The organism is Mesorhizobium sp. WSM1497 (assembly GCF_001672455.2).
Classification (GTDB): Bacteria; Pseudomonadota; Alphaproteobacteria; order Rhizobiales; family Rhizobiaceae; genus Mesorhizobium; species Mesorhizobium ciceri.
The window spans coordinates 5824288-6054973 of record NZ_CP021070.1 but is presented as its reverse complement, the minus strand read 5'-3'; the positions used below and the strand labels follow the sequence as shown (position 1 = coordinate 6054973).

The window sequence follows — 230686 nt, the reverse complement described above, 5'->3', positions numbered from 1 at the left end:
AACGGGAGAGGACAGACATGGAGCGTGATGATGAGCATCCTTTCCGACCTCGACAAAAAGCTGACGGACAACATGTATGAACATGCCAGCGAACTCACGGATGCGGTGGCGGACCTGCCGCCGGAACTCGTTGAAAGCGTCGACCGGCTAATGCCTTTCATCCAGCCCGAAGCGCGCGAGACGGTGAGAAATCAGGTTTTCGGCCTGATCCACGAATACAGGATCGTGGCCCCTCGCAGCCCGGCCGATCAGGATTGACCTACCCGTTCTGGTCTATCGCGTGAGGCGCGGGTTGGCTGCCGCCATCGTTGCTTGCTCTATGGCCGCCGAACCACAGCCAAGCCGCGACGATCACGACTGCCACGATCACTATCCAGGATATGAGACGAGGCATTGCGGGATTCTCCGTGCCAGCAGTCCATTCACGTCGACGTGATGATCAGGACGGAATTGAAGTCGGCTCCGCCGCCTCCTTGTGCTCCTAATTCCGCACGCGATCCTTTGTTCCGCTTGAGTTGCGGTGGCCGGCTGAGATCTGTCGCGTCCACATGCCCTGCAGCCGCCCCGCCGGATGGGCTTTCGTTGACGCGCCCGCTGAACGCTCTAGGTCAATTCAAGCCGACCACCGCTCGTTCGGCACTAGGGGAGACTATTCTTGTGGCGCACCAAACGCCGAATTTGATCCTCAGCGGCCGTCATTTCCGGCTGGATTGTTTGTGCTTGCTGTTGCTGTTGTGCGTGTCGGCGGGATGCTCGTCTTCCGACGAGATCGAGCAGCAATCACGAACAGCGGCTTCCGCGGCACAGACCGCATCGATGTTGCTCGACGCTTGGATGGGCGGCGCGGCGCCGACCGCATACACGGTGGACACGCTGCAATCGATCGCCAAGACGCTCGTAGATACGGGGGCGCAAATCCGGTCCGCCGAAACCAGTGAACCCACCGAGCAAGCTTCTCTGACAAAAGCAGTCAATGATTTGTCGGTCGCGGTGACGCGTGCCGAGGCCGGACTGCAGGCAGATGACCGGCTGGAAGTCCAAGACGCGCAACAGGATTTACGGCTGGCGTCGCGTGCGCTCGCTGCCGCCTACGCCAAGTATTTCGCGCCGAAGCCATGAAAAAGCTCATGGAAATATCCCTCGGCGTCGTCACCAGCGTCGGCGGCTTCCTCGAAGTTGGGTCCATGGCGACGGCGGCGCAGGCAGGCGCGATGTTTGGCTTCCAGTTGATCTGGGCGGTGGTGCTTGGCACCGTCTGCATCATCTTCCTTGTCGAAATGTCCGGCCGGTTCGCGGCCGTGAGCCATCACACGATCTCCGACGGCATCCGCGAAAGGTTCGGTTTCAACGTCTTTCTATGGCCGTTGCTTGCCGCCTTGCTGGTCAATTTCCTGGTGCTGTCCGCCGAGATCGGCGGCGTTGCCATTGCGCTCGAACTTGCCACGGGCATAGGCTTCCAGTGGTGGGCACTGCCGGTGGCTTTGCTGGCGTGGCTGCTGCTCTGGAAAGGCACGTTCGGCGTCATCGAGAAGGGCGTGTCGTTTCTCGGTCTGGTGACGCTGTGTTTCGTCGTCGGAGCGGTGATGCTGAGACCTGATTGGACGGCAGTCGCAAGGGGCGCCGTGCCTTCGCTGCCGGTCCACGATGCCGCCAATTACTGGTTCATGGCGGTCAGCATTCTGGGCGCCTCGATATCGCCCTACCTGTTCATGTTCTATTCCTCGGGGGCCATCGAGGACCGGTGGGACAAAAGCTATCTCGGCGCCAATCGGGCCATAGCGGGGTTGGGCATGACCTTCGGGGGCACCATCTCGATCGGCGTGTTGATCGTGGCCGCTCTCGTGCTCGCCACGCATGGCGTCACCCAGGTGGACGACTATCACCAACTGCCGTTGATGCTGATCCCCATATTCGGCTTCTGGGGCTTCGTGCTGTTTGTTGCTTCTCTCGCCATCGCCTGCTTCGGCGCTGCGCTCGAGGTCGGGTTGCAACAGGCCTATCTTGTGGCCCAAGGGTTCGGCTGGAATTGGGGCGAGGATCGCAAGCCGCGCGACGATCCGGGTTTCAGCGCCATCTACACGATATCATTACTGTTGGCGGCTATTCCCATCGCGCTTGGTCTTGACCCGCTGAGGCTCACCATCTTTTCCATGGCGCTGACGGCTGCCAGCCTTCCGCTGACCGTCGTTCCGTTCCTGTTTCTGCTGAACGACAAACGTTATGTCGGCGAGCATCGCAACGGCATTTTGTCAAATGCCGCCGTCATCTTCATCATCGCGCTTGGCTTCGTACTGGCGGTGGTGACCATCCCGCTGCAGATATTCGGAGGCACATGATGAAGTTGCTGCGTGATCTCCTGGACAAGCAGGTGGTCGACCGCGAGCAGGTCAAGGTCGGTAAGGTCGACGGTTTGGTGGCGCAGTTGCGGCCTGGCAAGCCGCCTCGGATCATTGCCATCGAGCTCGGCTCCATCACCCTGGCGCGTCGCCTCGGCGCACGGCCCGGGCGCTGGATGGCGCGGCTCGCGGTCAAGCTGGGCGGCACGCAGCATGGCGAACCTCATCGGATCGCTTGGCGCAAGGTGAAAGATATCGGCATCGATATCGAGTTCGACATCGATGTGCGAGAAACGTCGATCTTCGCCTGGCAGGACTGGTTGCGCGACCATATCATCGGGCGCATTCCGGGAGCTTGATGATGATTACGGTCAATCTCGAGCATCTGGCGGGGCGGCGCGTACTCTCGCAGCGCGGCAAGAATGTCGGTTATATCGAGGAGATCCGCGCCGAACGGGATGGTGACGATTTCGTCGTCACCGAATTCCACGTCGGGGTCTACGCTGCTTTCGAGCGTCTTTCGGCCTCGGCCATAGGCGTGGCGGTGCTGGATCTTTTCCGATTACGCCGCCGCGACGGTCTATACCGCATTCCTTGGGACAAGCTCGACATCTCCGATCCCGCGCGACCGCGGCTGCTGTGCCCAATGACTGAACTCTCAGGCATGAAGGACGCGCCGGACCTCCAGGAATAGGTCGTGGGTGCTGCATCGTCGGGATTAGTCTCAGCGCAGCATGCTTGCCGCCAGGAAGACCACGGCTGCTGTCAAAACGACAGCTGCAATCACCAACACCGGCCAGTTGCCGCCAGGCCGCAGTTCCGGCTCGCCTTCGACCGGACGCATGGCATTGGCAAAGCTGGCATCGTTTTCGAATTTTGGACGAGTGCGCGGCGGACTTGTCTCAGCGACCGGATTTTGTGTGTCCGCGGCCTCTGCGTCTGTCTCAAGCGGGGCAATGGCGGGATCGAACCCCGGCGTCTTGTCGTGCGTTGCTCCTGCCTGAACTTCGCCTCTGGCCGCGGCAGCCGTGAGACCTGTAACCTTAGCCATAATCTCTCCCCTTCGAACCGATCTCGGCAGTATCGCACTTGCAGGCGCCGGCGGAACCAAGCTTGCATGCGCTGAGGCGACCCACCACGGTCAGACTTGCTCGCTCAGCAGAATCCTGGCGTCCTTGGCCGCAACGATGAACGCCTGTCGTGCCGCCCTTGTCGGCTTTTCGCCTCGCATGACGGCAAGGCACGCTCTGATCGCGGCAAGACGCCTCTCGGATGTCGGCTTTGGCCAGTCCCGCAGCAGCACTTCGGCTGCGTCCGACACCGAAACCACAACCCTGTCGCGGTCTATCCGGCCAGGTTGAATGACAATCGGCTTTCTGAAATGTCCAGTACGCACATGCCTCTCCAGCGGGATGCACTCTATTCGACACGCCGCTGCAAGACTGCGCGTCGCGACGCGCTTTAACTCCGCAACCGTCGATTTGTTCCAGAGCACCTGGCGTTTGAAACAACTAGCCGTTGGCCGTCCGTGCGCGCCCGTCCCAAGACTTACAACAGGTCCTTGCGAAGGAAGATGCGTGCGTGCCCTGGAATTCCGAATTCGACTTTGCCGAATTCCTCGAACCCATGCTGCATGTAGAATAGCGGCGCCTGGAAACTGCTTGTCTCGACCACGGCTTTTTTGCAGCCACGCTGGTTCATGGTGCCGGCGTTCCTGTCGCCTGTCACTTCTCCACATTTTCCGTCGATGTGGCAGATCTCACGCGAGATAGTCCGGCAGCCTCATGCGTGGATCGTGGTGCTGCCGGGCCTGCAGGCATGTCGTCTGGGTATCGGAACAAAGCGCATCTTGGCCTGTTAGGGCGACGCATCCCAGGCAAGGACAAAGCCGATGAAAACACGACAATTTTTCGCATCGCTCGCCGCTGCTTCCATTTTTCTCGCCGTGCCTGCTTTTGCTGCCGACAGCGCCCAGGCCTTCGTCGACAAGGCTGCCATCGGCGGCAAGTTCGAAGTCGACTCGAGCCAGATTGCCTTGGGCAAGGTTCAGGACCAGAGCATCAAGGACTTCGCCCAGATGATGATCCGCGATCACGGCGCGGCCAATGCCAAGCTGGCAACGGTGGCCGGCGAACAAAAATTGAAAGTGCCGCCGGCGCTTGATGCCCAGCACCAGGGCGATCTCGACAAGCTCAAGAATGCGCAGGCTCCGATCGATCCAGCCTATGTCGACATGCAGCGCAAGGCGCATGCCGACGCCGTCAAGCTGTTCGAAACCTATGCCAGCGGCGGCGACAACGCCGGGCTCAAGACATTCGCCCAGCAAACGGTCGATACGCTGAAGACGCACCAGCAGATGATCGAAAAGATCGCAGCCGGGCAGGACGCCATCACGGGAGCGACAACACCGGCGGTGAAGACCGACAATACCCCCAATGCCGCCGCTCTCGTTCCCGGCGCAAACAGCTTCACCGAAGCCCAGGCCAAGAGCCGCATCGAGGGTGCAGGCTATACCAACGTGTCGAAGCTTACCAAGGACGACCAGGGCATCTGGCGGGGCCATGCCACCAAGGCAGGCGAAAGCCTCGCCGTCGGCCTGGACTATCAGGGCAACGTCGTTGCCGCCAGCAAGTGAGCACGGATCAGGAGAAATCAATGAAAACGGTAACTGGACTGTTCGACAACTATGACGACGCGGCCGACGCGGTCCGCGAACTGGAAGCCACGGGCGTCCCGCATGCGAACATCAGCATCGTCGCCAACAACTCGGATGACTGGTACGAGGGCGACCGTTCGGAGGCTGCCGAGGATGCCGGGGCTGGCGCGGGGATTGGAGCCGTGATCGGCGGTGCCGGCGGATTGCTGACAGGGCTGGGGGTCATGGCCATCCCGGGCGTCGGACCTGTGGTCGCGGCGGGTTGGCTCGCCGCCACCGCGACAGGTGTCGTTGCCGGGGCGGTGGCAGGCGGTGCGGTCGGAGGCATTGTCGGCGCTCTGACGGAGTCCGGCGTGCCCGAGAACGATGCCCACGTGTATGCGGAGGGCGTACGCCGCGGCGGCACGTTGGTCACGGCCAGGGTGGACGATGAACTCATTGCAAATGCCGAGGAAATTCTGGGGCAATCCAGATCGGTCGATCTTGCCGAACGCCGCAGGGCTTACGAGGCTGGCGGCTGGACCGGCTTCGATGCCAATGCCGGCGAATATATCCCTGACGAGACCGATCGCGACAGCGCTCGGGCGATCAATCGGCCTTGAACGAGGAGGTGTGGTCGCACGTACCGAACGACGAGGTTTCACGAAGTGCTACGGAGCGTGTGGGACAGATGTTCGAGTTGCCCGGCTTCAAGATCTCCGTGAGCAAGGCATGAAGCTTCCCGGCTGTCCGGCGCGTTAAGTGATCTCAGTTGAATCCCCGACCGTTCAAGCGAACTGGCTGGCTGTCGGGTTGGCGTGCTGCACGAAAAGTACTCAGCGATCAAGGTGCGGTGTTGGTATGGTGGTGCGCTGGCGGGCTCTGGTCACGCTGAGCCGCACGTCTGCCGCCTGGCTCATATCGGGCGTGCGCCTGTTCGATCTCACAACTCGATTCTAGTGACTGTGGCTCCCCTTATGTTCGACTATTAACTGTTCGGCCAAGTTGGGCGTTGACGCTTCCTCTCTATAAGAGTTAATAATCTCCTAATATAAGAAGCATCTAAAGTTCGTGGTCGAAAGCCACGAGTTTGACGATGTAGGTTGGGTAGGGAACGTAGCGTGACGACCAGTCGTCGCGTCCAGCAGCATCGGGTCAATATCCGTCCGTGAATGGCCAGCTTGAGGCGGCTGTTCCAGGCGCGGCGGTGTGCCTGGATGAGGGCGAAAATTCATGCCTGCCTGGATTCGCGCGGTTTTTCTTCGGCTGGAAGCAGCCGGTCGTTCAGTACTGTCGATAAAACAGAAAAACAGATGAGGCGTCTGTTCTTAAAAGGGGGGTTGAAAAATGGCTACTCAGGTCACCGGTGCCGGCGGCACCACGACGTCTTTCTCCAACACGCCGCAGGCGAAGGATGACCTGTTTACCTATGATAGTTTCCAATCCGTCTTCCTGAACGTGATGGCCAACGATCTCGGCGGGAATGCCAAGACCCTCTGGTCAGTCGACAATGGCATCAACAACACAGGCGCAATGAATGGATACACCGCCGCTGATTTGTTGACCCAAGACTTAGCACGCACTGAATCCCCCACCTCCGAGACAAGTTATAACGGCGCGAAGATCTGGATTACGTCCGACGGACTCGTGGGATACGACGCGACTACCTTGTCAGCGGCGTTCAAGGCACAGTTACAGGGCTTGAATGCGGGACAGTACCTGACTGACAGCTTCATCTACTCGGTCCGGCTCGGCAATGGAACGCTCAGCTGGGCAACCGCGACGGTACATTTCGCCGGCACCAACGACGCCGCGGTGATTTCCGGCGTCTCTACGGGCGCGGTCGTCGAGGCTGGCGGTGTCGCCAATGCCATCACCGGGACGCCGACGGTGAGCGGCACGCTGACAGATACCGACGTCGACAACACGCCCAATACGTTCCAGGCGGTCGCGCCCGGAACCGCGGGCGATCATGGGTATGGGACCTACCAGATGACCGCGGGTGGTGTCTGGACCTTCACCCTCAACAACAACAATGCGGCAGTGCAGGGTCTCAACGTCGGCCAGCATCTCACCGAGACGTTTACCGTCCACACACAGGACGGCACGGCCCAAGTAGTAACGGTCACGATCAACGGCACCAATGACGCGGCTGTAATCTCCGGCACCATTGCCGGCACGGTCGTCGAGGCCGGCGGCGCTATCAATGGCACCCCGAGTGTCAGCGGCACGCTGACGGATACCGACGTCGACAATCTGGCGAACACGTTCCAGGCGGTTGGTGCCGGCGGGGCAACTGACCACGGCTACGGCACCTTTGCGATGAACGCGGCGGGCACCTGGACCTATACGCTCGACAACACGAATAGTGCGGTCCAGGAACTCAACGCGGGCGATCATTTGATCGACACATTCACGGTTCGGACTGCGGACGGGACAGCGCAGGTAGTAACGGTCACGATCAATGGAATTACTGATAACGCGACGGTCAACCTGAGCGCCTCGACGGTCGCCGAGGGCGCGGTCGCCAACTACGTGTTCACGGCGACGCTGTCGGACGCCTCGCATGGCGTCACCACGATCACCACCGACAAGGGCGACATCACCATCGCCGATGGCCAGACCACCGGCACGCTGACGATCGCCTCGGGCAATGGCGAGGACGTCTACAACGACGCATCGAGCCTGACCGCCAACATCACCGCCACCGCGGGCGGCAACTTCGAGCACCTGGTGATCGGCACCGGCACGGCGACGGCCAACGTCACCGACACCACCACCGACGCGACGGTCAACCTGAGCGCCTCGACGGTCGCCGAGGGCGCGGTCGCCAACTACGTGTTCACGGCGACGCTGTCGGACGCCTCGCATGGCGTCACCACGATCACCACCGACAAGGGCGACATCACCATCGCCGATGGCCAGACCACCGGCACGCTGACGATCGCCTCGGGCAATGGCGAGGACGTCTACAACGACGCATCGAGCCTGACCGCCAACATCACCGCCATCGCGGGCGGCAACTTCGAGCACCTGGTGATCGGCACCGGCACGGCGACGGCCAACGTCACCGACACCACCACCGACGCGACGGTCAACCTGAGCGCCTCGACGGTCGCCGAGGGCGCGGTCGCCAACTACGTGTTCACGGCGACGCTGTCGGACGCCTCGCATGGCGTCACCACGATCACCACCGACAAGGGCGACATCACCATCGCCGATGGCCAGACCACCGGCACGCTGACGATCGCCTCGGGCAATGGCGAGGACGTCTACAACGACGCATCGAGCCTGACCGCCAACATCACCGCCACCGCGGGCGGCAACTTCGAGCACCTGGTGATCGGCACCGGCACGGCGACGGCCAACGTCACCGACACCACCACCGACGCGACGGTCAACCTGAGCGCCTCGACGGTCGCCGAGGGCGCGGTCGCCAACTACGTGTTCACGGCGACGCTGTCGGACGCCTCGCATGGCGTCACCACGATCACCACCGACAAGGGCGACATCACCATCGCCGATGGCCAGACCACCGGCACGCTGACGATCGCCTCGGGCAATGGCGAGGACGTCTACAACGACGCATCGAGCCTGACCGCCAACATCACCGCCACCGCGGGCGGCAACTTCGAGCACCTGGTGATCGGCACCGGCACGGCGACGGCCAACGTCACCGACACCACCACCGACGCGACGGTCAACCTGAGCGCCTCGACGGTCGCCGAGGGCGCGGTCGCCAACTACGTGTTCACGGCGACGCTGTCGGACGCCTCGCATGGCGTCACCACGATCACCACCGACAAGGGCGACATCACCATCGCCGATGGCCAGACCACCGGCACGCTGACGATCGCCTCGGGCAATGGCGAGGACGTCTACAACGACGCATCGAGCCTGACCGCCAACATCACCGCCACCGCGGGCGGCAACTTCGAGCACCTGGTGATCGGCACCGGCACGGCGACGGCCAACGTCACCGACACCACCACCGACGCGACGGTCAACCTGAGCGCCTCGACGGTCGCCGAGGGCGCGGTCGCCAACTACGTGTTCACGGCGACGCTGTCGGACGCCTCGCATGGCGTCACCACGATCACCACCGACAAGGGCGACATCACCATCGCCGATGGCCAGACCACCGGCACGCTGACGATCGCCTCGGGCAATGGCGAGGACGTCTACAACGACGCATCGAGCCTGACCGCCAACATCACCGCCACCGCGGGCGGCAACTTCGAGCACCTGGTGATCGGCACCGGCACGGCGACGGCCAACGTCACCGACACCACCACCGACGCGACGGTCAACCTGAGCGCCTCGACGGTCGCCGAGGGCGCGGTCGCCAACTACGTGTTCACGGCGACGCTGTCGGACGCCTCGCATGGCGTCACCACGATCACCACCGACAAGGGCGACATCACCATCGCCGATGGCCAGACCACCGGCACGCTGACGATCGCCTCGGGCAATGGCGAGGACGTCTACAACGACGCATCGAGCCTGACCGCCAACATCACCGCCACCGCGGGCGGCAACTTCGAGCACCTGGTGATCGGCACCGGCACGGCGACGGCCAACGTCACCGACACCACCACCGACGCGACGGTCAACCTGAGCGCCTCGACGGTCGCCGAGGGCGCGGTCGCCAACTACGTGTTCACGGCGACGCTGTCGGACGCCTCGCATGGCGTCACCACGATCACCACCGACAAGGGCGACATCACCATCGCCGATGGCCAGACCACCGGCACGCTGACGATCGCCTCGGGCAATGGCGAGGACGTCTACAACGACGCATCGAGCCTGACCGCCAACATCACCGCCACCGCGGGCGGCAACTTCGAGCACCTGGTGATCGGCACCGGCACGGCGACGGCCAACGTCACCGACACCACCACCGACGCGACGGTCAACCTGAGCGCCTCGACGGTCGCCGAGGGCGCGGTCGCCAACTACGTGTTCACGGCGACGCTGTCGGACGCCTCGCATGGCGTCACCACGATCACCACCGACAAGGGCGACATCACCATCGCCGATGGCCAGACCACCGGCACGCTGACGATCGCCTCGGGCAATGGCGAGGACGTCTACAACGACGCATCGAGCCTGACCGCCAACATCACCGCCACCGCGGGCGGCAACTTCGAGCACCTGGTGATCGGCACCGGCACGGCGACGGCCAACGTCACCGACACCACCACCGACGCGACGGTCAACCTGAGCGCCTCGACGGTCGCCGAGGGCGCGGTCGCCAACTACGTGTTCACGGCGACGCTGTCGGACGCCTCGCATGGCGTCACCACGATCACCACCGACAAGGGCGACATCACCATCGCCGATGGCCAGACCACCGGCACGCTGACGATCGCCTCGGGCAATGGCGAGGACGTCTACAACGACGCATCGAGCCTGACCGCCAACATCACCGCCACCGCGGGCGGCAACTTCGAGCACCTGGTGATCGGCACCGGCACGGCGACGGCCAACGTCACCGACACCACCACCGACGCGACGGTCAACCTGAGCGCCTCGACGGTCGCCGAGGGCGCGGTCGCCAACTACGTGTTCACGGCGACGCTGTCGGACGCCTCGCATGGCGTCACCACGATCACCACCGACAAGGGCGACATCACCATCGCCGATGGCCAGACCACCGGCACGCTGACGATCGCCTCGGGCAATGGCGAGGACGTCTACAACGACGCATCGAGCCTGACCGCCAACATCACCGCCACCGCGGGCGGCAACTTCGAGCACCTGGTGATCGGCACCGGCACGGCGACGGCCAACGTCACCGACACCACCACCGACGCGACGGTCAACCTGAGCGCCTCGACGGTCGCCGAGGGCGCGGTCGCCAACTACGTGTTCACGGCGACGCTGTCGGACGCCTCGCATGGCGTCACCACGATCACCACCGACAAGGGCGACATCACCATCGCCGATGGCCAGACCACCGGCACGCTGACGATCGCCTCGGGCAATGGCGAGGACGTCTACAACGACGCATCGAGCCTGACCGCCAACATCACCGCCACCGCGGGCGGCAACTTCGAGCACCTGGTGATCGGCACCGGCACGGCGACGGCCAACGTCACCGACACCACCACCGACGCGACGGTCAACCTGAGCGCCTCGACGGTCGCCGAGGGCGCGGTCGCCAACTACGTGTTCACGGCGACGCTGTCGGACGCCTCGCATGGCGTCACCACGATCACCACCGACAAGGGCGACATCACCATCGCCGATGGCCAGACCACCGGCACGCTGACGATCGCCTCGGGCAATGGCGAGGACGTCTACAACGACGCATCGAGCCTGACCGCCAACATCACCGCCACCGCGGGCGGCAACTTCGAGCACCTGGTGATCGGCACCGGCACGGCGACGGCCAACGTCACCGACACCACCACCGACGCGACGGTGAATCTCAGCACGTCGAACGTTACGGATCACGATACCAACGTCACCTTCACGGCGACGTTGAGCAACGCCTCGCAAGGCGTCACCACGGTCCACACCGACCATGGCGACATCACCATCGCTAACGGCCAGACCGTTGGCACACTGGTGATCGCAACCCCCAACGCATCAAGCCTGTCCGCGACCATCACCGGCACCTTGGGCGGCAACTTTGAACACCTGGTGGTCGGCACCGGCACGGCGACGGCGCAGATCATCGACGCAACTGCGCCGACCGTGACGATTACCGACGACGAGCCGGCGGCGACGGCCAACATTGCCGGTGGCAATGTCCTCTACACCTTCACCTTCAGCGAGCCTGTCACCGGATTTGTTACATCGGATATCGTTGTGGGAGGCGGTACCAAGGGTACGTTCACCGCGGTGAGCAGCACGGTTTACACCTTGGATGTGATCCCAACCGCGAATACGCAGGCCGGTATCATCACCGTAGATGTGGCGGCAGGCGCGGCCAACGATGCAGCCAGCAACGGCAACACGGTGGCGATCCAGGCGACGCAAGCTTACGACACCAAGGCGCCGACGGTTATCATCACCGACGACGAGCCGGCGGCGACGGCCAACATTGCCGGTGGCAGTGTCCTCTACACCTTCACCACCAGCGAGAGCGTTGGCAGCACGCTGACCATTGCGGACGTGACGGTAACGGGCGGCACGGTCGGTGCGCTGACGCAAGTCGGCACCAGCAACGTATATAACCTGACCGTGACCCCGACGGCCAACGTCGATGCCGGCACGATCAGTGTAACAGTGAACCAGGTTGGCATCACCGATACGGCGGGCAATTCGGGGACCGGCACTGTCAATGCCACCCAGGCCTACGATACCAAGGCGCCGACCGTTTCGGTCGACATCATCGCCCCAGACCTGCCGGCAGGCGGGACATCACAGGTAAAGTTTGTCTTCAGCGAAGTCCCTACCGGTTTCACGGCGGCCGACATCATTGTGACGTCAGGCAGCGGCTCGATCACCAGCGGGCCGACCATAGACGCCACAGATCCAACCGGCAAAACCTATGTCGCAACGTTCACCGCATCTTCGACTTTTGTCGGAAACGCGACCGTTTCAGTGAGCTCGGGAAGCTATACGGATGCAGCTCTGAACACAGGCTCCGGAGGCAACGACACGGTATTCGAGGGCTTTACCTTTGACGCAGCGACGAAGGAAAACGGGCAAAGCGGCAATTTCACTCTTTCCGGGCACTATAATACCGGTGTGACGATACGCGCGTACTGGGACGTCGACAATCCGACCCACGCAGTTGCCGTGACGCTGAATGGCGATGGCACCTGGAGCGGGGCTAAGACCAACCTGGGCAACAACACCGGAGCCCACACCTTCTTTGTGGTCGCTACGACAGGCAGCAGTACCATTGTCCAATCCATCGGTGTCACAGCGCCCGCCGGCATTGCCGGAGAGGCTGTGAACTTGGGACTTACCGATCCAGCCGGCCACGATGGCGCGATTACGCTCACGATTAGTGACGTCCCCGACGGATGGACGATCGATGGGGGCACCCGCAACGCGGACGGCTCTTGGACCGCAACAACCACGAATGTTTCCGCCCTGACCGTCACGACGCCGGTCACCTACACCGGTGCACACGTGCTCAACGTGACCGGGACCTGGAGTAACGAGGACGGGACCACCGGGACCATGACCATCGCGGACAACGTGGAAATCTATGCCAAGGGTTCGCCCATCTTTGCTTTGTCTGGAAACGACTACCTGACCGGGTCCAGCGGCAACGACCTCTTCGTCTTCTCGCAGCCGATCGGTGCCGACACGGTGCACAATTTCGACGCCGCGGCCGACCAGATCGACCTTATCGGCTACAACGGACTGGCGGACTTTGCCGACCTGCAGACCCATATCGCCGACGATGCCCACGGCAACGCGGTGATCACGCTGGGCGATGGGCAGTCGATCACGCTGGATGGCGTGCACTCGGGCGCGCTGACGGCAGGCAATTTCGTCTTCGACCAGACGCCGGTGGTCAACAATGCCGGCACCATGACGATCGGCGACGGCGCCTTGCTGCCGCTGAGCGGCATGATCAACAATAGCGGCCTCATCTCGCTGGACTCGACCGGCGGTGAAACGCTGCTGCAAATCATCCAGCATGGCGTGACCCTGCAGGGCGGCGGGCAGATACTGTTGTCCGACAGCGCCGCCAACGTGATCTCCGGCACGGGGCCGGACGTCACTCTGGTCAATGTCGACAACACGATATCGGGCGCCGGCCAGTTGGGCGGCGGGATGCTGAGCCTCGACAACCAGGGCACCATTATCGCCTCCGGCGCGAATGCGCTGGTCATCGATACGGGGGGCAGCGTCGTCACCAACTCCGGAACATTGGAGGCGACCGGTTCAGGTGGACTGACGATCACCGGCGGGCTGGCGAATTCCGGCATGCTGTTGGCCAATGGCGGCGACATCGTCATCCATGGCCAGGTCACCGGCGACGGCGATGCCACGATCGGCAACCTGTCGAAGCTTGAGTTCGGCAGCGCCTCGTCGACGGATGTCACCTTCGCGCACGATGCGGCCGGCACGCTGCAGCTCGACGATTCCTTCGATTTCAGCGGGCGGATCGGCGGCATCACCAATGACGACAGGCTTGAGCTCGAGGACATCCTGTTCGGCGCGGGAACGACGGCCGTCTACCAGGCAAACCAGGATGGCAGCGGCGGAACGCTGACCGTTTCGGACGGCACCCACGGTACCGCGCTGCATCTGGTCGGCAGCTACGATGCGAACGGCTTCAAGCTTGCCGATGACGGCCAAGGCCATACCGCCGTTTCGTACAATCCGGCGGAATTCACGCTGACGGGCGTTGGCAATGGAGCAATTTCAAGCGACTTCGTGGTGTGAACCAAAAGGCCGCCGCCAGCGGCGGCCCACCTGGCCTGATGCGTATCGAGTGGGGTTCTGGACGTGGATAGCAAATCTCGAATTGTGAAGGATGCGCTTCGGGCCTGCCGCCGCTATTTCCTGGTAGCGGCGGCGTTCAGCCTGGCCATCAATCTGCTCTATCTCGCGTCCCCACTCTACATGCTGCAGATCTACGACAGGGTCGTTACCAGCGGCAGCGAAACCACGCTGGTGATGCTGACCCTGGTGTTGCTGGCGGCCTTTCTTTCGCTGGCCGGCCTCGACCTGGTGCGCGCCTCCATCCTGACGCGTGCCAGTGCGCGGCTCGACCGGCTGCTGTCGGCAAAAGTCCTGGCCGCGTCGGTCGAGACCCCATCGCCCGGCTCGTCGCCGAGCCAGCCCATCCGAGACTTCGACACGTTCAGGCAGGTCATCACCGGCAGCGGCATCCACGCTTTGTTCGACCTGCCATGGTCGCCCATCTACATCGGCATCATCTTCCTGCTGCATCCCTGGCTCGGCTTCTTCGCGCTGGGCTGCTCGCTGCTTCTGGTCGCCATGGCGGTGCTAAACGAATATATCGTGCGTTCGCCGCTGAAGCAGGCCAACGACCTGGCGACGACCAACTATAATTTCACCGAGATGAGCCTCAGAAACGCCGAAGTCGTTCGCGCCATGGGGATGATCGACGGCCTCATCCGCCGCTGGGGACGCGACCGCAATTTGGCGCTGCGGCGCCAGGCGGAGGCAAGCGATCGCGCCGCACTGATGTCGGGTCTGATCCGTTTCCTGCGGCTCACCATGCAGTCGCTGATCCTCGGCCTCGGCGCCTATCTGGTGATCGAACGGCAGATCACCGGCGGCACCATGTTCGCCGCGAGCCTCTTGCTGGGCCGGGGGCTACAGCCGGTCGAGCAGATCGTCGGCCTTTGGCGCAGCCTGATCCTGGGGCGGGCGGCGTTGGCAAGGGTCGAGAAGCTGGTCGACGGGGGCGCGCAGAGCGAAAGATCGTTCAACCTGCCCAAGCCCACCGGCAAGATTTCGGTCGAGCAGGTCAGCTTTGCAATTGCAAGCCAGCAGAAAGTGCTTCTGCGGGACGTATCGTTCCGGCTGGAAGCAGGCGAGACGCTGGGAATCGTCGGCCCTTCCGGCGCCGGCAAGTCGACGCTGGCGCGTCATCTCGCGGGCGTCATGCAACCCAGCCGTGGTACCGTCAGGCTGGACGGCGCCGACCTGTCGCAATGGGGACACGACGCGCTCGGCGACCACATCGGCTATCTGCCGCAGGATATCGAACTCTTCTCCGATACCGTCGCCGCCAACATCGGCCGCTTCAAGACCAATGTCGACCAGGAGGTCATCGAGGCCGCGCGGCTCGCCGGCGTGCATGAGATGATCATCCGCCTGCCGCAAGGCTATGAGACCCAGATCGGCGAAGGCGGCGCAGTGCTGTCAGGAGGATATCGCCAACGGATTGCTCTTGCCCGCGCAGTGTTCGGAACTCCGAACCTGATCATTCTCGACGAGCCCAGCTCCAATCTCGATGCCGATGGCGACCGCGCGCTGAGCGACTGCGCGATCGAACTCAAGCGCCGCGGCAGTACGGTGATCATCGTCTCTCACCGGCCCTCGACCCTGGCGAATGTCGACAAGATCCTCCTGTTGCGCGATGGCGCCGTCGAGGCCTTTGGCATGAGAAACGAGATCGTGGCGCTCCTCAACCAGCGCGCGGCGCCAATGGCGGTGGCAACGCAATGAGCCGTGTTTGGAGAGAGCGATGAGCGACGGCGCGCTTACCTACCGGAGCCTGCCTGGCGACGCCGGTATTCTGGCCCCGGATTCGATCCGGGTGCCGGCCTATATAGGTCTGCTGATCATCGTTGCTTTCTTTGGCATCTTTGGCGGCTGGGCGGCCTTTGCCCCGCTGAACGGCGCCGTGCTTGCCGACGCCATCGTCAAGGTGGATGGCAATCGCAAAAGCGTACAGCACTTCGACGGCGGTACGGTGAAGGAGATCCGCGTCAAGGATGGCGACGTCGTCAGGAAGGGCGACATAATGCTGAAGCTGGACGACACCAGGATTCGGTCCGAGTTCAATCTTTATGCCCAGCAATATGCGCTGTTGCGCGCAACCGATGCCAGGATCCGAGCCGAACTGGACGGCAGCGAGGTTGTTGCCTTTCCCAAGGACATTCTCAAAGAGCACGAAGACTACCTTAGGGATGCAATGGCAAACCAGATCGCCGATCTGGAAAGCCAACGCGCCTCGATGGCCGGCGCCAGGCAGATCCTCGAGCGGCGCATTGCCGAACTCGAGGAGCAGATCCAGGGCAAGCAGTCTCGGGTCGAATCTTACCATGCCCAGTTGCAATCGACGATCAACGAGAAGGCCAGCCTGTCGAAGCTGCTCAAGGCCGGATTGACGACCCGCCCACGCATCCTGGAGCTGGAAAGATCCGCCTCGGATCTGCAGGGCCTGATCGATGAGAACCTCGGCGCGATCGGCGGCAGCCAACAGAGCAAAGCCGAACTCGAAAGCCAGATCGCACAATTGACAAATGAGCGCCGAGCCAAGCTGTCGGCCATGCTGATCGATACGCAATCGAGCCTTTCCGACCTCGTGCCCAAGATGTTTGCCGCCCAGGCTGCCATGGACCGAGCCGAGGTGCGCGCGCCGTATGACGGCCAGGTGATGGATCTCAGCGTCTTCTCGATAGGCGCGATCGTTTCGCCGGGCCAGACCATCCTCGATATCGTGCCGACCGAAAATTCGCTGATCGTCCAGGCCCAGATTCGCGTCGAGGACATATCGAACCTGCGACCCGATATGGCTGCCGAAGTTCGTTTCACATCCTACAAGCAGCGCTCAATACCCATAATTCATGGCCGCGTCTCCCGCATTTCGGCGGATCGCATTACCGACAGCAAGACCGGGTTTCCCTACTATCTTGCCGACGTAGCGGTCGATCCGGTGGAATTGGCAGCAGCCCCACAGATTGCGCTTTATCCGGGCATGCCAGCGTCAGTCATGATCGTCACCGAGGAACGCACCGCGCTCGACTACATTCTGGGCCCGCTGGTTGTGTCGTTCCACTCCGCCTTTCGCCAGAAATGACGGATTAGCCAAGCGACTTCGCTTTTGAGGTGATTCTGACGCAGAGCAGTCGGAGACAAGCCGACAACCAGTCGCTCATGGTCTGCATGTTCCCTGCCGACAGCCCCTCTGTTTCTTTGGTGCTGGATCTGATGATCCTAGATGTTTGATCCCGGGCTTTATGGAGCATCCTTGTCTCCCGAATGAAAGGATGCGCTATGGGCCAAGTTCTGCATGGGAGCGCCAAAACGACAGAGGCGGTCCGTCGAGCGATACAGCATAGTCAAGAGAACCTGAGGGGCTGGCCAAGCGCTACGGGATCAACCGGAAGACGGTTGCGAAGTGGAAGAGGCGAGCTTCGGTCGCCGATCTATCGACTGGTCCGAAGGAACCGAGATCGAGGGTGCTCTCGATTGAGGACGAGGCGGACATTGTCGCTTTCCGCCGCTACACGCTGCTGCCACTCTTCCGTACGCACGGAACTGCAGGACATCATTTCCGCCCACATCTGGAAGCCGACAACTTTTCCTGAATGAGTGTGCGAAAAGAATGCATGGTTCCAAGTCGGCTGGCGGTTTGCGCGCCAAGGCTGGTTTGATCAGCTGCACACTGATCGTGACGACAACTGCAACCGTCGCGAGCTCCGGTCCTGGGCCAACCGACCACATAAGTTTATTCGTTTTTGACCAATACGCGCCGGTGAATTCCTGTAATCTTCGGAACAACACCGGGACAACCGGGTCAACCAGAAAGGTCGGGGAATGAAATACGTCGTCGATACGATCGGCGGTCCCGCAGGCGGTGATGCCTGGCAAGCCGCTGTTACCGAAGCCTATTTTCCGCTCGACACCGAGTATCGGAACCGTCGCGAATTTTCAGGCACGCTGGAAACCTTCTCGCTTGGGCTCGTCAGCGTGTCTAAAATGCGCTGCGATGCCGTAAGCTATCGTCGCCACCGCCGCCACTTCCTCAACGAGCGTGACGCCAGCCTGCTCATCACGATCCCGGAGATGTCGGAGGTGAATTTCTCGCAAGGGTCGAGAACCGTCAATTGCAGGCCGGGGGGCTTTCTCGTCGAGCGGGGAGATGCGCCTTACGAATTCTGGCACGGCAAGCCAAACGCGCTGTGGGTCCTCAAGGTACCATCATCGAGCGTTCGGGCACGGATCGGATCCGCCGAACGGCTCAGTGCGCTCAGTTTCGACGCGACCCAAGGCATCGCCGCGCTCTTCCTCGACACGGTGCGAACCACGATCGGTCATCTCGATGAGATCACTGAAGTCGCTCGTGAGATGATGGGCAGGCACATCCTGGAAATGCTGTGCCTGTCGATCGTGAGCGACGATCGCGTGCTGGACAGCAGCATCTCGTCGATCCGGGCCGGCCATTTGCATCGTGCCGAGCAGTATATTCGCGACAATCTGAAGAATTCCGACCTCGGCCCGCAGGCGGTGGCTGATGCCTGCGGCATCTCCCTGCGTTACCTGCAGGTCCTTTTTCAGGACAGCAACCAGTCGATCAACGGCTTCATCCGCGACGCCCGGCTTGAACTTTGCGCCGAGGAGCTGATGTCGGTGACCAACATCAGCAGCGTAGCCGAGATCGCTTACCGCTGGGGCTTCGCCGACCAGTCCCAGTTCTGCAAGCACTACCGGACGCGGTTCGGCTGCGCACCGACGGATACCCGTCGCGAAGCAGCGAACCGGGCGGGCGGCTCTTCGGCCTCGCGAGAGCGCCACTAGTCCCGACGAAATCCGGGCCAATTCCACCATTCATGCAACGTCTCCCCGGCAAGGGGCGACGAAGGCGGGGCTTTGCCCGCAAGACCTTGCGAAGGAACTGTCATGAGCCGAATCAGAGTTGCCGTCGATGTCGGAGGGACTTTCACCGACATCTGCATCATGGACGAAGACAGCGGAGCGATCCGCATCGAAAAAACCGCCTCCACGCCTGACGATCCCATGCAGGCCATCATGAATGGCGTGGAGCAGGGGCGCATCGATCTTTCGGAGGTAACGATGTTCTCTCATGGTACGACGGTCGCCACCAATGCGCTGATCACCCGCCGTCTGCCGCGCACCGCAATGGTCTGCAGCGAGGGTTTTCGTGACGTTGTAGAGATCCGTCGCGCCAACAAGGAAGATCTCTGGGACACCTACAAAGATGTCGCCAAGCCCTATATCCCGCGCCGCGACCGGCTGACCGTCCGGGAACGGGTCAGTGCCGAGGGCACGATCCTGGAAGCGTTGGACGAAGAGGCCGCGCGCCGTGTCGCGGAGATTCTCAAGAAACGGCAGGTCAAGTCCATCGCCGTCTGCTTCATGAACTCCTATGTCAACGGCGCCAACGAGCGCCGCATGCGTGAGATCCTGAAGGAGGCAATGCCGGATCTGCCGGTCTCGATCTCCTCGGAGGTGATGCCGGAAATCTTCGAGCACGAACGTTTTTCCACCACCATGGCGAACGCCGTCTGCGCCCCGGTCGTCGTCGACTACGTGTCGCGTCTCGGAGAAAAGCTTGCCGACGCCGGATACAAGCGAGATCTCCTGTTGCTGCACAGCGGTGGCGGGGTCATGACGCCCGCGAGCGTCAAGGATTTCTCAGCCCGGCTCGCGGGATCCGGCATCGCCGCCGGCGCCATCGCAAGCCGCTTCATCGGAAATCTCTGTGGCTACCCGAACTCGATCGGCTTCGACATGGGCGGCACCAGCACCGACGTCTCGCTGGCCTGGAACGGGGAGTCGCGCATCACAAAGGACTGGTACATCGAATTCGGATATCCGATCCGCTTCCCCTCCATCGAGGTATTGACCATCGGTGCGGGCGGCGGGTCGTTGGCATGGCAGGACGAGGGCGGCAGCTTGCGCAACGGGCCGCAGTCCGCTGGCGCCTTTCCAGGTCCGGCCTGCTACAAGAATGGCAACCTCATTGCCACCAACACCGATGCCAATGTGGTGCTCGGCCGTCTCGGCACCAGCCTTGCGGGCGGCAAGATCACGCTCGACCCCGCTCTGGCCGCCGAGGCGGTTCAGGAGACGGTAGCGGAACCCTTCGGCATGGAACTCCACCAGGCGGCCGAGGCGATCATCGCCGTCGCCAACGCCAATATGGGCAATGCCGTCCGGCTTCTCTCCATCAGCCGAGGCTACGACCCGCGCGACTTTGCGCTGGTCGCATTCGGCGGTGCTGGCGCTTTGCACGGAGCGGCGGTGGCCAAGGAGCTTTCGATTCCAACCGTGATCGTACCGCCCAATCCCGGCGTTACCTCCGCGCTCGGTTGCCTTCTCGTCGACGTGCAGCACGATTTCTCCGAAAGCTTCATGGCCGATGCTTCGACTGTCTCGCCCGCCGAGATGCAGGCAGCCTTTGTTCTGATGGAAAAACAGGCGGTTGAGCGTCTGGGCCATGAGGGCGTGGCGCAGGAAGACATGGCGCTGCAGCGCACGGTCGAGATGATGTACCAGGGCCAATGGCGCTCGCTCGCGGTGTCAGCCCCGGCGCGGATCGAGAGCATCTGCCCGCTGATCGAGGCATTCCACAACGAACACGAACGCGAGTTCAACTACCGCCGCGAAGAGGCGCCGGTGTCGATCTTCCGCATCGCGGTCAAGGCGATCGGCATCGTCCCGAAAGCCGAGATACCGCGACACGAAGTCTTGCCTCATGTGCCCGAGCCGCTCGGCCGCCGCGGCGTCTGGTTCGACGGCGTATCTCATGATGCGGCTGTCTATGAACGCGACCAACTCAGCGCCGGCGCTGCCTTTGCGGGACCCGCCATCGTCGAACAGTTCGATTCCACCACCGTGGTTCCGCCGGGAATGAGCGCGACCGTCGATGGCTTCCTGAACATTCTCATCGTGACGAAAGGCTGAGACATGACAAAGCTGATTGAAACGGGCCCTGGCCTCGATCCGGTAACGTTCGAGGTGCTGAAGAACTCCTTCATCACCACCGTCGACCAGATGGCCGAACAGATGCTTCGCACCTGCTATTCCTTCGTCATCTACAACCGAGACTTTTCGAACGCCCTGCACGACGCCGATGGCAACTCCGTCGCCCAGGGCAACTACGACATCGCGGTCCATGTCGGCACACTGCACAACACGTGTAAGGAAGTGATCCGGGTCTTCGAAGGCGATATGGCACCCGGCGATGTCTACGCAATCAACGATCCTTATGCCGGCGGTACGCATTTCAGCGACGTTCGGCTCGTCCGGCCGATCTTCGATGAAGACAAACTGATCGGCTTCTCCCAGTCGAACGGACACTGGTCGGATCTCGGCGGCTCGGTGCCGGGCTCCTTCGACGTCACCGCCCGCGACATGTTCCGCGAAGGGCTGCGGATAACGCCGCTGCGCCTTTTCCAGCGCGGCCGCTTCTGCTCCGATGTTGCCAACATGATCGCGGCCAACACGCGCGATCCCGCATCGATCATTGGCGACATCCATTCCCAGGCGCAAGCGACGCAGGCGGCCGAGCGCGAACTGCTGCGGCTGGTCAAGAAGTACGGGCGCGGCCAGGTCATGCGCGGTATGGAGGAGGTTCAGGACTACGTCGAACGTGCCGTGCGAAAGCGTCTGGCGGAGCTGCCCGACGGCACCTGGGAGACGGTCGACTACATCGACCGGGATCTCGGTGCCGGCGAGGGCATGATCCCGATCCGCATCAAGATGACGATCAAGGGCGACACGATCCACTACGATTTTACGGGAAGCCACTCGACCATTGCCTCGATGTATAATTCCGCACCGGGCGCGACCTTCTCGGCCGTGGTCGCCGGCATGAAAACCTTCTTTCCGGACCTCCCGCTCAACAGCGGGTTTTACCGGATGATCGAGGTGACCGCGCCGAAGAACAGCATCGTCAGCGCGGAATGGCCGGTGGCGGTGACCGGGTTCCTGATGCCGTTTGAAAAGATCATGAACGCGATCTTCGAGATGTGGTCGAAGATCATGCCCGAACGCGCTATCGCCTGCGCCTTCAACCTCGAATATCTGCTGGCCGGGGGACGGGATGCGCGCAAACCCGAAAAGCCGATCTTCATGTTCTACGAATGGCTGCCTGGCGGCTGGGGCGGGCGCAACGGCAAGGATGGTGCCGATGTCACCACCGCCTGCTTCGGAACCGGGCTGATGTCGCAGCCGAACGAAGGCAACGAGCGGGTCAATCCCACTCGGACGCTCGAGTTCCAGATCAAGCAGGATTCAGCCGGGCCCGGCAAGTGGCGGGGCGGCGTCGGCGTGCAGAAGACCTCATTGCTGCTTGAGGCTGAAAATGCCGTCATGTCCTATATTTGCGACCGCGAGCGTGCTGTCGTCTGGGGTGTCGAAGGAGGCCTGCCGTCGATGCCCCACGGCTTGACCATGAAGCGCGCCGGAGAAGAGACCGAGATCTGGCTCGGCTCCGTATTCTCCGATTACTCCGTCCACACAGGCGACCAGTTCGCTCGTCCGACGGCCGGCGGCGGTGGTTTCGGCGATCCACTGCAGCGCGAGCCCCGCAAGGTGATGGAGGACGTGATCGACGACTACGTTTCCCTGGAGCGTGCCAGGACTGACTACGGTGTGGTGATCCGCGAAATCGACCGCGACCTGTGCCAGTACGAAATCGACGAGACGGCGACCGAAGCCTGCCGTACCGACATCCGGGCGAAACGGAAGGGCTGGGCACGCATGGATCCCGAGGAGGTCGCGCGCAAATACCGCTCCGGCGAGATCGATACGCTCGATGCGGTTCGGCACTATGCCGTGATCCTCGACTGGGAGACCGGCGAACTACTTCCCAAAACCACCGCCCAGTTCCGGGAGAGTTTTGAGAAACGGACCGTCACCCACTGGGTCTGAGCGCCAGCGAGCGCGCCGCAATCTTGCGGGCGCTCGCGGGATGCCAGAGTTATCTGTTTTTTCGATACCATATTCAAAGAATTACTATTTCACAGGAACCTAAAGCTGGAGCAACAATGTCGCAGCGCCGCGAAGGTTGGCTGCTCCGAGGGGTATGACAGATGGCACCAGGCGTGGGACGATCGTTCACCGCGGCCAGCACACTTGAAGAGGCAATGGCAGCACGCCGGCAGGGCGCGGTGGTGCTTGCAGGCGGCACCTGGATGATGCGTGATCCCCAACGCGGGGTCGACCTTCCCGACGCGGTGGTCGCACTCGACCGAATACCGGCCTTGTCCAAGGTCGAAATCGACTCGGACCATGTCGTGATCGGCGCAGCTGTTACCCACGCAGTCCTTGGCCGCGCATTGCATGGGGCAGCGGGCTTCGAAGGTCTGGTTGACGCGGCGGAGAACGCGGCCAATCCCGGTATCCGAAGGGTCGCCACCGTGGGCGGTAACCTTTGTGCCCTCGACTTTGCCGCCGCCGATCTCGCCCCTGCGCTTCTCGTCTGTGAGGCGACGGTGGAGCTGGAGACGTTCGAAGGCCCAAAACTCATCGGTATTTCGGATTTCCTCAAAGACAGGCATGCGCTGCTGGCAGAGGCGATTGTGACGAGAATTCATCTGCGCCGCGACCTTGTCGCAAGCGCGCATATCCGCCTGCCGCTTCGGAAGGCTGGCGACTATCCGGTCGCCGTCGTCTCGCTTGCGGTGGACAAGGACAAACGATGTCGCATCGCCGTCGGCTCGGTGGAGCCGGTAGCGCGGCGCTGGACGGCGCTCGAACAGGCGATGAGGGCAAGCCAGGCCTCCGCGCTCGATCCGGAGCGCGCTGCCGGGCTTGCACTAGAGCACAATGATTTTCAGGGCCGCGACGGCAGGGAAGCGGAGGGTTGGTACCGGCGCCAGGTTCTTCCGCCGCTGGTCAAGCGCGGTGTTGCCGCACTTCTCAAGACCGAGGGCCTGGCATGGTTGTGACATTCCAGCTGAATGGCGAGGACTGCAGCTTTCACGGCGATCCGATGACGCCGCTCGTCGACATCTTGCGGCGGGAACGATTCCTGACGGGGACCAAAGCCGTGTGCCGCGAAGGCTTCTGCGGCGCCTGCACGGTGCATGTCGACGACGAAGCGGTGCCGTCCTGCCTGAAGCCGATTGGCCTGGTCCAGGGGTGCGCGGTCACGACCATCGAGGGATTGAGCTCCGGAAACCAGGCGCTGCATCCGCTCCAGGCCAATCTAGAGGCCGCCGATGCCGTGCAATGCGGCATGTGTTTTCCAGGAATGGTTATGAGCCTTTCGGCGTTCGTGCGTGACAATCCGCATGCGAGCCGTCCCGACATCAAGGCCGCGATGGTCCGCAACATCTGCCGCTGCACCGGATATGAGCGGATCGTCGACACCGTGGCCGACTGCCTTGACCAAGCGCGGAAGGCTGGCCAGTCGGTGGGAGGCCTCCATGTCTGAGCTGTCCGCCACCGTGATGAATCTTCCCCGCCGCGATGCGCAGGACAAGCTGCGCGGGCGGACGAAATACACCAACGACCGGGTTCGCCCCGACATGTTGCATGCCGTGCTGCTGCGGTCGACCGTTTCCGCGGGGCGTATCCGCAAGCTCGACCTTTCGGCGGCACTTCGCTGTCCTGGCGTGCGCGCGGTGGCGACCGGCGCCGACGCGCCAGGCCTCTACGGCATCGGCATTGCCGACCATCCGCTCCTGGCCATCGACACCATCCGCTATCACGGCGAGCCGATCGCCGTCGTTGCCGCCGAAACGGAGAAGCAGGCGCGGGCGGCGCTTGCCGCCATCATGCTTGAGGTCGAGCCGCTGGTACCGGTGTCCACCATGGCCGAGGCACTCCAGCCCGCCGCCCGTCTCGTCCACGAGGGCTGGCGCGGCTATGAGGTGATCACCGAGGGCGGCGCACGTGCCGGCAACATCGCATGGGAGGCAAAATCCAGCCGCGGCGACGTCGATGCGGCCTTCGCCCGTCCCGACATACGCATTGTCGAGAGCAGCTTCACCGTCGGCCGGCAGAGCCATGTGCCTTTCGAACCGCGCGTTGCCATCGGCTCCTGGGAGGACGGCCGTGCTCACATCCAGACCTCGACGCAGGTGCCTTGGACAGTTCGCAACGTCACCGGAAGGGTCATGCAGCTTGCGCCCGGGCGTGTGCGGGTCACCGTGCCGCCTGTCGGAGGCGGGTTCGGCCTGAAATTCGATGCGTCCATCGAGCCGATCACGGCACTTCTGGCGCGGATGACCGGGCGCACGGTGGTCCTGGAAAACACCCGGCAGGAAGAGATGGCAACCTGCCTCTGCCGCGAGAATGCGGAAATCCGCATTCGCTCCGCTGTCACCGCCGAAGGATACATCGCCGGACGCGAGGCGGTCGTGCTGATGGACTGCGGCGCGTATGGCGGCGAACAGGTTTTCCTGACAACGATGACGGCGCACACGCTGGGCGGCAATTACAGGGTTGGCGCAACGCGGCTCGTCAGCCGCGCCGTATACACCAACACACCACCCAACGGCGCTTTCCGAGCTTGCAACGGCGTCTACAACACCTTCGCGTTGGAGCGACACACCGACGAAATCTGCGATGCGCTAGGCTTCGACCCAATGGAGTTCCGGAAGAAAAATGTCCTGGGAGATGGCGATCTCGGTGCCACGGGGCAGGTTTTCGAGGCCGACGTGCTGGGTCCGATGCTCGATCGCATGGAGACACTGCGCGCCAGCACCGGTACATCAGAGGCCGAGGCCGACGGCAGGCTCTATGGAATTGCGACCACGGTCGGCACATGGTTCGTTTTCGTCGGGCCTTCGGCGGCGACGGTGAATTTGAACGCCGACGGCAGCGCAACGCTGGTCACCTCGGGTGTGGAGATCGGATCCGGCACGATGGTGCAATCCCTGCCGCAGATCGTGGCTGGGCAGCTCGGGCTTGCTCCCGACCAGGTGATCGTGCGCGAAGCCGATACGGATGCCGCCGGTCTCGATGTCGGCGTTGGCGGTGGGCGCACCACCGTGTCCATTGGTGCCGCGAGCATCGCCGCCTGCGCGGAAGTGCGGGAGAAGCTGCTTCGGACCGCCGGCGAGATGCTCCAGACCCGACCGGAAGACCTGGTGCTGCGGGACGGTCGTGTCGAGATCACGGGACGTCCCGGTTCCGGCATGTCGATCCCCGCTGTCGTCGCCCATGCACAGGCAACCACTGGCCCGATCACCGGAAGCGGGGCCTTTGCCGCCAGGAACACTCCGGCAATGTCCGGCTGCGCGATGGGGCATTTCATCGATGCGCTCGACATTCCCGTCTTCGTCGTTCACGAGGCCGAGGTGGCGGTTGATCCGGACACCGGCCATGTCGAGGTGCTGGCCTATCGCGTAGTTCAAGATGTCGGCCGCGCGCTCAACCCGCGCGCCATCCTGGGCCAGATACAGGGCGGCGTGGTACAGGGGCTCGGCTATGCGTTGCACGAGGAGGTGACGCTCACCGCCGACGGATGCATCGCGCAGGACGATTTCGAGACTTATCGCCTGCCGCTGGCGCAGGATGTGGTTCCGGTCGCCGCCGACCTTTACGAGGGCGCGCCGTCGATGGGGCCTCTAGGCACCAAGGGTGCGGGCGAGGTCCCGATCCTGGCGGTGGGCGCGGCGATCGGCTGCGCTGTGGCACGCGCCATCGGCAAGCCGGTGCGGCAGCTGCCACTGACGCCGCCGCGCGTGCTTCGACTGCTGCATGAGCGCGAACCACCGCCGGAATTCCCGCACATCGCCCCCGGCTGGGCGTTGAACACTCTGGGCTGAGGCAAGTAAACCATGGTCACCCTGAACTGCGACATGGGCGAAAGCTACGGCAACTGGCGCTTCGGTGACGATGCCGGCATCATGCCTCATATCGATTGCGCCAACATCGCCTGCGGCTTCCACGCCTCCGATCCATGGACGATGCTGAAGACCGTGCGGCTCGCCCTTTCGCATGGCAAGCGGGTCGGCGCGCATCCCTCCCTTCCCGATCGTGAGGGGTTCGGCCGGCGCGAAATGAGACTTCAGCCGGAGGAACTGACAGCTGCCTTCCTCTATCAAATCGGTGCTCTGACAGGGATGCTGGCCGCCGAGGGCGGGCAACTCAGCCATGTCAAGCCGCATGGCATCATTTACGGCATGGCCGCGCACGACGTCGACACTGCCCGGGCAATTGCCGCGGCGGTCAAGCCGTTCGGCGTCCCTCTCTTCGGCATGGCGGGAACCTGTCACGAGACGGCGGCAGCCGAACTCGGCGTTGCCTTCGTGGGCGAGTTCTTTCCCGATCTTGCCTACGCTCCCGGCGGCAGCCTGATCATCCCGCGCGTCCAGTCGGCCATCGACCTGACGCTTGCCGAGCACCGCATGATGGGGGCGCTTACCCGACGCGAACTCGTCACGACAGACGGCACGATCCGCCCGGTCGACTTCGACGCCGTCTGCATCCACTCCGATCCGCCGAATGCGCGCGACGTCGCCGCGCTGATGCGGCGGATCATCGACACTCATTCCAACGGCCTGCCATGATTCATTCTCCCGAATCGTGAAAGCTCCACGCAAGGAACTCGAGGACTATCTCGAACTCACTGCCCGAACCATTTCTCCAAGCCGCTGAGGACTTCCATGGATGCGCTTTCCAACTCTCTCGCCGCCGCCGACATCGCCACCACCATCCACCCCTACACCAACCTGCGTCAGCACGAAGAAACCGGGCCGCTGATCATCAGCCGCGGCGATGGCATCCGTGTGTATGACGAACGCGGCAAGGAATACATCGAAGGGCTGGCCGGGCTCTGGTCGGTGGGCGTCGGCTTTTCGGAAAAGCGGTTGGCCGACGCTGCCTATCAGCAAATGCTGAAGCTGCCCTACTACCACACCTTCTCCTCCAAGGCGCATGAGCCATCCATCCGGCTCGCGGAGAAACTCGTGGAGATGACGCCGGAAAACCTGACGCGTGTCTTCTTCACGTCGTCGGGCTCGGAAGCCAACGACACCATCGTCAAGATGATGTGGTTCATGAACAACGCGCTGGGCCGGCCAAAAAAGAAGAAATTCCTGGCACGGACCAAGGGCTATCACGGCATCACCGTCGCCTCCGGCAGCCTGACAGGCTTGCCGGTCAACCATCGCGACTTCGATCTGCCGGCCATTCCCGTTCGCCACCTGACCTGCCCGCACTTCTATCGCTTCGGCATGGCAGGCGAAGACGAAGCCGCCTTCACGGCGCGCCTGCTCGCCGAGCTGGAAGCGGTGATCGCCGAAGAAGGGGCTGACACCATCGCAGCCTTCATAGGAGAGCCGCTCATGGCAGCCGGCGGCGTTCTGCCACCGCCGGTCGGGTACTGGGAAGGCGTGGAGAAAATCTGCCGGGCAAATGATATCATTCTGATAGCGGACGAGGTGATCTGTGGTTTCGGGCGGCTTGGTACGCCCTTCGGCGCTCAGAAATACGGCTTCACGCCTGATATCATGACGGTCTCCAAGCAAATCACGTCGTCTTATATGCCGCTTGCCGCCGTCATTTTCTCCGATGCGATCTATCAGGCGATCGCCGACAACACCGCCACGATCGGCAATTTCGGCCACGGCTTCACGGCGTCAGGTCATCCGGTCGCGACGGCAGTGGGTCTCGAAAACCTGGCCATCTTCGAGGAGCGGGACCTGATCGGAAACGCGGCCCGCCTCGAGACGTCGTTCCAGGCCGGCATCCGCTCATTTGCCGATCACCCGCTTGTCGGCGAAGCGCGGGGCACCGGTCTTATCGGCGCCGTTGAGCTGCTGGCAGACAAGGCGACGAAACGCCCCTTCGTCAAGGTTGGGCGCGCAGGGGGTATCGCAGCAGGCATCGGCCACGAGGAAGGCCTCATCTTCCGCGCCATCGGCGATCAGCTCGCGCTCTGCCCGCCGATGATCTCGACAGAAGACGATGTGAAAGAAATCATGACGCGCATGGGCCGGACGCTTGAGCGCCTGACCGGTGCGGTTGCCAAGGAGGGACTTGAATGACCCGCATGAAAGCCGAACCGGTCGTCCATATCGACGACGAGCGCTTTCGGGTCACCGAATGGCGCTTTGCCACCGGGGCCGAGACCGGCTGGCACATCCACGGCCATGACTACGTCATCGTGCCGCTTACGGACGGCAAGCTCGGTCTCGAAGGTCCGGACGGCGCGCAGGCGCAAGCCGCTCTCACCCAAGGGGTGCCCTATTCGCGGCGGACGGGTGTGGCCCATAACGTCATCAATGCCGGCAATGCGCCGCTGGCCTTCCTGGAGGTCGAGGTCGTTGAGGCCGGCGATCTCGCAGCCAGGCGGCTCGCCGTGCTTGACCGGTTCCTCGCCGCCTGGAACGCCCGCGACGTGGGCGCGCTGATGGACTGCATGGCTGAGAATTGCGCTTTCCACGGCTCGGCCGGACCCGATGCCGAAGGGCGCAAGCATATGGGGCGTGACGCCGTGCGCGCCGCCTATGCAGCGCTGTTCGATGCTTTCCCGAAGGCCGCGTGGACCAGGGGACGGCACGTCGTGACGGGCGACACCGGGCTCTCATCATGGCGCTTCGTCGGCACCACGGCAGCGGGGCAGCAAATCGAAGTCGACGGCTGCGATATCTTCGCTTTCTCGGGGGAGCTCATAGCGCTCAAGGATTCCTACCGCAAAGCGCGAGGGTAGCGAAAATCTGAATTCATCGGGCAACGAGGTCGGTCCAAGCGGGCCGCCCTCGTTTTTTGTCCAAAGGCAAGATCCTCAAAAGATGAAAGGGCCGGGCTTACCCGGCCCATCTTCCTACTTGAGCAAGGCTTCCATCGGTACCGGCTCGGAAATCGTCCAGTTGCCTACAACACCCGGCTTGCCGGCCTTGGTCTCGACGATCAGGTACCGCGTCTGGTTCTGGTGATGCAGTTCCGGCGTGAAGGTACGAGGCCCGAACAGCGTCGGCTCGTTCTTCATCTTCTCCAGTTCCGCGACGACGGCGTCGGCATCGGTCGTGCCTGCACGCTCCACCGCCTTGGCCCAGACGTCGACCATAACGTAACCCGGAAAGACATACTGGCTCGAGGGATCGGCGCCTGTCTTCGCCTTGTAGGTGGCATTGAACTTCAGCACTTCCGGATTGGGATCGTCGCCATAGATCGATCCCTGAACGGGGACGTAGAAGTTCGTCAGATCGGGCACAGCGGATAGCCAATAGCTACCGTCGACGCCCGAGCCATTCAGGATCATGGAGTTGATGCCCGCGGCACGAAGCTGCTTGATGGCCGAGACAGCGCCCGGCATCATCGTGCAAAGCATGATCGCATCCGGCTCCTTCGGCAGAGACTTGATGCGGGTGATCTGCGCGGCGATGGAGGCGTCCTCGTTCTTGAAGGTGTCTTCACCGACAAGCTTCGCGCCCTGGGCTTCGAGCTTCGGCATCATCCAGTCGAAGCCGTCGCAGATGCCCTTGTTGTAGGCCGTCCAGGTATCGAGCAGACGGTAGAAGTCCTTTGCGCCTTTTTCCTTGAATGCCCACTCGGCCATGGTCGCGCCCTGCACGGGCGCCAGCACCGACGCGGAGAAGCTGTGCGGGCCGACACCCTGGATACCGGCCTTGACCGATTCCGCGCACAGGAAGAAGGAGATACGGCCCGCGTCCTCGGCCGCGAGCGCAGCCGGCGATCCGAAGTCGTAGTCGCACGAGACGACCACGAGATCCGCGCCCTGGTCGAGCACGGAGAGGCCCGCCTTGGCGCCTTCGGCCCGGTCGGACTTGGTGTCGGCCTTGACGACCTTGATCTGCTTTCCAAGCAGACCGCCAGCCGCATTGATCTCGTCGATGCGGATCAAGGCCGCCTCCTGCGCAGGCTTGTCATAGGCTTCCATGAAGCCCGACTCCGCAGTGGCGAAGCCGATGACGATGGTCTTGTCATCGGCCAGGGCCGGGTATGCGATGGACATCGAGGCCAGAGCGGTTGCGACAATTCTCATTTTGTATGTCATGCACGTCTCCTTTTTGTTTTCCGGTCGGGCTTGTGCCGCCGGTCACTTGTTGCGACTGCTGCGGGGTAAGGTGATCTCGCGGTTGCCCATGAGTCCGGATGGGCGAAGCGCGAGGATCACGATCATGATGACACCGAGGGCTATTTCCTGAACCCCTTTCGAGAGGGCGAAAGTGGACTCGCCGAGCGATACGCCTGCCTCCAGCCAGCGCAGCGCCTGGATAAGGGCGGACAGCAGGACGACACCCACCACACCCCCCGACAGGCTGCCCATGCCGCCGACGACGAGCATGGAAAGGGTGATGAAGGTGAGACCGAGATAGAATGTGTCGGGTGTGACCACGCCGATGGAATGAGCCATGAGCGCACCGCCCAGCCCCATCACCGCGCCTGATATGACGAATGCCACCAATCTTTCCCTGGGAATGTCGATACCGGAAGCCGCGGCGGCGGTGGGCTCGTCGCGGGCAGCACGAAGGGCCAGGCCGGACCGGGAGATCGCGTGCGCCCAGGCGATGAAGATCGCGACCACGGCGCCGATGAGATACGGCCAGATCACGCGTACGATCGGAATGCCGACGACCGATGAGGTCGCTCCGGTCACGCTCTCCCAGTTGGAATAAATTGTGTTGATCATGGCGAGCATCGCGAAGGTCGCGATCGAAGCCGCGATGCCCGATAATCGCATCAGCACCCGCCCGAAGATGAGAGCGGCGAGGGCGGCGAACAATGCTGCCAGCATAGCCGATTGCCAGTACGGCAATCGGGTCGCCAGCAGCCATTCGGGCAGTCCCGGCAGCGAACCGCGTTTCATCATCGGATTGATGGTGAGCCACGCGGCCGCGTAGGCGCCAAGGCAGGTGAAGCCGATATGCCCGAAGCTGAGAACGCCCGAATTCCCGATAAAGATGTATAGGCCCACGACGAGGATGACACGGACGAACACGTCGATCACCGTCTGGTTGAAGGGCCGCGATCCGGTCATCACCGTGATCAGCGCGATGGCCAGCAGCAGCAGAGAAAGCAGGACCGGTGTCAGGATTGTGCGGCGGGCAAGCGCGAAGCGGGCGGGCTTTCGCTCGGCAGCCGGGGCACCGGCAGCGGTAGAGTTGGTGAGGGAGGCGGCGACACCCATGAAATCAGATCCTTTCCTTGGTGCCGCGCGCGGCAATAAGCCCCTGTGGGCGGAAGAGGAGGACGAGGATGACCGCTCCATAGACAAAGGCATCGCGGAATGGCCGGGCGTCGATGGGCAGCATGACTTGCATGATCACCGAGGCGGCACCCAGCAGGAAGCCGGCGAGCACGGCTCCCCCGAGGCTGCCGAGGCCGCCAATGACGGTGGCGATGAAGGCCATCAACATGATCGAGGCGCCCATCTGGATGTCCAGCGTGCCTGTCTGGGCGCCAAAGATCAGTGCAATGGCGGCGGCCAACGCGCCGGAGAGGGCGAACGCGCCCATGATAACCCGGTTCGCACGCACACCCAGCATTCGGGCCATCGAGAAGTTCTCGGCCGCCGCCCGCATCTCCAGGCCGAAGCGGGTTTGACGCAGGAACAGTGTCAGGCCGATCAGGATGACCATCGTGGCCACGATCGTTATGAGCTGGAGGAGGGGAAGCCTGGCACCAAGGATCTCCACCGGCTGGGACAGTTCGGGCAGCAGCGAGATCGATTTCGGCCGACTGGAGAAAAGCATGAGCAGGAAGTAGCGAATGACGAAACCGAGCGCGAAGGAGGCGATCATCATGGTTGCCGGATTTGCCTGACGGAACCGCCTGAAGACGACGATTTCGCACAGCACCGACAGTCCGGCCCCGCAGAGGAGCACGAATGGCACCAGCAGGTACCACGGCAATTGGCCGGCGAAGACGATGGCCATTGCGTCCGTAGACGGCCATAACAGGGCGAAGACGCAGAAGGCGATGACGTCGCCATGCGCGAAGTTCACGAGCCGCATGACGCCGAAGATGAGGGCAATGCCGAGCGCCCCGAGCGCGTAGAGCGAACCAAGCGAGAGTGCGTCGAACAGGATCTGAAGCATCTCAATTGTCCTCGTAGCCGAAATAGGCAGCCTGGATCGCCTCGCCATTGCCGAGCGTCCGCGCGTCGCCGTCGAGCACGATCTGTCCGCCACGCATCAGGATCATCCGCCCGCCCACCATCATCGCGCGGGCCGAGCTCTGCTCAACGATCAGGAGCGTGAGCTGGCGCTGCGCACGCAGCGCGATCAGCCGCTCGTAGACCTGGTCGTTGATGTTGGGGGCGAGGCCCAGCGAAGGCTCGTCGATGGCTACAAGCCGCGGATTGGTCATCAGCGCGCGGCCGATGACCAGCATTTGCTGCTGCCCGCCGGACAGCAATCCCGCCTGCCCGTGCCGCCTCTCTTTCAGCATCGGGAAGGTTGCGTAGACGGCTTCGAGTTCGTCGGCCGCTCGGCTGCGCCAGCCGCGTTCGCGGGCATGCATGCCGGTTCCGACCAGAAGGTTCTCTTCGGTCGTCAGCGAGCCGAAGACATCGCGCCCCTCCGGCACCATGGAGAATCCGAGCCGGGCGATGTTCTCCGGCGCCTGGCCGGTGATCTCATGACCAGCAAGGTTGATCCGGCCGCCCGCCACCGGCGTAACACCGGCGATCGCGCGCAGCAGCGAAGACTTCCCGGCTCCGTTCGGGCCGGTGATGAACAGGATTTCTCCCTCGTCCATGGAGAAGGAGACATTGCGGACCGCCGTGAGACGGCTGTAGCGGATGGTGATATCGGAAAGGGCGAGCAGGCTCATTCCATCGCCTCCAGCACAGGCAGGTCGGTGTTCGCGGCCGTGCCCATATAGGCGTGGCGCACCTTCTCGCTGTCGCGGATCGCGGCAGGCGGTCCTTCCTCGATGATCGCTCCGGAATCGAGCACGACGATATGCTGGCAAAGGCCGAGCACCAGCCCGACATTGTGCTCGATGAGCAGGACACCACAGCCGAGATCGCTGGCGATGTGTCTTATCAGGGCGGAAAGCTCCCGCGCCTCCAGTGCGCTCATGCCAGCCGCGGGCTCGTCGAGCAGGATGTATGCGGGCCGTCCCATCAGGGCGCGGCCAATGGCGACGCGGCGCTCGTCCGTGTATGGCAACGTTCCGGCGATGCGGGTACCCAGCGCACCGATGCCTATCCAGTCGAGCATCGCTTCCGCTTCGGCGATGGCAGCGCGCCGGCTCATTCCCAGGCCAACGCCCGTTACCTCCAAATTGTCCAGCACAGGCAGGTCGCGGAAGAGCCGCCCACCCTGAAAGGTGCGGGCAATGCCGCGCCGCCGGACCTGATGCGGCTTGAGACCCGTGAGTGCTTCCCCGTCGAGCTTGATGGTGCCTTCCGTCGGTGCCTGGAAGCCGGTCAGCACGTTGACGAGCGTGGTCTTGCCAGCGCCATTCGGGCCGATGAGGCCACTGATGCGGCCGGGCGTAATTTGGAGGTCTACCGATGACAGGGCCTTCAGCCCCGCAAACGATACCGAGACGTTCTCCGCGCTCAGATGACTCATGACCCTTTCCTTCTTTCTACCGACGGAAAGGCGCGAAGCATCCGGCCTTGCGGCCAGCCACGTTGCAAATGTCTTCCCCTGTCGGTTCCGGCGGTCTCTAGCGGACTGCTCGGGTGCCAAATTCACGCCGTTGCCCGGCGTCGTCTTGTCGTTTCGCGCACCGGATTTTGTCTTCCGCCACGCGCGGTCGGTTTTGGCCGGCCGATCTCCTCGCCTCCGGCTCCTCCGCCGGCATTCCCGGCTGACGTCAGCCGGCCAGATGCCCTTCAGCACGCGCCAGCGCGGCGCGCTGTTCGGTTCGCGCGGCAAGCGCGTCTTCCAGCGTCACCGGGACGAAGCGCGCCGGGGTGTGCGGCTGGAGCTGGGCGATAAGGTCCATGTCGGCCGATATCACCACGCCCAGCATCATGTACCCGCCACCCGAAACCGCGTCCCGGTGAAGAACGATCGGCTCCGTGCCACTCGGCACTTGGACAGATCCGTAGGGATAGCAGGCATCGACGATGTTCGAGGGGTCGGAGCCCGCACCGAAAGGCTGCTCGCGCTCGACGAATTCCAGCGGCGTTCCGCCCCGGAAGCGATAGCCGATACGGTCGGCTTCGGGCGCGACCTTCCAGGTTTCCTCAAAGAACCGATTGCCGGCAGCCTCAGTGATCCGATGCCAGTATATGCCGGGAAGCATTCTGAGTTCCGCCGGGCTATTGCGCGCGCGGCGCAGATTTGCAGGCAGTGAAAGACCGGCTTTGCCGGAACCTTCGCCGAGGGGAAGCTCATCGCCCGCCTTCAGCGTGCGGCCCTGATGGCCGCCAAGCGCGCCCAGAATGTAAGTCGAGCGCGAACCGAGAACCACGGGTACGTCGATGCCGCCGGAGACGGCCAGATAAGCGCGCGCGCCGCCCTTGAGGAAGCCGAAGGAAAGCCGGTCACCGGCCTTCACCGGAAAACTTTCCCACGTCGACCGTTCCTCGCCATTGAGTTTGGGTGGGAGCTCTCCACCTGTGACGGCGACGACCGCGGATTGGGTGAATTCGAGTTCGGGACCCATGAAAGTGGCTTCGAGCACCGCGGCACCCGGATCGTTGCCGACAAGCAGGTTTGCGATGCGTGTCGCAAAGCGGTCCATGCCGCCGCCTTCTGGAATGCCGACATGATAGTGGCCGGGTCGGCCAAGGTCCTGCACGGAAGTGGAGAGGCCGGGAGAGATTACCTTAACGGCCATTGATAAGCTCCATCAGCTTTGCATTGGTGCCGTAAATGTCGCTGTTGAAATCCTTCAGGCTGAAGGTGCACTCGCGAACCGTCGGCTGCCACCGATTGGCTTCGATTTCCTCAAGCGTGGCGTCGTAGTCATCGCGGCCAATGGCCTTGAACTTGACGATATCGCCTGGCTTGAACAGGCACATGTCATCGGCGAGGTAGCGCACCTTCCTGGTCGGGTCGTAGATCGGGGCCGGGGTTATGCCATACATCTGGTAGCCGCCAGCGCCGCGTACCGAATAGATCGCTGCAAAGCAGCCGCCATGGCCAATGGTGAGCTTGGGAGTGTCGGTGCGTGGACGCAAGTATTTCGGCGCCTGAATCTGTTTCTTGCGCTCAACCATCTGGTACAGGAAGGGCAGTCCGGCGACGAAGCCGACCATCGATACGAACCAGGGCTGGCCGGAATAGGCCTCGATAAACTCTTCCACCGTGGCGTAGCCGTTGATGCGTGCCGAATATTCAAGATCGGTGGAGGAGGGGTCCTGATGGCGCTCGCGGAAGCGCAGGCAGGTTTCACGCGTCCATGGATCCTGGAAATAAACCGGCAGTTCGATGATCCGGGTCTTCAGCACCGGGTCCGACTTCGAGGCGGCCTCTTCCATCGACTTCAGTTCGCTGAGCAAATCCTGCGGCTTGACGATGTCGGGGTTGAAGCGAATCTGGAAGCTGGCGTTGGCTGGGCAGATCTCGGTGACGCCTCGGATGCCTGCCGTACGCACCGCATTGGTCATCGAAAGGCCGGTAAAGAAGGAGGTGAGCGACATTTCTTCGGACACCTCGCCGAAGATATGTTCGTCACCGCCGAAGTTGAATCGTATCGACATCGGTCCTCCTTAACCCGCCAATGCTGCGGCGTTTTCGATGAGCCAGCCTTCCAGCCAGCGGGTATGCACGTCTCCCGCCCGCATCGCCGGATCGGCGGCCAGCGCAAGAAACAGCGGCTTGGTGGTCTTGAGCCCGCCGATCTTCAACTCGTTGAGCGCGCGGATCAGGCGCACTATCGCCGCCTCGCGCGTCTCTGCATGCACGATCAGCTTGGCAAGCAGCGAGTCATAAAAGGGCGGCACCTGATAGCCTTGATAGAGCATCGAATCGAAGCGTACGCCCGGACCGCCGGGAATGCGAAGCTCGGCCACCTGCCCGGGGAATGGAGCGAACTCCTTCGCCGGGTCTTCGGCATTGAGCCGGACTTCGATCGCATGCCCTTTGACGGAGACATCGCTTTGCCGGATCCGCAGCTTCTCGCCGCCGGCGATGCGAAGCATCTCCGCAACGAGGTCGATGCCGGTGATCGCTTCGGTGACCGGGTGCTCGACCTGGATACGGGTGTTCATCTCGATGAAGTAAAAGCGGTCTGCTTCATCGTCGTAAAGATACTCTACCGTGCCGGCACCAGAGTATTTGACCGCCTTGGCCAAGGCGACCGCTGAAGCGCAGAGCTCTTCGCGCAGCCTGTCTGAAAGTGCGCGCGACGGCGCCTCCTCCCAAACCTTCTGGCGTCGCCGCTGCAGCGAGCACTCCCGCTCGTAGCAGTGGATGGCATCGCTTCCGTCTGCCAGCACCTGCACCTCGATATGGCGGGCCTTGCCGATCACCTTTTCCATGTAGAGACCACCATCGCCAAAGGCGGCGAGGGCTTCTGCTTCGGCCTGAGGAAAGGCTTGTTCGAACTCGGCAAGCGAGTTCGCGATGCGGATGCCCCGCCCGCCGCCGCCTGCCGCCGCCTTGATCATCACCGGAAAACCGGTTGCGGTCAGCACCTCGTGGCCAGCCTCGAGGCCCTCGACCCGGCCAGCCGAGCCTGGCACGACGGGGACACCTGCAGCGGCAGCGGCCGATCGCGCCGAGACCTTGTCTCCCATCATCCGGATCGCATCTCCCGACGGGCCGACGAAGACCAATGCAGCGCCTGTGACCGCGTCGGAAAACGCGGCATTCTCGGCAAGGAACCCATAGCCTGGATGAACACTGTCGCAACCGGTGTCGCGGGCAGCCTTCAGAATTGCTTCGACATTGAGATAGGACTTCTTTGCAGCTGGTGGGCCGATGTTGACCGCTTCGTCCGCAAGCTGGACGTGGAGCGACTCGGCGTCTGCGGCCGAATACACCGCCACGGTGGCGATCCCCAGATCTTGCGCGGCCCGGATGATCCTGACCGCTATCTCGCCCCGGTTGGCAACCAGAAGCTTTTTCAGCATCAGTCGAGATCCGCAATAGGTGCGCCGGCCATGATGGGATCCTCATTGTCGGCAATGAAGCGGATGTTCGTACCGGCCGTCTCGGCCCTCACTTCGTGGAACGACTTCATCACTTCGATGAGACCGATTACGTCTCCGGCGGACACCGCGTCGCCATCCGCCTTGTATGGCGGCTGGTCTGGCGAAGCGCTGCGATAAAAAGTGCCGGGAAGAGGTGAAAGAATCTGGGCCATAAAAAGCTCCGGAAAACTGCGGACAGACTAATCTGGAACCGCCCGCGCGGGCGGGTTCGGTCGAGTTCAGTGCCAGGGGGCGATTGCGGTGCGCACGGCCCGGGCTATTTCGATGGCGTTCGGCGTATCGGAATGCACGCAGATGGTTTCGCAGCGTACAGGGAAGAAACTGCCGTCCTCTGCCGTGCCCTCGCCCTCCCTGATGGCGCGTACGCACCGCTCGGCCATCTCTGCGGGGTCCTTGGCGTCATGAACGCGTGTCAAGATCAGCTTGCCGGAGGCATCGTAGTCGAGATCGGCATAGAACTCAGCGACAAATGGGATACCGCGCTCTTGATAGATCTTCTCATGCAGGGTGCCCGTCATGCCGAAGAGGGGTACGCCGAAAATCTCTGCCGCGTCGCACACGCCATGGGCTATTGCCTCCTGCTGCATGGCCATGAAGTAGAGGCTGCCATGCGGCTTGATGTGGTGGAGTTCCACACCCTCGGCCTTGAGGAAGCCGGCAAGCGCTCCCACCTGGTAAATGATGGTGTTTCTGACTTCTTCGCGGGTCATCCGCATCTCGCGCCGGCCGAAACCCTGAATGTCGGGCAAGCCTGGATGGGCGCCGATCTTTACGCCACTCGCCTTGGCGCTGCGGACGGCGGTGTGCATGTGATCCGGATCGGAAGCGTGAAAACCACAGGCGACATTGGCAACGTCGATGATGGGCATCATGCCCATATCATCGCCAACCTTGTAGAGGCCAAAGCTTTCGCCCATGTCGCAGTTTAGCGTCACCGCCATCACATTGTTACCCCTCGAAGCTGCCGTCTTTGCGGCGTTGCAGCATTTTTTGCGCATGCGAGGGCATTTGTGAAATAGTAGTTTATTGATTGTCATATCAAAAAAACAGATAATGGTTCTGGGCCAGGGCGCACCATGACCATCACCTTGAAACAGCTGGATTATTTTATCGCGACCGCCGAGAGCGGACAGGTCAGTCATGCCGCGGTGGAACTCAACATCTCGCAATCGGCGGTCACTGCGGCGATAAAGACGCTTGAGGCTGACCTGGGCGTACGGCTTTTGGAGCGTAACCACGCTGGCGTAAGACTGACGATGGAGGGCGCGCGGTTTCTTGAACATGCGCGTGTTATCACCGGGGCCGTCGCTGCCGCCGTCCGAAGCCCGTTGCGCGATAGGAAAGGCCTGGCGGGCAAGCTGCGGCTGGGCATGACCTACACGGTCGTCGGCTACTACATGTCGCGCCACTACGCGCGCTTTCGAAAGACCTATCCCGAGATCGAGGTCGAGGTGCTGGAACTGCCCCGAGACGCTCTCGAAAGCGGGTTGATGTGCGGGGACATCGACATGGCCGTGATGCTGGTGTCGAACCTGGAGCACACCAAGGAGTTGGCGCAGGAGGTCTTGATGCGGTCGAACCGCCGGCTCTGGCTTTCGGCTGATCATCACCTCCTCGCGCGGCAGGAGATCAGCCTCGCCGATGTGGCGGCGGAAGATTATGTCATGCTGACGGTTGACGAGGCACGCACGACGGCCGCCCGTTACTGGGATGCCGCGGGCCTTTCGCTCCGCGCCGTCCTTACCACCAGTTCGGTCGAGGCCGTGCGGTCGCTCGTGGCTGCCGGCATGGGGGTCACTGTCCTGTCCGACATGGTTTACCGCCCCTGGTCCTTGGAGGGGCAGCGCATCGAAGTGCGCGGGCTTGTCGAGCCCATCCCCACTATGGACGTTGGCCTTGCCTGGTCGCGTGACAGATCAATCGAACCGGCGGCTGCGGCCTTCCGGGCCTTTATGTCCGTAACCATGGGCGGCGGCGGCTAACCTCCTGCCGCCAGTCAGGCGCTATGGCTGGTTGAGCAGCGGAGCATGCCGCGCGCAGGAGCTGATGCCTCGCATCATCAAGGAGGATTTCACCTTTGTCGCAAATTACCTCGTCATCGTCGTCCCTCAGGTTGCTCCCGACAAACAGAAGGAATTCTTGGACAGTCTTATTGGTCCACCTCGGACCGGAACCGGAGAAGTTTCTCATCGGCGGGCGGTGACTTCACGGTTGCGGGCTACGATCTGCTCGTGGCGGAGGGGAGGCGTCGCCTCGATGAAGCCCTTGATCAGCGCGTCGCGAATTCCGGGTGCGCGCGCCTTTTCCGCCGTGGACAGCGCATCCTGAAGATCAGGCAACGTCAGTTCCGTGCAGTAGGCGGGCGTGCCCGGTTGCTCAGCGCATGGTGCGCGGATCTATTCCGTATTGAGCGGACATCCAGAGGGTCGCGCAGGGCGGTGCTGCCGACGGAGCAGTCCGCCTCGAAACTCGTATAGCTCGCGGCATCTACTGACGGCGCGCGCCAGGCGCCAGGCAGGTTGCGGTGCCCGTTGTCCGGATGCATGCCGGTATCATCTGCCTGATCATCGTGTCCTCGTTTCGCTCGCTAATGCCGACCTGTTAGAATAATCGACCGGGGGCTATATGGAGACTCTCTCCGATTCGGCTTTTAGATACGGAGAGTGTCTCCGGTATTCAAGGGTTCAAGGTCAGTAATGTCGCAATTTTCGGTCGCGTCAGCCCTGCGCAGGGACGCGCAGCATAATCGGGCGCACATTCTCGAGGTGGCGCGACAAGCGTTCGGCAACGACAGTGTTGACGTTTCGATGGATTCTATTGCGAAGCTGGCGGGCGTGGGAGCAGGGACGCTCTACCGCCATTTTCCAAACAAAGACGCCCTGCTGGCTGCGCTGTTAGTTCTTCATTATGAAGGCCTCGACCATCGTCGCGTTGAAATCGAAGCCGGGGAGAGCGATGCAGGCCGCGCACTCGAACTCTGGGTTGAAGCTCTCGGCGACTGGATGCTGGCTTATGAGGGCTTGCCTGAACCGTTACGGGCGGCTTGCCGAGTAGAATCCCCGCTGACGCCGACCTGCCATGCTGTCATCGCGACGACGGAGCGAATCCTGAAGGCTGCACAGGACGAAGGGCTTGCACGACGGACGATGACCGGGCGCGACATCTTTTTCGGGGCACTGGCGATCGCTTGGGCGAGCGGCGCAACGGCAGCGGGCGAAGACATCCGCAACGTGCTTCGCGACATTCTGAAGAACGGGTGGATGGAACCGAAAACAGCACCGGGCGGCCGACCTTAGTCTGCCTATCCGACTGTGCAGCCTCTCGAATTTAATCACGACCGCCGCTAGCGGGTGTGCATCAAACAAGTGCTCTCTGACAGGCGGCCGCTGGGCTTGGGAAGGAGCGGCGTGTGAGGGCGGCAATTGGTCGGCCGCCCGCAGCCGCTTGCACAACCGCGATAGCAAAACCTTGGCATGATGAGGAAGAATATTGGACGAGCGGGGGTTTTCTGTACCTCTTGACCAAGCGTGAGCACTCGTCTTGGCGCTATGCTATCATTTCTGATCCCGCTTCCTGAAAACGGGGGATCCCGCAGAGCCTGAGGCAAGTCACCACTTCGTCCAGGATGATATCCAGTGCCTTGGCCACGCCGGGCTCGCCAGCCACGGCGCCGAACAGGGCGGCCCGGCCGATCGCCGCGACGGTGGCGCCGCGTGCCTTGGCCTTGACGATGTCCGTGCCCGTGCGGATACCGGAATCGATGAGGATCGGGATTTGGGCGCCAAGTGCCTGACGGATAGCGGGCAGGGCATCGATGCTCGATACAGCACCGTCGAGCTGGCGGCCTCCATGGTTGGACACCCAGATGCCATCGGCACCAGCCGCCACCAGTCGCGACGCATCGCCCGGGTGCAGGACGCCCTTGACCAGCAGCCGGCCTTTCCACCAGTCGCGGATCTGGCGGAAATCGTCCCAGTCGAAACCTGCATGGAGGCTGCCGCCAACACGCGCGGCGATCGTCAGGCCGGCGCTGTTGTCACCGAGATAGCCGCGGACGTTCTCGAACTGGGGCAGACCGCCGCGCAGCAGGCGCAGCGACCAGCCAGGATGAAGCATGCCTTCCCAGAGATGCCGGGCCGAAGGCCGCAGTGGGATAGATATGCCGTTCCTAAGATCCTTTTCGCGCTTGCCACCGGCTTGCAGATCAACGGTCACCACCAGCGTCGAATAGCCAAATTCTTCCGCTCGCCTCACCAACTGGCGATTGAAGTCGAAATCCTTGAGCACATAAAGCTGGAACCACAGCGGCCCCTGTACGGCTCGCGCCATGCCTTCGATGCTGGCCGTGGCCATGGTGGAGAGCGTGTAGGGGATGCTGCGAGCGGTTGCCGCCCTCGCGATGGCAATGTCGGCTCCGGGCCTGACCAGCGCGCAGGAGCCCATCGGGCTGATCACCAGCGGTGTTGGCAAGGTCTCGGACCAGAGCGTCGTGGAAACGTTCGGATGCGAAACATCGGTAAGCACGCGCGGCAAAATTCTGATCTTTTCGAAATCGCTTCGATTGGCTTTGAGGGTGAGTTCTTGCCCCGCCCCGCCATCGATGAATTCGAAGACGGATTTCGGCAGACGACGACGGGCAAGCGTGCGAAAGTCCTCGACCGAAACCTGGCGATCGAGAGCGCCCATCTCAGGTCTGGACCCTGTGCCGGCCGGCGATGAATATCCGGCGCATGAGCGTCTGGCCGACCTTGCCAGGTCCAACAAGATTTATCCTTGGCTTGGTCATATCAGTCGCGCCCGGCAGCGAGCCGGTCGCAGACCGAACGGGTTATCTCGCTGGTCGACGCCCTGCCTTTCAGATCGGCGCTCAGAAGCCCGTTGGCCAGGCAGTCCTCGGTCACGCGACGGATGCGCGCTGCGGCCTGGTTGAGTCTCTCGTCGCCATGCTTGTGGCCGAGCCAGTCGAGCATCGAGGCTGCCGACAGGATCGTCCCATACGGATTGGCGATACCCTGGCCGGCAATGTCGGGCGCCGAGCCGTGCGCGGCCTGGAAGAAGCCGTTGGCCGCGCCGATCTCGGCTGAAGGCGCCATGCCCATCCCGCCCACCGTCGCGGCGGCGAGGTCGGACAGGATGTCGCCGAACATGTTCTCGCTGACGATGACGTTGAAATGGCCCGGTTTCACCACGAGATGCATCGCCATGGCGTCGACCAGCGCGTGCTCGGTCGCGATATCGGGATAGTCCTTCGCCACTTCGTCGAAGACGGAGCGAAAGAAGGCATAGCTGCGCAGCACGTTGGCCTTGTCGCAGCAGGTCACCCGGCGCACGCCGTCACGGGGCGCGCCGCCCGACTGGCGCGCCAGTTCGAAGGCCTTGCGTGCGATGCGCTCGATGCCGGAGCGGGTCTGCACCAGCGTGTCGACCGCCACTTCGCCGCGCAACAGCGCGCCCGATCCCCGCGCGGCGTAAAGCCCTTCGCTGTTCTCGCGCAAGATGATGTAGTCGATACCGCCGGCCTTCACTCCGCTCAACGGGCTCGGCACGCCCTCGAAAAGCCTGACGGGGCGGATGTTGGCATAGAGATCGAGTTCGAAGCGCAGCCTCAGCGTGAAATCCAGGCCTGCTTCGGTCCCATCGGGATGGATGACGCCCGGCAAGCCGCCCGCACCATGCAGGATGGCGTCCGCCTCGCGGCAGGCCTGGAAGGTCGGCTCGGGAAAGCTCTGGCCGGTCTTCAGGAAATGCTCGGCTCCGGCCGGGTATTCGCTGAAGTGCAAGGGGCTGCCGGGACCGAGCGCTGCTTTCACCACTTGAACCGCTGCGGCGCAGACTTCCGGGCCGATGCCGTCGCCATGCACCACGGCGATTTCGTAGACAGGCTTCATCGCCAACTCCCAAATGGTCTAACGCTCAGATGCACTTGCCGCCATCGACGTTGAGGTCGACGCCGGTGATCATGCTGGCCTCGTCGGAGCACAGGAATGCCGCGGCGTTGCCCATGTCCGCCGGCGTAGACAGCCTGCCGATCGGAATGGTGGCGACGACGCGGGCGCGGTTCTCTTCGCCGGAGCCGATGAAAGTGGACAGAAGTGGCGTGTCGCCGGCAACCGGATTGATGGCGTTGACGCGGATGCCGAAGGGGGCGAGTTCCACGGCCATGGCCCGGGTGGCGGCAATCGCCCAGCCTTTGGAAGCATTGTACCACGTCAAATTCGGGCGCGGCGAGACGCCGCCGGTGGAGGCGACGTTGAGGATGGCGCCTGATTTGATGGATTTGAAATGCGCGACGACCGCACGGGCGCCATTGTAGATGGATCGCATGTTGACGTTGGCGATCCGGTCGAACATCTCTTCGTCCATCGTCTCGAGCGCCAAGGGCGGCTGGGCCACGCCGGCATTGTTGACCAGTATGTCGAGACCGCCAAAGGCCGAGCGGGCCAGGTCTGCCGCCGCTTCGAAGCTTCCGAGTGTCGAGACGTCGCCAGTGATTGGCCGCACATTTTCGCCGGCTTCGGCAGCAACGCGAGCCGCGGCGGCCTCATCACGGTCCATCAACACGACCAGCGCACCTTCGGTGACGAATTTCCTGACGATGCCTTCGCCAAATCCCGAACCGCCGCCCGTGACGATAGCGACCTTGCCAGCAAGTCTCATATCTGTTCCTCCGTTGCCGGCACCATCGGGGAAGTCGCGTGCATTGCACAGTCCGATTATCTGAACGCCCTTTTAGCTTTCCTTGTTTGAGGTCGACCGGCGTGGGAGTCATAGTCGCCACGGAATTGTGAGGAGGAAGAGATGACGCTGAATTTCGACCCGCGGGCGAAGGCCACGGCGCTCTACCATGGCGAATTCCGGCCGATGTTCGTCGGCGGCAAGTGGGTTCCGGCACAATCCGGCCAGGAGATGCAGGCGCTCAACCCGGCGACTGGCGAAGTGCTGGCCACCGTGCCGCGTGGCTCGGCGGCCGACATCGATGCGGCGGTGGACGCTGCGCGCACGGCCTTCGAAGGGCCGTGGTCAAAATTCTCGCCCTACGAGCGGCAGTGCGTGCTTCTGCGCATCGCCGATCTCTTCGAGACCCATTGGGAAGAACTCAGCGTTTCCGACACTCTCGACATGGGACTGCCGATCACGCGCACGCTCGCCAACCGGCGGCGCGTCATCGGCATGCTGCGCTTCTATGCGGGCATGGCGACCGCGCTGCATGGCGAATCCATAGACAATTCGATCCCCGGCGAGATCGTCTCGTTCACAAGGCGCGAGCCGGTAGGCGTTGTCGGCGCGATCATCCCCTGGAACGCTCCGACCGCGGCGTCGATCTGGAAGATCGCGCCGGCGCTCGCCACCGGCTGCACCATCGTGCTGAAGCCCTCGGAGGATGCTTCGTTGACGCCGCTGCTGATCGCCAGGCTGATGCAGGAGGCCGGCGTTCCCGACGGCGTCGTCAACGTCGTCACCGGCACCGGGACAGAGGCCGGGGCGCGGCTCGCTGAACATCCCGACGTCAACAAGATCGTCTTCACCGGCTCGACGCTGACCGGCCAGGCCATCGCGCGGGCGGGCGTGACCAACCTCAAGCGCGTTTCCCTGGAGCTCGGCGGCAAATCGCCGATCATCGTCTGCCGCGATGCCGACATCGACAAGGCGGTTCCTGTCGCCGCGATGGCTGTGTTCGTGCATTCGGGCCAGATCTGCATCGCCGGTTCGCGGCTTTTCGTGGCCCGCGAAATCCATGACGAATTCGTGCGCCGGGTCGCCGAGTTTACCGGCAGGCTTCGCATCGGCCATGGCATCGAGGCGGAAACCGAAATCGGCCCGCTCATCAATGCCAGGCAGGCCGGCAAGGTGGTGGGCTATATCAAGGCCGGCCGCGACGAAGGCGCGGAACTGATGGCGGGCGGCTCGCGACTGACCGGCGGGCCCTACGACGGCGGCAATTTCATCGCGCCGACTGTCTTCGGTGCGGTGTCGGACAAGATGACCATCGCGCGTGAAGAGATCTTTGGTCCGGTGATTTCGGCGATGCCGTTCGACACGCTCGACGAAGCCGTGGCGCGGGCCAATGCGACGCCCTATGGCCTGGCGGCCGGCATTTTCACCAGTCATCTTGGCACCGCCCACAAGCTCGCCCGCCGCATCAAGGCCGGCTCGGTATGGGTCAACATGTACCACGCCATCGACCCGGCGGTGCCGTTCGGCGGCATGAAGATGTCCGGCTACGGCCGCGAGGGCGGCATCGAACATCTGCATGAATATCTGGAGACCAAGTCGATCTGGATCCAGACCGACTGAGGGTGCGCTGATATTCAGGTGAGGCCGGGCTGCCAATGGCGGCATTCCCAGCGCACCATTCTCGGCGCTCGTGCAAGGTGCCTGTCCGAAGGCGCGACGCTCAGTTTGCAAGTTCGCGCAAATTGGTGCGGATGAGGTTCATCAGCTGTTCGGAGAAGGAGTGGTGCACATAGCCCCGCGCGGTGATGATGCCGACCGAGCGGTGGGCGTCGCGATGGTCGATCGGCACCACCCGCATACGCTCGTCATTGCGCGAAATGGCGATGCCGGGCACCACGCAGACGCCAAGTCCCGAACACACCAGTGCCACCGCCGTCTGTGCGCTTTCGACCTCGTATTGCGGCTTGAACTCGATGCCTTCCGCCACCGTCAGCCGATCGACAAGGCCGCGCACGGCGGTCTTGCGGTTGAGCAGGATGAGCGGATAGCGCAGCAGGTCGGAGAGCAGCAGCTTCTTTTCGCCGCCGTATATTTCCGTGGGGATGCAGGCCATCAGCGGATCGTCGAGGATGGACTCGAACTGGAAGTCCGTCAGGTTTGGCAGTTCCGGGCCGATGTAGAACTCGACCTCCTGCTGTTGCAAAAGGCCAAGCGCGGCCTGCGGCGGACTCTCGATGACCTCGACGATGCTGCGTGGATAGCGCAACTTGAATGTCGCCAGGATATCGCCCAGCCGGCTTGCCGCGAGCGTCGGGGCGCAGGCGATCTGCACTTTGCCCTTGCGACGAGCGGCGACCTCCGTCAGGCGGTCGAGGCTGGTCTGCACCTGTGACATCACGTTGGCGATCTCCTCGAACAGGATCTGGCCTTCCGGCGTCAGGCTGGCACGCTGTGCGGTGCGGATGAACAGCGAGATGCCGATCTGCTCCTCAAGGTCGCGAATCTGCATCGAGACCGCCGATGGCGAACGGTTGCTCTCCTCGGCAGCACGTCGGAAGCTGCCGTTTTCGGCGGCAAGCAAGAACGTCTGCAGAAGTTTGAGGTTGACGCTGGGCATATCCGCTCGGGCAGGGTGATCTGACCCCTGACCTATTCAGACGCGGAACCGATTGCAAGGCAATAGGGCAGGCCAGACATTGGTCCTGGCTTGGCCGGCAAAAGTGTCTCTCTTGTCGAGCCGCTCAATGAACCGCGGCGAACATGACGCGTTCCTCGGTGGCCTCCGAAAGCATCATCTCCTCGACCACGCGGCCGCGCTTGACCACCAGAATGCGATCCGAAACGGCGAGAATTTCAGGCAGGTAGGACGAGATGACAACGACGGCCATGCCTTGCTCAGCGAGATCGCTGATGAGCTGGTGGATCTCGACGATGGCGCCGACGTCGACCCCGCGTGTCGGCTCGTCGAAGATCACCAGCCTCGGCTTCTGAATCAGCGATTTGGCGATCACGACCTTTTGCTGGTTACCGCCGGAGAGCTCGATCATCCGGGCTCGGTCGCTGGTCTGCCGCAGGCTCAGACGTTCGCCCCATTCGCGGGCAAGTTGCCTGGCTCGCGCCAGCGACACCATGGAGACGGGATTGGCGCCCTCGGTCAGTTCACCCATTTGCAGGTTCTCGCCCGCGGTCATGGTTTCGAAGAAACCGTCGACCTTGCGATCCTCGGTGACATAGACGATGCCGTCGCGCACCGCAGGCCTGGGCACCCGATAGCGCACCGACTTGCCGAGCAGGCGGATCTCGCCGCCGTGGAAGATGTTGCGCTTCAACAGTCCGGCGACGACCTTGGCCATTTCGGTGCGGCCGGCGCCGACAAGGCCGAACATGCCGGTGACCTGGCCTGAAAACACCGAGAAGGAAGAGTTGCGCACCAGGCCGGCGCAGGACAGATTCTCGACCGAAAGCACCTTGTCGCCATAGGGGCGCGCCGTGCGCTTGACCTCGCCATGCAGCGTTTCGGTGAGCGTGCGGCCGACCATGGCCTGCACGATCGAGGCGCGGGTGAAGCCCTTGGCCTCGCCGGACGCGACGATCTCGCCATCGCGCATGACCGTGATGCGGTTGGCGACGGCAAGCGCCTCTTCCAGCGCATGGGTGATGAAGATGACGGCGATGCCCTCCTTCACCAGCCGCTGCAAAAGTTTGAAGAAGTGGCTCTTCTCTTCAGGCGTCAGCGTCGCGGTCGGCTCGTCGAAGATGATGACGCGGGCCTTGTGGTGGACGGCGCGCGCGATCTCCACCATCTGCTTGTGCGCCGCGCCCAGCGTGCTGACCTGCGCGGACGGGTCGACCTGGAAGCCCATGCCGGCGAGGAACTGCCGCGCCTGAATGTAGAGGCCGCGCAACCGGTTGAACATCTTCTCTTCGCCGAGATAGAGATTCTGCGCCACGGTCATGGCCGGCACCAGGTTGGTTTCCTGGAACACCATGGCGATGCCGGCGCGCAGCGCTTCGGCGGGCGTGGCGAAGGACACATCCTTGCCGTCGAAGGTCATCTTGCCCTCGGTCAGCTTGAAGACACCGGCCATGACCTTGGTCAGCGTCGACTTGCCGGCGCCGTTTTCGCCGAGCAGCGCGTGGATTTCTCCTTTGCGCAGGTCGAAATTGACATTCTTGAAGGCCGGAATGCGCGCGAATGCCTTGGCGGCATTCCTGAGTTCAATGATGTTGGCGTCCGACATCGCTTAGCCTCGCTTGCCGCTGGCGGCGCTCGCCACGCGCACGATCCTCGATCCGCCGCGCGAGGCGACCAGCAGATCATCGCCCAGCTCGCAGGCGCTCAGCGTCCCGTGCACCTTGCCGTCTGCGCGCGAATGGAAACTCGACAGCGGCTTCATGTTCTCGTCGCAAAGAACCACCAGCCCGTAGGACCTTGTCACCGCGTATGGCTTCAGCACGTTCATCTGCTTCAACTGGCTGCCTTGCATGGGCTCGCGATAGTCGCGCCATGAGCCGAGCGACGGCGCCATCCAGTAGGCCTCCGGGACTTCCGCCAGCATGCGGGTGCGGTAGGTCTCCTCGCGCAGGATGAACTCCACCAGTTGGTTGCGCACGGAATAGAAGGTCAGCCAATAGCCGGCGTTGAAGGCCGGGGCGATGCGGGCGGGGTAGGCCGGCAGATGCTCCAGCACGGGCAGCGTCGCCGTGGTGGCAAGGTCGATCGCCAGCACGCGGTGGCGCCAGGCCTCCGAAACGTAGATGCGGTTGGAGCCGGTGGTGGCGATGCCGGCCGGCCAGGCCAAGCCGTCCCTGACAAGCTCCAGCCGGCCGTTTTTTAGATCGAGCCGCCAGACCGAACCGGACACGCTCTTCTGCATCAGGTCGCGACGCCAACTGCTCGCCGGCACTGAGGCCGAACCGTTGGCCGCCAGCAAGGTGTTGCTGTCGAGGAAGGTGAGAGCGGTGATGCAGGAGAGGCGCCGAGCCTCCTCACCCGTCGCCTCGCGCCCGTCATGCAGGCCGCCGTGGACGACGACGCCCTTGCCGTCGATGGCCATCGCGGTCATGCCGCGGGCATGGGCGAGTGCGGTGATCTCGCCCGGAAATTCCTGCAAGGTTTCGGCATGGCCGTCGGCGCTAAAGCGCATCAGCCGGTTGGCGCTGCTTGCCAGAATGCCCTTTTCGGTGCGTACGAGATTGTCGGCCTCGGCGAGGCCGGCGAACGGCTCGGCTTCCTCCAGTCCTTGGTTGGGCAGCAACGGCCCGTCGAGCGTCGGCACGGTCACTGCCCACTCGCCACGGCCGAGAAAGCGGTCAAGAAGCTGGCTCAAACCGCTCATGGCTTTTTGCCCCAGTAGGAATCCGAGCTGAACCAGTCGGGATCGACGCCTTTCAAGGGCAAGGTGCCCATGCGGTTGTTGAAGATGCCGCAGAGATAGAGGATGCCCTTGTGCTCGCGCATCGAGGTGATCATCGGATGCTTCTCGCCGGCCTGGTCCCACAGGCTTTCGAGGATCTGGCCGTTCTCGTCGAAGCGCAGCACGCAGCCGGTGTTGAGATTGGGCATCAGCCACGCGTCTTCCGATACGCGCCGCGCCATGCGACGGCGGAAGCTCGGCATTTCAAGCGAGAGATCCAAGGCCGGCGTGCGCATGCCCATCAGGGCCAGCCAGTAGGTACCGTCGGAGGCGCGGTTGATGTTGTCGGGATAGCCGGGCAAGCCCTCGATGACGCGCTCGACCTGGCCTTTCTTCGGGCCATCGAAATAGTAGCGGCTGATGCGGCAGGCCCAGCTTTCGGCGAACAGCACCGACTGGCCGTCGAAGGCCGTGCAGATGCCATTGGGGAAGACGAGGTTCGACAGCAGTGTGCGTGTCGAACCGGATTTGGGATCATGGACGATGATGCGTCCGTTGCCGCGGCTTTCCAGCGCGTCGGCATACCAGTCATGCATTTCGAAGCGCACTGTCGCTTCCGAGAAGACGATACGGCCGTCCGGCAGGATGTCGCAGTCGTCGGCGAGCTTCATGGTCGAGTCGTCGACCACCGAGGTCAGTGAGCGGTTGGTTTCGGCGGTCAGCAGCTTTACGTCGCCGGCCGGCGAGACCTGATAGAGGCCCATGCCAGCGACGCAGATGACGAGGTTGTCGTCGCGGTCGAAAGCCATGCCGAGCGGCGAGCCGCCAATATGTGCGAACACTTCGCTATCGGTGTAATGGGGCGGCTGGAAGCGCAGGATCTCGCCCTGGCGGCTGCCGGTGTAGAGACGGTCCTGCCGGTCGAAGATCACATCCTCCGCGCCATCGAGAACGCCGAGGCCGATGACGCCGACGTCCTTCAACCGGTCATTCACCGCCATTGGCGCGCCGGGCGCGGTCGAGATCGCCTGCGGCATCTTGGCGAAGGTTGGCGAGATGTAGACGCTGCGCAGGATCTTGTGGCGGTTCTTCACCCAGCGAACGTCGAGAAGCACCGACAAAAGCAGCACGATGCCGAGGATCAGGAAATTGACCGGGCCGGGCACGGCCAGCGCAAGCAGACTGTTCGACAGGACAAGCACGAAGACGGTGCCCATCAGCGCCTTGGCGACCGAGCCGCGCCCGCCGCCTAGCGAGATGCCGCCGAGCACGGTCGCGGTCAACACCTGCAGTTCGAGACCGGTGCCGATGTCGGAAGCGGCACTGCCGATGCGGGCCGAGAAGAAGAAGCCGGAGAGCGCCACCAGTACCGAGCACAAGACATAGGCGCTGAACAAGATGAAGCGCACATTGATGCCGGCATTGTAGGCAGAGCGGCGCGCGCCGCCGACCGCGAACAGCCGCCAGCCATAGCGGGCGCGCGACAGCACGAGATGGATGATCAGCGCGATGACGACGAACACCACAAAGGACGTCGGCACGCCCCAGATCGTACCGAAACCAAGAAAATCATAGGCTGGCGAGTCCGGACCGCTGGTGACGATCCGGGTCGAGACCTGGGGAAAGACGATGTCGAAGGTCGAGCGGTAGATGATGAGCGTCACCAGCGTGGTGAGAAACGCCCGCATGCGCAGAAAGCCAACCAGGAAGCCGTTGATGGCGCCGCAGACGACGCCGAGGCCCAGGCACGCCAACAGGCCGGTACCAAAGCTCCACTGCTCGACATTCATCCCATAGAGCGTGACCAGCACGGCGAGCGCGAAGGTCGACCCGACAGACAGATCGATGCCGCCTGACACCATGACGATGGTCATGCCGAGCACCACAAGGCCAAGCTCGGCGGTCTGGCCGCTGAGATTGGTCAGCGTCGCCAGATCGAAGAAGCCCGGCACGATCGAGCCGAAGATCGCGCACAAAATCACCAGCGCCGTGAAGGGGATGACGCTGTCGATCCACTTCTTGGTCAGGATCTCCCCGACCACGTGGTCGGGGAGCAGGCGGTAGCGCCAGCGCACAAGGCTTTCAGCCATGCTCATCAAGGAAGTCCGTTACTTGAGCTCGTCCAGCTTCCAGCAATTCCTGCCGGTCGCATTGGCCTTGTCGACGCGGGTGATCGGGCCGAAGAAGATGGTCTTCTCGCTGCCCGCCTGCCGGCCGGGCTGCTGCAGCAGCTCGGAAATCTGTTGTGCTGCGATCTCGGCCTGGATCGGGGCATTAAAGTTGAAGATCACGTCGAGCAGCCCGTTCTTGATGCTCTCGCAGCCCGTGGCGCTGCCCGCGCCATTGGTGACGATCGTCACCTGGTCCTGCTTGCCGGCGGCCACGACGGCGGCACCGGCGCCGACCTCAGCATTATCCCAGATGCCCATGATGCCGCACAGGTCCGGATGCTGCTGGAGGACCGTCTCGGTGATCTGGCGGGCCTTTTCGCTCATGTAATCGGCCGGCTGGTCGGAGACGAGCTGCAGCTCGGGATTGGCCTTCAGCACCTCGTCGATGCCGGTGCGCATGTAGATGTTGGCGGCACCCGTCTGGACGCCGGCGAGCCAGACCACCTTGTGCGAGACGGCATTGGGCCCGGTGCAGTGCTTGGCCAGTTCGCCCATTTCGAGACGGCCCATTTCGATCCAGTCGTTGCCGACATAACTGTCCGTCTGGGTGGCCGACTGCATGTTGACTTGCAGCACCTTGATGCCGGCCGCCTGCGCCTGTTTCAACAGGCGTGCGTAGGTCTGGACGTCGGGGTTCTGCACGATGATCAGGTCCGGCTTCTCGGCGATGGCGCCCTGCATGGCGCGAATGCCGGCATTGGTGTCGCCGGAGGGATCGCGCACTTCGAGGCTGAAGCCGTAGCGAGCGGCGTGACGCTGCCACACCACCACCCAGGCCTGGTTGAGGTCCATGCCCTGCGAGATTGGCACGAAGATGACCTTCTTGCCCTTGAGCGCCTCGAGATAGGTAGAGCGGCCGACCTGATCGGTTTCCTGCGCCGTGGCGATTTTCGCCGCGCCCAGCAGCGCCAGCGCTGTCATGCCCGCGAGCAGGCAGTTCTTGAACAACTTCATGGTATCCTCCCAGATTTATGTCTCGGTTCTTGTTCAGATGTCGCCGCTTTGCGAGGTCTGCTCGTCGCGCGGATTGATGATGGCGTCGATCGCCAGCGCGCCCAGCAGGATCACGCTCTTGATCAGGTTCTGGCTGGTGTAGCTGAAGTTCAGGATCGTCATGCCGTTGGTCAGGATGCCGACCAGGATGGTGCCGACGATGACGTTGCGTACGCCGCCCTGGCCACCGGAGAGGCCGATGCCGCCCAGCACGACCACCAGCAGCACGTCATAGATCAGGCTGGAATTGTAGAGGCGCGTGTCGATGCCGGTGACCAGCCCCAGCATGATGATGCCGGCGATATAGGCAATGAGGGCGCTGATGACATATTGCGTCACGATGATCGGGCGCGTCGGCAGCCCGGTCGTGCGGGCCGCGTTCGGGTTGTCGCCAGTAGCATAGACCAGCCGGCCGAAGCGGGTCTTCCTCAGGAAAAAGCCCATGAGCGCGGCCACCGCCGCGAAGATGATCACCGACATCGGGATGCCGAGGATGGTTCCGTTGCCGACGAATTTCAGCCAGCCGATATCGGAGGGGGCATAGAGCACGTCGGACGCAAAGACGATGCGGCCAGAGCCGTAGACCGAGGACGCGATGGCAAGGGTGGCGAAGATCGGCGGAATTTCGGCCACCGCCACCATGACGCCGGTGAACAGGCCGATGGCCGCGACCAGGATGGCCCCGAAGACGACGGCCAGCGTGAAGTCGACGCCCCAGGTGGAGATCCAAATACTGAAGGCGACGCCGACGACCATCACCGCCACCATGGTCAGGTCGATGCCGCGCCCAACGACGATGAGCCCCATGCCGACGGCCAGCGTGCCCAGGATCGAGACATTCTTGAGAATGGCAAGGATGTTGCCTTGGCTCAGGAAATTGTTGAGCGTCGCCGAGAACACCAGGAAGAGGACGGCCGAGATCGCGCCGACGACGAGTTCCTGGGACATTTTGATGCCCAAGCGCGCGGTGTCGGATTTGCCCGAACCAGCCAAGTCAATTCCTCCCTCGCTGCCGGTTTGAACCAGCGGCGTGCCAAAGCGGCCTTGCCCCAGGGCTTTGCCGCGACGACGTTCCTCCACAGCCCTAAGCCGGCTGCTTGCGTAAAGACCATCGCGGCTCAGGGCGGCAGGGGCAATTTCGATTTTCTGATGCGCTGTGCAGTTCGTCAGTGTGGAAAAAGAGGATGAGGAATCGTCGGTTGTGTGCTCTGCCGGATTTCACCTGTCGCAAAGCTCAGCCCGATGCCGGCAGCGTGCCGCGATCCCCGTGACGGTACTTTCCTGAGTGACGGGAATGTCAAGTAAGGCACAAGCGGGCCCTGCTCTCCCTGGGTTTCCGTCCTACAGGCCGTTTCCATCGATCATCGCCATCAGGCAATCGCCAGCTTGTGTGCCGCTGATGCCCAGATCACGCACGCTGTTCATGTGGTTTCGGTCATTCAGGCGGAGGTCGCTGACAGGGTGCCCCTGCGCGCGCAAGCGCTTTCCGAAGTCGGCGGCCTGCTGGTGAAAAGGTGACGTTTCCTGATCTCCGACGAGAATGGTCGCTGCCGTCTCCGGGTCATGCCACCGCGTCATTGGGGTGAAGGCAGCTGCCTCCTCATCGGTGATGCCGATTAACGGCTGGAGGAAGGAGGTCTGAAGGGGCTTGAGGTCGTAAAGGCCGCCTAGCAGCAGCGCCGCACGTATGCGCGACGGCATTGGCGCCTTTTCGAACAGGAATGTGGCCAGGTGCGCACCCGCCGAATGACCACTTACGCTTAGCCGGGCAGGGTCGCCGCCATGGGCGGCTATATTGTCCAGCACCCATTGTTTGGCACGCCGGATCTGGTCGACGATTGCCGCCATCCTGAATTCGGGCATCAGCGCATAATCGACGATGACCGCGATCGCCCCAGCTTTGGTGACTGTGTTCGCTACATAAGAATAGTCGCTTCTGGAGAACATGCGCCAGTAGCCACCATGGATGAAGATGTGCACGGGAAGATCCCTGCGCACACCGGGCGGAAAGAACAGGTCCAACCTTTCGGCCTCGCCCTCGCCATAGGCGATACCCGCCGATATCGGCAGGGTCGCCCGGGTTTCGGCGCTGCGAGTCACTATGTCGGCCACGATATCGTCAAAATCGGCCACATGGTCGCGCGTGCGGAAAGGGTCCTTTGACATGACTGCCGGTTCAGAAGGTGACGGCAATATATTTAGCCTCCATGAACTCGGCGATGCCGTGGTGCTGGCCGCCTTCGCGGCCAAGGCCGCTCTGCTTGACGCCTCCGAATGGTGCGGCCGGATCCGACATCAGTCCCCGGTTGAGGCCGATCATGCCGGCCTCGATCCCCGACGCCACCCGCATGCCGCGCCCAACATCGCGTGTGTATATATAAGCGGCCAGGCCATATTCCGTGTTGTTAGCATGGGCGATGGCCTGGGCCTCGGTGTCGAAGCGTGTGATAGGTGCCACCGGGCCGAAAATCTCCTCGTGCGCCATCTCCGCATCCGGCGGCACCTCGGACAGCACTGTTGGCGGATAGAAGAATCCTTCTTCCTCCGAAATCGCCCCGCCGCAAAGCACCTTGGCTCCCCGGCCCACCGCGTCCTTGACCAGGCGATCGATCTTGTCGACAGCCTTTCTGGTGATCATCGGCCCGCACTCGGTGTCGGCATTCGGGCCCGCCCCCACCTTAAGTGCCGCCATGCGCTTGCGGAGCCCGTCGGCAAAAGCATCATAGATTCCCGATTGCACATAGAGGCGATTGGCGGCGGTGCAGGCTTCGCCGGCGTTGCGCATCTTGGCGATCATCGCGCCATCGAGGGCGGCGTCGAGATCGGCATCGTCGAAGACGACAAACGGGGCATTGCCGCCGAGTTCCATAGAACACGAAATGACATGCTTTGAAGCCTCGCCGAGCAAGGTTCGGCCGACACCCGTCGACCCCGTGAAGGACAGCTTCCTGACCCGCGGATCGGCAAGCATGGCCGAAGTCAGCGGCCCGGGACTGGTCGTGGTCAGCACGTTGACGACGCCGGCAGGCACGCCGGCTTCGCTGTAGAGTGCCGCCAGCGCATAGGCCGTCAGTGGTGTTTCGCTGGCCGGCTTCAGGACGACAGTGCAGCCTGCCGCCAGCGCCGGCGCGATCTTGCGGGTCGCCATCGCGGCCGGAAAATTCCACGGTGTGATCAGCACGCAAATTCCGATCGGCTCATAATCGACCACGATCCGGTTGGTGCCGGATGGCGCGGTGCCGAATTCACCGGTGATCCGGACCGCCTCTTCGGCATTCCAGCGGAAGAACTCGGCGGCATAAGCCACTTCGCCGCGCGCGTCGCGCAGCGCCTTGCCGTTCTCCAGCGAGATCAGCATGGCGAGCGTTTCGGAGCGTTCGACCATCAGTTCGAAACAGCGCCGAAGGATTTCCGAGCGTTTGCGCGGCGCAGTTTCCCGCCATCTCCTAGCTGCTTTGGCCGCCGCCTCGACGGCGGCGGTGGCGTCCTCGACCGTCGCATCGGGAACCGCCGCGATCACCGCCCCGGAGGAGGGATCGACGACATCGATGAGCCGACCGTCGGAGGACGACCGCCAAGTGCCGTCGATGTAGAGTCCGTGCGAAAAACCGCGCACGTCATAGCCATCCTGGTCGAGTTGCTGAGTGTTCAAATTCATCGCTTTGTTCCGTGTTCCGTTTCTCACATAACGCAGGCGGCGAGGTCGCCGTCATGGGCAGCCTGGACGAGGCGTCGCATCGTGCCGAGATCGAACGCACGCGGATTGTTCTTGATCAGGCGGTCGATGCCGAGCGCTTGCTCGGCGGTCCACTCAAGCTTATCGGCAGGGAGGCCCAGATCCGCCAATGTTGGCGTAATACCGATCGCCGCGAACAATCGCCTGATCTCCTCGATCGTGGCGGCTGCCATCTCGTCGGCGGTTCGCGCCTTGGCCTCCAAGCCAAGTGCCGCGCCGATCTCTGCCATCTCGTGAGCGGCGACGCGGCTGTTATAGGTCATCACGTAAGGCATCATTGTGGCCACGCCCAAACCATGGGCGGTGTGGGTGAGGGCGCCTGCCGGGTATTGCACGGCATGCGCCGCCGCCGTGCCGGCGGTGCCGAACGCGCAGCCCGCCGCCAGAGCGCCCATCATGACATCGGCACGCGCGTCGGCATCCGTGCCGTCGCTGCAGGCTTTCTCCAGACTCCGGCCAAGCAGCTTTATCGCGAGCAACGCGAAATGGTCTGTCAGCGCAGTCTTGCCGATGAAGACATGCTGTTGCGGCAGATTGGGATCTTCACCGCGCCGCATGGCGGTGAAGGCCTCAATCGCATGGGTCAAAGCGTCGGCGCCGGCGATCGCGGTCAGGCCAGGCGGACAGGTCATTGTCAGCTCGGGATCGCACAGAGCGACCGCGGCGATAAGGTGAGGGCTCGATATGCCGACCTTGAGCGTCCGGTCCGGGTCGGAAATCACCGCGACCGGCGTCACCTCGGAGCCGGTGCCGGCCGTGGTGGGTACGGCGATCAGCGGCAGTGTCTGACCCGGCACCTTGAACTCCCCGTAATAGTCCTGGAGCTTGCCGCCATGGCTGAGCAGCAGGGTGGCGCATTTGGCGAAATCGAGACAGCTGCCGCCGCCGATGCCGATCACCATATCCGGCCCGAACCCCTTCGCTTCCTCGACGCAGATGCCGACCGTATCGCGTGGCACGTCGGGCAGAACACGATCATGCACCAGGACCTCGATCGAGGCTGACTGAAGGGACTTGATGATGTCGGCGAATACCGTTGTGCCCGCGAAACGCTCGTCGGTGCAGACCAGCGCGCGTCGGCCGAACCGGGCGGCGACCGTCGGCAGCACATGGCGTTGCCCCTTCCCGAACAGGATTTCACGCGGCAACCGCAGGGCGGCGAAGAGGGTCATGATTGTTCCTTTGACGGCTGCTGACTGGAAACGGAGGCATTGAACTCGGTCTGGATCGGACGGTTTAAGAGTGTGTCTCTCGCACTTAAAAGATATCCGCTTTAAAATCGTATAGGATATAGGATTGCATCCGCGGAACCATCGTGTTAGCAGTCCTCACTGTCAAGAGGCAAAATATGCAGACCGCAAACTTACCCGACCCAAGCGACGCCAGCATTGGAGCTGGTCGCATCCAGCGCGCCAACAGTCTCGTCGAAGATGTCTATGAAGCCATCTTCGCGCAGTTGATGGCGCTGAAGATCCCCCCCGGCTCGCGCATCACAGTCGACAGCTTGGTCAAGGAATTCAACGTCTCGCACACGCCGATCCGGGAAGCCCTCGGACGGCTCGAAGGCGAAGGCCTGGTGCTCAAGACGCATCTGATCGGTTATCGTGCCGCGCCCCAGATCACCCGGCGCCGTTTCGACGAATTATACGAGATGCGTCTGCTGCTCGAGCCGCATGGCGCCGCAAAGGCCGCCGCAACGATGGACGACGCCAAGCTCGATCTGTTGCTCGAAGCCGCCGGCGTGATGTCACGCCGCGAAGGCAAGGATGATCGCGTGCGCTATTCGAATTTCGCCAGACAGGATGCGATCTTCCACGACAAGATCATGGAGTTTTCTCAAAACGAACTCATCCGTGAGACGTTGAGCCACCAGCACACGCACTTCCACATCTTCCGCCTGATGTTCCATGCACGCGTGACCGAGGAGGCGCTTGACGAACACGAGGCGATCCTTGCCGCGTTCGGCTCGGCCGATCCCGATGCCGCCGAAAAGGCGATGCGCATCCATATCGAGCACTCGCGCGATCGCCTGCTCCCGGCATTCGATTGAGGTCGGAACGGATGTCCATTGCCGCGAATATCGCCGGGGAGGGCGGGAGCACGTTGTCCAGCGAAGCGCCTGGTTCGCTTGAACCGGTGCTGCGCGCCCAGGAATTGTCCAAGCAATACGGCCCAGTGACGGTGCTGTCGGACGTCACCCTGGACGTCCTGCCGGGAGAGATCCATGCCATCATTGGCGAGAACGGTGCCGGCAAGTCGACGTTGATGCGGCTGCTGTCCGGCTATGTCGAGCCAAGCCACGGCACGTTGTCGATGAACGGACACGCGGTGAAATTTGCCAAGCCTGCCCAAGCACAGGATGCCGGTATCGCTTTGGTTCATCAGGAGATCCTGCTCGCCGAGGGGCTCACGGTCACCGACAATCTGTTTCTTGGGCGAGAGCTTTCGCGTGGCCATGTCGTGGATGACCGCACCATGCGCCGGCTGGCAACCGAGAAACTGGCGCAGATCGGCTGCGCGGTCTCGCCAAGGGCACTGGTGCGCGACGTTTCGCTGGCAGACCGGCAGATGGTGCAGATCGCTCGCGCCCTGCTTGACGACCACAAGGTGGTTATCTTCGACGAGCCGACCGCCGTTCTGACCGGTGGCGAGGTCGAGCGCCTGCTGGAGATCGTCCTGCAACTCAAGGCTCACGGCACCGCCGTGCTCTATATCAGCCACCGGTTGGATGAGGTGCAGCGGGTCGCAGACAAAGTGACCGTTCTGCGCGACGGCAAGATGGTCGGCACCTATCCCGGCAAGACGCTGAGCCAGATGGACATGGCGCGGCTGATGGTCGGGCGCGAACTGGCAGCGCTCTATCCTGAGAGAACCGCAGCGCCTTCGGATGTACCGATGCTGAGCGTGAGGAACGCCTCCGTTCCCGGCTATGTGGAGGACGTGTCGTTCACGGTCCACAAGGGCGAGATCCTGGGGTTCGCCGGTATGGTCGGCGCAGGCCGAACCGAACTCTTCGAGGGCATTATCGGCTTGCGCCCGGCAGTTGCCAAGATCGAACTTGAAGGCAAGTCGGTCCATTTCCAATCGCCGCGCGCGGCGATCGACGCCGGCGTCGGTTACCTGACCGAGGATCGCAAGGGCAAGGGACTGCTGCTGCAAGAGCACTTGGCGCCTAACCTGACGCTGTCGGCGCTCGATGTGTTCCATCCCGGCCTCTCGATGGGTCGGCGCCGCGAAGCGCAAGCCCTGGAACAGGCCGTGGAGACATATGACATCAGGCTGAAGAGCCTCGGCGCCAAAGCGGCCCAGCTTTCCGGGGGCAATCAGCAGAAGCTGCTGCTGGCGAAGGTGCTGCTGACCGATCCTTCGGTGGTCATTATCGACGAGCCCACGCGTGGCATCGACATCGCCAACAAGGCGCAGATCTATGCCTTCATCCAGGAGCTTGTGGCCAAGGGCAAGGCCTGCATCGTCATCTCTTCGGAGATGCAGGAATTGATCGGCATCTGCGACCGCATCCTGGTGATGCGCGAAGGCCGCATCACCGGCGAGGTCAGTGGCGCCGAAATGACCGAAAGCAATGTGGCGGTACTGGCGACCAGTGGCCCCAAGCCAGGGCCAAAAGCCAAGGGAGGCACAAAATGGCTGTCATGAGCGAATCCGCACCCAGGCGTCGCCCCCTCGATCTCAACATCAGTTGGACCGATATCGGGCCTTTTCTTGCGCTGGCAGCTCTGCTGGTGGCCGGTTACCTCATCAACCCCGATTTCCTGTCCGCCACCAACCTCGCCAACGTCATCACCCGCAGCGCCTTCATCGCCATTATCGCGGTCGGCGCGACATTTGTGATCTCGTCGGGGGGGCTCGATCTTTCCGTCGGCTCGATGGCCGCCTTCATCACCGGCATCACCATCATGTTCATGAACGCGGTGGCGCCGCATGCCGGCATCTGGGCTATTCCCGCCGGTATGGCGGTTGCGATCCTGGTCGGCCTCCTGTGCGGGCTTGCCAACGGGCTCATCGTCACGGTCGGCAGGATCGAACCGTTTATCGCCACGCTGGGCACGATGGGGATTTTCCGGGCGCTGATAACCTATCTGACCGATGGCGGCACGATACCGATCGACAGGTCGTTGCGCGAGGCCTACCGGCCTGTCTATTTCGGCACGGTCGGCGGGATCCCGGTTCCAATCCTCATATCCGTCGCAGTCGCCGCGGTCGCATCCTTCATCCTTTACAAGATGAAATATGGGCGCAAATGTGCGGCGGTCGGCGCCAATGAGGATGTCGCCCGTTATTCCGGCATCTCGGTGATCAGGACACGGACCGTGGCCTATATCGTCCAGGGTGTCTGTGTGGCGATTGCCGCGATCTGCTACGTGCCGCGCCTGGGCGCCGCAACGCCGACAACCGGACAGCTTTGGGAACTGCAGGTCATCACCGCCGTGGTGATTGGCGGCACCGCATTGCGCGGCGGCAAGGGCCATGTGTGGGGGACAGTCGCCGGCGCCGTCATCCTGGAACTCATCGCCAATCTCATGGTGCTCTCGGACTTCGTCTCCGAATACCTCGTTGCCGCTGTTCAAGGCGTCATCATCATCATCGCCATGCTCATCCAGCGGTTTTCGAATTCGAAATAGCGCCGCGTCCGGACCACGCGGATTAACGTTCTTGTAGGTCCAAGGGAGAAGACAATGTTCAGTAGAAAATGGATTGCGGCAGCGACACTTGGCGCGCTGCTGCTGGCCGGCCAGGCCATGGCGCAAGACAAGAAGGTCATCGCGGTGTCGATACCGGCCGCTGACCACGGTTGGACAGCGGGCATCGTCTACCACGCACAAGCGGCGGCCAAGGAAATCAACGCCGCGTTCCCGAACGTCGAAGTGGTCGTGAAGACGTCGCCGTCCGCGGCGGAGCAGGTCAGCGCGCTTGAGGACCTGTCGGCCAGCCGCAAGCTGGATGCTCTGGTGATCCTGCCTTACAGCTCGGAAGAGCTGACCCAGCCGGTCAAGGCTATCAAGGACATGGGCACGTTCATCACCGTCGTCGATCGGGGTCTGACTGACGCCTCCGTCCAGGATCTCTACCTCGCCGGCGACAATATCGCGGTTGGCACCAACACCGCCAAGTTCATGATCGACAAGCTTGGCGGCAAGGGCGACGTCGTTGTGTTGCGCGGCATTCCGACCGTCATCGACGACGAGCGCATCAAGGGCTTCCAGGACACGATCAAAGGCACTGATCTGAAAGTCCTCGACATCCAGTACGCGCATTGGAACAGCGACGAAGCCTTCAAGCTGATGCAGGACTATCTGGCCAAGTACCCGCATATCGATGCGGTGTGGGCCAATGACGACGACATGCTGCTTGGCGTGCTCGAGGCGGTCAAGCAGTCGGGGCGGACCGACATCAAGCTTGCGCTCGGTGGCAACGGCATGAAGGACATCGTCAAGAAAGTGATCGACGGCGACGCCATGACGCCGGTCGAGACGCCATACCCGCCGTCGATGATCAAGACCGCGATCTACATGACAGTCGCCAACCTGATCGGCCAGGCACCCGTCCGTGGCACCGTCAAGCTCGACGCGCCGTTGATCACCCAGGCCAACGCCAAGGAATATTACTTTCCGGATTCGCCATTCTGACCCTATCCGATTTCACAGAAAGGCAGGCGCAGTCTGCGCCTTGCCTAGCTCAAAACACTGAGAGGAAGAACCATGCCAGGCAAAAAGATACTGATGCTGACCGGTGAGTTCACCGAAGAATACGAAATCTTTGTCTATCAGCAAGCGATGGAAGCCGTCGGTCACACCATCCACGTGGTATGCCCGGACAAGAACGCCGGAGATCTGATCAAGACCTCGCTGCACGACTTCGAGGGCGACCAGACCTACACCGAAAAGCTCGGCCATTATGCGCTGATCAACAAGACTTTCTCGGAAGCCGAGAGGCAGCTCGATCAGTATCATGCCGTCTACTGCGCGGGCGGCCGCGGCCCGGAATACATCCGCACCGACAAGCGCGTGCAGGCGATCGTGCGCCATTTCCACGAGGCCAAGAAGCCAATCTTCACCATCTGCCACGGCGTGCAGATCCTGATCGCTGTCGACGGCGTGGTGCGCGGCAAGAAGGTCGCGGCACTCGGCGCCTGCGAGCCGGAGGTGACACTGGCGGGTGGCACCTATATCGACCTGTCGCCGACCGAGGCCTATGTGGACGGGACAATGGTTTCGGCCAAAGGTTGGACGGCGCTTGCTGCGTTCATCCGCGAATGTCTGAAGGTGCTGGGAACGGAAATCCGCCACGCATAAACTTCTGGAACCGACGCATTCGCCAAGGGATGCGTCGGTTCCCTTCAACAGCGCTTCCATATCCATCAACTCGGTCGGGATCGCGGCTTCCGAGCTACGATATAGGCGAGACACTTAAGTATTGCCGCCTGTTGCGCCGCTTTTCGTCCTGCCTGTTCCACTGGTGCTGTTCGACAGGGTCGGCGCGCGGCGTTGTTTCAGCATCCGGATAGGCCGTGTCGTCGACCGTGCGGCCCCGTCGTCCCCCCGAGGCCACCTCGCTCCGGGCTTGCTCATTCGGATTGCAAGCTGCTGACATCAGTCAACGCCTGCAACGGCGCTACGCCACCGGAAATCGGGGTGCGCTTGAGTTCAGGCCCGCGTCAGTAAATCTGGCATCGCGGATAATCCAATAATCTCCCGGCGTCCGGGGCTGGTCATCGGCCTGACGAAAAGAACGGCGTCCAGGAACGATTTCGGCCGGCTGTCGTTGCCTAACATTAGGTATCCCTTATGGACTTTGCGAAATGCCGCTGTGTCAGAATCTATGCCCTCTTGAAATGACGTTCAAATGTCCTCGCTGCGGATTGGCTTTGCTGAAACCCGGGCGCTGGTTCCAGGTTGCGTCCAAATATCGCTGCGAGGGCTGTCACAGCGAAATCCGGATTACGTATCCCGACAAGATTGCACTTTTCCAGAAGTATGCGGATTCGCAGGGCGAGGTCCATCTCCCCCAAAGCATAGCTCAGTCCTGACCAGTCGTTCAGCGGCTAGGCCACGGTCCTGCCAGGAGGGCAGGCGATCTGAAGGCTGACTTCCGGCGGTAGGGTTGCCTGTAGCATGGAACGAAATCCGTTCCCTGCGGTTGGAGTTGTCCAGCTACACGCGATTGAACCGGCCTTGCCCCACAGTCAGGAGCAGTGATGCAAACATACCTGGTGGAACAAATGGAGGGGGATGACGTGGTCGCGGCGAGTAACGTCAATGCGTCCAGCCCGTTCACGGCGGCGACTATGTCAACGGGACGCCAGGTTACCCTGCGGACTTGGGAAAACAATTGGGTTCGTGTAACGGATGAGCTTGGAGGGGAAGTGTTCGCATACTGCTTCGTTTCAAGTACTGGCAAAGCGGATAGCAGCGCGCAGCCCGACACCTCTGTAAGGTAAGGTAGTCCCGCAGCCCGGGCGGGCGCAGGCTGGCCTCTTCATCTTCGAATAATTCAAGCGATTAAGACCGTCTCACGCATCATCCGAATGATTGATGAAAAGATCATGCCGCGGAGCGATAAGCGGCAACAATCCTAGCGTGGGGCCCTTATGTCTCTGGCGCATTTAGAATCTTCGAGGGCGATTCAAACGGTGCAGGCTGACTACCAAGCGGTGGTCCCTTGCCGATGGCTAAAAGCTCCCGATCATGCTCTTGACCATGGCGGGCCTGTTCTACGTCTGCATCAACGGATGGGAACTGGCTTCGCCGACGTTCCTGTCTTTGATCACCTGAGGGAGATCGCCGGGCGTTATTCCGAAAAATTAGCCGCCAGCGACGGCACCAATCGACTGACCTATTCCGAGCTTTTTCGGGCGGTCGAGGCATTGGCCGGCTGGATTGAAGCCGTCGTTCCCGACGGAAATGCGGTTGGAATACTTCAGGCCAACTCGGTCTGGTACACCGTTGCGATGCTGGCCAGCATGGCATCCGGTCGGCCGTCAGTGCCGCTTAACGTGCGAGATCCGGACTCGCGCATCAACGAAATCGTCGCCGACGCGAGGCTCTCCGCCATAATTGGCGACAAAGGCCTCCACGGCCTTGATCTGCCCCAGCACGTTGCCTGGATCGATATGGCGCAATCATTGCAGGCAACGCCCCATCCAGCCGCACACCGTGTGGTTTCTGTCGATGCACCGGCAATCGTGCTTTATACCTCCGGCAGCACGGGCCGCCCCAAGGGGATTGTCAACAGCCAGCGGAACTTGCTGTGCCGAGTGCAGCAATATGTCGATGCGTGCCACATCAATGCACAGGATGTATTCCTGCCTCTGACCGGCCCGGCAACCATCGCCGGCTGTCGGGAAATTCTTGCCGCTCTGCTCACGGGTGCCACGTTGCAGCTTGTGGAGGTTGAAGCCGTCGGCCTGCGCGCGGTTCGCGGCCGCATGCAATCCGAAGGCGTGACGATCACCTATCTGGTGCCGGCATTGCTTCGCGCTCTCTTGGCGGATGAACCCGCGGACGCCTTTGGTTCGCTCAGAGTTGCCCGAATTGGAGGCGAGAAGGTATCTTCGGCCGACATCCGCCTCGTGCGCAAGGCTGTCCCGCCAAATTGCCTGGTGCAGATCGGCTATTCATCGACGGAAACGACGGGATCGCAGTGGTTCTTGCCGCACGATTGGCCGGAATTCGATTCTTCGGCTCCCGTCGGCTGGCTGCTTCCGGGAATCAGCTTCGCAGTGGTCGATGAAGAGGGTTACCCGGTTCAGCCCGGCAAGATCGGAGAACTGTTGATCAGAAGCCCGTATGTCGCGCTTGGACATTGGGAAAACGGGGCCGTTGTTCCGTTTGAAGTAGACCCCGACGACCAGACGCTTCGCATCTTTGCGACGGGCGATCTTGTGCAAATCGGGAGTGACGGCCTGCTGCGGATCATAGGCCGCAAAGGGCGCCAGATAAAGGTCAATGGGCGGCGCGTTGAGCCGGCCGAACTCGAACGGGTGCTGCGTGGCGCGCCGTCGGTGAAGGATGCCGTGGTTATCGTCACCCCGGCGAATGAACTGGTTGCATTCGCCGTACCGCACAGCGGAGCGGGAGCCAGTTTTTGCGACGAGCTGCGCCAACTTGCCAGGACAAAATTGCCGCCGGCGCTTTGCCCGTTGCGACTCCATGCAAGCGCCGAGATACCGCGACTGCCCAGCGGAAAGATCGATATGACAACGCTGGCTGCAATTGACCTTTCGGTTCGGGAAACCACGCCCCCACCGCAAATACCCCATGCGGGACATGAAGTTCCTGCTCATCAGATCGTACGGCGTGCCTGGACCAAGGTCCTCAAGACGCGGGTCGCCCTGGGCTGTTGGGATGAAGCGGGGGGAGATTCGCTGAAGCTGCTGCACTGCGTCATGGAAATCGAAAGCGCGATCGGGCAGGAGCTCGGATTGGAAGCCTTCACGGTTGGAATGAGCTTCGATGAGATGGTTGCAGCGGTCATTTCTGCTCAAGGAGGCGGCGAGCACGCGCCCGCTTGGAAACACGAGCCTCCGCTGCTTTTCCTTTTCCCCGGGTCGGTCGGCTATGGTCCGAGCCTTGCTTCGTTCGCATCGGCAATAAGCAAGGTCGCCAGGGTGTCTCCCATCAGATATCCGGCCCTGGGCATGATCCTGCAAGGTCAGAACACCGTCGCCGCAATGGTCGAAGCTGCAATCGATCATATCAACCGCGTACAGCCGACCGGCTGTGTTCGCCTGCTTGGTCACTCGCTCGGAGGAGCGGTTGCTTTTGAGGTTGCCGCGCGTCTGCTTGATCAAGGGCGAGCGGTAGCGTTCACGGGCATTCTGGATACCAGCCTGGTTGGCGAACGCAGCAAGCGTTGGGAGACGATTACCCGGACATTTCACCGGATCCGAACCAATCGTATATCGGCTAGTCGAGTGGCATGCCGCGCGCTTGCCAAGGTCGCGGTCAAAATGCACTGCGAATCCCGGCTTGCCAGCTTCCTCGACCGCTATGCCGAGGGTCAATTCAACCCGACGAGCTTCAGAACCAAACTGGAACTGCAGGAAGTTCTGCGCGCGCGCGCCTTCTTCCAGTGGCTCACAGAACCCAGGCCGATACTGCCGATCACCGGCACCTTGTTCCGTTGCGCGCGGCCCGGAATGCCGCTTGCACTTGGGTGGGATCGGGCATTCGTCCATCTGGACGTCATTCCGATCGCCGGCACTCACATCGACATGGTCGTGGAGCCTCATCTGACCATCAATCGCCCGCTCATCGAAAACGCTGTGACTGAGACCTACTCTTCAATCGAGTCACAGAAACGGGAGGCAGTGTCATCGACCTGATCGGGGAATTCAGCAGCGGTGTGCTGGCGCTCGATGCCCGGCTGGAGATCGATCGCATCGTCGAGACCTTGCGCGAACAGGTTCTCGGCACACAACGGCGCCGCGGAGTGGTTGTCGGGCTCTCCGGAGGCATCGACAGTTCGGTCGTCGCAACGGTCTGCGCACGCGCGTTCGGCAGGGACAAGGTACTGGGCCTGTTCATGCCGGAGCGCGATTCATCCGGCGACTCGCTGAGGCTTGGCCGCAGCGTCGCCGGGCAGCTTGGCATCGACACAATCCTTGAAGATATCCAGCCGGCGCTCGAGGGCATCGGTGCCTACGCCCGACAGATGGAGGCCATCCGAACTGCCGTCCCTGGATATGGCGAAGGCTGGAAATGCAAGCTGGTCATGGCATCGGTGCTGGAGAGCAGCGGCCTTAATATCACGCGCCTCACCGTCGAGGATCCGGACGGAAAGATCGACACCGTGCGTCTTTCGCCGGCGGCTTACCTGCAGATCGTCGCTGCAACCAACTACAAGCAGCGGGTTCGCAAGATGACTGAATACTATCATGCGGACCGCCTCAACTATGCAGTGGCAGGCACGCCAAACCGGCTCGAATATGACCAAGGCTTCTTCGTCAAGCAGGGCGACGGCGTCGCCGACGTGATGCCGATCGTCCATCTCTACAAGACCCAGGTTTATCAGCTGGCGGAATATCTCGGGATTGACGAGGAGGTCCGAATGAGGCCGCCGACCACGGACACGTTTTCCATGGCGCAAACCCAGGAGGAGTTCTACTTCGCCTTGCCCTATCAGCTGATGGATTTGTGCCTCTACGGCATGAATCACGGAATTTCGGCCGGCGTGGTTGCCGCCGCCGCCGGCCTGACGGCCGAGCAGGTCGAGAAGGTCTATAAGGATATCGTCAGCAAACGCCGCGCCGCCCGCTACCTTCACGCACGGCCGCAGCTGTCCGCTGCGATGGACAGGGATTGACCCATGTGCGGCATCGCCGGAATTGTGGCGCTGAACGCGGCTGCGGAGCCTCCTTCACGAGCCGCGCTTCTACGAATGGCAGCCGCGCTCTCCCATCGAGGCCCGGACGAGAGCGGCGTTTACCGCGACAGGCGGGCGGGGCTGGCGCATACCCGTCTGTCGGTCATCGATCTCTCGACCGGACAGCAGCCCCTCGCCGACACCGGCGATACCACCTGGATCGTGTTCAACGGCGAGATCTTCAACTACGTCGAGCTGCGTGAACAACTCACGGCGCTGGGGCATCGTTTCCGCACCCGCAGCGATACCGAGGTCATCGTGCACGCCTACCGCGCCTGGGGCGTGGCCGCGTTCGAGAGGCTAAACGGGCAGTGGGCACTCGCCATCTGGGATTCGCTGACAGGCCGCCTCGTCCTGTCGCGCGACCGGTTCGGCATCTGCCCGCTGCATTTGTGCGAACATGCTGGCCGCCTTCACTTCGCCAGCGAAGTGAAGGCCATTTTCGCAGCCGACCCGGCGATACCGCGGGCCTTCGATCCGGCGGGGATAGACCAGACTTTCACGCTGTGGACGGTCGTACCGCCGCAAGGCGTATTTCAGGGAGTGAAGGAACTTACCCCCGGCCATGTACGCATCTACGACAATGGCAGCGTTCGTGAGCACGCTTTCTGGAAACCTTGCTATCCCGAGATCGCGGACCAGGCCCATGGCACCTTCACCGGCTCACTGGACGATGCGGTGGACGAAGTGCGTAGCGCCTTGCAGGCCGCGACGGCGCTTAGAATGGTCAAGGCGGATGTGCCGGTTGGCTGCTACCTTTCCGGCGGGCTCGACAGCTCACTTGTCGCCATGCTCGGGAGGCGCTTCGCCGGCGCGCCATTCCAGACCTTCTCGTTGCGTTTTGCTGACGCCGAATATGATGAAACCCGTTACCAGCGGCTGGTTGCAAGTGCGAGCGGCGGCGAGCACCACGAGGTGATGGTTTCGCGCGGTGATATTGCCGAGGTTTTCCCAGATGTGATCCGTCACGCCGAGTGTCCGATTCTCAGGACCGCGCCGGCGCCGTTGTTCCTTCTCTCGAGGCTGGTGCGCGAACATGGCATCAAGGTCGTCCTGACCGGCGAGGGCGCCGACGAGATGTTTGCCGGCTACGACCTGTTCCGTGAAGGCAAGGTCCGCCGTTTCTGGGGGCGGCAGCCCGCATCCGCCCGACGCGCGCGACTGCTGGAACGGCTCTACCCCTATCTGAGCCGGTCGCCCGTCAAGCAGCAGGCGATGGCGCGCCAGTTCTTCGGACACGGTATCCATGCATTTGGCGCGCCCGGCTTCGCGCATGACACCCGCTGGCGCACCACCAGCGCCATCAAACGGCTGTTCTCGGCCGACATGCATGCCGAAGCGGCGCGTCACGACGTGGTGGCGGACCTGCTTGGCCACCTGCCCGAAGAGTTTCCACGATGGGGTCCTCTCGCGCAGGACCAGTATCTTGAGATCAGGACGCTGATGTCGGGCTACCTGCTCTCCTCGCAGGGTGACAGGATGCTGATGGCCCATTCTGTCGAGGGGCGCTTCCCGTTCCTGGACGACAGGCTCGTGGCGTTGGCGAATTCGCTCCCGCCCGACTACAAGCTGCGCATTCTGGATGAGAAACACGTGCTGAAGCGTGTGGCGAAATCGATCGTGCCCGCGGAAGTCGTGGCCCGCAAGAAGCAACCCTACCGGGCGCCCAACGCACTTTGCTTCACGGGCGATGGCGCACCCGCCTATGTCCGCGAAGCACTCTCCGAGACTGCCCTGCGCGCGGCGAATGTCTTTGATCCGAACTCGGTCGCGCGCCTGCTGGACAAATGCGCTGCCAAGACCGGCGATGGGGATCTGTCCAACTCGGACAACATGGCGTTGGTCGGCGTGCTGTCGACGCAGCTCCTCCATCAGCAGTTTGTCGCAAGCCGCCCATCGAGCGCGCATGCGGTCGACCTCAGGATAGACGTCGATCACCTGCACAGGGAAGAGGTGCTGGTATGATGCATGGCGCCGTACCTCTGCTGGACGATTACCTCAGCCATTCGGCCGAACGGCTCGGCGACAAGATAGCGCTGGTGTGCGGCGAGCACCGGCTCACCTATGACGAGCTTGAGACACGCTCCAGCGCGGTCGCCCGTCATCTCGTCACGTCCGGGGTCGCCCCCGGTGACCGCGTTATGATCTTCGCCGACAACACCGTCGAGACCGTGGTCAGCTTCTGGGCGGTTCTCAAGGCGAGCGCCGTTGTGTGCGTCGTCAATCCGCTCACCAAGAGCGACAAGCTGGGGTATTTGCTCAACGATTGCCTTCCGGCAGCATTGATCACCGACAAACATTTGCAGCCGGTCTTTGCTGAGCCGGCGCGTAACTGTCCGTCGCTGCGGCGGCTCATCGTCTCCGGTCAGGTGGACGACGCCGAGCTCCGGGGATTGCCGCATGCCGTGCGCTGGGATGAGGCGGCTGCCGGCCACGGCAAAGCGCCGCCCCGCCGCCGCATCGATATCGATCTCGCAGCCATCATCTACACGTCGGGCTCGACCGGCGAACCCAAAGGCGTGATGCTGACACACAGGAACATGATGACAGCCTGCACGTCTATCGCCTCGTACCTTGAGCTTGGCGAAGACGACGTGATCCTCAATGTCTTGCCCCTGGCCTTCGACTACGGCCTCTATCAGATGATAATGGCATTCCGTACCGGGGCGCGGTTGGTCCTCGAGCGCTCGTTTGCCTTCCCCGCACAGATACTTGCGATCATCGAAAGGGAGAGAGTTACAGGCTTTCCCGGCGTGCCGACCATCTTTGCCGCGCTGTCGGATCTCAGGACGCTGAAGGCAAATGATTTTGCAAGCATAAGGTATGTCACGAATACGGCGGCAGCCCTGCCGCTTAAGCACATTCGCCTGCTCCAGGAACTGTTTGCCGCCGCCCGCATCTATTCGATGTACGGCCTGACCGAATGCAAACGCTGCACCTATCTTCCGCCGGACGATCTTGCCCGAAAACCGTTGAGCGTGGGGATCGCCATCCCGAACACCGAAATGTGGATTGTCGATGAGGATGACCGAAGGGTTGGTCCCAATGTCGTCGGCCAGTTGGTCATCCGCGGGGCAACGGTCATGAAGGGCTACTGGGGTAAGCCGGAGGCTACCGCGAAGAAGCTCAAGCCAGGTCCTTTGCCCGGCGAGCAGGTTCTGTACACCGGCGACTACTGCCGAATGGACGAGGAAGGCTACCTCTATTTTGTCGGCCGCAGCGATGAGATCATAAAATCGCGGGGAGAAAAGGTGGCGCCTAGGGAAGTCGAAAACGTGCTGATGGAAATCCCGGGAGTACGGGAAGCCGCGGTTGTCGGAGTACCTGATGACCTGCTGGGGCAAGCAGTGAAAGCGTTTGTCGTCATGGAGCAAGGAACGATCATGGGCGAAAAGCAGCTGCGGATGGAATGTCAGAAGCGATTGGAAAACTTCATGATTCCGAAGTCCATCCAAATTGTGTCCAGTCTGCCGATGACGGACACGGGCAAGCTCAAGAAAATGGCGCTGTCATAAAGCAATTTACGGAAATTATTTGGATCGGAGGCCAATTCAATGCTGAGCACGAACAACAGAATTGACACCTACAGCGATCAAATCCGCGCCTTTCTGGCGTCAAACTTCTACGTAGCCGACCCGCGTGCGCTGGAAGTTGAAACGTCGTTGCTCGATCAGGGCATCATAGACTCGACTGGAGTGCTTGAAGTTATCGGATTCGTCGAGGAGACATTCGGCATCACTGTCGAGGACAGTGAACTTCTGCCGGAGAATTTCGATTCCATCCAGGGAATTGCACGTTACGTGGTCAGCAAGGAAAACTGATCGCCGGGCTACGGCTTGAGGGCGTCGTCCCAACCGGGCGCGCAAACCCATGGCGCGGCTCACGCTGGCGCTTTGGCCCGTGCACAAACCACCCTGGCTTCACCGGCTTTGTTCGCAACCGTGCGAATGCTCTCATAGGCTTTGGAACGCTCAACCAAACTCATGACCTGCCGGTCCTGGCCAAGCCCGACCTCGAAAAGCAGCATGCCACCTTGCCGCAGATAATGCTGCGCCTCCTTGATCACCCGCATATGAATGCTCAGGCCGTAAGGCCCGGCAGCGAACGCCTCACGGGGTTCAAGTTCCATCAGATGCGCGCGGTCGTTTTCGAGCCGCTTCTCCGAGATGTAAGGCGGGTTGCAGACGACCAGATCGATCGTACCTTCGAGCTCCAGACCCGAGAAGGAATTGAAGAGGTCGCCCTGTAGCACCGAAATACGTCCGGCCAGGCCAAGATGGGCAACGTTCCGGCAGGTGGTTTCGACGCAGCTGTCAGTAAGATCGCTCGCCCAGACGCGCGCGGTGGGGACCTTGTATCCAATGGCGCAGGCGAGATTGCCCGCCCCGCAGCACATGTCCACGACACGCGGTACCGGCCTGTTAAGTTCACGAAGCACATTGAGGGCGGTGCTGCCGAGCAGTTCCGTCTCCGGGCGAGGGACGAGCACGCCGGGCGCGACAACCAACTTCAGCCCCATGAAGTCGGTGCGGCCGGTGCTGTAGGCGCTGGCGACATCTATTTCACCAATCACGGCAAACCCGCTTTCTTGATTTCCCAATGTTGATTTCTCAGGCGCCCGGTCTTCATGCCATGGGCGAGCCATCAGCAACGTCGTTCCCGGCTCGGTTCACGTCCGCGCAACTACTGGATCGCCGCGCTCTGCAGTTCGCTGCTGAACCTCACCTCGATGGTGTCTCCAGGCGCAACCTCGGTGTCCTGGTCGACCGGTCGACCTCTTGACGCGTCGCCGGCCCCGCCGGTTATTGTGATCCGCGCCTGAAAGGTTTCGCCGGCGACGGGCAGTGGAAGCGCGGACGCCCCTGATGGCTGAAGCTTCTGGCTGGCTGCGTGGAGCCTTGCAGTGGTCTCGGCGAGGCGAAGGTCGGTGTCCCTCAATTCGTTCAGAAGGCCGATCCTTCTTTGATTTTCATTGCGTTCCTGCTGCCTGACGGAGTCTTCCTGCTGGCGCCGCGTTCTCATCAGTTCGACTGAGGTCTCGAGCGCCCGGCTCGACGACATCAGCACGGCACGCCTGACGTCGGCGAGCCTGCTGTTGGTCAGGTTGCCCGATTCGAACGATTTGGTGACCCGCGCAAGATCGTCCTCATCCTGTTTCACCGCGGCCGCTTCCGTCTGCTCGCGCTTGAGCAGAACCTCGACCTGAGCCTCGGCATCCTTGGCGGTCTTGTCGAGATAGCTTTGCTCCTGCTGAAAATTGTTCAGCGAAATCTTGAGGCCCTCCGCTTCCGCCTGCGCGACCGCCGATATCAATGCATTCGACAGGGGCGAGCCTTGCGGCGGTTGCATGTCAAATTCTGCCTGGTTCTGAAGTTCGGCGCGGATGCGCGCGCCATGAAAGTAGTCCCTGATGTAGTCCCCCCAGATCGACTCGTAGTCGCGTCGCAGATCAACGGGATCAGGTCCGCTTTGGCTTGCCCGAGACCGCAGGAGACTAAAACCGCCGGCGACGGCAATTGCCTGTCGGACAGTCATGAGTGGCCGGTAAGTCTGCTGCCCTGGTGTCAGCACATCGCCAGTCACATAGATCGGACGGTACTCCGCGATCACGGCCGTGACGTCGCTCGGCTTGATGACGATCATTTGCTCCCGTCCATCAGGTAGGCGCTGATGGACTATCTTGGTTGGCAGCACCGCCTCCATGCGCGTCTGCAATTCTGCCGGCGTCAGCCCGCCAACCGGGATCATCCCGAACTCGGGCAGCGCGATCGAGCCATCCATTTGCACGATCGCGCGTTGCGTTCGCTCCGCTATGGAGGCTATTCCTATCTCCACCGTATCGCCGGGCGACAGCTTATAGGCCACCGGCGCTTCAGCCGCGGCTGCGATATCCAGGGCCAGGCAACCGGCAAGGGCTGCAAAGAAAATTCGGCTAACGAAGGCCATCGATGGCAATCTCCCTTTAATTCAGGCCCGGCTGCTGCGGCCAATCGAGATGGGCGACGAATTCGTAGACCGGCCCACCAGGCACCCCCCAATTGCTCGACCAGATCACTTGCGACCCATCAGGGGAGGGTGAGGCATGTGTCTCGCTCCAATAGTCGAACGGAGCGTTTCGCGTCTGCACGATGCGTCGCACCTCCTGACGACCGTCGACACGCAGCGCGATCACTTCGCGCGTGTATGGCGCCCAGTCCGGGTGGCTCCGAACCTCATCGGGATTGCCCCCGTAACTTATAAACGCCCATTCGGGCCTGTCCAAAGCACGCAGCGACGTATGCTCGGCCTCACCGTACTTCGTGAGCGACGTGACCTTTCCATCGGACAGCCGACGCTTGATCACCTGATATTTGTCCGGAGCGGATTTGCTGGTTCCGACGTAAATTTCGCTGCCATCCGCATCGAGAGTCAAATCGCCATGGCCGGGCCGATGATGATCCTTCCACGTTTGGCGCAGGGTCCCGTCGACTGCGAAAATGGCTCGCTGTTCGGTGCCGTCGACCAGATTTTGGAAACACAGGATGTTCTCTCCGAGCGGAGAAATGGTGCAGGAGCTGGTCGTTCCGGCAACCTGGGCGAGATCGATGTCCGGGTATTTCAGACGCCGGTCGATGTCGTATGCGAAGACGACAGCAGCTCCATCATTGCGGGTCGCGCGTACGGCAATGCGGTTGCCGTCACGACTAGGATTTCCCTTGGACGGGCCGAATTCGAGATCCCGATATTTCGTTGCGGCATACACTATGTCCTCACGATTGGTGCGGGGCGCCCAGGTCGATATCTTTTGACCATCGACACAGATCATCATCTCCGCGTTTCGAGGGCGCCATTCGCACTCACCCGACTTGTTGCGATGAAACAAAGGGAGGTAGGTTTTCCCGTCGAGGAAACACATGCCGTTGCAGCCGTTCATGAGGACGAGGAGGCTCTGATCCGCATTCCAGGCTTGCGCGCTCGAGTAGCGATGACTGCAATATATTTTGCCGCAGACAATTCCGCTGCCAAGCGCTCCGGGCTGAGTGATCCGAGTAAAGCGGATCCCTGTCGCCGGATCAGTTGCAGGTTTCAGATAAGCGGGCAGATCCATTGCCGGCTCCGTGCCTGCCGCACCGCTCGGCCGGTTTCCGGCTGTGTGCAGCGCCAGCAGAGCGGCCATCAACAGCAAAGCTGGTATGAGCCGCGGAAAGGTCATGTCATGTAGCTCATTTCGCGTCGGACGCGGCCTTCGCTGAGGCGCGAGCGCCACCACTCGATGGTCTTTTCCAGACCATCACGCAAGCTCGTATGTGCCCGCCATCCGACTTTACTTTCAAGGTTCGAGGAATCGGCGAGCAACGCGCGAACCTCGGAGTTTTGCGGCCGCATCCGGCTTTCATCTCGACGAACTGGTTTCCTGGTGCCACTCAACTCGAGCACCAACTCCAAAACGTCCGAGACACTGACGGCGCGCTGGCTGCCTGCATTGTAGGCATGGCCAAATTCAAGCTCGGCCGCCCCTGCCGCCACAAATGCCGCAGCAGTGTCCTCCACAAAGGTAAGGTCGCGGATAGGGCTGGTGTCGCCGACCATGATCGCCGGACAGTTCTCGTCCAGAGCCTGCCTTATGATGGTCGGCACGATGGCCCGCTCGCTCTGGCGCGGCCCGTATGTATTGAACGGTCGCAGGATGACCACCGGCACATCGAAGGACCTGGCATAGGACGCCGCCATCATGTCTGCGCCGATCTTGGATGCAGAGTAGGGGGACTGTCCCTGCAGTGGGTGGGATTCGTCGATCGGCATGGTCAGAGCGGTGCCATAAACCTCGCTCGTGGACGTATGCACAATGCGTTCGGTTTCCCAGTGGCGTGCCGCTTCGAGGACATTCACGGTGCCCAGCACATTGGTTTCCACATAGGATTGGGCAGCCGCGTAGGAGTAGGGAATCGCAATCAGCGCAGCCAGATGAAACACCGCCGCCTGGCCGCGCACGATCCGGTTGATGAACGCGCTGTCACGAACATCCCCACGAATGCATTGCAACTGGCTTCGAACGTGGTCGGGTAAATCGTCCAGCCAGCCATGGCTGTCGAACGAGTTGTATAGGGCCAGTGCCGTGACATCGGCGCCTTCGTGCACCAGCGCTTCCGTGAGGTGGGATCCGATAAATCCATCCGCACCCGTGACCAGGACCTTCCTGCCGCGATAGCTCACGACTGTGCACTCCTTTGATCGTGTGAGCTGTCAAACTGGCGAACGAACAACAATCCATTCATGCCAAACTCTCCTCACCTTCCAACTCTACCCACTCGCCGCGGGAGGCAGGGACACGCCGAAAACCGCCCTGAAGCCTCGCATTATCCAGACGAGGTCCGATGCAATCGTGCGCCGCGGATAGTAGGCGAGGTCGATCGTTGCCTTGGCCGGGAACAGGACCTCTCGATAAAACAGGAGCGGATCAAGGGAGGGCGGGTAAAAACAGGCTTCGTGACGGAATAGAACCTGGGTCGGGCCGAGCAGGCCGGGCTTCCACTGCAGGACGGCTTCATTGCCGCCGCGGAAACAATCGGCGAAGGCAAGGCTTTCCGGCCGCGGGCCGACAATTGCCATGTCTCCCGTAAAAACGTTCCACAGTTGCGGCAACTCATCAAGTTTCGTTGCCGCGAGAAAACGGCCTATCCGCGTCATCCGGCTGTCATCGTTCATGGTCAGCGCAAGGCCGAAAGGATCGGCTGTTGTCTTGAATTTGCGGAACTTGTACATGCGAAACGGTTTTGCGCCGGCACCCAGGCGCGTCTGTGCGAAAAGCACGGGCCAACCACCCTCGACAAAGAGTGCAACAGCAATCAGTAGCATCAGCGGAGCGAGTGCCATTCCCGCTGCTGCGGCGAGGATGATATCCATCGCGCGCCTGGCAATTCCATGGCTGGTGCCAGCTACGGCGGGCCGATGCATCGTCACGTCGAGTGCGTTCATGCCGCGGCTCCCGCGCGCCCGCTGCTTTCAATCGCGGTGGCCAACGCAACAACCACCGACTCGATCGCACTTGCCGTAATTTGCGGGTGTAGTGGAATCGTCAACTCCCGCTGCGCGAAATCCTCGGTCTTCGGCAGATGGATTTCAGTGAACATTTGGCGATAGAGCGTCATCTGGTGCACGGGCGTATAGTGGATTGTGGTCTGTATTCCCTTCGTTCGCAGATGGTCGATCACCGTTTGCCGGTCGACGTCATGTGGCAGGAGGACAGGCATGATGTGATAGGCCGAGGTCCGCGGTTTGCAGAACGGAACTGTCACAGCCGAGCAATAGTCTGCGATCAGACGTCGATAGAGGACGACCAATATGCGCCGGATTTCATTCCATTCCTGCAGGTTCTGAAGCTGGACCAAGCCAATAGCGGCGCGCAATTCATCCATGCGATAATTGAAACCGAGCATCGTCACATCGTATTGCGGCGTGCGGCTGTTCAGCCGCTGATGTGTGCCGCTGGTCATCCCATGTCCGCGAGCCTGGCGGATCGCTTCACGGAGCTGTGCATCCCGGGCGATTACGGCCCCACCTTCCGCGGTGGTCATGTTCTTGTTGCCGTAGAAGCTAAAGGCCGCGGCCGCACCATAAGTCCCCACCTCCTTAAGGCCGGGAGCATGCGCGGCATCCTCGACGATATGCAGTCCTCGCACACGGGCAAATCTCTGCCATTCTTCCCGGTCGGCGAGGTAGCCGGCAAAGTGGACGAGAATGACGGCCTTGGTGCGTCCGGTGCACTTGGCTTCCGCGTCGCTTAGGGACATCAGTGGCACTTCGGCCGACTCTATGTCGACGAATACCGGTGTTGCTCCTACGTAGAGCACTGCATTCGCGGTCGCCACGAAGGTCAGCGAGGGAACCAGAACTTCGTCTCCGGGACCGATCCCAAGTGCATGGAGAATGAGATGCAGGGCGGCGGTGCAAGAGCTGACGGCAACGCAATCGACCGCATCATGCACGGCCGCGAAGGCCTCTTCAAAGGCTCGTACCTGGTCCCCCATCGTCAGCCACCCACTGTCGACAACTTTGGCCAAGGCCGCCTTTTCCGGAAAGCCAAGAATAGGAGCGCTGACCAAGAGCATTACGACCTCCTCATGTTGGCGTGGTCGAGCGTTCAGCCCTCAAGCGGCCGCTGCCGAGACCTCGATCGATGCGGACTGCTCTTCCCAGGCAATGGTTTGTGCGTTTTGAAAATCTTCAACGCGTCCGATATCCAGCCAAAGCCCGTCATGTTTGTAGACGTGCACATTCGTGCCGTTTTGCATCATCTGCAGCATGAGATCGTCGAATCCGAAGGCGATGCCGTCAGGTATAAAACGAAAAACGTCTGGATTCATGCAATATATTCCCATGCTTACCAGATGGGATAGCGTCGGTTTTTCACGAAATACTTGTACGGTATTGTCGACCTCGTCGATGACGCCGAAGTCCATCTTGATGACGCGGGATGCGGTGGCTATGGTGACTGGATCCGTGTGTGTGCGGTGTGATGCCACAAACCGGCTGAGACTGAGATCGGTAAGTACGTCCCCATTGAGAACAATGAACGGCTCGTCCAGTTCCTCCCTGATCAGGGAGAGCGGGCCAATGGTGCCGAGAGGTTCCAGTTCCTGGGTGTAGCGTATCCTTAGATTCCACTGGGATCCGTCCCCGCATACGGTGCGGATCAAGTGCCCCAGATAGCCGGTCGTGACGTAGACTTCCTGAATGCCGTTCCGCCGCAGCCACTTCAAAAGCAATTCAAGAACCGGTCGAGCACCGATCGGCATGAGAGGCTTGGGCAATATGGAAGTGAAAGGCCGAAGGCGTGTTCCCATTCCACCGCACTGAATGACCGCTTTCATCTCGTCCTCCTATTGATACGACTGTCGCGGTGTGATGGGTCCAACCCACCCGGCCGGAAGGTACGCCAGTGTTGGTTTTGCCTCTCCGGAGTGCAGCGATGGTAAGTGGCGCTTAAGAAGGCGTCGTCGTGCATTTGAATGGCACTTTCCCGGCCTTTTGATTCAATATTCCAGTTGGCAGGGCATGGGGGCGGCAGGGCGATCAGAGCTGGGAACTGTTCACATGTCCGGCGCCGGCAACGACCTGCTCGGAAGGGCATCGCTACCGTTCGTACGAAAAAAACACTTCAACATCTGGCCCTGAAATGTGTGCGATTGTAAGCTATATTAGAAGGTTGAAATGTGCCGATGGGCGGCGGCGAGCGTCGACATACGGGGGATCAGCGGGCGGCTGATCTGTGTTGGGTCACCGTACAGTCCATCCAAAGGGAGGTTTCGGCAGCTAGGGACACATGCGGGCTGCCAAAAGGTGGGTGGTTCATGTATCGTATTATCATCGCCGATGATCACGGCTTGTATCGTCGTGGGCTGCGACTGGCTTTGATGGCCGGCATTCCAGACTTGGAAATATTCGAAGCGGCGTGTTTTGATACCGTCATAAGCTTGCTTGAAGATCAGGCGCCTGTTGATCTCGCCATCATCGACCTGAACATGCCGGGACTGTCCGGTCAGGACGACCTTCGCGACGTCTTACCGGCTCATCCCGACACACGGTTTGCAATTGTCTCAGGGACCGATTCACGCGCCGAGATTCTAACTGCCCTCTCGATTGGACTTCATGGCTATATCGTAAAGTCCCAAACGGACGAGGAGGTGGTCCTGGCGGTGAACGAAATCCTGGCTGGCCGCATTTACGTTCCGGCACTTCTTTCACAAAGGTCCAAGGCGTCGGTGCGCCTTCCATCCGAGGCTCCCACGCAAATGCCCCACAGGACCATCAGCGTCAACAATCTGGGCAGGCTTACGTCCAGACAGAAGGAAGTCCTCAGGTTGATGGCTGAAGGTTACTCGAACAAAGAGATTGCCCGCTCTCTTGAAATTGCAGAAGCGACGACGAAGATTCATGCGGCTGCCGTCCTGCGCGAACTTGGGGCACGAAATCGAACGGAAGCCGCGGTTTTGCTGAAGACATGGGCCGCCAGGGACATCAACTAGCGCCGATTGCTTTTGGCGGCAGCCGGACCGAATATTTCAGTCCGTGATCCAGCATCTCAAGCTTGGAAGAGTGGCCCACGATAGGCTCACCGCCGGCTCCGATAATCAACGACCCAAAACCACGCCGAGCCGAGGTGGAGACCCGGCGCTCTCCCGATTCCGACCATTCAAACACTATGTCGGCGCCGGGCTCCTGGGCCACGAATTGCCACACGACCTCGATCCGTCCTGCCGGAGTGCCGAGAGCCCCATGCTTCACGGAATTGGTCGTAAGCTCGTGAACGATCATTGCGAAGCTCTCAGCCGAACCCTCAGCCATTTTTATTTCGGGTCCACTGATCGAAATGTCATGCGTCCCCATATAGGGCTGCAATTCCTGAACGATGAGGTCACGCAGGGAAGCCGACAGGCTGCCATCGCGTGAAAGAAGCAGATGCGTCGCCTGGAGTGCGCCGATCTTTTCGATCAGTGTCTGCTTATAGCTGGCGATATCATTGTCGGGGGCACCAACCATATTCACAAGCGCCGTGATCACCGGAAACAGATTGTTGAGCCTATGGCGCTGTTCAAGCATAGCCCGCTCTCGCTTCTTCGCCGCAGCCCGCAGCAGAATGGTTATGCGCCGATCGGTGAGATCCGCGGCGACTCCTATTCGCTGTGCACGACCGTCGCGCAATTCGTCCCGTCCCCGAAGAGCAATCCAGCGGATATGTCCGCCAGTTCGCCTGATGCGGATCTCAGCGTCATAGTCGGCGCCTGATGCAAGCTCTCCCGGGGCCATCAGATTAGGCAAGTCGGCCGGGTGAACGACCGCAGTCAATTCCTGCAATGGACGGCTCGGCGCGGGTGCCAGCCCCATCATTTCCCAGAACGCGGCTGAGCCCTTCACGGACCCGCTCTCGAAATCTATGCGCCATGTTCCCAACCGGCTTGACGATAGCGCCAGGTCCAACCATTCCTTCTGAGCCCGGAGTGCCTCGCGGGCGGTTCGCTCTCCCGATATGTCGTCCACCACTACAAAAATGCTTTGAGGGAGAGCATCGGCTGGCACGGCCAAAGACAGGGCCAATCTTGTCCACAAAATCGTGCCGTCTCTTCTCAGGAGACGGATCTCCGAGCCAAACGAAGTCGTGTCTTTCAGGCGAGTCAACGCTTCCGCCAAGGTGTGGTTGTCGTCGGGGTGGACGAGTGCGCTGAGCGGCAGACTTGAAAGCTCCTCCTCGACATACCCTGTCATCTCACCAAGACGCTTGTTGGACCGTTGCAACTCTCCGTTCTCATTCATGTTGGCAAAGCCAATGGCGGCACGTTCGAATGCCCAGCGATACCTGTTTTCGGTTGCTTCCAAGGCCGCGAGTCTAGCCTCCGCAACCTGCAAAAGGGTGCGGTAGTCCTGCCTCTGCCGGTGGAAAGTCAGGGCGATCATCCCCCCTGCAACCAGCAGCAGAATGGCTTGAACCCAAAGGCCGACATCGATTGGATGGTGCAGGACATCCCGCGTCAACAAGCCGACGGCAACCATCACAAATGTTGCCGCAAGAGCGATCATGCGATCTTCGAAATATGAGATGGCAATAATGGCGGGAACAAACTCAAAAAAGCCGATGTCGTATGCCACAGAGGTCGGCAGCGCTGTCTCGACTGCAAGTGTCGCTATCAGGAGCGACATCGAGGCAAGGCGGGTCAGCAACTTGCCTGAGCTGTTCGGATGCAAACTGAGCGAATGCAAACGCATGTGCCAGACTATAACCTTCTGACTAGTCCGTCGAGATTAGACCGAAAAGCGTACAGACTAGTCCGACCGCAGGATTGTTCCCCGGGATTGTAGCGCGCATTTTGTCCGATGTCGGGGGCGGATCGGACCGCTACTCTCCAAGGGACCTGACTGACATGTTTAAGGCACCTCCTTTTGACTGGGAGGCGTTGCCGTTTTGCGGGAGGTAAGAAAATGGCACTGGTTGGTAGGCAAGATGATGGAATTCTTGGTCGCCAATATGGAAGTTTCGGGGGAAAGCCTGTCTCCGCCTTGAGAACGCAAGGTGACCATGCTTACGCTTGGCATCAAGCACCACAACGGTTCGACAGCGTTGCTGTCGAGCCACGGCAGAGCAGCCTTGCATCTGTTGTGAGAATGCTTGATCGCATCGGTTGTGGCTACCTGATCCTGAACAGCGACAGGAAGGTCATGGAGTGGAATTCAGCCGCTCAAAACACCTTGGAGCGCGAAGGCGAGGCAGCCGATACGGCCAGCAAGGTATTTGCTGCGCTGAGACGGCTGATCGCAAACGTGCCGGGCAATTTTTCTCCTGGCACGCTTTCATGGGTGGTGATCCGAGGCATGGGCGACAGGCCCCTGATATTGAACGAGAAGGGCATAGCAACGCCTGACGCGACAAGCATCGTGGCGCTGCTGGATCGTGAAAACAGGTCCGGGCCAAATCCCCAGACGCTGCAAAGAATGTTTGGTCTGACGAGTGCCGAAACGCAGCTCGCACTGCGCTTGGCGCAGGGCGATGCCCCTTTGGAAATAGCCCGCAAGCGGCGCTTGAGCCGGACCACGATAAGGTCGCAGCTGGCGTCGCTGTTCGCCAAGACCGAAACACGGCGACAGGCGGAACTGGTAGCTCTTCTTGGGCGCATATGCGTTTTGCCGTGAGGCAAACGCCTTTACCATGCGCGCGCACAACAGGCTTGTGCGCGCAATCTGTCGCTGATGTGCTTGTCGGCCAGCCTCACCTTACCGCCGTCGCGTGCGCACCCGGCCCAATCTTGGGCGGATTGCAAACACGTGATTAAGCACGTGCCAGCCCGCCACCTTCATGACCGAAGGCCGGAAGATCTGTATCCCATCCAGGAATGTGGTCAGCCAGGACTGCTGGTGGAACCGCATGGGAATACGAGCAACCCGCAGCGCCCGCAGCAATGTCTCGGGAGGCGGGAGATGGTTGCGGTCTTTGATGAGATTCCAGTTAAGCTGCTTGACGGCGAGGGTCACTTCGTCGACCTCGCGGAAACTCTTTGACGTGGTAATGCTTGGATGGCTCGTTGCATCATAAAAGGTAAGCGGATCGCTTATCGCTACCATGTCCCCATGGCTGGCTAGATCGACGAAGAACAGTTGATCCACTCCGGCCGGAATCTCTTTGTGCGTGCGCATCAAGCAGCCGGCACGAATGACGTCGCTGTTGATCAACAATGTGGATGGAATGATCCCCAGGCAGCGTGTCGCGCGCACCAGATAGAGGTCCATCAGGCACTGCTGGCTGGAATAAAGGGAGATCGCTTCCTGCTCCTTGGGGACTTGGCGAAATCTCACTCGCTTGTCCTCGATTATGTTTGCGGCTGACGTCATGAAGGCAACCGACGGGTGCTGTTTGGCAACTTCGGCGAATGTCCTGAGTGCACCTGGCGCAAGCCAGTCATCGTCGTGCAGCAACTTGATCCACCGTCCAGCGCAAGCCAGCATAGCGTTGTTGGTGTTCTCCACCTGACCGCGACCTCGGCTGTTCTCGATGATGCGGATGCGAGGTTCGCTTCGTGCATAGTCGGTCACGATAGCCCAGGTCTCGCCCTCCGGTCCCTCGTCGTCGCTCACGACCAACTCCCAATCGGAGTAATCCTGACCCAGGACGCTGTCGATCGCCCTGCGGATCGTATCGGGCCGGCGAAAGGTTGGTATCCCGACAGAGATAAAAGGGCGTGACCATGAGACATCGGCACGGTCATGCTGGGTGACCGCAACTGCCGCTTGAAGATTGTCAACCGACGACGAATTCATGGTGTTTTTTCCTCGAGACATTCATGTTGGATGCACGTTGCAGCGCCTGCTGGTTGGGGGTCGTGGGTCAACAAATACAGCGATGCTGCCATTTTCAGAGCGAAACCCGACGCGCCGCCGGCGGCCATGAAATAGATGACGGTGACTGGCTGCCAGCCCGCCTGGGCGCCGGCGAGCAGCGGGCCAAACACGAGAACCGCTCGTGCGAGGTCGATGACCAGTCTTGTTCCTTGCCGACGTAGCAGAGCGGGAACGTCGCTAAGCGGAGTAGACAACGCTTGTGCCGCGCCCATCAGCGCCAGTGCGGTCATGATTTCCGCGGTGGGCATCCAAGGCTCGCCCAGGAGCGGAACGACCACATAGGGCGCGGCGAGTCCAAGCAGCAATATCGGCACCGCGGTAAAGCCGGCGGCCAGCAGGAGAAGCCCGCGTGCCACGCCAAGCAGGTGTCCACGATTGTTGTTCTGGTTTGCTTCGGCGACAAAAACATTGCTGAGCGGTGAAGCGATCAGCGTCACTGGACCGGTAACCAGGCGCGTTGCCACGCCCAAATATCCGGCAAATGCGGTGCCGAACAGCCCACCGACAAGAACTGCCGGAAGATTGTTGATCGCTATGCTCGCGAGTGTTGCGGGGATATCGAACAGAGGAAATTTGTATTCCCGCCGGGCCTTTTCGAACACCGCACGCCAAGGTGCCCGGGCGATGCCGCGCAAATCCTCCCAGCTCGTCACTCGATAACCGATATACCCGATAAAGACGAACTGGCTCAAAATATGGGCATGGATCATCGCTTCGCCGCCAAGGTTGGCAATGCCGAAAACCAATTGCAGTGCAGCCATGCTCGCCGGCAGGATCAGCCGCCCAAGGGCAAAGTCGCGCAAAAGCCCGGCACGCAGGCTCCAGCAGTTCATGGCTTCGACCAGACCTGCGCCTCCCATTCCGATCGGAATGAGCCAGGCAAGCGAGCCGAGGCGGTTGGGAGCAAGGTTCGACAGCATCTGTCCGGCCGAAAAGGCCAGGACGGTGGTCACGAACACAGCCAAAAGGATAAGCTTGACCGTCACATAGGCCTGGGCGCTCCCCTTAACCCCATAGAGTGACGCCTCGAAGCGCAATGCTGCGACCCCGGCGAGTATGTTCACAATCGACAGATAAATCGTAAAGATGCCGAAATCCGCAGGCGAATAGAGCCGCGCCAAGACCGGAATCGCAGCAAGAAGGGTGAGTTGGCCGACAATTGCCATCGCCGACACCTCACCAGCTGCACGAATGATCGAACCGATCGTGCTCGGCCGAACAGCGATGATGGCTGTGTCGGCCGCGGGAACCATCTTGGGTCTCAGAAGGTCGCTCAGTGCCATCGGTTCGCGCTTCCGAGGGAGGCAAATATCGGGGATTGCCGCAGCCTACGATGCACACCGAACGTTGCCATCATTCACCTGAATGACGCGCTCTGCGGACAGGCTGCACCCTGAATCGTCCGGGCCGCTCCCTGGATGAACCGCCCCCGGATCGTCCGCGGCCCAAGGACGAGCCTATGCTTGGTCATGCTATCTGCTCGCGCAAGAGGTCGGCGCTATCCTCGAGCCGATATCCGGCATGTTTTTTCAAGTTCACTTGCGTGAGGACGCTGCCGACGGGTACCGCAAGAGAACCGTTGCCCTGAAGGAGTTCCAGCACCCCGCGAGCGAGGGTACGTGGCGTTTTCCTCCATCGGACGGCAAAAAGCACCGCATCAGCCCATCCAGCCAGAAATTTGGCTTCCGGCCGCCCGAGCGCCGACGGCAGGTTTATGATGACGATGCGATAGGTCAAGTGCAGATCCGCCATCACTTTGCCCCCATCCTCGCAGGACAACACCGCCAGCAGATCGTCCGACGGAGCAGCGGTCATCACGTCGATGCCGATTTCATGCAGACTGGCCACGGCGTTTTCCAGGTTGCTGCGATTGCAGACATAATCAGCGAAGGAATGGCGGCTCTTGCGCTCGCTGAACTGATGCAGGAACTCGAGCGTGAGTTGAACGCCCTTGCGTTCAAGATCGATCAAGAGAACACGACCGCCCATCCGCGTGCCGGCCAGCGCCAGACTCCATGCGAGCTCGGTCCCCCCATCCTCCGGGACGCTGGAGGTGACAAGCGCCGTGTACGACGAACGAGCCCTCAGCGCATTGGGCGCCGCAGCAATCAGCAACGACGTCACGGCGCGGCTATAGGCGGAGCTGCGCTCGCCCAGGACAAGGGTTCGCAGTCGTTTGGCATGCACCCTGCCTGCTTCGGGAATCTGCCCCATACATGGAACCTTGAGCACCGCTTCCGCCTCGGTCTCACCGCGGAAAGTCCGATCGAAGTGATTGCGCATCGTGACGAAAATCGCGCCCAGTATAGCGAACACAATCATCCCGGGCGGAACAAGGAAGATGGCGGGCAAGGTCTGCGGGATGGTCGGCGGCCATGCCGCCGATAGGATGGAAATTCCAGCCGAGGGAACTCCGATACGCCGCGTCAAATCCTGTTGCCGGCCAAGAAGTTCGTTGTATCGCTGGGTCAGCAAACTGACCTGCGGCTCGAGAACCCGCAACCCGGAAAGCCGGCTGGCGGTGTCGGCCATGACCGCATCCAAAATGGCCTTCCGGCTCTCAAGAGTGGCGATCTGGGCACGGAAAATGTTTGCGTCCGCAGCAATCTTGTCGATGCCTTGTTCGACCTTGCTTTCGGTCAGGTTTCTGAGTTCTTGGTCCGCAGGCGCGCGAGCCTGTCGAGCCGCAAGATCGGCAAGTTCAGGCCCGCCAATGGCTTCGGCCACGGAGACGAAAGAAGCCCCCTGCGCTCGAAGCTCCTGAACATGTCGCAGCCGAGTTTCCACAGCGGCGAGATCTGCGTTTGACATCGACAATTGCTGGCTGAGGTCGGCCCGTTCCCTGGCTGCATTGTCCGCCGAGCCTTGGTCGATGGCTCCGTGGCTCAACCGATATTTCTCAAGGCGGTCGGCCGCTGCCTGCAGATCGTTTTGCAGCCTGGGCAGGCTGGTGGTGATCGCATCGAGTTCTTGCTGGTCGGATGCCTGCCTTCTCCTTATCAGATTGTCGACATAGACCTGAGCGAATGTGTTGGCCACGAGCGCCGCCCGCGCGGGACTGTCATCGGCGAAAGCGACGGAGACTACTCTCGATCGCAGCTCCTGCCCGACCCGCATTCCTTGCCGCAAGGCTCTCAATTCGGAGGCATCCTCGGCCTGTGAATCGCTGATTGTTTTGTCCGCTCCTGGCCACAGTCGGTCCAGTAGACCACCGGCAAGCGAGCGTGTCCTCGGGGGAGGGATGGCAGACGGCTCAAGCCGGGAATTCCCGCTAGCGGAATTGTCCTGTCCGGTTTCAGCCGCACCTGTCTTGCGCAGTGCCGCCATGACGCGGCGCAGATGGTCTTGCGACGATAGCATCGTGATGTGGTCATCTATGCTTGAATCGACGAGGTCCTGCGAAGACGGGGCGCCGACGGGCAGTGAACCGCGCGATGGGGCGTCGATGATAAGCTGAGTAGTTGCTTCGTAGAGAACCGGGCGAAGACTTCCCAGCAACCCCGCCAGCAGCCCGCCCAACACAGCGAAGGCAACAATAGACCATTTTCGCCTTGCCAGAATCACGAAGAGTTGGTGCGACGCGGTGGCCGGCTCGACATATTCGCGCAATGACCGCACGTGCACTCTGCCTTCGAGAACCGGTGCTGGTGGTTGATTGATCCGTGGCAGCTGGATCGGGCTGATTGCGGAACCTACCATTTTATACTCCTGCCAGATCGGGTTCATGAATTGGGCCGGTTTGCTGTGCTTGCCGGTTGGCTCGGCTCCGCCAGGCCTGGAACATCAATGCGGACCACAATTCGCGCGAGCGGTTCTGGCCATCAATGTGATCGCGCCAGCAGGCGTCGATCTTCGCAGCGTCCAATACGTCACTGCTTTCTGCTCGCATGTCGGCGAGAAGATCGCTGGCCCAGTTGCGCAGCGGACCCCGCAGCCATGCTGCGATAGGGACATCGAAGCCCTGTTTCGGACGCTCGATCAGGTGCTGCGGGAGATAGCGGCGTAGCAATTGACGAAGAATCCATTTGCCGGCGCCATCACGAACTTTCATGTTGGATGGCAGCCGCCAGGAGAATTCGACAACGCGGTGGTCAAGCAGAGGACACCGGCCCTCAAGGCTGTTGGCCATAGTGGCACGGTCCAGCTTCACCAAGATATCGCCAGGCAAGTACCCCGCCATGTCATCGCACAGAAGACGGGAGAGCAGGTCGTCAAGCGGCGGACCGCCGTGGCCGTAGATTGGTTCGGTGGGCCGCTGACGTCCCAGGTTTTCAGCCTGTGGCCGCGCCAGCCGCTGAAACAATTCGTCTTCATTCGATGCCGTGAGCAGCCGGGCGAGACGTTCCATCCGGTCGCTCCGGATAAAATGCCTCGCGCTCGCAGAGAGTGGCAGTTTGCCGATGACATCGTCGCGTCCTGCGCGTGCGAAAAAGCCTGCCCCTGCCGCCAAGGTTCGGCGCAGTTGTCGGGGCAGGCGCAGGTGTCGTTTCAACCGCTCCGCCATGAAGTGGCGGCCGTATCCTGCGAAGCATTCGTCACCGCCGTCGCCCGACAGCGCTACGGTGACGTGCTGACGGGCGAGCCTGGCAACGAGCAAGGTCGGTATCTGCGATTCATCGGCGAAGGGTTCATCCCAGACCTGCGGCAACTCGGGAATGACGTCACGTGCGGCGCTGGGCGAGAGGTGAAGTTCGGAGTGGTCGGTGCCCAGATGACGGGCAACGGCCGCTGCGTATGGAGCTTCATCAAAGCCGCCCTCTGCGAACGAGATCGTGAAACTGCGAACCGGCTTGCAGGATTGAGCCTGCATCAGGGCGATCACGGCTGAGCTGTCGATCCCGCCCGACAGGAAGCCACCCAGAGGGACGTCGGCCATCATGCGTTCCCGCACGGCCAGCCGAAGCCGGTTGTCCAGTTCGTCAACCAGATCTTCGTCGGTGCCGGTAGCGGGGTTCCGTCGCCCATCGGCTGCAACGTCAGCCAGTGACCACCAGCGGTGAACGCGTTGCGAAAGACGGTCCGCGCTGCGGTCTTCGGCACAATTCGCCGCGGTGACGGAAAGGACGGAACCAGGCGGCAGTTTGAACACGCCTCGCCAGATACAGAGATGGTCCGGCACCCATCCCGTTGAAAGCATTGCCGCCGCGGCATCAAGATCAAGGTCGGGAGAGAAGCCCGGAAAGGTGTTGATCGCCTTCAGCTCAGAGGCGAAGACCAATGCGTCTCGGGTCGAAGCAACATAGAGGGGCTTTTTGCCCATCCTGTCACGGGCCAGATAAAGGCTTCTTGTCTTCAGATCCCACAATGCGAACACGAACATTCCGGCAAAGCGTTTGAGGGCGGTTTCAAGCCCCCAATGCTCGATTGCGCTGAGCATCACTTCGGTGTCGCTGGCGCCTTGAAAGGTTTGGCCCGCACCCTCAAGTTCGCGACGTAAATCGCGAAAATTGTATATCTCACCGTTGAAGGTGATCACGTATCGGCCGCTGGCAGAATGCATCGGCTGGTGCCCGGCGGCTGACAGGTCGACAATTGCCAATCGCCTGTGGCCCAATGCGATTCCAGCCTCGCGATCGGCCCAGAGCCCTTCGCCATCCGGGCCCCGGTGACGCAGCGATGCGGTCATCCGCCCGATCGCTTGGAGCGGCTTTATGTCTGTGGCATCGGAAGCCAATAGAATTCCGGCGATCCCACACATTTAGGGCACCCTGGGCTCGGCAAGTTGCCGCCGAAGTGCGGTCGGATTTCCGGCAACGAGGCAGAAAGCCAGCGAAAACCACACGATCGGATGGCGGATGATCAGGTGAGGCATGCTGAAGATTATCGTCGACGCACCGAGCACCAGCAGCGCGTCGAATCCCGCTCGCCAGGCAAGCGACATTGCGGCTCCCACGATCCAGACCAATGCCATCACCGCAAGCAATCCGCCCTGCAGGTAAAGGTCAAGAACGGTATTATGGGCCTCGAAAGGTCGCTGCAGAAATTGACGGTCGGCGACGGGCGGGCGCTCGAGGTGAGGCCCAGGGCCCAATCCCAGCGACCCGGATTTCAACCCCGTTTCCACCGCGTCCTGCCACAGATAGAGCCGGAGTTCGAACGTTTCGAGTGTCGCTTCCCCACCCTGGTCCTTGGTAAGGCTCTTGGCAAAATGGGCGACGCTGGCCTCTTCGGTGAGCGCGTAGGGCGTCATCGCCAGCGCTAAAGGCAAGGAACCCGCCAACAGCACAATTGCTGACAAGCGGGGCAGGCTGGCGCGACCGCTTGTTGCGATCCATGCACGAAGCCGCAATCCGAGAAAGACGAGGCAGCTCAGGATACTGGTGTAGAGATAGGTGTCGCTCTTCGTCAGCCGGCCGACATAAAAGGTCAGGATCAGGCTGGAGAATGCGAGCAAACGGCGCCATGGGTTACGGGTGGTCGTGGCAAGGTGCAAAGCCAGGGGGCCAAAAAGCGCGCAATAGAGCGCAAGTTGGTTCGGGTTCTCGGACCAGCCACGGAATCTGTCCCAGAACCAGGGGTCGACGCCGGGCTGGTGGGCTACCCCAAATGCCAATCCCAGCTGAATTACGAAGCTTCCATTGGCGATGGCGATCACCCACCAGGCACTGCGGCGAAGGTGACGATCGGCGTCGGGCTCCGCGGCCGCCAGGCATGTGAAGCCGGCCAGCAGCATGTAGGCCATCAGGTCATGTACCAGCCCGGTCAAGTAAAGGACGGTGGTCAGGTAGCCGACGATCGTGCCGATTCCCAAAGCCAGCGACAAGATCAGCCAGAAGCTCGCCAGTTGGACAAAAGCGGGTGTGACCTGGAGACGACCCCCGGCGAATATTCGTCCAATCGCCAGAACGATCCAGATCGCGATGAACAATTCGCCATAGCCGAGCGGCAATCCCGGAACGGCCAGTTGCGTCGCGTAGGACATCGCAACTCCCAGGGCGAGCAAGGCGTCCCGGATCATTGACGTGCTCCGCCCCGGTGATCTGCGAGGCTGCCCTCAAGTGCGACAGCAGGGAGCGGTCGCGGAAGCCCCGCGCGGAGGGTGTTTTCGTACAGGTCGCAGTACTGATCGACCACCAACGGCAGGGCAAATCGCTCCCGCACAAGTTCAGCGGAACGGACGCCCATTGCCTTTGCCCCAGCGCGGTCGGACAGCAAGTCTATTGTTCGCGAGGCAAGGGCATCGGCGTCATGCGGTGCAACCAGGTAGCCATTCCACCCGTCTTCGACGACGTCTCTGCAGCCTGGCATCCTGGAAGCCACGATTGGCAGTCCCGAAAGCCCCGCTTCCAGCAACACACGCGGTACTCCTTCGCGATACTGGGTGGGAAAGGCGAATACATCGGCCATGCCGAGGAGATCAGCGACATCGCGTCGTGGACCCAAGGCCAGCACATGAGATGCGTGCCGGTCGATCTCGGACTTGTCGATTGCGAATGAGCCTTCGGATTCTCGCGGGCCGACAAGCACAAATCGTGCTGCTGGTCTTTCGGCCACGACGCGAGGAACCGCCTCGAGGAGGGTTCCCACACCCTTCTGACGGGTCAAGCGGCCGACAAAGATCACCACTTCGGCGGACTGGAGGCCGAGTTCCCTACGCATCTTCGTTGCCGAGGACCCGAGATGGCGCACCGTTGCGAACGCATCGACATCGATTCCGGAACTGCGTATCAGTCGCGAGCTTCCGCGACCGGTCAGCCGAAAGCGCTCGAAGAACAGTTGGTCATCACGATTTTGGAAAACGGTCGCCGCCGTCCACGAAGACGCGAGCCATTGCAGCGCGCAATAGACCGGACGCAGGGCCAAAGCGCGAGGCGCCAGAGATGAGAACGTCCAGCCCAGCCCGTTGATGGTGCGAATAACCGGAACTGTTCCCCGCATGGAAAGGGGCGTCAACAGATTTGGCTTGGTGTCGAAACTCTGGATGATGTCGGGCCGAAGCTCCCGCATCAATCGGCGCATCGTTCCGAGAGCACGCCATTCCCCGCCGCCAGATGCAAACCGGTCGAAGGAGAACCTGTGATGCGAAATGTCATGCCTTAAAAACGGTACGGGAGAACCGCTCGAGACCGCCGTAACGCGAAAGCCTTTCTCTCGCAGCGCGATGAGGAAGGGAACTCTCAAGGCGTGATCCTCGCCTCCCACGCAGACCAGATGTGGGTTCATCTGCCTCTCCCCAGCGCACACGGCGGGCAATCGAGTAACTGACGCTCTCGACGCTGCCACGGCCCGGTTTCATCACCTATGAGCGCATCCCGCCCGAGTGCACGCTATGGGGAGGCCGGGTTCCTGTCCTCGTCCGTTTGAATGACACCATGATGTTTGGAAAGGGGTAGGACCAGTGAGGCGAGATTCCCTCGCAGTGGGGAGCGCTAATGTCCCTCCTGCCTTGCCGATGCAGTCTCACCGGGACGCCCCCACGGCATTGCCTGAAGTGGGCACGATGAGTGGCTGGAGTAAGGCGTGGCGGACCTGAACTCCGCGGCTCGCTGATGGGCGCGAAGTTCGGACGCTCGGCCCAAACGACTGTCGGCGAGGCCCCAAGACCTCGCCGACCTTTTAAGGCATTCGTCGCTGGAGCGTCAGGTGACCAGGAAAGACGATGCGGTAATCGACAGATGCGGAGAGAGGCTCGCGAAATGGATCTGGTTTGCGCCTCCGAGGCCGTCGCTGTCGAAAGAAAGAGCTCCGGTCGAACTGTTGTAGATAATGTGATCGGAACTGTCATGCGCCGCTTTGCCGGCAAAGAAAGCGTCCGACGAGAGGCCCCCCTGATCGAGACCGGCAAAGATGGAATGGTCGAGGTGGATCTTGTCCTGGGCTTTGTTGAAATCAGTGATCGTGTCGACGTTTCCAGAACCAAGGGCGGTACTGAACACGAAGGCATCTCTGCCCCCGTGCCCGGTCAACGTATCGGCCCCGCCGCCACCGTCGATCTTGTTGTTACCGGCATTGCCGTGAATGGTCTGTCCGAATTCGTTGCCGGTCAGATTGATGGCGGCCTTGCCGGACGTCTTGGTGGTTGCGAGTTGCTCGATGTGCGAGCCAGCCGAAAGAGCGAAGCTCACCGAGGCAAGAACCTTGTCGAGGCCGCTTCCTCTCTGCTCCACCACCTTGTCGTGGGCATTGTCGACGTAATAGGTGTCATTGCCGCCATAGCCGGTCATCTTGTCGGCGCCACCACCGCCATTGATCTTGTTGGCACCGCCATTTCCATAGATGGCTTGACCGAATTCGTTGCCGGTCAGGTTGATGGACGCCCTGCCACCGGAATTGGCGGTGGAGAGCTGCTCGACATGTGATCCCGCCGTAAGAGCGTAACTCACCGAGGCCGCGACCTTGTCGAAGCCCCCGTTTGGCGCCTCCATGACCTTGTCATGAGCATTGTTGACGAGATATTTGTCATTGCCCCCGGTTGCGTGGAAAACGTCTGCGCCGCGCGTGCCATGGAAGACATGATCGCTGCCCGACGGGGCCGGCGCGGTGGGAGCAGGGGTGCCGACGTGAGTAGGAGGTGTGGTCGGTGTGCCGACCGGATCACTGACCGGGGGCGTGACAGGATCACTAACCGGGGGCGAGACCGGGGCATGGGTGCCCTCGAGATTGTGCTGGAGGAAAAAGGCTTTCAGTTCCGAGGCGCTTTCAAGCGCGGTGTCGCCATTCTGCGTTCCCCATTTATAGGTATAGTCAAAGGCCGGCGACGGAACCAGTGCGGCCCAACGATCAATCATGGCCTGCTCCTGGGCAGCGGTGGGCATGACAAACTTGCCGCCAGCGCTGGTTTCCCAGTTGCCACCACCGAACGCCTGGTAAAGCGGGACGATCTTGTCAATCGGGATGCCCGCTTCACCGGCAGCCGCAACCATCTTGTCGATATGGGTGTAGTCGGGAGCCGAAGTGTTGTTGATGGGGTAATAGCCGATACCGTAGAAATCGATGCCCGTATTCGCCGGATTGTAAGCGGCGTGGGCCGGGTCGTTCGGGTTCATGTAGCTCGGCGAGCCATCCGTGCCCAAGTTCATCATCGTGATGAAGGTCTTGGCGCCGGGAACATGAGAATGAATCCAGTCGGATTCCGCCTTTAGATTTGCAGCGGTTGCGTAGCTGCCCCACTTGCCTGTCGGATCAGGCTCGTCGCTAAGGTAAAACCCGAACACATTTGGATTACCTATGAAGGGAGTGACTTTATCAATGAAAGACGAAGTTACTCCGTCGTGCTCACCGAGATAAACCAAGCCTTTCATGCCATCCGGCAAGGCATTGACTTGCGAAACGTACTGAACATCAGCCAGATTGAATCCGGCGGTTGCGATCTCGGCGGCTGATCCACCGGACGCGTAGTGGAGTGTCATCCAAAAATCCTTTGGTTGATTCGGTTATGCCCCACGTCTGCTTAGTTGACGGCGCATATTAGGCCCAAATCAAATACGACACCCGCTGGATAGAATCTTTGATCGCCGACAGGATTGCTGCACAGCAGGAGATGTTCCGCTTCGGGTCAACCGAAATCTTTTAAAACAGTGCCGCAACAACAACATAAGCCCCTCTCATCCGGCTCATTGTTGAGCCGCGTGATTGGGAAATATCCGCCTTTCCCGACCGGGTTATCCCCAACTAGGGGAAAGCCAATTGGGGTGCCTCGGCACATGAACCGAGGCTTGCGCTGACGCGCTCGCGGCTCACCCGCCAACTTGACGGTCGAAAGATCGTGCCGCTTGCGGCGTGAAGCGGCCACCTATCGCTGCTTTAGGAGCACTTTCTGCTTTGATCCTATTTAAAAAATCGATGGCCCAACTCTCGTTTGAAATATGATCCGATCCAGCGCATGGAGAAAAAGTCATCTCTCCAAAATATATGTCACCATTAATGCTGTACAAATCGACCCTGACAAACTCAACATCCCTAGATATCGTTTCCGCGATCTCGATCATTTTTTCGAGATTTTCCGGCCTTTCTACGTTTTCTGGTAGGTCATAACCATACATGACATCAATCTGCTTAAAATCCGGAAGAGAAAAGACAGCCCTTTTATGATCAACAAATCTACCGACGTCGACCTGAAGATAAATTGCCTTGCCGCGAACGCAAAAGAATTTGTAGTCACTTAATTCGCCGCCAGTAGAAATGTTGTCTTCGACAATTAATTTCTTTTCCATTTTATAATATTGTGTCTCTCGTCCAATATTAAAGTACGACCTCTTAGAGAAATTTAAGAATTCCTCTAGAGTTTTCCTATTGAGCGGTTTGTCGAGGAATATAATTTTTCCAGAGGAATGGGTCGGCTTCATCACGAAATGACGTCCGAGGAAAGGCTGGATCCAAAGTAAAATGTCATCTGCCGTCGTATTTCTATCTATCTTGAATACAGAGATCGTCTTTGGGATTTTAAGGCCTGCGATTCCACTAGCTATGTATTTAGCATAATGCTTATCAACGCAAATCTTCTCCAGGTATCCCCATCTATTTCGTATCATTCTGTCAAATATAAAATCATTTATCGTAGCCGATTGACTGGAAACCCGTCTTGGGAACCTATTGTTCCCGTTAAAGAATCCCGCTGCTGCTATGGGGTAGTTCAGAACGTAGAAATTCGGGGTTATCAAGCTGACCCTATATATCGTTTCCCAGACAGCTCTTCTTAATTTCCGATACTTCTTTTCCACGCAACACCCCACTACGCGGATAACGCACCGGCTAACGCGGCGTCCGCTCTGATAACGACGATGGCGAAGGCGCGATCCGCCTCCTTGGGCAGGTTGGCAGCCGTCACAGATGGGGCGGGTCGAACCCGTCGGCCAGCGCCCCGAGGTGAACGAGCCCTCCAGTCGCCATCCCTGCGCATGCGTTAAACCACAATACGTCAGGCTCGGTCACCGTCCTCCTCCGTTTGAATGACGATCCGGCGTGCCGGCCTGACGGTCGTCAATTTGCCGCCCCTGAAAGTCTGGGAGACTGATGGTCTGCTCGGGTGATTGGTGTATCGGGACGAGATCAAATACAGAATACAGAACGACAAAAGGTTTGATTGATCTAAGTTGTTGCTCCGCATCAGGTATTTTGTGTCAACGACCGTGGCGTCTTTGAAAGTGTGTGGAAGCAAGGACATAAGCCCCTTTTGCGTGTTCCATTCTGGACTGCGTTACTAGCGTGAATTGCCATTTTTTGGGGGAGTTATCCCCAGCCTGTGCACGCTGTGGGTCGCGTTTCGTTGGTCCTGCGCCACGAATCCGCTGCATTTTCCTCAAAGTCGACGTATGTAAGCAGAGCGTAATAAGGGGGGCGACGGATCGCGGCTGCTATGCGCACCAAGAAAGGTTTGAGCCATCACAATTTACGGAAGTAACGGCGCGGCAGTGTCGCGCGAACGACCGCTGGTCATGAAAACATCGGGGGCCGGTTCTCCCGAGCTGCGTTCCGCCATTCTCGCCTGCATGCCTGGGCTGCTTGGCGTGGCGCTGTTTTCGGCAGTGATAAACATTCTCGCCCTGACCGGTTCGGTTTATATGTTGCAGATCTACGATCGCGTTCTGCCGTCGCAGAGCGTTCCCACCCTGGTGGGGTTCACGATCGGCATGCTGGGCTTGTATGCGGTCTACGGGCTCCTGGATTTCGTGCGGCTTCGCGTGCTGGTCCGCATCGGCAGTCTTCTCTATAAAAATTTGCAGGAAAAGGTGTTCTCCATCTCCCTGTCCTTGCCGCTCAAGGCAGGACGTGATGCGGGCCGTCTGCAGCCTTTGCACGATCTTGACCGACTGCGCGGCTTTCTTTCCGGAACGGGACCGACGGTCATCTTCGACGCTCCGTGGATCCCTTTTTATCTGGTGATCATTTATTTGCTCCATCCTTTGCTCGGCTTGTTGGCAACCGTCGGCGCGATCGCCGTGGTCCTCCTGACGGCGGTTGCGGAAGTCTTTAGCCGTGGTCCGGCCGCGCGCGCCTCCGAAGACTTGTCGTCGCAACGGGCGCTTGCCGACTCCGCCCGGCGCAACGCCGAGGTTGTTCATGCAATGGGGCTTTCTGGTCGACTGGCTCGACGCTGGAGCGACGTCAGCCGCGCATATCTTGGTCAGCAGGAGCGCCTCTCGGATGTCGTCGGTGGCGCCAGTTCCTTCTCGAAGGCGCTTCGCATGGGTCTGCAATCCGGCGTTCTGGGGCTCGGTGCCTACCTGGTCATCGGCGGTGAAGCTTCTCCTGGGGTGATTATCGCATCTTCCATATTGCTCGGCCGGGCCTTGGCCCCAGTTGACGCGGCGATTGCAAACTGGAGAGGTTTTCTATCGACCCGGCGCAGCTATAGCGAGCTGGCAGCTGTCATGGCTGCATTTGGCAGTCAGGACGATCCGATGGAATTGCCTCGTCCACAGGCACGATTTGCCGTCGAGCAACTGACAGTCGCGCCGCCCGGCCTGACAAGACCGACCGTTGTAAATGTAAGTTTCCACCTGTCGAGGGGGGCTGGAATGGCCGTCGTCGGCCCGAGCGGCTCCGGCAAGACGACGCTGGCCCGTTCGTTGGTCGGGGTGTGGAAGCCGCTCCATGGCTCGGTGAGATTGGACGGCGCCTCTCTCGATCAATGGAACTCGGAACATCTCGGCGCCCATATCGGCTACATGCCGCAGGATGTGGAGTTGTTTGACGGCACGGTAGCAGACAACATTTCGAGGTTCCGAGGCAAGACGGATCCAAAAGGCGTCCTTGCGGCGGCAAGAGCCGCCGGCGTCGAGAAAATGATCATGCAACTCCCTCAGGGATTTCAGACCCGCATCGGGGAGGGGGGGGCGGCCCTGTCGGCAGGGCAGAGGCAACTCGTGGGTCTCGCCCGAGCACTTTATGGCGAGCCGTTCCTTGTCGTGCTCGACGAACCGAACTCGAACCTCGACGTGGATGGGGACGCTGCCCTGGCCGGCGCCATACGGGCAGTGCGTCAGCGCGGGGGCATCGTCATTGTCGTTGCGCATCGTCCCTCGGCACTCGCCAACATCGATCAGGTGCTGGTTATGTCGAACGGGACGGTTCATGCCTTTGGCTCGCGCGAGGAGGTCTTGGCGAACATGCTCCGACCTTCACCGCCTGTTTCACCTCGGCCATCTTCTTTGGCGCCGATACCGGGGGTTGCCGGGCATGCATGAGGCTCTGCTCGAAACATTCGTCACCTTCTCGTCCTATGCCCGGACCCTTCGTGGCAGCAAAGGGCCTGCCGTGAGCTCGCCAGATCTGCCGGACGGTATTCGGGCCAACCTGATATTCGGCTTGGTGATTACAGGTCTGCTGGTCCTTGGCGGCGGCCTGTGGCTGGGATTGACCAAGATCGCCGGCGCCGTGGTTGCACCGGCCACCGTGGTGGTAGAAAGCAACGTCAAGAAGGTCCAGCATCAAACCGGAGGCACGGTGGGCGGAATCTTCGCGCAGGACGGAGATCATGTACGAGCCGGCGACGTGCTGGTCAGGCTGGATGACACGCTGACACGCGCGAACCTGCAAATCATCAGCGAGGATCTCGATCGCGCGACCGTTCGCCTCGCCCGGCTGGAGGCCGAGCGCACGGGCTTGGCGGAAATGCAGCTGCCGGTCGGCCTGAAGGCGCGAATGAACCAACCGGAGCTGGCGGCGCTCGTCAACGGCGAACGCGCTCTCTTTGAAACGCGCTCTTCGGCTTTGGCTGGACAGAAGGCGCAGCTGAGAAGCCAATCCCAGCAACTTGAACGTCAGATCGACGGTCTTAAAGCGCAACAGAGCGCGGTGGATGAATCGGTTGCTCTGCTGAGCAAGGATTTCGCCGACGTTGATTCCCTCTACGCCAAAAAACTCGTCTCCAAGGAGAGGGTAAGCAACATCAAGTTGGATGCCACCCGGGCCAGGGGAGAATCGGGTCGCCTCGCTGCAGCAGTAGCTGAAGCCCAGGCGCGCATCAGCGAAACGGGGTTGCAGATGCTGCAGCTGGATGACCAAAGGCGCACTGACGTGACGACCGAACTCCGCGAGACGGAAGCCAAGCAGACCGAACTCAACGAACGGAGGATTGTGGCGCAGGATGAACTGACCAAGACAACGATCCGCGCGCCACAGTCCGGAACGATACAGGAATCGGCTGTCCATACCGTCGGCGGCGTTATCGCGCCTGGCGAGATGCTTATGACCATCGTACCTGATACCGACGATCTTGTGGTGGACGCGCTGATCCCTCCGTCGCGGGTCGACGATGTCCGGCCCGGGCAGCCGGTATCAATCCGTTTTCCGGCGTTCGACGTGGGAACCACTCCGGTCTGCCAAGGGTCAGTGAAACACATCTCGGCAGATCTGATTAAAGACCCGCAACGTCAGCTTTCCTATTTTTCGGCGCGTATCAAGGTTGAAAGCAAATCAAGCTGCCTGACCGAAGCGAAGGTGCTGAGGCCAGGTATGCCCGCCGAGGTTCATATCCGCACCGACGAACGCAATGTCTGGTCTTATCTGTTGAAACCCTTTGCGGATCAGATGTCCAAAGCGTTTACGCAGTGATGGCGAGGTGGAGGAGGGCGTGACCAATAGGATATTGGGATTTCTGGCGGCCCGACGGCTTTTGGGGGCGGGCGGCCGTCGAGCCTAACCGGCGACGCGGGGATGAAGCGCCTCCGGCTGGAGGAAACATGCGCGTTGTGTGACGCTACCGCATCATTCGAATAGCGAGGCTGGTTTACCGTCCCCAGACAACGGCATTCTCATGCCGTTTAATGATGTGCTTCAGGTTTTCGAAGGCGGTCGTGACGTGGCCCGCGAAGCGCTCTGCCGCCGGTGAGCGTGGTCCGCTGACCCGGCGAAGGATACCGAGTGAGCGGCTGGGCTGCGGGATTTCATAGGGCAGCACCGTAACCCGGCTCTCCTTGCGCTGCGCGAAGACTACGGAGAATGGCAGCACGGCCAACGCATCGGTTTCGGCAAGGAAGTTGATCACGCTCATCAGCGAGCCTCCCGAATAGCGGATGTTCAGGTCCGACATGCCGATGCTCATCAGGATCATCTGCAGGTCCGACATCAGCGGAGAGCCGGGCAGGGGAGCCACCCAGGGAAAGCTGGTCAGGTCATGCGCCCTGAGACGGCGATTTCGCAGCAGGGGATGATCGGGCCGGCAAGCCACGACATTGCGTCCGGGCAGGATTTCGGTGAATTCGAAGCCGGGACCAAGGTCGAGCACGCCGATCGGCACGATGCCGAGGTCGATCTGGTTGCTGTCCAGCGCCGCGACCATCTCGGGCAGGTTCATATAGCTCTGCTGAACGGTGACCTCGGGTTCGAGCTTCTGGAACTCTCCGATCATCCGGCTGATCATCGCGTCCATGAAGAAAGGCACGCCGCCGACACGGACGACGCCCTTCGTTCCTTTCATGAAACCCTGCACCGCATCCGACGCCTTGCGGGACGCGGTGATGATCGTGCGGCCCTGCGCCGCCAGCTGGAAGCCGAGCGGCGTCGCCTGCAGCGGCCGGCGGCCCTTGAGGAACAGCGGCTCACCCACCCGCGCCTCCAGCATGGCCAGTGATCGGCTGACCGCCGGCTGGGTCAAGCCCAGCATGGCGGCTCCTTCCGACACGCCGCCGGCATCCAGCACCGCGGCGAGCTGCATGAGGTGGCGCTCGTTCAGCTTCATAGCAAAACGCTATACAAGGGACGTCACATCTCATCAAGCATCGCGTCGGGCCGTGCTATCCCGCTTGGCAAGGGGAAGGGAGGCCCCGGCGGAATGCACGGCCAGCACGACCCGAAGCGGGATGAGTCCCCCAAGGCGATATCGACGCAGGCCGAGGAATTCTCGCGGCGCCTGACGGCAATGGGCCAGTCCCGCTTGGCGGCGGCGGCGCAGGCAGCCGTGGATGGTTTGCACGCGCTGATCGTGGAGTTGCGGCCCTCCGGCGAGGAATTCCGCCAGGCGATCGATTTTCTGACCGAGGTTGGCCACTACGCCGATGCGCGGCGCCAGGAATGGGTGCTGTTCGCCGACGTCCTGGGCGTGTCTTCGCTGATCGAGGATCAGAACAGCCCGCGCCCCGCCGGAGCGACACCAAACACCCTGGCCGGGCCCTTCTACCGGGCCGACGTGCCGGAGATGCCACCCGGCGCGAACATCTCGCGCGATCACAAGGGCGAGCCGCTGGAGGTCGCGGGCCGCATCGTCGCGCTCGACGGCGCGGGGGTCGGCGATGCGACGGTCGAGATCTGGCAGGCCAATGCCGAGGGTCTCTACGAGAACCAGGAACCCGACCGCCAGCCGGAATTCAATCTGCGCGGACGCTTCCGTACCGATCCGCAGGGACGGTTCCGCTTCACGACGGTGAAGCCGAAGGGCTACACGCTGCCGTCGGACGGACCGGTCGGTCAATTGATGTCAGCGCTGGGCCTTGGCCTCGAGCGGCCGGCCCATATCCATTTTCGCGTCTCGGCGGAGGGCTTCGAGACGCTGACGACCCACATCTTCGACCGGTCGGACCCTGCGATCGGCCGGGATGCCATCTTCGGGGTCAAACCCGAACTCATGGCCGAGTTCCGCGCGCTGCCGCCCAATGGAGGAAAACGCAAGCACGCGCTCGACCTCAACCTCGTGCTCTGCCCGCAGCGGCGGAGCGATACCGAAACCTCTGGGAGGAGATGACCGATGGCACGTATCAGCGGCTACCACCATTTGACGCTCTCGACCGACAGCGCTCAGGAAGATTTTGATTTCTATACCAAGGCGCTCGGCCTGCATTCGGTGAAGCGCACCGTCTTGTTCGACGGCGTCATCCCGGTCTACCACCTCTATTACGGCTCGCCCAATGGCGATGCGTCGACGATCATCACCACCTTCCCGTTCCGCAAGCCGGGCGTCTATGGCCGCCGCGGGTCCAACCAATCGCGCACCATCATGCAGTCGATCCCCAAGGGCGCCGCGGATTTCTGGGTCGACCGGTTGAATGCGCGCGGCATCGAGGCCATCAAGATCACCCGTTTTGGCGCCGACCGTGCGGCTTTCGCACATCCCTGCGGCATCCCGCATGAGCTGGTGGAAAGCGACAGGGATCCCCGCGCGCCCATCACCAACGAGGCGCAGGGCATCGGCAAGGCCCACGGCATCAAGGGAATCTACGGCGCCGTGGTGGCGGTGATGGACCGCACCGCCATGGACGACTTCCTGACCATCGCATTGCCGATGGAGAAAGAGGCCGACGACCACGAGGGGCTCGTGTTCCGCGTGCCGGATGCGGCCGGCGTCGCACAGCGCGTGGAGGTCATTGTCGACCGCGACAGCCCGCAGGGCACCTGGACTCTGGCGGGAGGCACGATCCACCACCTCGCCCTCAACACCGGCGACGAAGAGAACCAGTTGAAGCTGCGCGCTCATATCGAGGGCCTCGGCTTCACGGACATATCGGAGCAGAAGGACCGCAACTACTTCAAGTCCTGTTATGTCCGCTCGCCCGGCGGCGCGCTGTTCGAAATTGCCTGGACCACGCCGGAAGGCTGGGCCAAGGACGAGCCTCCGGGCCAGATCGGCAAGACGCTGGTCTTCCCGCCTTGGTTCAAGGACCGCGAGAGCGAATTGCAGGCCGGCCTGGAACAGGCGGATTTCGCGTGAGTTCAGGCAGCGGTCCGCTCCGGCTTGGGCCAAGAGGCCCCGAGGCTAAGGCGATTTGCGTCTTCGTCCACGGCCGCGGCCAATCGCCCGAAGAGATGCAGTCCCATGTGCTGTCGCGGCTTTCCGCGTCGGCCGTGGCCTTCATCCTGCCGCGCGCGCCGCACGGCATGTGGTGGGAGGCGCGTGCCGTCGACCCGTTGACGCCGGTCGCCCGCGCGCAGCTCTCTGACGCGCTCGACCACCTTGCGGCCGCAATGGTTGCGGCGCGTGCCGAACTGCCCGGACTGCCGCTGCTTCTCGCGGGCTTCTCGCAAGGGGCGTGTCTCTCGATCGAATATCTCTGTGCGGGGCTGCCGCCGCCGGACGCTTTGGCGGCCTTCACGGGCTGCCGTGTCGGCGTTCCGGCGGACGAAAGATCCGAGGCGGCGCCGGCCGGAATGCCGATCTATCTTTCCGGTGGTGATGCCGATCCCTGGATACCGGTCTCGGCGTTTGCCGATGCCGCGCAATCGCTGGGCCGGATTGGCGCGAGCCTGCGGGCCGATCTGTTCCCGGGCCGCGGCCATGAGGTCTCGGACGCCGAGATTGCCATGCTGGGCACTATCCTCGACGACCTCGCGGCCGGGCGTGGCCCGCGCATGGAGGCGGCGCGATGATGGACAGCTTCACCTTTCCGGGCCTGACGACACGGGTGGTCTTCGGTGCCGGCACCATGGCTCGCGTCGAGGAGGAAGTCCGGCGGCTCGGCCATGAAAAGGTGATGGTGCTTTCGACGCCGCATCAGAAGGGCGATGCGGAAAGGCTGGCCGCAAGCCTTGGTGGCCTCGCCGCTGGGATCTTTGCCGGCGCGGTCATGCATACCCCTGTCGAGGTCACGGAAAAGGCCATCGATACCTTCCGCGGCAGTGGCGCTTCGGCGGTCGTCAGCCTCGGCGGCGGCTCGACCACTGGGCTCGGCAAGGCCATTGCCGTGCGCACGGGCGCCGACCAGGTGGTCATTCCCACCACCTATGCCGGCTCGGAAATGACCGACATACTCGGCGAGACGGCAGCCGGCGAGAAGACCACCCGCCGCTCGCCGGACATTCGCCCAGAGACGGTGATCTACGACGTCGATCTGACACTGAGCCTGCCGGTAAACCTCACCGTAACCTCGGCGATGACCGCGATCGCTCATGCGATGGAAGCCTTGTATGCCCCCGATCGTAATCCGGTCATCGTGCTGATGTGCAGGGATGCCATGGTTGCCTTCCGGGAAGGCATTCCAAGATTGATCGGCAATCCGCAGGATCGCGCGGCGCGGACGCAGGCGCTCTATGCGGCGTGGTGCTGCTCGACCGCGTTAGGCTATGTCTCGATGGCGCTGCATCACAAGCTGGCGCACGTCTTCGGCGGCTCGTTCGACACGCCGCACGCCGAAACCCACGCCATCCTGCTGCCCTACACGACCGCCTTCAACGAAGCGGCGGTGCCCGATCTGCTGCGCCCGATCGCCGAGGCATTCGGTGGTGGTTCGGCGGGCGGCGGGCTCTGGGATTTCGCACAGTCGGTCGGCTCTCCGCTGAGCCTGAAGGCGATCGGCATCGAGGAGGCCGATCTCGACCGCGCGGCGGCAATCGCGGTGAAGAATGCCTATGCGAATCCAAGGCCGATCGATCCGGGATCGATAAGGGAACTCCTTCAGGCGGCGTGGGAGGGACGCCGTCCGGGGGACTGAGAACAAAACGAGAGGGAGGAACCAAACATGATCACAAGACGCAGCCTACTGAAAGCCTCGGCGGCGACAGGCCTGGCGCTCGCCGGTTCGCGCCTGGCGACGCCGGCCATCGCGCAAGGCGCCAAGATCCGCCTCGGCTATGTTTCGCCGCAGACGGGGCCGCTCGCCGGCTTCGCGGAAAGCGACGCCTACAACATCAAGGCCTTCCTCGCTTCCGAGGCGGGCAAGAACTTCGAGGTCATCGTCAAGGACAGCCAGTCGAACCCCAACCGCGCGGCCGAGGTAGCCAAGAGCCTGATCGTCGATGACGAGATCAACCTGATGCTCGTCGGCTCGACGCCCGAGAACACCAATCCGGTAGCCACCACCTGCGAGGCGGAGGGCGTGCCGGTGATCTCGACGATGGCGCCGTGGCAGCCCTGGTTCATCGGCCAGCAGGGCAATCCGGCCGATCCGTCCTCGTGGAAGCCTTTCAACTTTGCCTATCATTATTTCTGGGGTCTCGAAGACATCATCGCCGTCTACACCGGCATGTGGAAGCAGCTTTCCACCAACGGCAAGGTGGGCGGGCTGTTCCCGAACGATGCCGACGGCAATGCCTGGGGTGATCCGAAGAACGGCTTGAAGCCGGGCCTCGATGCCGCCGGTTTCAGCCTTGCCGATCCCGGCCGCTATCAGAACCTGTCGGACGATTTCACGGCGCAGGTCAACGCCTTCAAGGCAGCCAATGCCGAGATCGTCACCGGTGTGGTCATTCCGCCGGACTTCACCACCTTCTGGAACCAGGCCCGCCAGCAGGGCTTCAAGCCCAAGGCGGTGACGGTGGCCAAAGCGATCCTCTTTCCGCAATCGGTGGAGACGCTCGGTGATGCCGGCCAAAACCTCTCATCCGAGGTCTGGTGGTCGGCCTCGCATCCGTTCAAATCGTCCGTGACGGGCGAGAGCTCGGCGGAACTCGCGGCGGATTTCACCGCCAAGACCGGGCGCCCCTGGACGCAGCCGATCGGTTTTGTCCATTCGCTGTTCGAGGTGGCGGCCAATGTCATGGGGCGCGTTTCGGATCCGACCAATGCCGAGGCGATCGCGGCGGCCATAGCCGCCACCGACATGACGACGGTGGTGGGGAAAGTGGCATGGAGCGGTGCGGGACTGCCGCCTTTCGCCGCGAAGAACGTCTGCAAGACGCCGCTCGTTGGCGGCCAGTGGCGGAAGAAGGCCGGTGGCGGCTTCGATCTGGTGATCGTCGAGAACGCCGGCGCTACCGAGATTCCCACCGCTGGCAAGATGGAAGCCCTGGCCTGACGCTGCCGGGGGCGGCTGATACCGCCGCCCTCGTTCGGCGCGACCCAAGGATGACTGTGATGATACTCAGGCTGGAAAACGTTTCGAAGTCCTTCGGCGCCCTGAAGGTTGCGGATTCCGTGACCGTCAGCGTGCCGCGCGGCGAAGCGCTGGGCATTATCGGCCCGAACGGCGCGGGAAAATCGACGCTCTTCAACCTGGTCACCGGAAACTTGTTTGCAAATGAGGGCCGCATCGAATTCCTCGGCCGCGACGTGACCCGCGCTCCGGCCATGGAGCGGGTGCGCATGGGCGTCGGCCGCAGCTTCCAGATTCCGCAGCCTTTCGAGGGGCTGACCGTGTTCGAAAATCTCTTGACCGCCGCCGCCTTCGGCCGCGGCGGACGCGAGGCCGAGATGGTCGAGGATTGCGCTGGTATCCTCGAGGCGACGGAGCTTCTCAGGAAAGCCAATTTCGTGGCCGGCTCGTTGAGCCTTCTCGACCGCAAGCGCCTGGAACTCGCCCGCGCCTTGGCGACAGGCCCCGAACTTCTGCTTCTGGACGAGATCGCGGGCGGTCTGACGGAGGGCGAATGCAAGGCCCTGGTCGCGACGATCAGAGCCATCCACGCGAGGGGGACCACCATCATCTGGATCGAGCATGTGCTGCATGCCCTGAATTCGGTGGTCGAGCGGCTCCTCGTGCTGGATTTCGGGCGCGTGATCGGGATCGGCGCGCCTGATGAGATCATGGCCTCGAAGGCGGTTCGCGAAATCTATCTGGGGCTCGAGGTCTGATGCTGGAAACGCGCGGCCTCACCGCGAATTACGGCCAGTTCCGGGCACTGTTCGGTGTGGATATCACCGTGGCCGCGGGCGAATGCGTGGCGATCATCGGCGCCAACGGCGCCGGCAAATCCACGCTGATGCGCTCGATCACCGGCGTGATCGGCAACGCGCCCGGCATGGTGCTGCACAGGGGCGAGCCGATCGGCGCGCTGTCTTCGGCCGAGATCATGAAGCGCGGCATCGCCATGGTGCCGGAGGGGCGTCGGCTGTTCCCTTCGCTGACCGTCGAGGAAAACCTGCTGGTCGGCGGGCAGGCGCGTAAGGTGCAGGGGCCGTGGAGCCTCGACGCGGTCTATGACCTTTTCCCGATCTTGGGCGAGCGGCGCAAGAGCCCCGGTACCGCGCTCTCGGGTGGCCAGCAGCAGATGGTGGCGATCGGCCGGGCGCTGATGTCGAACCCCGAATTGCTGCTTTGCGACGAGATCAGCCTCGGCCTCGCGCCCGTCGTCATCCGCGATATCTACGCAGCACTTCCCAGGATCCGCCAAGGCGGCGCCGCGATCGTGCTGGTGGAGCAGGATATCGGCAAGGCGCTGGCAGTGGCCGACCGCGTCTACTGCATGATGGAGGGTCGCGTCACGCTGGCCGCCAGGGCGGCCGAGGTCACGCGCGAAGATATCCACTCTGCCTATTTCGGAGTGGCGGCATGACGCGGGAACCAAGGCTCGGTCGTCTGCTCGCGCAGCACCCTTGTGGCCTGATCGAGGTGGCGCGGCGATGATCTGGCTGGACACCCTCGTGCAAGGGATTCTGCTGGGCGGGCTCTATGCCCTGTTTGCAGCAGGGTTGAGCCTCGTCTTCGGCATCATGCGGCTGGTGAACCTCGCCCATGGCGACCTCATCATTCTTGCCGCCTATCTGGTGTTGATGGGCGTCACGCTGCTCGGCTTGTCGCCCTGGATCGCTGCCCTGATTGCCATGCCGGTGATGTTCGGGCTCGGCTGGCTGCTGCAGGCCGCCGTCCTGAACCGCGTGCTGGGCAAGGACATCCTGCCGCCGCTTCTGGTCACGTTCGGCCTGTCGGTCGCCTTGCAGAACGGCCTGCTCGAGGCCTTCTCCGCCGACAGCCGCCGCATTCCGGTGGGCGCGTTGGAAGGGGCATCGCTCGATCTAGGGCTGGTCACGGTTGGGATCATGCCGTTGATGACCTTTGCCTCGGCGATCGTGACGATCATTGCGCTCAACGCGCTCTTTTACCACACCGCCCTCGGCCGTGCCTTCCGCGCCACCTCGGACGACGCCGTGACGGCGGGGCTGATGGGGATAGAGCCGAAGCGGATTTTCGCGATCGCCACCGGGATCGCCATGGTCGTGGTGACGCTGGCGGCGCTCTATCTCGGCATGCGCGCGAACTTCGATCCTTCGATCGGACCGGCGCGGCTGATCTATGCCTTCGAGGCGGTGATCATCGGCGGCCTCGGCAGCCTGTGGGGAACGCTTGCCGGCGGGATCATCATCGGCGTGGCGCAAACGTTTGGCGCCGCGCTCAATCCGGAATGGCAGATACTGGCCGGCCACATCGCCTTCCTGGCCGTGATGCTGCTCAGGCCGCGCGGACTTTTTCCGCGCGCAGTGGATTGAGGGGGGCGGCATGTATCGACTGACAACCCGCACCCGCGCCGGAACCGTGACCGCGATCATCGTGCCGCTCTTCCTCGTCGCCGCGCTCGCGCTGCCTGCCGTGGCCTCGCGTGGTGTCATACAGGATCTGTTCTTCATCCTCACCATGCTGACGCTGGCGCAGATCTGGAACCTGCTGGCGGGCTATGGCGGCCTGGTCTCGGTGGGCCAGCAGGCTTTCGTCGGCATCGGCGCCTACGCGATGTTCGCCGGCGTGATCCTGCTCGGCTGGAATCCGGTCCTGGCGATCCCGCTGGGCGGCCTTGCGGCGCTGGTGCTGGCAGTTCCGATGGCCTTTTTCGCGTTCCGCTTGCAGGGCGCGTATTTCGCCATCGGCACCTGGGTGATCGCCGAAGTGACGCGCCTGCTGGTTGCGCAGTGGAAGGCACTTGGCGGCGGCACCGGCACGTCGCTGCCGCGCGAGGCGACGAGCAGCATCCTGGGCACCGATGCGGTCCGGGCGCTGTTCGGCGTCCGCGAGGCCGCGGCACGCGATGTCATGGCCTACTGGCTGGCTTTGGTGCTGGTCGTGGCCGTGACGGGCGGCATCTACTGGCTGCTGCGCAGCCGCCTCGGGCTGGCGCTGGCGGCCGTGCGCGACAATGTCGACGCGGCGCAATCGGTGGGCGTCGATACCGCCCGGCTCAGATGGGCGGTCTTTCTGATCGCCGCGGCTGCCACCGGGCTGACCGGCGCGCTGATTTTCCTGCAGACGGCCCGCATCTCGCCGAGCGCGGCCTTTGCCGTCACCGACTGGACCGCCAACGTCATCTTCATTGTCGTCATTGGCGGCATCGGCACCATCGAGGGGCCGATCCTCGGTGTGCTGGTCTTCTTTGCGCTGCGCTCGGCGCTGGCCGACTACGGCAGTTGGTACTTGATGACGCTCGGCCTCATCGCCGTTGTCGTGATGCTTTTTGCGCCAAAGGGGCTGTGGGGCCTGATCGCGTCCCGCAAGGGCCTGCACCTGTTTCCGGTCCGCCGCAGGCTGACCGGTCCGAAGATCGAGGGAGGAATTTGATGGCGGATATCGAAACCGACGTGCTGATCGTCGGCACTGGCCCGGCCGGCTCGGCCACGGCCGCGCTGCTGTCGAGCTACGGCGTGGCCAACATGATCGTCAATCGCTATCGCTGGTTGTCGAACACGCCGCGTGCCCACATCACCAACCAGCGCACCATGGAAGTGCTGCGCGACCTCGGTCCGGATGTCGAGGCAGAGGCCATGATGCACGCCTCGCCGCAGGAACTGATGGGGGAGAACGTGTTCTGCGAAAGCCTGGCCGGCGAGGAGATCGGCCGCATGAAGAGCTGGGGTACAGCGCCGCTCTCCAAGGCCGAACATCTGCTGTCGTCTCCCTGTTTCATGAACGATCTGCCCCAGACCTTCATGGAGCCGATCCTGTTCAAGTCGGCCTGCGCCCGCGGGACGCAGGCGCGCATGAGCACGGAATATGTCGGCCATGTCCAGGATGAGGACGGCGTGACCACGACCTGCCGCGATCGGCTGTCGGGTAAGGATTTCACCGTGCGGTCGAAGTTCCTCGTCGGCGCCGACGGCGGCGACTCGCTGGTGGCCGAGCATCTGGGCCTGCCGCTCGACGGGAAGATGGGCGTCGGCGGCTCGATGAACATCCTGTTCAGGGCCGATCTGTCGAAATACGTCGCGCACCGGCCGAGCGTCCTCTACTGGGTCATGCAGCCCGGCGCCGACGTCGGCGGCATCGGCATGGGTCTGGTTCGCATGGTGCGGCCGTGGGACGAGTGGCTGATCGTCTGGGGCTACGACATCAACCAGCCGCCGCCGGAGGTAACGCCGGAACTGGCCACCGAGGTCGCGCGTCAATTGGTCGGAGATCCCGCGCTCGAGATCAAGCTCCTGGGCGCCAACACCTGGACGGTGAACAACTGCTTCGCCACGCACATGCAGAAGGGGCGGGTGTTCATCATGGGCGACGCCGCGCACCGGCATCCGCCCTCGAACGGGCTCGGCTCGAACACATCGATCCAGGATGGGTTCAATCTCGCCTGGAAGCTTGCCAAGGTCGTCAAGGGGCAGGCGGGCATCGGGCTTCTGGATAGCTACTCTGCCGAGCGCGCACCGATCGCGCGCCAGATCGTGACGCGGGCGAACCAGTCCATTGCCGAATTCGGACCGATCTTCGAGGCGCTCGGCATGGATGGCGGCGTCGATCACGACAAGATCCAGAGGAACATGGAGGCCCGCGCCGACGCGACGCCCGCGGCCGAAGCGCAGCGCGAGGCGCTCCGCAAGGCTATCGCCTTCAAGAAGTACGAGTTCGACGCCCATGGCGTCGAGATGAACCAGCGCTATGCGTCCGGCGCGGTGGTGACCGACGGCCAGCGCGAGCCGGCATTCGAGAAGGATCGCGAGCTGCACTATGCGCCAACGACGTGGCCGGGCGCGCGCTTGCCGCATGTCTGGGTGTTCGAGCGCTCGGGCAGGAAGGTCTCGACGCTCGATCTTTGCGGGCATGGCGAGTTCACGCTTTTGACCGGTATTGGCGGCGAGGCGTGGGTCGCCGCGGCGGAGACGGTGGGCGCGGAGCTCGGTCTGCCGATCCGCAGCCATGTGATCGGCCCGCGCCGCACGATCGAGGATCATGCCGGCGACTGGGCCGGCGCGCGAGAGATCCGCGACACCGGCTGCCTGGTCGTCCGTCCCGACCACCACGTCGCCTGGCGTTCCGAAACGCTCGCGGCCGATCCGGCGGCCGAACTGCGCCGGGTCTTCAAATCCGTTCTGGCGCGCTGAGGAGGATCGCATGATCGACGAACACGAATCCGGCTATTTCACCGAGGCGAACTCGGCCGAGGTCGTCGTGGCGCGCAACAGGAACGCCAAAGACGAGCGGCTCAAAGAGGTGATGGAGGTCATCACCCGCAAGCTGCATGAGGCGGTGAAGGAGATCGAGCCGACGCAGGAGGAATGGTTCGGCGCGATCATGTTCCTGACGCAGACGGGCCAGATCTGCAACGAGTGGCGGCAGGAGTACATCCTGCTGTCGGATGTTCTCGGCGTCTCGATGCTGGTCGATGCGATCAACAACCGCAAGCCGTCGGGTGCCTCGGAATCCACGGTGCTGGGGCCTTTCCACGTCGCCGACGCGCCCGAATTGCCAATGGGATCGAACATCTGCCTCGACCAGAAGGGCGAGCCGATGTTCGTGCATGGCCGCATCCTCAACACCGAGGGTAACCCGATCGCAGGCGCCAAGATCGACGTCTGGCAGGCCAATGACGAGGGTTTCTACGACGTGCAGCAGAAGGGCATCCAGCCCGACTTCAATCTGCGCGGCGTGTTCCGCACAGGTGCGGACGGACGTTACTGGTTCCGCGGCGTGAAGCCCAAATACTACCCGATCCCGGATGACGGTCCGGTCGGCAAGCTGCTGGGCGCGCTAGGCCGCCACCCCAATCGTCCGGCGCATCTCCACTACATCGTCGAGGCCGAGGGCTTCGACGCGCTGACCACGCACATCTTCGATCCGGACGATCCGTACATCGATTCAGATGCCGTCTTCGGCGTGAAGAAAAGCCTGCTCGCCGAATTCCGCAAGGTCGAGGACGCCGAAGCCGCGGCCAGGGTCGAGGTCGCGGCGCCGTTCTACGACGTAGAGTTCGATTTCGTGCTGTCGCGCAAGGGAGGAGACTGATGGCCGCACTTGAGAAGATGTTCGATGTCAGAGGCAAGTCGGTGATCGTCACCGGCGGCGCCAGCGGCATCGGGCAGGCCTATTCCGAGATCATGGCCGAGCACGGGGCGAAGGTCTGCATCTTCGACCTGAACCCTGCCGGGCTGGAGAAGACCGTGGCGGCGATCAGGGCGGCGGGTGGCGATGTCTGGGGCCAGGTCGTCGATGTCGGCGACCGTGCGGCCATGGCGGCCGCTTTCGACAAGGTGGCCGAGAAGGCCGGCTCGATCGACGTCGTGTTCGCCAATGCCGGGATCGACGCCGGGCCGGGCTTCAACACCCCGACGGGCGAAAGGAACCCCGAGGGCGCCATCGAGAACCTGCCCGACGAGCACTGGGACAAGGTGATCGAGATAAACCTGACCTCGGTCTACACCACGATCAAGCATGCCGTGCGGCACATGAAGCCGAATGGCGGCGGCCAGATCATCGTCACGTCGTCCATCGCCTCGCTGATCAACGAGAGCATCGTGGGTACACCCTACATGCCCGCCAAGGCCGCGGTGAACCATCTCGTTCGCCACATGGCGATGGAGCTCGGCGCCTACAACATCCGCATCAACGCAATCCTGCCCGGGCCGTTCATCACCAACATCGCCGGCGGCCGGCTGCGCAATCCGGCGGACCGCAAGGCCTTCGAGGCCCAGTCGCTCATCGGCCGGATCGGTGACCCTGAAGAGATCAAGGGCCTGGCGCTTTATCTGGCGTCGCCGGCCGCGTCCTACGTGACGGGCTCGCTGATCGTCATCGATGGCGGCTCGCTGCTGAGGATGACCTGAACAAGCTTTGAACTGAGACCGGTCCCGTGGGCCGGAGAAACTTAACCCAGGGAGGAACCGACAATGACCTACTACAACAAACTGGTGAAATCGGGCTTGCGGCCCAGCCGCCGAAGCGTCCTGAAGGGGATTGGAGCCGGCGTTGCCGCCAGCACGCTGGGCATGCCGACCTATCTGCGCGCCGCCGGGGAAGATCAAGCTCGGCTATCTCAGCCCCACGACCGGGCCGCTCGCCCTGTTTGGTGAAACGGATGGCTACACCTTGCAGAAAATCCGCGCCCTGCTCGGCGGCCAGCTGCAATGTGCCGACGGCAATACTTACGAGATCGAGATTCTCGATCGCGATAGCCAGTCCAATCCGAACAAGGCATCGGAAATCGCCGGCAACCTCATCCTGAACGACGAGGTGCATCTGCTCGTACCGGCCTCGACCACCGACACGATCCTGCCCGCGGCCGAGCAGGCCGAGCTTTATGAGACCCCCTGCATTTCCTCCGGTGCTCCCTGGCAAGCGGTGATCATGCCGCGCGGCGGCGGCAAGCAGACCTTCGACTGGACCTATCATTTCTTCTGGGGCCTCGACGAGGCGCTGAACACCTTCGTCGGACTCTGGAACCATCTGGAGACCAACAAGAAGGTCGGCATGCTGTTTCCGCAGAACATCGACGGCGAGACCTGGGGCAACGACGAATATGGCTTGCCAGCGCCGACCCGCAAGGCCGGCTACGAGGTCGTGGTGCCCGGCTATTTCCAGCCCCGCACCAATGATTTTTCCGCACAGATCGCCGAGTTCAAGAAGCAGGGCTGCGAGATCATCGGCGGCATTACCTATCCGGACGATCTGAAGACCTTCGTCACCCAGTGCAACCAGCAGGGCTTCAAGCCGAAGGCGGTCACGGTGGCGGCGGCACTCCTGTTCCCGGGGGGTGTCGAGGCCATGGGTCCTCTAGGCAACGGCATGTCCTCGGAGGTCTGGTGGACACCGGCCTTCCCGTTCAAGTCGTCGCTGACCGGGCAGGTCAGCAGCGACATCGCCAGCCAATGGGAAGTCGATTCGAAGCGGCAGTGGACGCAGCCGCTGGGCTATTCGCATGCCTTGCTCGAGGTCGCGCTCGACATCCTGAAGCGCTCTTCCAATCCGCTCGATCGTACAGCCAACCGAGACGCCCTGGTCGCTACCGATCTGCAGACGCTGGTCGGTCATATCAAGTTCGACGGCTCGCCCCACAAGAACATCTGCAAGACGCCGATCTTCGGCGGCCAGTGGGTGAAGGGTGAGAAATGGCCTTATGACCTGAAGATCGTCGACAACACGGTCAATCAGCTCTTCGCGCCGCAGCAGGCTATTCAGCCGATCGCCTGGTGACATGAGCGGGGACGCGGGCAGAGTCATGGGTAGGGAAATCCTGCTGAAAGCGCACGGGGTGTCGAAGTCCTTCGGCGCTGTCCGCGTCCTGCATGACGTGACTTTCGACGTGCATCGGGGCGAGGTGCTGGGCATCCTCGGCCCGAATGGGGCGGGCAAAACGACGCTGTTCAACGTGATCAGCGGCGACTTGAAGACGTCCGGCGGCGAGATCCAGCTCGGCGACACGGCACTCCGCGGCGAGCCGCCCTTCCGGCGCTGCCAGATGGGGATCGGGCGGACCTATCAGATCCCGCGTCCCTATTCCGGCATGACCACCTTCGAAAACCTGCTGGTCGCCGCCGCTTTCGGCGGCGGCCGGTCCGAGAAGCAGAGCTATGCTTTCTGCGCCCAGGTCCTGCGCGAGTGCGAACTCTCCGACAAGGCCAATGTCTCGGCCGGCGCTCTCACTCTGCTCGACCGCAAGCGACTGGAGCTGGCGCGCGCGCTGGCGTCGGATCCGAAGCTGCTGCTGCTGGACGAGATCGCGGGCGGGCTGACCGACGATGAATCGAAGGCGCTGGTGGCGCTGGTGCGCCGCATCCGCGACCGCGGCATCACCATCGTGTGGATCGAGCATGTGCTGAACGCGCTGCTGGCGGTGGCCGACCGGCTGTTGGTGCTGAATTTCGGCGAGAAGATCGCCGAAGGCGTGCCCGCCGACGTGATCGCGCTGCCCGAGGTCCAGCGCGTCTACATGGGGATCGAGGGATGACGGCCGTTCTTTCCACCCACGGGCTGTTGGCCCGCTATGGCGACTTCCAGGCGCTCTACGGCGTCGACATCGAGCTGCACCAGGGTGAGGCCGTGGCCTTGATCGGCGCCAACGGGGCCGGAAAATCCACCCTCCTGCGTTCGATCATGGGCCTGCTTCCGGTCGGGCGCGAGATGGTGCTGCTGCACGGTGAGCCGGTCGGCGGCACCGCCACCGACCGCATGGTGCAGAAGGGCGTCGCCATCGTGCCGGAGGGCCGCCGCCTCTTCACCGGCATGTCGGTTGAGGACAATCTGCGCGTCGCCATCGACCAGGCCGCGCGCATGGGCGCCAAGGGCGGATGGACGCTGCCGCGTCTGCACCAGCTGTTCCCGATCCTCAAGGAGAAGGCTCGCACCCAGGTGCAAAGCCTCTCGGGCGGGCAGCAGCAGATGGTGGCGATCGGCCGCGCGCTGCTCTGCCAGCCGCGCGTGCTGCTCTGCGATGAGATCAGCCTTGGTCTCGCGCCCAAGGTGATCCGCGAAATCTATGCCGCCTTACCCGAAATCCGCGCCACCGGAACAGCGATGATCGTGGTCGAGCAGGATGTCGGCCTCGCCCGGACCGCCACGGACCGCCTCTACTGCATGCTGGAGGGCCGCGTGACCCTGACCGGCAGGTCCGCCGAAATCACGCGCGAGCAGATCGGCAAAGCCTATTTTGGAGCGGGCCATGGAGTGGTTTGACGCCTTGGTGCAGGGGATCCTGCTGGGCGGCATGTATGCCCAGTATGCACTCGGCATGGCGCTGATGTTCGGCGTCATGCGGATCGTCAACATCAGCCATGGCGATCTGGTGATCCTTTTGTCGCTGATCGGCATCTCGATCGCCACGGCTTGGGGTCTGGGACCGCTGCCGGTGCTGATCGTGCTGGTGCCGCTCGCGGTGCTGATGGGCTGGGTGCTGCAGAAGGCCGTGCTGAACCGCGTGGTGGGCAGCGATCCGCTGCCCTCGCTGATCGCGACCTTCGGACTGTCGATCGCGCTGCAGAACCTGATGCTCCAGATATGGTCCGCGAACAGCCGATCGCTGCCCGGCCATGGGATCGAGAGCCAGTCCATCGAGATCGGCGGCATCTATGTCGGTCTCCTGCCGCTGATCGTGCTGGCCGTTGCCACGGGCCTGACAGGAGGCCTCGATCTGACGCTGAAGCGCACGCGCTTCGGTCGCGCGCTCCGCGCCGCGTCGGCCGATGTCGAGGCGGCGGCGATGACCGGCATCAACCCGCGCGCCGTCTATGCGATGGCGACAGCGGCGGCGGTCGGCATTCTCGGTTTTGCAGCCGTCTTCCAGGCGCTGCGGTCGACTGTTGCTCCGGCCGACGGACCTGCCCAGCTGATCTACGCGTTCGAAGCGGTGATCATCGGCGGCATGGGGACGGTATGGGGCGCCTTCGTCGGCTCGATGGTGCTCGGCATCTCGCAGGCCATCGGCTTCCGCATCGATCCGGGCTTCGGCGTGCTTGCCGGACATATCGTCTTCCTGGTCGTGCTGGCGACCCGCCCACAGGGCCTGTTCGGAAAGGCATTGTCATGAGTGCGATTCCCTATGTGGCAACAACCGAGGTGCCCGAAGTCGTGGTCCAGCGCCAGACCCGGTCCGGTCGCATTGCGATGACGCTGGCGGTGCTGGCCATGATCACTGTCGCTGTCATGCCGTGGTGGGCTTCGACCGGCACGATCCGGTCGGTTCTGGTGCTGTGCTGCTATATCGCCGTCGCGCAGATGTGGAACCTGCTCGCCGGCTATGCCGGCCTCGTCTCCGTGGGCCAGCACGCCTTCATGGGCGCCGCCGGCTATGCGCTTTTCGTGCTGGCGCAGACCTACGGCATCAATCCGTTTGTGGCGGTCTTCCTGTCGCTCCTGGTGCCGGCCGCGCTGGCCGTGCCGATCTACCTGCTGCTGCATCGCCTGGATGGCCCCTATTTTTCGATCGGCACATGGGTGGTGGCCGAGGTCTTCCGGCTGACCGCCTCGAACCTGCCGCTCGTCAATTCCGGCGCGGGCATGTCGCTTCGCGTGATGAAGGACTATTCGGCCTTCGAGCGGAATGTCGCTATGTCGCTGCTCTGTGCGGGGATGCTGCTCGTCACGCTGGGCGGCAGCTATTGGCTGCTTCGCTCGCGCTTCGGCCTTGCGCTGATCGCCATGCGCGACAATCCGGTTGCAGCTGCCAGCCAGGGCGTGAATGTCGTGAAGCTACGCTTCCTGATCTATGTCGCGTCAGCGGTCGGCTGCGGTCTCGCGGGCGCGATCTATTTCATGGCGCAGCTGCGCATCACCCCCGGTTCGGCCTTTGACCCGATGTGGGCGAACGTCGCGATCTTCATCGTCATGGTCGGCGGGATCGGGTCCATCGAGGGCGTTCTGATCGGATCGCTGATCTTCTTCATCGCGGACCGCTGGTTCGGCGAATATGGCGCAACCTATTTCGTCGTCCTCGGCCTGATGACGCTTCTGGTGGCGCTCTACGCCCGGACGGGCATCTGGGGCCTGATCTCGAAGCGGTGGGATGCACCATGGTTCCCGATCCGACGCAAGCTCGTCGACCCCGAACCGCTGACGAGGAGGATTTCATGAAAGCCGCCATCTTCGATAAGGTCGGCGTCCCACTGCGGATCGGCACGGTGCCGGACCCGACGCCAGCACCGGACGAGGTCGTCTTGCGTGTCGCCGCTTGCGGCATCTGCGGCAGCGATCTGCACATCACCGAGGATCCGGTGCCTTTCGGCATCGAGGCAGGCTTTGTGCTCGGCCATGAATTCTCCGGTGACATCGTCGCGGTCGGATCCGAGGCAACGGGCCTTCGGATCGGTGACCGGGTCGCTGTCGTGCCAATGCGCGGTTGCGGACACTGCGAGGCCTGCGAGCGCGGCGATCCGGCGCGCTGTCACGAGATGGAGCTGATCGGCGGCGGCTATGCGCAATACGCGACCGTGGCCGCACGCCAATGTCATATCCTGTCCGACGATGTAGCACTCGAGGATGGTGCGTTGGCCGAGCCACTGTCGGTCGCCCTGCATTGCATCGTCCGTTCGGGCATGAAGCCGGGGGATCGGGTCGCCATACTGGGTGCCGGGCCGATCGGACTGCTCGTCGCCTTCTGGGCGCGGCGCATGGGGTCATCGCGTGTCGTGGTGGCCGACATCCACGGCCATCAGCGCGAGCGTGCGCTTGCTCTCGGCGCGACCGGCTTCGCGCTTTCCGGCGAAAAGCTGAGCGAGAACCTCACCGATCTCTGCGGCGGCGCGCCCGACATCGTCTTCGAATGCGTTGGCAAGCGTGGCCTCATCGGCGCGGCGGTCGAGGCGGTCCGGCTGCAGGGCACGGTGGTCGGGGTCGGCCTCTGCATTGGCGGAGACCAGTGGGACCCGTTCGTTGCGCTGACGAAGGAAGTGAACCTGCTGTTTTCGGTCTTCTTCCATCAGCGCAACGAATTCGGCGTCGCCCTCGATGCGCTTCGAGGCGGACCTTTCGCACCGCAAGCTCTGGTCACCGACCGGATCGACCTCTCGCCGGTTCCGCAGATATTCGAGAGCCTTCGCCGCCGCACCACGCAATGCAAAGTGCTGATCCAGCCGGACCTTGTTTGAGGAGAGTGAAAAATGGCCGTTCAATTCGAAACGCTCGAATACGATATCGATGGCACGAAAACGGTGGTGATGGCCATCGGTAGAGGCAAGCCCGTGCTGTTCCTGCACGGCGCCTCGACGCTTGAAGGCTTCGACTTTGCCGAGGGCCTCGCGGACCGTTTCCGCGTGCTCTGCCCGAGCCATCCGGGCTTCGGCTTTTCTGGCCCGGCGCCGCATGTCGCTACGATGTCCGACATGGTTTTACACTATCTGAATCTGCTCGATGTTCTCCGTCTGCCGGAGAAGCCTCACCTCATCGGCTTTTCCATGGGCGGCTGGATGGCGACCGAACTCGCTGGCCTTGCGCGCGAAGCGTTTCGACAAGGTGGTGCTGATCGCGCCGGCAGGGCTCAACGACCCCGCATATCCGGCCACTGATCTCGGCGCGGTCGCCCCGCAGGAGTTGCCGGCCTATCTGGCGCAAGACGTCTCGGTGGCGCTGCGCTACTTCCCGGATGGTTCCGACGCCGCCTTTGCCGAGGCCTTCGGCGCCGATCGCGCCCGCGAAGGCGAGACGCTCGGCCGGCTGCTGGCGCCGTTCGGCATGGGGCATCCGAACCTGCGGCGCTTTCTGGCGCGCATCGCCAATCCGACACTGGTCGTCTGGGGCACCAGGGACCGTATGCTGCCGGCGGGACAGGCTCCGCTCTTCGTCGAGGCGCTGCCCGACGCACGCCTGATCCTCGTCGAGGACGCCGGCCATTTCGTCATGCAGGAGAAACCCGAAACGCTCAGGAAGATCGGCGATTTCTTCGCCGGCTGATCGCATTTGAAAAGGAGGAGGAGAACACGATGAACAAACCCATCAAGCACAGCTCGTGGGGGACGACCACCGACTATCGCGACTTGCTCAGGAAGATCGCGGAGATCGGACCGGCCCTGGAAGCCAACGCCACCGCCGATGAGGAGAATGGCGAACTGACTGCGGCCACGTTCGAGCTGCTGAAGCCGCTGCGCATGTCGCATATCTTTGCCGCGGAGAGCCTCGGCGGTGCGCAGTTGCGACCCACCGAGGGTCTCGAACTGCTGGCGGCGATCACCTGGCACTCCGGGGCGGCCGGCTGGGTTTCCATGGTGCATTGCTGCATCGGCGCGATGTCGGCTGCCTTTCTGCCGGACAGCGCGGTCGAGCGGCTGTTCGCGCCGGGCTCCGACAACCGTTTCTCGGGACAGGGGGCGCCGCTCGGCATGCTGAAGAAGGTCGACGGTGGCTACCGGCTGAACGGCAAGTGGAGCTATGGCAGCGGCTTCAGCCACGCCACCTATAGCCACAGTGCCGCCTTTGTCGACGACGGCACCGGCAAGCCCGCCAAGGACGATAGGGGCAATGTGATCATCATGTGCGCCCATGCGCCGATCTCCCAGCACAAGCAGCTCGGCAATTGGGACGTTCTGGGCCTCGGTGGAACCGGCAGCATCGACTATGCGGCCGAGGATGTCTTCATCGCCGACGATCTCGTCTTCCCGATCCTGACCGCGCCGCCACTGCGCCAGAAGGAGTTCTTCAGTCTCGGTGTCGTCGGCCTCGCCGCCATCGGTCATACCGGCTGGGCACTCGGCACCGGGCGGCGGATGCTGGACGAGATCGCCAAGTTCGCCCGCAGCAAGTCAGGCCGCGCCGGGTTGATCGGCGAGAGCGAGAAATTCTGGCACGACTATGGCCGCGCCGAAGCCCGCTATCGCGCTGCCCGCGCCTTCGTCTTCGAAGTCTGGCGCGACATCGAGGCGACGGTCGAAGCCGGCAACAGCATGTCGACGCGGCAGATCAGCCTTGTCCATCTGGCCAAATCCGAGATTCATGAGGTTGGCGTCGATATCTGCAACTTCGCCTATCGCGCGGGCGGCGGCGCGTCGCTGCGCGCCGGTGTGATCCAGCGCACCTTCCGCGAGATGATGGTGGCGGCCAACCATTTCACGATCGCGCCATCGATCGTCACCTCGGCCGGCCGCGACATCGGCGGGCTGTGGAGCGATCGCACCTGGCAGTTCTACGATCTGATCGAGAAGAAGTAGTCGCAAGGGCCGGACGGCGGACCCATCCGGCCCCATTTCATGCTGCAGAAGAGAGACGTCGATGAGCTTCCCGCATCCGATGACCAACGCCTTCCGCGAAGCCTTTCGCCACCACCCGGCCGGTGTTGCCGTGATCACGGCCGATCCCGGCGACAGACCGGTGGCGATGACCGTGTCCTCGCTGATCTCTGTAAGTGCTGCGCCACCGGTCGTCGCCTTCTCGCTGTCGATGAAATCGACCTCGTCCGAACCCTTGCTACGGGCGCAGACCATGGTGATCCACCTGCTGCGCTACACCGATATCGACCTGGCGCAGCTCTGCGCGTCGAGCGGCGCGGAACGCTTCCCGCCGGGAGGCGCCTGGGCTCGGCTGCCCACGGGCGAACCGCGCTATACCGGCGTCTCGACCTGGTTCCGCGCCCGCCGGCTCGGCGTCCTGCCGATCGAGGGCGCGACACTGGTGGCGGCCGAACTCCTTGACGGCGAGGTGCAGCCGGACGAGATCCCCCCTGAGGCGCATTCGCTGGTCTACCTCGACCGTCGCTGGCATCGCCTGCACAAGGAACTGGACGGCGTGGCTGAACTTCTTGAGTCGTCGCGTTTTCTTTGAACGGTGCCGGCGGTCCGGCCGCTGCGCACGGAATTCGCTAAGCCAGTCAAACGCGTTTCGAGCGTCAGTCGCACCGTCCCCCCACTGGCCCGCCGTGCAGGGTCCAGCCAGTTGGGCACTGGTCGGAGCTTCGTCCCGCATCGGATGCATGTCTCAGCTTACGTTAGACATTTCCACAAAATATATCACATGTTGACGTTAATTTAACAGGCTACTATGGTCTGTTTGCCGCGTCGGATGCGGCGCTTTGGTATCACCGTTGCTCGTTGATTGTCGTCATGTCCGTTATCCCTATCCCAACCTGCAGGATTGCCTTGCAGCGCCCTTCACCAGTTGCTGAAAACGGCGGCGCCCATGCCCAGTTTGCTCGGAATCGATAACGGTCTCACGGTCACCAAGGCGGTGATCTTCGATGCCGATGGCACGCAGTTGTCGGTGGCGCGTCGGCGGGTTCCGCAATCGATGCCCCATGCGCGCTGGGTGGAGCGCGACATGGCCGGCCTCTGGCAAGCGACCGCCGACGCAATCAAGGAGGCGATCGCGCTATGTGGCCGCTCGGCGGACGACATCAGGGCGGTGGCGGCAACCGCGCATGGCGACGGTCTCTATTTGCTCGACAAGGATCGTCGGCCGCTGGGGCCTGGAATCCTGTCGCTCGATAGCCGCGCCGGCAAGATTGTCGAGCGATGGTCGGCGGACCGGGTCTTCGAAGAGGCGCTAGCGCGAACAGGCCAGGCGCCCCACGTCTCGGCGCCATCGGCGCTGCTCGCCTGGATCAGGGAGCACGAACCGGCCCGCTATGGGCGTATCGGGCATATACTGGCCTGCAAGGACTGGCTGCGCTTTTGCCTGACCGGCAAGATCGGCACCGACCGTACCGAGGCCAGCACCTCATTCACGGATTTCAGCACGCAGGATTACGCGCCGGAAGCGATGCGCATCTTCGGGCTGGACGATGTTTTCGACGCGCTGCCGCCGATGGCGCACTCCGCCGCGATCGTCGGCCATGTCACCGCCGAGGCAGCCGAAATGACCGGCCTTGCCAAGGGAACACCGGTCGCGTGCGGACTGCATGACGTGACTGCCTCCGCACTTGGCATGGGCGGCCATGAGGAGGGCGTGCTCGCCGTCGTCGCCGGAACCTATTCCATCAACGAAGTCGTCTCTTCGCAACCACGCGTCGACCCGCGTTGGCTCTGTCGCAACGCCATCGACGCAGGCCGCTGGAACAACATGGCGATCTCGCCGGCCTCGACCGCGAACTACGACTGGTTTCTCGACACGTTCTGCCGCTCGGAGCAGGAAAAGGCATCAGTCGATGGTGGCTCGATCCACGAGCTTCTGGCAGCAGAGATCGACGCGGCGCTGAAGAAGCCCTCGACCATCCTGTTTCACCCCTATCTATTCGGCTCCCCTTTTGGCGATGTCGCCAGCGGCAGCTTTGTCGGCCTGCACGGCTGGCACAATCGCGGCGATATACTCAAGGCGATTCTGGAGGGCATTGCCTTCAATCATCGCAATCATGTCGAAGCCTTGCGCGACGGCTTTGCCATCAGCGAGATCCGCCTGACCGGCGGCGGTTCGCGCAATCCGGCCTTCGTTCAGATGTTTGCCGACGTGCTGAACGCCCCGGTCATCGTCACCTCGACCGACGAGGCCGCGGCCTTTGGCGCTGCCCTTTGCGCGGGGGCGGCGGTTGGCATCTTCGCGACGCCGCAACAGGGCGCCAGGCAGGTCGGGATGACGGCGCGCCAATACGAGCCTGACCAAGCCTCGAGTGCTGTGTTCAACGAGCGCTTTTCCCTCTATGGCCGCATAGCCGGTGCGCTCGAACCGCATTGGCCCGACATCGAGAAGCTGGGCCGGCCAGACACTGGGGGAACCGCATGATCAAGGCCGACGAACGACGCGAAGAGATCGCCGACTATGTGATCAAGCTCGGCCAGGTGCGCATCGACGATCTGGTCGAGCATTTCGGCGTGTCGCGCATGACCATCCACCGGCACATCGACCGGCTGGCGCAGCAGGGCGTGCTGCGCAAGCTGCACGGTGCGGTGACGGTTCAGCCTTCCGGCCTCTACGAAAGCGCCTTCCGCTACCGTGTGACGGTCAACCGGGCCGAGAAGGATGCGCTGGCGCGGGCAGCACTCGATTATGTCGAAGCCGGCCAGGTGGTGATGCTGGACGATTCCTCGACGGCAAACGCCGTCGCGGCACTGCTGCTCGACGTCAAGCCGCTGACCGTCATCACCAACTCCGTAGCGACGGCATCACTGCTGATCAATGTCGACGAACTCGACTTCATCTGTCTCGGCGGCCAGTACCACGGCACCTACAACGCCTATATCGGTATCGTCTGCGAGAACGCCGTGGCGCAGCTGCGCGCCAATGTGCTGATCTGTTCGGCTTCGGCCATCACCGGAACCACGGCCTTCATCCAGGATCCCAATGTCGTGCGGGTCAAGCAGGCGATGATGGCCGCATCGGCCAAGCGTATCCTTCTGATCGACCATGCCAAGTTCGACAGGATCGCGCTGCATGTCTTCGACGATCTGACCAGCTTCGATGTCGTGCTGGCGACCGAAGGCCTGGGCGATGCGCGGGCGCAAGCTCTCGAACGGGCCGGCGTGAAGCTGCGCATCGTCAAGACGAAAGCGTCATGAGCTCAAGCGAAGCAACATTTACGGAAAATCCAGCCGGGCGTTTGGCCGCCATGGCCGGAACCGGCGAGGTCGACGTCGTCATTCTTGGCGCCGGAATTAACGGGGCAGGGCTGTTTCGCGACCTGTGCGCGCAAGGCGTCAGCTGTCTGATCGTCGACAAGGCGGATTTCGGCTCGGGCACCAGTGCCGCGCCATCGCGGCTTATTCACGGTGGCCTGAAATATCTCGAAACCGGCGAGTTCGGGCTGGTCGCACAGTCGACACTTGAACGCAATCTGCTTTTGAAGAACGCGCCGCACTATGTCAGCCCGCTGCCGACCGTGATTCCGATCTTTTCCTGGAGCAAGGGCATGCTGGCGGCGCTGCGGACGCTGTTCGGCTCGACCAGCGCACCGCGCAGCCGCGGTGCCATCCTGATCAAGATCGGCCTGATGATCTATGATTTCTACGGCTCGCGAAACCAGGTCATGCCGCGCCACCGCATGGTCGGGCGGCGCCAGGCGCTCAGCGGGATGCCGGCGCTCAATCCTTCGATCGTCGCCACCGGCACCTACTACGACGCCAAGATAAGCCACCCCGAAAGGCTCGTGCTTGAACTGATCCTCGATGGGCGGCAGGCAAACGCGGCCTCGGCCAGCGCGAACTATACGGCGCTGGTCAAGTCCGCCGATGGGGTACTGACCTTCCAGCCGGAAAACGGCGCGGCCTTTTCGGTGCGGCCGAAGCTGGTGGTCAACGCCGCCGGTCCGTGGATCGACGATGTCAACGAATTGCTTGGCGCGCCGTCGAAGATGATCGGCGGCACCAAGGGCTCGCACGTCCTGCTCAAGCATGACGAACTGGTCAAAAGCCTGGCCGGGCGCATGCTCTATTTCGAAGCCGATGACGGCCGCATCTGCCTCATCTACGATTATCTCGGCCTGGCGCTGGTCGGCTCCACCGACATCAAGGCCGACAATCCCGACGCGGTGCGCTGCGAGCCCGACGAAGTCGAGTACCTGCTCGACAGCGTGCGGACTCTGCTGCCGGGAATGGCGTTCGAGCGCGACCAGATCGTCTATGCCTATAGCGGCATCAGGCCGCTGCCGGCCTCCGATGCATCGCTGCCCGGGCTGATCAGCCGTGACCACTCCGCGCCGGTCACCGAGCCGGATCGGAACAGACCTTTCGCGGTCATCTCGCTGGTCGGCGGCAAGTGGACGACCTTTCGCGGTTTCGCCGAGGAAGTCGCCGAAACCGTGCTCGGCCGCCTGCAGCGCAGCCGCAAGGTGACGACGCAAGCCATGCCGATCGGCGGCGGCAGGGATTTCCCGACCAATGCCGCAGCGCGAGCAAGTTGGCTGGCTCTGGCTCACTCGAAGACGGGCGCTGAGGAACGGCGTCTCGATGCGCTGCTGTCGCGATACGGCACCAGAGCCACGCAGATCGCCACGCATGGGTCGGGCGATGAGGGTCGGCTGCCGGATTCAGAAAGCTACAGCAAATCGGAAATCGACTACATCGTCCGCAACGAGTTCGTCGAACATCTGGCCGATATCGTCATGCGCCGCAGCACCTTGGCGATATCAGGCTCCCTGACAGGCCGCGACCTGCAGGCGATTGCGGCGATTGCCGGACAGGCGCTGGGCTGGAGCGCCGGGCGCCTTGCAAGGGAAGTCGAGGCCGCAATTGTGGAACTCGAGGACCGGAACCTGATGCGGCTGGGCTGATCAGTCCGTCAACGATGCTCTTCACAAGGCAATCCGGTCGGTTTGCCCATGGATGCGCCGCATCCGCAAATCGCCCAACTCACAGGCAGATTGGGATTTTGCCGATATTAGATATTATCCCTGAAAAACAGCTAGTTAGAAGAAAATCTGGATAGCCGATGGCCATGCAATTCTGCTGGCTTAGGCGTGAGGTAACATAGATTGACGTTAAATTAACATCACCGTATGATCGAGTAACATGCTCACCTCCTAATAGGCCGATGTTGCCCGCCGAATGCCGGCAGACCGGTGTTTCGGGAAGGGCGAGACCTGTGAATTGCCCGCATGTGCATGCGCCAAATCCGGCGGGGGATTGACAGCGATGCAGGGATGTGAAAATTTTTGCACACAAAGATAATAATATCATCTCAGGGAGGAGATGGCTTGAAATCCGGCGGAACCGCTAACCGCGATCATGAGTCCAGCCTCGCCACCCGCGCGGCCTGGCTTCACTATGCCGGGGGTCTGACGCAGGCCCAGGTGGCCAAGCGGCTCGGCCTGACCAGCCTCAAGGCGCATCGGCTCATCACGCGGGCCACCCAGGATGGCCTGGTCAGGGTGATCATCGACGGCGACGTCGGCGAATGCATCGACCTCGAGCAGCAGCTGATCAATGCTTACGGGCTCGATTACTGCGAGGTCGTTCCGGATCTCGATCAGGACGAGCTGCCACTGAAGGCGCTTGGCATCGCCGGCGCTCAGTTTCTGAAGCGGGAGATCGATCGCGGCGAGGACATGCTGATCGGCGTCGGCCACGGCCGTACCCTTGCCGCAAGCGTCGAGTATCTGACGCGCACCGCCGCCGCCCATATCCGTTTCGTCTCGCTGCTTGGCGGTGTGACGCGCAAGTTCGCGGCCAACCCGCACGACGTCATGCATCGGCTGGCCGAGCGGACCGGCGCGCAGGCCTATGTGATGCCGGTGCCTTTTGTCGCCAACACCGCGGAGGACCGTGAGGTGCTGCTTGGGCAGCGCGGCATCAGCGATGTCTTCGACCTCGCAAGCCGGTCCGACCTGATGTTCGTCGGCATAGGGACCGCCGAGCGGGAAGCTTCGCTGGTCGCCACCGGCATGATCGAACATTCCGAAATCGATGAGGTCAAACGCGATGGCGGCGTCGGCGAGCTGCTCGCCCACTTCTTCGACGACCAGGGACGCCCAGTGGAAACGGCGCTGTCGGAAAGAATCCTGGCACTCCCGCGGGACCAGTTGAAGGGCCGCCGGATCGTCGCCGTCGCCGGCGGCAAAGTGAAAATACGCGCTATCAAAGCGGTGCTCGAAAGCCGCTATCTGAGCGGCCTGATCACCGACGAATCCACCGCTCGTGCCCTTGTCGAACAGAACAAACCCAATGGCGCGAAGCGCCATATGAACGGAGGATCGCCAAATGCGTGACAAGCGCGGATCAGCCTTGCTGGCGGTTGCGTCATGAGCGCGAAAGCCGCCACCGCATCGACCAGGCCTGCCTCGCCCGCCCTGCGTCGGGCACTTGCCAGCGCCGCGGTTGTCGTCCTGCTCGGCGCCATGGCGCTCGATACCAAGGTGGTCAGGATAGGGTCGGCAGGCGACGTTCGCAGCGCCGTGTTTTCCGCCGCTGACTACGGCAAGTCGGAATTTCCCAAGGTGCAGGCCGATGTCGAGGCACGAGCCGCCGACGCGGTGACGGTGGCGACGGCGATTGCCAAGGACAGGGCAACGGCGGAAAAGGAATACGGTGTGCCTGCGGGCGTCGGACCGGTCATTTCAGTCAAGTTCACCGGCGTCGTCGGCGAAGGAAAATCTGGCATCTACAAGGTCGCCGTCGACGGCGTGCCAGATACGTTGATGATCCGCGTGCAGACGGGACCGGCGATCAACGGGACGGAACTGCGTGACGCCACGGGCAAGATCACATTCGGCCAGTTCACCAACCAGATTGAGTACCAGGACGCCGGTTCGGCGCTGAACAATGAGATGAAGAAGGAAGTCCTGGCCAAGGTCGATACGAGCACCTTGACCGGCAAGACCATATCGGTGGTCGGCGCATTCAAGCTGGTCAACCCGAAGAGCTGGCTCGTCACCCCCGTGAGGCTGGACGTCAAATGAAACCGGCTGCCGACACCGGACCCGCGACTGGCGACGCCGTGCTTTCGGCGCGCAACATCGTCATGTCGTATGGCGGCGTCCACGCGCTCAAGGGCGTCAATTTCGACATCCATCGCGGCAAGGTCACCACGCTGTTCGGAGAGAATGGCGCCGGCAAGTCGACGCTGATGAAGATCCTCTCCGGCGTGGTCACGCCGACATCCGGCGACATCGTGCTCGACGGCAATCTCGTCAGCTTTTCTTCGTCCTCGGACGCGCGCGATCGCGGCATCTCGATCATCCACCAGGAACTCAGCCTGGCGCCCAACCTCAGCGTTCGCGACAACATCTTCATGGGCCGCGAACTGCGCACCAGGACCGGCCTCGACTTCGCCGAGGAGCAACGCCAGGCGCGCGCTCTGATGGCTGATCTCGAAGAGGACATCGATCCGATGACCCTGGTCGAGGATCTGCGCCTCGGCCAACAGCAGATCGTCGAGATCGCCCGGGCACTGTCGGTCGATTCGCGCATCCTCATCATGGACGAGCCGACCTCCGCGCTCAGCGCAACCGAGGTGGAAGTTCTGTTCAAGGTGATCCGCGATCTGACCAGCCGCGGCGTCTCCATCGTCTACATATCGCATCACCTCGAAGAGGCGCTGCAGATCACCGACTATGCCGTTGTCCTGCGCGATGGCGCGATTACCGCGACGGCCGAAGCCCGGGATATCGATCTCGAATGGATCGTGCGCAACATGGTCGGCGAGAATTTCGATCTCGGCTCGCCGCCGACCGGCCATGAATTCGGCGAAGTCGCCCTATCGATCGAGGATGTCAGCGTCGTCGACACTTCGGGCTCAGGTTATTCCGTCGTCGATCACCTGTCGCTGGACGTGCGAGCAGGCGAGATCGTCTGCATCTACGGGCTGATGGGTGCCGGGCGCACGGAATTGCTGGAGGCCGTCGCCGGACGAGTGCCGATGGCGGGCGGGCGGGCGCTGCTGGAAGGCGAGGACGTCTCGGGGCTGAGCATTGCCCAGCGTATCTCCAGAGGGCTTGTGCTGGTCCCCGAGGACCGGCAGCGCGACGGGCTGGTGCAAACGATGACCGTCGGTCGTAATCTTTCGCTCGCCAGCATCGAAGCGTTCGCCAGGGGCCTGTTTCTGTCTCGTTCCAGAGAGCGAGAGCTGGTCGAAGACTCGATCCGCAAGGTGACCGTCAAGACCGCTGGCGGCAATGCCATGATCGGATCGCTGTCGGGCGGCAATCAGCAGAAGGTGGTCATTGGCAAGATGCTGACGACCAATCCCAAGGTTATCCTTCTCGACGAGCCGAGCCGCGGCATCGATGTCGGCGCCAAGGCCGAAGTCTTCCGCTTGCTGAGCGAACGCGCTGCGCAGGGCCTTGCCGTCGTCTTCTCGACCTCTGAGGTCAACGAATGCCTCAGCATTGCCCACCGCATCGTCGTCATGCGCCGCGGCAGGATTTCAGCCGAATTCGGCGCCAATGCCACCAAAGAGCAGATCATGGCCGCCTCGGGCGAAGCCGTGGTCGCCTGATCACCAGGAATTTCGGAGCCCACACCATGACCGATGTCAGCCAGGCCAGAAAACAGTCCAGTCCAAGCGCGAGCGAAGGCTTCGATCTCGCCAAGCTGCTGCTCGAGGGCCGCGCTTTCTTTGCCCTGATCGTCATCATCGTCGTCTTTTCGATCCTGTCGCCCTACTACCTCTCAGTGGCGAACTTCCTGACCATGGCCTCGCATGTCGCCATCTTCGGAATCCTCGCGATCGGCATGCTGCTTGTCATCCTCAATGGCGGCATCGATCTGTCGGTGGGGTCGACGCTGGGCTTGGCCGGCGTCGTTGCCGGCTTCCTGATGCAAGGGGTGACGCTGAGCTGGCTGGGCGTCGTTCTCTATCCGCCGGTGTGGGTGGTCGCGGTGCTGGCCTGCATGCTGGGCGCCGTCGTCGGGCTGATCAACGGCGTGCTCATCGCGCGCTTCAAGGTTCCGGCGTTCGTGGCCACGCTCGGCGTGATGTACATGGCGCGCGGCCTGGCGTTGCTGATGACCAGCGGCCTGACCTACAACAATCTCGGCGGCAAGCCGGAACTCGGAAACACCGGCTTCGATGCGCTTGGCTTCAACCGCTTGTTCGGCGTGCCGACGGGCGTCGTGGTTCTCGTGGTCATCGCGCTCATTGGCAGCATCGTCCTGAACCGAACCGCTTTCGGGCGCTGGCTCTACGCCTCGGGCGGTAATGAACGCGCGGCCGAACTCTCCGGCGTTCCGGTCAAGACAGTGCAGATTTCCGTCTATGTGCTGTCAGGCATCTGTGCCGCCATTGCCGGCCTGATCCTGTCCTCGCAGTTGACGTCGGCTGGACCGACCGCCGGCACCACCTACGAACTGACGGCCATTGCGGCCGTCGTCATCGGCGGCGCGGCACTGACCGGCGGCCGCGGCAACATCCGCGGAACCCTGCTCGGGGCCTTCGTCATCGGCTTCCTGTCCGACGGTCTGGTGATCATCGGCATCTCATCCTACTGGCAGACAGTGTTCACCGGCGCGGTCATCGTGCTCGCCGTGCTCCTCAATGCCGTTCAGTATCGCCGCCGCAGCAAGCTCCCAAGCGCGACAGGTGGCCAACCGACTTCTCAGAAACGGGGGAAGGCCGAACCGGCCAATCCTGCCCAAGGGAAGACTGCCAGGTGAACTGGCAGCAACACGCGTAATCATTGGAGGAATGTACATGAAAACCATGCTGAAAAGTCTGCTCGCGGCCGCGATGGTCGTTGGGTTCACGGCCGCCGCGTCAGCCGCGGGCCTGATCTCGATCATCGTCAACGATCCGGCCAATCCCTACTGGCTGACCGAGGGCAACGTCGCCAAGGCCGAGGCCGAGAAGCTTGGCTATACGGCCAATGTCGGCGCCCACAAGGGCGATACCAATACGGAAAGCAATTTGATCGACACCGCCATCACCAACAAGTCGGTGGCGATCATTCTCGATCCGGCCAACGCCGACGGCTCTGTCGGTGCGGTGAAGAAGGCGATTGCAGCCAACATCCCGGTGTTCCTCGTCAATGCCGAGATCAACCAGGAAGGCCTCGCCAAGGGGCAGCTCGTTTCCAACAACGCGCAGGGCGCTGCTCTCGGTGCCCAGCAGTGGGTGCAGGCCGTCGGTGAAAAGGGCAAATATGTCGAACTGCTCGGCGCCCCGTCGGACAACAATGCCGCCACGCGCTCGAACGGTTACGCGACTGTGCTGAGCCAGTACCCGGATCTCGAAAAGGCTGCTTCGCAGGTCGCCAACTGGGATCGTACCCAGGGCCACGACAAGATGCAGAGCATGCTGCAAGCCAATCCCGACATCATCGCCGTGATCAGCGGCAATGACGAAATGGCTCTCGGCGCGGTTGCGGCGCTGAAGGAAGCTGGCAAGCTCGCCGGCATCAAGGTCGGTGGCTTCGACGGCTCCCCGGACGCGGTTGCGGCGATCAAGTCAGGTGAACTGCAGTACACCGTGCTTCAGCCGGTCGCCATCTTCTCGGCCAAGGCCGTGCAGCAGGCGGACTCGTTTATCAAGACGGGTGCCACCGGTGCGGCGACCGAGAAGCAGCTGTTCGATTGCCTTCTCATCACCAAGGACAATGTCGACAAGTACACCGCACCCTTCGTGCTGTCTGAGTAATACCTGTACAGGGGGTGTCCTTGCGGGCACTCCCTGCCTCTTCTACGAAATGACTGCCCTCGTGAACTGCCTTCGCAACCAATCGGAATTTGCGGCATGAAAGACCTGCTGATCGGCATCGACGCGGGAACGTCGGTGATCAAATCGATCGCTTTCGATCTGTCCGGGCGGCAGCTCGCCATGACGTCGGTGCCCAATAGCTTCGTCACGCTGGAAGGCGGCGGCGCCGAGCAGGACCTCGACCAGACCTGGCGCGACATGGCACGGACCGTTCGCGATCTCGCGGCCAAGATTCCCGACCTCGCGCAACGAACCGCGGCGGTGGCCATCACCGGGCAAGGCGACGGAACCTGGCTGATCGATAGCGACGGCTTGCCTGTCTCGCGCGCCTGGCTGTGGCTCGATGCCCGCGCCGGACATTTGGTGGACGAGATGCGCGCCGATCCCCGGGATCGCAGGCGGTTCGAACTGACCGGCACGGGGCTGAATTCCTGCCAGCAAGGCGCCCAGCTTGCCTTCATGAAAAAGAACCATCCCGACATGCTGGAGCGGGCGGCCACCGCACTGCATTGCAAGGATTGGCTCTACTTCAAGATGACGGGCGAACGCGCCACCGACCCCTCCGAGGGAACCTTCACCTTCGGCGATTTTCGGTCGCGCACCTATTCCGACGAAGCCCTCGACATCCTGGATCTGACGACGCATCGCCGCCTGTTGCCTCCCATGCTCGAAGGCACCACCGACCATCATCCGCTATCGCGATCGGCGGCGGCGGAGACCGGCCTGCTCGAAGGCACGCCGGTGGTGCTGGGCTACGTCGACATGGTCATGACGGCGCTCGGAGCCGGCCTCTATGATCCCTCGGGCAATGTCGGCTGCACGGTCATCGGCTCGACCGGCATACACACGCGCTTCGCAGCCACTCCCGACGATGTCGTGCTGAACGCAGATGGCTCCGGCTACACGATCGCCATGCCTATTCCGGGCGCCTTTGCACAATTGCAATCCAACATGGCGGCGACGCTCAACATAGACTGGGTGCTTGGCCTTGCGCGCGACGTGCTCGCCACGGCTGGCGGCAAACCTTCTCATGACGAGTTGCTGAAGGCCCTCGACGCTTGGATGGAAGCATCGGAGCCGGGATCGCTGATCTACCAGCCTTACATATCGCTAGCCGGCGAAAGAGGGCCGTTCGTCGACCCTGACGCACGCGCCGGCTTCATCGGCCTTTCGGTCAAGCATGGCTTTGGCGATCTGGCACGCGGCGTGCTCGAGGGGTTGGCCTTCGCCGCTCGCGATTGCTACCAGGCGATGGGCGCCGTGCCGAGTGAGATCCGCCTGTCGGGCGGCGCAGCGCGCAGTCCGTCTCTACGTCGCATCATCGCGGCGGCGACAAGGGCGCAGGTGCGCACCAGCAGCCGCCAGGAAGCCGGCGCGGCGGGTGCCGCGATGATGGCCGCGGTCGGGCTCGGCGTCTACGGCTCCATGGAAGACTGCGCCGCCGAATGGGTGACGCCGCTTCTCGGCGACTGCGATGCCTATGACGAGGCGCTTTCGCAAACATACGATGCGCTCTTCCCTTCCTTCGTTGCGGCGCGCCAGGCGCTTCGGCCGGTGTGGAAGGGCATGGCGCACCGCACAGGAGCAAGATCTTGAGCAATACAACAGATGTCGTCGATCTCTTCGTGATCGGCGGCGGCGTCAATGGAGCCGGCATAGCGCGTGATGCTGCAGGTCGTGGCCTGTCCGTCATCCTGTGCGAAAAAGACGATCTCGCGCAAGGCACCAGTTCGCGCTCGGGCAAGCTGGTGCATGGCGGCCTGCGCTACCTCGAATATTATGAATTCAGGCTGGTTCGCGAAGCGCTGATCGAACGCGAGGTGCTGCTCGAGGCGGCGCCGCACATCATCTGGCCGATGCGCTTCGTTCTACCGCACAGCCCGCAGGATAGGCCGGCATGGCTGGTCCGGCTCGGGCTGTTTCTCTACGACCACCTTGGCGGCCGCAAACGGCTGCCTGGGACAAGAACGCTGAACCTGAGGACCTCGCCTGAAGGCGCGCCGATCAAGGACGAATTCAAGCGCGGTTTCGAATATTCCGACTGCTGGGTCGACGATGCGCGCCTGGTGCTGCTCAATGCGCTCGATGCAAGGCAGCGAGGCGCCAGAGTGCTCACGCGCACCGCCTGTGTCGCGGCGCGCCGTGAAGGCGGACTGTGGTCGATCGACATGCAGGATGGCCGCACGGGCGCCGTCACGAAAGTCCGCGCGCGCGCTCTGATCAACGCAGCAGGTCCCTGGGTCAACGACATTGTCAGCCGCGTCGCCGGGCAGAATTCGACGCGCAATGTCCGGCTTGTAAAAGGCAGCCATATCGTCGTGCCCAAATTCTGGGAGGGGCGGCAGGCCTATCTCATCCAGAACAACGACAAGCGGGTGATCTTCGTCAACCCGTACGAGAACGATCTGGCGCTGATCGGCACGACCGACATTCCCTACGAAGGCAGGCCCGAGGAAGTGGTCGCCGAGGCCAGCGAAGTCGACTACCTGATCAAGGTGGTCAATCGCTATTTCAAGCGGCAGCTGACGCCACAGGACGTGGTCTACAGCTTCTCCGGTGTGCGTCCGCTCTATGACGACAATGCCGACAATCCAAGCGCGGTGACGCGCGACTATATTTTCGAACTCGACGCCTCCAACGGCAACGCACCGCTGCTTTCGGTGTTCGGCGGCAAGATCACCACCTTCCGCAAGCTGTCGGAACACGCGCTGGAAAAGATCCAGCCATTCTTTCCGACGATGAAGAAAGCCTGGACGGCCAAAATTCCCTTGCCGGGGGGCGACCTGCCCAATGCGGACTTCGAGCAGTTTCTGAGCGATCTGCATGTCGAATTTTCATGGCTCAGCCCGTCGTTGGTGAAGCACTACGCTCGAAGCTACGGCACCCGCGCCAGGCAATTGCTCGCCGGCGCGCAAAGCGAGGCTGATCTCGGCCGACGCTTCGGTCCCGATCTGTATGAACGGGAGGCAAAGTTCCTGGTCGAGACCGAATGGGCTGGCACATCAGCCGATATACTGGAACGCCGCACAAAGCATGGCCTGCATATCAATGCGGCCGAGCGGAAAGCATTCGAAGATTGGTTCGGTAACATCATGGCGACGGCGGACTGATGGCCTTCACGCTTTCCCTCAACACCAATCCTCTGGTCAATCGCTTCGCCGATCCAGACGATTTGATCGACGCGATTGCTTATGGCATCGGCATTCGCGACGTGCAGTTGACGCATGAATTCGTCAATCCGGGCTGGCCGGCGGCCACGATTGCCAAATTCCTGCGCCTGTTCAACAGCGCGCTTTCGCGGACCGGTGTCAGGATCACCTCCGGCATGACCGGACCTTATGGCCGGCTCAACCATTTCGGCCACCCGGACGCCGACGTCCGGCGCTACTATGTCGACTGGTTCAAGACCTTCGCCGACATTTCCGCCGAACTCGGCGCGCCAGGCATGGGCACGCAGTTCGCCATCTTCACCTACAAGGACTTTGACGATCCGCAACGGCGGGCAGCACTTCTCGATATCGCGCTCGAATGCTGGCGCGAGGTTGCCGAACACGCCAGGGCGGCGGGGCTGACATACCTGTTCTGGGAGCCGATGTCGGTCGGCCGCGAGTTCGGCCACACGATCGAAAGCTGCGTCACGCTGCAAGGCGCCATCGACGCAGCGAAGCTGCCCATACCGATGAAGATGATGGTCGATATCGACCATGGCGACGTGACCTCACCCAACCCTGCCGACACCGATCCCTACGCCTGGGCGAAAGCGTTTCCATTGCAATCTCCGATCATCCACATCAAGCAGTCTTCCATGAACAAGGGCGGCCATTGGCCGTTCACGGCCGCCTACAACAAGGATGGCCGCATAGTGCCGCAGAAGTTGCTGGACGCGGTTCGGCAGGGTGGCGGAACCGACAACGAAATTTGCCTTGAACTTTCCTTCAGGGAGAGGGAACCAGTCGACCATCAGGTTATCGAGATGATCCGCGAGTCGGTGGATTTCTGGGCGCCTTACGTCGACAGTGGCCGCGACAGTCTCAAGCCTCGGACTTGAGCGAATACGTCGCCCGGAAGCCGGCTTCGGCCGCAAGAGTATCGAAGGAGAAAAACAATGGCCCCATATTGGGTCGGCACGAGCTGGAAGATGAACAAGACGCTTGCCGAGGCGTTGCTGTTCGCCGATGCGTTGGCCGCCTTCGTGCCTGGTTTCGATCAGGCGATACAGCCTTTCGTCATTCCGCCGTTCACCGCCGCGCGCCAGGTCAAGGCGGCACTGGCCAACACCCGCGTGAAGGTAGGTGCCCAGAACATGCATTGGGCCGATGCCGGCGCCTGGACGGGAGAGATTTCGCCAGTGATGTTGAAAGACTGCGGGCTGGATGTAATCGAACTCGGCCATAGCGAGCGCCGGGAGCATTTCGGCGAGACGGATGCGACTGTCGGACTGAAAACGGCAGCTGCTGTCAGGCACGGTTTCGTGCCACTGATCTGCGTCGGCGAGACGCTGGACGAGCGTGAATCAGGCCGCGCCGAGGCGGTGCTGACGGCACAGGTTCTCGGCGCGCTGCAGGAGCTGAGCGGCGATCAACCGAAGGCGGAAATCCTCTTTGCCTACGAGCCTGTCTGGGCGATCGGGGAGAAGGGCATTCCCGCAAGCGCCGACTATGCCGACAAGCAGCAAGCGCTGATCAAGCAGGTAGCCGCTGACCGGCTGCCGGCTGCCCCGCCTGTGCTTTACGGCGGCAGCGTCAACCCCGGCAACGCGGCCGAACTTATCGGCCAGCCGCATATTGATGGCCTGTTCATCGGCCGCTCGGCGTGGCAAGCGGAAGGCTATATCGACATTCTGAAAAAGGCGTCGGCCGCCATCGCGCGCTAACCGCGCGAGCAATTCCGGGAAAGTGTGAAGCGGTTTTCCGTCCGGAATTGCGTCAAATCAAAGAGACAGAGACAAAAGCAAAGGAGTTCATCATCATGAAGATCGCACTCGGAGCCGACAGCGCCGGCAAGCCGCTGCTCGATGTCATCGCCAAGCATCTCGCCACCAAGCCGGAGTTGCAGGTCGTCGACCTGAGCCAGGCCGGCTTCTACGCCGATATCGCCGCCTCGGTCGGCCACGAAATTCTCGACGGCAACTACGACCGGGCCATCCTGTTTTGTGGCACCGGCATCGGCGTCAGCATCTCTGCCAACAAGGTGCCGGGCATTCGCGCCGCGTTGACCCACGATACCTATTCCGCAGAGCGCGCCGCCAAGTCCAACAACGCCCAGATCATCACCATGGGCGCCCGCGTCATCGGTCCCGAACTGGCGAAATCGATCGCCGACGCATGGCTTGCCTCCGAGTTTGATCCGAATGGCCCATCTGCCGCGAACGTGCAGGCCGTCGACAAGCTCGACGCCAAGCGCTGAAAGACGCGGCAAGTCCGCTGATGATCAGTCGGTCAAGGCGGTCCGCATCGCCTCGATTACGGTGACGGCGGACGCAGCGCCCGGATCCATATGGCCAAGCGAACGTTCGCCGAGGCGTGATGCCCGGCCCTTGGTGGCCACCATCGCTTTGGTCGCTTCCGCGCCTGTCTCTGCCGCCTGGGCGGCGGCCTTGAGACTGGCGGCCAGATCCTTGCCTGAGGCCAGCGCTTCGCCCGCCGCTTGCCCCGCCGGCGCCCATGCATCGATCATCGTCTTTTCGCCAAGCTCTGCCTTGCCGCGATCCTGAATGCCCTTGGCCATGGCCTGGAACAGGGCGACCACATCCGCGTCGTCGAGCGCCGTCTTGCCCTTGACGGCTGCCGCGGCGCGCATGAGCGCGGTCGCATAGAGCGGACCGGAGGAGGCGCCGACCGCATTCAGGAACGACTTTGCCGCCGTGTTCAGCAAGGTGGTCGGATCGGTCGCCGCGGTGTCCAGTCCGGCCACCGCATCGCGCGCAGCGGAAAATCCAAGCTCCATCGCGATGCCGTGGTCGGCGTCACCGATAACCCCGTCAAGCGCGCACAGCCTGTCCCTGTCTGCTGACATGGAGTTTGCGATCGCTGCGAACATCGTGACAAGGCGGGCAGTATCGATTGTCGTCATGTCTTAGTCCTTGCCACAGAGTGGGTTTAGCCGGCGCGAAACATGGCGCAGTCGCAGGGGTGGTCCAGCATCGTCTGCAACTCGCCGTCCAGCCGATGCAGCGTGATCGAGGCCCCGGCCATTTCGAGCGAGGTGCAGTAATTGCCGACCCAGCTTGCGTGGATGGACACACCGATCTCATCAAGCCTCTGCTTCACGCGCCGGTTCATGATGTAGAGTTCCATCAGCGGCGTTGAGCCCAGCGAATTGACGAGCACCGCGACCTTGTCGCCGCGCGCCGGCGCCATCTCGTCGAGGATCCTGTCCAGCATCTCGTCGGTGATCTCATCGGCTGTTTTCAACTTTTCGCGTGCGATGCCGGGCTCGCCGTGGATGCCCATGCCGATCTCCATCTCGTCCGGCCCGATCTCGAAATTCGGCCGGCGGGTCTGCGGCAGCGAACAGGGCGACAGCGCCACGCCCATGGTGAAGGTGTGGTCGTTGGCCTTGCCGGCGATGCGCTCGCATTCGTCGAACGACAACATCCGGTCGCAGGCGGCGCCGACCGCCTTGAAGATGAAGAAATTGCCGGCGACACCGCGCCTCTTGTGCCGCTGGTCGCGCGGTGCCGAGGCAACGTCGTCGGTGCTCAGCACCGTGCGCACCTCGATGTCGTCCATCGCCGCCATCTCGGCCGCCATGTCGAAATTCATCACGTCGCCGGCATAATTGCCGTACATGAACAGCACGCCGGCGCCGCCGCTGACCGCCTTGGCGCATTCGAGGATCGGATCTGGAGGCGGCGAGGCAAAGACATTGCCGATGGCCGCAGCGTCGGCCAAGCCCTTGCCGACAAAGCCGAGAAAGCTCGGCTCGTGGCCCGAGCCGCCGCCGATGACGAGGCCCACCTTGCCCTGGCGCGGCCCGTCGCAGGCGATGATCGAACGTGGGCTGCCGTTCACGCTTTTGAGATGACGGGGATGCGCTGCCAGGATGCCTTCCAGCATCTCGTCGACTGCGCGGTTGCCATCGTTGATGATCTTCTTGGTCTGCACCCGGCATCCTCCCGACTTCGGCATTTTCGCAGATAATACCGGGTGTTACCGGGATTTCCACCCGGCAAGATGTATTTCGCGCGTTGAGATGTTCCCACCGGCCAGCACCTGGACGCAGGCGCTGGCTGTTTCAACCGCCGAGGCCGTCGCGGATGGCTGAGAAATAGCGATCGGTCCCGACCTGGCCGCCCTTGAGCGCGACCTCCAGTCCGTCGATCGCCTTGACGCGCGAGTGGGCAACGCAAAGCGGGGAACCCGGCGAAGCGGGCAGCGGCATGCGAATTGTCAGGGCATCGACGCCCATCTCGCCGAGTGCGTGGCTCGACGTGTCGCCGCCTGCAATGACCACGCGACGCAGGCTCTGTTCCACCGTCAGGTTGCGAAGGATTTCTCCGAGGCCGCGGCCAAGCCTGTGGCGGGCGCCTTCCTGCCGGTCGATTTCGGCGCCCCTGTCGGCAGTGGGGCCAAGCGCGGTGTAGAGGATGACGCTGCGCCCGGCTTGCAGACTGGCACGGCCGCTTGCCGTTACGCGCGCGATCACCTGCTGTGAGGCCTCCGAAACCAGATCGACGGGATCGACCTCGATGCCGTCGAAACCGTGGGTCAGGGCATGCCGGATCTGCCGTTCGGTGGTCGGCGAGCAACTGCCCGACACGACGGCTATCCGCTCGGCAGCGCCCGGCGGTGTGAAGCCTGGCCCAGCGCTGACGACGCCATTCGACGCCCATTCGGCCAGCAATGCATACTCGATCCCGGATGAGCCGACGACAAAAGAGCCGCCGGGCTCGCGAACGCGCCAGATCTCCTTGCCGGCCAGAGCCTGCGTTTCCAGATTGTCGACATCGACAAGCACGATGGGGGTGCCGTTTCCGGTCAGTCGATCGAACGCCGCCGACCGCGATGCCGACTGCAGCGTCGCAAGGTCGACCAGTCCGGAGTTCAGCGCCGTCTGCCGCGACAGATGGATCAGCAGATCGGACTCATCCATCGGCGTCGTCGGGTGACGGCTCATCACCGGGTGGCGATCAATGCGGAAATATTGGTCGCGATAGGCCGCGAACAGATGGCCGAAAGCGGTATAGCGCTTGAGCTGCGGCGCGCCGACCAGCAGCGGCACACTATCCTGCGCGAACACCGAGCGGCCGACCTCGATGGCTCGGCCGATGCTGCCGATCTTCGGGCTGGAATCGAAGGTCGAGCAGACCTTGTAGTGGCAAATCTCGGCGTTAAGCGTCTTCAGCCAGGCGAAGGCATCGCGCAGATGCGTGTCCATCCATTGCGGCGTCTCACTGCGGCTGGTGCCGGCCAGCCCTGTCGCCCGGCAATGGCCAAACCGGGACAGCAGGGCCGCGTCCGGCTGGCGCATGAACAGCACGGTCGGCACGCCACCGAGCTCGAGCGCCTCCATGACATCGGTCGAGCCGGTCAGGTCGTCGCCATAATAGCTGAGAAGCAGGTCCTGCATCGTCTCAGGCTGCCTTGCCGTCGCCGAATTTTTCGATCGACCGCGCCAGTTCGGGATGGTTCAAGGCGAAGTCGGCCAGCGGAATGCCGTCGACCGCCGCTTGCCAGGCTTGCTGCACGGCACGTACGCCGGCGCCCGGTCCGTCCGGATGGCTGACGATGCCGCCGCCGCAGAGATAGAGAAGATCCACGGTCCGGCCGGTCCGTGCATATGTCTCGGGCGCCTGACCGCCCCACTGGCCGGAACCTGCCACCGGTAATGCGCAGTCCCCAGGCGAAAAGATCGGCGTCGTCACCGCCTTGAAGGATTCGACGAAAGAGTCATCCGGCTCCCAGTATTTCGAGGCGATGCCGTTGATCTGGAACTGGTCGACGCCGAGCAGCCGCCAGAATTGCTGCCAGACCTTGAAGTCCATGCCGAGGCCGGGGTGACGGGTGAGGATGTCCCAGCCGTTGCGATGAGCATGCAGCACCAGGCCGGAGCGTTTTCTCAGGAATGCCATGCCGCCAAAGCCGATCGAATTGATGTTGATAACAGCACAATTGCCGCCGGCCTTCGCCACCAGATCGTGGTTGCGCATCATCTCGTCCGGATCGGCGTGCGAAATGCCGAAGGCATACATCACCTTCTTGCCGGTCTTCTGCTCGTGATCGAGGATCAGCGGCATGATTGCCTTCACCCGTTCCGACAGGGGCGAATAGGCCGGGCTCATCAGCTTCTCGTCATCCTTGATGAAGTCGACGCCGGCGGCGATCAGTTCCGCCACCATTGCCGCCGTCTCGTGCGGCCGCAATCCTAGCGCCGGCTTGACGATCGTGCCGATGATCGGGCGGTCAGTCACATTGGTCAGCCGGCGGCTGCCGGCGACACCGAACTGTGGGCCGGGATGTGCCCCGCGATACTCCTCCGGCAATTTCATGTCGACGACGCGAATCCCGGTAAGGCCCTTGATCGAATAGGTGCCGCCGATGGCAATCGTCATCAGCGCCGAAAGGTCGGTGCCGATGGCATCGAACGGAAAGGCGATGTCGACATCGGCGCGCCTGAACGGCCCCTTACCGTCATTGGGAAGCGACGGCCGCTCGGCATCGGGCAGAGGCCGAATCGCCAGCACACGTGCCGCCACCCGGGCCTTCAGTTCCTCGGTCTCGCCGGGCAGCGCTACGAAGGTGCCGGTCGACTGATCGCTGGCGATCTTGGCCGCCAGCGCTTCGATGCTTCCAGGCGTTTCGATGCGGTAGGTGAGCGTGATCATGGTCCGCTGTCTCAAGCCGAGGCGTTCGAAAAAGGTTCACTGGTGTTTCAAATCTGGTATAATGAGTACATAAGTATTGCAAGTCATATCCGGCAGCGGGATCGACAGACGGCAATTCCGGGAATTGTGGCGGCAGTGTTAGATAGGGCCGGGTCAAAGGGAGTGATTCGCGGCGATGAACCGTTCGGAACCGATTGTCCGGCGCAAGCTTTCCGATGAGGTCTTCTTGCGGCTGAAGCGCCTGATCACCAGCGGCGAGCTGATGCCAGGCGACGACATGCCCTCGGAGCGCGAGCTGATGGAGCGCTTCGAGGTCGGCCGCCCCGCGATCCGCGAGGCGATGCAGGCGCTGAGCAATATGGGGCTGGTTGCGATCTCGCATGGGGAACGCGCCAAGGTGCTGCAACTCACCGCCAAGTCGATCATCAAGCAGGTCGACGGCGCCGCCAAGATCATCCTGTCGTCATCGAAAGACACGCTGGAGCACCTGAAGACCGCGCGCATCTTCTTCGAGCGTGGCATGGTCAGGGAAGCCGCCGAAAAGGCCACCCCCGAGGATGTGCTGCGGCTGCGGGCCACCGTTGCCGAACAGCGCGGCTTTCGCGGCGCTTCCGAAGCCTTCATCTCCGCCGACATGAAGTTCCATACACAGATCGCCTCGATATCCGGCAACCCGATCTATGTCGCCGTCAGCGAGGCGATGCTCGGCTGGCTGAAGGAATATCACACCGAAATGCTGATCTGGACGGGCAAGGAACAGTTCACGCTGACCGAGCATGAAGAGATCATCGGCCGCATCGAGAAGCAGGATGCCGACGGCGCCGAGAAGGCGATGATCAAGCATCTCGAGCGCTCGCGCGCGCTCTACGTGATGAATTCCGAAAAGTAGCTTCAGCCGAGCCGGGTGATCGCATAAGGCGTCATCACGAGATGGTTTCGGCCAAAAGCTGAAATGTCGACCGGTACATCGTCCGCCGTCAGGTTCGCCAGCCACACGACAGTGTCGCCCGAGGCCGAGCGTCCAGCCAGCGCCAGCACCTTGGTCTCATCGCTCGTCCCTGCGGCCACATGCGCAAGGCCGGCCAGTTCGCAAAGCCCCTTGATGGCTCTGAAGAGCGGCCGGGGCGATCCTTCCGCGACGGGTTCTCCGGATGACGCCAGCACGCCGAACGGTCCGGTGAAGCTGGAGAGCGTGAGCTGTTCCAGCCCAGCGGCTGCGACGCGCGCGGCATAGCCGACCGTCCAAGCCGCCGCGAACTGGCCGGCATGGCGCGGATCGCTGTCGGCCATGGCAATGCGCTGTCCCCCGGGATTGGGTTTGGTCGCTCCGCCATAAGGGTTCTGGCGCATGGCAATCGTCGATGGTCCGATCCGGTAGGGTTTTGCCCCGAAGATTGCCCGTGCCGATTGGGTGATGAAAGGCAGCGCCTCCAGTGACTGCATGACGCTGAGATCGTCGGCGGCATGCACGATCGGGCAAGTGCAGTGGGTGACGAAATCGAGCTGGTCTGCCGGCACGCGCTTGCGGTTGAGCTCGGTGAAATAGCTGAACATGCCGCCGCCGAGGCGGATATCGGGGAATGCCCGCCGCGCTGCCGCATAAACGCCGTCGAGCGGCGGGCATTCCGGCCACGCACTGCCCGGCGGTGTCGACTGCCGGTCGACCGACGGCGACACGGCAATGGCCGAGAGTTTTAGCCCGGCCCGGCGAACCAGGTCGGCGACGCCGGACAGCTCGGCGTCAAGATCGCCAGCGCAGGCAACGACGCATTCGAGGGTTGTTTCGGCTGCGTAGGCAGTTGCGAGCCGGGCGAAAGCGCGCAAGGCATCGAGCCCGTGGCCGCGCGTCGGATCGTGGTGAAACAGCAGCTGTTGTGGGCCGAGTGCCGCCAGCGTGGAGAGGTTCGCCAGCGCCGTCTCGACATCCTCGGGATAGATGACCACGCCGACATCGGGCAGCCTTGCTCCCGCCTCGCCGAGTTCGACCCTGACCGGTTCGCTGGCCACTGCGGCAGCCGGCGCTTTGCCGTCACCTGCGATGCGCAGGCTGATCGTCTGGCTCAGGGGCTGGCCGGCAGGCAGCACATACGGCCACGGCAGCACCAGCGGCCGCACATAGGTCTTGTAGGAGGCGTCCGACCAGTTGCGCTGGTCCTCCATTTCGAAAGTATCGCCTTCCATCCGGCACTCAGCGGTGACACCAGGCCGAACCTGATGGGAGATGGCGCGGATATCCTTGAAAGGCTGCCAGGGGTCGATCAGCTGGGGAAGTTTCGTCGCCACCACGCTGCCGGCTGTGTGCTCGACCATGACCGGGCTACCGGCGAGGTCGGCGATCGGGTGCAGGATGCAGAAACCGCAGCGATTGGTTTCGAAATCGTTTTCGGGAAGGGCGCTGACGTCGAAGACCAGACGGCCGTCGGCAGAGCCTTTGATGGTGGCGCGGAAGCCGAGCCGGTTCCCATCGGGGGCCAGGCAGCTTGCCGAATAGCTGACCGAAAAAGCGTCGGCAGCCTGGTCGATGATCAGGTCCGTCAAATTTGGCTCATAGGTGCCCCAGTCGCGGTCACGCACGATATAGGCGATGGCGCGCAGCACTTCGATGCCGCCGTAAGCGATGGTGCGCAGATTGCCGTTGACGAAGTCGGCGCTGAGCAGGCCCGCATTCAGCCTGACCGGCTCGGCCTCGACGGCATGCGTACCGTAGAGGAGGAAGGTATCGGCTGTCATGTCAGCAAGGCATCCAGGTGGACAGGTTCGTGGCTTGCGGCGCCCAGATAGGCGGCCTCGACCAGCGCGAATGTCCTAAGATTGTCGGCGCCCGAGGTCGCCGGCTCGGTCCCCTTTGCCAGGCAGTCGACCCAGTGCTGCTGGATGGCGACGACGCTTTCCTGGATGTTGTGCCAGGGCCGCGACGCCCAGGCCAGCAGCGGCGGCGAGACGTCGGTGACGGCCGTGCCGCTCTTGCCGGTGACGGTCAGCCGGTATCCCTGCGCCAGCCGGATCGTGCCGTCGCTGCCATCGATCTCGATCAGCGTTTCGGGAAACGGCTCGGTGGCGAGCTTGGTCGCGTAGCTGCAGTCGACCACGGAGGTTGCGCCGCTCTTGTGGTCCATCAGCATGGTCGCCACATCCTCGCCCGCAATGGCGGGATTGATGCGGGCGATTCGTGTCGTGATGGTCGAGACGTCGCCGAGCAGGAAACGGGCGATATCGAGGATATGGATACCGAGGTCCTCGATGATGAAGCGCTTTCCCGTCGCCAGATAGGGCTGACCGGAAAACACGTCATAGGCCGAGCGGAAGGAGATACGCCCGAAGAAGGGCGTGCCGATCTCGCCGCTATCGAGCACGGTCCGCACCGCCTGGACAGGTGACTGCCAGCGAAAATTCTCATGCACCATCAGCGGAACGCCGGCTTCCGCGCATGCCTTGACCATCGCCTTTGCGTCGGCAAGCGTCGGCGCGAACGGCTTTTGGCAGATCACCGGAACGCGGTGGGCGGCCGCCATTTCGACAAGCGGACGATGGCTGGGCGCGGTGGTGGCGATATCGACGAAGTCCAGGCTTTCGCCGGCAAATAGTTCCGCCGCATCGGTATAGCGCTTCGCAATGCCGAACTGGTCACCGACGATCCGCAACCGTTCCGGGTCACGGTCGCAGATGGCGATGATCGAGGCGCCCGCTATGTCGCGCCAGGCATGCATCTGGTTGACGGCAAAGAAGCCGCAGCCGATCAGCGCTCCCCGCAGTTCCGCCATGCTCAGCCTGCCTTTGCCATCTGCATCAAGGTGACACGTTGCTGAAGCCGGCGCTGTGCCTGGTCGACGACGACGGCGACGATGATGACGAGGCCCTTGATCACCATCTGCCAGAACGAACTCACGCCCATCATCACCAACCCGTCCGAAAGGATGCCGATGACGAAGGCGCCCACGATGGTGCCGCCGATCGTACCGCGGCCGCCCGACATCGAAGTGCCGCCAAGCACCGCCGCCGCAATGGCGTTGAGCTCGAAGCTTTCGCCCGTCGCCGGATGCGAGGCCATCAGCTCGGACGAGATGATCAGGCCGACGATCGCCGCGCAGAAACCGGAGAACATATAGACGAACATCTTGACCATGTTGACCCGGACGCCCGAAATCCGCGACGCCCGTTCATTGCCGCCGACGGCGAAGATGTGGCGACCGAGTGGCGTGTACTTGGCGAGATAGGCGGCTCCCAGTGCAACGACGATGAGGATCCAGATCGCCACCGGCAGGCCAAGCAGCCGACCGGCCCCGAGGAAGCCGAAGCCGGTGGTGCCAAGCTCCGGCTTGCCGACGAGGTTGGGAAAGGTGCGGCCATCCGACGACAGCAGCGCCAGGCCGCGCGCGACATAGAGCACGCCGAGCGTGGCGATGAACGGCGCGACGTTTAGCCTGGTGATCAGCAAGCCGTTGACGGCGCCGATCAATATGCCGACGGCAAGCGTGATCAGCGCGATCTCAAAGACGTTGAAATAGATGGTGTAGCCGATCTGCAGGTCGATGCCGTTGAGCACGAGATACCCGGCCACCATACCGCACAGGCCGACGATCGAACCGACCGAAAGGTCGATGCCACCGGTGATAATGACGAAGGTCATGCCCATCGCCAGGAACGCATTCAGCGCCACGTGCTTCGACATCAGGATCAGATTGGCGGTCGACAGGAAATTCGGCGCCGCGATCGAGAAGAAGATCAGCACGGCGATCAGCGCAATGAAGGTCCTGAGCTTCATAACTGTCAGCAGCACCGAGCCGCTGGAAGCGGAGGGAGCGGCCGCTTTGGCTGGGATGTCAGTCATGGGCGGTGCTCTCCGTATGTGGGGCTGGTCCGTGGCCAAGCGCCGATGCGGCGACGAGTTTCGCCTCCGTCGCCTCAGTGCGGTCGAACATGCCGGTCAGTTTTCCGTTGCTCATCACTGCGATGCGGTCGGACAGCGCCATCACCTCATCGAGATCCGAGGTGGCGAAGAGAATGCCCAATCCATCGCGCGACAGTTTGCGCATGGTGCGGAAGACGTCGGCCTTGGCGCCGACATCGATGCCTCGGCTGGGTTCGTCCATCAGCAGCACCTTGGGCCCGGTGAGCAGCGCCTTGCCGATCACCACCTTCTGCTGGTTGCCGCCCGACAGCGACGACACCTCTTGCGCCGGGTCGGCGACCCTGATCGCCAACTCCCGCACCACCTGCGTCACCGCCTGCCTTTCGTCGGCGCCACGGATGTGGAACAGGCGGGCAAAGCGCGACAGGCTGGCCAGCGTCAAATTGCTGGCGACCGAAAGGATCGAGACAAGCCCTTCGCGCTGGCGATCCTCGGGGATCAGCGCCAGCCCGCGCCGGATGCGCCGCGTCGTATCGCGCTCCTTGACCTTTCTACCGCCAATGAAGATGTCGCCGGTCGAATGGCCGTGGCGGCCCATGATGCAGTCGAACAGTTCGCTGCGCCCGGCGCCCATCAAGCCGTATATGCCGAGGATCTCGCCGGCACGCAGCGACAACGAGACATGGTCGACGGCAAGTCCGCCGGTGGCACGAGGCAGGCAGATCTCCTCGGCGCGAAAAATCTCTTCGCCCGGAAGATGGCCGTCGGCCTTGGCGAAGTCCTTGGCGTCGGAGCCGATCATCTGGCGAACGATCCACTGCGTGTCGACGTTCTTCATCTCTTCCTGGCCGGTGATGCGGCCGTCACGCAGCACGGTGATGTAGTCGCCGATGCGGATCAGCTCTTCGAGCCGGTGCGAAATGTAGACGATCGCCACGCCGCGCGCCTTGAGGTCGGCGATCACCTTGAACAGGATCTCGACTTCCGCAGCACTCAGCGCCGAGGTCGGTTCGTCCATGATCAGGATGCGCGCGTCGAGCGAAACCGCCTTGGCGATCTCGACCAGCTGCTGCTGGCCGATACGCAGATCCTCGACCAGCATGTCGGGCCGGATGCCGGCCTGCAGGCGTTCCAGAAATTCCGCAGCGCGGTTTTCCTGTTGCGCGTGGTCGATTTTGCCGAAGCGGTTGGTGATTTCCCGGGTGGCGAAAATATTCTCGGCGACGCTCATATTGCCGAACAGGTTCAGCTCCTGGAACACCATGCCGATGCCACGGTTCACCGCGTCGCCGGATGACGAGAAGGAAACCTCTTCGCCTTCCAGCAGGATGCGGCCGGCGGTCGGCCGTTCGACACCGGCGATGATCTTCATCAGCGTCGACTTGCCGGCGCCGTTTTCGCCGACCAGCACGTTGACCGCGCCCTTGCGCACCTCGAAATTGGCGCGCTTGACTGCAACGGTGCCGGAATAGACCTTGGAGACGTCCTCGAGCTTCAGGATGATTTCGCGCTCCGCGATCGCGCTCATGGCTTCGGTCCGATCTCTGCCTCCGCCGGCGTCACCAGCGGCAGGTCCTGGCCGCTCCCCAGCGTATAGGCGCCGAGCACCTTGGCGCTGCGGCCTTCCAGCGCCTCGCGCGGCAGCTTCGACAGCACCGTCTTGTCGGCATAAGCGTTGAACGCCTTGCCGAACTGGGCGAAGTCGATCTGGTTGGTGAAGTCGTTGAACTGGATGAAGTCCAGGCTGTCGCGCAGCGCGGTACCGCGCACCGCCGGTCCGATCTGCACCCGTGCATCGGCTTTGCCGTCGCCGTCGACATCGACGTCGACCGTTGCCGCACGCGACTGCGTGTTGGCCGCGATAATCTTGCCTTCCAGCCGAACCGCGAAAGTCCAAGGCGAATTCGCCTGCTTGTTCGGATTGCCGTATTTGGCGCCGGCAGCCGCTGGGTCGGTTGTCGCCAGGGTGTGAACCTGCACAAACGCTCCGGCTTTCTGCTGGAGATAGGGAACGACCTTTGCCGCCCATATCTCTTCGACCATCTGGTCTGGATTGAAGGTGGCAGCGTTGTTGCCGTCGTCCGATTTCGTCGGCAGGATCTTGCAGCCGGTCAGGCTGATGCCGACCATCACGGTAAGGATCGGCCAGTTCGGCTTGGTGTTCAGCATGGCGGCCTGTCGTTCAGCATCGTGGGCGGCCCACGGAAAATGGCAACGAGGGGCGATCCTGGGTTTGCCCCTCGCTATTCAAATCACGCTGGCTCAGTTCGTCAGCGCGAAGGTCTCCAGCTTGGCGGCATTGTCGCCATTGACCAGAACGCAGTCCATCAATTGCTTTTCCTTGGCCGGCGACTTCTTGTTCTTGATGAAGTCGTTGGCCTGCTCGACCGCCATCTGCGCCTGCGCGAAGGCGGGCTGCAGCACCGTTGCCTTGATGCCGCCCGAGGTGATGGAGTCGCGAACATCGTTCGATCCGTCGAAGCCGACGACGATGACATCCTTGCGGTTCGCCGCGGCAAGTGCCGCATAGGCGCCCATCGCCATCGTATCGTTGCCGGAGATCACGCCCTTGATGTCGGGGTTGGCCTGCAGGATCGATTCCATCTTGGAATAGGCTTCCGTCTGGCTCCAGTTGGCCGACTGCTGGGCGACCATCTTCAGGTCCGGATAGTCGTCGATGACGTCGTGATAGCCCTTGGAACGAATGCCGGCATTGGTGTCGGATTCCTTGCCGACCAGCTCGACGAAATTGCCCTTCTCGCCCATCAGCTTGACGAATTCCTGCGCGCCGAGCTGGGCGCCCTGGTAGTTGTTGGAGACGATCTGCGCGACGGCGACGCCGGTGGCGTTGATCTCGCGGTCGATCAGGAAGGACGGAATGCCTGCGTCCTTGGCCTTCTGTACCGCGGCGACGGTGGCGTCGGCGCCGGCATTGTCGAGGATGATCGCCTTGGCGCCGCGGCCGATCGCGGTGTCGATCAGCTCGGACTGCTTGTTGGCGTCGTCGTCATGGACCAGCACCAGCGCCTCGTAGCCGAGTTCCTTGGCCTTGGCTTCGGCGCCGACGGCTTCCGCCTTGAAGAACGGATTGTCGTGCGAGGGCGTGATGATGGCGATGAGATCCGCCGCGTAGGCGGGCACGGTCGTGCCAAGCGCCAGCATGCCGGCGAAAGCCGCAAGCGTCATTCTGCGTGTAAGTTTCATGAAGTCCTCCCGTTTGAAAAATTGCCTTGGTTACCCAAAGCATCTGTCGGCATCCGAATTCGTCAGGCGGCGCGGGCGGCGGATCGCTTTTGGGCTAAAGAGCCGTTTGCCGGCTTCCCCTCCACGGATCGTTGCTCCCCAGCCATCCTCCACTCGCCCAGGCATCGTACTCCTGCGAAAACCCTGTCGATCCGAGCCATGAACAGCTAAGCCAACTGGTATGATGAGTCAACCACGAATTCAGGTGATATGTACCTGATGAGCTACGATGCCGAGCGTCGAACGGTACGGCGACGTCGCGGCGCTGCGGCAGCGCCTCTCCTCTTCAGGTGATACGCTGAATGCTGGCGGCGATCTCTTCCGGCTCGAACACGCGCTTCCAGTCGTCCCGCATCAGCACCGGCTTGCCGAACTCGATCGCCTTGTTGCAGGCATCCGAGAAAACGCCCTTGGTCTCGCCGAAAATGACGGCGCCCAGCACGTTCATATGGCCGAGCAGGAAGTCGAGCGCCGCCTGCTGGTCGACGCCGCGTGCCACGACCTCGTCGACGGCTTCCTTCATGACCACCAGCAGCGAGGCGCACACCGTCTCCGAAAGCCCGGGTTCCAGCAGCGCCATCTGTTCGACGCTGACGCGGTGCGAACGCATGACCGGCGCCCAGATGATCTTCGCGATCGCCTCGCCCTTGGCGTAATCCTCTTCCGGCCCCTGCATCAAGGCGCTGACCATATGCTGCTTGGCCTTGACGCCGCCGAAATAGTCCTTCTTTGCCGCCATATCTGTTTCGTCGTTGAAGATCGGCGGATGGCAGGGGTGGGTGACGAAATAGGTGAGGTCCGGTCGATTCGGCAGGTGGCCGGCGAAGGGTGCCGCCGCGTCGAGCACCACCACCATGGTGCCCGGCGCCAGCTTGCTCTCGATGCTGCTCGCCACCTTGCCGATATGCGTGTCGGGAACGGCCAGGATCACCACATCGGCGCCCTTGAGGGCTTCGTCGGCGCTGACCGTATCGAAACCCAGCCCGGTCTTCAGTCGTTCGCGGCCGGCATCGCTGACCTCCACATGGCGTATCGTGTAGGGCGATCCGCGAAAATTGGTCGACAGGCGGTAGCCCATTTTCCCACCGGCACCGAACAGCGCAATCGTTGTCATCTGGTCACTACTCCTGATCTCAGCGGACGGTATCGCCCGTCGTCAACTGATCAACTGGTATAATCACGCTACCAGATTTTGGCAATCCGATAATGACAATGAGGATGCGGGTCATGTGCTTCGCCGCGTCATCGGCTGCCGCCCTCGCAAGCTCAAGCACGAGAACCATGGATGACGCGCTCGGGATATGATCTCTAGATCACCAGAAGAAGCCCGCGCTTGCCCGCTAAGTGCGCATGAGCGCTGCTCTGCCATCCCCAGAAATAGGAGGCATGTGATAGGGGTCGGAGGTCGGGCCGGGCGCTACTTCAAAAGATCGACCAGCATGTCGAAAGCCGCATCGATATCGCCGCGAACCGCCGCCTGAACTGCCTGCTCGTCCCGGTCGCGCAGGGCCGCAAACATCTGTTGATGGTATGTGTTCGCGGTCGAGTAGGATCCATGCAGCATATTGAAATAGGGGCTGATCTGCAGCCATAGATCCTTGATGATCTTGAGCAGGGTTTCGGATCCCGCTGCTCGGTAGATTGCGAAGTGGAAGGTATAATTCGCCCTGAGATAGGCCTTTACGTCGTCCGCGCCATTCGCGCGTTCCAGTGAGTCCAGATCGCGCGCGAAAATCGCAAGGTCCGCCTCGCTGCGGTTCTGTGAGGCCCAGCCGGCGGCGATGGCCTCTATCTCAAAACGTACATTGCGCAAATCGGTGAGCCGCTCGCGGCTGAGCGCCGGAATACCAATGGAGCGTCCGGATACCACGGTGAGCGCGTTGGCTGCCGTCAGGCGCCGCAGCGCTTCCCTGACCGGCATCGGACTGACGCCAAAGGCGTCGGCGAGGCTCTGAACCGTGACCATCTCGCCCGGCACGATGCTGCCGTCGAGGATCAACTCGGTGACCTGATTGTAGACCCGGTCCTGCAGAGTTTCCTTGGACAGTGGAATGATCTCGACACCAGGCTTCCTGAACGCCGATCCAGCCATCTCCTGTCAACCTTCCCGCCTGAGGGCGACACCTGCTTGTGTGGTCGTGTCGGAATGCAAGGTTCGTGGTGCCACGTCAAGCGGCCGACATAGCCCGTTTTGATATAAACGATTCCATCATTGATATTTGATCAAATCATGATACGGTCGCTGGCATCGAATGACAAGGGTTTACGTTTTGTGCCCTTGGGAGGCATTCGGTCGTTCTGTTTGGGAGGAGTTCCACATGGGTATCGGATCGAAAGTCCGGCGGCTCGCGCTGCTGGCCGGCATGGCTGCGTGCGCCTTCGGCCTGTCCGCCGCGCAGGCCGCCGAGAAGCACAAGATCTTTCTCAGCATGAGCTACATCGGCAATGATTGGCAGGCGGAGGCGGCCAACATGGTCAAGGCCATGGCCGCTCATAAGAGCCTGGCCGACAAGGTCGACCTGCAGGTCCAGGTCGCTGGCCCCAACGCGCAACGCCAGATTCAGCAGATCAACGCAATGGTGCAAAGCGGCGCCGAAGCCATCGTCGTGTATCCGATCTCGCCGACCGCGCTCAACCAGGTCGTCAAGAATGCCTGCGACAAGGGTGTGAAGGTCTTTGCGTACGACGCCGAGATCACCGAGCCTTGCGCCTACAACGTCCACATAGACCAGCTGGAAGCGGGCAGGGTGACCGCCGAATGGCTGGTCAAGAAGCTCAACGGCAAGGGCAACATCATCGCCATCACGGGCGTCCCGGGAACATCCGTTGACGATCAGCGGACAAAGGCCGCCAAGGAAGTCTTCGCCAAGTATCCTGATATCAAGATCGTCGGCGAGGCTGTCGGCATGTGGAGCCAGGCGGTCGCCCGCACCGAACTTTCGAAAATCCTGGCCACCCGCAATTGGGACGACATCAACGGACTGTGGATGCAGGTCGGCTGCTTCACCGCCAACTCGATGCAGCTCGAGGCTGGCAAGAAGACCAGCGAACTCCTGCCTTGCGCCGGCGAAGGTTCCAATGGCGGCCGCATCCAGATGCTGCCGGAGGGCACCGAAGTCGAAGGTGCCGCTCCTCCTTATGCACCGGCGGGTGCACAACGCATTTCCTATGCCTCGCCGCCTTATTCGGGTGCGCTGGCGCTGAAGCTTGCCGTCGAGGCGATCGAAGGCAAGGACGTGCCCAAGACCACCATCCTGCCGCTGCCGGTCGTTACCAATGAGACGATCAAGCTGTGCGACGAAGGCACATGGGCGGAGATGAAGGCCGGCTGCAACGCCTTCAAGCCGTCGCTGGTCTCCAATCCGGGCTGGTTTGCCTCGATCTTCTCGGACCAGACACCCGAGGTCGGCCTTAATGCTGCCCTCGTCGGACAACCGGAGAACTAAGCCTCCCAAGGCGCGTGTGACGATGCACGGACAACTGTCCGTGCGTCGTCAATCCATGCCAAGCCGGCGATCGAGGACAATGACAGAACACTCCGAGCTCCCCGCCATCGAGATCGACGGCATCAGCAAGGCGTTCGGCCCGACCGTCGCGCTGGACGGCGTGTCGTTTGCGATCGCGCCCGGCAGCGTCCATGCCCTGCTCGGTGAAAACGGAGCCGGCAAGTCGACACTGGTGAAGCTGCTGTCCGGGCTGGTCCGGCCGAGCCAAGGCCATGTCCGTGTCTTCGGCAAGGAGATCGCTTACGGCGCACCGCGCGCAGCACATGCGCTCGGCATGCAGACAGCATTCCAGGAGATGACCCTGGTGCGCGATCTCTCCGTGCTCGACAACATGCTGCTGCCTTACGCCCCCGTCGGCATCTCCGGCCTGATCCGCCGCGGTGCTGCCCGCAAGGCCGTCCGCCGCCATATCGAAGATCTCGGTTTTTCCGTCGATCTCGATGCCGAGGTGAGCGAGCTCGAGCTTTCGGTGCGCCAGAAGATCGAGATCGCGCGCGCCGTCTACCGCAAGCCGCGCATCCTTTTGCTCGACGAACCGACCTCGACGCTCGCCGGACGCGACGTCGACTGGCTGGGCGACATCATCGCCAGGCTGAAGACCGCGGGTACCACCATCGTCTTCATCACCCACCGCATGCGCGAGGTCCGCGCTTTTTGCGACACGCTGACGATCCTGAGAAACGGCCGCCACATCGTCACCGCGCCGGTCGCCGATGTCTCGGATGCCGACGTCATCGAAAAGATCATCGGCCGCAGCATCGAGCAGACCTTTCCGCCCAAGCCGGACAGCGCCCAGGCCTTCGGTCCGCCGGTTCTGGGCGTGCGCGACCTCAAGGTCGGACGCAAGCTCGACGGCGCCGGCTTCGATCTGCGCAAGGGCGAAATCCTCGGCGTCGCCGGATTGCAGGGCATGGGCCAGCAGGACCTGTTCCTGGCCTGCTTTGGCATGGCCGAGATCGAGCGCGGCCACATCCTCGTCGACGGCCGCAAGGTCTGGCTCGGTTCGCCGGCCGATGCCTTGCGCCCCAACATGGCCATCGGCCTGGTGCCGGAAGACCGCAAATCCGAAGGCCTGTTCCTGAAACTGTCGGGCAGCCAGAACGCCACGCTGCCGGTGATATCGCGCTTCACACGGCTAGGCCTTGTCGACGCGCAAGCCGAGACCCGCTCCGTCGAGGCGGCATTCGCCACTGTCGAGGTCGACCGCCGCGCGCTGTGGACGCGGGCCGGTGCGTTTTCCGGCGGCAACCAGCAGAAGATCGCCATCGCCAAGTGGCTGGTGGCGCAGAGCCGCATCCTGCTGTTGTTCGATCCCACCCGAGGCATCGACGTCGGCACCAAGCACGAGCTTTATGTGATGATGCGAAACTACGTGGCTTCGGGCGGTTCGATCCTGCTGCACTCGACGGAGATCCCCGAACTCGTTCACCAATGCGACAGGGTGCTGGTCCTCTATGACGGGCGCATCGCCGCCGAACTCGAAGGCGACGCCATCACCGAACCGGCCATCATGCGCCCGGCGCTCGGCCATGCCGGGGAAGCCGCCGCATGAGCAGCGCAGCAGCCTCATCCCCTGTTCCCGGCGGCTTCGGACTGCGCCGTGCGCTGGTGCGCAATCGCGGCGCGCTGATCGCCGCGGCCGTCCTGGCGATCCTGCTCTTCGTCGTCGACTGGATCAGCGCTGGGCCGCTGACCTATTTCGATGTGTCGTTCCTGTCGAGCGGCGGCGCCACCTCGGCGCTCGCGGCGATCGGCCAGACGATCGTGATCCTGTCGGGCGGCTTCGACCTGTCCGCCGGCGCGGTGATATCGCTGGTCAATGCCGTGCTGGCATCGAGCATGGATCCGATGGCGCCAGGCGCAAGCATCCTCCTGTGGACCACCGTCGGCATCGGCGTCGGCATGGCGGTGGGCGCCTTCAACGGCTTCTTCATCGCGGTGCTGCGCATGCAGCCGATCGTGGTGACGCTGTCCACCATGTTCATCCTGCAAGGCGTCACGCTGCTGGTGATGGACAAGCCCGGCGGCTTCGTGTCGCCCGATCTCGGCACCTTCTATCTCGGCGACGCGATCGCCGGCTGGCTGCCGATGCCGCTGGTGGTGATCGGTGTCGTCCTGCTCGCCTGGTTCTGGCTGAAGGGAACCCGCTTCGGCACAGCACTCTACGCGCTTGGCAGCGATCCGGAGTCGGCCGCTTCCGTCGGCATCAATGTCGTTCTGGTGCGCTTTGCCGTCTATGTCATCGCCGGCGGCTGCTATGGCCTTGCCGGCGTGTTCATCAGCGCCCAGACCGGCAGCGGCGATCCGCTGGTCGGCAATCCGCTGCTCTTGTCGATGTTCGCGGCGGTCGTCGTCGGCGGCACGCGCCTCGGTGGCGGGCAGGGCGGCCCGGTGGGCTCTGTCTTCGGCGCCTACATCCTGATGATCGTGGTGAACATCCTGCTGGTGCTCAACGTATCGGCCTATTATTCGACCATTGCCGAAGGCACCATTCTGGTGCTGGCGGCACTTGCCGGCTCGATCTCGCATGCATCGGTGCTTGCCGTGCAACTGCGCGCCGCGCGTGCCCGGTTTGCCGCCTGGCGCGCCGGCATATTGCCCTCGCAACTCGAGCGCGTGGATCGGCGTCTCAAGATCGCCGAGCCAGCCCATGCCCAGCGCAGTCCGGCATCGCCGCGCCCTGCCTTCCATCTGCGCAATGCGGAAACGCTGCGCTATGCGCTGCCGGCCTATGTCTGCCTGCTGCTCATCGTGCTTGTCACCCAGATCTGGCTCGGCCGCGCCATCCTCAATCCGGGGTACTGGAATTCGCTGCTGGTGCTATCGTCCTTCCTAGCCGTCCTGGCGCTCGGGCAGGGAACCGTCATCCTGACCGGAGGCCTCGATCTCTCCGTGCCGTGGACGATCGGCATCTCCGGCATCATCCTGGCGGGCATGGTCAACGGCTCCGACGCCGCCCTTGTCTACGCCTTGCCGGTCGTCCTGGTGATGGCCTGCGCCATCGGCTTCGCCAATGGTTTCGGCATCGTCTATCTCGGCATCTCGCCGATCGTCATGACGCTCGCCACCAACGGCATTCTGCAAGGCTGTGCGCTGCTCTATTCGCAGGGAACGCCGGCCGGGTTTTCCTCGCCGATGCTGCGCTGGGTCATGACGGCCAAGCTCGCCGGCCTGCTGACTCCAATCGTGCTGCTGATGGTCGTCTTTGTCGTCGCAGCGGTACTCCTGCTTGGCCGCACCCCGTTCGGAAGGCGCGTCTACGGCATCGGCAACGGGCTGCGCGCGGCGCGCTTGTCGGGAATCGGCGTCGAGCGCACGCTCATCCTGGTCTACATGCTTTCGGCCGTCTGCGCGGCTGTTGTCGGCGTCATGCTGACCGGCTTTTCGGGTCAGGCGAGCCTCGGCATGGGCGACGACTATCTCTTGCCGTCGATCGCCGTGGTGGTGGTCGGCGGCGCGCTGATCACCGGCGGGCGCGGCCACTATCTCGGCATGCTCGGCGGCGTGTTGTTGCTGACGGCACTGCAGATGCTGCTCGCCGGCACCACGCTTCCCTATGCCACGAGGGCAATTCTTTACGGACTGGTCGTTCTGGGCGCCGTCATGGCGCTGCGCGAACGGCGGCTGCAATGAGAAGGACATGATCATGAGCACAAGGGCGCCGGCATCGGCGGACGAATTTTTGACCGGGCTGAAAGGCCAGCGCGTGCTGGTGACGGCGGGCGCAGGCGGCATCGGGTTTGCCATAGCCGACACGCTGTCACGCCTCGGCGCCCGCATCGTCGTCTGCGACGTTTCCGACGAGGCGCTGGCCGCTGCTCCCAGCAAGATCGACCTGGTCGCGGCGGTCAAGGCCGACGTCTCGCGCGACGACGACGTCGACCGTCTGTTCGAGGCGGTCGAGAAAAAACTCGGCGGGCTCGATGCGCTGATCAACAATGCCGGCATTGCCGGGCCGACCGGCGGTGTCGACGAGATCGATCCGGCGGACTGGCGGCGCTGCATCGACATCTGCCTGACCGGCCAGTTCCTGTGCGCCCGGCGCGCGGTGCCGCTGATCAAGGCGGCGGGCGGCGGTTCGATCGTCTCGATGTCGTCGGCCGCCGGCCGCCATGGCTACGCCTTCCGCACACCCTATTCGGCGGCCAAGTTCGGTGTCATCGGTTTCACGCAAAGCTTGGCCAAAGAGCTCGGGCCGCACGCCATCAGGGTCAACGCCATCCTGCCCGGCATCATCGAGGGCCCCCGCATCGAAGGGGTTATCTCGGCGCGCGCCAAGCAGGTCGGTATCAGCCACGAGGAGATGACCGGACGCTATCTGCAGAACATCTCGCTGCGCCGCATGACCAGCCCTTATGATGTCGCGTCGATGGTCGCCTTCCTGCTCTCCGATGCGGGGATCAACATTTCCGGCCAATCGCTCGGCGTCGACGGCAACGTCGAAACACTTTGAGGAACAATCCATGGCCAATGTCGCGATCGTCGGAAGCGGGTTCATCGGGCGGGCCTGGGCGATCAGCTTCGCCCGCGCCGGCCATGACGTGCGGATGTGGGACCAGTCGCCCACTGCCACAGGTGGAGCCCGCGACTACATTGCCGGCGTGCTCGGCGATCTCGCCGCGAACGATCTTCTGCGGGGACAGCAAGCCGGTGAGGTTCTTGACCGTATCTCCGTTGTCGCCGAGCTTGAAGAGGCGTTGGCAGGTGCCGTGCATATCCAGGAGAACACGCCCGAGAATCTCGAGGTGAAGCGCAAGGTGTTCTCCTTGATCGACACGCTTGCCGATCCGCGAACAGTCATCGCCAGTTCCACCTCGGCGCTGTTGCCGTCGAAATTCACCGACCATCTGCAAGGGCGGCAGCGCTGCCTGGTCGTGCATCCGATCAACCCGCCCTATCTCATTCCGGCGGCCGAAATCGTGCCGGCGCCGTGGACCTCGGCCGAGACGGTCGAGAGAACCCGCGCCTTCCTCGTCGACGCCGGCCACGCGCCACTGGTCATGCAGCACGAGCTTGACGGCTTCATCATGAATCGCCTGCAAGGCGCATTGCTTGAGGAAGCTTTCCGGCTTGTCGCCGGTGGCTACGCCAGTGTCGAGGATGTCGACATCGGCATCCGCGACGGGCTGGCGCTGCGCTGGTCGTTCATGGGGCCGTTCGAGACCATCGATCTCAATGCACCCGGCGGCGTGCGCGACTATGTCGAGCGCTATCAGGGCATCTATTCCAACATCTTTCCCCAGACGCAGCGGCGCGTCGACTGGGCCGGCAAGGTCATCGACACGGTCGAGGCTGATCGCCGCAAGCGACTGCCACAGCAAAGCCTAGGCGACCGGCAGGTGTGGCGTGACCGCCGGCTCATGGCGCTCGCCGCCCACAAGAGAAAATCGGATCAGGAGTTTGGAGAATGACGCAAACCAGTCGCAAGCCGGGACCTGCACGGACCAGGGGCAAGGTCATCATCACCTGCGCGGTGACGGGCGCCATCCACACGCCGACCATGTCGCCCTATCTGCCGATCACGCCCGACCAGATCGCTTCGGAGGCGATCGCGGCGGCGGAAGCCGGTGCCGCGATCCTGCATCTGCATGCCCGCGATCCGGAAACCGGCAAGCCCGACCAGACGCCGGAGGCCTTTGCCCGCTTCCTGCCGCGCGTCAAGCAAGGCACCAACGCCGCCATCAACATCACCACCGGTGGCAGCCCCTACATGAAGGTCGAGGAGCGCGTGCGCCCGGCCGCCCAGTTCAAGCCGGAAGTCGCCTCGCTCAACATGGGCTCGATCAATTTCGGGCTCTATCACCTGGCCGACAAATACGAGACCTTCAAGTTCGATTGGGAAAAGCCGCATCTGGAAGCGACGCGCGACCTCGTCTTCCGCAACTCATTCAAGGACATCGAGTACATTCTGGCGACCTGCTACGACAACGGCACGCGCTTCGAGTTCGAGTGCTACGACATCGCCCATCTGTACAACCTTTCCCACTTCGCCGACCGTGGGCTGGTGAAGCCGCCTTTCTTCGTGCAGTCGGTGTTCGGGCTGCTCGGCGGCATCGGCACGCATCCAGAAGACGTCGCCCATATGAAGCGCACTGCCGACCGGCTGTTTGGCGACCAGTTCCGGTGGTCGGTGCTGGGCGCCGGCGCCAGCCAACTGCGCATCGCCGCGCAATCGGCGGCCCTTGGCGGCAACATCCGCGTCGGGCTGGAGGACAGTCTGTGGGCGGGCAAGGGCAAGCTTGCCAAGTCGAACGCCGAGCAGGTCTTGCTGGCCCGCAAGATCATCGAAGGGCTCGGCATGGAGGTGGCGACGCCCGACGAGGCACGCGAAATCCTGTCATTGAAAGGCGGGGACAAGGTCGCTTTCTGAGGCGGTCCGAGCAATCGCCGCGAGACGCAAAACGGAGGAGGACGGCATGAAGATCGAAGTCGTGGTGGACGTGAAGACCACACTGGGCGAAGGACCGCTGTGGGACGTCGAACAGGAACGACTCTACTGGATCGACAGCTTCGACGGGCGTGTGTTTCGGGCGACCGCCGACGGGCGCGAGATCCGGTCATGGGACGTGCCGATGAAGATCGGCTCAATGGCGCTGCGCAAGGACGGCGGCGGCGCTGTCGTCTCGCTGCAGCGCGGCTTCCATCTGCTCGATTTCGCCACCGGCGAGGTGACGCTGATCCACGATCCCGAGCCGGACAAGCCGATGAACCGGCTCAACGACGGCAAGGTCGACCGGCGCGGCCGTTTCTTCGCCGGCTCCATGGATACGATGGAAGAGGGGCCGTCCGGCGGTCTCTACAGGCTCGATCCGGATTTTTCCGTCACCCGGATCGATTCCGGCATCATCTGCTCCAACGGTCCATGCTGGAGCCCCGACGACCGCACCTTCTATTTCGCCGATACCTGGACCGGGGAGATATGGGCCTACGACTACGATATCGCCACCGGTGCCGCCACCAACAGGCGTACCTTCGTGCGCGTCGACACCAGCCGAGGCGGTGCGGCGGACGGCTCGACCGTCGATGCCGAGGGCTATCTCTGGAATGCGCTGGTCTATGACGGAAGGCTGGTGCGCTACGCGCCCGATGGCAGCATCGATCGCATCATCGACATGCCGGTCAAGAAGATCACCAGCGTCATGTTCGGCGGACCGAAGCTCGACACCCTCTACGTCACCTCGATGGCCAAGCCGCCGCTGCCGCGTTTTCCCGGCGACGGCGTTTTGCGCGGCAGCCTGTTCGCCATATCAGGCCTTGGCGTTAGGGGCGTTGCGGAACCGCGCTTCGGCGGCTGACGCCAGGCAAGCGAAGCGCCGGTAAAATACGCAGATCAGGCCTTGGCGCAGGAATTCGGGCAAGTCTGGCAATTGATGCCGAACGTGTGCATATACAGGCATACATATATCCATGCAGAGGGGTTTCCGTTAGGCTGAGCGCCCCGCGTCAAACGGGAGCATCGATTGCCAGGATTTGCGGAAAGCGTGATGCAGGGGCCGCGAACCGTGGCCGAACAGGTCGCCAATGTCCTGCGCGAAGCGATTGCCAGTGGCACCATCAAGGCGGGCACTTCGCTGCGCCAGGACGAATTGGCCGAGCAGTTTGGCTTCAGCCGCATGCCCATTCGTGACGCCCTTCGCCAATTGGAAGCCGAAGGCATTGTTTCCATCCATCCGACAAAAGGTGCGCAGGTCGCCCGGATGGACAGCGCCGAGATCAGTGAAATCTATGCACTGCGCGAATTGCTCGAATGCGAGGCGTTGCGGCTTTCGCTTCCCAATCTCGCCGGTGACAGGCTCGACGAGGCGGAACAGGTTCTCGATCAGATCGACGCGGAGCGCAATGTCGGCCGATGGGGCGCGCTGAACCGTGCCTTTCATCTGGCTCTCTACGATGCCTGCGGCAACAATCGATTGCTGGCCTTAATCGAGGCGCACCACAATGCCGCCGATCGCTACGTCCGCATCCTGCTGTCGAACCTGGACTATCGCAGCCGCTCGCAGACGGAGCACCGCGATCTGCTGGCCGCCTGCCGGCGGCGCGACGGCGACAGGGCCATAGGCATTCTGAGGCAGCATCTTCGCGAGGGAAGCGAGACGCTGGTCAGCGCGATCAGGGAAGATGGCCTGTCGCGAAAATCCTGACGACATGGCTTGAGTTGCCTCTGCGCACGATCACTGCCACATATTGCAACATCGCTACTCGATCCGAGGATCATCATGTCCCCCGACAGCAGCCTGCCGGCGCGCGCCCTTGCTCCACGTCGCCACGAAGAGATCCTGCGGCGGCTGGGCGCCCAAGGGTCTGTCAGTGTCGCCGAACTGGCCGGGTTCTTCGATGTCTCGCGCGAAACCATCCGCCGTGATTTGAAGCTGCTGTCGGATAAGGGACGGCTCGGCATCGTCCATGGCGGCGCCGCCCGCTTCGAACCGAGCGAACCGGCAATGAGCTTGCGCAGCCACGAAAATGCCGGAGGCAAGGCCGCGATCGGCAGGCTGGCCGCCGGTCTTGTAAAGGACGGCATGGTGGTGTTCCTCGATTCCGGCACCACCACATTGGCCGTCGCACAAGCCATGGCCGACCTGCGCGATCTCACCATCTGCACGGCGAGCCTGAAGATCGCGCTTCTGCTGTGCCACGTCTCAGGCATGCGCGTGCATGTGCTGGGTGGCGAAGTCGATCCAGGCGAGGAAGCGGCCTCGGGAATCGACATGCTCGAAGCTATGTCGCGCTTTCGCGTCGACATCGCCTTCCTCGGTGGTGGCGCGCTGTCGCCCGACGGCGAGGTGACCGATTTCACCCGCGCCGGCGCCGAACAGCGCAGCCGCATGATCGCGCTTGCCGCCAAAACCTACTTCGTTCTCGACAGCAGCAAGTTCGCAAAGCTGACGCCGCTCAGGATTCCGAATTTTCAACGCGCCGCCGGCGTGATCGTCGACGCGAAACCGCAGGCTGACATCGCTGAAGCGCTTGCGCGCAAAGGGCCTGAGCTGATGGTTGCCTCTTTGATGTGATATTTTGTGGTATTTTGTGTTGATATTTGGAATTCGGCTGCTATGATCCAACCGGTGTCAAAACGGCAGGATGTCCCATGGCAAACGAATTCCCCACGCAAGCGCGCGTCGTCATCGTCGGCGGCGGTATCATTGGCTGCTCGGTCGGCTATCATCTGACGAAGCTCGGTTGGACCGATGTCGTGCTGCTCGAACAGGGGCAACTCAGCGGTGGCACCACCTGGCACGCCGCAGGGCTTGTCGGCCAGTTGCGCAGTCATTCCAACATGACCAGCCTGATCAAATACTCCACGCAGCTCTATGGCGGGCTGGAGGCCGAGACCGGGCTCGCCACCGGTTGGAAGAATTGCGGCTCGCTATCGGTGGCGCGGACCGCCGACCGCATGACGGTGCTGAAGCGCACGGCCGCATCGGCACGCGCCCAAGGCGTCGAGATCGACATGATTTCGCCGAAGGAGGCGGCCGATCTATGGCCGGTCATGGCGACCGACGATCTGGTCGGCGCCGTCTGGCTGCCGGGCGACGGCAAGGCCAATCCGACCGATCTCACGCAATCGCTGGCCAAGGGTGCGCGCAATCGCGGCGCGAAAATTTTCGAGCGGGTCAAGGTCACCGGCATCAGCGTGAAGAACGGCGTCGCCTGCGGTGTCGAGACGGACCGCGGCAACATTGCCGCCGAGATCGTCGTCAATTGCGCCGGCCAGTGGGCGCGCAAGGTCGGGCTGATGTGCGGCGTCTCGGTGCCGCTGCATTCGGCCGAGCACATGTACATCGTTACCGGCAGGATCGAGGGCGTGCATCCGGACCTGCCGGTCATGCGCGACCCCGACGGGTTCATCTATTTCAAGGAAGAGGTCGGCGGCCTGGTCATGGGTGGCTTTGAGCCGCACGCCAAGCCGTGGGGCATGAATGGCATTCCCGAAAATTTCGAGTTCGCGCTGTTGCCGGACGATTGGGATCAGTTCGAGATTTTGATGGAAAACGCGCTGGTCCGCGTGCCGCAATTGGCCGAGGCCGAGGTCAAGAAATTCTACAACGGTCCCGAAAGCTTCACGCCGGACAACAATTTTCTCCTCGGCGAGGCGCCGGAACTGAAGAATTTCTATGTCGGCGCCGGCTTCAACTCCATGGGCATCGCCAGCGCCGGCGGCGCGGGCAGGGCGCTGGCGGAATGGATCGTCAACAGCGCGCCGACCATGGATTTGTGGCCGGTCGACATCAGGCGTTTCGCCTCCTTCAACAACAATCCGCGCTGGCTGCATGACCGTGTCAAGGAAACGCTCGGCTTGCATTACGCCATGCCGTGGCCGAACCGTGAACTGGACACGGCGCGGCCGTTCCGCCGCTCGCCGCTCTACGACCGGCTCGCCGCCAAAGGTGCCTGCTTCGGTTCCAAGATGGGCTGGGAGCGGGCCAACTGGTTCGCGGCACCAGGAGAGAAGACCGAGAACGACTATGCCTTCGGCCGCCAGAACTGGCACGAGGCGGTCAAGCGCGAGATGAAGGCGACACGCGAAGCCGTCGCCGTCTTCGACCAGACCTCTTTCGCCAAGCTCCTCGTGCAGGGCCGCGATGCCTGCGCCGTGCTCAACTGGATCTGCGCCGGAAATATCGACGTACCGGACGGTACGTCTGTTTACACGGGCGTGCTCAATGCACGCGGTGGCTATGAGAGCGATCTCACCGTTATGCGGCTCGGCGCGGAGAAATTCCTCATCGTCACCGGGTCCGCACAAGCTGTCCACGATGCCGACTGGATCGTCAAAAACATTCCGTCCGACGCGCATGCAATCGTGACCGACGTCACCTCGTCCTACGCGGTGCTGGCGTTGATGGGACCGCGATCACGCGATCTGCTGGGCAAACTCTCCTCGGCCGATCTTTCCAACGCCGGCTTTCCCTTCGCCACCATCCGCGAGATCGATATCGGCTATGCCACCGCCTATGCCAACCGTATGACCTATGTCGGCGAACTGGGCTGGGAACTGATCGTGCCGACAGAATTCGCCGTCGGCGTCTATGAGGCGTTGCATGAGGCGGGCCGTGAATTCGGTCTGCTGGACGCCGGTTACTACGCGCTCGATGCCTTGCGCATCGAAAAGGGTTTTCGCGCCTGGGGCAGGGAGTTGACGCCTGATATCGACCCCTGGCAGGCCGGGCTTGGCTTCGCCGTGGCGATGGACAAGCCAGGTGACTTTATCGGCCGCGACGCGCTGGTTGAGACGAAGCCATCGGCAGCACCGGCAAGACGCATCGTGCTGTTCACGCTCGATGATGCCGAGCCGATGCTGTGGGGCGGCGAACTGATCCTGCGCGACGGCAAGCCGGTCGGCGAAGTCCGCTCGGCCGCCTACGGCCACACGCTTGGCCGCTCGGTGGCGCTCGGCCTGATCGAGAACGAGGCGGGCGTCGACGCTGCATTTCTCACCGGTGGTCGTTTCGAGATCGACCTTGCCGGCGTTCGCCATGCCGCGACAGCACATCTGCGCAGCCCCTACGATCCGAAGTCGGAGCGGGTGAAGGCTGATGCGGTGGAGATCAGGGCCGCCGCTTAATCCGCCGACATCGAGCGCGCCATATCTAGGAAAGCCCGCACCAGTTTGCCGCCGCTGCGTTCACGCAGGCAGATCAACGCCTCGTCCATCAGGGTCTCGGGAGCATCGATGGTGATCGGCACCAGCCGCGAATCCTGGCCGAATTCGGCCGCCGAGACAAAGCCGATGCCGGCGCCCGAGGCGACGATCTCGCGGACGGCTTCGCGGCCCTCGGCTTCGATCGCCGGCCTCAATTCGATTTTCGAGGCGGCTGCGAGATCTTCGAGTTTCTGACGCGTCTTCGATCCACGCTCGCGCATGACCAGTGATTCCTGCGCGAGCTGCTTGAGGGTGAGCGACTTTTTCGCGGCCAGCGGGTGGTCGACGGATGCAAACGCGATGATCGGCGTCGAGTTGAGTTTCAGCACCTCGAAATCGCGCCCCGTCGGCACCTCGCCCAGCACGCCGATATCGGCATCGTAGCTGTAGAGGCTGCTGATCACCGTCTCGGTGTTGCCGGCGCGCACCGAAACCTGCACGCCGGGATAGCGGGCCCGGAAGCTGCCGAGAATGTGAAGCAGATGATGTGCGGCATCGGCGACGATGCGCAGCGTGCCGGAACGCAGGGCGCGGGACTCCGTCAGGAGTTCGAGCGCCTGTTGCTCGGTATCGAACATGCGGTGGGTTATTTCGAGCAATTTCTGGCCCGAATGGGTCAGCGTGACCTGCTTCTTGTTCCGGTTGAACAGCAGCACATCATACTCTTCCTCGAGCTTGCGCACCTGGTCCGAGATCGCCGGCTGGGTCAGGAAGAGCGCCTCGGCGGCGCGAGAAAAGCCACCGCAGATGGCCACCTGGTGAAAGGCTCGCAACTGGACGTAGCGCATCTCCCGTGCCTCCGACACTTCTGAAATCGCCGACATCTTATCATAAGGATTGCTTAGGAAAAGATCGAAAGGAACGATTTGACTTATGTTTTGCCGACCCTCAGCCTGAGCATGGGTCGACATCCCTGCCGGCCGTTGGCACCGGAGGCGTCGCCATGCAATTTTCCATCATCCTGCTGCATCTGGCGGGTGCGGTCATGCTGCTGCTCTGGGCCGTGCATATGGTGCGCAAGGCTGTCGAGCGGGCCTGCGGGCTCACTTTGCGTGATGCCCTGAGGCAAGCCCGGGGTGAGCGGATCAGATCGGCCGGTGTCGGCACCGTGCTTGCCGTGCTGCTGCAGAGCTCGACCGCCGTCGCTATCCTGGCGGCCGGGTTTGCCGCCAGCGGCATGGTTTCGGTGTCGGCCGGGCTGGCGATCCTGCTGGGCGCCGATCTCGGTTCCGCCCTGGTCGTGCAGGTGCTGTCGTTCGACCTCAGCTGGCTTGTGCCGGCGCTGATCCTGGTCGGCGGCGCGATGGCCCTGAAGTTCGAAGTGGCTGGCATCAGGCATAGCGGGCGAATCCTGATGGGGGTCGCCTTCGTCCTGTTGTCGCTGCATATGATCGGCGAGGCGACCGCACCGATGCGGCAGAGCACCTTGCTGCCACTGGTGATTTCCTATCTGCGCGCGGACTATTTCACCGCCTTTGCCGCCGCTGCCCTGTTCACATGGCTGATCCACTCCAGCGTCGCGGCGATCCTGCTGTTCGTCACGCTTGCCGCGCAAGGCGTCTTGCCGGTCGAGGTCGGTCTGTTCTTCATCCTCGGCGCCAATTGCGGCGGCGCGCTGATCGCGGTTTGGCTGACGCGCGGCGAAGCCGTCGAGGCGCGCCGTATCCCGCTCGGCAATCTGATCTTTCGCGGCACGGCGGCGCTGACGGCTTTGTTCGCGCTTCAGGCCGTGACCCTCCCGGCGCATCTGTTCGGCGCAACCGAAGGCCGCCAGCTGGTCAACCTGCACCTTGCCTTCAATCTGGTGCTGGTCATCTGCTGCTTGCCGTTCACCGGCATGATGGAGCGGCTGGTCGCCTTGTTGATCGCAGACAGGCCGGTGGCAAAGGCCGGAGAGGGTGGAGACCTGATGTCGCGCCGAACCAGCGCGCTCGACCGCACCGTCATGCGCACACCCGGTCTTGCGCTAGCCAGTGCGACCCGCGAGCTGCTGCGCATGGGCGAAGTCGTCGAGGTGATGCTGCGCCCAGTGATGGATTTCTTCGACGCCGGCACCGGCGACCAGATACGCCAGGCCCAAAAACTCGATGAGGAGGTCAACCGCGCCCATACCGAAATCAAGCTCTACATTGCCGAAGTCAATCGCGGCAGCATGAGCGTGGCCGAAGCGCAGCGCGGGATCGAGCTCACCGACTTCGCCATCAATCTCGAACGCGCCGGCGACATCGTCGCCAAGAACCTGCTCGTGCTCACCCAGGAGCTGCGTGACAAGAACCTGCGCTTCTCACGCGACGGCTGGAGCGAACTGGCCGGGCTTCACAACCGTGTCATGGCCAACATGCAGCTTGCACTCAATGTGCTGGTGTCGAGCGATCTCGATTCGGCGCGGCAACTCGTCGTCGAGAAGGAGCGGATGCGCAGACTGGAACGCACGAGCCACGACCGTCACCTCAAGCGCCTGCAATCGGGAATGCCGCAGAGCATCGACACCAGCGACATCCACCTGAAGGCCGTGCGGGCGCTGAAGGAGATCAACTCGCTGATGACCTCGGTCGCTTATCCCTTGCTGACGCAGAGCGGTGATCTGCTGGAAAGCCGGCTGGCGAGAGGGGCTGCGGAAGTGAGGGCTCCTGCACTGGCCTGAGGACGGATTCCCGCCCGGCAGGTCATTACTAAAATCGATACATCGATACAAAATAACGATTTTACAAATAGATCATTCAGGCCAAGAATAAGGCCACATCGAACGCAGATCGAGCGGAGGACAACATGCTCGCCGAGACGAAATTTGCCGCGGAGCCGCAGGCCAGCCCGGCGCTGGGCGAGCCGTATCTTCTGACCCCGGGGCCGCTCACCACGGCCTATTCGGTCAAGCAGGCGATGTTGCGCGACTGGGGATCGTGGGACGGCGACTTCCGCGCCATGACATCGGATATGCGTCGCCGGCTGCTGGCGCTGACCGGGGACAGGAACGATGAGTTCGACTGCGTGCCGATGCAAGGCAGCGGTTCTTTCTGCGTCGAAGCGATGCTGGGGTCGTTCGTGCCCAGGGACGGCAAGGTTCTTGTGCTGGCCAACGGCGCCTACGGCCTGCGCGCCGCGCAGACCATGCAGTATCTCGGCCGCGCCTATACGCTGATCGACAAGGGCGACTATCTGCCCCCGCGCGGCGACGAGGTGGCAGCGGCCCTCGCGGCCGACCCTGATATCACCCATGTCATCGCCATCCATTGCGAGACCAGTTCCGGCATCCTCAACCCGGTCGCTGAAATTGCCGAAGCCGTCCATGCCAAGGGTCGCAAGCTGCTGGTCGATTCCATGAGTGCGTTCGGCGCCGTGGCGCTCGACGTCAACGAAATCCGCTATGAGGCGATGGTCTCGTCCGCCAACAAGTGCATCGAAGGCGTTCCGGGTTTTGGCTTCATCATCGCCCGCAAGAGCGAACTGGACGCCGCCAAAGGCAGGAGCCATTCGCTGTCGCTCGATGTCCACGCTCAGTGGGCGCACCTGAACAAGACCGGCCAGTGGCGCTACACGCCGCCGACGCATGTCGTGGCCGCCTTCCTCGAAGCACTGCGCCAGCATGAGGCCGAAGGCGGCGTCGCCGGCCGTGGCGCCCGCTATACGAGGAACCGCGACGTCATGGTGGCCGGCATGCGCGACCTCGGTTTCGAGACACTGCTCCGGGATCGCTGGCTGTCGCCGATCATCGTCACCTTCTTCAACCCGGCTCATGCCAGTTTCGCGTTCGACCGTTTCTACGACCTGATGAAGGACAAGGGCTTCATCATCTATCCGGGCAAGCTGACCGCCGTGGATTCGTTCCGCGTCGGCTGCATCGGCCAGATGGACGAACATGTCATGCGCCGCGTCGTCGAGGCGGCGGCGTTCTCGCTTCATGAAATGGGCGTCGACACCGCCGCCCCACCCGCCGCGGCACTTGCCGAACGCGCCAAACTCGCCGCCTGAAGCGGCCGACTTCGAGGATATCAGATGAACCAGATGTCTCCCATCAACGTCGCGGTCAACGGCCGCACCTACGCCTGGCCGCGCGTGCCGGCGATCGCCATCTGCCTTGACGGCTGCGAGCCGGCCTATCTCGACGAGGCAATCGAGGCCGGGCTGATGCCGGCGCTGGTCAGGATCAAGCAGAAGGGCACGGTGCGTTTTGCGCACTCGGTCATTCCGAGCTTCACCAACCCCAACAATCTGTCGATCGCCACCGGCCGGCCGCCGTCGGTGCATGGCATCTGCGGCAACTATCTCTATGAGCGCGAGACCGGCAAGGAAGTGATGATGAACGACCCGCGCTTCCTGCGCGCGCCGACCATCTTCCAGGCCTTCTACGATGCCGGCGCCAAGGTCGCCGTGGTCACCGCCAAGGACAAGCTGCGTGCCTTGCTTGGCAAGGGCCTCGCCTTCGACGAAGGCCGCGCGCTGTGCTTCTCGGCTGAAAAATCCGACACCACCAGCAAAGCCGAGCACGGCATCGACAATGCCTCGAAGCACTTTGGGCTGCCGGTGCCGGAGGTCTATTCGGCCGAGCTGTCGGAATTCGTCTTCGCCGCCGGCGTGCAGCTGCTGAAGGAGTTCCGCCCCGACATCATGTACCTGACGACCACCGACTATGTGCAGCACAAATATGCGCCCGGCGTGCCGCAGGCCAACGCCTTCTACGAGATGTTCGACAAGTACCTGACCGAGCTCGATGCGCTGGGTGCTGCCATCGTCGTCACCGCCGACCATGGTATGAAGCCCAAGCACAAGGCCGACGGCTCGCCCGACGTCGTCTACGTCCAGGATATTCTCGACGAGTGGCTGGGCAAGGACGCCGCCCGCGTCATCCTGCCGATCACCGACCCCTATGTCGTGCATCATGGCGCGCTGGGTTCCTTCGCCACCGCCTATCTGCCTGACGGCGCCGACCAGGCCGGCATCATGGCGCGGTTGGCCAGGATCGATGGCATCATGCTGGTCGTCGACAGCCCGACCGCCTGCGAGCGCTTCGAACTGCCGGCCGATCGCATCGGCGACATCGTGCTGATCTCGACCGAGAACAAGACGATCGGCACCTCGGAACATCGCCATGACCTGGCGGCTCTGAACGAGCCGCTACGGTCGCATGGCGGGCTGACCGAGCAGGAGGTGCCGTTCATCGTCAATCGTGTGTTGCCAGAATTGCCGAACGAGCCGACGCTGCGCAATTTCGATGCCTTCTATTACGCGACGATGGCGGCGGCGCTGGCGGGCTGAGCCAATGTCGACCCCCACTCCGCCGAGCTTCGCTCGGCACCTCTCCCCCGATCGACGGGGGAGAGGAAAGGCGCCAGGGTTAGCCGCGGCTTAGCCTGAAAACGTTGAGGCACTGACCTCGCCTGATTTCCTCTCCCCCGTCGATCGGGGGAGAGGTGGCCCGAAGGGCCGGAGTGGGGGTCGAATCCTCCGCGCAACAAGAATCTGCTGGAGCAGAACCCATGACCAAGCTCGACCCCGCCATCAAAGTTCGCCACGAGCCGATGCGCATTGCCGGCAAAAAAGTCGATGCCGAAAGCGTCGTCGAGGTTCGCTATCCCTGGAACGACACCGTCATCGGCACCGTTCCGGCCGGCCGCGCCGATCACGCCCGCCAGGCATTCGAGATCGCCGCCGGCTACAAATCGAGGCTGACCCGCTACGAGCGTCAGCAGATACTGTTCCGCACCGCCGAGGCATTGGCCTCGCGCCGCGATGAAATCTCCGATCTCATCACGCTCGAGCTCGGCATCTCCAAGACGGACTCGCTCTATGAGGTCGGCCGCGCCTATGACGTGTTCACGCTGTCGGCACAGATGTGCATCCAGGATGACGGCCAGATCTTCTCCTGCGACCTCACCCCGCACGGCAAGGCGCGCAAGATCTTCACCACCCGCGAGCCGTTGAAGGCGATCTCGGCGATCACGCCGTTCAATCATCCGCTCAACATGGTCTCGCACAAGGTGGCGCCGGCGATCGCCACCAACAATTGCGTGGTGGTCAAGCCGACCGAACTGACGCCGATGACCGCACTTCTCCTGGCCGACATTCTCTATGAAGCCGGCCTGCCGCCGGAAATGCTGTCGGTGGTGACCGGCTGGCCGGCCGATATCGGCAACGAGATGATCACCAACGACAACATCGACCTGATCACCTTCACCGGCGGCGTGCCGGTCGGCAAGATGATCGCCCGCACCGCCGGCTACAAGCGCCAGGTGCTGGAGCTCGGCGGCAACGACCCGCTAATCATCCTCAACGATTTGTCGGACGAGGATCTGGCAAAGGCGGCGGACCTAGCAGTGGCCGGAGCGACAAAAAACTCCGGCCAGCGCTGCACGGCGGTCAAGCGCATCCTGGTCCAGGAAAGTGTCGCCGACCGTTTCGTGCCGCTGGTGCTGGAGCGGGCGAAGAAGATCCGCTTCGGCGATCCGATGGACCGCGCGACCGACCTTGGTACGGTTGTGCACGAGAAGGCGGCGGCGCTGTTCGAAGCCCGCGTCCACATGGCTGCCGAGCAAGGCGCCGACATTCTCTACAATCCGGGCCGCCAGGGCGCGTTGCTGCCGCCGATCGTCGTCGATCGCGTGCCGCATACATCCGAGCTGGTCATGGAAGAAACCTTCGGGCCGATCATCCCGATCGTGCGTGCGCCGGACGATGACGAGGCGTTGATTGCGCTCTCCAACTCGACCGCCTTCGGCCTGTCGTCGGGCGTCTGCACCAACTCTTTTCCGCGCATGCAGAAATACATCGCCGGCCTTCAGGTCGGCACCGTCAACATCTGGGAAGTGCCGGGCTATCGCATCGAGATGTCGCCCTTCGGCGGCATCAAGGATTCGGGCAACGGCTACAAGGAAGGCGTCATCGAAGCGATGAAGAGCTACACCAATGTGAAGACATTTTCGCTGCCCTGGTCCTGACCGGACGGCATTGACGGATAGAACAATCGAGGGAGCGTTCGCCGCTCCCTCATTCGCATTTCGGAGACCATGATGGCCGCGATATCTGAACTTGTGCACACCGAAGGCGATTCCAACACCACAGCGGCTCGCGGTCGCTGGGATGCCGGGCAGGGCGATCCGCGGATCCGCGGCCTGCTCGATCGCGACGCGGCCGCCTTCATGCACCAGAGCCTGTCCAGCCCCTGTTTGTCGACGATCGCCAAGGCGCAAGGCATCTGGATCGAGGACACCGCCGGTCGCCGCTTCATGGATTTCCACGGCAACAGCGTCCATCACCTCGGCTATGGCCACCCGAGGCTTGTGGCCGCCATCAAGAAGCAGCTCGATCAGCTCTGCTTTGCGCCGCGCCGTTTCACCTGTGAGCCCGCCGTCGAACTGGCCGAGAAGCTGGCGGCATTGGCGCCCGGCAATCTCGGCAAAGTGCTGTTCACCACAGGCGGCTCGGACGCCATCGAGGTCGCGCTGAAGATCGCCCGCGCCGCGACCGGCCGCTTCAAGACGGTGTCGTTCTGGGATGCGTTCCATGGCGCCGGCTTTGGCGCAGCAAGCGTTGGTGGCGAGGCGACCTTCCGCTCGCACATATCAGGCCCGATGATGACCGGCACCGAGCACGTCGCGCCTTGGGACGGCTATCGCTGCCCCTATGGCCACGATTCCCTGGAAGCATCGGGCCTCGCCTGCGCCAACATGATTGCCTACGTCCTTGGCCGCGAGCAGGACGTGGCGGCGGTCGTCGCCGAACCGATGCGGGCGACGCCAAACCCGCCGCCGCCGGGCTTCTGGAAGCGGGTGCGCGAGGCCTGCGACCGGCACGGCACGCTCTTGATTTTCGACGAGATCCCGACCGGCCTTGGCAAGACCGGCAAATTCTTCGCGCACGAGCATGATGATGTGACGCCTGACATCGTCGTCCTCGGCAAGTCGCTCGGCGGCGGCGTCCTGCCGATCGCCGCCATCATCGCGCGCCGCGATCTCGACGTCACCGGTGGCTTCGCGATCGGCCACTACACCCACGAGAAGAACCCGGTGACGACCCGCGCCGCATTGACGACGATCGACATCATCCTGGAGGAAGGGCTGGTCGAGCGCGCGGCCGAACTCGGTCGGCACATGCTAGGGCGCATGCAGCACCTGATGGCGCGCTCGCCCCATGTCGGCGACGTCAGGGGCAGGGGACTGATGGTCGGCGTCGAGCTCGTCGAGGATCGCGATACGCGCCAGCCGGCACGCGATCTCGCCGAGCGCGTCTTCTATGCTTGCCTTGAACAGGGGCTGAGCTTCAAGATCAGCCAAGGCAACGTGTTGACGCTGTCGCCGCCGCTGGTCATTTCGAAAACCGACCTCGACGGCGCGCTCGACATCGTCGAGCGAACGGTGCTGGCGGCCTGACCGTGAAGGCCGTGCGCACCGACCGCGAACTCGAATGTCCCGGCATCGACGCCGGCTTGCGGGCGAGGGGGGTCGAACTGGTGACGCTGCCGGACGGCATCCCCGAAGCTGATCTCATGCAGGCCGTTGCGGACGCCGATCTTTTGCTGATGTGCTACACGCCGATCACCGCACGGGTGATCGAGGCGGCTCCCAGATTGAACGGCATTGTCAAATATGGCGTCGGCGTCGATGCCATCGACATCCCCGCCGCGATGCGGCGTGGCATTCCCGTTGTCAACGTGCCGGATTATGCTGAGGAAACCGTCCCCGAAGGCGCCTTCGCGCTGATGATCGCGCTGGCCAAGCGGCTGCCCTCCATCACCGCGGCGGTGTCACGTGATGGTTGGATCTGGCCCGAGCAACGCTGGCTGGGGCGCGACATGTCCGGCGCCACGCTTGGGCTCGTCGGCTGCGGCAAGATCGGCCGCAGCATGGCGCGCATGGCAGGCCAAGGATTTCATGCGCGCGTTCTCGGCTTCGATCCCGGTGTCGATGTCGCAACCATGCGCACCGCCGGCATCGAGAAGGTAGAAGACCTCCACGTCATGCTGCGCGCCTGCGATTTCGTTTCCCTCCACTGCGTGCTGAACGACAGGACGCGCGGCTTGATTGGTGAAGCCGAGCTCGCTTGCCTGAAGCCTTCCGCTATCATCGTCAACGTCTCGCGCGGCGCGCTGATCGACGAGGCCGCCCTTGTCGAGGCGATCATCTCGGGGCGCGTCGGCGGCGCCGGGCTCGACGTCTATTCGGTCGAGCCGCTGGCCAAATCGGGCCATCCGATGAGCGCGCTGTTCGGCCGCGACAACGTCATCCTGTTTCCGCATCTCACCTTCTTCACGCAGGGGGCCATGCGCCGGCTCGAAGACGACACGCTCGCGCGCTGCTTCGAAATTCTCGAAGGCCGGCCGGTTACCGTTCGTTCGTTCGACCCGCGGCTGCGGGCGCAGACATCTGGGGTTTCATTTGGCTGACCATCACCATCTCTGCACCCAATCGCGGGCCTTCCGCGAGGCCGGAATCGAAGCCAGGCCAGCGTTGCGACAGTTCCATGACAACTATCAGGTAAAATTTGCCTCTCATAAAATAAATAGATTTTACTTATCGATCGTCAGTCCCCAAAGTCGGCACAACGACGAGATCGAACGGTGCCGCATAAGGCTCCGGCCTACAGGCGAGATCGTCACAGTGCATCGCAGAATGTGCCATCAATCACAGGGGAACTGAGCATGAAATCGCAAAAGGCAACCATAGCTATGGCCTTCGCCGCGTCGCTGTTGGCGTCGTCGGCTCTTGTCGGACCGGCACTCGCCGACGGCGTCGTCACCATCTATTCCGCCGACGGCCTGCATGACGGCAATGGCAGCTGGTTCGAGACCGAATTCGCCGCCTTCACCAAGGCCACCGGCATCACCGTGCAGTATATCGAGGCAGGTTCCGGCGGCGTCGTCGAGCGTGTCGCCAAGGAAAAGTCGAATCCGCAGGCCGACGTGCTGGTGACCTTGCCGCCCTTCGTGCAGCGGGCCGCGGCTGACGGCCTGCTGCAGGACTACAAGCCGGAAGCCGCCGACCAGATCGATGGCGGCACAGACAAGTACCGGCCGCTGGTCAACAACTATATGAACTTCATCTACAACAGTGCCGTCCTGCCTGAAGCGCCAAAGGCCTACAACGACCTGCTCGACCCGAAGTTCAAGGGCAAGATCCAGTATTCTACCCCCGGCCAGGCCGGTGACGGCACCGCCGTCATGCTGCAGATCATCCACGCCTTCGGCAGCGAGGATGCCGGCTTCGAGTTCATGAAGAAGCTGCAGGACAACAATGTCGGCCCCTCCGCTTCGACCGGCAAGCTGACCGCGCTGGTCAACAAGGGTGAGCTGCATGTCGCCAATGGCGATCTGCAGATGAACATGTCGCAGATGGCCGACAATCCCAATATCAAGGTGTTCTGGCCGGCTGGACCTGACGGTGTGCGCTCCACCTTCGCGCTGCCCTATGAAATCGGCCTGGTCACCGGCGCACCCAACGCAGACAACGGCAAGAAACTGATCGACTTCCTGCTCTCCAAGGAAGCCCAGTCGAGCATCAGTTCCGTTGCGCTCGGCATGCCGGCTCGCAAGGACGTCAAGCCGGATGACGCCAACTTCGCCAAGGCGCAGGAGGCGATGAAAGGCGTGACCATCTGGTCGCCGAACTGGGACGACGCGCTGAGCAAGCTGCCCGATTATGTCAAGCGCTGGAACGAAGCGACCGGAAGTTGATCCGCAAGGGAAACCCGGAGGACCACGCCATGTCGGCCGCAGCCTTTACTGGTACCAGTGTCATGGACATCGACGCCGCGAAGGTTCGCGGCGCCGGCTCCAATGTCCATTTCGACAAGGTCAGCGTTGCCTATGGCGCGCATGTCGTCTTGCATCCGCTGACCCTGGATATCGCACCTGGCGAGATCCTGGCGATGATCGGCCCATCCGGATCCGGCAAGACGACGGCCTTGCGCGCCGTGGCGGGCTTCGTGCGACCCGCCAGCGGGCGGATCCGCATCGGCGCCACCGATGTGACCGATCTGCCGCCCTACGAGCGCGGCCTTGGCATGGTGGTGCAGAACTACGCGCTGTTTCCGCATATGCGGGTCGAGGACAACGTTGCCTTCGGCCTCAGAGCACAGGGCGCCGACAAGGCGCTGATCGGTGAGCGGATCAAGGATGCGCTGGGCACTGTCGGCATGTCGGCCTATGCCCGGCGCTATCCGCGCGAGCTTTCGGGCGGCCAGCAGCAGCGCGTGGCGATTGCGCGTGCCTTGGCCGTGCGGCCGCGCGTGCTCCTGCTCGACGAGCCGCTCTCGGCGCTCGACGCCCAGATCCGCCGCAACATGGTCGAGGAGATTGCCCGGCTGCACCGCAGCCTGCCCGGCCTCACGATCCTCTATGTCACCCACGACCAGACCGAGGCACTGACGCTTGCCGACAAGATCGCCATCATGCGCGACGGCAGGGTCTGTTCGCATGGACCGACGACCGAACTCTACCGCCGCCCGCCAAACCGTTTTACGGCCGAGTTCCTCGGCCGCGCCAATCTTCTTCCGGTAACGGTTGCCGAGGCCGTCGGGTCGAAGGGATTTGCCACGGCAAGGCATGGTGACGCGCTGCTGACCGGCGCCGGCCGCAACGAGAAGGCCGGCGACAAGAGCCTGCTCTGTATCAGGCCGCAGCATCTCAGCCTGACCGCCGACAGCGACCATACCAACCGCATCGTGGGCACGCTCCAGGAAGTGCACTGGCAGGGCGAACTGACCCATCTCGTGCTCGACGTCGACGGCACGCCGGTGCGTGTCTCGGCGACCAGGCTGCCGATCGCCTTGCCCGAACCCGGCGCCAAGGTGCCGCTGTTCTTCGCGCCCGCCGACACCTCGCTTCTCCCGGAAGACGCCGGTGTCTGAGGCGGTCGCCATCCCTGCGCCGGCGATGAAGCTCTCGTCGGGTAAATTGTGGATAGTGCCACCGGCGGCCCTGCTGGCGCTGCTGTTCTTCTATCCGTTGGCACTGATTGCCCGCCAGGCCTTCCTCGACGACAGTGGCGTCGCCAATGTCGCCGAAGTCATCCGCGTGCTGCATTCGCGCTTCTTCCTCAACGCGCTGATCAACACGGTGTCGATCTCGGTCGCGGCGACGGCCGGATGTCTGGTCGTCGGCCTCGTGCTGGCGCTGATTCTGGCCTTCGTGCCGTTCCCCGGCAGCGGCTTCATCGCCCGGCTGATCGATACCTTCATCGCGCTGCCGACATTCCTGGTGACGCTTGCCTTCACCTTCCTCTATGGCTCCGCCGGCATGCTCAATGCCGGGCTGATGGAGACCTTTTCGCTGCCGCTGCCGCCCGTCGATTTCCTCTATTCCGCGTGGGGTGTGATCCTGGCCGAGGTCACTGTCTACACACCCTTCATCCTGCGGCCGCTGCTCGCCGCCTTTTCGCTGGTCGACCGTGGCCAGATCGAAGCGGCGAGCGTGCTCGGCGCGCGGCCGTTTCGCATCGTTCGCCAGGTCATCCTGCCGGCGGCAATCCCGGCACTCATCGCCGGCGGCAGCCTCTGCCTGTTGTTGACTGTCAACGAATTCGGCATCGTGCTGTTCATCGGCGCCAAGGGCGTCATCACCCTGCCGCTGCTGATCTATGGCAAGGCGATCCAGGAATCGGCCTATCAGGTCGCCTGTATCATCGCCGTCGTCAACATCGCGCTGTCGCTCGGCCTGTTTGGCCTCTACCGTTTCGCCGCCGGCCGGTTGGGAGCCTAGCCCATGCTGGTCTGGTCACGCTCCGGTCGTCTTGTCCTGTGGGTGCTCTTCGCACTGATCTTCGGCGTGCTGTTCCTGGCGCCGCTCGCGGTCATCCTCCTGTCCAGCCTCGCCGACCAGTGGAACGGCGTGCTGCCCAACGGCCTGACGACGGAGCACTACACTGATGTCATTTCCGGTGCCGCCGGCAGAGCGGTCAAGGCCAGCCTGGTCACCGGCTTCCTGGCCAGCGCGCTGGCGCTGGTCAGCGGCACCTGGGCGGCCCTGTCGCTGCGCCTCCAGGGCCATGCCTTGCGGCGGCTGCTCGGCCTTTTGTTCTTCATCCCAAGCGCGGTCCCTTCGGTGTCTGTCGGCCTTGGCCTGCTGGTTGCCTTCAGCCATCCGCCGCTGCTGCTCAACGGCACGATCGCGATCGTCATGATCGCGCATTTCGTGCTGATCTCGGCTTTCACCTTCGGCAATGTCTCGGCTGGACTGGCGCGGCTTTCGCCCGACTTCGAGCAGGTGGCATCGAGCCTCGGCGCTCGCCCGGCCTACCGGCTTTGGCACGTCACACTGCCCTTGCTCGCACCCTATCTGGTCGCCGCCTTCGGTCTCAGTTTCGCGCTGTCGATGGGGGAACTCGGCGCCACCGTCATGGTCTACCCGCCGGGTTGGGTGACGCTGCCGGTCTCGATCTTCAGCCTTACCGATCGCGGCGACATCTTTGCCGGCGCGGCACTGACAATGATCCTGGTCGTGGCGACGCTGGTTCTCTTGCTCGGGCTGGAGCGCATTACCAAGCGCGCTACCGGCTCGTAGGACTTTCCCGAGTCTCAGCCCTGCGCCGGCCTGCGTTCGACGATGTAGATGTGGTCTGCCGCCAGCACCACGTCGCCGCGCTGGTTGATCACCTCGCACCGCTCGGTCACCCGTCCTGAACCCGGCCGCTTGGGATCGTCTTCCTTGACCGCGATGGTGGTGCGCGTGCGGATTGTGTCGCCGATGAACACCGGCTTGATGAAGCGCAGCCGGTCGTAGCCGTAGGAAAAGGCGACAGGGTTAACGACGCTCGCGGTCAGCCCGATGCCGACCGAGAACACCAGCGTGCCATGCGCGATGCGCTGGCCGAATGGCGTCGTCTTCATGTACTCGGCGTCCATGTGGTGCGGAAAGAAATCGCCGGTGTGGCCGGCATGGACGATGAAGTCGGTCTCGGTGATGGTGCGGCCGCTTGTTAGGCGCGACGCGCCAATCTCGTAATCCTCGAAATACTGGATCTGTTCCATCAGGGTCTTTCCGCAATCGGCGTCGCCGGTGCCGCGCTCGACTGATACGCCGCCTCGACCAGCGCCATCGTGCTCCAGGCATCTTCGACGGGGCTTATCAGCGTATCATCTTCTCCGGCCGCAAAGCGCTGGACATTGGCCATGCGGCCGACGAAGGCATCGGGAAACCACTCGCCGGCCAAGGGCACGGCGATCCAGCCCGTTCCGCCCTTCGGATAGATCTCCAATACATCCGGTTCGCCTGTGGGATAATCGAGGTTGAGACCCAGCTTGAGATAGGCGGCACCCTCTGTGCCGCAGATGCGGAACTCGCAGGCCTGATGCCGGCGACCGAATTTGTGGTCGTGGTTGATCGACAGCGCGCAACGCACGGTGTCGCCATAGTCGAGAATGGCGCTGGTGCGCGTCTGCGCCACTTTATGGTTGGGATGGCCGAGCGTCTTGGCGTGCACGCCTCTGGGGTCGCCGAGCAACTGCCGGATCAGGTCGAGATAGTGGATCGAATGCATGGCGATCTCGACGCGCGGCGCCTTGAGCAGGAATTCCCAAAGCTCCCATGGTGTCGCCAGCGCCAGCCAGGCGTCGAAGTCGACGATCTCGCCGAGCCAGCCCTTGCCGATGGCATCCTTCAGCGCCAGCATCATTGGCGCGAAGCGCAATTGGAAGTTCACCGCCGCGTGCAGCCTCCTGGCGCGGCAGATTTCGAGGATCGCGGTCGCCTCGGCAAGATTGCTGCCCATCGGCTTCTGGATCAGCGCCACCGCGCCGTCAGGCAAGGACTTCAGCACATCGGCATGATGCGACGGCGGGGTGGCAAGGTCGAAGATCGCGCCCTCGACAGCAGTCGCTTCTTCGACCGAGCCAAAGGCCGTCACGCCCCATTGGCTGGCCAGCTTTTCAGCCCTGACATGATCAGGATCATAAAGCCCGGCAACCGGAAAGCCGGCCTTCCGGTAGGCTGGGAAATGCGCGTCGCCGACGATCGATCCCGCGCCGAAGGTGACGATCGGCCGGGGTCTTGAGGGTTTTGGCCAGGATTGAACGAGCAAGGCAGGGTCGAAGCCGCCTTCAGTCATGATGGAAGACCTCATCCATCTCGGCCCACCACTCGCCCTCCTGGCGGGTCGCCAGCGGCTCCTGGCAGGGCATGCAGACGGCCCACCATTCCTGCGTCTTCGGGTCGGCCGCCATCTTGGCCATGTCGGCGGCATAGTCGGTGCCGTGGTATTCAAAATAGGAAAACAGCAGGTTCTCCGGCCGCTTCAGGTAGATCGAATAATTCTTGATGTTGCAGGCCGAGATCATGGTCAGCACGCCGGGCCAGACGGCGGCATGGAGGCGGACATACTCCTCGACCTTTTCCGGCTTCAGTCCGAGAATCATCCCCATCCGCTGCATATCAGTCTCCTATTTCGTGATCGCCGTGGTGAATTCGGCGATGCTCATGGCCTTGACCGCGTCCCAGTCCCAATCGATGCCGATTCCCGGTTCGTCGGGCGCCAGCGCCTGGCCATCTTCGATGCGCATGCGCTTGCCGGTCAACTGGTCGAGCTGCGGAATGTACTCGACATATCGGCCGTTCTGAACAGCGCAGGTCAGGCTGACATGCAGTTCCATCAGGAAATGCGGGCAGACCGGAATGTCGAAGGCCTCTGCCGCGTGCGCAATCTTGAGCCAGGGCGTGATGCCGCCGATACGGCCGACATCGACCTGCACGATCGAGCAGGCGCCTTTCTGCATGTACTCGCGAAAATGGCGGATCGAGTAGAGCGACTCGCCGATGGCGATCGGCGTCGGCGTCGAGTTCGACAACCGCACATGCCCGTCGATGTCGTCGGCCGGCAGCGGTTCCTCGATCCAGGCGAGGTCGAGCTCACGCAGCCTCGCAGCGCGCCGGATCGCTTCGTCGACCGAAAACCCCTGATTGGCGTCGGTCATGATCTCGTAGCCGTCGCCGACCGCCTTGCGCACCGCCGACAGGCGGGCAAGATCCTCCGACCCGTGCGGCCTGCCGATCTTGACTTTCGAGCCGCGAAATCCCTTCGCCTTGGCGGCCAGCGCATCGTCGACCAGCGCCTGCGTCTCGATGTGCAGCCAACCGCCTTCGGTGGTGTAAAGCGGACAACGATCCTTGGCGCCGCCGGCCAGTTTCCACAAAGGCAGGTTTTGCTTCTTGGCCCGCAGATCCCAGAGTGCTGTATCGATGGCGGCGATCGCGATGGCGGTGATGGCACCGATGGTCGTGGCATGGGTGGCGAATTCGAGATCGTGCCAGATCGCCTCGATCATGTCGGGATCGCGGCCGATCAGGCGCGGCACCAGATGGTCCGAGAGCAGCCGCATCACCGACGAACCGCCGGTGCCGATCGTGTAGCTGTAACCGGTGCCGACCGCACCGTCGGAATCGGTGATCGTGACGATCGGCGTTTCCTGGCTGACGAAGCTCTGGATCGCGTCGGTGCGCTTGACCTTGGGCACAAGGTCCACCATGCAAAGGTCGACTTTCTCGATTCTGGCCATGCCGATCAGCTCCGCAGTGTCTTTCCGGTCTCAGTGGCAAACAGATGCGCCTGCGACATGTCGAGGCTCATGGCGACCCGCTCGCCCGGCCGCAGTGGCCTCGGGTTCAGCATGCGCGACACCCAGTCCGTGCCGTTGAATTCAACGAACACCAGCGTCTCGTTGCCGAGCGGTTCGGTGACCGTGATCGGCAGCTCGATCTGGTGGACATCGGCCGCGCCACCGGAACTGATGCCATGGCCGGTCGGGTAGATGTCGTCCGGCCGCAGCCCGAACACCACCTTGTCGCCGGTCGTGACATTGGCCTTGAACTGAGCGGGCAGCGGCAGCTTCTCGCCGCTGGCGAAAACCATCTGGCCGTCATCGATCGTCGCCTCGTGCAGATTCATCGGCGGTGAGCCAATGAAGCCGGCGACGAAGCGCGTCGCGGGCCGCCGGAACACCTCGTCGGGCGTGCCGACCTGTTCGATATGACCGTCGCGCATGATGACGATGCGATCGGCAAGCGTCATCGCCTCGACCTGGTCGTGGGTGACGTAGATCACTGTCGACTGCACCTTGGCATGCAGCTTCTTGATCTCGGTGCGCATCTGCGTGCGCAATTTGGCGTCGAGATTGGAAAGCGGTTCGTCGAACAGAAACACATCGGGGTCGCGCACGATGGCGCGGCCCATCGCGACGCGCTGGCGCTGACCGCCGGACAGTTGCGACGGGCGGCGGTCGAGCAACGTGTCGAGGCCGAGGATGGCCGAGGCCTCGGCGACGCGGCGGTCCATGTCTTCTTTGGCGGCGCCGGCGATCTTCAGGGAGAAGCCGAGATTCTCGCGCACCGTCATGTGCGGATAGAGCGCATAGGATTGGAACACCATCGAGATGTTGCGCGAGCGTGGCGGCAAATCGTTGACGATGCGTCCGCCGATCTCGATCGAGCCGGCGCTGATTTCCTCCAGCCCGGCGATCATGCGCAGCGTCGTCGACTTGCCGCAGCCGGACGGGCCGACCAGCGCAATGAACTCGCGGTCGGCAATGTCGAGATCGATGCCGTGCACGATCCCAATAGTGCCGTAGCGCTTGGTCAGCTTGGTGAGGGTAACGGTTGCCATGGGATCAGCCTTTCACCGCGCCGGAGGTCAGGCCGCCGACAAGGTGTTTCTGGACTATGTAGGTGAGGGTGAGCGCCGGGATGATCATCACCACGGCCAGCGCGCACATGCCGCGCCAATCGATGGTGAACTCGGCCGTGTAGTCGAGCAGGCCGACCGGCAGCGTCTTGGCGCTCACCGAGCGGGTCAGCTGCGAGGCCAGCGCGAACTCGTTCCAGCAGGTCAGGAAGGCGAAGATCGCGGCCGACGCAATGCCCGGTCCGGCGAGCGGAAACTCGACCTGCCAGAACGCCTGCCAGCGGGTGCAGCCATCGATCTGCGCTGCTTCCGCGAGGTCCTTGGGCACCTGGCGGAAGAAGCCGTCGATCAGCCAGATGGTGAACGGCACGTTGAGCGCGACATAGGCGAGGATCAGCCCGAAATGGGTGTCGATGATGCCGAGCCGCACATAGAGGAAGAACAGCGGCAGCGAGAGCGCGATGCCCGGCACGGTGCGCGTCAGCATCAGGCCGAGGAAGACGCTCGATTTACCGCGAAAACGATAGCGGGCGAACGCATAGCCGCCTGCCATGCCGATGGCCACCGCAATCACCGTCGAGGTCACCGAGATGATCAGCGAGTTGCGGAAATATTCAATCACCGGGATGCCGCCCTTGCCGATGCCTGAGAACATCGCGACATAGGCGTCGAACGAAATCTCCTGTGGGATCCACACCGGTGGCTTTGCCATGATCTCGACCGTCGGCCGCAGCGACGACAGCACGATCCACAGACCCGGCAGGCAGATGGTCAGCATCGCCAGGAACAGGCCGATGCGATAGACGATGCCGAGCAGCCGGCGCTTCAGGCGGGCGGAAGAATTCTCGTCCATCCTCACCACTCCGCACCGATCTGCGTGCGCGCCGCGGCGAGCTTGTTGAAGAAGTAGACGGTGAAGGCGATCGACAGCAGGATCGAAAAATAGGCCATGGCGTTGGCCATGCCCATGCGCCCGTCGCTGTAGGCGGTGCGGGCCACCAAGGTCCATAGCAGTTCGGTGCGGCCCGCCGGTCCGCCATCGGTCATGATCTTGACGATGTCATAGGCGCGCGCCACGTCGAGCGAACGGATGGTCATGGCGATGTAGGCGAAGGGCATGACGAATGGCCACGTCACATAGCGGAATGTCTGCCACGGCGTGCAGCCGTCGACCCGCGCCGCCTCGATCGGCTCCTTGGGCATGGCGAGCAGACCGGCGAGGATCAGGATGGCGAAGATCGCCGTCGACGACCAGATCTCGGCGATCGAGATGGCGATGAAGGCGAGATGGCCCTCGATCAGCCACGGTATGGCGTCTCGCGTGATGCCGAGCGACTGCAGCGCATTGTTCACCAGGCCGATATTGTCGTTGAACATGAACTTGAATTGGAAGCCGACCAGGATCGGCGAGAACATCATCGGAAACATCATCAGCGTGCGCAGGATGCGCTGGCCGCGCGTCGCCTTCTCGACGAGCATGGCGAGGCCGAGCCCGAGCAGCATTTCGAGATTGAGCGCGATGGTCAGCAGCAGAACCGTGCGGCCGAAGGCCCACCAGAAGTCGGTGTTGGACAGGATCGAAAGATAGTTCCGGATGCCGATGAAGACGTAGAACGTTTCGGGCCGCGTCAGGCGGAACGGGGTGAAGCTCGAATAGAGCGACAGAAGCAGCGGCACCACCACCACCGCCGCCAGCACGATCATGGCCGGAAGCAGCAGCAGGAATGGCGCGGATGGCTTGAAGCCCTTCATCAGAATCCTTGAGTGTTTGTATTTGGACGGCGGTGCGTTGGCTGGGCGCGAAGGGTTAGCGTAAACCGCTGGCATCCCGCGCAACGCGATCGCCTCCCCCATTGCTGATGGGGGAGGCAGCCCTGGGAGCCGTTGCTAGAGCTTGCCGGCGTCCTGGAGGATTTGTGTCGCCTTGGCGGCGGCTTCATCCAGTGCCTGCTTCGAGGTCTTGTCGCCGAGGATCGCCGCCTGCAGCTCGGGATAGACGGCGTTCGAGATCTCGATCCATTCAGGCGTCTGCGGCACGGCGAAGGCGTGCTTGGCCTCTTCCTGGAAAGCGGTAAGAACCTCCTTCTTGTAAGGATCGTTTTCGGCCTGCTTCAGGTCCCAGTCCCAGACCGCGGTGCGGGTCGGCAGCGGACCGGCGGCGGCCTCGAGCTTCTGGCTGTCCTCGTTGGTCAGCCACCAAACCAGGGAAGCCGCGGCCTCCTTGTTCGGGCAGTTCTCGGTCACCGAGAAGCCATGGAAGCCGGACCAGCCGGTGCGCTTGCCGGACGAACCCTTCGGCGCGACTTTGACGCCGACATTGCCGGCGACCTTCGACGACTTCGGATCGTTGAAGAAGCCGGCCCAGCCCGGCCAATCCAGGTTGATGGCGACGGTGCCCGAGGCAAAGCCCTGGCCGAGATCGTCCCACAGGTAGTTGGTGGTTCCGGCCGGCACGGCCTTGGCCTTGTAGAGGTTTACGAACCAGTCGAGCGCCCGGATGCCCGCCTCGGAGTTGAAGACCGGCTTGCCGTCCTTGTCGAGATATTCGCCGCCCTCGGCGACAACCATCTCGTAGAAGCGGCCGTTGATCGCCTCTTCCTTGCCGGCGAACTGGGTGCCGTAGAAATTGGGCGGGTTGGCGAAGAACTCGGCCTGGTCGGTGACTTCCTTCCAGGTGTCCGGCGGCACCAGGTCATAGCCGTATTTCGCCTTGAACTTGGTCTTGTTGTCGGCGTTCTCGTACAGGCTCTTCTGGTAGTAGAGCGCCGAAACGTCGAACTGCGCACGCGGCAGCATCTCCAGCTTGCCGTCGATGGTTGCCGCCTTGATCGTCGACGGCACGAAGGCGTCGATCTCTTCCTTCGGCAGCAACTTGCTGAGGTCGGTGTAGAGGCCGGTATATTGCGGCGCGAAGGAGGAATGGTTCCAGCCGACGCACCAGTTGGTGCTGCCCGAGGCGATGTCGGACTTGAGCTCCTTGTCGATATCGAAGCCGTTCTTCTTGGTCAGGATGTTGACCTTGGCGCCAGTCGCCTTCTCCCATTCCGGGATCCGTTCGTAGAGCTTTTCATATTGCTGGCCGCCGATCAGCTTCACGTCGACGGTCACGCCTTGGAACTTGCCGGGCAGGTCGCCGGCAAGGGCTGCGCCTGCACCAAATGCAAGCAACAATGCACCGGCGGAGACGCCGGAAAGCAGTCTGTTCATTGGTATCCTCCCTGGGTGCCGCCTTCGCGGCGACCGCAACTCGTCTGATGACAAGAAGTGCTACATTCATATACAAACAAAACATTCATGGAGACGTCAAGGCGAAATTTGTTTCCGCTGCGCACGTTCCTGCGTATATGAAGGGTGAAATTCACTGGAGGATGAGCCCATGGACGACAGCGAAGACGAGCGCTATCGCGCGCCGGCGCTCGACAAGGGGCTCGATATCCTTGAACTGCTGGCGGGCGTCGATGGTGGCCTGACCCAGGCCGAAATCGCCAAGAAACTCGACCGCAGTCCCAACGAATTCTATCGCATGCTCGACCGGCTGGTGCGGCGCGGCTACGTCACGCGCCTCGACGGCGACCGCTATTCGCTGACGCTCAAGCTGTTCGGCCTGGCACAGTTGCACGCGCCGGTACGGCGGCTGGTCTCCTATGCCACGCCGCTGATGCGTGAGCTTGCCGAGACATCGCAGCAGGCCAACCAACTCGTTGTTTTTGATCGCGGTTCTGCCGTCGTCATCGGTCAGCAGGAAGCACCGAACTACTGGGGCATATCGATCCGGGTCGGCTCCCATATCAGTCTGTTCGACACCGGCTCGGGACATGTGCTGCTCGCCTTCCGCTCACCGGAAGAGCGCCAGATGATGATTTCCGAACACGTCCGCAGCACCGACAAGACGGCGCAATCGAGCGAGTTCTTCACCCGTCTCGACCAGATCCGCGACCGTGGCTACGAGATGATGGCTTCGATGCAGACAGCCGGCGTCTTCAACCTGTCGGCCCCGGTGCGCAGTTCCGACGGCAAGGCGATCGCCGCGCTGTCGATTCCCTACATCACGGTGGTCAACGCGCCTTCCGCACCCGATATCACCAGGACAATCGAACTGTTGCTGGCAACGTGTGAAAAGCTGTCGCACCTTGCTGGATCAGCAGTCGGCTCATCGGTGTGAATTCTTATTTGAATGAAGAATTCTCTCGTGAGATGATTTGAAAAGCCAGAGGGAGGAGCCTCGCCATGATCATCGACACCCATCTTCACCTCATCGATCGCTCGGCCCTGCGCTATCCCTGGCTCGCCGGCGTGCCGGCGCTCAACCGCGATTTCTCTTATGAAGACTACGCGACGGAGGCGCAGCGTGTCGGCGTCGAGCGCGTGCTGCATATGGAGGTCGATGTCGATCCGGCCGACATCGAAGCCGAGACGGCTCGTGTGGAAGGACTGTCACGGCAGCCCGGCAGCATGCTGGCCGGGGTGATCGCGTCCTGCCGTCCTGAGGAAGGAGACTTCGCGGCCTATCTCGAACGGCAGCGGGCAAACCCGTTCGTAAAGGGCTTTCGCCGCGTCCTTCATGTCGCGCCCGACGAGCTCTCGGAAGGTGCGGTGTTCCGCGACAGCATCAAGCGGCTTGGCGGCACCGGCCTGACCTTCGATCTCGTCGTGCTGCCGCACCAGATTCCCAAGGCTATCGTGCTTGCCGACCTGGCACCCGATGTGACGTTCGTCCTCGACCATTGCGGCGTGCCCGACATCAAGGGCAACAGGGAACATCCATGGCGCGAGCATATGAGCGAGATCGCCCGGCGCCCGAATGTCATGGCCAAGATTTCCGGTGTCGTCGCCTATGCCGATGCCGGCAGCTGGACGGTCGAGACGTTGCGGCCGTACGTCGAGCACACCATCAATTCATTCGGCTGGGACCGCGTCGTCTGGGGCAGCGACTGGCCGGTCTGCACGCTAGGCGGCGGCCTGTCGACCTGGGTGGCGGCGACCCATGCATTGCTCTCGGGCTGCAGCATTGCCGAGCGCGACAGGCTGTTGTCCGGCAATGCCCGCAAGCTGTGGCGGCTCGACTGACAGGTCCTTTCAGATGGTTGCCGAGACGTGCCGTTCGCGGCCATAGAGCGAAACCAGCAGCACGATGACGAAGCCGAGCGCGGCCTGCACTGCCGCGGGCTGGAAGCCGAGGCCGATGAGCAGCGTGTTGATCTCGGTCAGCACCAGCACGCCGGCGATCGTGCCGAGATAGCTGCCCCGGCCGCCGACCAGTGCTGCGCCGCCGACGACGACCGCTGCGATGGTCTGGAACAGATAGGGCTGGCCGACATCGCCATAGGCCGAGCCGGTGAAGCCGAGCAGCAGCACGCCCGCGACAGCGGCGAAGAAGGCGCTTGCTGCATAGGTGATGACCCACATGCGAACCGGATCGATCAGCGCCAGCGGCGCCGCTCCCGGATTGCTGCCCAACGCATAGAGCCGGCGGCCATAGGGCGTCCGCTCCAGCACCAGCACGACCAGCGCCGCCAGCACGACCAGGCTTGGCACCAGCCACGGCACCGGCAGCGGGCCGGCCGATCCGCCGATCGAGACGAAGCTGGAAACCGCTTGTGGCGCGGAGCCTGACGGGAAGCCGGCTGTCCACAGCAGCACCAGCCCTTGCACGACCATGCCGATGCCGAGCGTGACGATGAGCGGCTGGATGTCGAGGCTGCGCGAGATCAGCCCGTTCAGCCCGCCGATGACGAGCGCCAGCGCGCCGACCAGGCCGCAGACGAGAAAAAAGTTCCAGCCATCGCCATAAAGCTGCGCCGCCACGACATTGGCAAAGCCGATGACGAAGGGGATCGAAAGGTCAATGCCGCCCATGATGACGACCAGCGTCTGGCCAATCGAGGCCACGGCGAGCAGCGAGGCGAGCACCAGCATGGCCCGTATCGCAAACGGCGCCGAGTAGCCGGGAATGAGAATTGTGCCGGCAAGGTGCAGAAGGGCGGCGACGCAGAAGGCGCCGACGACACGGGCGTTGGTTGTCGCGAAGAGGTTTTGGCGCAAAACCATGTCAGCGTCTCCCCATGGCAAGACGTTCCTGCAGCGCTGTCAGCATCACCGCCAGCACCAGGATCGCGCCGTAGGCGATCTGCAGCACGAAGGTCGAGACGTTGAACGTCGTCAGCACGCTCTGCAGCAGGAAGATGTCGATGGCGCCGATGTTGGCACCCGCCACGCCACCACGGCCGCCGGCCAGGCTGACGCCGCCAAGTGCTACGGCGGCGATGGCGATCAGTGTGTAGGTCGGCCCGATATTGGGATCAGCCGAGCCGATCAGCGCGGTCAGCATCAGCCCGGCGCATCCGCCGAGGATGCCGGTCATGACATAGGCGATGAAGCGCACGCGCGTGACATCGACACCGGCGGTGTAGGCGGCGCGGTCGTCGCTGCCGACCGCCATAAGCTGGTCGTAGTATGGTGTGCGCCGCACCAGCCACCAGACGACGAGCATCGCCGCCAGCGGCAGCATCGACAGCGAACCGGACAGCGCCTTGAGCCAGGCCGGCGCTGGGCCGATCGGCGCCGGCAGGATTGTCAGCGTCACGCCGGTCAGGATCAGATAGGTGCCGAGCGTGGCGACGATCGGCTGAATGCGCACGATTGTCGCCAGGAAGCCGTTCGCCGCGCCCACCAGCGCGCCGACGAGCAACGCCGCCGGAACGAGCACCAAGGGCGACGAGATGCCGGTGCCGAGGAACAGCACCTGGATCGTCAAAGCGTTGACAAAGCCCATCAATGGCCCGACCGAGATGTCGATTCCGCCACGCCCGGCGAGGATGACAGGCGTGGAGGCGATGGCAGCACCGATCAAGGGCGCCGCCAATCCGACCAGCGCCCCCCAGGAACCCGGCTGGAACCGTCCCGGGCTGAGGATGAGATTGACCGCAAGCAGCACGACCAGCAGCACGACGGCGAAGCCGAAATTTCGCCCAAGGGACAGGAGGCGCGCAACAGGGCTCATGCCGCACGTCCGAACATGGCTGATATCACGCCGTCGGTGGTGAGGGCGTTGCCGGCGATCTCGGCCGCGACTTCATTCTCACGGAACACCAGCACGCGCTGGCACAGGAGAAGAATCTCCTCGATTTCGCTGGACAGGATGACGAGCCCCATGCCGTCGGCCGCCAGCCCGCGAAACACGTCGTAGAGAACATGCCGCGTCGCCACGTCGACGCCACGCGTCGGATCGTTGAGGAGCAGGATCGCGGGCTCCAGCGCCAAGGCCCGCGCCAGCAGCACCTTCTGCTGGTTGCCGCCCGACAAAGTGGTGATCGTGGCATCGGGCCGGGGTGCGGCGATTGACAGTTTTTCGCGGTAGATGTCGTAGCGCGCCTTGCGCGCCGCCGGGCTGATCAGGCCGAGCCGTGTGTCGCGCGACAGAGTCGAAACGGCGAAGTTGTCGAGCACCGACTGCGTCGGGAAAATGCCGTTGGCGCGTCGGTCGCGCGGCAAATAGGCGATGCCGCTGGCGACAGCCTTGCGAAACCCGGTGATCTTACGGGACGCATCCGATGCACCGAGCTCGATCGAGCCGCCATGCGGCGGTTCCAGGCCAGCAAGCATCTTGAGAAACAGCTCCTGGCCATGACCATCGAGGCCGGCAAGCCCGACGATCTCACCCGGAGCGATTGCCTGCGTGATCGGGCTGGCGCCGGGCGCGATGACGAGTTCGCGAACGGCAAGACCACCAAAATCGAGAGCGGTGCGATCAGCCATGCGCAAGCTCCGCGGCGGTACGTGGCGCCATTGTCTTGAGAAGCTCAGCCGGCGTCGAAGCGCCGCGCTCTTCGGTGCGCACCACGCTGCCGCCCCGCAGGATCGAGATGCGATCCGAAAGCGACATCACCTCGTCCATGCGGTGGGTGATGAACAGGATCAGGCAGCCCTCGCCGGCAAGCGCACGCATCAACGAAAAAACGGATTCGCGATCGGCGAAGTCGAGCGCGGCGGTGACCTCGTCGAGGATCAGGATCTTTGGGTTGCGCACGATCGCGCGAGCAAGGACGACCAATTGCTGCGCGGCGAGCGGCAGCAGGCCGGCTGGCATGTCGAGAGGGACGTCGGTGACCGCGAAGCGCTTAAGCGCAGCTTTCGCCCGGTCACGGCGCTCGTTGCGGGGCACAGCGCGCCGGACCAGCCCGTCGAGGCCGAGCAGGATGTTGTCGGTCACGCTGCGATCCGGCGCGATCAGCACCTCCTGGAACACCGTGGCGAAGCCTTGCGCCTGGAAGGCCGAGGGGTTGGCGCCCGAGAACGGCTTGCCGTGCAGGAGGATCGCGCCGCTGTCCGGCTGGACGATGCCGGACAACAGCTTGACCATCGTGCTCTTGCCCGAACCGTTCTCGCCCAGGATGGTGTGGATGGTTCCCGCCCGAAACGCGATCGATGCGTCCGCGAGCGCGATCGTCTCGCCATAGCGTTTGGATATGGTTTTGACTTCAAGCATGTCGCATTTCGATGCTGGCAGGCCGGCTCCCCGAAAGGAGCCGGCCTGTTGAGAGATTAGCAGGCGTCACTTTGCACAGGCATCGGGCACCTTCGAATAGTCCCAGCCCTTGGTTGGCGCCGGGTTCGAGAAATAGGCGTCGAGCCATTCCTCCGGCATCGGATCTTTCGGCGGGATCGGGAAGATAGACACGGCGTCCGTCGTCATGCAGTCCTTGTACCAGGCACCGAGATCGGCGGTGTGGACAGGCGGGATCGGGATCAGCAGCGTGTTCAGCTTCGGCTTCTGCCCGTCGAGCATGCGCTCGCCGACGCGGAACAGCGTCTGCGCGGTCCAGTGCGGCAGCACCGCATGGCCTTCGAAGCGGTACTTGTCGGGGTTGGCCTTCCAGTAGCCCAGCGCATCGCCGGTGATCGAGCCGGTGATCAATGGTGCGGGCCGGCCGGCTTCTGCGAAGGCTTCGGCGACGACGCGGCTTTCGCTGCCTGTCGTCCACACTGCATCGATCGGCGCCGGGTTGGTGGCGATCGCCTGCAGCACCACGGTCTTGGTGACGTTGGCTGTCCAGTTGCCATTGACATTGCGCGAGATCTTCAGCTTCGGATTTTCAGTCAGCGCCTTGTCCGCGCCCTGGCGCTCCTGCACCACGATCGGGTGTCCGGCGATGCCTTCGACCAGAAGGATGCTGGCGCCGTCCGGCTGCGCCTTGCCGATCGCCGCCATCATGTCGTAGCCCCAGCGCGCATAGTTGGAATCGACATTGATGGCGTTCGGGCTGGTCACCGAACCGGCAGCGGTGATGAACGGAATGCCGGCTTTGGCGGCAGCGTCGATCGCATCATCGAGTGCCGTCGCCGAGCCCGGGATCGAGGTGATGATCGAGCACTTCTTGTCGATGAAGGCGCGGATCTGGTTGATCTGCTGGCTGGCGTCATTGTTGGAATCAGACACCTCGAAGCTGGACACCGTTCCGTCGGCGATCAGCCCGTCGACGAGACGCTTCAATTCCTTGGTCACCGTGACCCGCCACGGATTGCCCTGGTAGGATTCCGAGTGGCACCATTTCCACGGTTTCGGCGGCGCTGTGAAATTGTCCCAGGCCGAAGGCAGCACCTTCTGCGGCGCGCCGTCATATTGCGCCTTGAGTTCGGTCGGCAGCCCGCCGATGACGCCTTGCACATCCTGCGCAAAGGCGGTCGTTGCAAGCGAGGCAAGCGCGGTTGCGGCCAGCAGGCCGCGGATCATTCCTGTCATCTCGTTCTCCTCCGTTCGGTTTGGTTCAGGCTCCTCCACCGGCAGCGCCGGACACCTGCACCGGGGAACTCTCCCGAAACAGGCGATTGAGATCGGCAACAACCTGTCGGGCTTGATGCCGGGAGGTCATGCCGGAAAGGATGCGTTCGGATGCTGCTTGCTGGAAAGTCATGTAGCCGTCGTGGCGCGGCCGCACCCATGCACCCTCCAGCGTCGCGCGCGTATCCCGATAGAAGTCGCCGGTCGCTTCATTGACAGCCTGGTCCTCCCAGGCCGCTGCATGGCCGGGCTGGCCGCCGGCGGCGGCATAGGCGCCTCGCTGGACATCGCCGCTCGCGACCCAATAGGCGAAGTCGATCGCGGCATCCCTGGCTTTGGAAAAGGCTGATACGGCTATGCCGGTGCCGCCAAGCGCCGAACCGACCGGGCCGCCGGAACCGATGACCGGAACATCGGCAAAGGCCAGCCGGTTCGCCCGAAAGCCAGCCGTCGCATAGGAAACGTAACCATAGATCAGTGGCGCGCAGACGAACCTGGAACCGGCCTCCGCCATACGTTCGGAGACGGCAATCGGGTCCATCTCGAAACACGCGGGATCGACCAGCGCTGCGATCTCGCGCATTGCCTCGAAGACTTGGCTACCGATCTCCACATCGATCAGATCGTCGGATGGATCGGTCGTGCAGGCATGCCCGAGATTGCCGGCAAGCGTGTAGAACACCATCAACACGTGAGGCGGCCGCAGCGGCAGCAGCACGCGGCCTTGCCGGGCGAGATCGAGCACCTCGCTCCAGCGCGCCGGTGGCGCACCGATCGCATCCGGACGCCATGCCTGGACCTGCGTTGCCGCATCGATCGGGAAAGCCCATTGCCGTCCTTGCCAGTTGTAGCTCGGATAGGACTGGCCGATGCTGCCCGAGGCAAGGGCCGTGCGTTCCGCCTCGCGTCCGGCGACATCCAGCGGCTCCAGGCAGCCTTCGGCCGTGATCTGGCCGACATGCGGATGGTCGATGACGATGAGGTCATAGGCGCGCGCCAGTTCTTCGACCGGGAAGGATTCGAAGTCCTGCAGCGAGCGCTTGTCCCATTCGATGGCAATACCGGTCTTCTGCTGCCACAGCGCCGAGCAGGCGACCATCGGATCATAGCCACGCGGATGGCTCCAGGTCATGCCTTTGAGCTTGGGCGAACTCACAGGCCGAACTCCGCGCGGATGGCGGCACTGTGCTCGCCGATGCGGGGCGCCGCCCGATCGGCCTTGGCTCTTATGCCATCGACCCGGAGCGGCGAACTGGTGGTGAGGATCGAGACATCGTCCTCGCGCGTCACAGTCTGCAGCATGCCGAGGGAATGGAACCCTTCGCTCGCCAGCATCTCCGGCCAGGTCAGCACTTTGGCGCACCAGATGTCGGCCGGCTCGAGGATATCAAGCCACTCGTCGATCGTCTTGGTGGCGATCCGCTGTGCGATGATCGCCTTGATGTCGTCACGCGCGGTGAACCACGACGCAGGCTTGTCGCGATAGGGTGCGAGTTCGCTGAGCGACAGGAGATCGGCCAGCTTGGGAATCGGCGTCATGGCGATGGCGAGATATCCGTCCTTGGCCGGGTAAACACCGTAAGGCGCCGACAGATAGGCATGCGCGCTGCGGAAGCTGGAGCGCCTGGGCAGCCGGCGGCCGTCATTGAGATGCGTCGTCAGCACCTCGAACTGGAAATCGACCAGCGCTTCCAGGAGACTGGTTTCGATATGGCTGCCCTGGCCGGTGATGCCGCGCCGCACGAGTGCGGCCAGAATGCCCTGCGCGCAGGCGGCACCGGCCAGCATGTCGCCGATGGCAAGACCGAACGGCACCGGCCCTTGGTCCTCATCGCCGTTTAGCCACATCACGCCGGAGCGCGCCTGCGCCAGCAGGTCTTGGCCGGGTCTCTTGACCCATGGTCCGTCTTCGCCATAGCCGCTGATCGAGGCATAGACCAGCCGCGGATTGATCTTGCGGACCGCCTCATAGTCCAAGCCGAGCCGCTCGATGACGCCCGGCCGGAAATTCTGGATCAGCACATCGGCCTTGGCCAGAAGGCCGCGCAACGCCTCGAGATCGGCCTCGTTCTTGAGGTCGATGGCAAGACTTTCCTTGGCCCGGTTGATGGCGTGAAAGATGGTGGAATCGCCGCCGATCTCGGTGTCGCTGAGATAGAGCCGGCGCGACAGGTCGCCGCCATCCGGACGCTCGATCTTGATGACGCGGGCGCCGAGATCGAGCAGCCTGAGTGAGCAATAGGGCCCGGACAGGAACTGGCTCATGTCGACGACGACGAGACCGGCGAGCGGCAATTCGGCTGCTGCCGGCATGCTATTTCTCCGTCTTGCCGACGAAGTCGGCCGGGTTGCGGTACTTCACCGTCTGCAGATGCTCGCAATAGAGAACCAACTCGCCTTCGCCCTTGAACACCTCATAGCTGGCGCGGATCAGCCCCATTTCCTTGTAGCGGGGCTTCTTGTCGAGGTTGGAGCGGATCGAATAGATCGTGTCGCCAATGAAGACGGGTTTTATGAAGCGGAGCTTGTCGTAGCCATAAGAGAAGGCATTGACGCAGTTGGTGGCGACCAGCCCCAGGCCAGCCGAAAAGACAAAGGCGCCGGCGATCAGCCGCTTGCCGAAAATGCCTTCGTTCTCGGCAAACATCTGGTCCTGCACATAGGGGTGGATGTCGAGCACCAGCGTGTTGAACAAATGGCTGTCGCCTTCGGCCATTGTGCGCCGCAACGAGCGGATCTTCTGGCCGACGGGCCAGTCCTCGTAGAACCAGTTCTCGGCATTCCACACCGGCAGCGCGGCGTGATCTCCGGGCATGTTCTTGGGATGCGTCGAGGCGACGCCGACGGTAGGTGCGAAATCGTTCATGGTCGGCACCGCCAGACCTGCATGGGGCACGTCACAGCTATCGGAAAACGCATCAAGGCGTCGAAATACAAGACGTCTCCTCCCGTCAATCTTCTTTTGTAAATAGTATTTTCACATATGGGGTTGCGTTGCAAGCGTGAACAGGCGAAATTTTGGCTGCTCCCGCGCGCCAAAGCGCAGGCGGGTAGGGGAGGAAATCATGCGCGAGAATTGTCTGGTCTTTGTCGGCAGCCTGAACCGCGAGGCGCCGTATTTTCAGGGCGCTCGGGGCGTCGGCCTCAGCGTCTACAGCTTTGACGAGACGACGCTGGAAACACGAAAACTGGCCGAGACCAACGACGTCGACAATCCGACCTTCCTCTCGGTGACGCCGGACGGCTCGCGGATCTACGCCAACTCGGAAGTGTTCACCTGGCGCGAGGGCACCGTCTCAGCTTACAGCTTCGATCGAGCTTCGGGGACGCTCATTTATCTGAACAAGCAACCGTCGCTCGGTAGCATAGCCGCCCACAACACCATCACCCGCGACGGGACAAAACTGCTGGTCGCCAATTACGGCATGGGCGAGGGCGGCCCGGATCGTGCGGTGGCTGTCTATGGCTTCGAAGAGAACGGCGCCTTGTCGGCGCCGCTTGCCAGCGTTTCGCATGAGGGCAGCGGCCCGAATGTGGCGCGGCAGGAACGCTCGCATGCGCACAGCGTCACCGAAACCATCGGCGGGGGAACAGCCATCGTCGCCGACCTCGGCATCGACCGGCTGGTGTCTTACCGGATCGAGCGCGAGGGCAATCTGGCCAAGCTAACCGAATCCGCTTTGCCATCCGGCGCCGGTCCACGCCACCTCGCACTGCATCCGAACGGACGCTTCGTCTTCGTCATGAACGAACTGGATTCGACCATCGTGTCGATGACGCTGGACGAAGCCACCGGCAAGCTCTCGATCATCGACGCAAAGCCGGCGGTGCCGGCCGAGGCACGCGACAGCAACCACTGCGCCGATATCCAGATCTCACCGGATGGCCGTTTTGTCTACGGCTCCAACCGCGGCCATGACAGCGTCGTCATCATGGCGGTCGACCAGCAGACAGGGTCGCTCAGCCTCGTCGGCTATATCCCTTGCGGCGGCGCGACCCCGCGTAACCTGGCGCTGACGCCGTCAGGCGGCCATCTGTTTTCCGCCAACCAGAATGGCGACCGCATTTCGATCTTCGCCCGCGACGCCGACAGCGGCATACTGACCGACACCGGGCGCGCCATCGAGATCGGCACGCCGATGTGCGTCAAGATCGTGCGCTGAACGCCCACAACTGCGAAGCCTCGGAAAAAATCGCCCGAGGCTCAAGCCTGTTGTATTGCCGAGAGCTTCCAGTTCGATCCATTCTCACGCACGAAAGTCCACAGCTCGGTCGTCTCTGTCGGATGATCATCGTCGCCCGCGACGATTTTGCCGCTGGCCCGTTCGCGCGTCACGTCACGAGATTCGTAGCGCAAGGCGGCCGTGGCGTAGTCGCGCTCATCCTCGCGCCAGCTTTCCGCGATGTCGGCCTGCAGCAAGGTGATATCAGTCACCTCGTTCCTGAGACCTTTCTGGGCATTGTCGGCCAACTCTTCCGACAGATAGGATACCATTTCGGGTGTAACCGCCCGGCGCAGAGCGGCATGGTCTTCGCGCCCGAATGCTTCCTGGACATCGGTCAGCAGCTGCTGGAATGCGTCGAGATCCGTCTGGGCCAGCGTGATCTCCTCGGAGGCGGCGGCCGGAGAGCCTCCACCTGAACCGCCGCCGAAACCGGGAATTGTGAAGGAGCCTGCAGTCTGCTGCCCTGCCGTTGAGCGGTTCTCAAATCGCGAAGCCTGGGCATTGCCGGCACCGGCGAGCGCCGGCGCGGGGCCGCGCGCGGATTGCGAGCGGAAGAACCTGATGGCCAGCATGATCGCGCCACCGATCAGCAAGGCCTGAAGCAGGAAACCGAACATGCCGGCCAGGCCGCCGAAGCCCTGACCCAAAAGCAGGCCGAACAGGCCGCCGAGCAACAGGCCGCGCATCATCGTTCCACCGAAACCGCTCATGAAGCCGGGCCTCTGCAGGCCGGCCTGCGGCTGCCGGGCCGCGTTGTTCACACCGGTGTTGGGCGTCATCGACCGCTCGACCGGAGCGGTCGGTGCTGGGGCCGTCCTGGTCGGCGGTGCCGATTGGAACGTACGCATGCCACGACTGCCGAAACTGCCGCCACGACGGGCCTCGGCATGGTCCATCGCAACCATGGAGAATGCAAGGAACAGTCCTGCAAAGAGGGCTGCAAATCGGCTGGTGCGGGAAATCATCGGAGATGAACCTTTGTCGATGTGGTTTCGGGAGTTTCAGCAAGTGCCGGCCTGGATGTCGGGCATCATGCGGTCAGTCGAACAACTCTTCGAAGAATGATTTCTTCCGCTTTGGATAGCGGTGACCGTGCGAGCGGGAATAATCGTCATCGCGGCTCTGGCCATGTTGTGGCTGGGAGAATGCTGCCGGCTGTGGCTGCGGCGCGGGCGCCGCTTCCCTGCCGGAACGCTCGATGATCTTGTCGAGTTCTCCTCGATCAAGCCAGACGCCGCGGCACTGCGGACAGTAGTCGATTTCGATACCCTGGCGTTCGCTCATCACGAGCGCGACGCGGCAGGAGGGGCAAACCATACCGAGGAGGGAAGTAGATGTCATACGGGGCTCCAAACCGAAAGGAATGAGCCCGCTTGACCGAAAGAATGGAAACGGGCCCGTTAAAGCGGTCCGACATCACAATCGCCAAAAGCGACAGTCAGAGGGGCCCGGCCCGCACCGAACAGTTAGGGATGCAAAGCCGCGGCTTCAAGGCCGATATTGCCCTGCAAGAATGACTTGTTCGCCACCGTTGCTCAGGCAGTCACCACGATTCAAATCGTCACCACGATCTCAGATCGTCACCACGATCTCAGATCGTCACCACGATCTCAGATCGTCACCACGATCTCAGATCGTCACTACGATCTCAGATCGTCACTACGATCTTGCCGAACTGCTCGTTCGATTCCAGATAGCGATGCGCCTCGACGATTTGGTCGAACGCGAAGGTCCTGTCGATGATCGGCCTCAGCGTTCCGTGCTCCAGACCTTCGACGATAAACGCCTTGGCGGCCTCGAGCTTCACAGGGTTGCCGGTGATCTCGTGGACGAGGTAGCCGCGCAGTGTCAGCGTCTTGCTCAGCACCGCTGGCAGCGGGAATGGCGTCGGCTCGCGGCTGAGACCGCCATATTCGATGAGGATGCCGCCACGCGACATGGCCGCTGTGAGTGGCTCGAAGATCGGGCCGCCGACCGCATCGAACACGACGCGCACGCCTTCAGGCCCTGCGATCTCATTCAGCCGTGCCGCCAAATCCTCCTCGGCCAAGGTGACGACTTCAGCCGCGCCGGCGTCGAGCAGGGCCTGCCTCTTCGCCGATGTCCGCGTCACCGCAATCGCTGTTGCACCGACCCTGTTGGCGATCTGGATTGCCGCAAGCCCGACGCTGCTCGAGGCTGCGGTGATCACCACGTGGTCTCCGCTGTGCAGCCCGGCGATATCGATCAGCGCGCCATAGGCGGTGAGATACTGCATCCAGACGGCCGCTGCCGTCTGCCAGTCGAGCGACGGCGGATGCTTGACGACAAGTCCGGCGGGGTAGGTGGCAAACTCGCCATAGGCCGGCCAGCGGATCATCGATTGCGGCGGGATAACACTGACGCTGTCGCCCGGCGCGAAATCCTTCGCGCCGACACCAATAGCCTCGATGACGCCCGCTGCCTCAAGGCCAAGCCCCGAGGGGAGCGTCGGCGTCTCGATATAGGAAGCCGCGCGCAGCAGCGCTTCGGCGCGATTGAGGCCGAGTGCCTTGACCCGGATTTGAACTTCGCCCGAACCCGGTGGGGAAAGCGCGACATCCTCGATGCGCAGAACCTCGGGACCACCATGCTGGTGAAAGCGAACTACGCGTGTCATTCGGGATACTCCAAATCATCAGAACCGAATGAGCTATGCAGCCGGTCTTGTCGGGGATAAATGGCTGTAAGAGAAGAACAGTAGAAACCAGGAGTTCCGAATATGGATCGGCTTGAGAGCATGGCCGTGTTCGTCAAGGCGGTCGATCTCGGCTCGTTCGCGGCCGCGGCGGTCGCGCTCGACCTCTCCGGACCGATGGTCGGCAAGCATGTCCGGTTTCTTGAGGAGCGGCTGGGCGTGCGGCTGCTCAACCGGACCACGCGACGGCAGAGCCTGACCGACTTCGGCCGCGCTTACTATGAACGCTGTCGGGTGGTGCTGGCCGAGGCCGAAGCCGCCGATGCGCTCGCCGCCGAACAGTTTTCGGAGCCACGTGGAAAACTGCGGGTCACCATGCCGGCGCATTTCGGGCGCCATTGCGTGACCCCCGTATTGCTGAAGCTGGCCCGTCAATATCCGATGCTGGAACTCGACCTGTCGCTCACCGACCGCTTCGCGGATCTTGCCGAGGACGGCTACGATCTCGCCATCCGCACCGGCACTCTTGACGACAAGGTGGGGGTGATTGCGCGTCGCGTCGCGCGTCAGGGCATGGTCGTCTGCGCGGCACCCTCTTATCTCAGAATTCATGGCGAGCCGCAGCGGATCGAGGATCTCGCCGACCATCAGGCGATTGTCTACCGCCGGCTCGGCCAGGTCGTTCAGCCGTGGTTGTTTGTGCGCGAGGGGCAACCCACGCTCGAGATCACGCCAACCGGACGGCTGCGGCTCGACGATCTCGATGCCATCGCTGACGCGGCCGCCGACGGCATGGGGCTGGCCTGGCTGCCCTGGTGGCTGGTACGCGACCGCATTCAGGCCGGCGCGCTGATGGCGCTGTTGCCGGACCAGCCGCGATATCTCTACGACTGCCACGCGCTTTGGCTGCAGACACCGCATCTGCCGCTGAAGGTGCGGCTGGCCGTCGATGCGCTGGCCGTCGCCTTGCCGAAATCGATGGCCTGATTGCCAATCGCCGCCGCTCAGTTGAGATCGCGCCGATACTCCTTGACCTCGCTGCGGTCGACGATCCGCTCGTCTCCGTCATGGGCAGTGATGTGGGTCTCGATCCGCCAGACGTCGCGCAGCGCGCGCACCGTCGCCGTCACTGAAAGGCGCGCCTGCCAGTCGCCGCGGCCATAGGATTTTTCCCAGGTGCAGGTGCCGACCGCCGAGGTCGGGTCGTCGGGGTGAATGGAGAACCGGTCGACATGCTTCGCTGAAAGGACGATTCCCGTATGCGGGTGCCGCACCGTGCCGCCATCATTGACGACTTGGTAGACGGTCTCGCCAGTGACCTGGTCTGTCGAAGCCGAGCGCTGAAAGCCGTCCCCTTTGGTCAGAACCTCCTGCTCCATCGGCGCGGCGCTTTCCGGAGCCAGGAAGGCCCCCAGCGTGTCGTCCAGCTTCTGCGGCGCGCGCACCGGCAGGATCAGCCGGCTATCGCCGCAATGGATCGACAGCGTCGCCTGCTCGGCGGTCGGAAAGACGATCGGCCAATGCGATGTCGCCAGTGCCAGCCGGATACGCTCGCCAGCCTCGAAACGCTGCCCGCAGCAGCGCAGCTTGATGCGGACGGTCTCCGCCCGGCCCGGCACCATGGGTGCGATGTCCAGATCATCGTTGCGATGGCTCAGATTGAGGATGCCGTAGCTGACGCGCGAGGCAGCACCTTCCGGGAACACTTGCGACAGCGTGGCGGACAGAAGCGCAACCGGCTTGTCGGAGGAGAGCTTGACCTCGAATTCCGGGAAACCAAGGATCTCAACCGCTTCGGTCAACGGCGCCGTCTCGAAGATCAGGGCATTGCCTTCTTCCGTGCGCTGGTCGATCGGCAAGGTCGGCATGACGCCATAACCGCACCAGGCGCCGGACGACAGGCCGGCCGTCTGCGGCGATGAAATCTCCAGGATCGTGTCTTCGCCCCTGGCCTCGCTCAGCACATGCGGCGCAAGGTTCAGCACCTTTTCGCCAATGCCCGGTCCTGGCCATGCCGGCTCGGCGACCCAGCGGCCGGGCCGCTCGTCATAGATCGCCGCCGGCCGTGCGGGATCTTGAATCCATGCGCGCAGCATCGGCTCGTCGGCAATGCCGGTGTTTATGCCCTTGAGATATTGATCCCACCAGCGCAGGCACTCCTGCAGGAAGCCGATGCGCGGTCCTGGCATGGCGAAGTGCGGATATTTATGGCCCCAGGGTCCAATCAACCCTTTGCGGGGACCGCTTAGCTTTTCCAGCATCCGGAAGATCGGATTGGGGTAACCGTCGGCCCAGCCGCCGACGGCGTAGACCGGTATTTCGACATCGGAATAATCCTCGCAGATCGAACCGTGCTTGTAGAAATCGTCGCGGCGCTGGTGTTCAAACCAGTCCTGCATCCAGATGCCATTGCCATTCAGCCGTTGTTTCCAAAGATCGCGCCAGCGGTCGCCGACAATGAGCGGGTCGGGCGGGGTCATGGCGATGGCCCAGGCGGTGGTTCCCCACATCAGATTGTCGCACATCATCGCGCCGCCGAGATAATGCACGTCGTCGTTATAGCGGTCGTCGGTCGAGCACAGCGAAACGACGGCTTTCAGCGCCGGCGGCCGGCGGGCCGCGACCTGCAGCCCGTTGAAGCCGCCCCAGCTGATGCCGATCATGCCGACGCTTCCCGAGCACCAGGATTGCCTCGCCAGCCATTCGATGACCACCAGGCAGTCATCCTGCTCCTGCTTCAGATACTCACCCTTGCACAGCCCTTCGCTGTCGCCCGAGCCGCGCATGTCGACCCGCACGCCGGCATAGCCGTGACCGGCGAAATAGGGATGCGTCAGCGCATCGCGCTCCACCGTTCCGTCACGCTTGCGATAGGGCAAATATTCGAGGATCGCCGGCACGGGATCGCTCTCCGCGTCTTCCGGCAGCCAGACACGCGCCGCCAGCTTGACGCCATCCGGCATCGGAATCCACAAATTCTCGATCTCGCGGCTTTTGCGCGGGAAATCGGTGACGACGCGGAAATCTTGCATGGCGGCTCCTCTCAACGCCCCGGCCGACACTTGCGCCGGTGGCGATCCTTATGTGTTCAGCGGGAAATGGCAGGTCAGACGGCTGTCGCCGACCGAGGCCGGGACGGGGACATCCAGCGCGCAACGGCCCTCGGCCTGCGGGCAGCGTGTGTGAAACTCGCAGCCTGAGGGGCGCGCCAGCAAGGACGGAACGTCAGCCGGCAGCGTGATGCGCTGATGCACCCTGTCGGGATCAGGCTCGGGATTGGCGGAGAGAAGGGCCGCCGTATAGGGATGATGCGGGGCGCGGAAGATCGCTTCGGTTTCGCCCTGCTCGACGAAGCGTCCGAGATACATCACCGCCATGCGGTCGGCGATCTGGCGCACGACATGCAGATTGTGGGTGATGATCAGCATCGACAGGCCCATGCGGTCGCGCAGGTCGTTGAGCAGGTTCAGCACCTCTCCCTGCACGGAGACGTCGAGGCCGGCGGTCGGCTCGTCGGCGACGACCAGCACCGGGTCCAGCGCGATCGCCCGCGCAACGCCGACGCGGCGCGCCTGGCCGCCGGATAGCTGGTGCGGGTAGCGGTCGGCGAAATCGCGCGGCAGCCCGACCAGCGCAAGAAGCCGTGTGACTTCAGCGTTGAGATCGCGATCCGACAAACCGTGGATGACGAAAGGCTCCGACAGCAGCGAGCGCACGCTGAGCCGCGGCGACAGCGATCCGACCGGATCCTGGAACATCATCGGCATGCGCCGCCGCACCGGTTTCATCGCGGCGTTGGACAGGCCTTGCAGTTCCTGTCCTTCGAACACGATCGTGCCTGCTTTCACCGGCTGAAGACCGTTGAGGGTGCGCGCCAGCGTCGTCTTGCCCGAGCCGGATTCGCCGACCAGCGCGAAGGTGCTGCCTCGTTGAAGCGTGAAGCTGACGCCGGAGACCGCTTCGATTTCGGTGGCCCGCCCCGCGAGCCTGGCGGACAGGCCGCCAACCCGGAACGAGACGCGCAGGTCGCTGACACGGAGCAGGTCTTCGTTCATGCGCCCATGGTCCCCAGTGGAACGTCCGCGTGCCAGCAATGGGCGATATGAGATCCGCCGACAGGGGCGTTGGGAGGCGTCGTCAGGCATTGGGCGTCGGCGCGATCGCAGCGCGGCTGGAAGACGCAGCCGCTTGGTCGGCGGCGCAGGTCCGGCAAGGTCCCGGCAATCGTCGGCAGCCGGGGCACACGCTGCGACAGCCGGGCGGGATCGCAGGCCAGCAGCTTCTGCGTGTAGGGATGGCGGGCGTCGTGGAAGATCTCGCGGGTCGTGCCGCTTTCCACCACCTCGCCGGCATACATCACGATCATCTCGTCGCAGAGTTCGGCGATCACGCCCAGATGATGCGAGATGAACAGCACCGAGCAGCCGATGTCGCGCTGCAGATCCTTGAGCAGTTCGATGGTGGCCACCTCCAGCGTCGCATCGAGCGCCGTGGTCGGCTCGTCGGCGATCAGCAGCGCCGGCTCCATCATCAGCGCCATGGCGATGGCGATGCGCTGCTTCATGCCGCCGGAGAATTCGTGCGGAAACTGTGTCAGCCGGCTTTCCGGATCGGGAATGCGAACCTTGCGCAGCATGGCGACCGAGCGCGCATCCTTGTCCTGCTTCGACAGACCCGAGCGATACTGGATGTCGCGCATCTGCCGCCCCACCGACAGCACCGGGTTGAGCGCGCCCATCGGGTCCTGGAAAACGGTGGCGATCCTTTGGCCGCGCAAGCCGCGCATCGCCATGGGGTCAAGCCGGGCGAGGTCCTTGTCGCCCTCGAAGATGATCTCGCCCGATAATATCTCGCCATTGTCGGCGAGCAGGCCGAGAATGGCGTTGATGAGCGTCGACTTCCCGCAGCCGGATTCGCCGACCACGCCAACGCTGCGGTTGGCCGGCACGGAAAAACTCACCTGCTTCAGCGCCTCCAGTCGCCCACTCTCGGTGTGGAAGGCGACGCTCAGATCCTTGATCGCGATAACCGTCATGACCGCCCCTTCAGCCGGGGATCGAAGAGGTCGCGCAGCGTCTCGCCGAAGAAGGTGAAGCCGAGAGTGGTCAGCACGATCGGCAGGCCGCCGGCAATCACGATCCAGTAGGAATCGCGGATGTTGGCAAAGCCGTCATTGAGGATCGCGCCCCAGCTCGGCGTTGGCGGCCGCACGCCGAGCCCGAGGAAGCTCATGCCCGCCTCGATCGCCACCACCACAGGAATGTCCATCGATATCAGGATCAGGATCGGGCCGATGATGTTGGGCAGGATATGGACGCGCAGGATGCGGCCCGCACTGGCGCCCATCGAGCGCGCCGCCATGACATGTTCGGCTGATTTAAGCACCAGCGTCTGCGTCCTGATGATGCGGGCATAGCCCGGCACATTGACCAGCATCACCACCAGCACCACCGCATAGAGCGAGGGGCCGAACAGAGTGACCAACGTCAGCGCCAGCATCACGGTGGGAAAGCTCTTCACCGCGTCGAAGATCAGCAGCAGCACGTTGTCGAGCCAGCGCGGCCCATAGCCTGCGATCAGCCCCAGCACGACGCCGACAACCAGCGACACCGCTGTCGCGCCGAGCGCGATCAAAAGCGCGACGCGTCCGCCATAGAGCACCCGGGTGAGAAGATCGCGGCCGAGGTGGTCGGTGCCGAGCAGATGCAGCAGGCTCGGCGAAGCGAAGCGTTCGGCCGGCGATATCTTGCTCGGCGCATAGCTGGTCAGGAGGCTGGCGAAGACCGCCGACAGCACCACCACCGTCACCAGCGTCAGGCCGACGGCGCCCAGCGGCTCGCGCATGATGCGGCGCGCGGTGCGCCACAATCCGGACAACCGGCTGCCGCCGGAAGACAGCTCAGTTGAAACTTGATCTGACACGGGGATCCAATACACCGACCAGAATGTCGGCCGCTACGTTGACGAGGACGAAGAAGACCGTGGTGACCAGCACGGCTCCGGAGACGATGGGGTAGTTGCGCACCGAGATCGCCTCATAGACCAGCTTGCCGATGCCGGGGCGGGCGAAGACGATTTCGGCGAAAACGGAAGACGACAGCATGTGGCCGATACCGACGCCGAGCAGGGTGATCGTTGGCAGCACGGCAATGCGCAGCGCGTAGGTGTAGACGATCCGGTGCTCTGTCAGGCCGAAGGCGCGCGCCGTGCGGATATGGCTGGCCTCCAGCGTCTCCAGCATCGAGGCGCGCACCATGCGCGAGATGTAGCCGATCCAGCCAAGTCCGACCGCCAGCGACGGCAGGATGAGGTGCTGGAGCCGGCTGGCGAGGTCGCCCGGTTCGCCGGCGCCGATCGCCGGCAGCCATTGCAGTGCGACCGCGAACACCAGCAGCGAATAGATGGCGACGACGAAGGACGGCACCGCGATCATCGCCACCGAAAGAACCCCGATCACCTGATCGACAAAGCCGCCTCGGCGCACCGCGGCGATACAGCCAAGCGGGATGCCAAGCGCCACCGACCAGGTAATGCCGCCGACCACCAGCGCCAGCGTGAACGGAAGCTGCTCCATCACCACGTCCAGCACCGGCCGGTTCGACAGAACCTCGGTGCCCAGGTCACCGCGCAGGACCGATCCGTAGAAGTGCAGGAACTGCCGCCACACCGGCTGGTCGAGGCCCATGCGCACGCGCAGCGCCTCCATCATCTCCGGCGTCGCGCGTGGCCCCAGCGCGACGGAGGCCGGGTCGCCGGGAATGAGGTAGACCATGGCGAACATCATCATCATAGCGACGCTGATGATGATGGCGCCAAGCCACAGACGCTTGAGGGCGTAGCGGATCATTTTCGGTACCTGTCGGACGGTCTTTGGTGGGGGCGAGCCCCGCCCGCCGACATCATGCCGGTTTGAAGTCGGTGAACACGGGTTCGCCATTCGGCTTCAGGCCGGCCACAAGCGTGTCTCGATTCATGATGCCGGTGACCTCATGCGTCAGGAAAACGTAGTTGCCGTTCTCCTCCATCAGGTCCTGCAGCTTCTTGTAGATGACATCGCGTTTCGCCGGGTCGAGCTCGACCATGCCTTCGGCATTGAGCTTGTCGAATTCCTCGCTGGAAAACCGCTCCCAGTTCCAGACGCCGATCTGGTCGCGGGTGAACCAGGCAGTCGCCCAGCTCGGATCCGGCTGCATGGAGAAGCGGCTGATGATCATCTGCAGCTTCTTCCAGTAGTCGCCTTCCTTAGCGCCAAGCGTCCAGAAGGTGCCGCTGTCGTTCTGCTTGATCTCCACGGTGAGGCCGACATCCTGCAGGTTCGACTGCACGACCTGCGCCGCGGTCAGGCGCTCGGTCTTGTTGAGGATGTCGAGCGTGATCGTCGTGCCGGCCAATCCTTCCTTGGTGATCATGTCGCGGGCGCGGTCCGGGTCGAAATCGAAAAGGTTCTTCTCGCGATGGCCGGGCAGGCCGGGCGCGATGATGCCGGTGGCGGTTGCGGCGGCGCCGAAATAGGCAGCATCGACCACCGCCTTGCGGTCCACGGCGTACTGAACCGCGCGGCGCATGTTGGGATTGTTGAAGGGAGCGACATCCTGGTTCATGCCGAGCCAGACAAAGGCCAGCGAAGGCTTCTCCACCACGGTCGTCTTCGGCGGCGGCGTCTGCTTCAGGCGCGAGATCGAGGAGACCGCGGTCCAGGTGTAGTCGAGGTCGCCGGCCTCATAGCCGAGTTCGGCGGTCTTCTCGTCCTCGATCGGATGAATGTGGATTTCCGCGAAGGCACCTTGCTCGTACTTCCAGTCGGGATTGCGGACCAGCACCGTGCGCTGCTTGGGCAGCCATTCCTTCAGGATGTAGGGGCCTGACTGAGCCACCGGCTTGACGCCCATCTTGCCACCGAGCTCGGTGATGGCGCGCTTTGACAGGATGGTGCCGGACGGCGTCGGCAAGGTCGACGTCCACAGCGGCGCGAAGGCTTGTTTCAGGTGGATCAGCCCCGACAGCTTGTCCTTGACCTCGACTTCCTTGAGCGTTGCCCAGTCGCCGGAATAGGGGCTCTTGTTGGCTGGGTCGGCGATGCGTTCGATCGAAAACTTGACGTCTTCGGCCGTCATCTGGCCGTAGCCATCGGTGAAGCCGATATTGTCGCGCAGCTGGAAGGCGACGGTCAGCGGATCGAGCTGCTTGATCGTTTCCGCCGCCATCGGCCGCCAGCCCCAGCTGTCGCCCGGCGTGGTGACGACGAGGCCGGCGAAGATGACGCTGGTGATGTCGCCTTCAGGCGCCGCCAGCCGGAAGCAAGGGTCGAGCGTCTGGATGTCGGCGTAGGAGCGCACCTTGAGGATCGGCCCGTCGCTCGACCAGGAAACTTTTGGATTGACCATTGAGGCGAGGCCGAAAGCGCCGGCTCCGGCGAGCAGGCTGCGGCGCGAAACCCTGGTGTCGGCTAGAATGGACATGCTCTACCCCTCAGCTGTTTTCGTTGTCTTGTTTTCAGGCCGCGGGCCATTCTCCAAGCCGGGCCGAATGTGTCGGTCCGCTGAAACTGCTAATAATAGACATCTATGTCTAGCGAAAATTTTGCCGGCACGTCCGAATCTTGGATACCGACGATCTTGCGGAAAATCTCGACATCTGTTCCGACCGCCGCCGGCGCGTCGACTTGGGCAAGTCGCGGGCGGAATGTGATCGCGCAGACGATATGGCCTGGCCCGCCATTCGGTGGGGCCTGGATCAAGAGTTGTAGCGGAGATAGGTCTCTCCGCCGCCGCTCACTTCCAGATTTCAGCCGCCAGGCGCATGAAATTGCCGCCCAGGACATCGCGCACGGTCTGCTCGGACTGGCCGCGGCGCAGAAGAACCTCGGTCAGTTCGCGCATCTGACCTGGAGCCGCGTAGGTCGTCGCCCCCTCCGGATATTCGCTCTTGGGCCAGAATTGCGGATTGTCGGAAATGATGCGGTCGATGCCTTTGACATCAACCGGAAAGGCGTAGTCCAGTCCGATGCCGACATGATTTGGGCCAGCCAGGTCGACGAGATATTCGATGTGGTCAGCCAACCTGTCCGAGTCCGTGCGTCCCTCTCCCAGGAAACGATTGAGCCCGACGATCGCGACGATGCCGCCGGTGCGCGCGCAGGCCTTGATCTGCTCGTCGGTGATATTGCGGCCATGGCCGCACAAGGCCTTGGCGTTGGAGTGCGAGAAGATGACCGGCCGGTTGGAGTATTCCATCACCTCCATCGAGGTGCGATAGCCGGTGTGGGTGACGTCGACGAACATGCCGAGACGGTTCATCTCGTCGATGACCTCGCGGCCGAACGCCGTCAGGCTGGTCTCGACATCGTGGCAACCGCCGCCGGCCAGATTGTTCCTGTTGTACGCAAACAGGATCTGGCGGACGCCCAGATGGTGATAGAACTCCACCATCTCGATACGGCCGTCGAGCGCGTTCATGCCCTCGATGTCGAAGGTGATCGCCAGTTTGCCTTCAAGCTTGGCCTTGCGGATTTCCGCGACGGAGGAGACCAGCGTGTAGTGCTCGGGATTGGCAAGGATCCAGTGGCGGAAATTTGCGAGCGTCCGCACGGTCTGCTCCCAGGGCAACAGGTCGAAGCCGACATCGATCGACAGATAGTCGATGCCGGCGTCGCGCCAGATCTGCAGATTGTTCAGGTCCGCCGCCGGGTCCGGCATGAAGCCGGAATGCGCGTCCCATATGATTTCACTGTCGAAAATGGCCTGGGCGGCTGTCGAAACGCTCACTTTTTCCTCGCTCTCTCGGCGACACAACACAACGGAAAGCCGGATCAAGCGGCGTTCCGGACGTGTGATCCAGATGCAGTGCGCATCAAGTATCAGGCCACAGACACATGTGTCTAGACAGTCCGGGACGAGCCTGTATGGTCGCCGTCGCTGTATGTCGCTCCGACCGGAACATCGGCAAAAGGGAGAACAAAGATGAGTTCAAACGGAAGCCATGGCGGCAGCGATAGCAGGCATATCGCGGTGATTGGCGGCGGCATCATCGGCTGCAGCGCGGCTTTCCATCTGCTGCGGTCCGGCGTGCGCCGGGTGACGGTCATCGATGCCGGCCAGCCGGGTGCCGCAACCACAAGCGCCGGTGCTGGCTTCGTCTCCCATTGGTCCGCCGGCATGATCCCGCTCGGTGAAGAGGGCTTTCAGCTGCAGCAATATGGCCTCGATTTCTATCGCAGGCTGCACGAGGTCGGCGCCGAGATTGGTTATCGGCCGAACGGCACCTTGATCATGGCGCTGACCGAGGACGGGCGCGAACGCTTCGTCCGCCCGGTGCTGGATTCTCCCTATGCGCCGCCGGAAATGCAGGACCTGGATGCCGTGCAGATCGGGCAGAAGATGCAGGGTCTCATCGATCCGGCCCGGATCCATTCGGCGGCCTACAATCCGCATGGCATCCAGCTCGACACCAAGCTGGCGATGGGGGTGCTGACCGGCCAGACCAGCGAGCTCGGCGGCGTATTCCGCAGCAACACACGCGTGACGGCCGTCCATGATGCCGGCGATCGGGTGACCATCGAAACCGATCAGGGCAGCCTTGAGGCTGACGGCGTGATCGTTGCCGCCGGCGCCTGGAACAACCAGGTCCTGTCAGGCCTTGGCTGGCAGTTGCCGCTGCTGCGCATCGTTGCAACGCGCATAGTCACCGACGACCGTGGGTTGCCATCGACCATTCCCACCGTCCAGTGCCGCGAATTGCGGCTGTGGCTGCGCGAGACATTCGGCGCCGTCATGTGGGGAACCGGCCGGCACTACAAACCTCTCTACAAGACGAACGACAGCGAAATCGAACCCGGCCAGCCGCACAATATCGGGCTGATGCAGGAAACCTCCGAGCAGGAGCTTGCCGAGTTGCAGACGGTGTTCCCGCCGCTGCGCGGTTCGACGATCGCGAGCTGGGCGCAAGGCGTGCCGTGCTACACGCCCGACAACGGCCTTATCGTCGGCAAGGTCCCCGGCAGCGACAATATCGTGGTCGTCGGCGGCGACAATGAGAGCGGCGTCACCCATGGACCGGGTCTTGGCCGGCTCTCTTGCGAACTGGTCCTCGGGCAGACCCCGTTCGTTTCCGCCGAGCGGTTCCGTGTCGATCGCTACGCATCCGATGCTTTCAAGTCGGAAGCCGAAATCGAAGCCGCCATGCCGGTCTGGGGCGCGCGTCACGAGGCGTCGCGGTTTGGTCGCGAGGCCTGATCGTCAGCTGCCCCCGGCGCTTGCCTGCAAGCTGTCGCCGACGCTGCCGAGCAGCGCCTGCGCCACCGCCCTGACAACCGGGCCGGCGTTCTTCCTCATGACGATGTGGAACGAGCCGGCGTGGCGCCGCGAGGTCTTGGTCAGCCGGAGGAGCTGGCCGCGGCGCAGATGCTCGTCGGCAAATCCCGCCCAGGCGAGCGCCGCGCCGCGCCCGGCGATGGTTTCGTGCATCATCGACATGTAGCCGTTGAACCGAGGTCCGTCGAGTTTCCGGTCGGTTCCGACCCACGATTGCCAACTGTCGATCGCGCCCGGCGGCGTCACCTGATGCAGCAGCGGCACTGCCAGGAAAGCCTCAGGCTCCTCCGAGGCGAGCGCCGGATAACGCGCCAGGAACGCGGGCGCGCAAACCGGGAACCACTCACCCTCGAGCAGTTTTTCGGTCACGAATTCGGGCCATTGCCCGGCTTCGCCGAAACGGATCGACAATGCCACTTCAGGCTGGTCGAAATCCCTGTAGTCGGTGGACGTCTGCAGCAGCACCCGGCCATCGGCAACCTGCGATGTGATGAGGCCGAAGCGCGGCATCAGCCATGCCTGCGCGAAGTCGTGGCTGCAGCCGATCACGAATGTATCGCTGTCGTGCGCGGTCAAATCCTCGACCGCTTGCCTGATGGTGCCGAGACCCTCGCGGATCGCTTCGGCCAGCGTGTTGCCGGCCCCGGTGACGGCGACGCGGTTGCCTCTGCGCGTGAACAGCTCGACCGACAGCTGGCGCTCGAGATTGGCGACATGCCTGCTGACCGCCGATTGTGCGATGTTGAGCTCCTGTGCGGCCAGCGTCAGCCCGCCATGCCTGGCGGCAGCCTCGAAGACGACCATGGCGTTCAGCAGGGGAAGCGATGTCTTGAGGGTTTTCACAATCCAAACCTGCTTTCATGCCTTTTCGATATGAATGTCTATCATTTCTGTATTTGCCGCAAGCCTTTCCGCATCGCACACTCTATCGAAACGTCATTCGAACGCCAGCGAGCAGAAAGGTGTTTGCCGTGCAGGCCTACACATCGAACAGCCAGCCTATCGACAGAAGCGAGACCGTCAGGCTGATCGACCGGCAACGTCCGGACTGGTCGCTGGAACAGGCCTTCTACGCGGACCCTGCCATCTTCGCGCTGGAACGGGATTTGTGGTTTCCGCGCCAATGGATGCTTGTCGCCCACGCCAGCGAGGTCCCAGAAAAGGGCCGCTACATCGTGCGCCAGCTTTTCGACGAGGAGATCATCGTCGTGCGCTTCGGCGATGGCGAGGAGGACATCGCGGCCTACTACAATATCTGCACCCATCGCGGCTCGCGGCTCTGCGCCAAGGATGGTCGCGGCAAGCTTCTGGTCTGCCCCTACCATGCCTGGTCGTTCAGGCTGACCGGCGAGTTGCAGTCACGGCAGGATCTACCGGAAAGCGTCGATCCGGAAGCGCTGGGACTGCACCGCGTGCCCTGCAAGCATTTCGGCGGCCTCGTGTTCTGCGGCCTCGATGCCAATTCGCTGCCCGACATCCAGCCTGTCGCGGACGGGCTGACCGGCGGCTTGCGCGAAAACGGCCTTGACCGCGCACGCATCGTCGCGCGCAAGAACTATCTCACCAAGGCGAACTGGAAGCTGGTGCTCGAGAACTTCCTCGAATGCTATCACTGCCGGCCGGCTCATCCCGAATATTACCGCGTCAACGGCCATGTCAAAGTGACCGCGACCCGCGACGCCGACAAGGCGGTCGAGTGGCAGAATGAAATCGAGGCCTGGCACAGCGTCATCGGCGATGCCGAGTTCCACAAGGGCGCGTGGCAGGCTGGCGACCTCGACACGATGCCGTTTGCCATGCACCGCAAGCCGATCGGATCCGGCCGCAACACGCTGTCCAATACGGGTGAGGGGGTCTCATGCCTGATGGGCGGCCGTCACGCCTATGATGGTGGCGAAAGCGGCTTCCGCCTCGGACGCCTGTCGTTTGCAAGTGCTGCCAATGATTATGTCACGCTGTTCCAGATGATACCGCGCAGCGCCATGGAAACAGACGTCATCCTAACATGGCTCGTCGACAAGGATGCCGATAACGACGTCGACGCCGATGCGATCAGCTGGATGTGGGACGTCACCACGGTGCAGGACAAGAAGATCACCGAGGACAATGCCGACGGCATCATGTCGCGCGCCTACCGGCCGGGTCCCTATACGCCGCTGGAAAGCCAGACCTCGTTCTTCGTGCAGACCTATCTGTCAGAACTGCGTTCGCTGATCACCGGCACGCGCGGCGCACCGATCAGCCAATGGTCTGCGCCGAAGGAACTTTTCGCCTCGCCGAAAGCGGCGAGTGCAACACGCGCCTCTGACCCGCAGCCGAAGATGCCTCTTTGAGGCGTCGCGTTCCGATGCCATATGAAGGTGGCCGACGGAATGTTGCGGGAGAGGTGGTCATGACCAAAGGTTCGGATCTGTTCGTCGCGGCCCTCGAGAACGAAGGGGTCGAGCGGATTTTCGGCATTCCGGGCGAAGAAAATCTCGATATCGTCGAATCCATCCGCCGCTCCTCGATCCAGCTGATCCTGACCCGCCACGAGCAGGCAGCCGCTTTCATGGCCGCCACCTATGGCAGGCTTACCGGCAAGCCGGGTGTGTGCATCACCACGCTTGGCCCGGGCGCGCTCAACCTTTCGACCGGTTCGGCCTATGCGCTGCTCGGCGCGATGCCGATGATCATGATCACCGGCCAGAAAGGCATCCTGTCATCCCGGCAGGCGCGCTTCCAGATCGTCGACATCGTCGCGGCGATGAAGCCGCTGACCAAGCTGTCGCGTCAGATCGTCTCGCCGAAGATGATCCCCTCGTTGGTTCGCGAAGCTTTCCGTGTCGCCCAGGAAGAGCGTCCCGGCCCCGTACATCTTGAATTGCCGGAAGACATTGCGGCGGCCGAGTGTGAACCGGTAGCACTCGTGCCGACGCATCCGGTCGAACTGCCGCTGGCCAGCCCGGGCGCGCTTGATCGCGCCGCCCGTATGATCATGGAAGCCAGGCGTCCGCTGCTGATGTTTGGTGCGGCGGCGTCGCGACCGCGCGTGACTCCCGATGTCGCCCAGTTCGTGCTGCGGACGCAAATTCCCTATTTCACCACGCAGATGGGCAAGGGCACCGTGCCTGGCGGCACGGAGCTCTATATGGGAACGGCAGCCCTTTCGGAGCGCGACTATGTGCACGAGGCCATCGAACAGGCCGATCTGATCATCACCATCGGTCACGACACGGTGGAGAAGCCGCCCTTCATCATGGGGGCGAAGGGGCCGAAGGTCATTCATGTCGGCTATCATTCAGCCGATGTCGAGCAGGTCTATTTCCCGCAAGCCGAAATCGTCGGCGACCTCGGTCCTTCGCTGGCGCTGCTGGCCGACCGCATCGAGGGCAAGATCCCCAATGCACAGGCCTTGTTGCCGCTGCGGGAAGGCATTCTGAGCCGAATCGCCGCGCGCGCCACCGAAGATCGCTTCACACCGCAGCGCATCGTGCATGACGTGCGCGCCGTGATGCCGCCGGACGGGATCCTCGCCCTCGACAATGGCATGTACAAGATCTGGTTCGCGCGCAACTACCGGACGCGCATGGCAAACACGATCCTGCTCGACAATGCGCTGGCCACCATGGGCGCGGGCTTGCCGTCGGCGATGATGGCGGCACTGCTCTATCCCCGGCGCCGTGTCATGGCCATCTGTGGCGATGGCGGCTTCATGATGAACAGCCAGGAACTGGAGACCGCCGTCAGGCTCAAGCTCAATCTCGTCGTCCTGCTGCTCGAAGACCATGCCTATGGCATGATCCGCTGGAAGCAGGCGGTCGACGAATTTCCGGATTTCGGCATGACCTTCGGCAATCCCGACTTCGTCAGATATGCCGAGGCCTACGGAGCCAAGGGGACAAGAGTTGGCGAGATCGCCGATTTGCGGCAGGCGCTGGAACGGGCCTTCACCGGCGGCGGCGTGCACCTCGTCGTCGTGCCCATCGACTATTCCGAAAACACCAGGGTGCTTGTCGACGAATTGCGCGAGCGGCTGCCTGCGCCGCAAGCGAGCTGACGGCGGCAAAGCCGCCGTCAGGATTACCTGGAGCCGTTGCCGAAACGCCTACAGCTTGCAGTAAGGCGTGACCGGCGCGATGGTGCCGAAATCCTTGGCGATTTCATAGCTGATGCCGTCTGCGGCCGCCTTGCCGACATAGGAATGGCAGAGCGTGTGGTTGTTGCTGGCATCGACCCGGATCTTGCCTTGCGGCGCGTCGAACTCGATCGTCGGCAGCGCCTTGAGCACATCATCGTCCTTCAGCGATCCGGCCTTCTCGGCGGCCAGGGCGTAGAGATGCAGGCCGTTGTAGCCGGCTTCGCCGATGCCGTTGACCATCTTCTCTTTGCCGAACTTCTCGCGGAAGCTCGCGATGAACTTCTTGTTGACCGGATTGTCGAGCGCCATCCAGTAAGGCTGCGGTGCGTAGGTGCCGGCCGCAACGCCGGGTGGCAGCGCGTCCTTGTTGAAGACCTCGTCGAGCGGTGCGATCAGCGGCTGCTTGATGTCGAAAGAGCGATACTGCTTGAGCTGCGTGACCGCGTCATTGCCGACCACCATCGACCACACGACGTCGGGCTTCAGCGACTTGATCTTCTGGAATGCAGGGCCGAAATCCGTTGTGCCGAACGGATAATAGTCGGCGCCGATGATCTTGCCGCCGGCCTTCTCATAGGCTGCCGTGATCGCCTCGGTCATCTTCTGCGGCCAGGCATAGTCGGAGGCCATGACGTAGATGGTCTTGCCGAGGTTCTCGGCCACCCACGGCATCATCGGGTCGACCTGCTGCATCGGGATCGGGCCGGTGGCGACGAAGTAGCGGTTGCATTCGCCGCCCTCGAAATTGGTTGGGTAGAAGAACAGCTTCTTGGCCTTCGAGGTCACCGACAGCGTAGCACTTCGCTCCGGCGAAATGATCGTGCCCATGACCACGTCGACCTTGTCTTCGTTGATGAGCTTGCGCGCCTTGTCGATGGAACCCTTGGTCGTGGTCTGGTTGTCCTCGATGAACAACTCGACCTGGCGCCCGCCAATGCCATTGGCGGCGTTCAGTTCGGCGGCGGCGAGCTTGTAGCAATTGAGCAGCGTCTCGCCGAGGATCGCCTGCAGCCCGGTGATCGGGATCGACAGGCCGACCTTGACGGTGTCGGCGGCGCGCAGGACCGACGGCGCACCGACCATGGCGAAAGCGGCCGCGGCGCCGCCGGATTTCAAGACAGTTCTTCTGCTTATCATTGTTGTGTTCCCTTCCAGTCCCAGGCGCGCCCCATGCACGCCTTACAAGTCAACAAGCTCCCAGGCGCGCTTCAGGCGCGCCCTATAGGGCCAACAGATCCTTCAGCAGGGTCTCGTCGGCGAACGCCTCTGGCGCGCCTTCATGGACGATCCTGCCCTTCTCCATCACCAGGCAGCGGTCCGATGCCTTGAGAACGAGATCGAGATTCTGCTCGACCAGCACGATCGCGATGCTGCGTTCGCGCGCGATGCGCGGCACCAGCTCGGCGATCGACTGCACGATGTTCGGCTGTATGCCTTCCGAAGGCTCATCGAGCAGCAGCACCGACGGCAGGCCGCAGAGCGCGCGGCCGATCGCCAGCATCTGCTGCTGGCCGCCCGAAAGCGTGCCGGCGACCTGCGCTTCGCGTTCGCGCAGGATTGGAAAATAGCCGAAGATGTCGGCCGGAATGCCGCCGTCGCCACGGTCCTTGGCAGCGCGGGTGCCGACCTCCAGGTTTTGCCGCACCGTCAGCTGGTTGAAGATCCCGCGCCCCTGCGGCACATGCGCAATGCCTGCCCGCGCGCGGCGGAAGGCCGGCGCGTTCGTGAGGTCCTTGTCACCGAGAACCACCGCGCCACCGCTCGCTCGCAAGCCGCCGGCGATGACGCGCAGCAGCGTCGTCTTGCCGGCGCCGTTACGGCCGAGCAGGCCGACGACTTCGCCCGGCGCGACACTGAGGTCGATGCCGTTCAGCACCGGGAGCGGGCCGTAGCCGGCCGACACCGCCATTGTCCGCAGCATGATCAGCGCCTCCCCAGATAGACATCGCGGACCATTTCGTCGGTCTCGATGTCATGGAAAGGACCGCTGCGGAGGCGGCGTCCCTGATGCAGCACCAGCGTCTCGCAGTTCAGCGCCCGTACGAAGCGGATATCGTGTTCGACGGCGACGATCGAGAACTCGCCCTTTAGGCGCAGCAGCATATCGGCCGTCGCCAGCGTCTCCTGCGGCGTCATGCCGGCGGTGGGTTCGTCGAGCAAAAGCAACCGCGGCTCGATTGCCAGCGCCATGCCGATCTCCAGCCATTGCTTCTGGCCATGCGCGAGTTCGCCGGCCGGTGTGGCAGCGCGATTGCTCAGCGCGACCAATTCCAGCAATTCGCCAACCGGGCGCACAGGCGAGGGCGCCCCCCAGCGGGCGACCTTCACATTGTCTTCCACCGAGAGGCTCGGGAAGACGGACGGGATCTGGAACTTGCGCGCGATGCCGAGCCGGGCGATGCGATGCAGCGGCAGGCCGGCTATGTCGTGGCCGAGGAAGCGCACGCTGCCGCTGGTCGGGCGCAGCGTACCGGTCAACACATTGAGGAAGGTGCTTTTGCCGGCGCCGTTCGGGCCGATGATGCAGCAGAGTTCCTTGTCGCGTACAGTGAGGTTCAGGGCCTCCAGCGCCTGCAGCCCGCCAAAGCGGATGCCGACATTTTCGGCCTGGAGCAGGATGTCGCTCATTGTGCGCGCCTCCCGCCTTTGAACAGGGCTTTCAGTCGCGCGTAGATCGACAGGATGCCGTCCGGAAGGACGAAGACGATGATGACGAAGACACAGCCGAGCAATAGCGGCCACAGGCTCGGGTTGAAACTGCTGATCGTCTGCTGCGCACGCTGGATGAAGATGGCGCCGAGCACCGGCCCCAGCAGCGTGCCGCGCCCGCCGACCGCCACCCAGACGATGACTTCCGTCGACAGAAGCAGTCCGGACAGATCCGGTGCCACCAACCCCGCCATGCAGACATAGAGCGCGCCGGCAAGGCCGGCGATCGCCGCCGACAGGACGAAGGTGACGAGCAGCCGCAACGGCGCATTGTGGCCGAGCGCTGCTGCCCGGACTTCATTGTCCTGTATGGCGGTCAGCACCGTACCCCAGCGGCCACGGCTGATCGACCACAGCGCCAGCACGGTCACCGCGACGATGGCCGAGACGAAGATGTAGCTGGGCAGGTCCTGGCTGAGATCGACGTGCAGCCCGCCGACATCGAAGGCAATCGGCGGAATGCCGATCAGCCCGCTGTCGCCGCCGGTGACCGAGCTCCAGGAGACCGCCGCCTGCTGGCAGATGACGCCCATGGCCAGCGTGACGATGGTGAAATAGCTGCCACGGATGCCGCCGAAGAACAGGAAGTAGCCGATGATGGCGGAGACCAAGGCCGCACCGGCCACCGCACCGATGATGCCAAGCAGGCTGGCGAAGGAGATCGCATCGTTGAGCGTGATCAGCGCCATGATGTAGCCGCCGATGCCGAAAAACGCAGCGTGGCCGAAACACAGGATTCCAGTGCGGCCCCAGAAGAAGTCGAGGCTCGCGGCGAACAGGCCGAAGATCAGCGCATCGCGGATCACGGTCAGCTGATACCCGCCGACAAAGAACGGATAGATGATCGCGAGCGCCACGCAGGCGGCGAAGATCAGCAGCCAGTTGCGGTCGCGGGCGATCATCGCGACGCTCCGTTGAACAGGCCGTTGGGCCGAAGCCGGACAGCGACGATGGCCGCCAGCAGCACGACCGCCTGCGCCAGCGACGGCGAGATCTGATAATTGAGGATGCTGGTCAGCCCGCCGACGAAGACGCTGCCAGCGACGAGGCCGCCGATCGAGCCGACGCCGCCGACAATGACGACGAAGAAGGCGTTGGCGAGATAGTTCACCCCCATCTGCGGCAGCACGATCGCCAGCGGCGCGACCAGTCCGCCGGCGAGCCCGGCGATGGCCGCGCCAAAGGTGAAGGCGATGGCGTAGGTGCGCCGCGTGTTGATGCCGACGCCCTCGGCCATTTCGCGGTTCTGGATGACGGTGCGGATGTCGAGACCGAAGGACGTGCGGCTGATCAGCAGGATGACGCCGAGCAAGGTCAGCATGGCGATGCCGATCAGGATCAGCCGATAGGCCGGGTAGACGGTGAAGAAGAGGTCGAGCGTGCCCTCGATAGGCGGCGTCACCGGCTTGGCGCCGAGACCGAAGATCAGTTCCAGCCCTTGCTGCAGGATCAGGCTGACGCCCCAGGTGGCAAGCACAGTTGAGACCGGCCTGGAATAGAGATGGCGGATGATGGCGAATTCGAGGATGCAGCCGATCACCGCGCCGGCGATGGGGGCAGCCACCAGCCCTAGCCAGAACGAGCCACCCATGCTCTGGACGAAATAGACCGCGAAGGCGCCGACGGTGACGAACTCGCCATGTGCCAAATTGGTCACGTTCATCAGGCCGAAGCTGATCGCCAGCCCGAGCCCGACCAGCATCAGGATACTGATCAGCGTCAGCGCATTGAGCAGCGTGGTGATGACGAAATCCATCGCGTCAGGCCGCACTGGCGAGACGTTGGCGCAGGCCGGCGAGCAGGCCTTCGGCGGCATCGATCACCGCGGCCTGATGAAGCTGCAGGTCTTGCCCGGCCCATTCGTCGATATGGTCCGACAAAGGGTCGACCACTTCGGTACGGTGATTGGCTAGCGTCTCGATGACGGCATGGCCGCAGAACGGCACATAGCCCTCGGAGTAGCCGCCTTCATGGGTCATCATCAGGCGCCCTTGCGAGGTCTCGGCGGCCAGCGCAACCATGCGCGCGGCGAGACGCCTGAAGCATTCGCTGTTGAGCATCATGCGGCCGAGTGGATCGAAGCCGGACGCATCGAAGCCGGAGGCGACGATGACGAGGTCCGGCCTGTAGGCGCGCAGTGCCGGCGCGACAACGCGGTCGAAAGTCGCTTCATAAGCACCGGTTCCGCTGCCGGCCGGCAGCGGGATGTTGATGTTAAAGCCCTCGCCGGCATCTTTCCCGTTGTCGGCCAGCGCACCGCGCCCGGTCGGATAGAGATTGTCCTGGTGCACGGAAATGGTCAGAACCGACGGGTCGGAATAGAACACCGTCTCGGTGCCGTTGCCGTGATGCACATCCCAGTCGACTATCGCCGCGCGCCCGAGCAGGCCTTCATGCTGCAGCCGGCGGACAGCGACGCCAATGTTGGAGAACAGGCAGTTGCCCATCGCCTGGTCGGGCTCGGCATGGTGTCCCGGCGGCCGCGCCAGCGCATAGGCATTGTCGACGCGGCCCGTCAGCACGGCGCGCATCGCGGCATAGGTGGTGCCGGCCGACAGCAGCGCGATGTCAAAACTGTTGAGGCCGATCGGCGCCTGCGGCCCGGCGAAACCGGAGCCGCGTTCGCTGAGCATGCGAATATCGTCGACATGGCGTTGCGTGTGCACGCGCAACAGGTCGTCGACCGAGACCGGCTCGGGGATGATCGGCACCAGATGCCGCGACAGGCCGCTGACCTGGATGAGGTTGTTCAGCCGGCGCTTGGAGCCAGGGGATTCCAGATGCCGGCCGGGTTCCACGAAACGGCCGGGCGGCATCATGTCGGCGCTGGAGCCGGTGTCATGCCACATCAGCTGTTCGTGAAAAACGTAGCCTGTCGCCATCCGCAGCGTCCTCTGAAAACCAGGTGACGCTAGCAGGCTAACGATCAGATGGCCCGACCCGAAAGTGGGGTCGCGCCTCTTATCTATGCCCCTCCTTTCGGAGGGGTATGGGCGCCTGCAGATCCTTGCGCAGCGCGCACCGCCTGCACCCGGTTGGTCACCGCGAGCTTGCCGAAAATGTTCTTCAGATGCCATTTCACCGTGGTCTCGCTCACCGACAACGCCAAGGCGATATCGCGGTTGGACATGCCCTCGGTGAGATAGCGCAGCAGTTCGGCCTCGCGCTGGGTGAGCTGTTCCTTGTCGGCGGCTGGTGCGGCCAGCTTGCGCGTCGCAACAGGCATCGCCTGCGCGGCATCGATGATGCGCGACGCATAGGCTGACAGTGCGGGATCGGTCTTCGCCTGAGCCGCGCGCAGCCGCATCAACCCTTCGACAACAGGCCTTCCCTCGTCGACGAAAGAACGGATGAAGCCGGAGGGTTGGGCGAGACGCAACGCATTGAGGAGATTGCGGTCTGCCTCGCGTTGGTCGTGGGCAGCGCTGGCCGCTTTGGCGCGCAGGATCAGCGCCAATATATGGCGGCGCATGCGCCCGCTGTCTTTCGTGCGCTCGAGCAGCGCGTCGAAAACCCCCGCGGCAGCGGCATAGGATTTCTCGGCCGTCAGCAGGCGGCCCTCGGCAAAGAACTCGAACTCGTTGGCGGTAGTGATGACCACCGAAGCCTCGGTCCCTTCGCCCCGATGCTCGGCCAGCAGCGCACGCGCCTCGGCAATACGGTTCTGGTCGAGCAGCACACGTATGCGGTCCTGCACGATCATCGATGCCAGGCGGCGATACACCGTGCCATGTACGCGTTGATAGACGCGCTCAAGCATATCCAGTGCCGCTTCGGTGCGACCGGTCAGCTGCAGCACGCGGGCATAGGTCGGCACGCTGGCCAGAGGATAGACGATGACTGCCGCGCCTTCGATCTGCGGTCCGAGATTCTCGACCAGGGTCAGCGCTTCGCCCGACGCATTGGTCTCATAGGCAAGTTCCGCAAGCAGCGTGCCGGCCAGGGCCTCGGCATAGGAGTTTGCACCGATCCGCGCCCGAGCCTCGATGATCGCGTTGCGCAGCAGCCGCTCGGCGGCGGGCAAGCGGCCCGCCGAACGCTCGATCACGGCCATGTAGCAATTGGCAATGGTGACGCCGAGCAGGCTGCCGCTTCGCTCATGCGCCCGGCGTGCCGCATCGATGGCGGCGCGTGCGCCGTCGAGGTCACCCAGCGCATAGAGGTTGTAGCCAATGACATTGGCGGTCGCGCCCTCCATGAACCAGGCATCGGGCGCGATGACGCGCAGGGCCGCAAGGGCTGTGTCGCGCGCCTGATCGAACTGCTCCAGCGTGCTGTGAACGGCGGCGGCGAGAACCACGAGCTCAGCCTCGATCGTTGTGCCGGTCATCGTGCCTGGGTCGTTGCTGTCGGTCGGTCCGGTCTCGACCAACTTGCGCGCATTGCTCAGCGTCTGTTGGGCAATCTCCGGCTGGCTGCTGTGCACCGCCAACCACAGCACGACCAGCTGCAGCCGAATGCGCTGGTCGATCAGCTTCCTCGGCAGCAGTGCCAGCAGCTGGCGCACGTAGAGAAGCTGGCACTGGGCGATGAGGTCGAGCGCATTGTTCTCCACGAACACCGCCGCGCGGGCCTGGTCGCCGGCGGCCAGCGCGTGCCCGATCGCCTCTGTCAGCATCTTGCGCTCGCCGAACCATTCGGCGGCCGCCAGATGCAGCGGCGCGATCATCTCCGGTTCGCGCCGTTCCATTTCGCGGCTGAGGAAATCGCGGAACAGGTGATGGTAGCGGAACCAGCGCCGCTCTTCGTCGAGCGGCACCAGGAACAGGTTGCGCGTCTCGATCTCGGTGATCGCCGCTTCGGCGTCGGCCGCGCGCATCACCGCCCGGCAGGCCTCGGCGCTGAAGCGTTCGAAGATCGAGCTGTAGAGCAGGAATTTTGCGATCGCCGGCGGCAGTTCCAGGAACACTTCGCCCATCAGGAAGTCGGCGACGTTTCGGTTGGCGCCGGTAAAATTGCCGATGACGGTTTCCGGTGCATGCGCGGCACTCAGTGACAAAGAGGCCAGTTGCAGGCCGGCGGCCCATCCTTCGGTGCGCGAGCACAAGGTCTCCACCGTGCCGCTGCTGACGCTCAGGCCCAGCTTGTCGTTGAAGAAAGCTTCGGCCTCGGATGAGGCGAAACGCAGATCGTCGGGGCCGATTTCGAAAACGTCGCCAAGCACCCGGAGCTTGCCGAGCTGCAGGTCGGGCAGGCTGCGTGAGCCGATGACGAAAGCAACATTTTCCGGCGCCTGCCGGGTCAGGCGCTCCATGAACCGCTTCACCGCCGGCGCCTCGACGGCGTGGTAATCGTCGAAGAACAGGGTGATGTCGGCCTCGCGCGCCGCCAGACCCGCCACAAGTGCCGCGAGCACGACATCGAGCTGCGGGATGGGGCTCGACTGGAAGGCAAGGTCGAGTTCCGCCGGGCTCTGGACCAGATGGCGCAGCGCGCCCACCAGATGCGATAGGAAGGCGCCCTCATCATTGTCCGTCGCCTCGCAGGACAGCCATGCCGTCAGCCTGCCGTGGCGTGCGATTTCCGCAGCCCATTGCGCCATCGTCGTCGATTTGCCGAAGCCGGCGGGCGCGGCGAACAGCACGATGCGGGTGTCGATATGACGCTCCAGCGTCGACAGAATGGTCTCGCGGCGCACCCATCGGCGATGGTGCGGCGACGCTTGGCTGACGGATTGCGGAGCTGTTCTCATCTAGGTCCGCACAGCCTGTAGCTCTCTGGGGGAGAGTCGCCGCAGCCGCTCCACTCCGCTTCGATCAGCGGAATTTGCGGTGCGGCATCGCGCGGCAAGGTTCCCTTGATACGGGGATCGTCGACGATCTCAAATCCGGTAGCGAAGGGCACGAACCCGCAGGCGCTGTAGAATCCGATGACGCTGTGATGATCGAAGCTGCTTGTATGCAGCCAGATGCGGCTCGGGTTGAGACGCCATGCGAGCTCCAGTGCCCCGGCCATCAGCCGTTTGCCGAAACCGCGGCCGGTCAGGGACGGGAACAGGCCGAAATAGGTGATCTCGATCTCGTTATTGTCGGCGGCGAAGAACTCGACCATGCCGAGATGCGCGCCGGTTTCGTCATGGCCGTAGTAGAGATGCTGGCGCGGGTCGGCGAAATGCTCGGTGATTTCGGCATCGGACATTTCGGAAACGCGGTCCCACAGCCAGGGTGCGCCGATCTCGAGAAAGATCGCCCGGTAGGAAACGCAATCGGGCGTCGTGATCCGTGTCATGCCCAAGGGGCGCGCGAGATCCGGCTGCGGCGTGCGCGCTTCCATCCAGGTCACCGCATTGGCAAGCTTGCCAGCCGGCAGGCGATGGTAGCCAATGGCGAGATCGGTGATTTCGGCGGGCATCGTGTCTTCTGTGATCAACGCATTCCCTCGTCATGTCTTCCAGAGATAGCAGTATCGGCTTGCTGCATCCGATGCCAACTCTCCAAGACCATGGCAGCATCGAACGGCAAGTCCTGGACTGAAAGTTTGGCGCGCATGCCTCTTGCATTTCACAGGAATGGCATATGAGATATGATACACCATCCAGATGAAAGTAAAATATGATGCCTGAGCGGATTGCGGATGAGGCCATTCTGAGGGCAGTCGATGATGGCTTCGCCCGACAGGTAGCGTTTCTGCAAGACCTCGTGCGCTTTCCCTCCCAACGTGGCGAGGAACACCCCGCGCAGTCGTTTATGGCCGCCGCCTACGAGGCGGATGGCTACGCGGTCGACATATGGCGCGTCGATGTCGACGTGATTCGCGACCTGCCGGGTTTTTCACCCGTGGCGGTCTCTTACGACGATGCCTTCAACGTCGTTGCTACCCACACGCCGCGAAACGCGACCGGCCGCTCGCTGATCCTCAACGGCCATATCGATGTCGTTCCGACCGGACCGCTCGACCGCTGGGTGCGCGATCCCTACGACCCGGTGATCGAGGACGGCTGGATGCATGGCCGCGGCGCCGGCGACATGAAGGCCGGCCTGTCCGCCTGCCTCTATGCACTGAGCGCCTTGCGTAGCCTTGGCTATCAGCCGGCCGCGAACGTGTATCTCCAGTCGGTGGTCGAGGAGGAATGCACCGGCAATGGCGCGCTTGCATGCCTGCAGCGCGGCTATCGCGCCGACGCCGCCTTCATTCCCGAACCGCTGGAGCCGCGGCTGATGCGGGCGCAGGTCGGGCCGATCTGGTTCAGGGTCGAGGTCGACGGCGATCCGCAGCATGCGTCGGGTGCATTTTCGGCCGGCGCCAATGCCATCGAAAAGGCCTTCGTCATCATCCAGGCGCTGAAGCAGCTCGAAATCGTCTGGAACGCGCGCAAGGTCGATGACAGGCATTTCCATGATCACCCGCATCCGATCCGCTTCAACCTCGGCAAGATCGAAGGCGGCGAGTGGACATCGAGCGTTCCGGCGCGCTGTGTCTTCGAGATGCGCGTCGCCACCTATCCCGGCCAGAGGCTCGAAGACGCCAGGGCCGAGCTCGAGGCCTGCATTGCCGATGCGGCGCGCGCCGATCCGTTCCTGGCCAACCGACCACCCAAGATGACCTACAATGGCTTCATGGCCGAGGGCTATGTGCTGGAGGGCGCCGACGAGATGGAAGCGGTGCTGCGCCGCAGCCATACCGCCGTGTGGGGCGAGCCGCTGACGGAACACGTCACCTCGGCGACCACCGATGCACGTTTCTTCGGCCTCTATGCCGACACGCCGGCGATCGTCTACGGCCCGATCTGCCGCATGCCGCATGGCTATGACGAGGCCGTCGATCTCGACTCGGTGCGCAAGGTCACCCAGACGATCGCGCTGTTCATCGCCGACTGGTGTGGCCTCGAACCTATCGAGGCTAAGCCATGAATGCGGCGGTGCCCGATGCGTTCGGCGAAACACTCGCCGAGGACGCACCGGATGTTTCCACGGCCGACGCGCTCGCCATCCTGCGCCGGCACTACGGGCTGACCGGCACCGCGCGTCCGCTGCCTGGCGAACGCGACCACAATTTCCATATTCAGACCGACGGCGAGGGCGAGTTCGTCCTGAAGATCTCCCATCCGGCGGAAGAAGCTGGCTTCATCGATTTCCAGAACAAGGCGCTCGACCACATCCTTGCGGTCGACCCCACCTTGCCGGTTCCCTCGGTGCGCAAAAGCCTCGAGGATGAGGCGCAGTTCGCGGTTAGAGTCGCTGGATCGGCGCCGCGCATCATCCGGCTGGTGACCTATCTGCCCGGTCAGTTGCTGTCGCGCTCGCCGACTTCCGAGGCGCAGGATCGCAATCTCGGCATCTTCCTCGCCCGGCTTGGCAGGGCGCTGCGCGGCTTCTTCCACCCGGCCGCCGGCAGCGACCTGCTCTGGGACATCCGCAAGGTCGCCAAGACACGGCCGATGATGGCGCACATCACTGATCCGAGTCGGCGGGCGATGGTCGAGCGCGCGATCGACTCCTTCGAGGAGCATGCTGCGCCGGTCATTCCCACCCTGCGCGCGCAGATCGTCCACAACGACATGAATTCCTACAATGTGGTGATGGATGCTTCGCGGCCGGAGGTCGTGAGCGGCATTCTCGATTTCGGCGACATGATCCATTCGCCGCTGATCTGCGACCTCGCCATCGGCGCCGTCTACCGCTGGCCGGCGGAAGGCCATCCGCTGGCACCGGCAGCGCGCTTTGTCGCAGGTTATCAGTCGCTCCAACCACTGGAGGAGGAAGAGATTGGCATTCTCTTCGATCTGATCCGTGCCCGACTTGCGCTCATCGTCAACATCGCCAGCTGGCAGGCCGAGCGTTTCCCGGCCAAGCGCGACTACGTGCTGCGCCTCGCCACCGAGGTCTGGGCTTCGCTTGAAAAGCTTGATGGTTTGTCGTCCACCGATGCCCGCCGCTATTTTCTCGACCATTCCAATCCGGAGTAGATGCTCGTGCCCCAGTCCTCGCCGTATCCCGCAAATGCCGACGCGGCTGCATCGGAGCGCGCGCTGCTCGAACGCCGCGCCAGGCTGCTCGGGCCGACCTACCGCGCCTTCTACCGCAACCCTATTCATCTGGTGCGCGGCAACGGTGTGTGGCTCTACGATGCCCAGGGCCGCAAGTTCCTCGACGCCTACAACAACGTCGCCTCGGTCGGCCACTGCCATCCGCGCGTCGTCGAGGCACTGTCCGGGCAGGCCGCAACGCTCAACACCCACACACGCTATCTCAGCGAGATCATCCTCGATTACGCGGAAAAGCTTCTCGGCACCGTTCCGGCCCATCTCGGCCACGCCATGTTCACCTGCACCGGCAGCGAGGCGAACGACCTTGCCATCCGCATTGCCCAGCATTCCAGCGGCGGCACCGGGGTGATCATCACCGATTTCGCCTATCACGGCGCCACCATAGCGACGGCGCAACTGTCGCCGGCGGCGGTCGGGGCAAAGGGGGTACCAGCGCACCACCGCACGGTGGCAGCGCCGGACACGTTCCGCGACCATGGCCGGGCCGCGCATGATTTCGCCGGAAATGTCGCCGCTGCCATAGAGGACATGCGAGCAAAAGGCATCAAGCCGGCGGCGCTGCTTCTTGACTCCGCCTTTTCCAGCGACGGCATCTTCTTTCCCGATGCGGCGGTGATGCGCGAGGCAGCCGATCACGTCAAAAAGGCCGGCGGCATCGTCATCGCCGATGAGGTCCAGTCCGGCTTCGGCCGGCTTGGCCAGGGCATGTGGGGCTTCGCAAACTATGGCATCGAGCCTGACATCGTCTCGATGGGCAAGCCGATCGGCGATGGGCACCCGATGGGTGCCGTGCTCGTGCGGCCGCAGCTTGTCGCCTCCTTCGGTTCGAACACCGGCTACTTCAACACCTTCGGCGGCAATCCGGTCGCGGCCGCTGTCGGCCTCGCCGTTCTGGAGGTCATCGAAGGCGAGGGGCTGATCGAGAATGCGCGCAATGTCGGCGCCTATACGAGTGAACTGCTGCGCGCCCTGCAGGGCCGGCACGGCGCGGTCGCTGATGTCAGGCACAACGGCCTCTATTTCGGCGTCGAGCTGACGGCGGACGGCGACGAGGCTCTGGCCGCCACCAAGACATCGGCGGTCGTCGAAGCCATGCGCGAGGACGGCGTGCTGATCTCGTCCTGCGGTCCGCGCGGCAATGTGCTGAAGATCAGGCCGCCACTGCCCTTTGCCAGGGACAATGCCGAGCAACTGGCCGAGACGCTCGATCGCGCTCTGTCGAACTGGTGATCGGAGCGGCCCGCGTATGCTGAAGCTTGAACATCAGACCCTGAATGACCGCGCCTATGGCGCGCTCAAGCAGGAGTTGATTTCCGGCGGCTTCAGCCCGGGCCAGGCGCTGGTCATCCGCAAGCTCGCCGAGACGTTCGGCATCTCGACGACACCGATCCGCGAGGCGCTGCAGAGGCTTGTCGCCGAGCGGCTGCTCGAGATGCAGAACAACCGCTCGGTCATCGTGCCGTTGCTGTCCGCGCCTGCCTTCGAGGAGCTGACGCGCATCCGCATCGCCGTCGAGGGACTGGCGGGCGAGATGGCGGCGACCAGGATGAGCGAAAGCGGGCTGGCTGACATCCAGGCGACGCTCGCCGGCATGCAGCGTGCCATTGAGGCCGGCGACGCCAGGGCCTATCTCTCATTGAACGAGGCGTTCCACTTCGCCATCTACCAGCATGCCGGCGCGCCGATCCTTTTGAACATGATCCGCGACCTCTGGGGGCGGGTCGGGCCTTATCTCAAGCTGCTGATGCAGGCCGATCGCTACATCCCGCAGTCCAACGACGCGCATCGCAAGATCGTCGCCGCACTGGAGCAGCGCAGCGGTCCCACTGTGCGGATTTTCATAGAAGAGGACATCGCCGTGGCGGCCGCTGTGCTGTCTGCAAACCTTGACGCTGCCAGGGAGCCGTCGGCCTAGCTCGTCCCGTCCAGCCGGTCGCGCAGCATGCTCCAGCCGAGCAGCATGTTGGGCGCGTGCCGCAGCACGGCGTGGAACGGTATTGGCGCCGGCGGCGCGAAGGGCAGCGGCAGGTCGCGGGCGTCGGTGCCGGCGGCCCAGTCGGCCAGAACCTTGCCCATCGCCGTCGTCATGGCGATGCCGCGCCCGTTGCAGGCGCGACCGGCGATCAGTCCCGGACCGAGGTCGATCAGGTGCGGCAGGAAATCCGGTTCGACCGCTGCCATTCCCGACCAGCTATAGGCAAGCGGCGGCAGGTCGGGCAGACCGAGATGCCGGCCGAGCCTTCGCCAGATCGTCTGCGATACGCGCGTATCCGCACCGGCGCCAAGGATATGCATGCCCCCGCTGATCAGCCGGTTTTCGGCGTCGAAGCGGAAGGTGAACAGATTGCGTCTGGTGTCACCGACACCTTGCCCGCCGGGAAGCAATCGGTTGCGCACTTCACGAGGCAGCGGCGCTGTCGCGATCTGGAAGACTTTCAGCGGGAAGTAGGTTCGCTGCAACGACGGATTGAGGGACCAGCCATAGGCGTTGGTGGCGATCAGCACCTTGCCCGCGCGTACCGAGCCAGAGGGCGTTTTCAGCATCCAGCCATCGGCTATGCGATCAACCGAGGTGACGCGCGTCTGCTCGAAGATCTTTGCGCCGGCCTTCTCCGCCGCATCGGCCAATCCGCGCGCATAGGCGACCGGATTGAGCACGCCGCCGGAACGGTCCATCCAGCCGCCGACATAGCCTGGCACGCCTGTCAGGGCTTCGACTTCCTGCCGATCCAATGTGACTGCCGGCCGGCCACGCTGTGCCCACTGCCCGGCACGTGACTTGACCTTTTCAAAGGCGGCAGGCGAATGCGCCGGCTGGATCCATCCGTTCTGCACGGCGTCGCAGTCGATGCCGTGCTGCCGGATCAGGCGGAAAACCAGGTCGGCGCTGCCGGCGGCGAAATCGATCAGCCTTTCGCCACGCGATGGTCCGAGATGGGCCAGTATGTCGGCCGGGTCCATCTTGGCGAAGTTCGGCACGACGAAGCCAGCATTCCTGCCGGTTGCGCCCCAGGCGATGAATTCGGCTTCGAGAACGGCGACGGAAAGGCCTTTGCCGGCGGCGTGCAGCGCGGTTGAAAGGCCCGAAAAGCCGCCGCCGACAATGGCCAGGTCGACATCGAGCTTACCCTGCAGCGCCGGCCGTTCGCGGCGGTCGCGGCTGACGGCAAGCCAGAGTGAAGCGCCATGCGCTTCCTGCCGAACCGCGGCATTCATGACGGGGAAACGCTTTTGGCCGTAGTCACCTTCGTCCGCTTGCCGAGCCAAGGCCGCCGTGGCCTGTCGCCGAACAGCCCGTTCGGCCGGACCAGCAGGATAACGCAGAGCATGACGCCGATGGCGGCGATCTGCAGCGCGGCGGCACGAGCCTGCTGTTCCGGCGGGAAGAGGATGCTGGTCAGCGTGCCCGACCCAGCCCATATCGCCCAGACCAGGATGCTGCCGACGACGGCGCCGAGATTGCTGCCCGAGCCGCCGACGATCAGCATCACCCAGACCTGGAAAGTCAGGATCGGTAAATAATTGTCCGGCGCGATGAAGCCGGTGAAATGCGCCTGCAGTGCACCGGCCAGCGCCATGATGGCGCCGCCCACGGCAAAGGCCTGGACGCGATAGAAACGCGCGCTCTTGCCAAGCGAGATCGCCGCCCGCTCATCCTCGCGTAGCGCCTTCAGCACGCGGCCCCACGGGCTGCGCGACAGATGTTCCAAAGCGAGATAGGCGACCAGAGTCACCGCCGCGACCACGGCAAGGTTCGACAGGTTGAACAGCAGCGGCGTCTCGGCAAGGCTGCCGAAGGGGCGCGGGATGAAGCCGATGCCGAACGGGCCGCCGGTCAGTTTCTGCGCGTTGAGCGCGACCAGTTGCACGACGACGGCGACGCCGAAGGTGGTGATCGCCAGATAGTCGGACCTGAGCCGCAGCGTCGCCATGCCAGTTAACGCCGCGGCAATGCCGCCGACGACCATGGCGCCCGCCCAGCCGACAACGATCGGCAGGCCAAGGCCACCCAGCCGCGCGGCGTCGTCGGGAGTGGTCAGCAATGCCGAGGTGTAGGCGCCGATGGCGACGAAGCCGGCAAGGCCGACATTGAACAGGCCGGTCAGGCCCCACTGCAAATTGAGCCCCAGCGTGACCAGCGAAAAGATCAGCGCGGTGGTCAGGAAGAAGGCGCCGTAGCCGATCAGATCCATCAGCGTTCCCTCACACCAAACAGGCCGATCGGCCGCACGAACAGCACCGCCATCAGGATGATGAAGGAGACGGCGGCGCGCCATTCGGCGCCGATCAGCTGCACGGCACCGGCCTCGGCGAGCCCGATGATCAGGCCGCCGAGCACGGCGCCGGGGATGCTGCCGATGCCGCCGAGAATGGCGGCGGCAAACATCGGCAATAGCATGTCGAAGCCCATGAACGGGCGGATCTGCACCAGGATGCCGATCATCACGCCGGCCACGCAGGCCAGCGCCCCGCCGATGACCCAGGTGACGCGC

General features: G+C 62.8%; 197 protein-coding genes and 2 pseudogenes (1 of these 199 cut by a window edge). 105 read left to right on the top strand and 94 right to left on the bottom strand.

What is annotated here, in order from left to right:
* Positions 1–30 precede the first annotated feature (30 nt).
* From A9K65_RS29640 to A9K65_RS29620, 5 genes are all read left to right on the top strand, one after another.
* Positions 31–258: a hypothetical protein gene (locus A9K65_RS29640; protein ID WP_063170474.1), complete on the top strand. Its 228-nt coding sequence runs from the start codon at positions 31–33 to the stop codon at positions 256–258.
* 399 nt (positions 259–657) lie between these two features.
* Positions 658–1119: a hypothetical protein gene (locus A9K65_RS29635; protein ID WP_063170166.1), complete on the top strand. Its 462-nt coding sequence runs from the start codon at positions 658–660 to the stop codon at positions 1117–1119.
* Positions 1116–2336 (top strand): divalent metal cation transporter, encoded by a 1221-nt coding sequence (locus A9K65_RS29630; protein WP_063170167.1) that lies wholly within the window; start codon positions 1116–1118, stop codon positions 2334–2336. The genes A9K65_RS29635 and A9K65_RS29630 overlap by 4 nt, the downstream gene beginning before the upstream one ends.
* On the top strand, positions 2336–2695 hold the full coding sequence (locus A9K65_RS29625; protein ID WP_013533180.1) for a hypothetical protein: 360 nt from the start codon (positions 2336–2338) through the stop codon (positions 2693–2695). Before A9K65_RS29630 ends, A9K65_RS29625 begins: the two co-directional genes overlap by 1 nt.
* Entirely contained in the window at positions 2695–3030 is a 336-nt protein-coding gene (locus tag A9K65_RS29620) for a hypothetical protein (protein ID WP_244506918.1), read from the top strand. Before A9K65_RS29625 ends, A9K65_RS29620 begins: the two co-directional genes overlap by 1 nt.
* 30 nt (positions 3031–3060) lie before the next feature.
* Here the strand turns inward: A9K65_RS29620 and A9K65_RS29615 are convergent, their stop codons facing one another.
* The 3 genes from A9K65_RS29615 to A9K65_RS29605 all read right to left on the bottom strand — a co-directional run bounded on the left by A9K65_RS29615 (position 3061) and on the right by A9K65_RS29605 (position 4064).
* Positions 3061–3387: a hypothetical protein gene (locus tag A9K65_RS29615; protein ID WP_063170168.1), complete on the bottom strand. Its 327-nt coding sequence runs from the start codon at positions 3385–3387 to the stop codon at positions 3061–3063.
* 90 nt (positions 3388–3477) lie between these two features.
* A complete protein-coding gene (locus A9K65_RS29610) occupies positions 3478–3732 on the bottom strand; it encodes a DUF982 domain-containing protein (protein WP_013533177.1) in 255 nt (84 codons plus the stop codon).
* Between the two features lie 152 nt (positions 3733–3884).
* The gene (locus A9K65_RS29605; RefSeq protein WP_024502377.1) at positions 3885–4064 is read right to left on the bottom strand and encodes a hypothetical protein; all 180 of its coding nucleotides are present in this window, start codon (positions 4062–4064) and stop codon (positions 3885–3887) included.
* 163 nt (positions 4065–4227) lie between these two features.
* On the opposite strand from A9K65_RS29605, the gene A9K65_RS29600 reads away from it, so the two are divergent.
* From A9K65_RS29600 to A9K65_RS29530, 15 genes and pseudogenes are all read left to right on the top strand, one after another.
* Entirely contained in the window at positions 4228–4971 is a 744-nt protein-coding gene (locus A9K65_RS29600) for a DUF4142 domain-containing protein (protein ID WP_063170169.1), read from the top strand.
* 20 nt (positions 4972–4991) lie between these two features.
* Complete coding sequence (locus A9K65_RS29595) at positions 4992–5594, top strand: general stress protein (protein ID WP_063170170.1); 603 nt, start codon at positions 4992–4994, stop codon at positions 5592–5594.
* A gap of 724 nt (positions 5595–6318) precedes the next feature.
* A complete protein-coding gene (locus tag A9K65_RS29590; RefSeq protein WP_086081351.1) occupies positions 6319–14331 on the top strand; it encodes an immunoglobulin-like domain-containing protein in 8013 nt (2670 codons plus the stop codon).
* 63 nt (positions 14332–14394) lie between these two features.
* The gene (locus A9K65_RS29585) at positions 14395–16089 is read left to right on the top strand and encodes a type I secretion system permease/ATPase (protein WP_013533172.1); all 1695 of its coding nucleotides are present in this window, start codon (positions 14395–14397) and stop codon (positions 16087–16089) included.
* Positions 16090–16108: 19 nt separating this feature from the next.
* Entirely contained in the window at positions 16109–17446 is a 1338-nt protein-coding gene (locus tag A9K65_RS29580; protein ID WP_063167461.1) for an HlyD family type I secretion periplasmic adaptor subunit, read from the top strand.
* Between the two features lie 197 nt (positions 17447–17643).
* Positions 17644–17888 (top strand): annotated as a pseudogene (locus A9K65_RS29575) (helix-turn-helix domain-containing protein); the annotation flags it as partial.
* A 298-nt stretch (positions 17889–18186) separates the two neighbouring features.
* The gene (locus A9K65_RS29570; RefSeq protein ID WP_013533169.1) at positions 18187–19167 is read left to right on the top strand and encodes a helix-turn-helix domain-containing protein; all 981 of its coding nucleotides are present in this window, start codon (positions 18187–18189) and stop codon (positions 19165–19167) included.
* Between the two features lie 102 nt (positions 19168–19269).
* Positions 19270–21297, top strand: a complete 2028-nt coding sequence (locus A9K65_RS29565; protein WP_063167462.1) for a hydantoinase/oxoprolinase family protein — start codon at positions 19270–19272, stop codon at positions 21295–21297.
* A 3-nt stretch (positions 21298–21300) separates the two neighbouring features.
* Positions 21301–23268, top strand: a complete 1968-nt coding sequence (locus A9K65_RS29560) for a hydantoinase B/oxoprolinase family protein (protein ID WP_063167463.1) — start codon at positions 21301–21303, stop codon at positions 23266–23268.
* A gap of 161 nt (positions 23269–23429) precedes the next feature.
* A complete protein-coding gene (locus tag A9K65_RS29555) occupies positions 23430–24287 on the top strand; it encodes an FAD binding domain-containing protein (RefSeq protein ID WP_063167464.1) in 858 nt (285 codons plus the stop codon).
* The gene (locus A9K65_RS29550) at positions 24278–24775 is read left to right on the top strand and encodes a (2Fe-2S)-binding protein (protein WP_064994986.1); all 498 of its coding nucleotides are present in this window, start codon (positions 24278–24280) and stop codon (positions 24773–24775) included. Before A9K65_RS29555 ends, A9K65_RS29550 begins: the two co-directional genes overlap by 10 nt.
* The gene (locus A9K65_RS29545; protein WP_063167466.1) at positions 24768–27116 is read left to right on the top strand and encodes a xanthine dehydrogenase family protein molybdopterin-binding subunit; all 2349 of its coding nucleotides are present in this window, start codon (positions 24768–24770) and stop codon (positions 27114–27116) included. The genes A9K65_RS29550 and A9K65_RS29545 overlap by 8 nt, the downstream gene beginning before the upstream one ends.
* 12 nt (positions 27117–27128) lie before the next feature.
* Positions 27129–27860, top strand: coding sequence for a LamB/YcsF family protein (locus A9K65_RS29540; RefSeq protein WP_064994987.1), 732 nt, complete (start codon positions 27129–27131; stop codon positions 27858–27860).
* A 96-nt stretch (positions 27861–27956) separates the two neighbouring features.
* Positions 27957–29339, top strand: coding sequence for an aspartate aminotransferase family protein (locus tag A9K65_RS29535; protein WP_064994988.1), 1383 nt, complete (start codon positions 27957–27959; stop codon positions 29337–29339).
* A complete protein-coding gene (locus A9K65_RS29530) occupies positions 29336–30004 on the top strand; it encodes a nuclear transport factor 2 family protein (protein ID WP_064994989.1) in 669 nt (222 codons plus the stop codon). The genes A9K65_RS29535 and A9K65_RS29530 overlap by 4 nt, the downstream gene beginning before the upstream one ends.
* A gap of 114 nt (positions 30005–30118) precedes the next feature.
* Here the strand turns inward: A9K65_RS29530 and A9K65_RS29525 are convergent, their stop codons facing one another.
* From A9K65_RS29525 to A9K65_RS29480, 10 genes are all read right to left on the bottom strand, one after another.
* Positions 30119–31312 carry an ABC transporter substrate-binding protein gene (locus tag A9K65_RS29525; protein ID WP_013533160.1) on the bottom strand — a complete coding sequence of 398 codons (1194 nt, stop codon included), beginning with the start codon at positions 31310–31312 and terminating at the stop codon, positions 30119–30121.
* A 42-nt stretch (positions 31313–31354) separates the two neighbouring features.
* The gene (locus tag A9K65_RS29520; RefSeq protein ID WP_064994990.1) at positions 31355–32446 is read right to left on the bottom strand and encodes a branched-chain amino acid ABC transporter permease; all 1092 of its coding nucleotides are present in this window, start codon (positions 32444–32446) and stop codon (positions 31355–31357) included.
* A gap of 4 nt (positions 32447–32450) precedes the next feature.
* The gene (locus A9K65_RS29515) at positions 32451–33356 is read right to left on the bottom strand and encodes a branched-chain amino acid ABC transporter permease (protein WP_084016124.1); all 906 of its coding nucleotides are present in this window, start codon (positions 33354–33356) and stop codon (positions 32451–32453) included.
* Between the two features lies 1 nt (position 33357).
* Complete coding sequence (locus A9K65_RS29510; RefSeq protein ID WP_064994991.1) at positions 33358–34092, bottom strand: ABC transporter ATP-binding protein; 735 nt, start codon at positions 34090–34092, stop codon at positions 33358–33360.
* Positions 34089–34841 (bottom strand): ABC transporter ATP-binding protein, encoded by a 753-nt coding sequence (locus tag A9K65_RS29505; protein ID WP_013533156.1) that lies wholly within the window; start codon positions 34839–34841, stop codon positions 34089–34091. The genes A9K65_RS29510 and A9K65_RS29505 overlap by 4 nt, the downstream gene beginning before the upstream one ends.
* 247 nt (positions 34842–35088) lie before the next feature.
* On the bottom strand, positions 35089–36060 hold the full coding sequence (locus A9K65_RS29500) for a biotin-dependent carboxyltransferase family protein (RefSeq protein WP_063167471.1): 972 nt from the start codon (positions 36058–36060) through the stop codon (positions 35089–35091).
* Entirely contained in the window at positions 36050–36925 is an 876-nt protein-coding gene (locus A9K65_RS29495) for a carboxyltransferase domain-containing protein (RefSeq protein WP_013533154.1), read from the bottom strand. The genes A9K65_RS29500 and A9K65_RS29495 overlap by 11 nt, the downstream gene beginning before the upstream one ends.
* Before the next feature lie 9 nt (positions 36926–36934).
* Complete coding sequence (locus A9K65_RS29490; RefSeq protein WP_013533153.1) at positions 36935–38299, bottom strand: acetyl-CoA carboxylase biotin carboxylase subunit; 1365 nt, start codon at positions 38297–38299, stop codon at positions 36935–36937.
* Entirely contained in the window at positions 38299–38532 is a 234-nt protein-coding gene (locus tag A9K65_RS29485) for an acetyl-CoA carboxylase (protein ID WP_013533152.1), read from the bottom strand. The genes A9K65_RS29490 and A9K65_RS29485 overlap by 1 nt, the downstream gene beginning before the upstream one ends.
* Positions 38533–38598: 66 nt before the next feature.
* Positions 38599–39321, bottom strand: a complete 723-nt coding sequence (locus A9K65_RS29480; RefSeq protein ID WP_024502406.1) for a LamB/YcsF family protein — start codon at positions 39319–39321, stop codon at positions 38599–38601.
* Between the two features lie 135 nt (positions 39322–39456).
* On the opposite strand from A9K65_RS29480, the gene A9K65_RS29475 reads away from it, so the two are divergent.
* Positions 39457–40362: a LysR family transcriptional regulator gene (locus A9K65_RS29475; RefSeq protein WP_013533150.1), complete on the top strand. Its 906-nt coding sequence runs from the start codon at positions 39457–39459 to the stop codon at positions 40360–40362.
* A gap of 204 nt (positions 40363–40566) precedes the next feature.
* Here the strand turns inward: A9K65_RS29475 and A9K65_RS29470 are convergent, their stop codons facing one another.
* Positions 40567–40719: a hypothetical protein gene (locus tag A9K65_RS29470; RefSeq protein ID WP_244514267.1), complete on the bottom strand. Its 153-nt coding sequence runs from the start codon at positions 40717–40719 to the stop codon at positions 40567–40569.
* A 357-nt stretch (positions 40720–41076) separates the two neighbouring features.
* Here A9K65_RS29470 and A9K65_RS29465 point away from each other — a divergent pair, with 357 nt between their 5' ends.
* The gene (locus A9K65_RS29465; RefSeq protein ID WP_063167472.1) at positions 41077–41676 is read left to right on the top strand and encodes a TetR/AcrR family transcriptional regulator; all 600 of its coding nucleotides are present in this window, start codon (positions 41077–41079) and stop codon (positions 41674–41676) included.
* 250 nt (positions 41677–41926) lie between these two features.
* Here A9K65_RS29465 and A9K65_RS29460 read toward each other — a convergent pair whose 3' ends face one another.
* The 3 genes from A9K65_RS29460 to A9K65_RS29450 all read right to left on the bottom strand — a co-directional run bounded on the left by A9K65_RS29460 (position 41927) and on the right by A9K65_RS29450 (position 45037).
* Positions 41927–43066, bottom strand: a complete 1140-nt coding sequence (locus A9K65_RS29460; protein ID WP_063167473.1) for an alpha-hydroxy acid oxidase — start codon at positions 43064–43066, stop codon at positions 41927–41929.
* A 101-nt stretch (positions 43067–43167) separates the two neighbouring features.
* Positions 43168–44268: an isocitrate/isopropylmalate dehydrogenase family protein gene (locus tag A9K65_RS29455; RefSeq protein WP_063167474.1), complete on the bottom strand. Its 1101-nt coding sequence runs from the start codon at positions 44266–44268 to the stop codon at positions 43168–43170.
* 25 nt (positions 44269–44293) lie between these two features.
* Positions 44294–45037 carry a glucose 1-dehydrogenase gene (locus tag A9K65_RS29450; protein WP_013533144.1) on the bottom strand — a complete coding sequence of 248 codons (744 nt, stop codon included), beginning with the start codon at positions 45035–45037 and terminating at the stop codon, positions 44294–44296.
* Between the two features lie 141 nt (positions 45038–45178).
* Here A9K65_RS29450 and A9K65_RS29445 point away from each other — a divergent pair, with 141 nt between their 5' ends.
* Positions 45179–46675, top strand: coding sequence for an aldehyde dehydrogenase family protein (locus A9K65_RS29445; protein WP_064994993.1), 1497 nt, complete (start codon positions 45179–45181; stop codon positions 46673–46675).
* 100 nt (positions 46676–46775) lie between these two features.
* On the opposite strand, the gene A9K65_RS29440 is transcribed toward A9K65_RS29445, so the two are convergent.
* From A9K65_RS29440 to A9K65_RS29400, 9 genes are all read right to left on the bottom strand, one after another.
* Positions 46776–47672, bottom strand: a complete 897-nt coding sequence (locus tag A9K65_RS29440) for a LysR family transcriptional regulator (RefSeq protein ID WP_064994994.1) — start codon at positions 47670–47672, stop codon at positions 46776–46778.
* Positions 47673–47796: 124 nt separating this feature from the next.
* Complete coding sequence (locus A9K65_RS29435; protein ID WP_063167477.1) at positions 47797–49296, bottom strand: sugar ABC transporter ATP-binding protein; 1500 nt, start codon at positions 49294–49296, stop codon at positions 47797–47799.
* Positions 49297–49299: 3 nt separating this feature from the next.
* Positions 49300–50394: a hypothetical protein gene (locus A9K65_RS29430; protein ID WP_064994995.1), complete on the bottom strand. Its 1095-nt coding sequence runs from the start codon at positions 50392–50394 to the stop codon at positions 49300–49302.
* A complete protein-coding gene (locus A9K65_RS29425) occupies positions 50391–52508 on the bottom strand; it encodes an SMP-30/gluconolactonase/LRE family protein (protein WP_063167479.1) in 2118 nt (705 codons plus the stop codon). The genes A9K65_RS29430 and A9K65_RS29425 overlap by 4 nt, the downstream gene beginning before the upstream one ends.
* A gap of 12 nt (positions 52509–52520) precedes the next feature.
* On the bottom strand, positions 52521–53537 hold the full coding sequence (locus tag A9K65_RS29420; protein WP_064994996.1) for a sugar ABC transporter substrate-binding protein: 1017 nt from the start codon (positions 53535–53537) through the stop codon (positions 52521–52523).
* 33 nt (positions 53538–53570) lie between these two features.
* Complete coding sequence (locus tag A9K65_RS29415) at positions 53571–54524, bottom strand: ABC transporter permease (RefSeq protein WP_032809776.1); 954 nt, start codon at positions 54522–54524, stop codon at positions 53571–53573.
* A gap of 393 nt (positions 54525–54917) precedes the next feature.
* Positions 54918–55742 carry an alpha/beta hydrolase gene (locus A9K65_RS29410; protein ID WP_024502416.1) on the bottom strand — a complete coding sequence of 275 codons (825 nt, stop codon included), beginning with the start codon at positions 55740–55742 and terminating at the stop codon, positions 54918–54920.
* A gap of 10 nt (positions 55743–55752) precedes the next feature.
* Complete coding sequence (locus tag A9K65_RS29405) at positions 55753–57234, bottom strand: NAD-dependent succinate-semialdehyde dehydrogenase (protein WP_063167481.1); 1482 nt, start codon at positions 57232–57234, stop codon at positions 55753–55755.
* A 23-nt stretch (positions 57235–57257) separates the two neighbouring features.
* A complete protein-coding gene (locus tag A9K65_RS29400; protein ID WP_064994997.1) occupies positions 57258–58484 on the bottom strand; it encodes an iron-containing alcohol dehydrogenase in 1227 nt (408 codons plus the stop codon).
* 176 nt (positions 58485–58660) lie between these two features.
* On the opposite strand from A9K65_RS29400, the gene A9K65_RS29395 reads away from it, so the two are divergent.
* The 10 genes from A9K65_RS29395 (at position 58661) to A9K65_RS29340 (ending at position 72515) form a co-directional block, all read left to right on the top strand.
* A complete protein-coding gene (locus tag A9K65_RS29395) occupies positions 58661–59362 on the top strand; it encodes a GntR family transcriptional regulator (protein WP_013533133.1) in 702 nt (233 codons plus the stop codon).
* An 11-nt stretch (positions 59363–59373) separates the two neighbouring features.
* Positions 59374–60966, top strand: a complete 1593-nt coding sequence (locus A9K65_RS29390) for a sugar ABC transporter ATP-binding protein (RefSeq protein ID WP_063167483.1) — start codon at positions 59374–59376, stop codon at positions 60964–60966.
* Positions 60954–61952, top strand: a complete 999-nt coding sequence (locus A9K65_RS29385; RefSeq protein WP_024502420.1) for an ABC transporter permease — start codon at positions 60954–60956, stop codon at positions 61950–61952. The genes A9K65_RS29390 and A9K65_RS29385 overlap by 13 nt, the downstream gene beginning before the upstream one ends.
* Before the next feature lie 54 nt (positions 61953–62006).
* Positions 62007–62957 (top strand): substrate-binding domain-containing protein, encoded by a 951-nt coding sequence (locus A9K65_RS29380; RefSeq protein ID WP_013533130.1) that lies wholly within the window; start codon positions 62007–62009, stop codon positions 62955–62957.
* Positions 62958–63029: 72 nt separating this feature from the next.
* The gene (locus A9K65_RS29375) at positions 63030–63623 is read left to right on the top strand and encodes a DJ-1/PfpI family protein (RefSeq protein ID WP_013533129.1); all 594 of its coding nucleotides are present in this window, start codon (positions 63030–63032) and stop codon (positions 63621–63623) included.
* A 1436-nt stretch (positions 63624–65059) separates the two neighbouring features.
* On the top strand, positions 65060–67654 hold the full coding sequence (locus tag A9K65_RS29360; protein ID WP_082826410.1) for an AMP-binding protein: 2595 nt from the start codon (positions 65060–65062) through the stop codon (positions 67652–67654).
* Positions 67654–68634 carry an NAD(+) synthase gene (gene nadE / locus A9K65_RS29355; protein WP_272482884.1) on the top strand — a complete coding sequence of 327 codons (981 nt, stop codon included), beginning with the start codon at positions 67654–67656 and terminating at the stop codon, positions 68632–68634. Before A9K65_RS29360 ends, nadE begins: the two co-directional genes overlap by 1 nt.
* 3 nt (positions 68635–68637) lie before the next feature.
* On the top strand, positions 68638–70659 hold the full coding sequence (gene asnB, locus A9K65_RS29350) for an asparagine synthase (glutamine-hydrolyzing) (protein ID WP_064994998.1): 2022 nt from the start codon (positions 68638–68640) through the stop codon (positions 70657–70659).
* Positions 70656–72209 (top strand): class I adenylate-forming enzyme family protein, encoded by a 1554-nt coding sequence (locus A9K65_RS29345; protein ID WP_063167488.1) that lies wholly within the window; start codon positions 70656–70658, stop codon positions 72207–72209. Before asnB (A9K65_RS29350) ends, A9K65_RS29345 begins: the two co-directional genes overlap by 4 nt.
* Positions 72210–72248: 39 nt before the next feature.
* On the top strand, positions 72249–72515 hold the full coding sequence (locus tag A9K65_RS29340) for an acyl carrier protein (protein ID WP_013533122.1): 267 nt from the start codon (positions 72249–72251) through the stop codon (positions 72513–72515).
* A 59-nt stretch (positions 72516–72574) separates the two neighbouring features.
* Here the strand turns inward: A9K65_RS29340 and A9K65_RS29335 are convergent, their stop codons facing one another.
* The 7 genes from A9K65_RS29335 to A9K65_RS29305 form a co-directional block, all read right to left on the bottom strand.
* On the bottom strand, positions 72575–73267 hold the full coding sequence (locus tag A9K65_RS29335) for a class I SAM-dependent methyltransferase (protein ID WP_164745784.1): 693 nt from the start codon (positions 73265–73267) through the stop codon (positions 72575–72577).
* A gap of 110 nt (positions 73268–73377) precedes the next feature.
* On the bottom strand, positions 73378–74640 hold the full coding sequence (locus A9K65_RS29330; RefSeq protein ID WP_063167489.1) for a polysaccharide biosynthesis/export family protein: 1263 nt from the start codon (positions 74638–74640) through the stop codon (positions 73378–73380).
* A 16-nt stretch (positions 74641–74656) separates the two neighbouring features.
* Positions 74657–75886 (bottom strand): hypothetical protein, encoded by a 1230-nt coding sequence (locus A9K65_RS29325; protein WP_027163967.1) that lies wholly within the window; start codon positions 75884–75886, stop codon positions 74657–74659.
* Positions 75883–76887 carry an SDR family NAD(P)-dependent oxidoreductase gene (locus tag A9K65_RS29320; protein WP_064994999.1) on the bottom strand — a complete coding sequence of 335 codons (1005 nt, stop codon included), beginning with the start codon at positions 76885–76887 and terminating at the stop codon, positions 75883–75885. The genes A9K65_RS29325 and A9K65_RS29320 overlap by 4 nt, the downstream gene beginning before the upstream one ends.
* Before the next feature lie 87 nt (positions 76888–76974).
* A complete protein-coding gene (locus tag A9K65_RS29315; protein ID WP_013533117.1) occupies positions 76975–77649 on the bottom strand; it encodes a sugar transferase in 675 nt (224 codons plus the stop codon).
* A complete protein-coding gene (locus tag A9K65_RS29310; RefSeq protein ID WP_013533116.1) occupies positions 77646–78782 on the bottom strand; it encodes a DegT/DnrJ/EryC1/StrS aminotransferase family protein in 1137 nt (378 codons plus the stop codon). Before A9K65_RS29310 ends, A9K65_RS29315 begins: the two co-directional genes overlap by 4 nt.
* 39 nt (positions 78783–78821) lie before the next feature.
* On the bottom strand, positions 78822–79544 hold the full coding sequence (locus tag A9K65_RS29305) for a sugar phosphate nucleotidyltransferase (RefSeq protein WP_013533115.1): 723 nt from the start codon (positions 79542–79544) through the stop codon (positions 78822–78824).
* Positions 79545–80024: 480 nt separating this feature from the next.
* Between A9K65_RS29305 and A9K65_RS29300 the strand changes: the two genes are divergently transcribed.
* Entirely contained in the window at positions 80025–80699 is a 675-nt protein-coding gene (locus A9K65_RS29300; protein WP_063170174.1) for a response regulator transcription factor, read from the top strand.
* Here the strand turns inward: A9K65_RS29300 and A9K65_RS29295 are convergent.
* Complete coding sequence (locus A9K65_RS29295; RefSeq protein ID WP_063167491.1) at positions 80692–82434, bottom strand: PAS domain-containing protein; 1743 nt, start codon at positions 82432–82434, stop codon at positions 80692–80694. The genes A9K65_RS29300 and A9K65_RS29295 overlap by 8 nt on opposite strands.
* Positions 82435–82647: 213 nt before the next feature.
* Between A9K65_RS29295 and A9K65_RS29290 the strand changes: the two genes are divergently transcribed.
* On the top strand, positions 82648–83355 hold the full coding sequence (locus tag A9K65_RS29290) for a helix-turn-helix transcriptional regulator (RefSeq protein WP_064995000.1): 708 nt from the start codon (positions 82648–82650) through the stop codon (positions 83353–83355).
* Between the two features lie 81 nt (positions 83356–83436).
* On the opposite strand, the gene A9K65_RS29285 is transcribed toward A9K65_RS29290, so the two are convergent.
* The 8 genes from A9K65_RS29285 to A9K65_RS29250 all read right to left on the bottom strand — a co-directional run bounded on the left by A9K65_RS29285 (position 83437) and on the right by A9K65_RS29250 (position 96218).
* Positions 83437–84477 carry a glycosyltransferase family 2 protein gene (locus tag A9K65_RS29285; RefSeq protein WP_063167492.1) on the bottom strand — a complete coding sequence of 347 codons (1041 nt, stop codon included), beginning with the start codon at positions 84475–84477 and terminating at the stop codon, positions 83437–83439.
* Positions 84474–85841 (bottom strand): lipopolysaccharide biosynthesis protein, encoded by a 1368-nt coding sequence (locus A9K65_RS29280; protein ID WP_013533110.1) that lies wholly within the window; start codon positions 85839–85841, stop codon positions 84474–84476. Before A9K65_RS29280 ends, A9K65_RS29285 begins: the two co-directional genes overlap by 4 nt.
* A 184-nt stretch (positions 85842–86025) precedes the next feature.
* Positions 86026–88257 (bottom strand): exopolysaccharide transport family protein, encoded by a 2232-nt coding sequence (locus A9K65_RS29275; protein WP_063170175.1) that lies wholly within the window; start codon positions 88255–88257, stop codon positions 86026–86028.
* Between the two features lies 1 nt (position 88258).
* Positions 88259–90256 carry an asparagine synthase (glutamine-hydrolyzing) gene (gene asnB / locus A9K65_RS29270; protein WP_064995001.1) on the bottom strand — a complete coding sequence of 666 codons (1998 nt, stop codon included), beginning with the start codon at positions 90254–90256 and terminating at the stop codon, positions 88259–88261.
* Complete coding sequence (locus tag A9K65_RS29265; protein WP_013533107.1) at positions 90257–91516, bottom strand: O-antigen ligase family protein; 1260 nt, start codon at positions 91514–91516, stop codon at positions 90257–90259.
* Positions 91513–92721 (bottom strand): glycosyltransferase family 4 protein, encoded by a 1209-nt coding sequence (locus tag A9K65_RS29260; protein ID WP_063167495.1) that lies wholly within the window; start codon positions 92719–92721, stop codon positions 91513–91515. Before A9K65_RS29260 ends, A9K65_RS29265 begins: the two co-directional genes overlap by 4 nt.
* Before the next feature lie 416 nt (positions 92722–93137).
* On the bottom strand, positions 93138–94907 hold the full coding sequence (locus A9K65_RS29255; protein ID WP_064995002.1) for a calcium-binding protein: 1770 nt from the start codon (positions 94905–94907) through the stop codon (positions 93138–93140).
* A gap of 327 nt (positions 94908–95234) precedes the next feature.
* On the bottom strand, positions 95235–96218 hold the full coding sequence (locus tag A9K65_RS29250; RefSeq protein WP_164745800.1) for an ATP-grasp fold amidoligase family protein: 984 nt from the start codon (positions 96216–96218) through the stop codon (positions 95235–95237).
* Positions 96219–96932: 714 nt separating this feature from the next.
* Here A9K65_RS29250 and A9K65_RS29240 point away from each other — a divergent pair.
* Both A9K65_RS29240 and A9K65_RS29235 read left to right on the top strand, forming a co-directional pair.
* The gene (locus A9K65_RS29240) at positions 96933–98684 is read left to right on the top strand and encodes a type I secretion system permease/ATPase (protein ID WP_064995180.1); all 1752 of its coding nucleotides are present in this window, start codon (positions 96933–96935) and stop codon (positions 98682–98684) included.
* The gene (locus tag A9K65_RS29235; RefSeq protein ID WP_013533102.1) at positions 98677–100053 is read left to right on the top strand and encodes an HlyD family type I secretion periplasmic adaptor subunit; all 1377 of its coding nucleotides are present in this window, start codon (positions 98677–98679) and stop codon (positions 100051–100053) included. The genes A9K65_RS29240 and A9K65_RS29235 overlap by 8 nt, the downstream gene beginning before the upstream one ends.
* Positions 100054–100228: 175 nt before the next feature.
* On the opposite strand, the gene A9K65_RS29230 is transcribed toward A9K65_RS29235, so the two are convergent.
* Positions 100229–101179 carry a LysR family transcriptional regulator gene (locus tag A9K65_RS29230; protein WP_013533101.1) on the bottom strand — a complete coding sequence of 317 codons (951 nt, stop codon included), beginning with the start codon at positions 101177–101179 and terminating at the stop codon, positions 100229–100231.
* Between the two features lie 93 nt (positions 101180–101272).
* Between A9K65_RS29230 and A9K65_RS29225 the strand changes: the two genes are divergently transcribed.
* The 36 genes and pseudogenes from A9K65_RS29225 to A9K65_RS29060 all read left to right on the top strand — a co-directional run bounded on the left by A9K65_RS29225 (position 101273) and on the right by A9K65_RS29060 (position 137150).
* Positions 101273–102178, top strand: a complete 906-nt coding sequence (locus tag A9K65_RS29225) for a dioxygenase (RefSeq protein ID WP_063167498.1) — start codon at positions 101273–101275, stop codon at positions 102176–102178.
* Between the two features lie 3 nt (positions 102179–102181).
* Positions 102182–103141 (top strand): VOC family protein, encoded by a 960-nt coding sequence (locus A9K65_RS29220; protein ID WP_064995004.1) that lies wholly within the window; start codon positions 102182–102184, stop codon positions 103139–103141.
* Entirely contained in the window at positions 103138–103797 is a 660-nt protein-coding gene (locus A9K65_RS29215; RefSeq protein ID WP_064995005.1) for a dienelactone hydrolase family protein, read from the top strand. The genes A9K65_RS29220 and A9K65_RS29215 overlap by 4 nt, the downstream gene beginning before the upstream one ends.
* On the top strand, positions 103797–104858 hold the full coding sequence (locus A9K65_RS29210) for a maleylacetate reductase (protein WP_064995006.1): 1062 nt from the start codon (positions 103797–103799) through the stop codon (positions 104856–104858). The genes A9K65_RS29215 and A9K65_RS29210 overlap by 1 nt, the downstream gene beginning before the upstream one ends.
* Positions 104859–104885: 27 nt before the next feature.
* Positions 104886–106160: an ABC transporter substrate-binding protein gene (locus A9K65_RS29205; RefSeq protein WP_064995007.1), complete on the top strand. Its 1275-nt coding sequence runs from the start codon at positions 104886–104888 to the stop codon at positions 106158–106160.
* Between the two features lie 59 nt (positions 106161–106219).
* The gene (locus A9K65_RS29200) at positions 106220–106936 is read left to right on the top strand and encodes an ABC transporter ATP-binding protein (RefSeq protein ID WP_064995008.1); all 717 of its coding nucleotides are present in this window, start codon (positions 106220–106222) and stop codon (positions 106934–106936) included.
* Positions 106936–107637: an ABC transporter ATP-binding protein gene (locus tag A9K65_RS29195; protein WP_063171519.1), complete on the top strand. Its 702-nt coding sequence runs from the start codon at positions 106936–106938 to the stop codon at positions 107635–107637. Before A9K65_RS29200 ends, A9K65_RS29195 begins: the two co-directional genes overlap by 1 nt.
* Before the next feature lie 67 nt (positions 107638–107704).
* Positions 107705–108568, top strand: a complete 864-nt coding sequence (locus A9K65_RS29190; RefSeq protein ID WP_013533093.1) for a branched-chain amino acid ABC transporter permease — start codon at positions 107705–107707, stop codon at positions 108566–108568.
* 10 nt (positions 108569–108578) lie between these two features.
* Positions 108579–109628 carry a branched-chain amino acid ABC transporter permease gene (locus A9K65_RS29185; RefSeq protein ID WP_064995009.1) on the top strand — a complete coding sequence of 350 codons (1050 nt, stop codon included), beginning with the start codon at positions 108579–108581 and terminating at the stop codon, positions 109626–109628.
* The gene (locus A9K65_RS29180; protein WP_064995010.1) at positions 109628–111382 is read left to right on the top strand and encodes an FAD-dependent monooxygenase; all 1755 of its coding nucleotides are present in this window, start codon (positions 109628–109630) and stop codon (positions 111380–111382) included. Before A9K65_RS29185 ends, A9K65_RS29180 begins: the two co-directional genes overlap by 1 nt.
* Positions 111383–111392: 10 nt before the next feature.
* Positions 111393–112283 carry an intradiol ring-cleavage dioxygenase gene (locus A9K65_RS29175; protein WP_064995011.1) on the top strand — a complete coding sequence of 297 codons (891 nt, stop codon included), beginning with the start codon at positions 111393–111395 and terminating at the stop codon, positions 112281–112283.
* Positions 112283–113101, top strand: a complete 819-nt coding sequence (locus A9K65_RS29170; protein WP_013533089.1) for an SDR family NAD(P)-dependent oxidoreductase — start codon at positions 112283–112285, stop codon at positions 113099–113101. Before A9K65_RS29175 ends, A9K65_RS29170 begins: the two co-directional genes overlap by 1 nt.
* A gap of 63 nt (positions 113102–113164) precedes the next feature.
* Positions 113165–113238, top strand: a pseudogene (locus tag A9K65_RS36655) (hypothetical protein); the annotation flags it as partial.
* A 5-nt stretch (positions 113239–113243) separates the two neighbouring features.
* Complete coding sequence (locus A9K65_RS29165) at positions 113244–114467, top strand: ABC transporter substrate-binding protein (RefSeq protein WP_245321932.1); 1224 nt, start codon at positions 113244–113246, stop codon at positions 114465–114467.
* 25 nt (positions 114468–114492) lie between these two features.
* Positions 114493–115221 (top strand): ABC transporter ATP-binding protein, encoded by a 729-nt coding sequence (locus tag A9K65_RS29160; protein ID WP_063171523.1) that lies wholly within the window; start codon positions 114493–114495, stop codon positions 115219–115221.
* Positions 115218–115946, top strand: coding sequence for an ABC transporter ATP-binding protein (locus A9K65_RS29155; RefSeq protein ID WP_013533086.1), 729 nt, complete (start codon positions 115218–115220; stop codon positions 115944–115946). Before A9K65_RS29160 ends, A9K65_RS29155 begins: the two co-directional genes overlap by 4 nt.
* Positions 115933–116796, top strand: a complete 864-nt coding sequence (locus A9K65_RS29150) for a branched-chain amino acid ABC transporter permease (RefSeq protein WP_064995012.1) — start codon at positions 115933–115935, stop codon at positions 116794–116796. The genes A9K65_RS29155 and A9K65_RS29150 overlap by 14 nt, the downstream gene beginning before the upstream one ends.
* Entirely contained in the window at positions 116793–117839 is a 1047-nt protein-coding gene (locus A9K65_RS29145; protein ID WP_064995013.1) for a branched-chain amino acid ABC transporter permease, read from the top strand. The genes A9K65_RS29150 and A9K65_RS29145 overlap by 4 nt, the downstream gene beginning before the upstream one ends.
* On the top strand, positions 117836–118852 hold the full coding sequence (locus tag A9K65_RS29140) for an alcohol dehydrogenase catalytic domain-containing protein (RefSeq protein ID WP_064995014.1): 1017 nt from the start codon (positions 117836–117838) through the stop codon (positions 118850–118852). Before A9K65_RS29145 ends, A9K65_RS29140 begins: the two co-directional genes overlap by 4 nt.
* A 12-nt stretch (positions 118853–118864) precedes the next feature.
* Positions 118865–119269, top strand: coding sequence for an alpha/beta fold hydrolase (locus tag A9K65_RS36170; protein ID WP_245321931.1), 405 nt, complete (start codon positions 118865–118867; stop codon positions 119267–119269).
* Positions 119193–119654: an alpha/beta fold hydrolase gene (locus tag A9K65_RS36165; protein WP_245321929.1), complete on the top strand. Its 462-nt coding sequence runs from the start codon at positions 119193–119195 to the stop codon at positions 119652–119654. Before A9K65_RS36170 ends, A9K65_RS36165 begins: the two co-directional genes overlap by 77 nt.
* Positions 119655–119683: 29 nt before the next feature.
* Complete coding sequence (locus A9K65_RS29130) at positions 119684–120904, top strand: acyl-CoA dehydrogenase family protein (protein WP_063171525.1); 1221 nt, start codon at positions 119684–119686, stop codon at positions 120902–120904.
* Positions 120905–120965: 61 nt separating this feature from the next.
* Positions 120966–121514 (top strand): flavin reductase family protein, encoded by a 549-nt coding sequence (locus A9K65_RS29125; protein ID WP_013533080.1) that lies wholly within the window; start codon positions 120966–120968, stop codon positions 121512–121514.
* A gap of 354 nt (positions 121515–121868) precedes the next feature.
* Positions 121869–123404: an FGGY-family carbohydrate kinase gene (locus A9K65_RS29120; RefSeq protein WP_064995181.1), complete on the top strand. Its 1536-nt coding sequence runs from the start codon at positions 121869–121871 to the stop codon at positions 123402–123404.
* The gene (locus tag A9K65_RS29115) at positions 123401–124177 is read left to right on the top strand and encodes a DeoR/GlpR family DNA-binding transcription regulator (protein WP_024502442.1); all 777 of its coding nucleotides are present in this window, start codon (positions 123401–123403) and stop codon (positions 124175–124177) included. The genes A9K65_RS29120 and A9K65_RS29115 overlap by 4 nt, the downstream gene beginning before the upstream one ends.
* 50 nt (positions 124178–124227) lie before the next feature.
* Positions 124228–125886, top strand: a complete 1659-nt coding sequence (locus tag A9K65_RS29110) for a glycerol-3-phosphate dehydrogenase/oxidase (RefSeq protein ID WP_198327673.1) — start codon at positions 124228–124230, stop codon at positions 125884–125886.
* 423 nt (positions 125887–126309) lie between these two features.
* On the top strand, positions 126310–127320 hold the full coding sequence (locus A9K65_RS29105) for a sugar-binding transcriptional regulator (RefSeq protein ID WP_027163951.1): 1011 nt from the start codon (positions 126310–126312) through the stop codon (positions 127318–127320).
* Between the two features lie 33 nt (positions 127321–127353).
* Entirely contained in the window at positions 127354–128010 is a 657-nt protein-coding gene (locus A9K65_RS29100; RefSeq protein WP_013533075.1) for a DUF2291 domain-containing protein, read from the top strand.
* Positions 128007–129548: a sugar ABC transporter ATP-binding protein gene (locus tag A9K65_RS29095; RefSeq protein WP_013533074.1), complete on the top strand. Its 1542-nt coding sequence runs from the start codon at positions 128007–128009 to the stop codon at positions 129546–129548. The genes A9K65_RS29100 and A9K65_RS29095 overlap by 4 nt, the downstream gene beginning before the upstream one ends.
* Positions 129549–129574: 26 nt before the next feature.
* Positions 129575–130705, top strand: coding sequence for an ABC transporter permease (locus A9K65_RS29090; RefSeq protein ID WP_013533073.1), 1131 nt, complete (start codon positions 129575–129577; stop codon positions 130703–130705).
* 31 nt (positions 130706–130736) lie between these two features.
* Positions 130737–131684 carry a D-ribose ABC transporter substrate-binding protein gene (locus tag A9K65_RS29085; RefSeq protein ID WP_023756738.1) on the top strand — a complete coding sequence of 316 codons (948 nt, stop codon included), beginning with the start codon at positions 130737–130739 and terminating at the stop codon, positions 131682–131684.
* Positions 131685–131780: 96 nt separating this feature from the next.
* Complete coding sequence (locus tag A9K65_RS29080; protein ID WP_064995016.1) at positions 131781–133340, top strand: FGGY-family carbohydrate kinase; 1560 nt, start codon at positions 131781–131783, stop codon at positions 133338–133340.
* Positions 133337–134854 carry a glycerol-3-phosphate dehydrogenase gene (locus tag A9K65_RS29075; protein WP_063167516.1) on the top strand — a complete coding sequence of 506 codons (1518 nt, stop codon included), beginning with the start codon at positions 133337–133339 and terminating at the stop codon, positions 134852–134854. Before A9K65_RS29080 ends, A9K65_RS29075 begins: the two co-directional genes overlap by 4 nt.
* Positions 134854–135792 carry a TIM barrel protein gene (locus A9K65_RS29070; RefSeq protein WP_013533069.1) on the top strand — a complete coding sequence of 313 codons (939 nt, stop codon included), beginning with the start codon at positions 134854–134856 and terminating at the stop codon, positions 135790–135792. Before A9K65_RS29075 ends, A9K65_RS29070 begins: the two co-directional genes overlap by 1 nt.
* A 57-nt stretch (positions 135793–135849) precedes the next feature.
* Positions 135850–136617, top strand: coding sequence for a triose-phosphate isomerase (locus tag A9K65_RS29065; RefSeq protein WP_013533068.1), 768 nt, complete (start codon positions 135850–135852; stop codon positions 136615–136617).
* A gap of 95 nt (positions 136618–136712) precedes the next feature.
* Positions 136713–137150, top strand: a complete 438-nt coding sequence (locus A9K65_RS29060) for an RpiB/LacA/LacB family sugar-phosphate isomerase (RefSeq protein WP_024502451.1) — start codon at positions 136713–136715, stop codon at positions 137148–137150.
* A 24-nt stretch (positions 137151–137174) separates the two neighbouring features.
* Here the strand turns inward: A9K65_RS29060 and dhaL are convergent, their stop codons facing one another.
* The 4 genes from dhaL to oiaX all read right to left on the bottom strand — a co-directional run bounded on the left by dhaL (position 137175) and on the right by oiaX (position 141570).
* Positions 137175–137816 carry a dihydroxyacetone kinase subunit DhaL gene (gene dhaL / locus A9K65_RS29055; protein ID WP_027163948.1) on the bottom strand — a complete coding sequence of 214 codons (642 nt, stop codon included), beginning with the start codon at positions 137814–137816 and terminating at the stop codon, positions 137175–137177.
* Between the two features lie 26 nt (positions 137817–137842).
* Positions 137843–138850 (bottom strand): dihydroxyacetone kinase subunit DhaK, encoded by a 1008-nt coding sequence (locus A9K65_RS29050; protein WP_064995182.1) that lies wholly within the window; start codon positions 138848–138850, stop codon positions 137843–137845.
* Positions 138851–138980: 130 nt separating this feature from the next.
* Positions 138981–140315, bottom strand: coding sequence for a four-carbon acid sugar kinase family protein (locus A9K65_RS29045; RefSeq protein ID WP_064995017.1), 1335 nt, complete (start codon positions 140313–140315; stop codon positions 138981–138983).
* A 4-nt stretch (positions 140316–140319) separates the two neighbouring features.
* On the bottom strand, positions 140320–141570 hold the full coding sequence (gene oiaX / locus A9K65_RS29040; protein WP_013533063.1) for a 3-oxo-isoapionate-4-phosphate decarboxylase OiaX: 1251 nt from the start codon (positions 141568–141570) through the stop codon (positions 140320–140322).
* Between the two features lie 175 nt (positions 141571–141745).
* Between oiaX and A9K65_RS29035 the strand changes: the two genes are divergently transcribed.
* Positions 141746–142459: a transcriptional regulator NanR gene (locus A9K65_RS29035; RefSeq protein WP_064995018.1), complete on the top strand. Its 714-nt coding sequence runs from the start codon at positions 141746–141748 to the stop codon at positions 142457–142459.
* Between the two features lie 2 nt (positions 142460–142461).
* Here A9K65_RS29035 and A9K65_RS29030 read toward each other — a convergent pair whose 3' ends face one another.
* The 8 genes from A9K65_RS29030 to A9K65_RS28995 all read right to left on the bottom strand — a co-directional run bounded on the left by A9K65_RS29030 (position 142462) and on the right by A9K65_RS28995 (position 151754).
* The gene (locus tag A9K65_RS29030) at positions 142462–144300 is read right to left on the bottom strand and encodes a hypothetical protein (protein WP_064995019.1); all 1839 of its coding nucleotides are present in this window, start codon (positions 144298–144300) and stop codon (positions 142462–142464) included.
* Entirely contained in the window at positions 144297–145331 is a 1035-nt protein-coding gene (locus A9K65_RS29025) for a Gfo/Idh/MocA family oxidoreductase (RefSeq protein WP_064995020.1), read from the bottom strand. Before A9K65_RS29025 ends, A9K65_RS29030 begins: the two co-directional genes overlap by 4 nt.
* Before the next feature lie 2 nt (positions 145332–145333).
* On the bottom strand, positions 145334–146398 hold the full coding sequence (locus A9K65_RS29020) for an ABC transporter permease (RefSeq protein WP_024502456.1): 1065 nt from the start codon (positions 146396–146398) through the stop codon (positions 145334–145336).
* Positions 146391–147947 (bottom strand): sugar ABC transporter ATP-binding protein, encoded by a 1557-nt coding sequence (locus A9K65_RS29015; protein WP_064995021.1) that lies wholly within the window; start codon positions 147945–147947, stop codon positions 146391–146393. The genes A9K65_RS29020 and A9K65_RS29015 overlap by 8 nt, the downstream gene beginning before the upstream one ends.
* Positions 147944–148588 (bottom strand): DUF2291 family protein, encoded by a 645-nt coding sequence (locus A9K65_RS29010; RefSeq protein WP_064995022.1) that lies wholly within the window; start codon positions 148586–148588, stop codon positions 147944–147946. The genes A9K65_RS29015 and A9K65_RS29010 overlap by 4 nt, the downstream gene beginning before the upstream one ends.
* Positions 148589–148681: 93 nt before the next feature.
* Complete coding sequence (locus A9K65_RS29005; protein WP_064995023.1) at positions 148682–149623, bottom strand: D-ribose ABC transporter substrate-binding protein; 942 nt, start codon at positions 149621–149623, stop codon at positions 148682–148684.
* 325 nt (positions 149624–149948) lie between these two features.
* A complete protein-coding gene (locus A9K65_RS29000) occupies positions 149949–150776 on the bottom strand; it encodes a phosphogluconate dehydrogenase C-terminal domain-containing protein (RefSeq protein ID WP_064995024.1) in 828 nt (275 codons plus the stop codon).
* Positions 150777–151079: 303 nt separating this feature from the next.
* Positions 151080–151754, bottom strand: a complete 675-nt coding sequence (locus A9K65_RS28995) for a GntR family transcriptional regulator (protein WP_063171539.1) — start codon at positions 151752–151754, stop codon at positions 151080–151082.
* 226 nt (positions 151755–151980) lie between these two features.
* Here A9K65_RS28995 and A9K65_RS28990 point away from each other — a divergent pair, with 226 nt between their 5' ends.
* From A9K65_RS28990 to A9K65_RS28945, 10 genes are all read left to right on the top strand, one after another.
* A complete protein-coding gene (locus tag A9K65_RS28990; RefSeq protein WP_013533052.1) occupies positions 151981–153108 on the top strand; it encodes a sugar ABC transporter substrate-binding protein in 1128 nt (375 codons plus the stop codon).
* A 79-nt stretch (positions 153109–153187) separates the two neighbouring features.
* Positions 153188–154720 (top strand): sugar ABC transporter ATP-binding protein, encoded by a 1533-nt coding sequence (locus tag A9K65_RS28985; protein ID WP_064995025.1) that lies wholly within the window; start codon positions 153188–153190, stop codon positions 154718–154720.
* A complete protein-coding gene (locus A9K65_RS28980) occupies positions 154717–156801 on the top strand; it encodes an ABC transporter permease (RefSeq protein WP_063171541.1) in 2085 nt (694 codons plus the stop codon). The genes A9K65_RS28985 and A9K65_RS28980 overlap by 4 nt, the downstream gene beginning before the upstream one ends.
* Positions 156802–156814: 13 nt before the next feature.
* Positions 156815–157621 carry an SDR family oxidoreductase gene (locus tag A9K65_RS28975; protein ID WP_084016157.1) on the top strand — a complete coding sequence of 269 codons (807 nt, stop codon included), beginning with the start codon at positions 156815–156817 and terminating at the stop codon, positions 157619–157621.
* Between the two features lie 10 nt (positions 157622–157631).
* The gene (locus A9K65_RS28970; RefSeq protein ID WP_064995026.1) at positions 157632–158579 is read left to right on the top strand and encodes a 3-hydroxyacyl-CoA dehydrogenase; all 948 of its coding nucleotides are present in this window, start codon (positions 157632–157634) and stop codon (positions 158577–158579) included.
* Positions 158576–159538, top strand: a complete 963-nt coding sequence (locus tag A9K65_RS28965) for a 3-keto-5-aminohexanoate cleavage protein (protein WP_013533047.1) — start codon at positions 158576–158578, stop codon at positions 159536–159538. The genes A9K65_RS28970 and A9K65_RS28965 overlap by 4 nt, the downstream gene beginning before the upstream one ends.
* 46 nt (positions 159539–159584) lie before the next feature.
* Positions 159585–160463 carry an SMP-30/gluconolactonase/LRE family protein gene (locus A9K65_RS28960; RefSeq protein ID WP_013533046.1) on the top strand — a complete coding sequence of 293 codons (879 nt, stop codon included), beginning with the start codon at positions 159585–159587 and terminating at the stop codon, positions 160461–160463.
* 189 nt (positions 160464–160652) lie between these two features.
* The gene (locus A9K65_RS28955; RefSeq protein ID WP_063167528.1) at positions 160653–161309 is read left to right on the top strand and encodes a GntR family transcriptional regulator; all 657 of its coding nucleotides are present in this window, start codon (positions 160653–160655) and stop codon (positions 161307–161309) included.
* A 75-nt stretch (positions 161310–161384) separates the two neighbouring features.
* A complete protein-coding gene (locus A9K65_RS28950) occupies positions 161385–162179 on the top strand; it encodes a DeoR/GlpR family DNA-binding transcription regulator (RefSeq protein ID WP_063171545.1) in 795 nt (264 codons plus the stop codon).
* Positions 162180–162256: 77 nt separating this feature from the next.
* Positions 162257–164734: an FAD-dependent oxidoreductase gene (locus A9K65_RS28945; RefSeq protein WP_064995027.1), complete on the top strand. Its 2478-nt coding sequence runs from the start codon at positions 162257–162259 to the stop codon at positions 164732–164734.
* On the opposite strand, the gene A9K65_RS28940 is transcribed toward A9K65_RS28945, so the two are convergent.
* Positions 164731–165600: a LysR substrate-binding domain-containing protein gene (locus A9K65_RS28940; protein ID WP_013533042.1), complete on the bottom strand. Its 870-nt coding sequence runs from the start codon at positions 165598–165600 to the stop codon at positions 164731–164733. The genes A9K65_RS28945 and A9K65_RS28940 overlap by 4 nt on opposite strands.
* Before the next feature lie 155 nt (positions 165601–165755).
* On the opposite strand from A9K65_RS28940, the gene A9K65_RS28935 reads away from it, so the two are divergent.
* The 10 genes from A9K65_RS28935 to A9K65_RS28890 all read left to right on the top strand — a co-directional run bounded on the left by A9K65_RS28935 (position 165756) and on the right by A9K65_RS28890 (position 178301).
* Positions 165756–167456 carry a Na/Pi cotransporter family protein gene (locus tag A9K65_RS28935; RefSeq protein ID WP_064995028.1) on the top strand — a complete coding sequence of 567 codons (1701 nt, stop codon included), beginning with the start codon at positions 165756–165758 and terminating at the stop codon, positions 167454–167456.
* Between the two features lie 125 nt (positions 167457–167581).
* Positions 167582–168781, top strand: a complete 1200-nt coding sequence (locus A9K65_RS28930; protein WP_064995029.1) for a 2-aminoethylphosphonate--pyruvate transaminase — start codon at positions 167582–167584, stop codon at positions 168779–168781.
* Between the two features lie 24 nt (positions 168782–168805).
* Positions 168806–170065, top strand: a complete 1260-nt coding sequence (gene phnA / locus A9K65_RS28925; RefSeq protein ID WP_064995030.1) for a phosphonoacetate hydrolase — start codon at positions 168806–168808, stop codon at positions 170063–170065.
* A gap of 221 nt (positions 170066–170286) precedes the next feature.
* Entirely contained in the window at positions 170287–171744 is a 1458-nt protein-coding gene (phnY, locus tag A9K65_RS28920; protein WP_064995031.1) for a phosphonoacetaldehyde dehydrogenase, read from the top strand.
* A gap of 72 nt (positions 171745–171816) precedes the next feature.
* Complete coding sequence (locus tag A9K65_RS28915; RefSeq protein WP_063167535.1) at positions 171817–173175, top strand: aspartate aminotransferase family protein; 1359 nt, start codon at positions 171817–171819, stop codon at positions 173173–173175.
* A gap of 2 nt (positions 173176–173177) precedes the next feature.
* Entirely contained in the window at positions 173178–174188 is a 1011-nt protein-coding gene (locus A9K65_RS28910; protein WP_064995032.1) for a C-terminal binding protein, read from the top strand.
* A 255-nt stretch (positions 174189–174443) separates the two neighbouring features.
* Positions 174444–175475 carry a 2-aminoethylphosphonate ABC transporter substrate-binding protein gene (locus tag A9K65_RS28905; protein ID WP_013533035.1) on the top strand — a complete coding sequence of 344 codons (1032 nt, stop codon included), beginning with the start codon at positions 174444–174446 and terminating at the stop codon, positions 175473–175475.
* A gap of 29 nt (positions 175476–175504) precedes the next feature.
* On the top strand, positions 175505–176650 hold the full coding sequence (locus tag A9K65_RS28900) for an ATP-binding cassette domain-containing protein (RefSeq protein WP_024502486.1): 1146 nt from the start codon (positions 175505–175507) through the stop codon (positions 176648–176650).
* A complete protein-coding gene (locus tag A9K65_RS28895; protein WP_063167537.1) occupies positions 176643–177500 on the top strand; it encodes a 2-aminoethylphosphonate ABC transporter permease subunit in 858 nt (285 codons plus the stop codon). Before A9K65_RS28900 ends, A9K65_RS28895 begins: the two co-directional genes overlap by 8 nt.
* A 3-nt stretch (positions 177501–177503) precedes the next feature.
* On the top strand, positions 177504–178301 hold the full coding sequence (locus A9K65_RS28890) for an ABC transporter permease subunit (RefSeq protein WP_013533032.1): 798 nt from the start codon (positions 177504–177506) through the stop codon (positions 178299–178301).
* A gap of 14 nt (positions 178302–178315) precedes the next feature.
* On the opposite strand, the gene A9K65_RS28885 is transcribed toward A9K65_RS28890, so the two are convergent.
* The 8 genes from A9K65_RS28885 to A9K65_RS28850 form a co-directional block, all read right to left on the bottom strand.
* Positions 178316–178771 (bottom strand): MaoC/PaaZ C-terminal domain-containing protein, encoded by a 456-nt coding sequence (locus A9K65_RS28885; RefSeq protein WP_064995033.1) that lies wholly within the window; start codon positions 178769–178771, stop codon positions 178316–178318.
* Positions 178768–179844 (bottom strand): Gfo/Idh/MocA family oxidoreductase, encoded by a 1077-nt coding sequence (locus A9K65_RS28880; protein ID WP_064995034.1) that lies wholly within the window; start codon positions 179842–179844, stop codon positions 178768–178770. The genes A9K65_RS28885 and A9K65_RS28880 overlap by 4 nt, the downstream gene beginning before the upstream one ends.
* Positions 179837–180166 carry an L-rhamnose mutarotase gene (locus tag A9K65_RS28875; protein ID WP_063171549.1) on the bottom strand — a complete coding sequence of 110 codons (330 nt, stop codon included), beginning with the start codon at positions 180164–180166 and terminating at the stop codon, positions 179837–179839. The genes A9K65_RS28880 and A9K65_RS28875 overlap by 8 nt, the downstream gene beginning before the upstream one ends.
* 9 nt (positions 180167–180175) lie before the next feature.
* The gene (locus A9K65_RS28870) at positions 180176–181288 is read right to left on the bottom strand and encodes a mandelate racemase/muconate lactonizing enzyme family protein (protein WP_064995035.1); all 1113 of its coding nucleotides are present in this window, start codon (positions 181286–181288) and stop codon (positions 180176–180178) included.
* Positions 181289–181293: 5 nt separating this feature from the next.
* A complete protein-coding gene (ugpC, locus tag A9K65_RS28865; protein ID WP_064995036.1) occupies positions 181294–182391 on the bottom strand; it encodes a sn-glycerol-3-phosphate ABC transporter ATP-binding protein UgpC in 1098 nt (365 codons plus the stop codon).
* 4 nt (positions 182392–182395) lie between these two features.
* A complete protein-coding gene (locus A9K65_RS28860; RefSeq protein ID WP_063171551.1) occupies positions 182396–183262 on the bottom strand; it encodes a carbohydrate ABC transporter permease in 867 nt (288 codons plus the stop codon).
* Positions 183263–183264: 2 nt separating this feature from the next.
* A complete protein-coding gene (locus A9K65_RS28855) occupies positions 183265–184161 on the bottom strand; it encodes a sugar ABC transporter permease (RefSeq protein ID WP_013533025.1) in 897 nt (298 codons plus the stop codon).
* Between the two features lie 135 nt (positions 184162–184296).
* Entirely contained in the window at positions 184297–185616 is a 1320-nt protein-coding gene (locus tag A9K65_RS28850; protein ID WP_064995037.1) for a sugar ABC transporter substrate-binding protein, read from the bottom strand.
* 169 nt (positions 185617–185785) lie between these two features.
* Here A9K65_RS28850 and A9K65_RS28845 point away from each other — a divergent pair, with 169 nt between their 5' ends.
* Together A9K65_RS28845 and A9K65_RS28840 are read left to right on the top strand one after the other, a co-directional pair.
* On the top strand, positions 185786–186571 hold the full coding sequence (locus tag A9K65_RS28845; RefSeq protein WP_013533023.1) for an IclR family transcriptional regulator: 786 nt from the start codon (positions 185786–185788) through the stop codon (positions 186569–186571).
* Positions 186572–186636: 65 nt separating this feature from the next.
* Positions 186637–187476 carry an amidohydrolase gene (locus A9K65_RS28840; protein WP_063167544.1) on the top strand — a complete coding sequence of 280 codons (840 nt, stop codon included), beginning with the start codon at positions 186637–186639 and terminating at the stop codon, positions 187474–187476.
* A 9-nt stretch (positions 187477–187485) separates the two neighbouring features.
* Here the strand turns inward: A9K65_RS28840 and A9K65_RS28835 are convergent, their stop codons facing one another.
* The 8 genes from A9K65_RS28835 to A9K65_RS28800 all read right to left on the bottom strand — a co-directional run bounded on the left by A9K65_RS28835 (position 187486) and on the right by A9K65_RS28800 (position 195053).
* Entirely contained in the window at positions 187486–188457 is a 972-nt protein-coding gene (locus tag A9K65_RS28835) for an ABC transporter permease (RefSeq protein WP_013533021.1), read from the bottom strand.
* A 1-nt stretch (position 188458) separates the two neighbouring features.
* Entirely contained in the window at positions 188459–189409 is a 951-nt protein-coding gene (locus A9K65_RS28830; protein WP_064995038.1) for an ABC transporter permease, read from the bottom strand.
* Positions 189406–190164: an ATP-binding cassette domain-containing protein gene (locus A9K65_RS28825; RefSeq protein ID WP_063167545.1), complete on the bottom strand. Its 759-nt coding sequence runs from the start codon at positions 190162–190164 to the stop codon at positions 189406–189408. Before A9K65_RS28825 ends, A9K65_RS28830 begins: the two co-directional genes overlap by 4 nt.
* Positions 190157–190894, bottom strand: coding sequence for an ATP-binding cassette domain-containing protein (locus A9K65_RS28820; protein ID WP_013533018.1), 738 nt, complete (start codon positions 190892–190894; stop codon positions 190157–190159). The genes A9K65_RS28825 and A9K65_RS28820 overlap by 8 nt, the downstream gene beginning before the upstream one ends.
* Before the next feature lie 66 nt (positions 190895–190960).
* On the bottom strand, positions 190961–192148 hold the full coding sequence (locus tag A9K65_RS28815) for an ABC transporter substrate-binding protein (protein ID WP_024502499.1): 1188 nt from the start codon (positions 192146–192148) through the stop codon (positions 190961–190963).
* Positions 192149–192173: 25 nt separating this feature from the next.
* Positions 192174–193343 (bottom strand): extracellular solute-binding protein, encoded by a 1170-nt coding sequence (locus A9K65_RS28810; RefSeq protein ID WP_063167546.1) that lies wholly within the window; start codon positions 193341–193343, stop codon positions 192174–192176.
* Complete coding sequence (locus tag A9K65_RS28805; protein ID WP_024502501.1) at positions 193340–194500, bottom strand: CaiB/BaiF CoA-transferase family protein; 1161 nt, start codon at positions 194498–194500, stop codon at positions 193340–193342. Before A9K65_RS28805 ends, A9K65_RS28810 begins: the two co-directional genes overlap by 4 nt.
* Before the next feature lies 1 nt (position 194501).
* Positions 194502–195053 carry a MaoC family dehydratase gene (locus A9K65_RS28800; protein ID WP_013533014.1) on the bottom strand — a complete coding sequence of 184 codons (552 nt, stop codon included), beginning with the start codon at positions 195051–195053 and terminating at the stop codon, positions 194502–194504.
* Between the two features lie 199 nt (positions 195054–195252).
* Between A9K65_RS28800 and A9K65_RS28795 the strand changes: the two genes are divergently transcribed.
* The gene (locus A9K65_RS28795; RefSeq protein ID WP_013533013.1) at positions 195253–196350 is read left to right on the top strand and encodes a lactonase family protein; all 1098 of its coding nucleotides are present in this window, start codon (positions 195253–195255) and stop codon (positions 196348–196350) included.
* A 41-nt stretch (positions 196351–196391) separates the two neighbouring features.
* Here A9K65_RS28795 and A9K65_RS28790 read toward each other — a convergent pair whose 3' ends face one another.
* From A9K65_RS28790 to A9K65_RS28780, 3 genes are all read right to left on the bottom strand, one after another.
* Positions 196392–197378, bottom strand: coding sequence for a Tim44 domain-containing protein (locus A9K65_RS28790; protein ID WP_064995039.1), 987 nt, complete (start codon positions 197376–197378; stop codon positions 196392–196394).
* A gap of 73 nt (positions 197379–197451) precedes the next feature.
* Positions 197452–197754, bottom strand: a complete 303-nt coding sequence (locus A9K65_RS28785) for a zf-TFIIB domain-containing protein (RefSeq protein ID WP_024502504.1) — start codon at positions 197752–197754, stop codon at positions 197452–197454.
* Between the two features lie 307 nt (positions 197755–198061).
* Positions 198062–199051: a zinc-dependent alcohol dehydrogenase family protein gene (locus A9K65_RS28780; protein WP_064995040.1), complete on the bottom strand. Its 990-nt coding sequence runs from the start codon at positions 199049–199051 to the stop codon at positions 198062–198064.
* A 102-nt stretch (positions 199052–199153) separates the two neighbouring features.
* Between A9K65_RS28780 and A9K65_RS28775 the strand changes: the two genes are divergently transcribed.
* Positions 199154–200056, top strand: a complete 903-nt coding sequence (locus A9K65_RS28775) for a LysR family transcriptional regulator (RefSeq protein WP_064995041.1) — start codon at positions 199154–199156, stop codon at positions 200054–200056.
* A 17-nt stretch (positions 200057–200073) separates the two neighbouring features.
* On the opposite strand, the gene A9K65_RS28770 is transcribed toward A9K65_RS28775, so the two are convergent.
* The 7 genes from A9K65_RS28770 to A9K65_RS28735 form a co-directional block, all read right to left on the bottom strand.
* Positions 200074–202101: a CocE/NonD family hydrolase gene (locus tag A9K65_RS28770; protein WP_064995042.1), complete on the bottom strand. Its 2028-nt coding sequence runs from the start codon at positions 202099–202101 to the stop codon at positions 200074–200076.
* A gap of 48 nt (positions 202102–202149) precedes the next feature.
* Positions 202150–203124: an ABC transporter ATP-binding protein gene (locus A9K65_RS28765; protein ID WP_013533007.1), complete on the bottom strand. Its 975-nt coding sequence runs from the start codon at positions 203122–203124 to the stop codon at positions 202150–202152.
* Entirely contained in the window at positions 203121–204104 is a 984-nt protein-coding gene (locus A9K65_RS28760; RefSeq protein WP_064995043.1) for an ABC transporter ATP-binding protein, read from the bottom strand. The genes A9K65_RS28765 and A9K65_RS28760 overlap by 4 nt, the downstream gene beginning before the upstream one ends.
* Positions 204101–204946, bottom strand: coding sequence for an ABC transporter permease (locus A9K65_RS28755; RefSeq protein WP_064995044.1), 846 nt, complete (start codon positions 204944–204946; stop codon positions 204101–204103). The genes A9K65_RS28760 and A9K65_RS28755 overlap by 4 nt, the downstream gene beginning before the upstream one ends.
* Before the next feature lie 22 nt (positions 204947–204968).
* A complete protein-coding gene (locus A9K65_RS28750; RefSeq protein WP_064995045.1) occupies positions 204969–205916 on the bottom strand; it encodes an ABC transporter permease in 948 nt (315 codons plus the stop codon).
* Positions 205917–205968: 52 nt separating this feature from the next.
* The gene (locus tag A9K65_RS28745; protein ID WP_064995046.1) at positions 205969–207528 is read right to left on the bottom strand and encodes an ABC transporter substrate-binding protein; all 1560 of its coding nucleotides are present in this window, start codon (positions 207526–207528) and stop codon (positions 205969–205971) included.
* A gap of 312 nt (positions 207529–207840) precedes the next feature.
* The gene (locus A9K65_RS28735) at positions 207841–208833 is read right to left on the bottom strand and encodes a membrane dipeptidase (protein WP_013533002.1); all 993 of its coding nucleotides are present in this window, start codon (positions 208831–208833) and stop codon (positions 207841–207843) included.
* A gap of 195 nt (positions 208834–209028) precedes the next feature.
* Between A9K65_RS28735 and A9K65_RS28730 the strand changes: the two genes are divergently transcribed.
* On the top strand, positions 209029–210300 hold the full coding sequence (locus A9K65_RS28730) for an FAD-binding oxidoreductase (RefSeq protein ID WP_064995047.1): 1272 nt from the start codon (positions 209029–209031) through the stop codon (positions 210298–210300).
* A 3-nt stretch (positions 210301–210303) separates the two neighbouring features.
* Here the strand turns inward: A9K65_RS28730 and A9K65_RS28725 are convergent, their stop codons facing one another.
* Positions 210304–211221, bottom strand: a complete 918-nt coding sequence (locus A9K65_RS28725) for a LysR family transcriptional regulator (RefSeq protein ID WP_064995048.1) — start codon at positions 211219–211221, stop codon at positions 210304–210306.
* A gap of 128 nt (positions 211222–211349) precedes the next feature.
* On the opposite strand from A9K65_RS28725, the gene A9K65_RS28720 reads away from it, so the two are divergent.
* Positions 211350–212711 carry an aromatic ring-hydroxylating dioxygenase subunit alpha gene (locus A9K65_RS28720; RefSeq protein ID WP_198327532.1) on the top strand — a complete coding sequence of 454 codons (1362 nt, stop codon included), beginning with the start codon at positions 211350–211352 and terminating at the stop codon, positions 212709–212711.
* A 59-nt stretch (positions 212712–212770) separates the two neighbouring features.
* The gene (locus A9K65_RS28715; RefSeq protein WP_064995050.1) at positions 212771–214417 is read left to right on the top strand and encodes an acetolactate synthase large subunit; all 1647 of its coding nucleotides are present in this window, start codon (positions 212771–212773) and stop codon (positions 214415–214417) included.
* Between the two features lie 48 nt (positions 214418–214465).
* Here A9K65_RS28715 and A9K65_RS28710 read toward each other — a convergent pair whose 3' ends face one another.
* From A9K65_RS28710 to A9K65_RS28675, 8 genes are all read right to left on the bottom strand, one after another.
* Positions 214466–215635 (bottom strand): substrate-binding protein, encoded by a 1170-nt coding sequence (locus tag A9K65_RS28710; protein ID WP_064995051.1) that lies wholly within the window; start codon positions 215633–215635, stop codon positions 214466–214468.
* 82 nt (positions 215636–215717) lie between these two features.
* Positions 215718–216419: an ABC transporter ATP-binding protein gene (locus A9K65_RS28705; RefSeq protein WP_064995052.1), complete on the bottom strand. Its 702-nt coding sequence runs from the start codon at positions 216417–216419 to the stop codon at positions 215718–215720.
* Positions 216420–216421: 2 nt separating this feature from the next.
* On the bottom strand, positions 216422–217126 hold the full coding sequence (locus tag A9K65_RS28700; protein WP_013532995.1) for an ATP-binding cassette domain-containing protein: 705 nt from the start codon (positions 217124–217126) through the stop codon (positions 216422–216424).
* Positions 217123–218109 (bottom strand): branched-chain amino acid ABC transporter permease, encoded by a 987-nt coding sequence (locus tag A9K65_RS28695; protein WP_024502520.1) that lies wholly within the window; start codon positions 218107–218109, stop codon positions 217123–217125. The genes A9K65_RS28700 and A9K65_RS28695 overlap by 4 nt, the downstream gene beginning before the upstream one ends.
* Positions 218106–219023 carry an urea ABC transporter permease subunit UrtB gene (urtB, locus tag A9K65_RS28690; protein ID WP_245321927.1) on the bottom strand — a complete coding sequence of 306 codons (918 nt, stop codon included), beginning with the start codon at positions 219021–219023 and terminating at the stop codon, positions 218106–218108. Before urtB ends, A9K65_RS28695 begins: the two co-directional genes overlap by 4 nt.
* Entirely contained in the window at positions 218968–220089 is a 1122-nt protein-coding gene (locus A9K65_RS28685) for a class II histone deacetylase (RefSeq protein ID WP_013532992.1), read from the bottom strand. Before A9K65_RS28685 ends, urtB begins: the two co-directional genes overlap by 56 nt.
* 83 nt (positions 220090–220172) lie before the next feature.
* The gene (locus tag A9K65_RS28680; protein ID WP_064995053.1) at positions 220173–222899 is read right to left on the bottom strand and encodes a LuxR C-terminal-related transcriptional regulator; all 2727 of its coding nucleotides are present in this window, start codon (positions 222897–222899) and stop codon (positions 220173–220175) included.
* Complete coding sequence (locus A9K65_RS28675; RefSeq protein ID WP_224673970.1) at positions 222896–223558, bottom strand: GNAT family N-acetyltransferase; 663 nt, start codon at positions 223556–223558, stop codon at positions 222896–222898. Before A9K65_RS28675 ends, A9K65_RS28680 begins: the two co-directional genes overlap by 4 nt.
* Positions 223559–223761: 203 nt before the next feature.
* Here A9K65_RS28675 and A9K65_RS28670 point away from each other — a divergent pair, with 203 nt between their 5' ends.
* From A9K65_RS28670 to A9K65_RS28655, 4 genes are read left to right on the top strand one after another with little or no spacing between them, the layout of a single operon-like run.
* A complete protein-coding gene (locus tag A9K65_RS28670) occupies positions 223762–225057 on the top strand; it encodes an ArgE/DapE family deacylase (RefSeq protein ID WP_064995187.1) in 1296 nt (431 codons plus the stop codon).
* Entirely contained in the window at positions 225054–226112 is a 1059-nt protein-coding gene (locus tag A9K65_RS28665) for a phosphotransferase (protein WP_064995054.1), read from the top strand. Before A9K65_RS28670 ends, A9K65_RS28665 begins: the two co-directional genes overlap by 4 nt.
* The gene (locus tag A9K65_RS28660; protein WP_064995055.1) at positions 226113–227423 is read left to right on the top strand and encodes an aspartate aminotransferase family protein; all 1311 of its coding nucleotides are present in this window, start codon (positions 226113–226115) and stop codon (positions 227421–227423) included.
* A gap of 16 nt (positions 227424–227439) precedes the next feature.
* Complete coding sequence (locus A9K65_RS28655) at positions 227440–228108, top strand: GntR family transcriptional regulator (protein WP_024502527.1); 669 nt, start codon at positions 227440–227442, stop codon at positions 228106–228108.
* On the opposite strand, the gene A9K65_RS28650 is transcribed toward A9K65_RS28655, so the two are convergent.
* The 3 genes in view from A9K65_RS28650 to A9K65_RS28640 are tightly spaced (each overlapping or abutting the next) and all read right to left on the bottom strand, a layout consistent with a single transcriptional unit that may run on beyond the window.
* Positions 228105–229409: an FAD-dependent oxidoreductase gene (locus A9K65_RS28650; RefSeq protein ID WP_064995056.1), complete on the bottom strand. Its 1305-nt coding sequence runs from the start codon at positions 229407–229409 to the stop codon at positions 228105–228107. The two genes, A9K65_RS28655 and A9K65_RS28650, sit on opposite strands and share 4 nt — an antisense overlap.
* Positions 229406–230389, bottom strand: coding sequence for a branched-chain amino acid ABC transporter permease (locus A9K65_RS28645; RefSeq protein ID WP_064995188.1), 984 nt, complete (start codon positions 230387–230389; stop codon positions 229406–229408). The genes A9K65_RS28650 and A9K65_RS28645 overlap by 4 nt, the downstream gene beginning before the upstream one ends.
* Positions 230386–230686: the 3' end of a branched-chain amino acid ABC transporter permease gene (locus tag A9K65_RS28640; RefSeq protein ID WP_024502530.1), read on the bottom strand. Its footprint extends 608 nt past the window's final position; only the last 301 of its 909 coding nucleotides appear in the window; its start codon lies off the right edge, out of view; it ends in the stop codon at positions 230386–230388. Before A9K65_RS28640 ends, A9K65_RS28645 begins: the two co-directional genes overlap by 4 nt.

Bases quoted from the DNA above. Each gene is read 5' to 3' on its own strand.
- A9K65_RS29530 (WP_064994989.1), top strand. From the start codon at position 29,336: ATGACCCGCATGAAAGCCGAACCGGTCGTCCATATCGACGACGAGCGC.
- A9K65_RS29130 (WP_063171525.1), top strand. From the start codon at position 119,684: ATGAACAAACCCATCAAGCACAGCTCGTGGGGGACGACCACCGACTAT.
- A9K65_RS29400 (WP_064994997.1), bottom strand. From the start codon at position 58,484: ATGACCCTCTTCGCCGCCCTGCGGTTGCCGCGTGAAATCCTGTTCGGG.
- A9K65_RS29180 (WP_064995010.1), top strand. From the start codon at position 109,628: ATGGCGGATATCGAAACCGACGTGCTGATCGTCGGCACTGGCCCGGCC.
- phnA (WP_064995030.1), top strand. From the start codon at position 168,806: ATGAACCAGATGTCTCCCATCAACGTCGCGGTCAACGGCCGCACCTAC.
- oiaX (WP_013533063.1), bottom strand. From the start codon at position 141,570: ATGATCACGCTCACCTACCGCATCGAAACGCCTGGAAGCATCGAAGCG.
- A9K65_RS29480 (WP_024502406.1), bottom strand. From the start codon at position 39,321: ATGGCGGTGACGCTAAACTGCGACATGGGCGAAAGCTTTGGCCTCTAC.
- A9K65_RS29380 (WP_013533130.1), top strand. From the start codon at position 62,007: ATGTTCAGTAGAAAATGGATTGCGGCAGCGACACTTGGCGCGCTGCTG.
- A9K65_RS28770 (WP_064995042.1), bottom strand. From the start codon at position 202,101: ATGCAAGATTTCCGCGTCGTCACCGATTTCCCGCGCAAAAGCCGCGAG.
- A9K65_RS29345 (WP_063167488.1), top strand. From the start codon at position 70,656: ATGATGCATGGCGCCGTACCTCTGCTGGACGATTACCTCAGCCATTCG.
- asnB (WP_064994998.1), top strand. From the start codon at position 68,638: ATGTGCGGCATCGCCGGAATTGTGGCGCTGAACGCGGCTGCGGAGCCT.
- A9K65_RS29000 (WP_064995024.1), bottom strand. From the start codon at position 150,776: ATGACAACGATTGCGCTGTTCGGTGCCGGTGGGAAAATGGGCTACCGC.
- A9K65_RS29410 (WP_024502416.1), bottom strand. From the start codon at position 55,742: ATGTCAAAGGACCCTTTCCGCACGCGCGACCATGTGGCCGATTTTGAC.
- A9K65_RS29240 (WP_064995180.1), top strand. From the start codon at position 96,933: ATGAAAACATCGGGGGCCGGTTCTCCCGAGCTGCGTTCCGCCATTCTC.
- A9K65_RS29570 (WP_013533169.1), top strand. From the start codon at position 18,187: ATGAAATACGTCGTCGATACGATCGGCGGTCCCGCAGGCGGTGATGCC.
- A9K65_RS28825 (WP_063167545.1), bottom strand. From the start codon at position 190,164: ATGGCTGATCGCACCGCTCTCGATTTTGGTGGTCTTGCCGTTCGCGAA.
- A9K65_RS28800 (WP_013533014.1), bottom strand. From the start codon at position 195,053: ATGAACGATTTCGCACCTACCGTCGGCGTCGCCTCGACGCATCCCAAG.
- A9K65_RS28670 (WP_064995187.1), top strand. From the start codon at position 223,762: ATGCCTGAGCGGATTGCGGATGAGGCCATTCTGAGGGCAGTCGATGAT.
- A9K65_RS29140 (WP_064995014.1), top strand. From the start codon at position 117,836: ATGAAAGCCGCCATCTTCGATAAGGTCGGCGTCCCACTGCGGATCGGC.
- A9K65_RS29375 (WP_013533129.1), top strand. From the start codon at position 63,030: ATGCCAGGCAAAAAGATACTGATGCTGACCGGTGAGTTCACCGAAGAA.
- A9K65_RS29545 (WP_063167466.1), top strand. From the start codon at position 24,768: ATGTCTGAGCTGTCCGCCACCGTGATGAATCTTCCCCGCCGCGATGCG.
- A9K65_RS29625 (WP_013533180.1), top strand. From the start codon at position 2,336: ATGAAGTTGCTGCGTGATCTCCTGGACAAGCAGGTGGTCGACCGCGAG.
- A9K65_RS28705 (WP_064995052.1), bottom strand. From the start codon at position 216,419: ATGCTGCGGACAATGGCGGTGTCGGCCGGCTACGGCCCGCTCCCGGTG.
- A9K65_RS29425 (WP_063167479.1), bottom strand. From the start codon at position 52,508: ATGAGCATGGCTGAAAGCCTTGTGCGCTGGCGCTACCGCCTGCTCCCC.
- A9K65_RS28665 (WP_064995054.1), top strand. From the start codon at position 225,054: ATGAATGCGGCGGTGCCCGATGCGTTCGGCGAAACACTCGCCGAGGAC.
- A9K65_RS29560 (WP_063167463.1), top strand. From the start codon at position 21,301: ATGACAAAGCTGATTGAAACGGGCCCTGGCCTCGATCCGGTAACGTTC.
- A9K65_RS28830 (WP_064995038.1), bottom strand. From the start codon at position 189,409: ATGAGCCCTGTTGCGCGCCTCCTGTCCCTTGGGCGAAATTTCGGCTTC.
- A9K65_RS29285 (WP_063167492.1), bottom strand. From the start codon at position 84,477: ATGAATTCGTCGTCGGTTGACAATCTTCAAGCGGCAGTTGCGGTCACC.
- A9K65_RS28795 (WP_013533013.1), top strand. From the start codon at position 195,253: ATGCGCGAGAATTGTCTGGTCTTTGTCGGCAGCCTGAACCGCGAGGCG.
- A9K65_RS29265 (WP_013533107.1), bottom strand. From the start codon at position 91,516: ATGATCCGGGACGCCTTGCTCGCCCTGGGAGTTGCGATGTCCTACGCG.
- A9K65_RS29260 (WP_063167495.1), bottom strand. From the start codon at position 92,721: ATGAACCCACATCTGGTCTGCGTGGGAGGCGAGGATCACGCCTTGAGA.
- A9K65_RS29230 (WP_013533101.1), bottom strand. From the start codon at position 101,179: ATGAAGCTGAACGAGCGCCACCTCATGCAGCTCGCCGCGGTGCTGGAT.
- A9K65_RS29550 (WP_064994986.1), top strand. From the start codon at position 24,278: ATGGTTGTGACATTCCAGCTGAATGGCGAGGACTGCAGCTTTCACGGC.
- A9K65_RS29640 (WP_063170474.1), top strand. From the start codon at position 31: ATGAGCATCCTTTCCGACCTCGACAAAAAGCTGACGGACAACATGTAT.
- A9K65_RS28835 (WP_013533021.1), bottom strand. From the start codon at position 188,457: ATGGTTTTGCGCCAAAACCTCTTCGCGACAACCAACGCCCGTGTCGTC.
- A9K65_RS28790 (WP_064995039.1), bottom strand. From the start codon at position 197,378: ATGATTTCCCGCACCAGCCGATTTGCAGCCCTCTTTGCAGGACTGTTC.
- A9K65_RS29445 (WP_064994993.1), top strand. From the start codon at position 45,179: ATGACGCTGAATTTCGACCCGCGGGCGAAGGCCACGGCGCTCTACCAT.
- A9K65_RS29060 (WP_024502451.1), top strand. From the start codon at position 136,713: ATGAAGATCGCACTCGGAGCCGACAGCGCCGGCAAGCCGCTGCTCGAT.
- A9K65_RS29600 (WP_063170169.1), top strand. From the start codon at position 4,228: ATGAAAACACGACAATTTTTCGCATCGCTCGCCGCTGCTTCCATTTTT.
- A9K65_RS28805 (WP_024502501.1), bottom strand. From the start codon at position 194,500: ATGCCGGCAGCAGCCGAATTGCCGCTCGCCGGTCTCGTCGTCGTCGAC.
- A9K65_RS29070 (WP_013533069.1), top strand. From the start codon at position 134,854: ATGGCCTTCACGCTTTCCCTCAACACCAATCCTCTGGTCAATCGCTTC.
- A9K65_RS29395 (WP_013533133.1), top strand. From the start codon at position 58,661: ATGCAGACCGCAAACTTACCCGACCCAAGCGACGCCAGCATTGGAGCT.
- A9K65_RS28870 (WP_064995035.1), bottom strand. From the start codon at position 181,288: ATGGCCAGAATCGAGAAAGTCGACCTTTGCATGGTGGACCTTGTGCCC.
- A9K65_RS28930 (WP_064995029.1), top strand. From the start codon at position 167,582: ATGCTCGCCGAGACGAAATTTGCCGCGGAGCCGCAGGCCAGCCCGGCG.
- dhaL (WP_027163948.1), bottom strand. From the start codon at position 137,816: ATGACGACAATCGATACTGCCCGCCTTGTCACGATGTTCGCAGCGATC.
- A9K65_RS29065 (WP_013533068.1), top strand. From the start codon at position 135,850: ATGGCCCCATATTGGGTCGGCACGAGCTGGAAGATGAACAAGACGCTT.
- A9K65_RS29630 (WP_063170167.1), top strand. From the start codon at position 1,116: ATGAAAAAGCTCATGGAAATATCCCTCGGCGTCGTCACCAGCGTCGGC.
- A9K65_RS29080 (WP_064995016.1), top strand. From the start codon at position 131,781: ATGAAAGACCTGCTGATCGGCATCGACGCGGGAACGTCGGTGATCAAA.
- A9K65_RS29110 (WP_198327673.1), top strand. From the start codon at position 124,228: ATGGCCGGAACCGGCGAGGTCGACGTCGTCATTCTTGGCGCCGGAATT.
- A9K65_RS29455 (WP_063167474.1), bottom strand. From the start codon at position 44,268: ATGAAGCCTGTCTACGAAATCGCCGTGGTGCATGGCGACGGCATCGGC.
- A9K65_RS28850 (WP_064995037.1), bottom strand. From the start codon at position 185,616: ATGAACAGACTGCTTTCCGGCGTCTCCGCCGGTGCATTGTTGCTTGCA.
- A9K65_RS29325 (WP_027163967.1), bottom strand. From the start codon at position 75,886: ATGACCTTTCCGCGGCTCATACCAGCTTTGCTGTTGATGGCCGCTCTG.
- A9K65_RS29510 (WP_064994991.1), bottom strand. From the start codon at position 34,092: ATGAGCCTGCTCGCCCTTTCCGATATCACCATCCGCTACAGCCGTCTC.
- A9K65_RS29305 (WP_013533115.1), bottom strand. From the start codon at position 79,544: ATGAAAGCGGTCATTCAGTGCGGTGGAATGGGAACACGCCTTCGGCCT.
- A9K65_RS28775 (WP_064995041.1), top strand. From the start codon at position 199,154: ATGGATCGGCTTGAGAGCATGGCCGTGTTCGTCAAGGCGGTCGATCTC.
- A9K65_RS28765 (WP_013533007.1), bottom strand. From the start codon at position 203,124: ATGAACGAAGACCTGCTCCGTGTCAGCGACCTGCGCGTCTCGTTCCGG.
- A9K65_RS29155 (WP_013533086.1), top strand. From the start codon at position 115,218: ATGACGGCCGTTCTTTCCACCCACGGGCTGTTGGCCCGCTATGGCGAC.
- A9K65_RS29420 (WP_064994996.1), bottom strand. From the start codon at position 53,537: ATGAAGTTGTTCAAGAACTGCCTGCTCGCGGGCATGACAGCGCTGGCG.
- A9K65_RS29095 (WP_013533074.1), top strand. From the start codon at position 128,007: ATGAAACCGGCTGCCGACACCGGACCCGCGACTGGCGACGCCGTGCTT.
- A9K65_RS29465 (WP_063167472.1), top strand. From the start codon at position 41,077: ATGTCGCAATTTTCGGTCGCGTCAGCCCTGCGCAGGGACGCGCAGCAT.
- A9K65_RS29595 (WP_063170170.1), top strand. From the start codon at position 4,992: ATGAAAACGGTAACTGGACTGTTCGACAACTATGACGACGCGGCCGAC.
- A9K65_RS29450 (WP_013533144.1), bottom strand. From the start codon at position 45,037: ATGAGACTTGCTGGCAAGGTCGCTATCGTCACGGGCGGCGGTTCGGGA.
- A9K65_RS36170 (WP_245321931.1), top strand. From the start codon at position 118,865: ATGGCCGTTCAATTCGAAACGCTCGAATACGATATCGATGGCACGAAA.
- A9K65_RS28890 (WP_013533032.1), top strand. From the start codon at position 177,504: ATGCTGGTCTGGTCACGCTCCGGTCGTCTTGTCCTGTGGGTGCTCTTC.
- A9K65_RS28820 (WP_013533018.1), bottom strand. From the start codon at position 190,894: ATGCTTGAAGTCAAAACCATATCCAAACGCTATGGCGAGACGATCGCG.
- A9K65_RS28840 (WP_063167544.1), top strand. From the start codon at position 186,637: ATGATCATCGACACCCATCTTCACCTCATCGATCGCTCGGCCCTGCGC.
- A9K65_RS28745 (WP_064995046.1), bottom strand. From the start codon at position 207,528: ATGTCCATTCTAGCCGACACCAGGGTTTCGCGCCGCAGCCTGCTCGCC.
- A9K65_RS29360 (WP_082826410.1), top strand. From the start codon at position 65,060: ATGGGAACTGGCTTCGCCGACGTTCCTGTCTTTGATCACCTGAGGGAG.
- A9K65_RS29220 (WP_064995004.1), top strand. From the start codon at position 102,182: ATGGCACGTATCAGCGGCTACCACCATTTGACGCTCTCGACCGACAGC.
- A9K65_RS28680 (WP_064995053.1), bottom strand. From the start codon at position 222,899: ATGAGAACAGCTCCGCAATCCGTCAGCCAAGCGTCGCCGCACCATCGC.
- A9K65_RS28780 (WP_064995040.1), bottom strand. From the start codon at position 199,051: ATGACACGCGTAGTTCGCTTTCACCAGCATGGTGGTCCCGAGGTTCTG.
- A9K65_RS28715 (WP_064995050.1), top strand. From the start codon at position 212,771: ATGACCAAAGGTTCGGATCTGTTCGTCGCGGCCCTCGAGAACGAAGGG.
- A9K65_RS28685 (WP_013532992.1), bottom strand. From the start codon at position 220,089: ATGGCGACAGGCTACGTTTTTCACGAACAGCTGATGTGGCATGACACC.
- A9K65_RS29580 (WP_063167461.1), top strand. From the start codon at position 16,109: ATGAGCGACGGCGCGCTTACCTACCGGAGCCTGCCTGGCGACGCCGGT.
- A9K65_RS29390 (WP_063167483.1), top strand. From the start codon at position 59,374: ATGTCCATTGCCGCGAATATCGCCGGGGAGGGCGGGAGCACGTTGTCC.
- A9K65_RS28900 (WP_024502486.1), top strand. From the start codon at position 175,505: ATGTCGGCCGCAGCCTTTACTGGTACCAGTGTCATGGACATCGACGCC.
- A9K65_RS29460 (WP_063167473.1), bottom strand. From the start codon at position 43,066: ATGGGCGCTCTCGATCGCCAGGTTTCGGTCGAGGACTTTCGCACGCTT.
- A9K65_RS29290 (WP_064995000.1), top strand. From the start codon at position 82,648: ATGGCACTGGTTGGTAGGCAAGATGATGGAATTCTTGGTCGCCAATAT.
- A9K65_RS29025 (WP_064995020.1), bottom strand. From the start codon at position 145,331: ATGGCGGAACTGCGGGGAGCGCTGATCGGCTGCGGCTTCTTTGCCGTC.
- A9K65_RS29490 (WP_013533153.1), bottom strand. From the start codon at position 38,299: ATGCTGAAAAAGCTTCTGGTTGCCAACCGGGGCGAGATAGCGGTCAGG.
- A9K65_RS29475 (WP_013533150.1), top strand. From the start codon at position 39,457: ATGACCATCACCTTGAAACAGCTGGATTATTTTATCGCGACCGCCGAG.
- A9K65_RS28655 (WP_024502527.1), top strand. From the start codon at position 227,440: ATGCTGAAGCTTGAACATCAGACCCTGAATGACCGCGCCTATGGCGCG.
- A9K65_RS28905 (WP_013533035.1), top strand. From the start codon at position 174,444: ATGAAATCGCAAAAGGCAACCATAGCTATGGCCTTCGCCGCGTCGCTG.
- A9K65_RS28940 (WP_013533042.1), bottom strand. From the start codon at position 165,600: ATGCGCTACGTCCAGTTGCGAGCCTTTCACCAGGTGGCCATCTGCGGT.
- A9K65_RS28935 (WP_064995028.1), top strand. From the start codon at position 165,756: ATGCAATTTTCCATCATCCTGCTGCATCTGGCGGGTGCGGTCATGCTG.
- A9K65_RS29280 (WP_013533110.1), bottom strand. From the start codon at position 85,841: ATGGCACTGAGCGACCTTCTGAGACCCAAGATGGTTCCCGCGGCCGAC.
- A9K65_RS29615 (WP_063170168.1), bottom strand. From the start codon at position 3,387: ATGGCTAAGGTTACAGGTCTCACGGCTGCCGCGGCCAGAGGCGAAGTT.
- A9K65_RS28730 (WP_064995047.1), top strand. From the start codon at position 209,029: ATGAGTTCAAACGGAAGCCATGGCGGCAGCGATAGCAGGCATATCGCG.
- A9K65_RS28880 (WP_064995034.1), bottom strand. From the start codon at position 179,844: ATGACTGAAGGCGGCTTCGACCCTGCCTTGCTCGTTCAATCCTGGCCA.
- A9K65_RS28985 (WP_064995025.1), top strand. From the start codon at position 153,188: ATGACAGAACACTCCGAGCTCCCCGCCATCGAGATCGACGGCATCAGC.
- A9K65_RS28695 (WP_024502520.1), bottom strand. From the start codon at position 218,109: ATGATCGCCCGCGACCGCAACTGGCTGCTGATCTTCGCCGCCTGCGTG.
- A9K65_RS28650 (WP_064995056.1), bottom strand. From the start codon at position 229,409: ATGAATGCCGCGGTTCGGCAGGAAGCGCATGGCGCTTCACTCTGGCTT.
- A9K65_RS29565 (WP_063167462.1), top strand. From the start codon at position 19,270: ATGAGCCGAATCAGAGTTGCCGTCGATGTCGGAGGGACTTTCACCGAC.
- A9K65_RS29255 (WP_064995002.1), bottom strand. From the start codon at position 94,907: ATGACACTCCACTACGCGTCCGGTGGATCAGCCGCCGAGATCGCAACC.
- A9K65_RS29195 (WP_063171519.1), top strand. From the start codon at position 106,936: ATGCTGGAAACGCGCGGCCTCACCGCGAATTACGGCCAGTTCCGGGCA.
- A9K65_RS29555 (WP_063167464.1), top strand. From the start codon at position 23,430: ATGGCACCAGGCGTGGGACGATCGTTCACCGCGGCCAGCACACTTGAA.
- A9K65_RS28995 (WP_063171539.1), bottom strand. From the start codon at position 151,754: ATGGCTGGATCGGCGTTCAGGAAGCCTGGTGTCGAGATCATTCCACTG.
- A9K65_RS29010 (WP_064995022.1), bottom strand. From the start codon at position 148,588: ATGCTGAACACCAAGCCGAACTGGCCGATCCTTACCGTGATGGTCGGC.
- A9K65_RS29120 (WP_064995181.1), top strand. From the start codon at position 121,869: ATGCCCAGTTTGCTCGGAATCGATAACGGTCTCACGGTCACCAAGGCG.
- urtB (WP_245321927.1), bottom strand. From the start codon at position 219,023: ATGCCGCCGAAGGCCTGCTCGCCGGCCTGCGCCAACGTCTCGCCAGTG.
- A9K65_RS29405 (WP_063167481.1), bottom strand. From the start codon at position 57,234: ATGAATTTGAACACTCAGCAACTCGACCAGGATGGCTATGACGTGCGC.
- A9K65_RS29085 (WP_023756738.1), top strand. From the start codon at position 130,737: ATGTACATGAAAACCATGCTGAAAAGTCTGCTCGCGGCCGCGATGGTC.
- A9K65_RS28750 (WP_064995045.1), bottom strand. From the start codon at position 205,916: ATGATCCGCTACGCCCTCAAGCGTCTGTGGCTTGGCGCCATCATCATC.
- A9K65_RS28845 (WP_013533023.1), top strand. From the start codon at position 185,786: ATGGACGACAGCGAAGACGAGCGCTATCGCGCGCCGGCGCTCGACAAG.
- A9K65_RS28960 (WP_013533046.1), top strand. From the start codon at position 159,585: ATGAAGATCGAAGTCGTGGTGGACGTGAAGACCACACTGGGCGAAGGA.
- A9K65_RS29495 (WP_013533154.1), bottom strand. From the start codon at position 36,925: ATGTCGATACGATTCAACTTCGGCGGTGACGAACATATCTTCGGCGAG.
- A9K65_RS28785 (WP_024502504.1), bottom strand. From the start codon at position 197,754: ATGACATCTACTTCCCTCCTCGGTATGGTTTGCCCCTCCTGCCGCGTC.
- A9K65_RS28855 (WP_013533025.1), bottom strand. From the start codon at position 184,161: ATGAAGGGCTTCAAGCCATCCGCGCCATTCCTGCTGCTGCTTCCGGCC.
- A9K65_RS29210 (WP_064995006.1), top strand. From the start codon at position 103,797: ATGGACAGCTTCACCTTTCCGGGCCTGACGACACGGGTGGTCTTCGGT.
- A9K65_RS29115 (WP_024502442.1), top strand. From the start codon at position 123,401: ATGATCAAGGCCGACGAACGACGCGAAGAGATCGCCGACTATGTGATC.
- phnY (WP_064995031.1), top strand. From the start codon at position 170,287: ATGACCAAGCTCGACCCCGCCATCAAAGTTCGCCACGAGCCGATGCGC.
- A9K65_RS28660 (WP_064995055.1), top strand. From the start codon at position 226,113: ATGCTCGTGCCCCAGTCCTCGCCGTATCCCGCAAATGCCGACGCGGCT.
- A9K65_RS28860 (WP_063171551.1), bottom strand. From the start codon at position 183,262: ATGGACGAGAATTCTTCCGCCCGCCTGAAGCGCCGGCTGCTCGGCATC.
- A9K65_RS29005 (WP_064995023.1), bottom strand. From the start codon at position 149,623: ATGAAACTTACACGCAGAATGACGCTTGCGGCTTTCGCCGGCATGCTG.
- A9K65_RS29020 (WP_024502456.1), bottom strand. From the start codon at position 146,398: ATGACTGACATCCCAGCCAAAGCGGCCGCTCCCTCCGCTTCCAGCGGC.
- A9K65_RS28875 (WP_063171549.1), bottom strand. From the start codon at position 180,166: ATGCAGCGGATGGGGATGATTCTCGGACTGAAGCCGGAAAAGGTCGAG.
- A9K65_RS29440 (WP_064994994.1), bottom strand. From the start codon at position 47,672: ATGCCCAGCGTCAACCTCAAACTTCTGCAGACGTTCTTGCTTGCCGCC.
- A9K65_RS29590 (WP_086081351.1), top strand. From the start codon at position 6,319: ATGGCTACTCAGGTCACCGGTGCCGGCGGCACCACGACGTCTTTCTCC.
- A9K65_RS29225 (WP_063167498.1), top strand. From the start codon at position 101,273: ATGCACGGCCAGCACGACCCGAAGCGGGATGAGTCCCCCAAGGCGATA.
- A9K65_RS29385 (WP_024502420.1), top strand. From the start codon at position 60,954: ATGGCTGTCATGAGCGAATCCGCACCCAGGCGTCGCCCCCTCGATCTC.
- A9K65_RS29500 (WP_063167471.1), bottom strand. From the start codon at position 36,060: ATGGCCGTTAAGGTAATCTCTCCCGGCCTCTCCACTTCCGTGCAGGAC.
- A9K65_RS29030 (WP_064995019.1), bottom strand. From the start codon at position 144,300: ATGACAGCCGATACCTTCCTCCTCTACGGTACGCATGCCGTCGAGGCC.
- A9K65_RS29205 (WP_064995007.1), top strand. From the start codon at position 104,886: ATGATCACAAGACGCAGCCTACTGAAAGCCTCGGCGGCGACAGGCCTG.
- A9K65_RS29190 (WP_013533093.1), top strand. From the start codon at position 107,705: ATGATCTGGCTGGACACCCTCGTGCAAGGGATTCTGCTGGGCGGGCTC.
- A9K65_RS28700 (WP_013532995.1), bottom strand. From the start codon at position 217,126: ATGAGCGACATCCTGCTCCAGGCCGAAAATGTCGGCATCCGCTTTGGC.
- A9K65_RS29185 (WP_064995009.1), top strand. From the start codon at position 108,579: ATGTATCGACTGACAACCCGCACCCGCGCCGGAACCGTGACCGCGATC.
- A9K65_RS29520 (WP_064994990.1), bottom strand. From the start codon at position 32,446: ATGGGTGTCGCCGCCTCCCTCACCAACTCTACCGCTGCCGGTGCCCCG.
- A9K65_RS29515 (WP_084016124.1), bottom strand. From the start codon at position 33,356: ATGCTTCAGATCCTGTTCGACGCACTCTCGCTTGGTTCGCTCTACGCG.
- A9K65_RS29485 (WP_013533152.1), bottom strand. From the start codon at position 38,532: ATGGCCCAGATTCTTTCACCTCTTCCCGGCACTTTTTATCGCAGCGCT.
- A9K65_RS29430 (WP_064994995.1), bottom strand. From the start codon at position 50,394: ATGAGCGGTTTGAGCCAGCTTCTTGACCGCTTTCTCGGCCGTGGCGAG.
- A9K65_RS29330 (WP_063167489.1), bottom strand. From the start codon at position 74,640: ATGGCCTTCGTTAGCCGAATTTTCTTTGCAGCCCTTGCCGGTTGCCTG.
- A9K65_RS29090 (WP_013533073.1), top strand. From the start codon at position 129,575: ATGACCGATGTCAGCCAGGCCAGAAAACAGTCCAGTCCAAGCGCGAGC.
- A9K65_RS29275 (WP_063170175.1), bottom strand. From the start codon at position 88,257: ATGGTAGGTTCCGCAATCAGCCCGATCCAGCTGCCACGGATCAATCAA.
- A9K65_RS29435 (WP_063167477.1), bottom strand. From the start codon at position 49,296: ATGTCGGACGCCAACATCATTGAACTCAGGAATGCCGCCAAGGCATTC.
- A9K65_RS28970 (WP_064995026.1), top strand. From the start codon at position 157,632: ATGGCCAATGTCGCGATCGTCGGAAGCGGGTTCATCGGGCGGGCCTGG.
- A9K65_RS29540 (WP_064994987.1), top strand. From the start codon at position 27,129: ATGGTCACCCTGAACTGCGACATGGGCGAAAGCTACGGCAACTGGCGC.
- A9K65_RS28950 (WP_063171545.1), top strand. From the start codon at position 161,385: ATGTCCCCCGACAGCAGCCTGCCGGCGCGCGCCCTTGCTCCACGTCGC.
- A9K65_RS28990 (WP_013533052.1), top strand. From the start codon at position 151,981: ATGGGTATCGGATCGAAAGTCCGGCGGCTCGCGCTGCTGGCCGGCATG.
- A9K65_RS29415 (WP_032809776.1), bottom strand. From the start codon at position 54,524: ATGTCCCAGGAACTCGTCGTCGGCGCGATCTCGGCCGTCCTCTTCCTG.
- A9K65_RS29535 (WP_064994988.1), top strand. From the start codon at position 27,957: ATGGATGCGCTTTCCAACTCTCTCGCCGCCGCCGACATCGCCACCACC.
- A9K65_RS28980 (WP_063171541.1), top strand. From the start codon at position 154,717: ATGAGCAGCGCAGCAGCCTCATCCCCTGTTCCCGGCGGCTTCGGACTG.
- A9K65_RS29235 (WP_013533102.1), top strand. From the start codon at position 98,677: ATGCATGAGGCTCTGCTCGAAACATTCGTCACCTTCTCGTCCTATGCC.
- asnB (WP_064995001.1), bottom strand. From the start codon at position 90,256: ATGTGTGGGATCGCCGGAATTCTATTGGCTTCCGATGCCACAGACATA.
- A9K65_RS29525 (WP_013533160.1), bottom strand. From the start codon at position 31,312: ATGACATACAAAATGAGAATTGTCGCAACCGCTCTGGCCTCGATGTCC.
- A9K65_RS28955 (WP_063167528.1), top strand. From the start codon at position 160,653: ATGCAGGGGCCGCGAACCGTGGCCGAACAGGTCGCCAATGTCCTGCGC.
- A9K65_RS29175 (WP_064995011.1), top strand. From the start codon at position 111,393: ATGATCGACGAACACGAATCCGGCTATTTCACCGAGGCGAACTCGGCC.
- A9K65_RS28975 (WP_084016157.1), top strand. From the start codon at position 156,815: ATGAGCACAAGGGCGCCGGCATCGGCGGACGAATTTTTGACCGGGCTG.
- A9K65_RS29505 (WP_013533156.1), bottom strand. From the start codon at position 34,841: ATGAGTCATCTGAGCGCGGAGAACGTCTCGGTATCGTTTGCGGGGCTG.
- A9K65_RS28915 (WP_063167535.1), top strand. From the start codon at position 171,817: ATGGCCGCGATATCTGAACTTGTGCACACCGAAGGCGATTCCAACACC.
- A9K65_RS29200 (WP_064995008.1), top strand. From the start codon at position 106,220: ATGATACTCAGGCTGGAAAACGTTTCGAAGTCCTTCGGCGCCCTGAAG.
- A9K65_RS28675 (WP_224673970.1), bottom strand. From the start codon at position 223,558: ATGCCCGCCGAAATCACCGATCTCGCCATTGGCTACCATCGCCTGCCG.
- A9K65_RS29035 (WP_064995018.1), top strand. From the start codon at position 141,746: ATGAACCGTTCGGAACCGATTGTCCGGCGCAAGCTTTCCGATGAGGTC.
- A9K65_RS29310 (WP_013533116.1), bottom strand. From the start codon at position 78,782: ATGCTCTTGGTCAGCGCTCCTATTCTTGGCTTTCCGGAAAAGGCGGCC.
- A9K65_RS28945 (WP_064995027.1), top strand. From the start codon at position 162,257: ATGGCAAACGAATTCCCCACGCAAGCGCGCGTCGTCATCGTCGGCGGC.
- A9K65_RS28710 (WP_064995051.1), bottom strand. From the start codon at position 215,635: ATGATAAGCAGAAGAACTGTCTTGAAATCCGGCGGCGCCGCGGCCGCT.
- A9K65_RS29150 (WP_064995012.1), top strand. From the start codon at position 115,933: ATGGAGTGGTTTGACGCCTTGGTGCAGGGGATCCTGCTGGGCGGCATG.
- A9K65_RS29620 (WP_244506918.1), top strand. From the start codon at position 2,695: ATGATGATTACGGTCAATCTCGAGCATCTGGCGGGGCGGCGCGTACTC.
- A9K65_RS29125 (WP_013533080.1), top strand. From the start codon at position 120,966: ATGAGCTTCCCGCATCCGATGACCAACGCCTTCCGCGAAGCCTTTCGC.
- A9K65_RS29340 (WP_013533122.1), top strand. From the start codon at position 72,249: ATGCTGAGCACGAACAACAGAATTGACACCTACAGCGATCAAATCCGC.
- A9K65_RS29160 (WP_063171523.1), top strand. From the start codon at position 114,493: ATGGGTAGGGAAATCCTGCTGAAAGCGCACGGGGTGTCGAAGTCCTTC.
- A9K65_RS29100 (WP_013533075.1), top strand. From the start codon at position 127,354: ATGAGCGCGAAAGCCGCCACCGCATCGACCAGGCCTGCCTCGCCCGCC.
- A9K65_RS29145 (WP_064995013.1), top strand. From the start codon at position 116,793: ATGAGTGCGATTCCCTATGTGGCAACAACCGAGGTGCCCGAAGTCGTG.
- A9K65_RS28965 (WP_013533047.1), top strand. From the start codon at position 158,576: ATGACGCAAACCAGTCGCAAGCCGGGACCTGCACGGACCAGGGGCAAG.
- A9K65_RS29295 (WP_063167491.1), bottom strand. From the start codon at position 82,434: ATGCGTTTGCATTCGCTCAGTTTGCATCCGAACAGCTCAGGCAAGTTG.
- A9K65_RS29300 (WP_063170174.1), top strand. From the start codon at position 80,025: ATGTATCGTATTATCATCGCCGATGATCACGGCTTGTATCGTCGTGGG.
- A9K65_RS29015 (WP_064995021.1), bottom strand. From the start codon at position 147,947: ATGAGCGCGATCGCGGAGCGCGAAATCATCCTGAAGCTCGAGGACGTC.
- A9K65_RS29170 (WP_013533089.1), top strand. From the start codon at position 112,283: ATGGCCGCACTTGAGAAGATGTTCGATGTCAGAGGCAAGTCGGTGATC.
- A9K65_RS28760 (WP_064995043.1), bottom strand. From the start codon at position 204,104: ATGACGGTTATCGCGATCAAGGATCTGAGCGTCGCCTTCCACACCGAG.
- A9K65_RS29045 (WP_064995017.1), bottom strand. From the start codon at position 140,315: ATGCAGGACCTGCTTCTCAGCTATTATGGCGACGACCTGACCGGCTCG.
- A9K65_RS28815 (WP_024502499.1), bottom strand. From the start codon at position 192,148: ATGACAGGAATGATCCGCGGCCTGCTGGCCGCAACCGCGCTTGCCTCG.
- A9K65_RS29315 (WP_013533117.1), bottom strand. From the start codon at position 77,649: ATGAACGCACTCGACGTGACGATGCATCGGCCCGCCGTAGCTGGCACC.
- ugpC (WP_064995036.1), bottom strand. From the start codon at position 182,391: ATGGCAACCGTTACCCTCACCAAGCTGACCAAGCGCTACGGCACTATT.